This is a genomic window from Streptomyces sp. NPDC087215, assembly GCF_044744885.1.
In the GTDB taxonomy this organism is placed as follows: Bacteria; Actinomycetota; Actinomycetes; order Streptomycetales; family Streptomycetaceae; genus Streptomyces.
The window spans coordinates 114,325-300,397 of the sequence record NZ_JBIUZD010000008.1; the positions used below are offsets into that span (position 1 = coordinate 114,325).

Annotated in this window: 152 protein-coding genes, 5 tRNA genes, 1 rRNA gene, 1 other RNA gene, 2 pseudogenes and 2 riboswitches (1 of these 163 cut by a window edge); of the genes and pseudogenes, 53 read left to right on the plus strand and 108 right to left on the minus strand. The window is 72.9% G+C overall.

Annotated features, from left to right (window positions below; translation table 11 throughout):
• Together ACIO92_RS21485 and ACIO92_RS21490 are read left to right on the plus strand one after the other, a co-directional pair.
• A protein-coding gene (locus ACIO92_RS21485; protein WP_402282814.1) for a bifunctional DNA primase/polymerase crosses the window boundary here: on the plus strand, positions 1-37 show its 3' portion. Its footprint begins 581 nt before the window's first position; the window shows 37 of its 618 coding nt (coding positions 582-618); its start codon lies off the left edge, out of view; its stop codon occupies positions 35-37.
• Positions 28-101: transfer RNA gene (locus tag ACIO92_RS21490), tRNA-Lys, on the plus strand. The genes ACIO92_RS21485 and ACIO92_RS21490 overlap by 10 nt, the downstream gene beginning before the upstream one ends.
• Positions 102-219: 118 nt before the next feature.
• On the opposite strand, the gene ACIO92_RS21495 is transcribed toward ACIO92_RS21490, so the two are convergent.
• Positions 220-1,536: a M6 family metalloprotease domain-containing protein gene (locus tag ACIO92_RS21495; protein ID WP_366441101.1), complete on the minus strand. Its 1,317-nt coding sequence runs from the start codon at positions 1,534-1,536 to the stop codon at positions 220-222.
• Positions 1,537-1,826: 290 nt separating this feature from the next.
• On the opposite strand from ACIO92_RS21495, the gene ACIO92_RS21500 reads away from it, so the two are divergent.
• Entirely contained in the window at positions 1,827-3,782 is a 1,956-nt protein-coding gene (locus ACIO92_RS21500) for a putative bifunctional diguanylate cyclase/phosphodiesterase (protein WP_402282812.1), read from the plus strand.
• Between the two features lie 171 nt (positions 3,783-3,953).
• Here the strand turns inward: ACIO92_RS21500 and ACIO92_RS21505 are convergent, their stop codons facing one another.
• Positions 3,954-5,624, minus strand: a complete 1,671-nt coding sequence (locus ACIO92_RS21505) for a glycosyl hydrolase family 18 protein (RefSeq protein WP_366441099.1) — start codon at positions 5,622-5,624, stop codon at positions 3,954-3,956.
• A gap of 299 nt (positions 5,625-5,923) precedes the next feature.
• Positions 5,924-6,997 (minus strand): LLM class flavin-dependent oxidoreductase, encoded by a 1,074-nt coding sequence (locus ACIO92_RS21510; RefSeq protein ID WP_401768616.1) that lies wholly within the window; start codon positions 6,995-6,997, stop codon positions 5,924-5,926.
• Between the two features lie 370 nt (positions 6,998-7,367).
• Between ACIO92_RS21510 and ACIO92_RS21515 the strand changes: the two genes are divergently transcribed.
• A complete protein-coding gene (locus ACIO92_RS21515; RefSeq protein WP_366441097.1) occupies positions 7,368-8,126 on the plus strand; it encodes an IclR family transcriptional regulator C-terminal domain-containing protein in 759 nt (252 codons plus the stop codon).
• Between the two features lie 87 nt (positions 8,127-8,213).
• Positions 8,214-8,287, plus strand: a tRNA-Lys gene (locus ACIO92_RS21520).
• 71 nt (positions 8,288-8,358) lie between these two features.
• Here the strand turns inward: ACIO92_RS21520 and ACIO92_RS21525 are convergent.
• The 6 genes from ACIO92_RS21525 to ACIO92_RS21550 all read right to left on the minus strand — a co-directional run bounded on the left by ACIO92_RS21525 (position 8,359) and on the right by ACIO92_RS21550 (position 17,818).
• Positions 8,359-9,021 carry a response regulator transcription factor gene (locus ACIO92_RS21525; RefSeq protein ID WP_366441096.1) on the minus strand — a complete coding sequence of 221 codons (663 nt, stop codon included), beginning with the start codon at positions 9,019-9,021 and terminating at the stop codon, positions 8,359-8,361.
• Positions 8,952-10,256 carry a sensor domain-containing protein gene (locus ACIO92_RS21530; RefSeq protein ID WP_402282808.1) on the minus strand — a complete coding sequence of 435 codons (1,305 nt, stop codon included), beginning with the start codon at positions 10,254-10,256 and terminating at the stop codon, positions 8,952-8,954. The genes ACIO92_RS21525 and ACIO92_RS21530 overlap by 70 nt, the downstream gene beginning before the upstream one ends.
• Positions 10,257-10,600: 344 nt before the next feature.
• Positions 10,601-12,265, minus strand: a complete 1,665-nt coding sequence (locus ACIO92_RS21535; protein WP_366441094.1) for an AMP-binding protein — start codon at positions 12,263-12,265, stop codon at positions 10,601-10,603.
• Positions 12,266-12,328: 63 nt separating this feature from the next.
• Complete coding sequence (locus tag ACIO92_RS21540) at positions 12,329-12,922, minus strand: lytic polysaccharide monooxygenase (protein WP_366441093.1); 594 nt, start codon at positions 12,920-12,922, stop codon at positions 12,329-12,331.
• 152 nt (positions 12,923-13,074) lie between these two features.
• Positions 13,075-14,478: an SPFH domain-containing protein gene (locus tag ACIO92_RS21545; RefSeq protein ID WP_402282805.1), complete on the minus strand. Its 1,404-nt coding sequence runs from the start codon at positions 14,476-14,478 to the stop codon at positions 13,075-13,077.
• A gap of 1,879 nt (positions 14,479-16,357) precedes the next feature.
• Positions 16,358-17,818: a peptidoglycan-binding protein gene (locus tag ACIO92_RS21550; RefSeq protein ID WP_402282803.1), complete on the minus strand. Its 1,461-nt coding sequence runs from the start codon at positions 17,816-17,818 to the stop codon at positions 16,358-16,360.
• Positions 17,819-18,001: 183 nt separating this feature from the next.
• Between ACIO92_RS21550 and ACIO92_RS21555 the strand changes: the two genes are divergently transcribed.
• Positions 18,002-18,075, plus strand: a tRNA-Lys gene (locus tag ACIO92_RS21555).
• Positions 18,076-18,143: 68 nt separating this feature from the next.
• Here ACIO92_RS21555 and ACIO92_RS21560 read toward each other — a convergent pair.
• The 13 genes from ACIO92_RS21560 to ACIO92_RS21620 all read right to left on the minus strand — a co-directional run bounded on the left by ACIO92_RS21560 (position 18,144) and on the right by ACIO92_RS21620 (position 31,308).
• On the minus strand, positions 18,144-19,208 hold the full coding sequence (locus ACIO92_RS21560; protein ID WP_402282801.1) for a glycoside hydrolase family 6 protein: 1,065 nt from the start codon (positions 19,206-19,208) through the stop codon (positions 18,144-18,146).
• Between the two features lie 241 nt (positions 19,209-19,449).
• Complete coding sequence (locus ACIO92_RS21565) at positions 19,450-20,133, minus strand: class F sortase (RefSeq protein WP_401237301.1); 684 nt, start codon at positions 20,131-20,133, stop codon at positions 19,450-19,452.
• Positions 20,130-20,684: a hypothetical protein gene (locus ACIO92_RS21570; protein ID WP_366441189.1), complete on the minus strand. Its 555-nt coding sequence runs from the start codon at positions 20,682-20,684 to the stop codon at positions 20,130-20,132. Before ACIO92_RS21570 ends, ACIO92_RS21565 begins: the two co-directional genes overlap by 4 nt.
• Before the next feature lie 118 nt (positions 20,685-20,802).
• On the minus strand, positions 20,803-21,582 hold the full coding sequence (locus ACIO92_RS21575; RefSeq protein WP_366441089.1) for an HAD-IIA family hydrolase: 780 nt from the start codon (positions 21,580-21,582) through the stop codon (positions 20,803-20,805).
• 143 nt (positions 21,583-21,725) lie between these two features.
• Positions 21,726-23,264: an alkaline phosphatase family protein gene (locus ACIO92_RS21580; protein WP_402282798.1), complete on the minus strand. Its 1,539-nt coding sequence runs from the start codon at positions 23,262-23,264 to the stop codon at positions 21,726-21,728.
• A 231-nt stretch (positions 23,265-23,495) separates the two neighbouring features.
• Entirely contained in the window at positions 23,496-24,554 is a 1,059-nt protein-coding gene (locus ACIO92_RS21585; RefSeq protein WP_402282796.1) for a 2-aminoethylphosphonate ABC transporter substrate-binding protein, read from the minus strand.
• A 102-nt stretch (positions 24,555-24,656) separates the two neighbouring features.
• Complete coding sequence (locus ACIO92_RS21590) at positions 24,657-25,454, minus strand: ABC transporter permease subunit (RefSeq protein ID WP_366441086.1); 798 nt, start codon at positions 25,452-25,454, stop codon at positions 24,657-24,659.
• The gene (locus ACIO92_RS21595; protein WP_402282794.1) at positions 25,441-26,400 is read right to left on the minus strand and encodes a 2-aminoethylphosphonate ABC transporter permease subunit; all 960 of its coding nucleotides are present in this window, start codon (positions 26,398-26,400) and stop codon (positions 25,441-25,443) included. Before ACIO92_RS21595 ends, ACIO92_RS21590 begins: the two co-directional genes overlap by 14 nt.
• Positions 26,393-27,445 carry an ABC transporter ATP-binding protein gene (locus tag ACIO92_RS21600; RefSeq protein WP_366441084.1) on the minus strand — a complete coding sequence of 351 codons (1,053 nt, stop codon included), beginning with the start codon at positions 27,443-27,445 and terminating at the stop codon, positions 26,393-26,395. Before ACIO92_RS21600 ends, ACIO92_RS21595 begins: the two co-directional genes overlap by 8 nt.
• Positions 27,442-28,188: a phosphonatase-like hydrolase gene (locus ACIO92_RS21605; protein WP_402282791.1), complete on the minus strand. Its 747-nt coding sequence runs from the start codon at positions 28,186-28,188 to the stop codon at positions 27,442-27,444. Before ACIO92_RS21605 ends, ACIO92_RS21600 begins: the two co-directional genes overlap by 4 nt.
• On the minus strand, positions 28,185-29,306 hold the full coding sequence (locus ACIO92_RS21610) for a TIGR03364 family FAD-dependent oxidoreductase (protein ID WP_366441082.1): 1,122 nt from the start codon (positions 29,304-29,306) through the stop codon (positions 28,185-28,187). Before ACIO92_RS21610 ends, ACIO92_RS21605 begins: the two co-directional genes overlap by 4 nt.
• 134 nt (positions 29,307-29,440) lie before the next feature.
• Positions 29,441-30,199, minus strand: coding sequence for a GntR family transcriptional regulator (locus tag ACIO92_RS21615; RefSeq protein WP_366441081.1), 759 nt, complete (start codon positions 30,197-30,199; stop codon positions 29,441-29,443).
• Complete coding sequence (locus ACIO92_RS21620; protein ID WP_402282788.1) at positions 30,196-31,308, minus strand: hypothetical protein; 1,113 nt, start codon at positions 31,306-31,308, stop codon at positions 30,196-30,198. Before ACIO92_RS21620 ends, ACIO92_RS21615 begins: the two co-directional genes overlap by 4 nt.
• 445 nt (positions 31,309-31,753) lie before the next feature.
• On the opposite strand from ACIO92_RS21620, the gene ACIO92_RS21625 reads away from it, so the two are divergent.
• The gene (locus tag ACIO92_RS21625; RefSeq protein ID WP_402282786.1) at positions 31,754-32,803 is read left to right on the plus strand and encodes a TolB family protein; all 1,050 of its coding nucleotides are present in this window, start codon (positions 31,754-31,756) and stop codon (positions 32,801-32,803) included.
• 104 nt (positions 32,804-32,907) lie between these two features.
• Here the strand turns inward: ACIO92_RS21625 and ACIO92_RS21630 are convergent, their stop codons facing one another.
• The gene (locus tag ACIO92_RS21630; RefSeq protein ID WP_401237295.1) at positions 32,908-33,996 is read right to left on the minus strand and encodes an ROK family protein; all 1,089 of its coding nucleotides are present in this window, start codon (positions 33,994-33,996) and stop codon (positions 32,908-32,910) included.
• Between the two features lie 56 nt (positions 33,997-34,052).
• On the opposite strand from ACIO92_RS21630, the gene ACIO92_RS21635 reads away from it, so the two are divergent.
• Positions 34,053-35,159, plus strand: a complete 1,107-nt coding sequence (locus tag ACIO92_RS21635; protein ID WP_366441077.1) for a Gfo/Idh/MocA family oxidoreductase — start codon at positions 34,053-34,055, stop codon at positions 35,157-35,159.
• Between the two features lie 18 nt (positions 35,160-35,177).
• Here ACIO92_RS21635 and ACIO92_RS21640 read toward each other — a convergent pair whose 3' ends face one another.
• The 5 genes from ACIO92_RS21640 to ACIO92_RS21660 all read right to left on the minus strand — a co-directional run bounded on the left by ACIO92_RS21640 (position 35,178) and on the right by ACIO92_RS21660 (position 39,617).
• Positions 35,178-36,614 carry a choice-of-anchor A family protein gene (locus ACIO92_RS21640; protein ID WP_402282784.1) on the minus strand — a complete coding sequence of 479 codons (1,437 nt, stop codon included), beginning with the start codon at positions 36,612-36,614 and terminating at the stop codon, positions 35,178-35,180.
• 107 nt (positions 36,615-36,721) lie between these two features.
• Positions 36,722-37,579, minus strand: coding sequence for a fumarylacetoacetate hydrolase family protein (locus ACIO92_RS21645; RefSeq protein ID WP_366441075.1), 858 nt, complete (start codon positions 37,577-37,579; stop codon positions 36,722-36,724).
• 137 nt (positions 37,580-37,716) lie between these two features.
• Positions 37,717-38,469 carry a membrane protein insertase YidC gene (locus tag ACIO92_RS21650; protein WP_366441074.1) on the minus strand — a complete coding sequence of 251 codons (753 nt, stop codon included), beginning with the start codon at positions 38,467-38,469 and terminating at the stop codon, positions 37,717-37,719.
• A gap of 109 nt (positions 38,470-38,578) precedes the next feature.
• The gene (locus ACIO92_RS21655) at positions 38,579-38,875 is read right to left on the minus strand and encodes a DUF6412 domain-containing protein (protein WP_366441073.1); all 297 of its coding nucleotides are present in this window, start codon (positions 38,873-38,875) and stop codon (positions 38,579-38,581) included.
• A 202-nt stretch (positions 38,876-39,077) separates the two neighbouring features.
• Positions 39,078-39,617, minus strand: a complete 540-nt coding sequence (locus tag ACIO92_RS21660) for a winged helix-turn-helix transcriptional regulator (RefSeq protein ID WP_402282781.1) — start codon at positions 39,615-39,617, stop codon at positions 39,078-39,080.
• Between the two features lie 94 nt (positions 39,618-39,711).
• On the opposite strand from ACIO92_RS21660, the gene ACIO92_RS21665 reads away from it, so the two are divergent.
• Entirely contained in the window at positions 39,712-41,235 is a 1,524-nt protein-coding gene (locus ACIO92_RS21665) for an MFS transporter (protein ID WP_402282779.1), read from the plus strand.
• Between the two features lie 300 nt (positions 41,236-41,535).
• On the opposite strand, the gene ACIO92_RS21670 is transcribed toward ACIO92_RS21665, so the two are convergent.
• Complete coding sequence (locus ACIO92_RS21670; protein ID WP_402282778.1) at positions 41,536-42,327, minus strand: class E sortase; 792 nt, start codon at positions 42,325-42,327, stop codon at positions 41,536-41,538.
• Positions 42,328-42,390: 63 nt separating this feature from the next.
• On the opposite strand from ACIO92_RS21670, the gene ACIO92_RS21675 reads away from it, so the two are divergent.
• Entirely contained in the window at positions 42,391-43,392 is a 1,002-nt protein-coding gene (locus ACIO92_RS21675; RefSeq protein WP_402282776.1) for a hypothetical protein, read from the plus strand.
• Positions 43,393-43,400: 8 nt separating this feature from the next.
• On the opposite strand, the gene ACIO92_RS21680 is transcribed toward ACIO92_RS21675, so the two are convergent.
• The 3 genes from ACIO92_RS21680 to ACIO92_RS21690 form a co-directional block, all read right to left on the minus strand.
• Positions 43,401-44,537 (minus strand): MrcB family domain-containing protein, encoded by a 1,137-nt coding sequence (locus ACIO92_RS21680; protein ID WP_402282774.1) that lies wholly within the window; start codon positions 44,535-44,537, stop codon positions 43,401-43,403.
• 71 nt (positions 44,538-44,608) lie between these two features.
• Positions 44,609-45,247, minus strand: a complete 639-nt coding sequence (locus ACIO92_RS21685; protein WP_402282773.1) for an ATP-binding protein — start codon at positions 45,245-45,247, stop codon at positions 44,609-44,611.
• A complete protein-coding gene (locus tag ACIO92_RS21690; protein WP_402596760.1) occupies positions 45,244-45,588 on the minus strand; it encodes an ATP-binding protein in 345 nt (114 codons plus the stop codon). Before ACIO92_RS21690 ends, ACIO92_RS21685 begins: the two co-directional genes overlap by 4 nt.
• Before the next feature lie 347 nt (positions 45,589-45,935).
• On the opposite strand from ACIO92_RS21690, the gene ACIO92_RS21695 reads away from it, so the two are divergent.
• The 3 genes and pseudogenes from ACIO92_RS21695 to ACIO92_RS21705 all read left to right on the plus strand — a co-directional run.
• Positions 45,936-47,321 carry a Tat pathway signal protein gene (locus tag ACIO92_RS21695; RefSeq protein ID WP_402282771.1) on the plus strand — a complete coding sequence of 462 codons (1,386 nt, stop codon included), beginning with the start codon at positions 45,936-45,938 and terminating at the stop codon, positions 47,319-47,321.
• A 58-nt stretch (positions 47,322-47,379) separates the two neighbouring features.
• The gene (locus tag ACIO92_RS21700; protein ID WP_402282769.1) at positions 47,380-47,865 is read left to right on the plus strand and encodes a TrmO family methyltransferase; all 486 of its coding nucleotides are present in this window, start codon (positions 47,380-47,382) and stop codon (positions 47,863-47,865) included.
• 63 nt (positions 47,866-47,928) lie between these two features.
• Positions 47,929-49,113: pseudogene (locus ACIO92_RS21705) on the plus strand (DUF3427 domain-containing protein); the annotation flags it as partial.
• A 51-nt stretch (positions 49,114-49,164) separates the two neighbouring features.
• Here ACIO92_RS21705 and ACIO92_RS21710 read toward each other — a convergent pair.
• A complete protein-coding gene (locus ACIO92_RS21710) occupies positions 49,165-49,632 on the minus strand; it encodes an NUDIX hydrolase (RefSeq protein ID WP_402282767.1) in 468 nt (155 codons plus the stop codon).
• A 229-nt stretch (positions 49,633-49,861) separates the two neighbouring features.
• On the opposite strand from ACIO92_RS21710, the gene ACIO92_RS21715 reads away from it, so the two are divergent.
• Positions 49,862-50,827: a hypothetical protein gene (locus ACIO92_RS21715; RefSeq protein WP_402282765.1), complete on the plus strand. Its 966-nt coding sequence runs from the start codon at positions 49,862-49,864 to the stop codon at positions 50,825-50,827.
• Positions 50,828-50,867: 40 nt separating this feature from the next.
• Positions 50,868-51,170 (plus strand): hypothetical protein, encoded by a 303-nt coding sequence (locus tag ACIO92_RS21720; RefSeq protein WP_366441060.1) that lies wholly within the window; start codon positions 50,868-50,870, stop codon positions 51,168-51,170.
• Positions 51,171-51,463: 293 nt separating this feature from the next.
• Here the strand turns inward: ACIO92_RS21720 and ACIO92_RS21725 are convergent, their stop codons facing one another.
• The 4 genes from ACIO92_RS21725 to ACIO92_RS21740 all read right to left on the minus strand — a co-directional run bounded on the left by ACIO92_RS21725 (position 51,464) and on the right by ACIO92_RS21740 (position 55,554).
• A complete protein-coding gene (locus ACIO92_RS21725) occupies positions 51,464-52,732 on the minus strand; it encodes a DUF445 domain-containing protein (protein WP_366441059.1) in 1,269 nt (422 codons plus the stop codon).
• Between the two features lie 11 nt (positions 52,733-52,743).
• Positions 52,744-53,724 (minus strand): ATP-binding cassette domain-containing protein, encoded by a 981-nt coding sequence (locus tag ACIO92_RS21730; RefSeq protein ID WP_366441058.1) that lies wholly within the window; start codon positions 53,722-53,724, stop codon positions 52,744-52,746.
• A 146-nt stretch (positions 53,725-53,870) separates the two neighbouring features.
• On the minus strand, positions 53,871-54,761 hold the full coding sequence (locus tag ACIO92_RS21735; protein ID WP_402282762.1) for an ABC transporter permease: 891 nt from the start codon (positions 54,759-54,761) through the stop codon (positions 53,871-53,873).
• Positions 54,754-55,554 carry an ABC transporter permease gene (locus ACIO92_RS21740; RefSeq protein WP_401237350.1) on the minus strand — a complete coding sequence of 267 codons (801 nt, stop codon included), beginning with the start codon at positions 55,552-55,554 and terminating at the stop codon, positions 54,754-54,756. The genes ACIO92_RS21735 and ACIO92_RS21740 overlap by 8 nt, the downstream gene beginning before the upstream one ends.
• Positions 55,555-55,746: 192 nt before the next feature.
• On the opposite strand from ACIO92_RS21740, the gene ACIO92_RS21745 reads away from it, so the two are divergent.
• Positions 55,747-57,918, plus strand: a complete 2,172-nt coding sequence (locus tag ACIO92_RS21745) for a transglycosylase domain-containing protein (RefSeq protein WP_366441056.1) — start codon at positions 55,747-55,749, stop codon at positions 57,916-57,918.
• On the opposite strand, the gene ACIO92_RS21750 is transcribed toward ACIO92_RS21745, so the two are convergent.
• The 3 genes from ACIO92_RS21750 to ACIO92_RS21760 all read right to left on the minus strand — a co-directional run bounded on the left by ACIO92_RS21750 (position 57,912) and on the right by ACIO92_RS21760 (position 59,087).
• A complete protein-coding gene (locus ACIO92_RS21750; RefSeq protein ID WP_351782724.1) occupies positions 57,912-58,232 on the minus strand; it encodes a multidrug efflux SMR transporter in 321 nt (106 codons plus the stop codon). The genes ACIO92_RS21745 and ACIO92_RS21750 overlap by 7 nt on opposite strands.
• A 30-nt stretch (positions 58,233-58,262) precedes the next feature.
• A riboswitch (guanidine-III (ykkC-III) riboswitch) is annotated at positions 58,263-58,327 on the minus strand.
• 54 nt (positions 58,328-58,381) lie between these two features.
• Positions 58,382-58,720 (minus strand): co-chaperone GroES, encoded by a 339-nt coding sequence (locus tag ACIO92_RS21755; RefSeq protein WP_366441055.1) that lies wholly within the window; start codon positions 58,718-58,720, stop codon positions 58,382-58,384.
• A 46-nt stretch (positions 58,721-58,766) separates the two neighbouring features.
• Positions 58,767-59,087, minus strand: coding sequence for a DUF3618 domain-containing protein (locus ACIO92_RS21760; RefSeq protein WP_366441054.1), 321 nt, complete (start codon positions 59,085-59,087; stop codon positions 58,767-58,769).
• A 144-nt stretch (positions 59,088-59,231) separates the two neighbouring features.
• Here ACIO92_RS21760 and bcp point away from each other — a divergent pair, with 144 nt between their 5' ends.
• The 4 genes from bcp (at position 59,232) to ACIO92_RS21780 (ending at position 62,664) form a co-directional block, all read left to right on the plus strand.
• Positions 59,232-59,705, plus strand: a complete 474-nt coding sequence (bcp, locus tag ACIO92_RS21765; protein ID WP_351782733.1) for a thioredoxin-dependent thiol peroxidase — start codon at positions 59,232-59,234, stop codon at positions 59,703-59,705.
• 242 nt (positions 59,706-59,947) lie between these two features.
• Positions 59,948-61,444, plus strand: a complete 1,497-nt coding sequence (gene proP, locus ACIO92_RS21770) for a glycine betaine/L-proline transporter ProP (RefSeq protein ID WP_401237288.1) — start codon at positions 59,948-59,950, stop codon at positions 61,442-61,444.
• A 118-nt stretch (positions 61,445-61,562) separates the two neighbouring features.
• Positions 61,563-62,615 carry an HNH endonuclease signature motif containing protein gene (locus tag ACIO92_RS21775; protein WP_402058664.1) on the plus strand — a complete coding sequence of 351 codons (1,053 nt, stop codon included), beginning with the start codon at positions 61,563-61,565 and terminating at the stop codon, positions 62,613-62,615.
• Positions 62,581-62,664: transfer RNA gene (locus ACIO92_RS21780), tRNA-Leu, on the plus strand. Before ACIO92_RS21775 ends, ACIO92_RS21780 begins: the two co-directional genes overlap by 35 nt.
• Positions 62,665-62,721: 57 nt before the next feature.
• Here the strand turns inward: ACIO92_RS21780 and rdgB are convergent.
• The 4 genes from rdgB to ACIO92_RS21800 form a co-directional block, all read right to left on the minus strand.
• The gene (gene rdgB / locus ACIO92_RS21785; protein ID WP_366441050.1) at positions 62,722-63,324 is read right to left on the minus strand and encodes an RdgB/HAM1 family non-canonical purine NTP pyrophosphatase; all 603 of its coding nucleotides are present in this window, start codon (positions 63,322-63,324) and stop codon (positions 62,722-62,724) included.
• 8 nt (positions 63,325-63,332) lie between these two features.
• The gene (locus tag ACIO92_RS21790) at positions 63,333-63,713 is read right to left on the minus strand and encodes a hypothetical protein (RefSeq protein WP_351782748.1); all 381 of its coding nucleotides are present in this window, start codon (positions 63,711-63,713) and stop codon (positions 63,333-63,335) included.
• A 113-nt stretch (positions 63,714-63,826) separates the two neighbouring features.
• Positions 63,827-64,558 carry a ribonuclease PH gene (rph, locus tag ACIO92_RS21795; RefSeq protein WP_366441048.1) on the minus strand — a complete coding sequence of 244 codons (732 nt, stop codon included), beginning with the start codon at positions 64,556-64,558 and terminating at the stop codon, positions 63,827-63,829.
• A gap of 85 nt (positions 64,559-64,643) precedes the next feature.
• On the minus strand, positions 64,644-64,877 hold the full coding sequence (locus tag ACIO92_RS21800) for a glucose PTS transporter subunit EIIB (protein WP_018517946.1): 234 nt from the start codon (positions 64,875-64,877) through the stop codon (positions 64,644-64,646).
• Between the two features lie 233 nt (positions 64,878-65,110).
• On the opposite strand from ACIO92_RS21800, the gene ACIO92_RS21805 reads away from it, so the two are divergent.
• Positions 65,111-66,409, plus strand: a complete 1,299-nt coding sequence (locus ACIO92_RS21805; protein ID WP_366441047.1) for a PTS transporter subunit EIIC — start codon at positions 65,111-65,113, stop codon at positions 66,407-66,409.
• Between the two features lie 286 nt (positions 66,410-66,695).
• The gene (locus ACIO92_RS21810) at positions 66,696-67,961 is read left to right on the plus strand and encodes a PTS transporter subunit EIIC (RefSeq protein ID WP_366441046.1); all 1,266 of its coding nucleotides are present in this window, start codon (positions 66,696-66,698) and stop codon (positions 67,959-67,961) included.
• Positions 67,962-68,137: 176 nt separating this feature from the next.
• Here ACIO92_RS21810 and ACIO92_RS21815 read toward each other — a convergent pair whose 3' ends face one another.
• Positions 68,138-68,890: an MBL fold metallo-hydrolase gene (locus tag ACIO92_RS21815; protein WP_366441045.1), complete on the minus strand. Its 753-nt coding sequence runs from the start codon at positions 68,888-68,890 to the stop codon at positions 68,138-68,140.
• A 199-nt stretch (positions 68,891-69,089) separates the two neighbouring features.
• On the opposite strand from ACIO92_RS21815, the gene ACIO92_RS21820 reads away from it, so the two are divergent.
• Complete coding sequence (locus ACIO92_RS21820) at positions 69,090-69,578, plus strand: type II toxin-antitoxin system PemK/MazF family toxin (protein ID WP_366441044.1); 489 nt, start codon at positions 69,090-69,092, stop codon at positions 69,576-69,578.
• Positions 69,579-69,764: 186 nt separating this feature from the next.
• Here ACIO92_RS21820 and ACIO92_RS21825 read toward each other — a convergent pair whose 3' ends face one another.
• From ACIO92_RS21825 to ACIO92_RS21855, 7 genes are all read right to left on the minus strand, one after another.
• Positions 69,765-70,715 carry a cysteine synthase gene (locus ACIO92_RS21825; protein WP_366441043.1) on the minus strand — a complete coding sequence of 317 codons (951 nt, stop codon included), beginning with the start codon at positions 70,713-70,715 and terminating at the stop codon, positions 69,765-69,767.
• 5 nt (positions 70,716-70,720) lie between these two features.
• A complete protein-coding gene (locus ACIO92_RS21830) occupies positions 70,721-70,999 on the minus strand; it encodes a MoaD/ThiS family protein (RefSeq protein WP_366441042.1) in 279 nt (92 codons plus the stop codon).
• A 90-nt stretch (positions 71,000-71,089) separates the two neighbouring features.
• Positions 71,090-71,206, minus strand: a complete 117-nt coding sequence (locus ACIO92_RS21835) for a putative leader peptide (protein ID WP_366441041.1) — start codon at positions 71,204-71,206, stop codon at positions 71,090-71,092.
• 44 nt (positions 71,207-71,250) lie between these two features.
• The gene (locus ACIO92_RS21840) at positions 71,251-72,036 is read right to left on the minus strand and encodes an ABC transporter ATP-binding protein (RefSeq protein WP_366441040.1); all 786 of its coding nucleotides are present in this window, start codon (positions 72,034-72,036) and stop codon (positions 71,251-71,253) included.
• Positions 72,033-73,127 (minus strand): iron ABC transporter permease, encoded by a 1,095-nt coding sequence (locus ACIO92_RS21845; RefSeq protein WP_366441039.1) that lies wholly within the window; start codon positions 73,125-73,127, stop codon positions 72,033-72,035. Before ACIO92_RS21845 ends, ACIO92_RS21840 begins: the two co-directional genes overlap by 4 nt.
• Positions 73,128-73,137: 10 nt before the next feature.
• Complete coding sequence (locus tag ACIO92_RS21850) at positions 73,138-74,109, minus strand: ABC transporter substrate-binding protein (RefSeq protein WP_366441038.1); 972 nt, start codon at positions 74,107-74,109, stop codon at positions 73,138-73,140.
• A 60-nt stretch (positions 74,110-74,169) separates the two neighbouring features.
• Positions 74,170-74,241, minus strand: a riboswitch (cobalamin riboswitch).
• 109 nt (positions 74,242-74,350) lie between these two features.
• Positions 74,351-74,788: a M67 family metallopeptidase gene (locus ACIO92_RS21855; protein ID WP_366441037.1), complete on the minus strand. Its 438-nt coding sequence runs from the start codon at positions 74,786-74,788 to the stop codon at positions 74,351-74,353.
• A 1,003-nt stretch (positions 74,789-75,791) separates the two neighbouring features.
• Here ACIO92_RS21855 and ACIO92_RS21860 point away from each other — a divergent pair.
• Entirely contained in the window at positions 75,792-75,914 is a 123-nt protein-coding gene (locus ACIO92_RS21860) for a hypothetical protein (protein ID WP_402282754.1), read from the plus strand.
• 110 nt (positions 75,915-76,024) lie between these two features.
• On the opposite strand, the gene ACIO92_RS21865 is transcribed toward ACIO92_RS21860, so the two are convergent.
• The 3 genes from ACIO92_RS21865 to clpS all read right to left on the minus strand — a co-directional run bounded on the left by ACIO92_RS21865 (position 76,025) and on the right by clpS (position 78,664).
• Positions 76,025-77,449 (minus strand): amino acid permease, encoded by a 1,425-nt coding sequence (locus ACIO92_RS21865; RefSeq protein WP_366441035.1) that lies wholly within the window; start codon positions 77,447-77,449, stop codon positions 76,025-76,027.
• 322 nt (positions 77,450-77,771) lie between these two features.
• Positions 77,772-78,350, minus strand: a complete 579-nt coding sequence (locus tag ACIO92_RS21870) for a DUF2017 domain-containing protein (protein WP_366441034.1) — start codon at positions 78,348-78,350, stop codon at positions 77,772-77,774.
• The gene (gene clpS / locus ACIO92_RS21875; RefSeq protein WP_366441033.1) at positions 78,350-78,664 is read right to left on the minus strand and encodes an ATP-dependent Clp protease adapter ClpS; all 315 of its coding nucleotides are present in this window, start codon (positions 78,662-78,664) and stop codon (positions 78,350-78,352) included. Before clpS ends, ACIO92_RS21870 begins: the two co-directional genes overlap by 1 nt.
• A gap of 102 nt (positions 78,665-78,766) precedes the next feature.
• Here clpS and ACIO92_RS21880 point away from each other — a divergent pair, with 102 nt between their 5' ends.
• Positions 78,767-80,143: a nicotinate phosphoribosyltransferase gene (locus ACIO92_RS21880; protein WP_401237281.1), complete on the plus strand. Its 1,377-nt coding sequence runs from the start codon at positions 78,767-78,769 to the stop codon at positions 80,141-80,143.
• Between the two features lie 208 nt (positions 80,144-80,351).
• Entirely contained in the window at positions 80,352-80,951 is a 600-nt protein-coding gene (locus ACIO92_RS21885) for a nicotinamidase (protein WP_366441032.1), read from the plus strand.
• 166 nt (positions 80,952-81,117) lie between these two features.
• Here the strand turns inward: ACIO92_RS21885 and ACIO92_RS21890 are convergent, their stop codons facing one another.
• Positions 81,118-81,429: a hypothetical protein gene (locus ACIO92_RS21890; RefSeq protein ID WP_366441031.1), complete on the minus strand. Its 312-nt coding sequence runs from the start codon at positions 81,427-81,429 to the stop codon at positions 81,118-81,120.
• Positions 81,430-81,563: 134 nt separating this feature from the next.
• Entirely contained in the window at positions 81,564-84,002 is a 2,439-nt protein-coding gene (locus tag ACIO92_RS21895; RefSeq protein ID WP_366441030.1) for an immune inhibitor A domain-containing protein, read from the minus strand.
• 357 nt (positions 84,003-84,359) lie between these two features.
• Here ACIO92_RS21895 and ACIO92_RS21900 point away from each other — a divergent pair, with 357 nt between their 5' ends.
• Positions 84,360-84,638, plus strand: coding sequence for a hypothetical protein (locus tag ACIO92_RS21900; protein ID WP_401237280.1), 279 nt, complete (start codon positions 84,360-84,362; stop codon positions 84,636-84,638).
• 16 nt (positions 84,639-84,654) lie between these two features.
• Here ACIO92_RS21900 and ACIO92_RS21905 read toward each other — a convergent pair whose 3' ends face one another.
• A complete protein-coding gene (locus ACIO92_RS21905; protein WP_366441028.1) occupies positions 84,655-85,392 on the minus strand; it encodes an RDD family protein in 738 nt (245 codons plus the stop codon).
• A gap of 102 nt (positions 85,393-85,494) precedes the next feature.
• Positions 85,495-87,063 (minus strand): RDD family protein, encoded by a 1,569-nt coding sequence (locus ACIO92_RS21910; protein WP_402282749.1) that lies wholly within the window; start codon positions 87,061-87,063, stop codon positions 85,495-85,497.
• A gap of 679 nt (positions 87,064-87,742) precedes the next feature.
• Between ACIO92_RS21910 and ACIO92_RS21915 the strand changes: the two genes are divergently transcribed.
• Complete coding sequence (locus ACIO92_RS21915; RefSeq protein ID WP_366441026.1) at positions 87,743-88,234, plus strand: SsgA family sporulation/cell division regulator; 492 nt, start codon at positions 87,743-87,745, stop codon at positions 88,232-88,234.
• A 94-nt stretch (positions 88,235-88,328) separates the two neighbouring features.
• Here ACIO92_RS21915 and ACIO92_RS21920 read toward each other — a convergent pair whose 3' ends face one another.
• Entirely contained in the window at positions 88,329-89,723 is a 1,395-nt protein-coding gene (locus ACIO92_RS21920) for an FAD-linked oxidase C-terminal domain-containing protein (RefSeq protein WP_366441025.1), read from the minus strand.
• 97 nt (positions 89,724-89,820) lie between these two features.
• On the opposite strand from ACIO92_RS21920, the gene ACIO92_RS21925 reads away from it, so the two are divergent.
• Entirely contained in the window at positions 89,821-91,497 is a 1,677-nt protein-coding gene (locus ACIO92_RS21925) for a tetratricopeptide repeat protein (RefSeq protein ID WP_402058648.1), read from the plus strand.
• Positions 91,498-91,788: 291 nt separating this feature from the next.
• Here ACIO92_RS21925 and hppD read toward each other — a convergent pair whose 3' ends face one another.
• Entirely contained in the window at positions 91,789-92,934 is a 1,146-nt protein-coding gene (hppD, locus tag ACIO92_RS21930) for a 4-hydroxyphenylpyruvate dioxygenase (RefSeq protein ID WP_366441023.1), read from the minus strand.
• Between the two features lie 121 nt (positions 92,935-93,055).
• On the opposite strand from hppD, the gene ACIO92_RS21935 reads away from it, so the two are divergent.
• The 4 genes from ACIO92_RS21935 (at position 93,056) to ACIO92_RS21950 (ending at position 96,056) form a co-directional block, all read left to right on the plus strand.
• Positions 93,056-93,523: an Lrp/AsnC family transcriptional regulator gene (locus ACIO92_RS21935; RefSeq protein ID WP_351782826.1), complete on the plus strand. Its 468-nt coding sequence runs from the start codon at positions 93,056-93,058 to the stop codon at positions 93,521-93,523.
• Positions 93,524-93,740: 217 nt separating this feature from the next.
• Positions 93,741-94,322 (plus strand): winged helix-turn-helix domain-containing protein, encoded by a 582-nt coding sequence (locus ACIO92_RS21940; RefSeq protein ID WP_366441022.1) that lies wholly within the window; start codon positions 93,741-93,743, stop codon positions 94,320-94,322.
• Positions 94,323-94,401: 79 nt separating this feature from the next.
• On the plus strand, positions 94,402-94,605 hold the full coding sequence (locus tag ACIO92_RS21945; protein WP_366441021.1) for a hypothetical protein: 204 nt from the start codon (positions 94,402-94,404) through the stop codon (positions 94,603-94,605).
• Positions 94,602-96,056: an MFS transporter gene (locus ACIO92_RS21950; protein WP_402282745.1), complete on the plus strand. Its 1,455-nt coding sequence runs from the start codon at positions 94,602-94,604 to the stop codon at positions 96,054-96,056. Before ACIO92_RS21945 ends, ACIO92_RS21950 begins: the two co-directional genes overlap by 4 nt.
• Here ACIO92_RS21950 and ACIO92_RS21955 read toward each other — a convergent pair.
• The 5 genes and pseudogenes from ACIO92_RS21955 to ACIO92_RS21975 form a co-directional block, all read right to left on the minus strand.
• Positions 95,989-96,783, minus strand: a complete 795-nt coding sequence (locus tag ACIO92_RS21955) for a hypothetical protein (protein ID WP_366441019.1) — start codon at positions 96,781-96,783, stop codon at positions 95,989-95,991. The genes ACIO92_RS21950 and ACIO92_RS21955 overlap by 68 nt on opposite strands.
• 343 nt (positions 96,784-97,126) lie before the next feature.
• Positions 97,127-97,768: a helix-turn-helix domain-containing protein gene (locus tag ACIO92_RS21960; protein ID WP_351782840.1), complete on the minus strand. Its 642-nt coding sequence runs from the start codon at positions 97,766-97,768 to the stop codon at positions 97,127-97,129.
• Positions 97,769-98,193: 425 nt separating this feature from the next.
• Positions 98,194-99,990: a DEAD/DEAH box helicase gene (locus tag ACIO92_RS21965; protein ID WP_366441186.1), complete on the minus strand. Its 1,797-nt coding sequence runs from the start codon at positions 99,988-99,990 to the stop codon at positions 98,194-98,196.
• A 381-nt stretch (positions 99,991-100,371) separates the two neighbouring features.
• Positions 100,372-100,503 (minus strand): annotated as a pseudogene (locus ACIO92_RS21970) (type II toxin-antitoxin system death-on-curing family toxin); the annotation flags it as partial.
• A 7-nt stretch (positions 100,504-100,510) separates the two neighbouring features.
• On the minus strand, positions 100,511-102,001 hold the full coding sequence (locus tag ACIO92_RS21975; protein WP_366441016.1) for an MFS transporter: 1,491 nt from the start codon (positions 101,999-102,001) through the stop codon (positions 100,511-100,513).
• Positions 102,002-102,181: 180 nt separating this feature from the next.
• On the opposite strand from ACIO92_RS21975, the gene ACIO92_RS21980 reads away from it, so the two are divergent.
• Positions 102,182-102,256 (plus strand) — tRNA-Cys (locus tag ACIO92_RS21980).
• A 185-nt stretch (positions 102,257-102,441) separates the two neighbouring features.
• On the opposite strand, the gene ACIO92_RS21985 is transcribed toward ACIO92_RS21980, so the two are convergent.
• Genes ACIO92_RS21985 through ACIO92_RS21995 form a run of 3 tightly spaced genes read right to left on the minus strand, consistent with a single transcriptional unit; the run spans position 102,442 to position 105,920 of the window.
• A complete protein-coding gene (locus ACIO92_RS21985) occupies positions 102,442-103,110 on the minus strand; it encodes a hypothetical protein (protein WP_366441015.1) in 669 nt (222 codons plus the stop codon).
• A 30-nt stretch (positions 103,111-103,140) separates the two neighbouring features.
• Complete coding sequence (locus ACIO92_RS21990; RefSeq protein ID WP_402282742.1) at positions 103,141-105,477, minus strand: hypothetical protein; 2,337 nt, start codon at positions 105,475-105,477, stop codon at positions 103,141-103,143.
• 14 nt (positions 105,478-105,491) lie between these two features.
• Positions 105,492-105,920 carry a hypothetical protein gene (locus tag ACIO92_RS21995; RefSeq protein WP_366441012.1) on the minus strand — a complete coding sequence of 143 codons (429 nt, stop codon included), beginning with the start codon at positions 105,918-105,920 and terminating at the stop codon, positions 105,492-105,494.
• Positions 105,921-106,460: 540 nt separating this feature from the next.
• Here ACIO92_RS21995 and ACIO92_RS22000 point away from each other — a divergent pair.
• The 3 genes from ACIO92_RS22000 to ACIO92_RS22010 all read left to right on the plus strand — a co-directional run bounded on the left by ACIO92_RS22000 (position 106,461) and on the right by ACIO92_RS22010 (position 112,066).
• On the plus strand, positions 106,461-107,312 hold the full coding sequence (locus ACIO92_RS22000; protein ID WP_402282879.1) for a serine/threonine protein kinase: 852 nt from the start codon (positions 106,461-106,463) through the stop codon (positions 107,310-107,312).
• Positions 107,313-107,562: 250 nt separating this feature from the next.
• A complete protein-coding gene (locus ACIO92_RS22005) occupies positions 107,563-109,740 on the plus strand; it encodes a PQQ-binding-like beta-propeller repeat protein (protein WP_402282740.1) in 2,178 nt (725 codons plus the stop codon).
• A 226-nt stretch (positions 109,741-109,966) separates the two neighbouring features.
• Complete coding sequence (locus ACIO92_RS22010; RefSeq protein WP_402282738.1) at positions 109,967-112,066, plus strand: serine/threonine-protein kinase; 2,100 nt, start codon at positions 109,967-109,969, stop codon at positions 112,064-112,066.
• A gap of 142 nt (positions 112,067-112,208) precedes the next feature.
• Here ACIO92_RS22010 and mycP read toward each other — a convergent pair whose 3' ends face one another.
• From mycP to ACIO92_RS22070, 12 genes are all read right to left on the minus strand, one after another.
• Positions 112,209-113,438: a type VII secretion-associated serine protease mycosin gene (gene mycP, locus ACIO92_RS22015; RefSeq protein ID WP_402058633.1), complete on the minus strand. Its 1,230-nt coding sequence runs from the start codon at positions 113,436-113,438 to the stop codon at positions 112,209-112,211.
• Between the two features lie 23 nt (positions 113,439-113,461).
• On the minus strand, positions 113,462-114,994 hold the full coding sequence (locus ACIO92_RS22020; RefSeq protein WP_402058631.1) for a hypothetical protein: 1,533 nt from the start codon (positions 114,992-114,994) through the stop codon (positions 113,462-113,464).
• A gap of 47 nt (positions 114,995-115,041) precedes the next feature.
• Positions 115,042-115,476 carry a hypothetical protein gene (locus ACIO92_RS22025; protein ID WP_401237269.1) on the minus strand — a complete coding sequence of 145 codons (435 nt, stop codon included), beginning with the start codon at positions 115,474-115,476 and terminating at the stop codon, positions 115,042-115,044.
• 173 nt (positions 115,477-115,649) lie between these two features.
• Positions 115,650-117,971 carry a xanthine dehydrogenase family protein molybdopterin-binding subunit gene (locus tag ACIO92_RS22030; RefSeq protein WP_401237268.1) on the minus strand — a complete coding sequence of 774 codons (2,322 nt, stop codon included), beginning with the start codon at positions 117,969-117,971 and terminating at the stop codon, positions 115,650-115,652.
• On the minus strand, positions 117,968-120,064 hold the full coding sequence (locus tag ACIO92_RS22035; RefSeq protein WP_402282735.1) for a 2Fe-2S iron-sulfur cluster-binding protein: 2,097 nt from the start codon (positions 120,062-120,064) through the stop codon (positions 117,968-117,970). Before ACIO92_RS22035 ends, ACIO92_RS22030 begins: the two co-directional genes overlap by 4 nt.
• Positions 120,061-120,936 (minus strand): FAD binding domain-containing protein, encoded by an 876-nt coding sequence (locus tag ACIO92_RS22040; protein ID WP_351782883.1) that lies wholly within the window; start codon positions 120,934-120,936, stop codon positions 120,061-120,063. The genes ACIO92_RS22035 and ACIO92_RS22040 overlap by 4 nt, the downstream gene beginning before the upstream one ends.
• A 225-nt stretch (positions 120,937-121,161) precedes the next feature.
• A complete protein-coding gene (locus tag ACIO92_RS22045) occupies positions 121,162-122,811 on the minus strand; it encodes a beta-N-acetylhexosaminidase (protein ID WP_401237266.1) in 1,650 nt (549 codons plus the stop codon).
• Between the two features lie 4 nt (positions 122,812-122,815).
• Positions 122,816-123,655, minus strand: a complete 840-nt coding sequence (locus ACIO92_RS22050; protein ID WP_366441004.1) for a carbohydrate ABC transporter permease — start codon at positions 123,653-123,655, stop codon at positions 122,816-122,818.
• A complete protein-coding gene (locus ACIO92_RS22055) occupies positions 123,652-124,614 on the minus strand; it encodes a sugar ABC transporter permease (protein ID WP_366441003.1) in 963 nt (320 codons plus the stop codon). The genes ACIO92_RS22050 and ACIO92_RS22055 overlap by 4 nt, the downstream gene beginning before the upstream one ends.
• Before the next feature lie 5 nt (positions 124,615-124,619).
• Positions 124,620-125,924, minus strand: a complete 1,305-nt coding sequence (locus ACIO92_RS22060; protein ID WP_366441002.1) for an extracellular solute-binding protein — start codon at positions 125,922-125,924, stop codon at positions 124,620-124,622.
• A gap of 472 nt (positions 125,925-126,396) precedes the next feature.
• Entirely contained in the window at positions 126,397-126,690 is a 294-nt protein-coding gene (locus ACIO92_RS22065; RefSeq protein ID WP_351782898.1) for a DUF3039 domain-containing protein, read from the minus strand.
• A gap of 29 nt (positions 126,691-126,719) precedes the next feature.
• Positions 126,720-127,280, minus strand: a complete 561-nt coding sequence (locus ACIO92_RS22070; RefSeq protein ID WP_366441001.1) for a YqgE/AlgH family protein — start codon at positions 127,278-127,280, stop codon at positions 126,720-126,722.
• 290 nt (positions 127,281-127,570) lie between these two features.
• Between ACIO92_RS22070 and murA the strand changes: the two genes are divergently transcribed.
• Positions 127,571-128,911, plus strand: a complete 1,341-nt coding sequence (gene murA, locus ACIO92_RS22075; protein ID WP_366441000.1) for a UDP-N-acetylglucosamine 1-carboxyvinyltransferase — start codon at positions 127,571-127,573, stop codon at positions 128,909-128,911.
• 214 nt (positions 128,912-129,125) lie between these two features.
• Here the strand turns inward: murA and ACIO92_RS22080 are convergent, their stop codons facing one another.
• The 6 genes from ACIO92_RS22080 to ACIO92_RS22105 form a co-directional block, all read right to left on the minus strand.
• Entirely contained in the window at positions 129,126-129,407 is a 282-nt protein-coding gene (locus ACIO92_RS22080) for an HU family DNA-binding protein (RefSeq protein ID WP_003968811.1), read from the minus strand.
• Positions 129,408-129,719: 312 nt separating this feature from the next.
• Positions 129,720-131,150, minus strand: a complete 1,431-nt coding sequence (locus ACIO92_RS22085; RefSeq protein WP_366440999.1) for an NAD-dependent malic enzyme — start codon at positions 131,148-131,150, stop codon at positions 129,720-129,722.
• Positions 131,151-131,631: 481 nt separating this feature from the next.
• On the minus strand, positions 131,632-133,968 hold the full coding sequence (locus tag ACIO92_RS22090) for a UvrD-helicase domain-containing protein (protein ID WP_366440998.1): 2,337 nt from the start codon (positions 133,966-133,968) through the stop codon (positions 131,632-131,634).
• A 63-nt stretch (positions 133,969-134,031) separates the two neighbouring features.
• Complete coding sequence (locus ACIO92_RS22095; protein ID WP_366440997.1) at positions 134,032-134,586, minus strand: GNAT family protein; 555 nt, start codon at positions 134,584-134,586, stop codon at positions 134,032-134,034.
• A 294-nt stretch (positions 134,587-134,880) separates the two neighbouring features.
• The gene (locus ACIO92_RS22100) at positions 134,881-136,002 is read right to left on the minus strand and encodes a uroporphyrinogen-III synthase (protein WP_402282730.1); all 1,122 of its coding nucleotides are present in this window, start codon (positions 136,000-136,002) and stop codon (positions 134,881-134,883) included.
• Positions 136,003-136,672: 670 nt separating this feature from the next.
• A complete protein-coding gene (locus ACIO92_RS22105; RefSeq protein WP_402058623.1) occupies positions 136,673-137,656 on the minus strand; it encodes a LysR family transcriptional regulator in 984 nt (327 codons plus the stop codon).
• Positions 137,657-137,739: 83 nt separating this feature from the next.
• Between ACIO92_RS22105 and ACIO92_RS22110 the strand changes: the two genes are divergently transcribed.
• Positions 137,740-139,140, plus strand: coding sequence for an MFS transporter (locus tag ACIO92_RS22110; RefSeq protein WP_402058621.1), 1,401 nt, complete (start codon positions 137,740-137,742; stop codon positions 139,138-139,140).
• Between the two features lie 193 nt (positions 139,141-139,333).
• Here ACIO92_RS22110 and ssrA read toward each other — a convergent pair.
• From ssrA to ftsE, 5 genes are all read right to left on the minus strand, one after another.
• Positions 139,334-139,726: a transfer-messenger RNA gene (gene ssrA, locus ACIO92_RS22115) on the minus strand.
• A 98-nt stretch (positions 139,727-139,824) separates the two neighbouring features.
• The gene (gene smpB, locus ACIO92_RS22120) at positions 139,825-140,361 is read right to left on the minus strand and encodes an SsrA-binding protein SmpB (RefSeq protein WP_366440993.1); all 537 of its coding nucleotides are present in this window, start codon (positions 140,359-140,361) and stop codon (positions 139,825-139,827) included.
• 18 nt (positions 140,362-140,379) lie between these two features.
• Positions 140,380-141,555 carry a S41 family peptidase gene (locus ACIO92_RS22125; RefSeq protein ID WP_402058619.1) on the minus strand — a complete coding sequence of 392 codons (1,176 nt, stop codon included), beginning with the start codon at positions 141,553-141,555 and terminating at the stop codon, positions 140,380-140,382.
• 78 nt (positions 141,556-141,633) lie between these two features.
• Positions 141,634-142,551, minus strand: coding sequence for a permease-like cell division protein FtsX (ftsX, locus tag ACIO92_RS22130; protein WP_351782930.1), 918 nt, complete (start codon positions 142,549-142,551; stop codon positions 141,634-141,636).
• A gap of 21 nt (positions 142,552-142,572) precedes the next feature.
• Positions 142,573-143,262 carry a cell division ATP-binding protein FtsE gene (gene ftsE / locus ACIO92_RS22135; protein WP_366440991.1) on the minus strand — a complete coding sequence of 230 codons (690 nt, stop codon included), beginning with the start codon at positions 143,260-143,262 and terminating at the stop codon, positions 142,573-142,575.
• A 234-nt stretch (positions 143,263-143,496) separates the two neighbouring features.
• Between ftsE and ACIO92_RS22140 the strand changes: the two genes are divergently transcribed.
• Complete coding sequence (locus ACIO92_RS22140; protein WP_366440990.1) at positions 143,497-143,679, plus strand: hypothetical protein; 183 nt, start codon at positions 143,497-143,499, stop codon at positions 143,677-143,679.
• Between the two features lie 121 nt (positions 143,680-143,800).
• On the opposite strand, the gene ACIO92_RS22145 is transcribed toward ACIO92_RS22140, so the two are convergent.
• The 4 genes from ACIO92_RS22145 to ACIO92_RS22160 all read right to left on the minus strand — a co-directional run bounded on the left by ACIO92_RS22145 (position 143,801) and on the right by ACIO92_RS22160 (position 149,292).
• Positions 143,801-144,532: an LPXTG cell wall anchor domain-containing protein gene (locus ACIO92_RS22145; protein WP_366440989.1), complete on the minus strand. Its 732-nt coding sequence runs from the start codon at positions 144,530-144,532 to the stop codon at positions 143,801-143,803.
• Positions 144,533-144,910: 378 nt separating this feature from the next.
• A complete protein-coding gene (gene prfB, locus ACIO92_RS22150) occupies positions 144,911-146,014 on the minus strand; it encodes a peptide chain release factor 2 (RefSeq protein ID WP_366440988.1) in 1,104 nt (367 codons plus the stop codon).
• A 111-nt stretch (positions 146,015-146,125) separates the two neighbouring features.
• Complete coding sequence (locus tag ACIO92_RS22155) at positions 146,126-147,364, minus strand: serine/threonine-protein kinase (RefSeq protein ID WP_402282725.1); 1,239 nt, start codon at positions 147,362-147,364, stop codon at positions 146,126-146,128.
• Between the two features lie 107 nt (positions 147,365-147,471).
• A complete protein-coding gene (locus tag ACIO92_RS22160) occupies positions 147,472-149,292 on the minus strand; it encodes a serine/threonine-protein kinase (RefSeq protein ID WP_402282724.1) in 1,821 nt (606 codons plus the stop codon).
• A gap of 456 nt (positions 149,293-149,748) precedes the next feature.
• Between ACIO92_RS22160 and ACIO92_RS22165 the strand changes: the two genes are divergently transcribed.
• Positions 149,749-153,936 carry an FHA domain-containing protein gene (locus ACIO92_RS22165; protein ID WP_402058612.1) on the plus strand — a complete coding sequence of 1,396 codons (4,188 nt, stop codon included), beginning with the start codon at positions 149,749-149,751 and terminating at the stop codon, positions 153,934-153,936.
• Positions 153,937-154,263: 327 nt separating this feature from the next.
• On the opposite strand, the gene ACIO92_RS22170 is transcribed toward ACIO92_RS22165, so the two are convergent.
• Positions 154,264-154,872, minus strand: coding sequence for a TetR/AcrR family transcriptional regulator (locus ACIO92_RS22170; RefSeq protein ID WP_384863978.1), 609 nt, complete (start codon positions 154,870-154,872; stop codon positions 154,264-154,266).
• A gap of 142 nt (positions 154,873-155,014) precedes the next feature.
• On the opposite strand from ACIO92_RS22170, the gene ACIO92_RS22175 reads away from it, so the two are divergent.
• The 3 genes from ACIO92_RS22175 to ACIO92_RS22185 are packed head-to-tail and all read left to right on the plus strand — an operon-like array spanning position 155,015 to position 158,131.
• Positions 155,015-155,932 carry an ABC transporter permease gene (locus ACIO92_RS22175; RefSeq protein ID WP_366440984.1) on the plus strand — a complete coding sequence of 306 codons (918 nt, stop codon included), beginning with the start codon at positions 155,015-155,017 and terminating at the stop codon, positions 155,930-155,932.
• Complete coding sequence (locus ACIO92_RS22180; RefSeq protein WP_402282721.1) at positions 155,925-156,800, plus strand: ABC transporter ATP-binding protein; 876 nt, start codon at positions 155,925-155,927, stop codon at positions 156,798-156,800. The genes ACIO92_RS22175 and ACIO92_RS22180 overlap by 8 nt, the downstream gene beginning before the upstream one ends.
• Positions 156,801-156,826: 26 nt before the next feature.
• On the plus strand, positions 156,827-158,131 hold the full coding sequence (locus ACIO92_RS22185) for a glycosyltransferase 87 family protein (protein WP_402058606.1): 1,305 nt from the start codon (positions 156,827-156,829) through the stop codon (positions 158,129-158,131).
• 105 nt (positions 158,132-158,236) lie between these two features.
• Here ACIO92_RS22185 and ACIO92_RS22190 read toward each other — a convergent pair whose 3' ends face one another.
• The gene (locus ACIO92_RS22190; protein WP_402282719.1) at positions 158,237-163,207 is read right to left on the minus strand and encodes an NAD-glutamate dehydrogenase; all 4,971 of its coding nucleotides are present in this window, start codon (positions 163,205-163,207) and stop codon (positions 158,237-158,239) included.
• Positions 163,208-163,639: 432 nt separating this feature from the next.
• Between ACIO92_RS22190 and ACIO92_RS22195 the strand changes: the two genes are divergently transcribed.
• Positions 163,640-164,194 (plus strand): DJ-1/PfpI family protein, encoded by a 555-nt coding sequence (locus tag ACIO92_RS22195; protein WP_366440980.1) that lies wholly within the window; start codon positions 163,640-163,642, stop codon positions 164,192-164,194.
• Between the two features lie 185 nt (positions 164,195-164,379).
• On the opposite strand, the gene ACIO92_RS22200 is transcribed toward ACIO92_RS22195, so the two are convergent.
• Together ACIO92_RS22200 and ACIO92_RS22205 are read right to left on the minus strand one after the other, a co-directional pair.
• Positions 164,380-165,051, minus strand: coding sequence for an HAD hydrolase-like protein (locus ACIO92_RS22200; protein ID WP_366440979.1), 672 nt, complete (start codon positions 165,049-165,051; stop codon positions 164,380-164,382).
• Between the two features lie 49 nt (positions 165,052-165,100).
• Positions 165,101-165,607, minus strand: coding sequence for a DUF6912 family protein (locus tag ACIO92_RS22205; protein ID WP_366440978.1), 507 nt, complete (start codon positions 165,605-165,607; stop codon positions 165,101-165,103).
• 285 nt (positions 165,608-165,892) lie between these two features.
• Between ACIO92_RS22205 and ACIO92_RS22210 the strand changes: the two genes are divergently transcribed.
• Positions 165,893-166,477, plus strand: coding sequence for an Rv3235 family protein (locus ACIO92_RS22210; RefSeq protein ID WP_402058601.1), 585 nt, complete (start codon positions 165,893-165,895; stop codon positions 166,475-166,477).
• A 179-nt stretch (positions 166,478-166,656) separates the two neighbouring features.
• Here ACIO92_RS22210 and secA read toward each other — a convergent pair whose 3' ends face one another.
• Positions 166,657-169,461, minus strand: coding sequence for a preprotein translocase subunit SecA (secA, locus tag ACIO92_RS22215; protein ID WP_401237255.1), 2,805 nt, complete (start codon positions 169,459-169,461; stop codon positions 166,657-166,659).
• Positions 169,462-169,701: 240 nt separating this feature from the next.
• Here secA and ACIO92_RS22220 point away from each other — a divergent pair, with 240 nt between their 5' ends.
• Complete coding sequence (locus ACIO92_RS22220) at positions 169,702-170,289, plus strand: GNAT family N-acetyltransferase (RefSeq protein WP_366440975.1); 588 nt, start codon at positions 169,702-169,704, stop codon at positions 170,287-170,289.
• Between the two features lie 64 nt (positions 170,290-170,353).
• The gene (locus tag ACIO92_RS22225; protein ID WP_366440974.1) at positions 170,354-171,523 is read left to right on the plus strand and encodes a DNA glycosylase AlkZ-like family protein; all 1,170 of its coding nucleotides are present in this window, start codon (positions 170,354-170,356) and stop codon (positions 171,521-171,523) included.
• A gap of 238 nt (positions 171,524-171,761) precedes the next feature.
• Here the strand turns inward: ACIO92_RS22225 and ACIO92_RS22230 are convergent, their stop codons facing one another.
• The 6 genes from ACIO92_RS22230 to mtrA form a co-directional block, all read right to left on the minus strand.
• Complete coding sequence (locus tag ACIO92_RS22230) at positions 171,762-172,514, minus strand: response regulator transcription factor (protein WP_366440973.1); 753 nt, start codon at positions 172,512-172,514, stop codon at positions 171,762-171,764.
• A 207-nt stretch (positions 172,515-172,721) separates the two neighbouring features.
• A complete protein-coding gene (gene hpf, locus ACIO92_RS22235) occupies positions 172,722-173,402 on the minus strand; it encodes a ribosome hibernation-promoting factor, HPF/YfiA family (protein WP_366440972.1) in 681 nt (226 codons plus the stop codon).
• 296 nt (positions 173,403-173,698) lie between these two features.
• Positions 173,699-174,511 carry a ComF family protein gene (locus ACIO92_RS22240; RefSeq protein ID WP_366440971.1) on the minus strand — a complete coding sequence of 271 codons (813 nt, stop codon included), beginning with the start codon at positions 174,509-174,511 and terminating at the stop codon, positions 173,699-173,701.
• A gap of 278 nt (positions 174,512-174,789) precedes the next feature.
• Positions 174,790-176,655 (minus strand): LpqB family beta-propeller domain-containing protein, encoded by a 1,866-nt coding sequence (locus tag ACIO92_RS22245; protein ID WP_402282715.1) that lies wholly within the window; start codon positions 176,653-176,655, stop codon positions 174,790-174,792.
• The gene (gene mtrB / locus ACIO92_RS22250; RefSeq protein WP_366440970.1) at positions 176,645-178,669 is read right to left on the minus strand and encodes an MtrAB system histidine kinase MtrB; all 2,025 of its coding nucleotides are present in this window, start codon (positions 178,667-178,669) and stop codon (positions 176,645-176,647) included. The genes ACIO92_RS22245 and mtrB overlap by 11 nt, the downstream gene beginning before the upstream one ends.
• Position 178,670: 1 nt before the next feature.
• Positions 178,671-179,348: a two-component system response regulator MtrA gene (gene mtrA, locus ACIO92_RS22255; RefSeq protein ID WP_003968748.1), complete on the minus strand. Its 678-nt coding sequence runs from the start codon at positions 179,346-179,348 to the stop codon at positions 178,671-178,673.
• A gap of 1,122 nt (positions 179,349-180,470) precedes the next feature.
• Here mtrA and ACIO92_RS22260 point away from each other — a divergent pair.
• The 5 genes from ACIO92_RS22260 to ACIO92_RS22280 are packed head-to-tail and all read left to right on the plus strand — an operon-like array spanning position 180,471 to position 185,877.
• Positions 180,471-181,685, plus strand: a complete 1,215-nt coding sequence (locus ACIO92_RS22260; protein ID WP_366440969.1) for a hypothetical protein — start codon at positions 180,471-180,473, stop codon at positions 181,683-181,685.
• A 4-nt stretch (positions 181,686-181,689) separates the two neighbouring features.
• Positions 181,690-182,382, plus strand: coding sequence for a DUF4129 domain-containing protein (locus ACIO92_RS22265; protein ID WP_366440968.1), 693 nt, complete (start codon positions 181,690-181,692; stop codon positions 182,380-182,382).
• On the plus strand, positions 182,379-183,575 hold the full coding sequence (locus ACIO92_RS22270; RefSeq protein ID WP_402282712.1) for a DUF4350 domain-containing protein: 1,197 nt from the start codon (positions 182,379-182,381) through the stop codon (positions 183,573-183,575). Before ACIO92_RS22265 ends, ACIO92_RS22270 begins: the two co-directional genes overlap by 4 nt.
• Positions 183,572-184,555 (plus strand): AAA family ATPase, encoded by a 984-nt coding sequence (locus ACIO92_RS22275; RefSeq protein WP_402282711.1) that lies wholly within the window; start codon positions 183,572-183,574, stop codon positions 184,553-184,555. Before ACIO92_RS22270 ends, ACIO92_RS22275 begins: the two co-directional genes overlap by 4 nt.
• A gap of 11 nt (positions 184,556-184,566) precedes the next feature.
• Entirely contained in the window at positions 184,567-185,877 is a 1,311-nt protein-coding gene (locus ACIO92_RS22280; RefSeq protein ID WP_402282709.1) for a DUF58 domain-containing protein, read from the plus strand.
• A gap of 102 nt (positions 185,878-185,979) precedes the next feature.
• Here the strand turns inward: ACIO92_RS22280 and rrf are convergent.
• Positions 185,980-186,073, minus strand: a 5S ribosomal RNA gene (gene rrf / locus ACIO92_RS22285); the annotation flags it as partial.

Sequence of the window (186,073 nt, forward strand, 5' to 3'; positions counted from 1 at the left end):
GCCTGCTAATGTCTACGACGTCAGCAGGCGCCGCTAGCTCAGTTGGTTAGAGCAGCTGACTCTTAATCAGCGGGTCCGGGGTTCGAGTCCCTGGCGGCGCACAGACGGAAGAAGCCCCTCGCGGAAGCGGGGGGCTTCTTCGTGCTCCCGGACCGGTCCCGGACCGCCGCCGCACGGCTCCCGGACCGCTCCCGGCCCCGTCCCGGCCGGGCGGCCCGTTCAGCGTACGGACGGCGGGGTGACCCGTACCGTCCAGGAACCCGACGGTGTCCGGTCCACGACCTCGACGCGCACTCCCGTCCCCGGCACGGTGAGGGTCTCGCCCTCGGCGAGGGGGGCGTCGGCGAGCGGCGGGTAGACGGACCGGTCCCAGCAGGCGCCGGTGCGCGGGTGCGCGTCGACCACCTGGACCGGCCCGTCGCCGGAGGCGGCGCCGGCCTGGACCCGGTAGACGAGGACGCCCTCGGCGCAGGTGCCGGTGTCGTTGCCCGCGCGGCTCCGCGCCTCGACGGCGAGGACGTCGTCGGGCCCGGTGCGGACCACGGCGAGCCGGGTGCCGAGGGTGCCGCCCGCCGGGGCGGGGGCGTCGGTCGGCTCCAGGGTGACCGTGCGGGGGTCGGCCCCCTGGACACAGGCCACCTGGTCGCGGGAGAGCCAGCCGAGCTTCCACTTGTGCCAGCCGAACAGGTCGGGGGCGAGCCCGAACTGGCTGCCCATGACGTCCCAGTCACCCACATGGGTGTCCCAGTCGCCCCTGCCGTCCTCGGGACGGTGGTAGAGGTCGGGCAGGTCGAAGACGTGCCCGGTCTCGTGGGCGAGGACGTTGCGGTCGGGCGGGTGCCGCTCGAAGACGGTCACGACCCTCCTGATCTCGGCGCCGTCCGCCTCCAGGGGGTGCTCCAGGTTGACGACCTTCGTCGCGTCGGAGTCCACACCGGGCGCGTCCGGATCGGCGACCAGGTAGACGACGTCGTAGCGGGAGAAGTCGACGCTCGCGTCGGCGGCGGCGATCGCGTCGCGCAGATAGGCGGCGCGCTGTCCCGCGTCCCAGTCCCGCCGTATGTCGTACGCGGTCGACGGCTTCGGCATCCGGGTCCAGCCGCGCCGGGGATGCGGACGCAGGGTGAACCGCCCGTAGGAGGCGCGGGCGAAGAAGTCGGTGGTGGCCGGGAAGTGGTCGGCGGCCAGGGCGGCGGGTTCGGTGAGCGGCTCGGCGTCCGGGAAGGACAGGAAGATCATGACCGCGTCGAGGGTGCGGTCGGGGCGCGGGTACGACCTGTTCCAGGTGTCGAGGCCGAGCGAGTGATGGGCGGCCGTACGGGGCAGGACGCAGGGTCCGGCCGACGGGGCTCCGACGGCGGGGCCCGCGACGAGCCCGGTGGCGGCGAGGGCGGCGAGCGAGGTGAAGGCCGCCGCCCCGGAGCGCAGCCGCGCGCGCTCCACTCCCCCGGGTGGCAGCTGACCCCTCACGTGGACCTCCGGATCGGGAATGCGGGACACCTCACCCACCTTGTGGTGGTTTGCGATGTTTCGCATGTTTCCACTGCCCCGGTCGGGTGAGCGGGTACCTCCGGATCGACGCGACACGGGCTCGCTGGAGCTCACGTAAAGTCACATTCGGTCACGACGGCACCGATCCGTGTCACACCCGCGCAGAATCGGTCGGCCAGGGTCGTACAGCGGTCGGCCCCACCGCTCAGGAAGGCCGCCGGGAGCGCCCCGGAGCTGGAACGCTCCCCCACCCTGGCCCTATGATCGGCTCACTCGTCCCCGGCCGGCCGCCCCGACCACATGTGACCGGCCCGACCGCACTACGGGAGCCAGCGGTGAGCGGAACCCCCGAAGGACCGGTGCACGCGGAACCGCCGGAGACGTACGCGGCGGACGGCTCCCTCACGGAGCGTCACCCCGAGGAGCACGACGGGCCCCTCCCCCGGGAGGCGGACGACCACCCCCGCACCGGCACCGCCGAGGGCCGCCGCGCCGCCGAACTCCGCGACCGCGGCGCCGCCTTCCGCGCCGCCCAGCTCGCCATGGCCGTCGTCGACCGGGACGGCGTCGTCGTCACCGCCAACGAATCCTTCGGGACCCTCCTCGGCAGCGACCCCCGGGCACTGCGCGAACAGGCGGCGGCCGACCTCGTGGACCTCGCCTCCGACGGGCGCACCTGGCACGCGTACCACGAGGTGCTGCGCGGGCGGCGCTCCCGCTTCCGCTGCACCCGCCGTCTCAAGCACGCCGACGGGCGCTCGCTGTGGGCCGAGGTCACCGTCGCCCCGGTGCCGGGCAGCGGGCGGGTCCTGCTGTCGATCGCGGACATCAGCGAGCGGCGCGAGCTCCAGGCGCGGCTGCGCCACCTCCAGATGCACGACCCGGTGACCCGGCTGCCCAACCGCGCGCTGTTCTTCGAGCGCCTCTCGGCGGCGCTGGAGGACCCGGCCAGGGACTCGGCCGAGAGGGACTCCGCCGAGACCGACGGAGCTCCGGGGCCGGTCCGTCCGTCGTACGAGTCGTACGAGTCGTACGGGTATGGCAGAACAGGGCGGATCGGTCTCTGCTACCTCGACCTCGACGGGTTCAAGGCGGTCAACGACACCCTCGGCCACCGTGTCGGCGACCGGCTGCTCGCCGCCGTCGCCGCCCGGCTGACGGAGTGCGCGGACAGCGACGGCTACACCCGCAGCGGCGGTCATCTCGTGGCGCGGCTCGGCGGCGACGAGTTCGCGATCCTGGTCGAGGACTCCACCGGCACGGAGCAGCTGGCCGATCTGGCGCGCTCGGTCCTCGACGCGCTCCAGCGCCCCTTCGACCTGGGCGGGCAGCGGCTCTCGGTCTCCGCCTCGATCGGGGTGGTCGAGCGCTCCGGGCACGGCACCACGGCGACCGCCCTCATGCAGGCGGCGGACACCACGCTGTACTGGGCGAAGGCCGACGGCAAGGGCCGCTGGAACCTCTTCGACCCGGAGCGCAACGCGCACCGGGTGACCCGGCAGGCGCTCTCCTCCACGCTGCGGCCCGCCGTGGAGCGCGGGGAGTTCACCCTGGAGTACCAGCCCCTGGTGGATCTGGCGGGCGGGGCGCTGCGCGGGGTGGAGGCGCTGGTGCGCTGGAACCACCCGCAGTTCGGACGTCTGGCGCCGATCCGGTTCGTCGGCATCGCCGAGGAGGACGGCTCGATCGTGGAGCTGGGCCGGTGGGTGCTGGCCACGGCCTGCCGTCAGGCCCGGCAGTGGCAGCGGGACCATCCGCGCGAGCGCCCGATCTTCGTGAGCGTCAATGTGGCGGTCCGGCAGGTGTGGGACTCCGACCTGGTCGGGGACGTGGCGGGCATCCTCGCCGAGACCGGGCTCGCCCCGCACCTGCTCCAGCTGGAGCTGACGGAGTCGGCCGTGATGGGCTCGGCGGGGCGTCCGCTCCAGGCGCTCCAGGCGCTGAGCGACATGGGCGTGCGGATCGCGATCGACGACTTCGGCACCGGCTACTCGAACCTGGCCTATCTGAGCAGGCTGCCGGTCTCGGTGCTGAAGCTGGACGGTTCGTTCGTACGCGGTTTCCAGGACGAGGAGCACGCCAACCCGGCGGACGAGCTGATCGTGGAGGCGCTGGTGCAGCTGGCGCACCGGCTGGGCCTGACGGTGACGGCGGAGTGCGTGGAGACCGCGGGGCAGGCGAGCAGGCTGCGGCGGATCGGCTGCGACACCGGGCAGGGCTGGCTGTACTCGCGGGCGGTGGCCCCGGAACGGATCGCCGAACTGATCGACGTGGAAACGCTGAAGGTCTGAGGGGCGGCGGTCGGCCGGGGCCGGGGTCCGGGGCCAGGGTCCCGATCAGGCGTCCCGAGGGGTGCCGGTCCGGTGGCGGGCATGGAACTGCCCCCGGCCGGAGGGACATTCCGGGCGGGGGCAGCGGTTCATGAGGGGTTCGGCGGTTCAGGCGTCCGCCGGGTCAGGCACTCAGCAGGCGCCGAGGTCCTGCCAGACGCCCCACTCGCCGGTGGTGCCGGGGGCCTCGTTCTGGGTCCACCACTTGGCCTTCCACTTGCGGCCGTTGTGGGAGACCTGGGCGTTCGCGTTGGTGACCGATCCGGCGACGTAGGCCGGGAGCGAGCCACAGCCCGTGGGCGGGGTCGTCGGAGGCGTGGTCGGGGGAGTCGTCGGCGGGGTGGTGGGCGGGATGCTGGTGCCGCCGAGCGCGGTGTTGATCTGCTTCAGCAGGGTGGCGTTCTCGTCCAGACCGAGGAGCGAGTACATCATCGCGCCGCCGAGGCCGCGCTGCTTGGCGTAGTCCACCCGCGCCTGGATGGACTTCTGGTCGAGACCGGTGAAGAACTCGCCGTTCTTGTAGAAGTACGAGGCCTTGGCCTGGTCGTCCCAGAAGGTCGTCGCCGCGTTGTCGACGATGCCGCCGAGCTCCTTGTAGTGCGCGATGCCGGCCGCCTGGCTGAGCGGGCGGGGGGCGGAGCCGCCGGTGGCGGTCTGCGCGAGGCCGTTGGCGGTCCCGGCGGGGACGCCCTTCCAGCCCCGGTAGTAGAACTCGTAGCCCAGGGTCAGCTTGTTGGCGGGGAAGCCGCCCGCGATGCCGTAGGCGGGCTTGCCGTCGATCCAGGAGTCGATCGCGGCGTCGACCGAGTACTTCTCGGTGCCCGGGGCGATCGGGTCCGTCGGGTCGTTCGCGCCGGAGTACAGCGGGGACTGGTGGTACGTCGGCCCGTCGCCGTCCCAGGCGCCGTGCATGTCGTACGTCATGATGTTCGCGTAGTCGAGGTACGCGCCGATCTTGTCCGTCTCGATGTACTTGATCTTGTCCTGGCCGGCCGGGAGGGCCGCGGTCAGGAGGTACTTCTTGCCGCCGTTGGCCGCGCCGTACGCGTCGAGCTGCTTGCGGAACTCGGCGAGGAGCAGCGTGAAGTTCTGCTTGTCCTCGGGGGCGTAGTGGTTGCCCAGGTGGCCGCCGCTGGAACCGGGGTACTCCCAGTCGACGTCGATGCCGTCGAAGATCCCGGCCGCGGTGCCGACGCCGCCGAAGCCCGCGTCGACGGGCAGGTTGCCCTTGATGTACTGGTCGACGCAGGAGGAGACGAGCTTCTTGCGGCTCGCGTCCGTCTTGGCCGCGTCGCTGAAGTACTTGGAGTAGGTCCAGCCGCCGAGGGAGATGTTGATCTTCAGGTGGGGGTATTTCGCCTTCAGTTCCTTGAACTGGTTGAAGACGCCCACGATCGGCTGGTCCCACTTGTCGGCGACGCCGTCGACGCTGTCCGCCGCGCTGAAGGACTTCTGGTAGTCGGCGTACGAGTCGCCCGCACCGTCACCCGCGTTGGGGTTGTTGTCGTCACCCGCGGCCTTGTTGGCCATGAAACAGGTGAGGTTGGTGGGGTGGATGTTGCCGAACGAGTAGTTGATGACGTCCAGCTGGCCCGCTATGCCCCGGGTGTCGAGGTGCTTGGGGTAGAACGCGTTTCCGTAGACGCTCCACTGGTCGTAGTACGCGATGCGCACACCGCCCGTGGAGGCGGTGGTCGACGTACCGGCCGCCTGGGCGGAACCGAGGCCGACGGTGGCGGCGAGGGCGCCTGCGGCGAGGGCCGTGCTGAGCAGCGCGGCGATCAATGGCTTACGGGGGTGCACGTGCGGCCTCCGATGTGGGGGGAGTACTGGGTGGTGCCGTACTGGAGTTGGAGAAGTGATAACCGGCTCGTGAACACCACGTCAATGGTCTGAACCAGATTGAGGACTAGACCAATTCGCGGAAGAAAGGCCTTGTCAGGGACGCGCAGCACAAAAAAGAACCGCCCGCCACCATCGGTGACGAGCGGTTTAAGGTCTGCTTAGGGCGGTCGGGCGGATGGTTGGGGAATGAACCAACCCGCTTGTGGAGCCCGGTTTTTTTCCTCCCCCGGAAGGGGCCTGACCCCGGCCCGCCCCCGCTACTCCCCTTCGAGTTCGGGCAGTTCGAAGGCGTCCGCGATCAGCTCATAGCTCCGCAGCCGGGCGTCCCCGCCGTGTGCGTTCGCCGTGATGATCAGCTCGTCGGCGCCGGTCCGCTTCCGCAGGTCCTCCAGGCCCGTGCGGACCTCGTCCGGGGTGCCGTACACGACGTTCGCCAGCCAGCCGTCCACGAACTCCCGCTCGGCGGAGCTGTATCCGTACGTCTCCGCCTCCTCGGGCGTCGGCACCAGGCCCGGCCGCCCGGTGCGCAGCCGCAGCATCGCGAGCGCCCCGGCCAGCACCTGGCGGCGCGCCTGCGCCGCCTCGTCGGCGGCCAGCGCGGAGACGCCGATCATCGCGTACGGGGCGTCGAGGACCGCCGACGGGCGGAACGAGTCCCGGTAGAGGTCGAGCGCCGGGACCGTGTTCCGGGCGGAGAAGTGGTGGGCGAAGGAGAAGGGCAGGCCGAGCAGTCCGGCGAGCCGGGCGCTGAAGCCGGAGGAGCCGAGCAGCCAGACCGGCGGGCGCCCCTTCGGGCCCTGCACCGGGCCGGGCACGGCGTGGATCCGGGCGTAGGGGTGGCCGTCGGGGAAGTCGTCGTCGAGGAACCGGGTCAGCTCGGCGAGCTGCTCCGGGAAGTCGTCGGCCCCTTCGTTCGGGGTGGCGGTCCTGCGCAGGGCGGCGGCCGTGGCGCCGTCCGTGCCGGGGGCGCGGCCGAGACCGAGGTCGATCCGGCCGGGCGCGAACGCCTCCAGGGTGCCGAACTGCTCGGCCACCACGAGCGGGGCGTGGTTGGGGAGCATGACACCGCCGGAGCCGAGGCGGATGCGCCGGGTGTGGGCGGCGAGGTGGGCGAGGATCACCGCGGGGGAGGAGGAGGCGACCCCGGGCATGGAGTGGTGTTCGGCCACCCAGTGCCGGTGGAAGCCGCGCCGCTCGGCGAGCCTGCTCAGCTCGACGCTGGTGGCGAGTGCCTGGGTCGCGGTCCGGCCCGCCCCGACCGTGACCAGGTCGAGCACGGACAGCGGCACGGGCGCGGAGCCCCGCGCCTCTCCTCGGATGGCGTCGGTCACCTTCGGAATCCTCCTCGGCATCCGTACGGAACGCGCACGGACTCGTGGTTCGGCTTGGACTCGATGACAACAGGAGGGCGGCTCCGTTTATTCCGTCGCTTCTCGGCCGCCGAAGGGCCTTCCCCGCCTTCCGCTTCCGCCGGGAAATCCCCCGTTCGCCACCGGCCGAACGTATGCCCGAGGGCCCCGGGGCACCGTCCTGACCTGAGGATCTGCGCCCATTTCATGACAAGGGCATATGCCAGAGTGATGCGGCCCAGCGTACGGCCGGGGTGCTCCGCACCCTTCTCGCCAACAGCCGTCCCGTGGAGGGCGCTTGGCGGCTATCGTGGTACGAAAGCTTGCGGTCACAACCTGGTAGGGGGAAACCGTGGCGCTGAAGCCCGAGCCCACCGCGCCGTTCCACTCGGTGCAATACGCCCTGCGCGTCCTCGAGACGATCTCGCGGCACGGCGGCGGAGTGACGGACGTCCAGATCGCGCGCGAGACCGGGCTGCCCGTCGCCCATCTCTCCTCGATGCTCCTCATGCTCCGCCGCGAGGGGTACGTCGAGCAGGTCGCCGACGGCGCGTACGTGATCGGGGACTCGCTCGTCCTCCTCGGCTCCGGCATGACCCGCCGCGAAGCGCTGGAGGCCAAGCTCCAGGAGACGCTGACCGAGCTGCGCGACTCCGTCGGAGCGGCCGTCTACATCAGCCGGTACATCGACGGCGAGGTGAAGATCACCCAGTTCGCCGACGGGCCGCGCACGCCCAAGGTCAACGAATGGGTCGACTTCCGCTCGGCGGCGCACGCCAGCGCGGTCGGCAAGTGCCTGCTCACCCAGCTCGACCAGAACGGACGGCGGGACCACCTCTCCCGCCACAAGATCGCCCGGCTGACCTCCCGGACCATCACCAACGAACGGATCCTCTTCTCCAAGCTCGACAGCCAGCCGGCCACCGTCCCGGTGCTCGACCTCCAGGAGTACGCGGTGGGCACGGTCTGCGCGGCCGTCCCGCTGACGGCGGGCTCCGCCGTGGGCTGTCTGGCGCTCTCCCTCCCGATCGAGCACGCCCACCGGCTGCGCTCGGCCGCCGACACCCTGAACCGCAGGGCCGCCCCGGTCGTCCTCTCCCTGGCGATCTGACCGCCCGCCCCGGGACCGCCGGGAGCACCCGCCCCGAGGTGGTCAGGAGCACCCGCCGGGACCAGGTAGTATTTTCTCTGTCAGTAGGCGCCGCTAGCTCAGTTGGTTAGAGCAGCTGACTCTTAATCAGCGGGTCCGGGGTTCGAGTCCCTGGCGGCGCACAGACGGAGAAGGGCCCCTCGCGAGAGCGAGGGGCCCTTCTCGTCGTTCCCGTACGGGCCCGCGCGGGCCCTCAGGCCCGCAGATGGGTGAGGACCGCGAGGACCCGGCGGTGGGTGTCGTCGGCCGGCGGCAGGTCCAGCTTCGCCAGGATGTTGCCGATGTGCTTGCCCACGGCCGCCTCCGTCACCACCAGGTGCCGGGCGATCGACCCGTTCGACCTGCCCTCGGCGACGAGCCCGAGGACCTCCCGCTCACGCGGGGTCAGCGCCGCCAGCGGATCGCGGTGCCGCCGCAGCAGCTGCCGTACGACCTCCGGATCGACGACCGTCCCGCCGTCCGCGACCCGGGCCAGGGCGTCCAGGAACTCCTCCACCTGCCCCACCCGGTCCTTCAGCAGATAGCCGACGCCGGTGCCGTCCCCCGCGTCGAGGAGATCGGCGGCGTAGCTGCGCTGCACGTACTGGCTGAGGACGAGGACCGGCAGCGAGGGCCGCTCGGCGCGGAGCGCGACCGCCGCCCGCAGCCCCTCGTCCTGGAAGCCCGGCGGCATCCGCACGTCCGTCACCACCACGTCCGGGTCGTGCGCGGCGACCGCCGCCCGCAGCGCGTCCGCGTCCCCGACGGCGGCGACGACCTCGTGCCCGAACCGGGCCAGTAGCCCGATCAGGCCCTCTCTGAGGAGGACGCCGTCCTCGGCGAGGACGACACGGAGCTTGCGGACCGTACGGGACAAGGGATCTCCACTCTCAGGAGGGTCGGCCCGCCCTGCGGGCTCGTGATCGTCAGTGTGCCGTCCAGGACGGCGATCCGGTCCGCGAGACCGGTCAGCCCGGTGCCCCCGGCCGGGTCGGCGCCGCCGCGCCCGTCGTCCTCGACGTCGAGCCGCAGCGTCCCCGCCGCCAGCCGGGCGGTGAGCCGCGCCCGGGAGGCGCCGCTGTGCCGGGCGACGTTCGCGAGCGCCTCGCAGCCCGCGAAGTACCCGGCGCTCTCCACCGCCTCCGGCAGCCGGGGCAGATCGACGTCCAGGTCGACGGGGACGGCGGACCGGTCGGCGGCGTCGGCGAGCGCCTCGCCCAGACCGTAGTCGGCGAGGACCTGCGGGCGGATGCCGTGGATCAGTTCCCGCAGCTCCGTCAGGACCCGGCCGGCCTCCGCGTGCGCCTTCGCCAGCTGCTCGGCGAGCGGGCCCGGCGGCACGTCGAGCCGGGCCAGGCCCAGGGTCATCGTGAGGGCGACGAGCCGCTGCTGGGCGCCGTCGTGCAGATCGCGCTCGATCCGGCGCCGCTCCGCCTCGAAGGCGTCGACCAGCCGCGCCCGGGAGGCGATGACCTCACCGATCCGGTCGTCTCCCGCCGCCGCCCCGCGCGGGGCGAGCAGTGCGCGGGCGAGCGCCGCGCGGGCCCCCGCGAACGCCACCAGCGGATGGGCCAGGACGACCAGGAGCAGCGCGCCGAGCAGCGCCGCCGCGAACGCCTCGGGGTAGGAGGTCACCAGGTACGCCTTGACGACCTTGGTCTCGTGACCGTCCGCCGCCAGTTGGACCGGGGCGCTGAGCAGCACCAGCGGCAGGCCCGCCGCGACGGCGACGGCCAGCAGGTCCAGCGGCCACAGGACGGTGGCGAGCAGCAGCGCGTACGCCAGCTCCCGCCAGGTCGCCCGCTCCCCCGCCCGGAGCCGGAGCCAGGCGAGCGGTCCGGGGGCGGTGGGGGGACGGTGCGGGTCGGGGGCGGGGTCCAGGTCGACGAGCCGGAGACGGCGGCGCTCGATCCCGCCGAGGGCGAGCCCGGAGAGCAGCAGCGGCGGCAGCCCCACGAGGACCAGCGAGAACACCCCGAGAAACAGGAACACACCACAGACGACGGCCCCCAGGAGTCCCCCGGACAGCAGGTACCCGAGGGCGCGCCAGGGCCAGGGGCCGCACGGGAACCGGGGCCGGGTGAGCGCCTGCCAGGGCGTACGGGCTTCCATGCGCGCCACGGTAGGCGCGGGGCCCTGCGGGTGGCCATGGGGGTGGGGGGTGCGGAGGGGGTGGGGCTGGGACTACCCCCTCCGGGGGCGCGGGCCTTCGGGGACGTCGGCCCGGGTCCGGCCCGGGTCCGGCCCGGGGGCGCCCCCGGGGTTCCCCTGGAACGGCCCGTAGGGGTGGCTCCCCTCCGGGTGGGCTTCCCCTCCGGCCGGTACGGGCGGGGCCTGCCTCGGGCCCGTGAAGCACGTTAGGGGGCCTGCCTCGGGCCCATACGGGCCCGTCCCTCGGCAGTACCGGCGCTCGGGCCTCGGGGGCCAGGGCCGTCAAGGCGTCGGGGCCGGGGCCTTCAGGGTGTCGGGGAGCGGTCGTGGCGGGTGTACTCCCGCTGGAGTCCGGCTGTCGCCTCCGGGGTGAGGGGTTCGTACGGCGTGCCGGGGGACGGGCGCCACCAGACCGGGTCCTGGCAGAGGAAGGCGGCCCGGCGCAGGCCCACCCGGTGGACCTTGTTGGTGGCGGTCAGCGGCAGCTCCGGCATCACCCGCACGAACCTCGGCGGCATCTTGGTGCCCAGGTCCGGCTGGGCCGCGAGGAAGGCCCCGAACGCCTCCGGGTCGAAGACGGCCCCCTCGCGCAGGGCGAGCGCCGCCATCACCTGGTCCCCCGCGACCGGGTCCGGTACCGCGTACACCGCGACGCCCGCCGCCCGGTCCCAGCGGGCCAGGATCTGCTCGATCATCGCCGCCGCCAGGTTCTCGCTGTCGACCCGCAGCCGGTCGTCCGTACGGCCCGCGAAGTAGAGGTGGCCGTCCGCGTCCCGGTAGAAGAGGTCCCCCGTCCAGTACCAGCCGCCGCGCAGCCGGGCCGCCTCCGCCGCCGGGTTGCGCCAGTAGCCCTCGAAGGGCGAGCGGCCCCGGTTGACCAGTTCGCCGACCGCCTCGGCCGCGTTGAGGAGCCCGCCGGTGGCCGCGAACCGGGCGGGCGGGCACTCGGCGCCGGTCTCCGCGTCCACCACCGCCAGGTCGTCGCCGGGCGCGGCCCGTCCGACCGCGCCCGCCGGGGTGTCCGGGGTCCGCTGGATCGCCGCGCCGCCCTCGGAGGAGCCGTACCCCTCGACGAGCGGCACCCCGAAGCGCTCCCGGAACCGGGCCGCGTCCACCGCGCCCGCCTCGGTGCCGAAGCCCAGGCGGAGCGGGTGCGCGCGGTCGTCCGGGCCCGGCGGGGTGGCGAGCAGGTACTGCACGGCCCGCCCCACGTAGGTGAAGTAGGTGGCGCCGAAGCGGCGGACGTCCGGCAGGAAGCGGGAGGCGGAGAACCGGGCCCGGAGCGCCACGCCCGCCCCGGCGGCGAGCGCGGGCGCCCAGTCCGCGATCACCGCGTTGCCGTGGAACATCGGCATACAGACGTAGTGGACGTCGTCCCGCCGCACCCCGAAGTGGGCGACGAGCGAGGCCCCCGCGGCGGCGAGGCGGCCCTGGCTGCAGAGCGCGGCCTTGGGCGCGCCCGTGGAACCGGAGGTGAAGGAGAGCAGGAAGCGGCTGTCGGGGCGGACCGGGCCGAGCCGGGCGTCCCCCGGCCGGGCGGTCCCGTAGGGGACGAGGAGTTCCCGGTAGGCGTCGGTGTCGGTGACCAGGACCCGGAGTCCGGGGAGCGGCAGCCCGTCGAGGAGCGGCAGGTGGGCGCGCTGGGTGACCAGGACCCGGCAGTCGGTGTGGCGGATGTCCCGGGCGAGTTCGGCGCCGCGCCGGGTGGGGTTGATCCCGGCGACGGCGGCCCCCGCGAGGGCCGCCGCGCTGAGCCAGAGCGGGTACTCCGGTGTGTTGTCGAGCAGCAGGCCGAGGTGCGGCTCGCACCCCGGCCGGGGTGGCATCAGGTCCACGAGCAGTGCGGCCCGCGCGGCGGCGCCCGCGGCGACCTGGTGGTGGGTGAGGGTGTGGTGCTCGTCCCTCAGCCCGATCCGGTGGTCGTCCCACTGGCGCCGTACGAGTTCCGCGACGGTGTCCGCACCCCTCATGCGGCGGACTGTAACTGACGTGACGTCAGAACTGAACGCCCGTGACCGGCCGCCGGGCGTCCGTCAGAACTTGACGTCCGAGCAGGCGTAGAAGGCGTTGCCGGTGTCCGCGATCGTCCACACGGCCAGGATCAGATGGCGGCCCGTCTTGCCCGCCGGGATCGTCCCGGAGTGCGAGAGGGTCGACGGCGGCTGCTGGTTGTTGTAGGGGACGGTCAGGAACGGCTGGGGGTCGAGGGCGGCCCGGGTCAGCTTCTGGTTCGGGTTCCAGCCGTTCTTGGTGATGTAGTACTTGAAGTCGGTGGTGGCGTGCCGGGCGGTGAACTGCCAGCGGAAGCTGTAGCTCTGGCCGGCCGTGAGCTGGGTCGCGGGCCACGCGCCGTTCCGGGGGTCGTCGAGCTGGGCGAACTGCGAGAGTCCGCCCGAACAGATCTTGCTGTCGGCGGGACCGCCGGACGGGAAGCCCTTCGGGCCCTCGACCGACTGCGGCTCCCACTGGATGTTGCCGCAGTTGGTCACGGTGCCGTTGGCGCAGAGCTTCTGGCGGCTGATCGGCGCGTCGGTGTAGCCGTGGCTTCCGGCGCTGCCCGTGGAGAGGAAGGTGACACCGGCGACGCCGAGCGCCACCACCGCCGCCCCTACTGAGTTTTTGCGCATCCTGTCGCTCCTTGAGAACGTGGGGGAGTTCCGTCGGGCCGTGCTGCACGGGTGCGGGACGCGGCACGGCCGGGGAGCCGTGCCGCACTGTCTCGTTTTGTGGTCTGGACCAACTACCAAGGTATGGACGGAAGTTGAACCTGTCCATCCCTTCACGCGCCCTCCACGGGACCCGTCCGTCCGGTGTAGAACGCCACCGTCAGGTCCTTGACCAGCGCTTTGCGTTCGTAGTCGTCCAGTTCCACCAGACCACGACTGGTCAGCCGGTGGACCACGTCGTCCACCGCGTCCACCACCGACGTCAGCACGCTGTCCCGGTGCTTCGCGTCGATCGCCGCGATCCGCCGCCGCCGCATCGCCGCCGCCACCTCCGGGGCGTACTCGATCCGCGTCGGCTGCGCCGAGAACACGTCCACCCCGACCGGGGCGCACTCCGCCGACAGCATCCGCGTCAGCGCCTCGCCGACCGCCTCCGCGTCCCGCAGGGTCGGCGCGTCCTCGTGGAACGCGTCCGCCGGAAGCTGCGAGAGCACCCGGGCCATCGCCGCCTCCACCTGCTCCCGCAGGTACTCCTCGTGCCCGTCGATCCCGAGCGCCGCCCGGACCGTGTCCCGCACCCGCCACACCACGAGCACGGTCACGTCCAGCGCCGTGCCCTTCGCGTCCACCGCCGGGAGCGGCTCGCTCCGCCAGTGCCGGAGCCGTACGTCCACCCGGCGGCGCAGCAGCAGCGGGCTCACCCACACCAGCCCGGTACGGCGGACCGTGCCCCGGTAGTCGCCGAACAGGGTCAGGACCCACGCGTAGCCGACCCGGCCCCTGCCGAGCCCGCCGAGCGTGAACAGGGTGAGGACCACGCCGAGCGCCAGGAGCGCCCACTGGCCGAGGGGGATGCCGTGGTACGGGCGCACCGGCAGCCGCAGCATCCGCGCGGCCTCCTCCGGGACCGCCCCGGCCCACCACACGATCGCCGCGCACCCGGTGAGGGCGAGCGCTCCGCCCAGTACCCCGACCCAGCCCGGCAGCACCGGTCCCGGCCGCTCCACGAGCGCCGGATCGGCGGTGGGCGCGGGGCGGGCGGGCGCCGCCGGAGCGGTGTCCCGCGCCCGGTCCCGTTCCGCCAGGGCCCGCGCCTGGGCGCGCCGTTCGCCGACCCGGTCGCCGGGCCGCGCCCCGGGCGAGGGCTCGACCTTCGACGGCGCCGGGATGGCGGGCCCCCGGCCCTTCCGTACGGGCGCGGCCATGGCGACGGTGTCGGGGCCGCCGTCGTCGTCTCCCGGCACCGGGAGCACCAGGCCCTCCGGCTCGTCGCGGAAGAGCAGGTGCACCGGGATGGACCCGGTGGTCTCGGTCCCGATCACGTTCTTCCGCCGCGCCACCCGTACGACGGCGGCGACGGGCACGGCGAGGGTCCCCACCCGGACCCCGGTGATCCGCCCGAAGTCGAGCCCACCGCCGCCCGCCCCGGCGCGGGGTACGGGACCGGCGGGCCCGCCCCCTCCGACGACCGATGCCGGACCGGACCGGGACGGCGTCACGGGTGCGGCCTGTGCCACCGGGGACGAGGTGGACGACGGCGGCACGGCCGCGGTCGGTTGCGTACGGGCCTGAGCGTCCGGGCCGGACCGGCCCACCGGGCGGGCGTGCCGGTCGGGAAGCGGGGCGGAACCACCGGACCGGCCGGTGCCGGAACCCGGGGCGGAAAGGGCGCCGGAGGCCAGGGCCTCCCCACCGGAAGAGGAGACAGCACCCGGAGCGCGCTCTCCCCCACGGACCGGAAGCGCACCCGGGGAAGCGGACCTACCGCCCGGGGCGGGAAGAGCGTCCGAGGAGGTGGACCCACCTCCCGGGGCAGGGAGCCCGCCCGAGGAGGCGGGCCCTCCGCCGTAACCGGAGAAGGCGCCCGTGGCCGCCGCTCCCCCGCGAGCCGACGGTCCCCCCGGGACCGTGGTCTCCCCGCCGGAAGCGGTGGTGCTCTCCCGCCCGCGAGCGGAACGACCTCCCGGGAGGGAGTTCCCTCCTTCGTGAGCGGCGGGGGCCTCGCCGGTGGGGAGCGGGCGCGGGGCGAGGGACCCCCCGCCCGGAGCGAGCAGGGCTCCCGAGGTCGCGGGCCCTCCGCCAGGACCGGAGGAGGCGCCCGTGGCCGTCGGCCCTCCCCCGCGAGCGGAAAGACCTCCGGGGGCGACGGGCCCCCCGGCCGAGACCGGTGGGCCGGACGCGGTGGCGGCTTCTTCCCCGCGCGCGGGATGCGGGCCCGGGGCGAGGGGGCCCTCGCCCGGAGCGGGCAGGGCTCCCGGGGTCGCGGAGCCCCCGCCGGAACCGGAGAACGCGCCCGTGGCCGTCGGCCCTCCCCCACGGGCGGAAGGGCCTCCCGTGGTGACGGGTCCCCCGGCCGGGGCCGGGAAGGTGTCCGACGCGGTGGACCCTGTCCCGTGGGCCGGAGGGGTTCCCGTGGTGGTCGGCAGGACCGGCGTCGTACGGGAGGAAGGTCCGGGCCCCGGGGCCCCTTCCCCGCCGGCGCCGCCGGACGGCGGGCCGGAGCGGGCTCCCGGGCGGTCCAGGTGTACGCCGGGCCGCGCGGCGGCCTCGGGGGCCGACGTGGTGACACCCGGTGCGGGCACCGGCGCGTTCCCGGTGGCGGGACCGGCAGGAGCGGGGGCCTCCGCGACGACTACCGGCCCATGAGCCACTCCCGGCCCGGGGGCCGCTTCTGACCCATGAGCCACTTCCGGCCTGGGGGCCGCTTCGAGCCCATACATCGCTCCCGGCCCGGGGGCCGCTCCCGGCCCATGAGCCACTCCCGGCCCGGGGGCCGCTTCCGGCCCAGAAGTTGCTCTCGATCCGGGGGCCGCCTCCGGACCGGAGGTCGCTCTCGGCCCAGAAGTCGGCTCCGGCCCGGAAGACGCCCCAGGCCCAGGAGCCACCCCCGACCCGAGGGCCACCCCCGACCCGAGGGCCGCTCCAGGCCCGGAAGCCGGACCCGGTCCGGAAGCCGCCGCCGTCCCAGGAGTCGGCTCCGGCCCGGAAACCTCACTCGACCCCGGAGCAGCCCCAGACCCGGGGGTCACTTCCCGCCCGGGGACCACCTGCCGCTCAGGAGTCGCCCTCGGCACAGGAGTCGGCTCCGGCTCAAGCATCGCCCCGGGCCCGGGAGCCGTCCCCTGGCCGGGGGCCGTCCCCGGCGCCGGGGAGCCCGGGTCCGCGGGAAGCGGTGCGGGGGACACGTCCTCGGCGGCGGTCGGCGGCGGCACCGGGCTCGGGCCGCTCGCCGGTGGCGTTCCCGTCGCCCGGGGGCCGTGGGACGCGGTCGCCCTCGGGAGCGTGCCGTCCGTCAGGCGTCTCGCCGTGCGGGCCGCGTCACGCGAGGCCGCCGCACCGGAGTCCGGGGGGTTCGGGGTCGATGCCGTCATTCGGGTCCACCTCATGCTCTCGGGGTCATCGGAACAAGCGCCGCCAGGTCTCCGGGCCCGGGTAGCCGTCGGCCGCCGCGCCGCGCCAGCCCTGTGCCCGCTGGAACGCCTCGACGTTGCGGCGGTCCGCCTCCGTCCAGCGCGGACCGGGTCCCGACAGGTAGTGCTTGCCGAAGCCCCGCTTCACCAGTTGTTCGCCCAGCTTCTCCACATATGCGCTGGATCGGCCCGGACGGAAGACGCCACGCCCGGGAAAGTCCGTCACAGCCGCGCTCGGGCCGCTCGAACCACTCGAACCGCCGATGTCCTTGCCGCCGCCGGTGACGAGGAGGCGCCAGGTGTCGGGGCCGGGCAGACCGTCCGCCTCCGCGCCCTTCCACCCCTGTGCCCGCTGGAACGCCTGCGTCGCGCGCCGGTCCGACTCGCTCCACTTCGGGCCGGGGCCCTGGCCGTAGTACTTCTTGGCGCCCCGGTCGACGAGGAGCCCGCCGAGCTGGGTGACGTACGCGTTGTCGGCGCCCGGCCCGAACATGGCCGACCCGGGGTACGGCGTCGGCACCGACGTCGGACCGCCGCCGGTGCCGGTGCCGCTGATCACGCCCTTGTAGCGGTAGCCCACGTACCGGCCGGAGTTCTCCCAGTACGCCATCGGCGTCGCCTGCTTGCGGGTGCGCGGCTTGGTCTGCTCGTACGCGATGTAGGAGGTGTGGGTGTAGTCGGTCCAGCCGCCGAAGATCGTCACGTGGGAGCCGCGCGTCGGGTCGGCCGGGTTGTGGAAGAGGAGGATGTCGCCGGGCTGGAGCTCGGCGCGGTCGATCCGGTCCGCGAAGCGGTCGAGGCTGCCGGTCCATTCGTTGCTGCGCAGGTTCCAGGCCATCGAGATGTAGCCGGAGCAGTCCTGGCGGTAGCCGTCCGACCAGTACTTGTCCATGGAGTACGGGACCTGGGCCGCCACCCACAGCTTGGCGCGGTTGATGATGTCGGCGCGGGTGGTCCGCCGGAGGCTGCCGGTGGAGACCTGGGCGCTGGTGGGGGTGGCCAGCGGGGAGGGCCCGGGGCCGGGAGCGCCGTGCAGGGGTTCGCGCCCGCCCTGCGGGGTGTCGGGGCCGGGGGCCGCCGCCATCGCCCGTACCGTCTCGCCCGCCGTGTCCGGCGCCGTGTCCGCCGCGTCGGCGGGACCGGGCCGCGCCTCCAAGGCCACCGCCCCGGAGGCCACCGCCCCGGAGCCCGTCGTCCCGGGCCCCGCGTCCGCCGGGGTGAACGGGCCGGGCGGCGGCGACAGGGCCGCCGTCGCCCCCGCCCCACCGCCGCCGAGCACCACGCCCGCCGCCGTCACCATGACCAGGGCGCGGCGGGCGCCGTGGGCGGCGGGGTGGCCGCCGGACCGGACGGGCAGGCCAAGCGCGAGGTCACGCCGCTGCCGGGCGCACCCCGGGCAGCCGCAGTCGGCCGCGGGTTCGAACTCCTCGAAGACCGGCACGCTCATGCGATTCCCCTCCACACTCGTCAAGATCTTTTGACCCTTGTTTCGGGCGCCAGTGTCTCAACTGTCGGGACAAATCGCATTTTGACGGATCGAAGGCCCGATACGACCATCCGACAGGCCGGGAGCGATCGGCATGGGTCAGGAGCACACCCGCAGGTCGGGTAGAGTTCTCTCTGTCAGCAGGCGCCGCTAGCTCAGTTGGTTAGAGCAGCTGACTCTTAATCAGCGGGTCCGGGGTTCGAGTCCCTGGCGGCGCACGCACAGTCAAGACCCCCTCACCCTCGGTGAGGGGGTCTTGATGTTCTCCGGGCTCCTTCCGGCCGGACTACCGTGCGCCGCGCGCGAGTTCCCTGGCGTACACGTCGAACCACTCCCCCGCCTTCGGGCCGCCCCGGCACTCGCCGTCCGACTCCCCCGGGCGCTTGATCCACAGGTGTGCCGACACCAGCGGGTCCCCGGTGTCCCGGGTGGGAAAGGCGCCGAGGGCCCGGCCCGGCGGGTTGCACCAGCTGTCGACGGGGTCGCCCTCGGCCCAGGGCCCGTTCCCGTTGCGGCTCGTGTCGATCACGAAGGGCTTGCCGCCGACCAGGGCGGAGAGCCGCCTGCCGTACGCGGCGCTCTCCTCGGTCGTCCGGAAGTTCGAGACGTTCACCGCGAAGCCGTCGGCGTCCTCGATCCCGGCCTCCTTCAGCGGGCCCGCGAGCCGCTCCGGCCCGCCCCAGCCCGCGTTGCCCGCGTCCAGGTGCACGGTGACGGACGGCTGCCGCTTCAGCCGCTGGACCGCGGCCTTGAGCAGCTCGTACCGCTCCACGTGGTGCCGCCGCTCGGTGCAGCCGTCGACGACGTGCATCACCGCGTCCGGCTCCAGGACGACGGTGGCCCGCCGGGCGCCGATGCCCCGGGCGACCGCGTCGACCCAGTCCCGGTAGGCGGCGGCGTCCGGCGCGCCGCCCGCCGAGTGCTGGCCGCAGTCGCGGTTCGGGATGTCGTACAGGACGAGGAGGGCCTCGCTCCCGGCCCGGTCGGCGGCCTCGGTCACCGCGCGGGCGTCCTCCTCGGGCCGGTCGGGGCCGATCCACTCGGCCTGCGGCCGGGAGGAGATCCTCCGCAGCAGTTCGGCCTCGGCGGTGCGGCCCGCCGCGAGGTGCTCGGCGACCGCGCGGGCGGCCCTGCCGTCGGGGTTCACCCAGTAGGGGACGGGGGCGGCCGGGGCGGTGCTCGGGCCCCGGGCTCCTGGCGCGGCCGGGGCCGCCTCGCCCGCGGGGCGCGGGGCCGGGGACGTACAGCCGGAGAGGCCGGGGAGCAGGAGCAGGAACACGGCGGCCGGGAGGACGAGACCGGCGCGGCACGCGGACGGACGTGCGGACAATTCGGGGCCCCTCGGACACATGCGGAACGGTCGGGGTCATCGTGGCACGCCGTTCCCCTGGGCCGGGCGAGGCAGGGCCCCTACAGTGGCGGCGACCCCGACCTCCCGGGGCGGCACCGGGACCCTTCCGCCCGTGAGCCCCCCGGTCGAGGACCGGCCCGGTCGGCGGTGGCCCGGACGCGCCCCGCCGGCCGGAGCCAGGTCCGGTGCGACCGCCGTTCCCGCCAGGGGCCCGGCCGCCCGCCCGGCCCCCGTGGGTGGCTCAGGGGCTCTCGGGGGCCTCTGTCGCCGTCAGGTAGGCGGAGACCACCACGTTCGCCGTGTAGGTGCCCGCCGCGCGGTCGAACGTGCCGCCGCAGGTGATCAGGCGGAGTTCCGCGCGGCGCGGGTCGCGGGGGCCGTAGACCTTGCTCGGGTCGAAGTCGTCCCGGGGGTGGACCTGCACGTCGTCGACGGTGAATTCGGCGACCGAACCGTCCGTCCGGGTGACCCGGACCTTCTCCCCGGGGCGTGCCGCGCTCAGGCCGTAGAAGACGGCCGGGCGGGTGTTCGTGTCGACATGGCCGACGAGGAGGGCCGCCCCGGCGGCGCCAGGCCGGGTGCCGGGGCCGAACCAGCCCACGGTGTGCGCCCTCTCGAACGGCGGCGGGTCGATCGCGCCGGACGCGTCGAGCCCCCGGGCCACCACGGGCGCGGCGATGCCGAGCGAGGGGACCTCCACCCACCGGGGCTCGGCGGCGGCGATCGGATCGTGGGCCGGGGGCAGCTCCACCCTCAGCGGGCGGCCCACCGCCGCCATGTCGCCGGTCGTCGGCCCCGAGGCGCCCCCGAAGCCCTCGGCGGCCTCGTGGCCCCAGAGCCAGAGCCCGAGCAGCAGCACCGCCCAGGCCACGCCGGTGACCAGCCGCCCGGTGCCCGCCGGGCGGGAGCCGGACGGCACCGTCACTCCCCGCCGGTACCGGAGGACCCGTCCGCCCGGCGGCGGGAGCTGCGGAAGGCGACCGCGACGGCGGCGACGGCGGCCAGACCGAGGCCGAGCAGGGTGTAGGGGGTGCCGAGGCCGCTCTCGGTGGCGGTCTGGGCGACGCCGGGGGCCGCCGGGGCGGCGTACGCGGCGGTGCCGCCGCCGCCCGCGTGGACCGGGGCGACCGGGCTCGGGTGGTGGCTCGGCTCAGGGGTCGGCCGGTGGTGGCGGACCTCCACGGCGCCGACGTCCGGATGGTCGTGGCCGTCGCAGGTCACGCTGACCTTGTACGTGCCCTCTTCGAGTCCGGACCTGACGGTGGTGTCGCCGTACAGCGGGGAGTCGCCGCCGTCCCGCCCGGTGAGTTCCGTGTCGGCGACGAACGCCTGGGACTTCGCGGCGCCGGTCGTGCCCTCGCAGCCCTCGACGCGGACGTCGACGTCGGCGCCGGGCGAGGCGTTGAACGGGGTGACGGTGGCCTTGACCCCGTCGTGGGCGTACGCGCTGCCGGCCGTGGGTGCAAGGACGAGCACCAAGGCCGCCCCTGCGGCACGGAGTGCAATGGGACCTGAACGCATCGTGACCTCCTGGTACTGGCAGGTTCACCCGGATCGGGCCGTTCCGCATCCGCAGGGGTCCGGCGGCGGGCCGCTACACGCGGTCGACGATGTCCGCGATCGAGTCCACGACCTTCGAGGGGCGGAACGGGAAGCGGTCGATCTCGGACCTGCCGGTCAGCCCGGTCAGCACCAGGAAGGTCTGCATACCCGCTTCGAGACCGGCCAGGATGTCGGTGTCCATCCGGTCGCCGATCATGGCGCTGGACTCGGAGTGGGCGCCGATCGCGTTGAGCCCGGTGCGCATCATCAGCGGGTTGGGCTTGCCCGCGAAGTACGGCTCCTTGCCGGTGGCCTTGGTGATGAGCGCGGCGACGGAGCCGGTGGCCGGGAGCGGACCCTCCAGGGACGGGCCGGTCTCGTCGGGGTTGGTGCAGATGAACCGGGCCCCGGCGTTGATCAGCCGGACCGCCTTGGTCATCGCCTCGAAGGAGTACGTACGGGTCTCACCGAGGACCACGTAGTCCGGGTCGTGGTCGGTGAGGACGTAGCCGATGTCGTGCAGCGCGGTGGTGAGGCCCGCCTCGCCGATGACGTACGCGGTGCCGCCGGGGCGCTGGTCGTCGAGGAACTTGGCGGTGGCGAGCGCCGAGGTCCAGATGTTCTCGACGGGGACGTCCAGGCCCATCCGGGCGAGCCGGGCGTGCAGGTCGCGGGCGGTGTACATGGAATTGTTGGTGAGGACCAGGAACGGCTTCCCGGTCTCCCGCAGCTTCTTGATGAACGCGTCGGCGCCGGGGATCGGCACGCCCTCGTGGATGAGGACGCCGTCCATGTCGGTGAGCCAGGATTCGATCGGCTTGCGCTCTGCCATGGGTGCGGGACTCCTGCCGTACGGACACGCGTGTGCTGGGGACGTCGCGACAGCACTGTGGCGACGCCCCCCAGCCTAGGGGGTGTCCCGCCGATCGGGCCGGGCTCGCGGGGGCCCGGCCCGATCGGCGGGACGCTCCCCGGTCAGGAAGCCGCGATCGTGACTCCGTCGATGGTCCAGTACCAGTTGTTCGACCCGGTGTAGCGGAAGCGGAAGCTCGCGCTGGAGGCACCGGCGGGGACGGCGACGGTGAGGGACTGCGGCTGGGAGAGGACGTCGGCGGTGTAGCTCTTGACCGGGGTCGGGGTGCCGCCGTTGAAGCTCACCAGGACCTGGGCGGTCTGGGCGCCCTCCTGGCGGTAGAGGGTGGTGAAGCCGAGGGTCACCCGGGACGCCCCGGAGACGTCGTGCGCCGGGGTGACCAGCGTGGAGTCGTACGTCCCGGAGAACGCCTTGTCGGCCCACTCGTCGGAGTCGGCGACGGCGAAGACGCCCCGGGCCCGTACGTTCAGCTCGCGGGACTGGTCGCGCTGGGAGCGGGACCAGAACTCGTCGGTGGCGAAGGACCAGCCGCGCCACTCGGTCACCCCGCCGGTGCCCATGGCGCCGTTGATGACGGACCAGCCGGCGGGCGGGGTGCGGGTGAAGCCGAGGACCCCGGCGGGGATGCCGGTCTCGTCGACGCGGCCGGTCAGCGCGGGGTACAGGGTGTCGAACGGGTCGGTGGAGCGCTCCTGGACCGGCTTGCCGTCCAGACCCCACGCCGGGTCGGGGACGATGCCGAGCTGGTGGAAGACCGTGGCGGCGACGTCGACGAGCCGGGTGTCGACCGGGCGGGCACCGGCGGCGATGCCGGGGCCACGGGCGAGAACGAAGGTGCGGCGCTCCTCGACGCTGGAGCCGCCGTGGCCGCCCCCGTCGGTGTGGCCGTGGTCGGTGGCGACGAGGACGGTCCAGCGCTCGGAGGCGTACGTGGGCCGGGCCTCGATCGCGGCGAGGAGACGGCCCAGATGTCCGTCCTGGACGTCGATGGCGTCGAGGTACTTCGGGTGGGCGGCGCCGTAGGAGTGGCCGATCTCGTCGGTCTCGCCGAAGTAGACGAAGAGGACGTCGGGGTTCTGCTCGCGCAGGACGCCCTCGGTGAGGTCGGTGATGACCTTGTCGTTGACCGCGTAGTCGTTGGCGTAGACCAGCTTGGCGTCGGCGCCGGGGGTCACGGTGCCGTGGGTGTCGAGCTCGGGCCAGTCGACGGCGGCGAAGAGGGAGAGCTCCGGGCGGATCTGGTGGAGGCGGGCGAGGAAGCCGGGGTAACGGCCGTAGTTCTTGCCGGTGAAGGTGTTGTCCCTCACGCCGTGCTTGTCGGGCCAGACGCCGGTGGAGATCGTGGACCAGCCGGGGCCGGAGGAGGTCGCGGCCATCGGCTCGGCGTACAGCAGGGAGCGGCCGTAGGTGCCGTCCGCCATCAGGGACTTGAGGTGCGGGGCCCTGGCGGCGTCGATCCGGTCGTACCGCAGGCCGTCCATGCCGACGACGAGCACCTTGTCCTTGCTGGTGCCGTCGGGGAGCACGGGCCCGGCGGCCGCGCGGGCGGCGGGGGCGGTGGTGATCCCGGTGGCGGCGACGGCGGCGGTGGCACCGGCGGCGGCGAGCACGGTGCGGCGGGAGATGCCGGGCAGCGGCATGTCGGAGTCCTCCGTGGAAGTCCGTGGAACGGGGCGGGTACGGGCCGAAACCCCTGACAAATAAAGGGAGTTGGCCCGTACCCGTTATCTTTTCGCGATGCGCGGGGGCGGTCAGGAGTCGTGCGGTGAACTCTTGGTGCCGGGCGGTGGTACGCCGGTCGTGGCGCGTCGGCTTCCGGCGGTGGGCGTGGCGGCTTCCGGCGGTGGGCGTCGGCTTCCGGTGGCCGGGCGTCAGCTTCCGGTGGCGGACTTCCAGGCGTCCACGTACGACGTGAGGTTCCGGTCGATGTCGGCCCAGTCCGGCTCGAAGACCTCGACGCCCGCCATGATCTTGGCCAGGGCGACGGCGTTGGCGTCGGTGGGCTTGACGTCCTCGCGGGCGGGGAAGCCGCCGCCGACGGCGCTGACCTGCCGCTGGGCGTCCTCGCTGAGCAGGAAGTCCAGGAGCTTCCTGCCGTTCTCGCCGTGCGGGGCCCCCTCGACCAGGCCCGCCGCGTACGGCAGGGCGAAGGTGGTCGGCCTGCCGTCGCCCCTGGCCGGGAACCAGATGCCGAGGTTCGGCATGGACGCGGACTGGGCGAAGTTCATCTGCACATCGCCGTTGGCGACGAGGAGTTCGCCCTTGTCGACCTTGGGGGCGAGCTTGGAGGTGGAGGAGGACGGGCCGACGTTGTTGGCCTGGAGCTTCTTCAGGTACGCCATGGCCGCGTCCTTGCCTCCGAAGTCGTGCATCGCCTTGATGAGGACGGCGGTGCCGTCGCCCGCGACGCCGGGGGTGGAGTACTGGAGCCGGTCGCGGTACTTGGCGTCGAGCAGTTCCTCCCAGCTCTTCGGGGCGGCCGGCAGCTCCTTCTTGTTGTGGACGAACCCGAAGTAGTTGTTGACGACGGAGGTCCAGGTCCCGTCGGACGCCTTGTCGGCGCCGGAGACCCGGTCCGCGCCCCGGGGCACGTACTTCTGGAGCAGGCCCTTGGAACCGGCCTGCTGGATGAAGGGCGGCAGGGTGACGAGGACGTCGGCCTGGGTGTTGCTCTTCTCGCGGAGGGCGCGCTGCACCATCTCGCCGGAGCCGCCCTCGACGTACTTCACCTTGATGCCGGTCTTCTTCTCGAAGTCGGCGAAGACCTTGTCGTACCAGCCGTCGCCCGCCTCGCCCTTGAGGCCGTCGGCGCTGTAGACGGTGACGGCCTTCTCGTCGGAGGCGGCGGAGGAACCACCGCAGGCGGTGAGCCCGGCGGCGAGGACGAGGGAGCAGGTGAGGGCGGCGATCGGCCTGGCGTACGTACGCATGACGTTCGTCTTCTCCTGGGGAAGGAAACTCGGAAGGAAGGTGAGGAAGGTGAGGAGGTCTGGAAGGTCTGGAAGAAGCTCTGGAGGAAAGAGGGAGGAGCCTCAGCGGAACGAGGCTCTGGTGCGGATGCGGGAGACGGCGAGCAGGGCCAGCAGGGTCGCGGTCATGAGGACCACGGCCAGCGCCGAGCCGGTGAACAGCGAACCCCGGTCGGTGGAGGTGAAGACGAGCACCGGCAGCGGGACCCAGTCCGGCGGGTAGAGCATCATCGTGGCGCTCAGCTCCCCCATGGACAGGGCGAAGCAGAGCCCGGCCGCCGCGGTCAGGGACGGCAGGAGCAGCGGGAGCCTGACCCGGAGCAGGACGTACGAGGGTCGGGCGCCGAGACTGGCCGCCGCCTGCTCGTACATCGGGTCGAGCCGCCGGATCGCGGCCGACACCGACTGGTGGGCGAAGGAGGTGACGAGCACCGTGTGGGCGAGGACCACGATCCAGCGGGTGCCGTTGAGGAGCACCGGCGGCTGGGAGAAGGCGACGAGGACGGCGAGGCCGACGACCACCGAGGGCACCGCCACCGGCAGCATGAACAGGGCGTCGAGGATCTTGCGGCCCTTCCTGCCGAGGGCGGCTCCGGCGAGCGCGGCCCAGGTGCCGACGGTCAGCGCGACCAGGCTGGCGGTGACGGCCGTGACCAGGCTGGTGGTGAGCGCCCGGAGGGATTCGCCCCGGACGGCCGCCGTGTAGTGGGCGGTGGTGGGTCCCGAGGGGAGGGCGCCGGACCAGTGGGTGGCGAAGGAGGCGGTGAGGATGACGAGGAGGGGCAGCGCGAAGAGCGGGACGAAGAGGACCGCGAAGACGGCCCGGACCGCCCGGCGGCCCGTGCGGCTATGCACCAGCACGGCGGCTCACCCCCCGGTAGAGGGTGTACAGGCCGACGGAGAGGGCGATGTTGACGACGGCGACGACACAGGCGGCGGCGTAGTCGGACTCCAGGATCGCCTTGCCGTAGACGAGCGTCGGGAGGGTCGTGACGCCCTTGGCCCCGGTGAAGAGGACGATGCCGAACTCGTTGAGGCAGAGGACGAGGACGAGGCTGCCGCCCGCCGCGAGCGCGGGCAGCGCCTCGGGCAGGATCACCTGCCGGACGATCCGGGCCGGGCGGGCGCCCAGGGAGGACGCCACCTCCAGTTGCGCGGTCTCCAGCTGGGAGAAGGCGGCGAGCAGGGGCCGCATCACGAACGGGGTGAAGTAGGTGATCTCGGCGAGGAGGACGCCCCACGGGGTGGTGAGGAACCGGAAGGGCCCGGTGGGCTCGCCGGTGACGTCCGTCCAGAGGCCGTTGGCCATGCCGACCCTGCCGTAGAGGAACAGCAGGGCGAGGGTGATCAGGAACGAGGGGAAGGAGAGGAAGACGTCGATGGACTTGGCCACCGCCTTCCCGCCGGGGAACGGCACGAACGCGATCACCACCGCGAGGACGAAGCCGAGGACGAGACAGCCCGCGGTCGAGGCGACGGCCAGCCAGACCGTGGTGACCAGCGCCTCGCGGAAGGACGCCGAGGCGAGGACGTCGGCGTACGCCCCCGGGGCCAGCGACTCCTGGACGACCAGGGCCAGCGGGTAGAGGAAGGCGACGGCGAGCACGGCGACGGGCGGCAGGGCCCAGACCCAGCCGGGGACCGCCCGCCGGGTGGCGGGGGGCTCGGAGGCGGGTCCTGAGGCGGGTGGGGTCGCGGGTACGGAGGCGGGCGCGGGGACAGGGGCGGGACCAGGTGCGGAGGCGGGCGCGGGCGCGGGGGCCCTCGGCGGGACCCGCTTCCCCGTCAGGCCCGTGCGGCTACCCATCGGACACCCCCGCGCCCAGCAGCACCGCGTCCTCGGGCGCGAAGTGCAGGGTGACCTCGGTGCCCGGCGGCGGGGTCTCCCGCAGTTCGCGGACGTCCGCCTTGATCCGGTGCCCGGCCACCTCCACGTACAGGCGGTGGGTGGAGCCGCGCCACTGGACCTCCGCGACCGTGCCGCGCAGGGCGTTGGGTCCGTCCCCGAGGCCGACGAGGTGCGGCCGGACGCAGAGGGTGGCGCCCGCGCCGGGCGCGATGCCGTCGGTGGCGACCTCCAGGGCGGTCCCCCCGAGGGCGGCTCCTTCGGGGGTGACGGTGACCGGCAGCAGGTTGGCGTTGCCGACGAACGAGGCCGTGAACGCGGTGCGGGGCCTGCGGTACAGGTCCTGCGGGGTGCCGCAGTCCTGGAGGCGGGCCTTGTCCATGACGGCGATCCGGTCGGCGAGCGTGAGCGCCTCCATCTGGTCGTGGGTGACGTACAGGATCGACACCTCGGGCAGTTCGCGGTGGAGCCTGGCCAGTTCGGCGAGCATCCCGGAGCGCAGCTGCGCGTCGAGCGCGGAGAGCGGCTCGTCGAGGAGGAGGACCCGGGGGCGGATGGCGAGCGCCCGCGCGATGGCGACGCGCTGCTGCTGGCCGCCGGAGAGTTCGCGGGGGTACCGGTGGGCGTAGGCCGCCATGCCCGTCATCTCCAGGGCCTCGGCGACCCGGCCGGGGATCTCGGCCCTGGGGGCCTTCCGCGCCTTGAGGCCGAAGGCGACGTTGGCGTCGACCCGCAGGTGCGGGAAGAGGGCGTACTGCTGGACGACCATGCCGATGCCCCGCCGGTGCGGCGGGAGGGCGGTGACGTCGCGGTCGCCGATGAACACCCGTCCCGAGGCCGGCCGGACGAATCCGGCGACGGCCCGCAGCGCCGTGGTCTTGCCGGAGCCGGAGGGCCCGAGGAGGGCCATGACCTCGCCGGGTTCGACGGTCAGGTCGAGGCGGTCGAGGACGGTGGTGCCGCCGTACGCGACGGACACGGCGTCGAAGCGGATGCCGCTGGTCATGCCTCGGACTCCTGGATGAGCGCGGGGAGTCCGGCGACGGAGGCGAGGACGTGGTGGGCGCCGTGCGCGGTGAGCGCGGCCCGGTCGTGGGCGCCGGTGAGGACGCCCGTGACGAGCCCGGCACCGGCGCGGACGCCGCTGAGCATGTCGTACGAGGTGTCTCCGGCGACCGCGATCCCCCGGACGTCGTCGACGGCGCCGGTACGGAGGAGGGCGGCGAGGACCAGGTCGGGGTACGGGCGGCCCCGGCCGCCCGCGTCGGCCGGGCAGAGGGTGAGGCCGACGAGGTCCCGCCAGCCGAGGGCGTCGAGGATGGCGTCCTGGGTGACCCGGGCGAATCCGGTGGTGAGGACGACGGTCCGGCCCTGCTCCTTGAGGGTGGCGACGGTCTCGGCGGCGCCGGGGAGCGGGGCGATCCTGCCGTCGGCGACGAGTTCCCCGTAGGCCTCCTCGAAGGCGCGGTTGGCCTGCCGGGCGCGGTCCTCGTCGCCGCCGAGGAGGTGGCGGAAGACGGAGATCTTGGACTCGCCCATGGTGGCGCGGACGTGGCCGATCATCGTCGCGGGGTCCTCGCCGAGGCGTTCGGCGGCGACGGTGAAGGCCTGTTCGACGAGGCCGTCGTCGGCGACGGTGGTGCCCGCCATGTCGAGGACGACGAGGTTCTTCCTGGGCCCCGGAGCCGCAGTCGGTGTTGTCGCAGTCTCAGTCGTGGTCGTGGTCGTGGTCGTGGTCACGGTGTTCACCAGCCCAGTTCGTTCGCGGTCGTCTCGGCGATGGCGGGCGAGCAGGTCATGCCCCGGCCGCCGGGTCCGGTCACCAGCCACACGCCGTCGCGGACCCGCTGGCGGTGCACGACCCGGGTGGTGTCGGCGCACTGCGCGTACACCCCGGCCCAGCGGCGCCGGATCCTCGGCAGCGGGCGGCCGAGGAAGGCCTCGACGACCCGGGTGAGGTGCTCGTAGGGGTCTTCGAGGGTGTCGAAGGCGAAGGGGTGTTCGTACTCGTGGGTGTCGCCGATGGTCAGTCCGCCGTCGAGGCGCTGCACCATGAGGAGCTGCATCCCGTGGGCGGCGGCGGTGGGGTCCTGCGGCTGGCCCGCCCGGAGCGCGTCGAGGGCGTCGGAGGCGTAGGCCGGGTAGTAGCGGAAGGAGTCGGCGTCGGCGACGGACGTGGTCAGCGGCTCGCCGAGGGGGTCGGTCTGCATCATCTGGAGGCGGACGCGGCGGACGGGGACCTCGCCCGCGACCTCGCGGACGAGTCCGGAGAGCCAGGCTCCGGTGCACAGGACGACGGCGTCGCCCCGGTGGATCTCGCCCCGGTCGTCGCGGACGGCGTTCTCACCGACGACGTCACGGACCTCGCGGTGCGGCAGGAAGGTGTACTTCCCGGTGGCGAGGAGGGCCTCGCGGAGGGCGAGTTGCGCGGTGCGGGGTTCGACGGCGGCGTCCCGCCCGCACCACAGGGCGGCCTCGAAGGTGCCGCGCAGGGCCGGGTTGACCGCTCGGGCCTCGGCCGCGGTGAGCAGCCGGTAGTCCCGGGCGGCGGCGTCGGGCCGGGCCACGGCGGCCTCGGCGACGGCGAGTTCCAGCGCGTTCCGTACGGGGGTGAGGGAGCCGGTGGCCCGGAAGCCGAGTCCGGGGACGCGGGCGCCGATGCCCTCCCAGAGTTCCCGGGCGCGCAGGGCGGTGTCGAGTTCCTCGCCGCCCGCCCGTCCGCTGACCCAGATCTGGCCGAAGTTGCGGAGGGAGGCTCCGCGCGCCTCGGCCTCGCGCTCGATGTGTACGACCTCGTGGCCGCGTTCCACTGCTTGCCGGGCGTGCATGGTTCCCACCACGCCCGCCCCTACGACGATCACCTTCATGCCGTCGACGGTCGCGGCGGCGGGTGTCCCGGGCGGGGCGGGTGGACGACGGGACGGTGAACGGCCCGACAAGCTTGGACCAGACCCGTTACCTTTTCGTGATAGAAAGGGTGGCTGGAACAGGCCCTTCCGGGTCAGCCCTGGCGCCCCAGATGGGCGGTGAAGCTGAAGCGGTCGCCCCGGTAGAGGGTGCGGACCCGCTCCAGGGGGCGGCCCGAGGTGTCCCGGGAGAGCCGGTGCAGCAGGAGCATCGGGAGCGCGGGCGGGGTCCCCACCAGCAGGGCCTCGCGGGGGGTGGCGAGCACGGTCTCGATGCGCTCGTCGGCGTCGCCGAACGTGATGCCGAGCCGGTCGTGGAGGTAGGCGTAGAAGGAGGAGTCCGGGTCGAACTCGGCGTTCAGCCGGGGCGCGCGGGCCTCGGAGACGTACGTGCTCTCCAGGCCGACCCGCTCGTCGTCGGCGAGCAGCAGCCGTTCCATGTGCCATACGGGATCGCCCGGTTCGGCGCCGACCTCGGGGGCCAGCGCGTCCGGGCAGGGGAAGCGGTCGAGCGAGATCAGGGCGCGGCCGGGGCGGAGTCCCTGGCGGCGTACGCCCTCCGTGTAGCTGGCGAGCGAGAGGGGCTGTTCGAGCTTGGGGCCCGCGACGACCGTGCCCCGGCCCTGGCGGCGCACCCGCCCCTCCAGGAGGAGCTCGCGCAGCGCCTGCCGCAGGGTCTCCCGGGACACCTCGTACCGGACGGCGAGTTCCCGCTCGGTGGGCAGCAGCCCGCCTTCCCCCAACTCGTCGACCACCAGGGCGAGTTTGGCCTTCACCGCGTAGTACTTGGGCACACGGCCGTGCTCGGGGACGCCGGAACGGACGGGACCGCCGGGGGTGCTCTGGTAGTTCACCGGGGGATGGTCGCAGACGGGGATGAACGGGAAGGTGTACGCGGGGTGACCCGGCGGTGCCGGAACCGGCGCCCGGCGAGGACCAGAGCGGCGCCGAGCAGGACGAGGACGCCCGCGTACGGGGCGACACGCCGGGCCGTTTCCTCCGACTCCCTTCCCGTTTGGGCGAGTTCGGGACGGGCGGAGATGCCGGACGGGTCCGGCTCGACGGGCTCGGGCACGGCGGTGCCGACGGGCGGGCGGGGCGTGGAAGCGGGCGGCCTGGGGCCGCCGGATGTGTCAGGTACGGGGGGCCGGGCGGGCCCGTCGCCCGGGGCGGAGGTGCCGACGGGGGTGTCGGCGGAGGCGGAGGCGGAGGGGTCGGCGGGGGTGTCGGCGGGAGCGTCGGTCGCCGTGGGGGGGTCGGCTGCCGTGGGGGCGTCGGTCGCCGTGGGGGTGTCCGGCTCGGCCGCGCCGTCGGGTCCGGCGGGGCCGACGCTCAGCCGGTAGTCGCCGGACTCGCCGACCCAGTCGCCGTCGGCACCCCGGCGCTGCACCACCGCCGCGCTGACCACGACCTCCTCGGGGGCGGTCCCGGCGCGGAACGCGAGCCGTACGGGGACGGCGAGGGTCCCTCCGGCGGGGACCGCGAAGCCGCCGAAGCCGGTGAACGCGCCCACGCTCTCCGCCTCGTCGGTCGCCTCGAAGGCGACCGGGCGCCAGCGGGCGGCCCCCTCGTCGTAGAACTCGAAGCGGATCTGTCCGGGCCGCAGGACCCGTTCGCGGTCGGCGAGGACGAGCACGGGGTGGATGCCGGAGCAGGAGGCGCTGGTGGTGTTGGTCAGATCCAGCCACCACTCCTGGAAGGCCCCGCCCGCCGGATAGTCGGCGGGCCCGCCCCGGATGCGAGCGACCAGCGGGAACGCGGGCCCGGACGGGGTGCCGCAGACGGGGGTGGGGGGATCGGGCGCGGGCGCGGCGGGGCCGCCGGTGGGGGCGGTGAGGACGACGGGGGCCGGTGCGGCCGGTGCCGGGGCCGCCAGGGCGAGGGGGCCCGTGGCGGCGGCCACGAGGGCGGCGGCTGCCGTGAGGGGACGGGCGCTGCGCGGTCGCAGGGGGGCTGATGCCATGGGGCCGGGCCTTTGCTGCTCGCGGGCGTACGGGTCGGCCGCGACGCTGCCACGGGGGCGGGGGCGGAAGGGGCGACGGCACCGGCGGGGTCCCTCGGACGAGCGGGACGTGCGGTCCGATCAGCGGATGGTACGAAGGTCGGCTGATACGCGCGCCCTTTGGTGCGGGGCGGGGAAAGAGGCGCGGAGGAGCGCGGAAGTCGGAGGGAACTTCAAGGGCCGGAGCTGACCACTCTCGGCACGACCGAAGCAGTGTTCCCCACTACGTCATGTGACCCATTGACCTCATAGGGCTATCGCGGGTTGCATCCCTGGGGGCTTCGGCGGAACCGCCGGAGCAACCACGTCCAGGAGGACAGGAATGAAGAGCAAGCCGATCCGGAGCACGTCCAGACGCGCGAAAGTCGTTCTGAGCACGGCGTTGGTGGTCTGCGCGGTCGCGACCGTGACACCCACGGCCGCGACGGCCGTCACAGCGGGACCGACGACCGCGAGGGGCGGCCTCAGCGCCGGTGCGGATGCCGGTGCCGGTGTCGGTGCGGATGCCGGTGTCGATCTCGGTGCCGGTGTCGAGAGGATCAGCGTCGCGACCGACGAGGGCTACGGCGCCGCCTCGATCACACCCGACGGCCGCAGCGTCGTCTTCACCTCGCTGAAGAACGGCCCGCCGCAGGGCGGCAACGAGGTGTACGTCCGCGACCGGCGGACCGGCCTGACCAGGACCGTGCCCCTGATCGAGAGCTGGACCCCGGCGATCAGCGGCGACGGGAGGCAGGTCGCCGCCACCGCTCCGGCGCAGGGGATGACCGCCCAGCGGATGCAGCAGCACTCGCTGGACCTGGGCACGCTGCCCGTCAGCTGCCACCGCTGCAACGAGCCGTCGTTGAGCTCGGACGGCCGCTACCTCGCCTACGGAGGTCTGGCCCAGCCGGGACAGCGACGGCAGGTGGTGGTCGCCGACCGCGAGGGCGGCTCCGTCTCCGTCTCCTTGGCCAACAACTCGGCTCCGGCCCGGCCGTCCCTCAGCGGCGACGGCCGCTACCTCGCCTACCAGAACCTGGAGAAGGCGGACGTGTACCTGTGGGACCGGACCACCGGCACCACGTCCGCCCCGGTCGACGGCCCCTCCCGGAGCGCGTCGCTCGTCCAGCTCAGCGACGACGGCCGCAAGGTCGTCTACCTCTCGGGCTCCGACACCTACGTCCACGACGTCGGCTCGGGCACCGCCCAACTGGTGCCGAACGTGACGGGCGTGGCCATCGACCCCACCGGCCGCTATCTCCTGTACACCCCGAACGGCACGGGCGGACCCTCACTCGTCCTGCGTGACCTCCGGACGGGCACCGACGAGACCGTCTCCGACCAGCCCGCCACGGCGGAGACCGACTCGGTCAGCGCCGACGGGCGGGACGTGGTCTTCCAGTCGGCGGCCGACGGCATCGTCCCCGGGGACACCAACGGCACCTCCGACGTCTTCGTCCGCCGCTTCTTCTGACCGGTCCCGCGCCGACCGCCCCGGCCGTCACCCGTGACCTGTCACCCGCCACCCGTCACGCCGCACTCGGACCCGTGGCCCGCGGCCCGTCACCCGTGACCCCCTCACCCCTCGCTCGACACCCCGCCCGCGCGGGTCCCGAAGACGGAGGTCAGGGGGAGCCAGGCGGCTCCCTCGGCCACCGTGTCCCGGCCGGTCGTCACCTCGACCGGGGTCGGCAGGCCCAGCCCGGCCAGGACCTCCCGCACCCCCTCCGCGAACACCTCCGGCGCGGCCAGCGCCACCCGGCCGCCCAGGAGGACCCGGTCGATGTCGAGGAGCCGGACGAGGTTCGCGGCCCCGGTGCCGAGGAGCCGCGCGGCCCCGGCCAGGTCGCCGCGCGCGACCGCCGCCAGACACAGGACCTCCAGACAGCCGCGCCCGCCGCAGGCGCACGGGGGCCCGTCGAGCAGCACGGTCTGGTGGCCCAGCTCGCCCGCGCCCGTCCGGTCCCCGCGCAGCGGCGCCCCGCCGAGGACGAATCCCGCGCCCAGCCCCGTACCGAGGTGGACGTAGGCGAAGGAGCCGGGGGCGGCGGGGCGCAGGGCGAGGCCCAGGGCGGCGGCGTTGGTGTCCTTGTCGAGGGCGACGGGCAGCCCGGTGCGGCGGGCCAGTTCGGCGCGGACGGGGTGGCCCGCCCACTGCGGGAAGCCGGTGACGCGGCCCGGCACGCCCGCGCGGTGGTCCAGGGGCCCCGGCATGGCCGCGCCCAGGCCGAGGACGGGCCCGGGGGCGTCGGCCAGGAGCCGCAGGACCTCGTCCGTCACCGTGTCGAGGGCCGGGCCAGGGCCCGCGCCCAGGTCCAGGGCGCTCCGGCGCACGGCGACGGGCGTGCCCGCGAGGTCCACCAGGAGCACGGTCAGCTCGTCGCGGTCGAGGTGGGCGCCGACGGCGTGCCCGGCGGAGGGGACGAGCCGCAGCACCGTCCGGGGCTTGCCGCCGGTCGAGGCGCGGCGCCCCGCCTCGGCGGCCAGGCCCTCGGCGCGCAGCCGGGCGGTGATCTTGCTGACCGCCTGGGGGGTGAGGCCGGTGCGCCCGGCGAGTTCGAGGCGGCTGATGCCGGTCTCGCCCGCCGTGCGCAGCAGGTCGAGGACGAGCGCCGCGTTGTGGCTGCGCAGCGCCGGTACGTTCACTCCGCCGAGGTCCGTCTTCACCGGTCCATTGTCGCCGCCGCTTGCACTTAGGCAACACCGTTGCTTAAGTGAGGTGCATGACTGGCACGGACCACACCGGCAGCGCCGCCCCCCGTACTCCCCTGCGCGTCGGGCTCGTCGGCTACGGCCTCGCGGGCTCGGTCTTCCACGCCCCGCTGATCGCCGCCTCCGAGGACCTCACGCTCGCCGCCGTCACCACCCGTGACCCGGAGCGGGCCGCCGGGGCGCGGGCCGCCCATCCGGGCGTCCGGGTCGCCGCCTCTCCCGAGGAGCTGTGGGCGGACGGGACGGACGGGCTCGACCTGGTCGTCGTCGCCTCCCCGAACAGGACGCATGTCGCCGTCGCCACCGCAGCCCTGGAGGCCGGGCTGCCCGTCGTCGTGGACAAGCCGCTCGCCGGGACGGCCGCCGGGGCCCGCGCCCTGGCCGCCCTCGCCGAGGAGCGGGGCCTGCTGCTCTCCGTCTTCCAGAACCGCCGCTGGGACAACGACTTCCGCACCCTGCGCCGGCTCCTCGCCGAGGGCGCGCTCGGCGAGGTCCAGCGCTTCGAGTCGCGCTTCGAGCGCTGGCGTCCGCGCCCCAAGGGCGGCTGGCGCGAGTCGGGCGCGCCGGAGGAGATCGGCGGTCTGCTGTACGACCTGGGGAGCCATGTCGTCGACCAGGCACTGGTGCTGTTCGGGCCGGTGGTGGCGGTGTACGCCGAGTCGGACGTGCGCAGGCCGGGTGCGGAGGCCGACGACGACACCTTCCTGGCGCTGACCCATGCGAACGGGGTCCGCTCCCATCTGTACGTGAGTGCCACCGCCGCCCAGCTCGGTCCCCGTTTCCGGGTGCTCGGGCGGGACGCGGGTTTCGTGAAGTACGGGCTCGATCCGCAGGAGGCGGCGCTGCGCGAGGGGCTGCGGCCGGTGCCGGGGGCCGCCTGGGGCGAGGAGCCGGAGGAGCTGTGGGGCAGGCTCGGCGCGGGCGAGTCGCCGCTGACCGGCGGCGGGGTCCCGGTCGCCTCGCTGCCGGGCGACTACCCGGCGTACTACGCGGCCGTCGCCGCCGCCCTGCGCGGCACCGGGGAGAACCCGGTGACGGCGCACGAGGCGGCGGCGGCCCTCGACGTCCTGGCGGCGGCCCGCCGTTCGGCCCGCGAGGGCGTCACGGTGACGCTGTGAACGCCCTTCCCCCTCCGCTCAGTTCGTCCGTCGCCGCTTGCGGCTGACGATCACGAGCGCGCCGCCTCCGAGAGCGAGGGCGACGGCGGTGGCGCCCATCACGATCTCCCCGGTGCCCGCGCCGGTGTCGGGAAGGTGGCCGCCGGGACCGTGGTGGCCGCCGCTGGAGTCCCCGTAGCCGCCGTCACCGCCGTTGTCGCCGGAGCCGCCGTCGGTCCCGCCGTCCGTCCCGCCGTTCGACGTACCGCCGTCGGTCGCGTCGGTGGGAGTGGGCGTGGGCTCGGTGGGGGTCGGGGTGGGCTCGGTCGGGGTCGGCGTCGGCTCCGTGGGGGTCGGCGTGGGCTCCGTGGGGGTGGGGGTCGGCTCCGTGGGGGTCGGGGTCGGCTCCGCGCAGTCGGGCAGATCTCCGTCGAAGGGGTAGGCGTGGAACTCCTGTCCCCCGCCGCCGCCCTGCTCCGAGGCGTGCGTCAGGTCGCCGGTGGTGAAGAAGCGGCCGTTCATGCCCGGCATCGTGATCGTCGCCGTGCTGGCCTGGTTGCCGATCAGCACGCTGCCCGCGAACTGGGCGGTGCCCTCGAACTTCACCGTCGTGGCGTCCGGGAAGTTCCACAGGACCCGCTCGCGCAGACCGTCCGGCAGCTGGTCGATGTACGAGTCGACGGTACGGCTCGCGCCGAGGACGTTGACCAGGACGGTCGCACCGGCGGGGATGCCGGTGAACCGGATGCCCTGCTGGCCGCCGTTCGCGGACTGGAGGTCGAAGTCGACGGTGAAGACCTGGAGCTTCGAGGTGCCGTCCCCGGTGAAGAGGGTCTCGCCGCCGTTGTCGACGGCGGTGCCCGTGGGGGTGCGGGAGGCCCCGTTCACGTACGCGTAGCACTGGCTCGCCCCGGTGAGCCGACCGCGCAGCGCGGTGTACGGGTCCGCCGCCCCGGAGTCGTTCACGGGGGTCGGGATCACGGTCCCGGAGAGCGTTCCCCCGTACCGTACGACGCCGCTGATCGTGCCCTCCTCGGCGAGCAGCCGCTGGCCGGAGGCGACCTTCAGGTCCTTGCCGACGGTGAGGAAGTCGGTGCCGTCGTCCGGGGGGACGCGGGAGCCGACGCCCGCGACGCCGACGTTGTAGATGCTGGAGGCGCCCGCCCGCTTGTTCATGTCGAAGCCGCCGAGGACCACGACCTTGCCCTCGGCCTCGGCCGCTCCCCCACGGACGCGGAAGTCACCGCCGACGAAGACGTTGATGTTGTTGTCGCGGTACTGGACCGGTCCGCTGCCGAGGCCCGGGTACGTGGCGGGGCAGTTGCCCGGCTTGCAGGGACCGAGGCCGCCCGGCAACGGCTCGGCCCAGCCGGTCACGGCCAGCGCGCCGACCAGGGCGGTCGCCCCGACCGTGGACGCGGCGATGGCGGCGAGGCGGCGCAGATCACGTCGTTGCTCATGCGTTTTTCGTTCCATATCCGGCAATATGCAAAAAAGAGCACGAAAAAGGCGACGCCCCACGCGGGGACGCCGCCGATTTCGCCGGGGATCACCGTCCGGCCGGGCCCCGGACCCGGCCCCCGTCAGGCTCCCTTGAGTTCCTGCCGCTGCCGTCCGAGCCCGTCGATCTCCAGCTCGACGACGTCACCGGCGCGCAGGTACGGCTTGGGGTCGGGCTGCCCCATGGCGACCCCGGCGGGCGTGCCGGTGTTGATGACGTCGCCCGGGTAGAGGGTCATGAACCGGCTGACGTACCGCACGACCCGGGCGACCGGGAAGATCTGGTCCGAGGTGTGCCCGTCCTGCCTCAGCTCGCCGTTGACCCAGAGCCGCAGGCCGAGGGCCTGCGGGTCGGGCACCTCGTCGGCGGTGACCAGCCAGGGGCCCAGCGGGTTGAAGGTCTCGCAGTTCTTGCCCTTGTCCCAGGTGCCGCCGCGCTCGATCTGGAACTCGCGCTCGGACACGTCGTGGGCGACGGTGTACCCGGCGACGTGCGCGAGGGCCTCCTCGTCGGTCTCCAGGTAGCGGGCGGTGCGGCCGATGACGATCGCCAGCTCGACCTCCCAGTCCGTCTTCACCGAGCCGCGCGGCACGAGCACGGTGTCGTCGGGGCCGACGACGGTGTCGGAGGCCTTGAGGAAGACGACGGGCTCCGCCGGGATCGCGGCGCCCACCTCGGCCGCGTGGCCGTGGTAGTTCAGCCCGATGCACACGACCTTGCCGATCCGGCCCACGGGCGGGCCGACGCGCAGCCCGGTGGCGTCGAGCGGGGGCAGGACCCCGGCCCCGGCGGCGGCCCGGACCCGGTCGAGCGCGAAGGCGTCGCCGAGCAGACCGCCGTCGATGTCGTCGACCAGGGCGGACAGGTCGCGCAGGGTCCCGCCCTGGTCGAGCAGGGCGGGCCGCTCGGCCCCCGGCGGGCCGACGCGCAGCAGCTTCATGGACTTCTCCCTGTGGTCGAGGTGGGCCCGGGAAGGGCCCCGAGATGCCCCGGCCGATGGAGTGCGGCCATCGGAGGATCGGCCGATCCTCCAAGAGAACGGGTCATGCGGCAAGACCCCGTTCAGCCCGTGGACCCTTACGCGCGAGTAGCGACGGCGGCGACGCCCTTCTCCGGCCCCTCCGCTCGGCCCTCCCTCTCCCCCCGGTCCCGGAAGAGCAGGGACCTCTCGACGGCGGTCCAGGTGGTGCTGGTGACGACGTAGAGGGCGGCGGCGAGCGGGACGACGGCGACCGTGACCAGGGTGCCGAAGGAGAGCAGCGGCATGATCTTGGTGAGGGCGCCCATGCCCGGGGCCTGCTCGCCCAGGTCGAGGGGCTGGGCGGCGAGCTGCCGCCTGGTGCGCCGGTACGTGAAGGTGGCGACGGCGGCGACCAGCGCGAACAGGGCCAGGTAGACCCGCCCGGCCGGACCGAGGAGCCCGCCGTCCGCGAGGGCGTCGGCCCAGTGGTTGCCGAGCGGCGCGCCGAAGAGCGCGTGTCCGGTCATCCGGCCGCCGGAGAACAGGTGGTACATGAGGAAGAAGGCGGGCGCCTGGAGCAGGCTCGGCAGGATTCCGGCGAAGGGCGAGACCTTCTCGCGCGCGTGGAGCGCGGTGACCTCCTTCCGCAGGCGTTCGGGGTTCTTGGCGTGCTTCTTGCGGAGCGCGGCGAGCTGGGGCGCGATCCGGGTGCGGGCCTTCTGCCCCCGGGCGGAGGCCCGGGACAGCGGGTGGATCGCGAGCCGGACCAGCGCGGTGAAGAGGATGATCGCGGCGGCCGTCGCGGTACCGGCGAACAGCGGCTGGAGCAGGTCGGCGAGCCACTCGACCAGGGAAGCGAAGACGGACAAGGGGGAGCCCTCCGTGGGGTCTCGTCGTGCCGGGGAGAAAAGGGGTTCTCGGCATGACGGATCCGCGCGGGGCCCGGTCGGAGGTGGTGCGGTGTGGTGCGGGGGCTCCCTACGCGGCCGTCGGGAGGAGACGGCCGGGAGCGCGGGGTCTGCGGCGTCCGGCCGCGTCGGGGTCGCGCTGGGGCAGGAAGGCGGTGCGCAGCTCGCGGTCGCGGATGGCGGTGCGGACGACGGTGGTCGGCACGGCACGGGCCGTACGCGCTCCGAAGAGGGAGCAGACGACGGTGGTCGCGGCGAGGGCGACGGCGGCGGAGACGCTCGCGCCGTCGGAGAGGAGGAGGTCGGCGAGGGCGAGGAGGAAGAACAGCGGTGCGACGACGCGCGGGAAGAGGTCCCTGACGGTCATGGCCTGCCCTCCTCTCCCGGCTGCGGATCGTGCGGTGTCCCGCGATGAGGACGCGCGGGAAGGAACGGAAGTTCCCTCCGGGCGGACGGGCGTCACGGGTTCACTCGTTCGATATTCGCACACGGTCCCCTTGACGGGCGTGGGCGACCCGGCTGCACCGGCCCCGGGCGCCCCCGGACGCGCACTCGGGGCGCGTCCGGTCTCAGGCGTCCGCGTGTTCCAGTGGGGTCAGGAGGCGGCGGGGGTGGAGGAGCGCGCGGCTGACGGGGTCGGCGGGGTCCCGGTCCAGCGCGGCACCGGGCCGCATCTCGACGTCGGCGGGCGGCACCGGGACACGGCAGGCGGGGCACTCGCCGTACGGACCGAGTTCCGTACCGCAGTCGGCGTGATGGAAGTGGCGCACCGGTACGGCCCCGGGGGCCTCGGCCCTGCCCCAGGCACCCAGCGAGCGCAGGACGGGCCAGAGGGCGAGACCGCGCCCGGTGAGCAGGTACTCGTCGCGCGGGGGCGACTGCTGGTAGCGGCGCCGTTCGAGGACCCCGGCGTCGACGAGGGCCTGGAGGCGGGCGGCGAGGACGGCGCGGGGGACGCCGAGGTGGGCGAGGAAGTCGCTGTAGCGGCGGACGCCGTAGAAGGCGTCGCGGACGACGAGGAGGGTCCAGCGCTCGCCGACGACTTCGAGGGCGCGGGCGATGGAGCACTGCTGGTGGGCGTAGTCCTTGCCGAGAGCCATGGCATCCATCCTACCCAATGCAGGTTCATTCAGTGAACCTTGCTGGTACGGTGAGTTCATCTACCGAGTTCGTTCACCGAACCCACAGGTGGAGGTTCCCGCCGTGCCCCGACTCGCGTCCCTCGCTCCCGCCTCCGCCCCGCCCCTCGGCACCCGCCCCCGGGGGGTCCTCGCCGTCACCGCCGCGGCCACCGCCGTCGCGCTGATGAACTACACCGCGCCGATGCTCACGCTCCCCGACATGGCCGCCGCCTTCGGAACCCCGGCCTCGGCCCAGGCGTGGCTGCTGAACGGCACCCCGCTGGGCCTCGCCGTCCTCCTCCTGGTCGCCGGCAGCCTCGCCGACGCGCACGGGCGCCGCCGGATCTTCCTCCTGGGCACCCTCGCCCTCGGCCTCACCACCGCGCTCGGCGCCCTCGCGGGCGGCACGGTCGCCTTCACGGCGGCCCGGATCGCCCAGGGCGCGGCGAGCGCGGCGGTCCTCGCGGGCAGCCTGGGACTCCTCGCCGAGGCCTACCCGGCGGGCCGGGACCGGATCAGGGCGACCGGGATCTGGGGAGCGTCGGTCAGCGGCGGCATCGCCCTCGGCCCGCTGCTCGCGGGCGCGCTGAGCCTGCTGGACTGGCGGCTCGCGTACGGGGTGCTCGGCGCGGCGGCCCTGGCGACGGCGGCGGTGGGCGCGAGGACGCTGGGCACGGGCCGGGCGGGCGGGGCCGCGCCGGGCCTGGGGTGCGGGCCGGTCGGTGGGTCCGGACCGGCCTCGGTGAGCGCCCCGGCCCCGGGAAGCGCCCCCGCTCCGGAGGTTCCCCCGGCCCCCCGGGCCGCCCACCCCTCCCCCGCAACCGCAACCACCCCCCGCCCCCGTCCCGACCTCGCGGGTGCGGCGGCGTTCGGGCTCGCGCTCGCGGCGCTGCTGACCGGGCTCACCCTCGGCCGGGACGGCTGGCTGCGGCCCCAGGTGGGCCTTCTGCTGCTGGCATCCGCCGCCCTGACCGCGTTGTTCGTGGCGGTCGAGCGCCGGAGCCGGGCGCCCATGGTGGACCTGGCGCTGCTGCGGCGGCCCGCGTTCCTGGCCTCGACGCTGGGGGCGCTGTTCACGGGTCTGGCGGTGATCGGCCTGTTCAGCGTGGTGCCCGCGCTGCTCCAGAGCGGGGCCGGGGTGTCACCGCTCGGGGCCGCGTGGCTGTTCGTGCTGTGGTCGGGGACGGCGTTCGTGGTGGCGCTCCAGGCGCGTCGGCTCGCGGGCCGGCTCTCGGCCCCGTACCAACTGGCGCTGGGCTTCGTCCTGTCGGCGGCGGGGGTCCTCGCGCTGCTCGGCACCCTGGACGGCGCGGCCGGGTCCTGGCCCCGGCTGCTGCCGGGCCTGCTCGTGGCGGGCGCGGGCAGCGGCCTCCTGAACGCGGCCCTGCCCCGGCTCGCGGTCGACTCGGTGCCGCCGGAGCGGGCGGCGATGGGCTCGGGCGCCAACAACACCGCCCGCTACGTCGGTTCCTCGGCGGGCGTGGCCCTGACGCTGGCCCTGGCAACGACGGGCACGGGCCCCGACACCGCCGTCCTGGTCGCGGCGGCGCTCGCGCTGACCGGCGCGGCGGTCACCCTCGGCCTGTCCCGAGGGCCGCGTCGGTGACGTCCTCCCGCCGGTCGGCCACAGCCATCGGGCGAGGGGCACCGGCGAAGCCGCACGGGCGGCCAGCGCCACGGAGCACCCCGGGCCGAGTCCGGGGACGGGCACGCCACCGGCGGCATTCGGATAGGCCATGGCATCTCCCCCATGGGGAGCGGCATGTCGACCATCAGAACGCTCGCGACCAGGAGGGGCTTCCCTCTTCCGCAGGGGCCGCACGGAGCCGGAGCCGCTCCGCGTCCCGCCCAAGGAGCGTACGAGAACCGTCTGGGTCCGGTCCCGGCGGCCGGGGCCCGCGTCCGGTCACCCCGCCGGGACCAGCTTCGCCCAGACGACGAGCCGGTAGGCGCTGCTGAACTCGGGGGTGCAGGTCGTGAGGGTGAGATAGGCGCCGGGGGCCGTGTACCCGTAGGACGGCTGGACGAGGGAGCGGGGCACGGCCCGGATGACCCCCACGTCCCGGGGCGCGGTGCGCGGCAGGATCCGGTCGACGCGGTAGGCGTACGTGGCGTCCCGGGTCCGTACCGTGATCTCGTCGCCCTTCACCAGCCGGTTGACGTACCGGAAGGGCTCGCCGTGGGTGTTGCGGTGCCCGGCGAGCGCGAAGTTCCCGGTCCGGCCGGGGTCGGCGGTGCCGGGGTAGTGCCCGACGAAGCCCCGGTCGAGGACGGACCGCTTGGAGACGCCGTGCGCGACGGGCACGGTGAGACCGAGCCGGGGGATGCGGAGGACGGCGAAGGCTCCCGCGGTCCCGGGCCCGGCGGTGTCCGGCGACCCGGCCGGGACGGGCTCCGGATCCGGGCCCGGTCCGGTGGGCCGCCCCGGATCCGGCCGGGAGACGGACGGCGACGGGCTTCCGGGGACCTCGCCCGGGACCGGGGCCTCCCACTGCCGCTCCAGCACCCGCACCTGGTCACGGGCCTCGGCGCGGGCCTCCTGATTGGTCCACCAGAGCTGGTGGACGACGAGGAGGAGGACGACGACACCACAGGTGACGACGGTCTCGGCGGCGACCCACAGCACGCGCGCACCGGCACGGCGCCGCCCCCGTCCCTGGACGACCACCGGCACCCGCTGTCCCCTCCGTGCCCGCACCCGAGGCACGATAGGCGCCGACGCGCCAACTCTCCAGGCCCGCACAGCAGTACGGTGGAGACCATGCGCCCCGACACGCCTGCCGCCCACACCACCGAAGCCGAGCGACTGCTGCGCACCGCGACGCAGTACCCCGGGGACAGGGAGCCGCTGTTCCTGCGGGCGGCCGCCCACCTGGAGCTGGCGGGCGACCGCCCCCGCGCCACCGTGCTCTACGACGACCTGCTGTCCGCGTCCCCCGCGAACCCCGTACTGATCAGGGCGCTGAAGGCGGCGAACCTGTGGGAGTACGGCCATGAGGCCGAGGCCCGCGCGATCATCGACGGCGTGCGGTGGGCCAAGCCCACGGACGCGGCGGCGTGGGAGATCGTGGCGGAGACGCTGGAGGCCCACGACGAACTGGAGGCGGCGGAGTCGACGCTGACGGAGGCGGCGACGCTGCTGGCCGTCTCCGACGAACTCCCGCACGCCACCCGGTCCCTCCTGACGACCCGGCACCGGGTCCGCCGGATGCTGGCGCTCCCGCACGACACCTGGGACGACCAGGCGGACCGGCTGCACCCGGCGGAGGTGCCGCTGGACGAGCTGCACGACCCGAAGCGGCTGTGGGCCCTCGGCTCCTCGGACCCGGCGGAGCTCCAGGCGGAGATCACCCGGCTCCGCTCGGAACTGGGCACCTACCGGACGGCCCTCTCCCGCCCCTTCCCGGTGGCGGTCCTCCACTGGCCGGAAGCGGAACTGGACGAGCTGCTGACGGCCTACCCGGAGCTGGAGGCGGAGTACCCCACGTACACGGCCCATCTGACCGACCTGGAAGCCTCCCTCCGCGAACTCGCCCAGGCGGGCACCCCGAACCTGGGCATCGTCCGCGCCACGGTCCCCTCCTACGAAGCCTTCGCCGCCTCGGAATCCACCCACCCCGCGACCCCGGCCCTCCTCCCCCAGTACGCCACCACCCTCGCCGCCCGAGGCCGAGCCACGACCTGGCCCCCGGCCTGGGGCGAAGGGTGCTGGTGCGGGGGCGAGGGGGTTTACGGGGGGTGCCACGGGGGCTCCTCCGTCTGAAGGCGCCGCTATGTGGTCGTCATCCCCCAGGCCCGCGCTTTGGGGGATCCGTCCCATCCGTCCTCGGACCGCCAGATCGAGGCGATGCCCTGCTCTTCCAGATACGGGACGTAAGCGCCGATCCCCTCGGAGAACAATCCTATGAGGAAAGGTTCCGGCTCCTTCTGATACAGGAAATGGCGGTACTCGAAGAGCTGGCCCAACGCCTCACGGACCGCCATCGTCGCGTTTCCATTGCGCACGACCTTCGCCTCGACCAACCACTCGGGTTCCCGCGCTCCGGGCTCCTGCGGTTTCTTCAGGACCAAGTCCTTGGGGTGCTGCCGTAGCGTGATGGGCTGATATCCGCACTCCACGATGTAGAGGCCGAAGTCCTTGATCAGCTCTTCGTGGACGCGCTGTTTCACCTGCTGCCGGGCTTTGATCTGCACCTTGTACTCACTGCTGTCCTTCGGCTGGAAGTCAGCAAGTGGGTCGAAGTCTGCCGGTGAGGTGGCGACTTGCGGAACAGAGGCGTGTCCGCCGAGGTCATAGGCCAGTTGGATCGCGTCTGTACCACCGCTCATCCACCAGACGCGGTCGAACTCCTCAGCCCGCCGAAGGGACTCGACGCCCAGCAGGAGGTCTTCCATCAGCGTGATGTCGCTGGGAAGCGCGGCGGTGTCGTACACCTTGGCGATCACGCTGGCGGCCTCATACGCCTTCGGCCGCGTCGCCCCGTCCCGGAGTATCGGTTCGTCCACCCAGTCAAGGCATTCCTGGCGCCTCACGGCCCGGCGAAGTCGCGCCGCGTGATGACGGAGGTGCGCCTCCCGCGCGCGGCCCTTCCCCAGATGCTCTTCCAGCCAGGTGATCCCCTGCTGCAAGGTCAGCGCCACGTTCTTCAGATCGGCGCTGAAGATATAGGCGAGGTACAGACCCTTCTTGGGGTCCCACATACCTCCCTCATCGAAGACGCCGATCCATGGAGTCGCCGCAGGGCTGGCCTGCCCCCCGTGCCCCTTGGCCTTGAACCCCGGCGGAAGCGAGAGATCCGTACGGCTCGCAACGCCCCTCAACACCTTTTGTCCCACGACCTCACGCTTCGAACCAGCCGTGCGGTCGTACGTGCTCGTGACCTCGCCGAGCAAATCTCGCATCCCCATGCGGAGAATCTAGATCACGGCTTCTCATCGCGGATATGGGCTGGTCCTACCTCGTCACCTTCTCGATCTCCTCAGCGTCCGGCCTCAAAGCGCGTTTGAGCCGCGTCAAGGATGTCGTCGGCGTCACACCCGTGAGCGTCCACCCAGCGGAGAAGGTCGATGATCACCTCGATCACCGCACGGTTGGTCGCGGCCACCGTCAGCCGACTCGCCGCGCCCGGCCTGGAGAGGGCGACAGCGCCGTAAAGGCGGAGCATGGCTTCCGCTCGCATGACGCGAGCATCACCACTGTGCCCGTGGGGCGCCGTAAGGTCGGTGGAGATCTCACACCAGGTGACCCTGTGTTCCGGTTCCCACAGAACACCCCAACGGTCCGTGACCCCGTCCACCAGAGTGAGACCGGTGTCCATCTCCGCGGCGGGTGCGGTGGGCGTCGGCGGCACGTGCCACCCGGCATCCCGGACCTCGATCCGCAACGAAGTGCCGCTCATCGAAAAGCGGAGCGATGTCGGGGTGCCCGCTCCTCCCTGTCGAATCACCCGAGAGACCAGCTCGCTCACACAGAGCTGGGCCGTATCGCTCTGCCGAGAAAGTCCCCAGAGTTTCAAATGGAGTCGCACCACGCGGCGGAGCCCCGCGACCTCCCCTGGTTCCGCGAGGAACGACAGCTCCCACGGCTTACGCACCACGCAACCGTCCGCGCTCTTCACGCCGCCCCACCCTTCCCCAACTCGGCCCACACTTGCTTGCCCCACGGGTACTGCTCGGTTCCCCACCCCAGCGCGAGAGCGTCGACGAGCAACAGCCCCCTCCCCCGAAAGTGATCGTCGTCCACAACCGTTCTCCGGGGCGGGACGACTCTGGACCGGTCGGCCACACTGAGGCGCGCCACGTGAGTGGAGGGCCTCGCGACACCCACGCGGATCCACGGAAGTCGACCGTGGTCAGCCGCGTTGGAAACCAGTTCGGTGACCACGAGAGTGGCGTCCTCGATCAGAGGCTCCAGCCTCCAAACCGTCAGCGCCGTGCGCACCAGCCCGCGGGCGGCCATCGCGCTCTTCGGCTCGCGCGGGAGGGTCTGAAAGTACGCGGGGTGCCCCGTGGGACGGGAAACCGCAGGACCGGCCGTCGCATCCGGGACAGGAGGCCACGACGGTGGTGCATGGGTTTCCCCTCGCGCATCCCGCCCGTTCGGGGCGGCAGGGACGAGGGTTGGCTCGCCCCACACATCGCCATCACCCACGTGACTGAAAGTCATCAGTCGGCCTCCCGGCGTCGCTGATTGGTGGTTTCGTGTTCCCTCAGCGAACCGTGATTCGCGGCGGGCGGACACCCCCGTCCAGGCCTCGATGCCGTCAAACCCGTCAAAGATCGTTCTCTTGTGAAGAGAGGCGCAGCATGGCGCGCAGGAACGAGGCCTTGGCCTCGGTGATCGCGGAAACGGGCTGGTCACAGACAGCTGTGGCGGCTGCCCTGGTACGAGTGGCCGCCGAGGCCGGGGTCAAGGAACTGCTCACCGTCAAGCGCTCGCACATCGCGATGTGGATCGCTGGCACCCAGCCCCGGGGGCGAGCGGGTGACATCCTGCGTGAAACGCTGTCGCGGCGCCTGACACGCCCTGTGACACTTGCGGAGATCGGTCTCGCGAGGAAGCTCCCGAACGAAACCACTGAGTTCGAGTGGGCTGCGGACACCTTGACCACTCTGCTCGACCTGGGGAGAAGCAGCATGGATCGCGAACGTCGCCGGCTCCTAGCCGGTGCCGCCTACTCCGTCGGAGGGTTAGCACTTCCCAAGGACTCTTGGTGGGACGAGGCTCCGGAACGAGCTCGCTCTCGCCCCACCAGCACGAACCGCAGGGTCGGCGAGACCGAAGTACGGGCGATTCGCGAGATGACTGAGTTCTTCTCCCAGCGCGATCAACGGCATGGAGGTGTGGACGGCCGGACCGCCTTGCACCAGTACATCGTCGACGACGTCGCCAGATACGTCAGCGGGGTCTTCAACGGCGAGAAGGCTCGCCGCTCGCTGTACTCGGCTGCGGCAGAAGTCGTCTACGTGGCAGGGTGGATGGGATTCGACGCTTCCCAACACGAAGCTGCACGACGCCACTTCACCCTCGCGCTAAGGCTGGCCGCCGAGGCCGACGACGCCCCCCTCGCCGGGCACATCCTGCGGGCGATGGCCCATCAGGCCATGGACTTGGGGCACACCAAGGCGGCCCTTGACCTCGCCCACGCATCCGTCGAGCGCAACAGGTACGCCCATGCCACCCCACGAGAACGCGCTCTGATCGGAATCGTGCGCGCTCGGGCCTTGGCCGCGGACGGCCAACGGAACAAGGCCCTCGCCGCGATCCACCGGGCCGAGACGGATCTCGGCGAGGCCCGGCCCGGCGACTCAGAGCCTCGACGGGTCTGGTTCTTCCAAGACGCCTCTCTCGCCCACGAGACGGCTCGCGCCTTGTGGGCCCTGGGCGACCTCGACAGCGCCCTCCGTTACTTCCGCGACAGCGTCCGTCGCCGTAGGGCCGACTCCTTCGGTAGGACCCATGCCGTCACCCTCGGCTACATGGGCACGGCCCAAGCGGGGCAGGGCAACATCGACGCGGCCTGCCAGACCTGGTCCAGGGCGCTCGACGCCATGGACGGCGTCCAGTCCGGCAGGACCCGTGAAGCAGCCGCCACCATGTGCGCGGCTCTTTCCCCCTTCCGTAACCGAGGCATCCCCGGTGCCTCGGAAGTGAACGCGCGGGCCCGGAGCGTACTGCGGCGAGTAACCTGACGCCGCCGAGCCGCCGAGCTCCACGGGTGGCACCGCCGAGGAGGAGGAAAGGGCAGTCGTGTCCGCTCAGTTCATCGAAGTACCAGTCATCGCCGATGTCATCGGAGGTCATGTCGGACGACGTGACGACTTCAAAGGCGGCGTACGGTCGATCATCCGCCTGAGGCCCGAATTCCCCGTGGAAACGCTGCGAGGCATCGAGGAGTTCTCCCACCTCCAGGTCACATGGTTCTTCAACCTCGGCTCTCCTGACGACGTCGCCCTTCATGCGCGCAGTCCCCGCGACAATCCCGCGTGGCCCGCCACCGGTACTTTCGTCCACCACAACCACCGCCGCCCGGCCCGGATCGCGACTTCTTTCCCGAGATTGCTCAAGGTGGACGGTCTCGATCTCCACGTGACGGACCTCGACGCCGACGAGGGCACTGAGGTCATCGATCTCGTGGCGGTGTTCGAGGAGATGCTGCCGCGCGGCCCCCTCACCCAGCCGACATGGCCGGGTGAGATGCTCGCCGATTACTGGCGGGACGCCTCGGAGCGTTGAGTCGGCCGAGCCAGAGCATCGGGCAGGGACTCAAGGTGCGTCAGAGACACCTGGTACCAATAAGTTCGCCGCACAGAGACTAAGGCGGTGCTCACGGTCTTGGACTTCATCGGACAGCACCGCAAGGAATTCCGCTTCGAGGAGCAGTTCCGGGCATTGACCAATCTGACGCGCAAGCGTCTCCTCTCCAGCGTTGAGCAAGGTTTCCCTCAACTTCCCTCCGGTTGTCAGATCATCCTTGAACCGAAGGCCAAGGAACTGATCATTGACAATATTCGCAATCAACTCAGTGTCAACGTCGCTCAGCTCGCACAGGAAGTCAGGCGTGACGGAGTTTCTGATCTCACCGCATACCTCAGGGAGAGCGGTCGCGAGCTCAAGGAAATCTATCGAAGCAACGGAGGATCGTGGACCGGACTTCTCCGTCGCTCAGGCCTGCTGTCCGAGGAAATCCCCCAGGGTGAAGAAGCGCTTCTGAAGCGAGTAACGGCTTTCCAGCACGCCGATGATCCTGAACGGATCAGAGCCTACTCAGACTTGCTGGCCGACGACGCACCGCGATACAGCCTCCTGAGTGAGCGCGATCAGGCGTTCGCCCGGATGCTCTACTTCTCGCTATGGCCGCTGAGCGGCTTCAGTAGCTTCGAGGAAGGTCTGGAATCGCTCCGCCCCCACCCTGCCGTCCGAAGTGAGATCCGTCAGGTACTGGCACACGTGCTGGATCGGCTCGACCACGTCCCGATCAAACTGGCGGGTCCCCTCGAAAGCCTTCCGCTGACCGTCCACGCTTCCTACAGCAGGGAAGAAATCCTCCCTGCCCTGGGGCAGGCCTTCGTAGACCGTGACCTCCCCGGACACTTCCGGGAGGGCGTGAAGTGGTGTGAGGGGATCAGTACCGATGCTCTGTTCATCACCCTTGAGAAGGACGAGAAGGACTTCTCCCCCCAGACCCGCTATCGGGACTTCGCCCTGAACGAGCTCCGCTTCCACTGGGAGTCCCAGAACCGGACTTCAGAGACGTCAGCGACGGGCCGCCGCTATCAGAGCCACCAGGCCGATGGCTCTCATGTGCTCCTTTTCGTCCGCCGCTACAAGAAGACCGACATCGGCGGCCCTCAGCCCTGGCTTCTCCTTGGCCCTGCCGAGTACGTGTCCCACGAGGGCAGCAAGCCGATGGGGATCGTCTGGGACCTCCAGCACGAGATGCCCGCTGACGTATGGACGTACTCCACCATCACCAACGGCTGAGCCAGCTTCCGTTCGGGGGTCGGCACCGGGCCGTTCCCCGAACGGATACGTTCAGCCGAGATAGGGATACGTGCCGGCGAGATAGTCACCGATCTGCTGGCACATGCTGGTGTGAATGTCGTACTGGTCCAGGTTGACCGGTTGGACGAAGCGGACACCGTCTGCCTCGTCGTTGATGGTGGGCTCGCCGCCCACAGGTCGGCCGATGTAGGTGTTCTCGTACTGCTGGCGGATCTCGCCGTCCGTGTACGCCACGATGTGGCGGGGGTTGGTGTAGACGCCGAGGAAGCCAGTGATCTCGGCGACGATCCCCGTCTCCTCCAGGCACTCGCGTACCGCGCACTCCGCGGCGGTTTCGCCGATGTCCTGGGCGCCGCCGGGCAGCGCCCACTGGCCGGTGTCCCGGCGGCGCTGGAGCAAGATGGCGCCGCTCTCGTCGACGACCAGCAGATTGCTCGCCGGAATCAGGGTGTTGGCCTTGGGGGCGCTCGGGTCGTCGTAGTACTCGGTCCTGCCCATGTGCGGCGGTCCCCTCCTCATCGGGCATCCACGGCCGTACGTCGGCCCGTACAGCGTCGAAGTGTTGCCGCTGTACGGCCCTCCTGAGAACGTTCTTCCCTCACACGAGTGTTCTTCACTTAACGTGATTTCTCAGACGCTTTCAGTGCGGTACGTTCGCGCAAAACGGCCCCCACCGATGGTTGCACCCGTCGGCGAGGGCCTGAACCACTAGTGGAAGAAGCCCACTGTGATCTACCGCAACGTTATCGCGCCCTCTCGCGCCTTCACCCAGTTCTCGCACGAGCTCATCCGGCATCCTCGGCTCAGTTCCGACGCCGTTCGGCTCCTCACCTGGCAGCTCTCCCTTCCGCAGGACGCTCGTGAGTCGCTCTCCAAGAGCGCCGGGCGTGCCCGGATCGGGGCATGTTCCTTCAGCCGGGCCAAGCGGCAGCTCAAGGAAGAAGGGTTCGTGCACGAGCGGAAGGTCCAGGGCGCCGGAGGTCACTGGGTCACCCAACAGCTCGTCTCCAGCACGCCGTTGACTTCGGACGAGGCCGTTAAGATCCTCGCCAAGACCCCACTCCTCGCCTGCGCGAACCTTGCGTCCCCGCAGGTCGTACCGAGTCCCCCGAAACCGGCCGCCGGTGGACCGACGACCCCGTCCACCGACCGTCATCCAAAGAAAGACCTGCTGGAAGACACCTCCAACCCTCCGCCGGTGGCGAGCGAGGGCGAGACCGTTGGACCCACCGCCGAGGCCTCCGACGGCTCACCCAGCAGCCCCTCCCGCGAAGAGGCCCGCACCCTCGTCGGCTCACTGCCCCTCCTCTCCCCCGCCCTCCGCCACATCCCGCCCGGGATGCGCGACGAACTCACCCGCCTCGCCGCCCGCTGGCTAGACGCAGGACACGCCTCCGCAGACGTCCACGAGCACGTCCTGCGCGGGCTGCCCGGCGCCGGAACACCCGTGCACCGGCCCGGCGGCCTCGTCCGCTACCTCCTCTGCGACGTACCGCCCCGCGCCCTGCCTCCCCGGTCGGGGAGTCGGCTCTCCGCTCGTCTCGAAGGCACACGCGAATGCGGCGGGAACCACATCCAGCCCATGCTGTTCCGGCCCCTCGCCGACGAGACGCTGTGCGCCGAGTGCGCCACGCGCGGTCCGAACGAGCCGGGTTCCGTGGCCGGTGCGGAGAACGTTCGCGTCCCCTCGTAGGCTCAAAGGGCACCGACCGACCTACCAGGAAGGCCCCGCCATGCCCCCCATCCCCTCCCCCGCCGTCGCCGCCGCCGGACTCGTGGGGGGTTATGCCGTTGCCCGGTGGAGCGGGAAGCGGCCGCTCGGTGGCGTGGTGCTCCTCGGGGCCGGGGGCGTCGCCGCGTACGAGTGGCGGCGGGTCGGTGGGGCGAAGGTGGCCGCCGGGCTCGGGGCCGCCTACCTCGCCGGGTTCGCCGGGTCCCATCCCCTCGCCAGGAAGATCGGCGCCTGGCCCGCCGTGTTCTCCGTCGCCGGGGCCGTCGCCGCCGCCTCCTGGGCCGCCACCCGCGACAGGGGCTGAGCCCGCGTCCGTGAAGGCCGGGTCCCCGCCGGAGCCGGTGAGCACGGAGCTCAGCCCCTACCGGAGCCCGTGAAGGCGGGCCTCAGCCTCCAGCAGGGTCCGTACCGGGGGGCGCAGGCACGGCCGGGGGGGCCGTACGGGCAGCGCAGGCACCGCCGGGGGTCGTACGAGCAGGGCGCAGGCACCGCCGGGGCCGGTACGGGCGGGGCAGGCACCGCCGGGGCCGTACGGTCGGGGGCGCAGGCGCCGCCAGAGCCCGTGCGGGGCGGGCCCGGTGGCCGCGAGGGCGGGGCTCAGCCGCCCACCGCGTGGCTCACCGTGTAGATCAGCAGGCCCGCCAGCGCGCCGACCACCGTGCCGTTGATGCGGATGAACTGGAGGTCGCGGCCGATGTTCGCCTCGATCTTCTTCGAGGTCTGGGTGGCGTCCCAGCCCGCCACCGTGTCCGTGATCAGGGACGTGATCTCCGCGCGGTACGTCGTCACCAGATAGGCCGCCGCGTCCTCCGCCCAGCCGTCCACCTTCGTCTGGAGCCGGGTGTCCGTCGCCAGCCGGTTGCCCAGGGAGATCAGCGAGGCGCGGGCCCGCAGCCGGAGCTGGCTGCGGTCGTCCTCGGCCGCCGCGATGATCAGGTTGCGGACCGACGACCAGGCCGAGGCGATGATGTCCTGGACCTCGGGGCGGGCCAGCAGCTCCGACTTGAGGCGCTCCACCCGGGCCCGGGTGTCCGTGTCGGCCTGGAGGTCGGCCGCGAAGTCGGTGAGGAAACGGTCGATCGCCCCGCGCGCCGGATGGGCCGGCATGTCCCGCATCTCCGTGACGAAACGGAGCAGCTCCTTGTAGACCCGCTCCCCGATCCGCTTGTCGACGAAGCGGGGCGTCCAGCCCGGCGCGCCGCCCTGCACCGCGTCCATCACCGAGTCGCCGTGGGTGACGAGCCAGTCGTGGGCACGGGTGCAGATCAGGTCGACGGCCCGGTGGTGGGCCCCGTCGGAGACGACCTTCTCCAGGGTCTTGCCGAGGCCCGGCGCGATCTCCGCCGACTCGGCGCGGCGGGTGATCGCCTCGCCGACGACCGCCTGCACGTCGGAGTCCCGCAGCACGGTGAGCGCCCCGCGCAGCGCGGTCGACGCCTCCGCCGTGACCCGGTCCGCGTGCGCCGGGTCGGCCAGCCAGCCGCCGACCCTGCGCCCGATGGCGAGGGCCGCCAGCCTGCCCCGTACGACGTCCGCCGACAGGAAGTTCTCCCCGACGAACGAGCCGAGCGAGGCGCCCAGCTGGTCCTTCTTCTTCGGGATGATCGCCGTGTGCGGGATCGGCAGCCCCAGGGGGTGCCGGAAGAGGGCCGTCACCGCGAACCAGTCGGCGAGCGCGCCGACCATGCCCGCCTCCGCCGCCGCCGCGACGTACCCGGCCCAGGGCCCGGCGCCCGCGCTCCGCGCCCAGGTGGCGAGGGCGTAGACCACCGCCACGCCGACGAGGAGCGAGGTCGCCAGCACCTTCATGCGGCGGACCCCTCTGCTCTTCTCCTCGTCGGCTGCCGTGTACGAAAAACTCACCATCTGCTGACCTCCTACCTCAGGGACTCCCGGCGGTCCTCCCGAGTTCCCCCGTACATCTTCGCGATCACCGCCTCGATGTCGGGTTCCCGCACCGAGAGGTCGATCAAGGGGTGCCGGGCGGCCACCGCCGCGACCAGCGGCGCGGCCGAGGCGGTCGCCGGGAACGCGAGCCACTGGCGGGGTCCCTCCGCCCGTACGAAGCGGGCCCCCGGCACGTCCTCGATCGGCGGCGCCTCCCGTTCGAGGTCCACGACGAGGAGCCGTTCGCTCTCGCCGACGGCGTGGAGTCCGGCGAGCGCCCCGTCGTACATCAGCCGCCCGTGGTCGATGACCATGACCCGGGAGCAGAGCTGTTCGATGTCGGTGAGGTCGTGGGTGGTGAGGAGGACCGTGGTGTTCCGGGTGTCGTTCAGGTCGCGCAGGAACTCCCGTACCCGTGACTTCGAGACGACGTCCAGGCCGATGGTCGGCTCGTCGAGGTAGAGCACCTCCGGGTCGTGGAGCAGCGCCGCCGCGATGTCGCCGCGCATCCGCTGGCCGAGGGAGAGCTGCCGGACGGGCACGTCGAGCAGCTCGCCGAGTTCGAGGAGTTCCACGCAGCGGGCGAGGTTCTCCCGGTAGCGGGCGTCGGGGATGCGGTACATGCGGTGCATCAGCCGGTACGAGTCCTTCAGCGGCAGGTCCCACCAGAGGGTGGTGCGCTGCCCGAAGACGACTCCCATCCGCTGGGCTAGCCGGGTGCGTTCGCGGGCCGGGTCGATGCCCGCGACGCTCAGCCGCCCGCCGGTGGGGGTGAGGATGCCGGTGAGCATCTTGATGGTGGTGGACTTCCCGGCGCCGTTGGGGCCGATGTAGCCGACCATCTCGCCGCGCTCCACGCGGAAGCTGATGCCGTCGACGGCCCGGACCTCGCGCCGCTCCCGGCGGAACGGGCCCGTCCTGCGGCGGACCGTGAACGTCTTCTCCAGGGATTCCAGCTCGATGAACGCCACGGTGCTCGGCTTCCTTTCGATTCGATCGGTACGACTTCGATTCCGGCTGCCGTGCCGACCGCCGTGCCGATGTCGGCTGCGGCTGCGATTCCGGCTCCGGCTCCGGCTCCGGCTCCGGACCAGGTGCCTTCTCTCCGGCCGCCCCCTCAGCTCCCCGTCGACCGGTACGAGCGGACCCCCGCCCGCCAGGCCAGCGCCGCGACCCCGCAGCAGAAGGCCGCGACCAGCGGTGAGGCGAAGCCCGCCCACTCCGGCACCCCGGCGGGGGCCGGCCGGCCGAGGACGTGGAGGACCGGCAGCCAGTTCACGAACGCCAGCGGCACCACGTACACCACGCCCCGGACGAGGTCCTGCGCGAAGACCGTGGGCGGATAGCCGAGGAGGGTGTTCCCGCCGTACGTGAAGGCGTTCGTCACCTCCGCCGCGTCCTGCATCCAGAACAGCGCGGACGCCCCGAGCACCATCAGCGCGGCGAAGATCACCGCCCCGCAGACCACCGCCACCACGAGGAGCAGCGCCTTCACCGGGGTCCACGCCACATCGAGCAGGCACAGCCCCCAGACGAGGACGGTCAGCCCCTGGAGCACCCGGCCGAAGCGGCGCAGCGCGAACTTGTCCGCCGCCACCTGCGCGAGGAGCGGCGCCGGGCGCATCAGGAAGGTGTCGAGGGAGCCGTCCCGCACCCGTCGTCCCATCCGCTGGATCGAACCCGCCGTCAGATCGGCGATCCCGAAGGACGTGCCCGCCGTCCCGTAGAGCAGGGCGACCTCGGCGAAGGAGAAGCCGCCGAGCCCGCGCACCTGACCGAACATCAGCAGGATCACGACGAAGTCGAAGAAGGTGACGCAGAAGCTGGTCACCAGGGTGAGGACGAAGGACGCGCGGTACGTCATGGTGGAGCGGATCCACATGCCCGCCACCATCCGGTACGTCTGCCAGGAGCCGACCGGCGGCCCGTACGCGCGCGGAGCACGGCCCTCCGGGAGCGGCCCGTACGCGCGCGGGGCGCGGTCCTCCGGGATCGGTCGCTCAGCCACCCTGGACCACCACCTTCCGGGTCGCCGCCGTCTGCGCCGCCCGGCCCGCGCCGAGCAGGGCGAGGGCCCAGCAGCCCTGGAAGGCGTACGCGCCCGCGAGCCCCCAGCCCCGGTACTCGCCCAGGTACACATCGGCCGGGACCTGGAGCAGCGCCGCCCAGGGCAGCGCGCGGGCGATCTCGCCGAGGGTGCCGGGGAAGACGTTCAGGGGGAGCAGCATCCCGGAGAAGAACAGGCCGGTGAGCCAGACCACCTGGACCACTCCCTGGCCGTCGAGCAGCCAGAAGGCGCTCATCGCGACGAGGTACCAGATCGCGAAGCTGACGACGGCGCCCAGGGCCACCGCCACCAGGAAGGCGAGCCAGGTGCCGGGGCCCGGCGGCAGGGTGAAGCGGAAGACGAGCCAGCCGATCACCATGGGGACGACGCCCCGGCCGAGGAGCTGGAAGGCGCACCGGCCCGCATTGGCCGAGAACCACCAGGTCTGGAGGTCGGCGGGGCGGTAGAGGTCCACCGCGATGTCCCCGGTCCTGACCCGTTCGATGATCTCGTCCTCGAAGCCGCCGCCCATCAGTCCGCAGACGGTGAGCAGGGCCTGTCCGAGCCACACGTAGGCGAGGGCGTCGTCCGCGGAGTAGCCGCCGAGGTGCGGGCGTTCGCCCCAGAGCGCGAGATAGGTGTACGAGATGACCAGACCGAAGACGCTGTTGGTGAAGACGCCCGCCACCGTCGCCACCCGGTAGGTGGCGTGGCGCCGGAACCCGCCCGCGGCCACCGTCGCGTACAGCCGCAGCATGTCGTTCCCCCTTCCGGTCCACGGGGCCGCGACTCCGCAAACCACCCGAAAAACGCCGAAGCGCACGACCTTAGCGGGGGCGGCGGGCCGCCGCGACCGGTTTTACGCCACTCCCGAACACCCACGGAAGAAGGTGACATTCGGGTCGCAATCAAGACTTTCCGGGCCTTACAGGCAATATGAGGTGCCATGCCCCCTTCCTCCGGTACGAGCGACCCCGACGCCCCCCGGCCGACCCCTCCACCCGGCTGGGAGCCGAGGGACCCCACCCTCCCCGCTCCCCCGCCCCCCGCGCCGGGGCGCCGCCCCCTCCGACGCGTCCTGCGCACCCTCCTCGGGCTGTCCCTCCTCGGCACCCTGGCCCTCGCCGGAGCCTTCGCCGCCGGATACCTCCTCGTGGAGATCCCGCCCGCCAACTCCGCCGCCGTCGCCCAGTCCAACGTCTACCTGTACCGCGACGGCAGCACCCTCGCCCGGGACGGCGAGGTCAACCGCGAGAGCGTCCCCCTCGACCGCGTCCCGCCCGCCCTCCGGGACGCCGTCCTCGCCGCCGAGGACCGCGACTTCCACACCTCACCGGCCGTCGACCCCAAGGCGATGCTCCGCGCCGCCTGGAACACCGTCACCGGCAAGGGCCGCCAGTCCGGCTCCACCATCACCCAGCAGTACGTCAAGAACTACTACCTGGGCCAGGAACAGACCCTCAGCCGCAAGGCGAAGGAGTTCTTCATCGCGATCAAGCTGGGCCGCGAGAAGACCAAGGACGAGATCCTCCAGGGCTATCTGAACACCAGCTACTTCGGCCGCAACGCCTACGGCGTCCAGGCCGCCGCCCGCGCCTACTACGGCAAGGACGTCGAACGGCTCGACACCGCCGAGGCCGCCTACCTCGCCTCCCTCCTCAAGGCCCCCAGCGCCTACGACGTCACCACCCACCCCGAGAACCGCGCCAAGGCCGTCGCCCGCTGGAACTACGTCCTCGACGGCATGGTCACCGAGGGCCGGCTCACCCCCGCAGCCCGCGCCACCGCCCGCTTCCCCGCCCCCGAGGACGCCCGCGCCTCCGCCGGACTCGCCGGACAGCGCGGCTACCTCGTCCGGGCCGTCGAGGAGTACCTCACCGGCCACGGCGTCGTCGACGAGAAGACCCTCGCCCGCGGCGGCTTCCGGATCACCACCACCCTCGACCCCGCCAAACAGGAGTCGCTCGTCCGGGCCGTCGAGGACCGGGTCGTCTCCCGGCTCGACCCCACCCGCTCCCCCGCCGACCGGTACGTCCGCGTCGGAGCGGCGGCCGTCGACCCCGCCGACGGCAAGGTCCTCGCCCTGTACGGCGGGATCGACTACACCCGGCAGTACGTCAACAACGCCACCCGCCGCGACTACCAGGTCGGCTCCACCTTCAAGCCCTTCGTCTTCACCGCGGCCGTCCAGAGCGGTGCCCAGACCCAGCAGGGCGAGCCCATCACCCCGTACACGGTGTACGACGGAAGCAACCGGCGCCCGGTGGAGGGCTGGAACGGAAGCCCCTACGACCCCGCCAACGAGGACGACACCAGCTACGGCGAGATCCCCGTCGGCACCGCCACCGACCTCTCCGTGAACGCCGTGTACGCCCAGATGGCCGTGGACGTCGGCCCCGGCCACGTACGGCGCACCGCCGTCGCCCTCGGCGTGCCCACCACCACCCCCGACCTCACCGCCTCCCCCTCCATCGCGCTCGGCCCCGCCACCGCCAGCGTCCTCGACATGGCCACCGCCTACGCCACCCTCGCCGCGCACGGCAGGCACGGCGCCGCCACCCTGGTCGAACGGATCACCAGGGACGGCCGGAACGTGACCGTGCCCGCCGTCGCCGCCCGGCAGGCCGTCAGCAGGGAAGCCGCCGACACGACCACGTCGATCCTGCGCAGCGTCGTCGCCTCGGGCACCGGAACGGCCGCGCAGGCCGCCGGACGTCCCGCGGCGGGCAAGACGGGCACGGCGGAGGACGACAAGGCCGCCTGGTTCGCCGGATACACCCCGGACCTCGCGACCGTCGTCGCGCTGATGGGCCAGGACCCCGGGACGGGCCACCAGAAACCGCTGTACGGGGCCCTCGGACTGCCCCGGATCAACGGAGGCGGGCCGCCCGCCGAGATCTGGGGCGCCTTCACCCGGGAAGCCCTGGCCGACGGCGAACCCCGCGACTTCGACCTGCGGCTGATGCCGGGGACGGAGGACCCGCCGACGGTCCCGCCGGTGCCGGACGGCCCGGCGGGCGGCACGGACGGTTCGGCCGAGCCGTACGTGACGGGCGAAGCGGGCCCGGGGGCGGCCTCACGCGGCCCCCGGACCCCCCTCGGCCCGCGCGGTCAGTGACCCGAGGTCGCCTTGAGGCCCACCACGGCGACCAGCAGCAGACAGACGAAGAAGATCCGGGCCGCGGTCGCGGGCTCCCCGAGCACCACCATGCCGACCACCGCCGCACCGGCCGCGCCGATACCGACCCACACGCCGTACGCCGTACCGATCGGCAGCGTCTTCGCCGCCTGCGACAGCAGCACCATGGAGACGACGATCCCGGCACCGGTGAACACGCTCGGCCACAGACGGGTGAAGCCCTCGGTGTACTTCATCCCGATCGACCAGCCGACTTCCAGCAGACCCGCGATGATCAGAAGAACCCAGGCCATGACGACACCTCCGCGAGACGGAACAACAGGGATGCGTCGTCTTGTCGATCCCGGTACGGCGCGTCTCGTCGGGTGTGTCACCAGGCTAGCAAAGAACGGCGAAGGGCCCCGGTGACCCTGGTCACCGGGGCCCTCACGGCCGTCCCGCCCTACAGATACAGGCCGGTCGAGTCCGAAGCTCCCTGGAACCGGTCCGCCGCCACCGCGTGCAGATCGCGCTCGCGCATCAGCACGTACGCGGTGCCCCGCACCTCGACCTCGGCCCGGTCCTCGGGGTCGTACAGCACCCGGTCACCGAGCTCGACCGTCCGGACGTTCTGCCCGACCGCGACGACCTCGGCCCAGGCCAGCCTGCGGCCGACGGCGGCCGTCGCCGGGATCAGGATGCCGCCACCGGAACGCCGCTCCCCCTCCGGGGAGTCCGTACGGACCAGGACCCGGTCGTGCAGCATCCGGATGGGCAGCTTGTCGTGCGTGTTCTCGCTCACGGGGTGAACCTACCCGCCCGGCCCCGGCGCTGGTTGCCGGTCCGGGTCACGCCCTGCCCTTGCGGGAGGACGCCGCGAGCAGCCCGACCACCGCGACGACCACCAGAGCGGCGGGCACCACACGGTCGAGCCGAGGAGCGCCGTCCTCATGGGTGAAACGCGCCTTCACATCCGAGACGACCCGGTTCACGGCGACGAAGGCACGCCCGGCGGTCTCGTCGACCGTCGAAGCGACCTTGGCCTTCGCGTCCCCGATGATCGTCTTCGGATGCACCCTCATACCGATCTCGTCGAGAGTGACGGCGAGCTGCTCGCGCCGGCGGACGATGTCCGCCTCGATCTGCGCAGGGGTCCTGGCCTCCGACACCGCGCTGCCTCCGTAGTCGTGATCCGGTCGTCCGACCGGTCCTCGACCGGTCCTGGTGGACAGTCTGTCAGCTCTGCCGCCATCGGGCCGTCCCCGACCCCCATTAGGCTCTGATCGCGTACGCGAACCATCCCGAGGAGAGCCATGAGCGAGCGACTGCAGCCCGGCGACACCGCCCCCGCCTTCACCCTGCCCGACGCGGACGGCAACGAGGTCTCCCTCGCGGACCACAAGGGCCGCAAGGTCATCGTCTACTTCTACCCGGCGGCCCTCACCCCCGGCTGCACCAAGCAGGCCTGTGACTTCACGGACAACCTGGACGTGCTGGCCGCGGCGGGCTACGACGTCATCGGCGTCTCGCCGGACAAGCCGGAGAAGCTGGCGAAGTTCCGCGAGAAGGAGAACCTCAAGGTCACCCTGGTCGGCGACCCGGAGAAGACCACCCTGGAGGCGTACGGCGCCTTCGGTGAGAAGAAGCTCTACGGCAAGACGGTCACCGGCGTGATCCGCTCGACCGTCGTCGTCGACGAGGACGGCAAGGTCGAGCACGCCTTCTACAACGTGAAGGCCACCGGCCACGTCGCCAAGATCATCCGGGATCTCGCCATCGAGGGCTGAACCCGCCCGGCGGGACGGTGTCGGCCCTCCTGTGGGACGGGGCCGGCCCCCGGCGGGCGGACCCGCCTGTGGGACGGGGTCGGCCCCGACCGCTGAGCCCGCCCGGCGCGACCGGTCCGGCCCCCGGCGGCCGGACCCGCCCGAGGTGACGGGGTCGCGGTCCCGCGCGACTTTTGTTTGTGAACGGCACGACCGCGCAGAAGGTCCTCTGGCAGCTTTTCCCGGAGAGAGGACGTACGGCCATGCCGGTCACGGACCGCGACCCCGACGCCGACCCCGAGGCCGTCAGACGCCACCCCCGCCTGTTCCGGGCCGTCACCCGGCGCCGACAGCCCCGGCTGCGGCGGACCGACATCACCGTGACCGACGAGGCGGCGGTCAGGAGGGCCGTGAAGGCGGCCTCGCTGGGCAACGCCATGGAGTGGTTCGACTTCGGCGTCTACGCCTACCTCGCCGTCACCCTCGGACATGTCTTCTTCCCCTCGGGCAACGACACCGTCCAACTGCTCTCGTCCTTCGCCACCTTCGCCGTCGCCTTCCTCGTACGCCCGCTCGGCGGCATGGTCTTCGGCCCGATGGGCGACCGGATCGGCCGCAAGAAGGTCCTCGCGCTCACCATGATCCTCATGGCGGCCGGCACCTTCGCCATCGGCCTGATCCCCTCCTACGCCTCCATCGGCTTCTGGGCCCCGGCCCTCCTGGTCCTCTTCCGCATGGTCCAGGGCTTCTCCACCGGCGGCGAGTACGGCGGAGCCTCCACGTTCATCGCCGAGTACGCGCCCGACCGTCGCCGCGGCTACTTCGGCAGCTTCCTGGAACTCGGCACCCTCGCCGGATACGTCGCCGCCGCGGGCCTGGTCACGGCGCTCACCACCTGGCTCGGCCCCGACACCATGGAGGCCTGGGGCTGGCGCGTGCCGTTCCTCGTCGCGGGCCCGCTGGGACTGGTCGGCCTCTACCTGCGGATGCGGCTCGACGAGACGCCCGCCTTCCAGCGGCTGGAGTCCGACGCCGCCCACCCCTCCGAGGCGGCGGACCCCCCGGAGACCTCCACCAAGGGCGACCTCGGCAGGATCTTCCGCCGACAGTGGCCCGCGCTCATCCTGTGCGTCGCGCTCGTCGGCGCGTACAACATCACCGACTACATGCTGCTGTCGTACATGCCGACGTACCTCTCCGACGAACTCGGCTACAGCGAGACCCACGGCCTGCTGGTCCTGCTGCTCGTGATGGTGCTCCTGATGCTGGTGATCACCCAGGTGGGCCGTCTGAGCGACCGGTTCGGACGCAAGCCGGTCCTGATGACGGGAATGCTCGGCTTCCTCTTCCTGTCGCTGCCCGCGTTCCTGCTGATCGGCCGGGGCGGCATCCCGGCGATCACCGCGGGGATGCTGATGCTCGGCCTCTCCCTCGTCTGTATGCTCGGCACGATGTCGGCGGCGCTCCCCGCGCTCTTCCCGACGAACGTGCGGTACGGCTCCCTGTCGGTGGGCTACAACCTGTCGGCCTCCCTCTTCGGCGGTACGACCCCGCTGGTCATCACCGCCCTGATCGGCGCCACCGGCAGCAGTCTGATGCCCGCCTACTACGCGATGGGCGCGGCCCTCGTCGGCGTCGTCGCGGTGGCCTGCATGAAGGAGACGGCCCAGCAGCCCCTGGAGGGCTCGCCCCCCTCGGTGGAGACCCCGGAGGAAGCGGCGGAACTGGTCATGTCCAAGGCCCCCGAACCGAAATTCTGACCACCCACGCCCGGCCCGCACCACACACCCCCGACGCGGACCACCCGCCCGCGATATGACGTGACCGTCCGATATTCGGCTCGTTGCTCCGTACGAGAGCCGCACAAGGAGGGGACGGATGAGAACGAGCACGTACACGAGGGAACGGCTGGAAGAGGCCGTGGCGCAGTCGCGGGGGTGGTCCGACCTGATGCGGCGGCTCGGCGTCGCGGAAAGCGGGGGACGACGCCGGACACTGCGATCGAGGGTCGCCGGATACGGCATCGACACCGGTCACTTCGGGCGACGCGACCCCTGGCGCAAACATACGGACGCCGCGATCGCCGAGGCGGTCGTCGGCTCCACGACGATGCGTGAAGTGGCGCAGAGGCTCGGGGTGCCGCCCGCGCCCGGCACTCTCTCGCACATCCGGCGCAGGATCACGGCAGCGGGAATCGACGTGAGCCGTTTTCCCGGACTCAACCGCTCGACCACGGACCTGCCGTTCACTCCGGACGAGCTCCGGACGGCCGCCGCGTCCGTCGGCAGCGTCAGAGAGCTGGCACGTCTGCTGGGCGTGGCCGACGACGGCCGTTCCCGTGCCGCGCTCAGACACCTGCTCCACAAGCACGGAACCGACATCGCCCACTTCAGCCACAGGCGCGCCGTCGTGCCCGAGGCCCGTCTGCGGGCGGTGGTGCCCGACGCCACCAGCTTCGCCGATGTGATGCGTGCCCTCGGTCTCCCCGTGAACGATCAGAACCATCGCCGGGTCAGACGGTGGGTGGCCGGGCTGGCGCTCGACACCTCGCACTTCGAGCGGCGACCTTGGGGGACGGTTCGGGCCACCACGCCCAGGAGCATCGCGTCCACGGTCTTCCGGGTACGCCCCGAGGGATCGTCCCGGGAGAACCGTGACCGTCTTCATCGCGCCCTCGCCGAGGCGGGAGTCGCGTATCGCTGCGTCATCTGCGGAAACGAGGGGATGTGGAGGGGCCGCTCCATCACCCTGCAGATCGACCACGTCAACGGGGACTGGCGCGACAACCGCCGGGACAACCTTCGCTATCTGTGCCCCAACTGCCATGCGGCGACGGACACCTGGTGCAGGCGCGATCGGTCGTCGCGGTCCGGCCCGGTACCATGGCAGGCGGTGAGCGGTGGTGGCGCAATGGCGACGCAGCAGACTTAGGATCTGTGGCCCTTGATCGGGCTTGAGGGTTCGAATCCCTTCCGCCGCACCGGCAAGGGCCTGCACATCGAAGGATTGATGTGCAGGCCCTCGCGCGTGCCTGGTCTCAGCCCAGTAGTTCGTGGATCGCCGGGACCAGGGCTCGGAAGGCCTTGCCCCGGTGGCTGATGGCGTTCTTCTCGGCGGGGGTGAGTTCCGCGCAGGTGACGGTGTGGCCGGTGGGCTGGAGGATCGGGTCGTAGCCGAAGCCGTTGGTGCCCGTGGGGGTGTGCCGCAGGGTGCCTTCCAGCCGTCCCTCGACCACGCGTTCCGTGCCGTCGGGCAGGGCGAGGGCGGCGGCGCAGGCGAAGTGGGCGGCGCGGTGCTCGTCGGCGATGTCGCCGAGCTGCGCCAGGAGCAGGTCCAGGTTGGCGCGGTCGTCGCCGTGGGTGCCGGACCAGCGGGCGGAGAAGATGCCGGGGGCGCCGTTCAGGACGTCGACGCAGAGGCCGGAGTCGTCGGCGACGGCCGGGAGGCCGGTGGCCCGCGCGAGCGCGTGGGCCTTGAGCAGGGCGTTCTCGGCGAAGGTGACGCCGGTTTCCTTGACGTCGGGGATCTCCGGGTACGCGTCCGCGCCGACGAGGTCGAGGTCGAGGTCCGCGTCGGCGAGGATCGCGTGGAGTTCGGTGATCTTGCCCGCGTTGCGGGTGGCGAGGATCAGACGGGTCATGCCACCGATTATCCCGGGGTGCAGACCTTGGCCACTTCACCGGCCGCCGAGGTGATGGGGGCGATGTCCGGAGTGGCGTCGCCGTTCTTCACGGCGGTGCGGACGGTGTCGACGCCCTTGGTGAGGTCGTCGACGGCCTTGGAGAGGTCGGCGTTGTCGGTGGTGCCCTTGAGGTTGCCGAGTTCCTGGGAGATGGAGTTCAGCGATTCCTCGATCTGCGTCGGGTCGTTGGAGGCGTTGGAGACGGCCTGCTGGAGCTTGTCGACGCTGGTGGCTATCGCGTCGGCGGTCTTGACGCAGTCCATGGCGGTGTCGAGGGCTCCGCAGCCGCTCAGGACGGTGGTGAGTGCGGCGGCCGTGGCCACGGCGAGTGCGAGACGGCGCTTCAAGGCGGGTCCTCCCCGGTGGGTGACGCCCGGACGGGCGCTGGTGCGGGCGCTCGGATGGTATCCGGGCGCCCGCTTTCCCGTCAGGACGCCGTCGGGGTCCGGGGGGGTTGCCGTCAGAGCGTGCCGTCGAGGGCCTTGCGCTGGATCTCGGCGAGTTCGGCGCAGCCGCCGGAGGCGAGGTCGAGCAGGGCGTTGAGCTCGGCGCGGTCGAAGGGCTCGGCCTCGGCGGTGCCCTGGACCTCGACGAAGCGGCCGTCGCCGGTGCAGACGACGTTCATGTCGGTGTCGGCGCGGACGTCCTCCTCGTAGCGGAGGTCGAGGAGGGGGGTGCCGTCGACGATGCCGACGGAGACGGCGGAGACGGTGCCGGTGAGGGGCTTCCGGCCGGCCTTGACGAGCTTCTTGCCCTGGGCCCAGGTGACGGCGTCGGCGAGGGCCACGTAGGCACCGGTGATGGCGGCGGTGCGGGTGCCGCCGTCTGCCTGGAGGACGTCGCAGTCGAGGACGATGGTGTTCTCGCCGAGCGCCTTGTAGTCGATGACGGCGCGCAGGGAGCGTCCGATGAGGCGGGAGATCTCGTGGGTGCGGCCGCCGATCTTGCCCCGGACGGATTCGCGGTCGCCGCGCGTGTTGGTGGCGCGCGGGAGCATCGAGTACTCGCCGGTGACCCAGCCCTCTCCGCTGCCCTTGCGCCAGCGCGGGACGCCTTCGGTGACGGAGGCGGTGCAGAAGACCTTGGTGTCGCCGAAGGAGACGAGGACGGAGCCCTCGGCGTGCTTGCTCCATCCGCGTTCGATGGTGACGGGGCGGAGCTGTTCGGGGGTACGGCCGTCGATACGAGACATGGGACGAGCCTAGCCGTACCGCGTGAGGGGCCCGTTCCCCTGTCGGAACGGGCCCCTCGGGCAGTGCGGCGGCCGGTGCGGCTGCTTACATCATGTCTTCGATGTCGGCGGCGATCGGGTCGGCGTCGGTGCCGATGACGACCTGGATCGCGGTGCCCATCTTCACGACGCCGTGGGCGCCGGCGGCCTTGAGCGCGGCTTCGTCGACCTTGCTCGGGTCGATGACCTCGGTGCGCAGGCGGGTGATGCAGCCCTCGACCTCTTCGATGTTCTCGATGCCGCCGAGCCCGGCGACGATCTTCTCAGCCTTGCTGGCCATGTGTTTCTCCCTGTCCGTTCCGTTCGCGAGCACGCGAATCTCGGCGCACCTATGGTCCGCTTTTTCACGGTAACCCACGGTTGGCCCAACTATGCGAGCGACTGCCGCCGTTCTGTCGAATGATGACGATCACCGGCGGCCTGTCCTCTACGGGCTCCCGGAGCCTATCGCAACTGGTCTACACCAGTGCAACGAGACGCGGACCCGGCTTGTTCCGGGCAGGGAGGACGCCGATGAGTACCGAAAGCGCCGCGGCGGGGCGGCAGAAATCCTGGGGCAGCACGCTCTTCCAGGGGCTCCAGAAGATGGGCCGGAGCCTTCAGCTGCCCATCGCGGTCCTGCCCGCGGCGGGCATCATCAACCGGCTCGGCCAGCCGGACGTCTTCGGTGCGGACGGTCTGGGCTGGAACGACGTCGCCAAGGTGATGGCGGGCGCGGGCGGCGCCCTGCTCGACGGCAGCCTGGGCCTGCCGCTGCTGTTCTGCATCGGCGTCTCGATCGGCATGGCGAAGAAGTCGGACGGCTCGACCGCGCTCGCCGCCGTCGTCGGCTTCCTCGTCTACTACACGGTGCTGCGCCAGTTCCCGAAGGCCTGCCCGACGGGTACGAAGGACATCAGCGGCGGCTGCCTGGGGGTGGACGACTCCTTCGCGGGGTACACGTACCAGAACCCGGGTGTCTTCGGCGGCATCCTGATGGGCCTCTTCGCCGCCTATCTGTGGCAGCGGTTCCACCGCACCAAGCTGGTGGACTGGCTCGGCTTCTTCAACGGGCGCCGCCTCGTGCCGATCATCATGGCCTTCGTCGGCATCGTCTTCGCGGCGCTCTGCCTGTGGATCTGGCCGCCGATCGGTGACGCCCTGGAGAGCTTCAGCGACTGGCTGGTCGGTCTGGGCGCCTGGGGCTCGGGCATCTTCGGTGTCGCGAACCGCGCCCTGCTCGTGATCGGTCTGCATCAGTTCCTGAACGTGCCCGTCTGGTTCCAGTTCGGTTCGTACACGAAACCGGACGGCACGGTGGTCCACGGTGACATCAGCATGTTCCTCGCGGGCGACCCGAACGCCGGCCAGTTCACCACCGGCTTCTTCCCGATCATGATGTTCGCGCTCCCGGCGGCGGCGCTCGCGATGACCCACTGCGCGAAGCCGCACCGGCGCAAGGCGGTCGGCGGTCTGATGCTCTCGGTGGCCCTGACCTCGTTCGTCACCGGCATCACCGAGCCGCTGGAGTACTCCTTCCTCTTCATCGCCCCGGTGCTGTACGCGATCCACGCGGTCCTGACCGGCGTTTCGATGGCACTGACCTGGGCGCTGGGAGTGAAGGACGGCTTCAGCTTCTCGGCCGGTCTGATCGACTATCTGATCAACTGGAACCTCGCGACGAAACCGTGGCTGATCATCCCGATCGGACTCGGCTTCGCGGCCCTGTACTACGTGATCTTCCGGTTCGCGATCATCAAGTTCAACCTCCCGACCCCGGGCCGCGAGCCCGAGGAGGTGGAGGAGGAGATGGAGCGGGACAACGTCAAGTGACCCCGCACCCCCCGCCGCACGGCTGACCGTTTCGGGACTTTCGACCCCGCGGTAAGGCCCTCAGAAGGCCCCTGGACCTGACGGTCCGGGGGCCTTGTGTCGTCTCTTTCCGGCTATGGCTGAGAGCACAGAATTCGCAGGTTCCTTATCTAAGTCACACGTGCTACAACTGGTCTACACCACTGATTGGTGTAGACCACGCGGTCCAGACCACCGCGTTCCACGAGACGTCGCCGTCCCCCCTTCACTGTCCTCTGGCGGCGCCTTGCCTTTCTGGAGGAAGTTGATGAGTACGGCCACCGCCCAGGCCGCCGCTCCCGCGAAGAAGCGCGGATCCGGCCTGTTCCAGGGCCTGCAGAAGGTCGGTCGCAGCCTGCAGCTGCCGATCGCCGTGCTGCCGGCCGCGGGTATCTTGCTCCGTCTCGGCCAGCCCGATGTCTTCGGTGCCGACGGCCTCGCCTGGGGCAAGGTCGCCTCCGTCTTCGCCACGGCGGGCGGTGCGGTCTTCGACAACCTGCCCCTGCTCTTCTGCATCGGTGTCGCCATCGGCTTCGCCAAGAAGGCGGACGGCTCCACCGCCCTGGCCGCGCTCGTCGGCTTCCTGGTCTACAGCAACGTGCTGAAGGCCTTCCCCATCACCGACGCCGTCGTCAACACGACCGCCAACAAGGGTGTCGACGTCGCCGCGACGTTCAACAACCCGGGCGTCCTCGGCGGCATCCTGATGGGTCTGCTCTCCGCGGTCCTGTGGCAGAAGTTCCACCGCACCAAGCTGGTGGACTGGCTCGGCTTCTTCAACGGCCGCCGTCTCGTCCCGATCATCATGGCCTTCGTCGGCACCGCCGTCGGTGTCGTGTTCGGTCTGGTCTGGGAGCCGATCGGTGAGGGCATCTCGAACTTCGGCGAGTGGATGACCGGCCTCGGCGCCGGTGGCGCCGGTCTCTTCGGCCTCATCAACCGCGCGCTGATCCCGGTCGGGATGCACCAGTTCGTGAACACCGTCTCCTGGTTCCAGATCGGTGACTTCACCAACGCGGCGGGCGAAGTCGTCCACGGTGACCTCAACCGCTTCTTCGCCGGTGACCCCAGCGCCGGAATCTTCATGTCGGGCTTCTTCCCGATCATGATGTTCGGCCTCCCGGCCGCCGCCATCGCCATCGCCCACGCCGCTCGCCCCGAGCGCCGCAAGGCCGTCATGGGCATGATGGTCTCCCTCGCGCTGACCTCCTTCGTCACCGGCATCACGGAGCCGATCGAGTTCACCTTCATGTTCATCGCGCCGGTCCTGTACGCGATCCACGCGGTCCTGACCGCCATATCCATGGCCGTCACCTGGGCCTTCGGAGTCCACGCGGGCTTCACCTTCTCCGCGGGCGGCATCGACTACCTGCTGAACTGGAACCTCGCGACGAAGCCATGGCTGATCATCCCGATCGGTCTCGTCTTCGCGGCGGTCTACTACGTGCTCTTCCGCTTCGCGATCACCAAGTTCAACCTCTCCACCCCGGGCCGCGAGCCCGAGGAGGAGATCGAGGACCTCACCAAGGCGTGATCCTCACCCCGTACGAAGGGGAGGGCCCCGGAACCAGAAGGTTCCGGGGCCCTCCCCTTTCGTCCGTAGGAGTCCGTCCGTAGGAGTCCGTCCGTAGGAGTCCGTCCGTAGGAGTCCGTCCCCGCGGCCGGGCCGTCCGCGGGTCCGTACGGCTGCGGCCGTACCCGCGGCCGCGCTCAGATCTCGTAGACCGCGCCCGGTCGTGCCAGCTCCGAAGGGCCCGCGTAGACCTCGCGGGCGTCCGCCAGGTTCCGCTCGCCGTCGGTCCACGGCGGGATGTGGGTGAGGACGAGCCTCCCCACCGACGAGCGGGCCGCCTCCTCACCCGCCTCCCTGCCGTTGAGGTGCAGGGCCGGGACGTCCTCCTTGCCGTGCGTGAAGGACGCCTCGCAGAGGAAGAGGTCGGTGCCCTCGGCCAGCTCGTGCAGCGCCTCGCACGTCCCGGTGTCCCCGGAGTACGTGAGCGAGCGCCCGCCGTGCTCGACCCGGATGCCGTACGCCTCCACCGGATGGGACACCTTCTCCGTGCGCACCGAGAACGGGCCGATCTCGAAGGAACCCGACTTCAGGGTCCGGAAGTCGAAGACCTCGCTCATCGAGGAGGGGGAGGGCGTGTCCGCGTACGCCGTGGTCAGCCGCTCCTCCGCGCCCTCCGGCGCGTAGACCGGGATCGCGTCGCAGCGCCCGCCGTCGTGCCGGTAGTAGCGGGCGACGAAGTACCCGCACATGTCGATGCAGTGGTCGGCGTGCAGATGACTGAGGAAGATCGCGTCGAGGTCGTACAGACCGATGTGGCGCTGCAGCTCGCCCAGGGCGCCGTTGCCCATGTCGAGGAGCAGCCGGAAGCCGTCGGCCTCGACGAGGTAGCTCGAACAGGCCGAGTCCGCGGACGGGAACGACCCGGAGCAGCCGACGACGGTGAGCTTCATGGAGCGGGAACCTCCGTGGACGGATACGGAAAGCGCGCTGGGGGGGAGGCTGTGCGGTCAGTCGAGCGTACGGCGCGGCCGGGCCTGTCGCTCCTCCGTGACGGCCCGTTGTGGGCGAACTCACGGGCTCTGTCACCGGTTCGGATGGATGGCGGGCCGTCGCGGCGGAGCGGGCCGCGCGCCGGTACCGTCTTGGGGTATGGACACGTCGTGGTGGCCCGCGCTGGTCGCGGTCGTGGTGATCGCTCTGGTGGTGGCGCTCTCCGACGGGCGGAGGCGTTCGGCCCGGCGGCCCCCGGGGCGGCGGCCCGCCGGAAGGACCCGGCCGCCGGGGCGTCCGGCGCGCGGTCCCTCGGGGCCGGGCGGGGCGCCGGGGCGGCGGCCGAGACCGGCCGAGATCTGGTGGGCGGAGGTGCCCTACGAGGACGGGCCCGGCGCCAAGGACAGGCCGTGTCTGGTGCTTTCGGTACGGGGTGACCTGGCGCTGGTCGCCAAGATCACCAGCAAGTACCACGACGAGCGGCCCGGGGTGATCGCGTTGCCGCCGGGCGCGGTGGGTGACGCGCAGGGGCGGCCGAGTTTCCTGGAGACGGACGAGCTGCGGGAGGTCCCGTTGTCGGGTTTCCGCCGCAGAGCGGGAGCGGCGGACCCGGTCCTGTGGGACCAGGTCCGCCACCTGGCCCGCTGAGCGGGGAGCCGACGAAGCCGGTCGGTGCGGTCGGGGCGGGGTGGTCGGGGCTCGGGACCGGGCGGACCGGACCCGGGCCCCGCGTCCGGGGCCGGACCCGGCCGGAGGACGAGCCCGAGTCCGGACGCGAGCCCGAGTCGAGTCGGCGCCGGGGCGTCCCCCGGCGCCCGTGTCAGGCGTCGGGCGTCAGGCCCAGAGCTGGCCCTGGACCGCGGCGATGGCCTCTTCCGTGGTGGCGGCCGTGTAGAGGCCGGTCGAGAGGTACTTCCAGCCGCCGTCGGCGACGAGGAACGCGATGTCGGCGCTCTCGCCCGCCTTCAGTGCCTTGTTGCCGACGCCGATGGCCGCGTGCAGGGCCGCGCCGGTGGAGACGCCCGCGAAGATGCCCTCCTCCCGGAGGAGTTCACGGGTGCGGGTGACCGCGTCGGCGGAGCCGACGGAGAAGCGGGTGGTGAGGACGGAGGCGTCGTACAGCTCCGGTACGAAGCCCTCGTCGAGGTTCCGCAGGCCGTACACGAGGTCGTCGTACCGCGGCTCGGCGGCGACGATCTTCACATCGGGCTTGTGCTCGCGCAGGTAGCGGCCGACGCCCATGAGGGTGCCGGTGGTGCCGAGCCCGGCCACGAAGTGGGTGATCGAGGGCAGGTCGGCGAGGATCTCGGGGCCCGTGGTGGCGTAGTGGGCGCCCGCGTTGTGCGGGTTGCCGTACTGGTAGAGCATCACCCAGGACGGGTTCTCGGCGGCCAGTTCCTTGGCGACGCGGACCGCCGTGTTGGAGCCGCCCGCCGCGGGGGACGAGATGATCTCGGCGCCCCACATGGCGAGCAGTTGCCGCCGCTCCTCGCTGGTGTTCTCGGGCATCACGCAGACGATGCGGTAGCCCTTGAGCTTGGCGGCCATGGCCAGCGAGATGCCGGTGTTGCCGCTGGTCGGCTCCAGGATGGTGCAGCCGGGGGTGAGGCGGCCGTCCTTCTCCGCCTGCTCGACCATGTGGAGCGCGGGGCGGTCCTTGACCGAGCCGGTCGGGTTGCGGTCCTCCAGCTTCGCCCAGATGCGGACGTCGTCCGAGGGCGAGAGCCGGGGGAGGCGGACCAGCGGGGTGTTGCCGACCGCCGCCAGCGAGGAGTCGTAGCGCATGTGGATCAGACCATGCCGCCGGCGACGGCCGGCAGGATCGTGACGCTGTCGCCGTCGGTGAGCTTGGTGTCGATGCCGTCGAGGAAGCGGACGTCCTCGTCGTTGAGGTAGACGTTGACGAAGCGGCGGAGCTTGCCGCCGTCGACGATGCGCGCCTCGATCCCGGTGTGGCGGGACTCCAGGTCGGCGAAGAGCTCGGCAAGGGTGCCGCCGCTGCCCTCGACGGCCTTCTCGCCGTCGGTGTAGGTGCGGAGGATGGTCGGGATGCGGACCTCGATGGCCATGGCGTGGGCTCCTGTCGGAAGTGGCGTGCTGGGCGCGCTGCTGGGGCCCCCGCGCGGAGGGGGGTCGTACGGGGTGCGCTCGGCCGGTCTTCAGATCGCGGCGCGGGACGGACACATCGCGCTGGCGAGGCGGCACAGGTCGACGTGCAGGCGGGCCACGAGCATGACCGTGCCCGGAGTCTCTTCGCTCACGTCGTGGGAAACCATGGGCTCATCGTATCGATTCCCGGTCCGGGTTCCGGAATGTGATCTCACATGGTGGATGATTCCTGACCGGCTGCCGGACGGTGCTGGTAGAGGACGGTCGGGACGCCGCTCGTGGGGTGCGGGACGACCTCGGCGCGGACCCCGTAGACGGCTTCCAGGAGGGCGGGGGTGAGGACCTCGGCGGGGGTGCCGCCGGTGACGATCCGGCCGCCCTCCAGGACGTAGAGCCGGTCGCAGTACGCCGCCGCCAGGTTGAGGTCGTGGAGGGCGAGGAGGTTGGTGGTGCCCAGGGCGCGGACCAGGGCGAGGACGTCGAGCTGGTGGCGGATGTCCAGGTGGTTGGTGGGTTCGTCGAGGACGAGCAGGTCCGGTTCCTGGACGAGGGCGCGGGCGACGAGGGCGCGCTGGCGTTCGCCGCCGGAGAGGGTGGGGTACGGGCGGTCGGCGAGGTCCGCGAGGCCGACGCGGGCGAGGGCGGTCCCGGCGCGTTCGTGGTCGGCGCCGGTGTCGCCCTCCCAGAAGCGTTTGTGCGGGGAGCGGCCGAGGGCGACGAGTTCGCGGACGGTCAGTTCGAACTCGACGGCGCTGTCCTGGGGGACGGTGGCGACGCGTCGGGCGCGGGCCTTGGGGCCGAGGGCGCGCAGGTCGTCGCCGTCGAGGAGGGCGCGGCCGGCGGTGGGGGTGAGGGTGCCGTAGACGCAGCGCAGGAGGGTGGTCTTGCCGCTGCCGTTGGGGCCGATGAGTCCGACGGTCTCGCCGGGGCGGACGGTGAGGTCGGCGGAGCGGAGCCGGTCCTCGTACGAGAGTCCGTGCAGGCGCAGTCCGGTCACAGGGGGGCTCCTTCCGGGCGGCGGCGCATCAGCCAGAGGAAGAACGGGCCGCCGGTGAGGGCGGTGAGGACGCCGACGGGGATGTCCTGGGGTGCGGCGACGGTCCGGGCCGCGAGGTCGGCGAGGACGAGGGCGAGGGCGCCGCCGAGGGCGGCGACGGGCAGCAGTCTGCGGTGCGGGGCGCCGACGGCGAGCCGGGCGGCGTGCGGGGCCATCAGTCCGACGAAGCCGACGGCGCCGCTGGCGGCGACCATGACGGCGGTGACGAGGGAGGCGAGGACGAAGACGGCGGCGCGGAAGCGGGCGATGTCGAGGCCGAGGACGGTGGCGCTCTCCTCGCCGACGAGGAGGAGGTCGAGGGGGCGGGCGAGGGTGAGGAGGAGTCCGGTGCCGAGGACGAGGACGACGGCGGGCAGGACGAGGGTGTCCCAGCGGGCGCTGCCGAGTCCGCCGAGCGACCAGAACAGGGCTTCCTGGAACTGTTCGGGGCGTCCGCCGACGACCAGGACGAGGGTGGCGAGCGCGGACAGGATGTAGGAGACGGCGACTCCGGCGAGGACGAGCCGGGTGCCGGTCATGGTGCCGCCCCGGCGGGCGAGCCCGTAGACGAGGACGAGGGCGAGGAGGGCTCCGGCGAAGGCTCCGGCGGGCAGGGCGACGGTGGTGGTCACTCCGCCGACGAGGCCGATCCCGCCGCCGACGACCAGGACGAGGACGGCTCCGGCGGAGGCGCCGGAGGAGATGCCGAGGAGGAAGGGGTCGGCGAGCCGGTTGCGGACGAGGGCCTGGAGGACGGCGCCGACGACGGCGAGTCCGGCGCCGACGATGACGCCGAGCAGGACGCGGGGCAGCCGGACGTCGAGGACGATCGTGCGGAACGGGGAGGGGGCGGCCCGGCCGGTGAGGGCGTCGAGGACCTGGCCGGGCGGGACGCGCACGGAGCCGAGCGCCAGGGAGGCCAGGGCGGCGGCGGCGAGCGCGGCGAGGAGGCCGGTGACGACGAGGGCGTGGCGGAGGGGGCGGGCGGGCGCGGGGAGGCCGGGGGCCCCGGCCCGGGGGGTGGCCGGGGCGGGGCGGGCTGCGGTCTTCACGGGGCCGCGGTCAGCGGGCGGGGTGGAGCTGGGCGGCGAGCTTGTCGACGGCGGCGGGGACGCGGACGCCGAGGACGGTGTCGGAGAGCGGCATGACGGCGAACCTGCGGTTCTTGATCGCGGGGACGTCCTTGAGGGCGGGGTCGTCGAGGAGCCGCTTCTTCTTCTGTTCGACGGTGGTGGAGCCGTAGTCGTAGATGACGACGACGTCGGGCTTGCGGGCGACGACCTGTTCCCAGGTGGCGTCGCCGAAGGTCTTGTCGAGGTCGGCGAAGACGTTCCGGCCGCCGGCGCGGGTGATGAGTTCGTTGCCGATGCCCTTGCCGCCCGCGGTGAAGGCGGTCTTGTCGCCGCTGTCGTAGACGAGGACGGAGACCGGCTCGACGCCCTTGAGGCGCTTCTCGGTGGCGGCGAGGGTGGCGCGGGCCTCGCCCACCCAGGTGTCGGCGCGGCCGGTGACGCCGAAGGTGCGGCCGGTCTCGCGGACTTCGCGGTAGAGGTCGTCGACGGAGGTCGAACCGGTGGGGCAGTACTCGGTGTTGAGGCGGGTGGCGATGCCCGCGCGGGCCAGGTCGTCTCGGCTGCGGCCGTCCTTGGCGGAGAAGGCGGAGGAGTAGCCGCCGTAGACGAAGTCGGGGTTCGCGGCGAGCAGGGCCTCCTTGGAGGGGTACTCCTTCGCGAGGACCGGTATGGAGTCGTACGCCTTCTCGTAGGCGGGGAGGACGGCGTCGTCGAGGTAGGCGGTGCCGACGAGCGACTTCTCCAGACCGAGGGCGAGCATGACCTCGGTGACGTGCTGGTTCATGGTGACGGCGCGCTTCGGCGGGGCCTGGTAGGTGCTCTTCACACCGCAGTTGTCGACGGTGTACGGGAATCCCGCGGCGGCCTCGGCGGCCGGGGCGTCCGGTACGGGGGTGGTCGCGCAGGCGGCGAGCAGCGGGACGAGGGCGAGCGCGGGCAGCAGCTTGCGGTGCCGGATCATGACGGAACGTGCCTCCTCCGGGGATTTCCACGTCCCCGACCGGTGCGGGAGGCGGCAGGTCAGTTCCTGGCTTCCGTCCCCGGAGGGGCGGTCACAGTGGCGGGACCGTGCCGGATTCGCACCGGCTTCCTGGGCCCTGCCGCCCGTTGGTCCGGGTCAGTGTCTCATCCGGGCCGGTGCGGCTCGCGGACGGCGCCCACGGGGCCGCCGGGGGGGGCGACGCCCTCGGCGTACGGCGGGCTCAGACGGTCTCGGGCTCGTACGCCTCGACGACCTTGACGTCCTCCTCGGTGACGACGCCGTCGACGATGGTGAAGGAGCGGAACTGGAAGGGGCCCGCGCCGTCGCTGTCGGCGGTGGAGACGAGGACGTAGTGGGCCTGGGGCTCGTTGGCGTAGGTGATGTCCGTGCGGGACGGGTACGCCTCGGTCGCGGTGTGCGAGTGGTAGACGATGACGGGTTCCTCGTCCCGGTCGTCCATCTCGCGGTAGAGCTTGAGCAGGTCCGTGGAGTCGAACTCGTAGAAGGTGGGCGAGCGGGCGGCGTTCAGCATGGGGATGAACCGCTCGGGGCGGCCGGAGCCCGCCGGGCCCGCGACCACGCCGCAGGCCTCGTCGGGGTGGTCCGCGCGGGAGTGTTCCACGATCTGGTCGTACAGGGCCCGGGTGATGGTCAGCATGGCGCCAGGATAAGCGGACGGGCCGCCCCGTACCGAGGGGTGGTACGGGACGATCCGGATGCTGGGACGATGCAGGTCGGGCCGGGTGGGTGGGGAGCGTGTCCCTGGGGGGAGCGGCGCGACGACGCGCTGCGGCAGACCCCCGCTCGGCGTGGGGCGTCACGGACGGTACGGCGAGGGAGACCGGTCGGCCGTGCCGGGGCGGGCCGCCGGGCCTGGACCGGCGGGGTGCCGGGCGGGGACCCCGGGGTCGGCTGCGGTGCGCGCGGTGCTGAGCCAGACGCTGAGGACGTGGGCGCAGTCCCGGTCGGTGAAGGTGAGGCGGAGCGGGCTGCGGACGCGCGGGGTCTCGCGGGCGTGGGCGGCGGCGTCCTCGCTCCCCCGCCCAGTCCCGGAGTCCGTCGGCGCAGTGGGGGCCGGGGGGTGCGGTGCGGTGGGTGCGCGGCGGGAGCCGGTCCATCCGGGCGGGGTCGGGGTCGAGCCGGTCGGCGAGCCGCAGGGCCTCGCCCCGGATCCGGCACGGCACGAGCTCGGGTGAGAAGGTCTCGAACGAGCCCAGGCTGTACGTCGTCGGCAGCCAGGTCCCGGCGACCGGCCCCACCGCGTACACCTCGGCGACGTACGCGGGCGGTATCACCGCCCACGGGCCCGTCACGGCACCCCCTCGGGCCGCCGCGCGGCCACCGTCACGGCCCTTCCCTCCGGACGGGCGTGATCAGCGGGCGGACGCTCGCCCACTCCTCCCCGGTCGGCCGCCGGAGCATACGCGCCGACGCGGGCCACTGCGCGCCACCGCCGGGCGGCGGAGGACGTGGGAGCGTTGCGGGGTGGAACCGGGCAGGTTCTACCTTCGGTGCCTGTCCGCCGTACTGGACGTCCCTCTGGTCTGTCCTTGAGAGCGGGATGAAACGTCGCACGTTCCTGTCCGGCGTGGCCGCGACCGCGACAGCCCCGGTGGTGGCGTGCGGCCGTACGAGCAGACCTCCGACCACGCGGTGCCCTGGTGGCGAACGAACGCGGCGAGGCGGAAGGAGCCGGACCCGCGCGCAGGGCGCTGGGAGCCCTTCCGCCCGAGAAGTACTCGCTCACGCTGCGGATGCTCGTGTCCGAGAACGAATCGGCCTGAGAGCCGAACGGCCCCGCGCCCTCCTGGAGGGGGACGCGGGGCCTCGTCGCGCTCGGGCGGCGTCCCGTCCCCTGTCCGGGGACGGGCCGGGCCGGGCCGAACCGGCGGCTTCAGGCCCGCTTCCTGAAGGCCGCGCCCTCGGGGTCGCGGGACTTCAGGACCAGATAGGCGACGCCGAGCAGGAGGCCCCAGAGCGGGGCGCAGTAGAGGGAGACGCGGGCGCCCTCGTCGAGGCCCATCATCACGATCACCATGCCGATGAAGGCGAGCGCGAACCAACTGGTCCAGGGGGCGCCGGGGGCCTTGAAGGAGGACTGGGGGAGTTCGCCCCGGTTCGCCTTGGCGCGGTAGCGGATCTGGCAGACCAGGATCATGATCCAGGCCCACATGCCGGAGATGGTGGCGAAGGAGACGACGTACTCGAAGGCCTTGCCGGGGGCGATGTAGTTGATCCAGACGCCGACCAGCATGAGCGCGGCGGAGAAGGTGGTGCCGAGGAGCGGGATGCCGTTCTTCGTGAGCTTCGTGAAGGCCTTCGGGCCCTGGCCGTTGAGCGCGAGGTCGCGCAGCATCCGGCCGGTGGAGTACATGCCCGAGTTGCAGGAGGAGAGCGCGGCGGTCAGCACGACGAAGTTGACGATCGCGGCGCCGACGCCGAGGCCCATCTTCTCGAAGGCGGCGACGAACGGGGAGACGCCCGGCTGGAACTCGGTCCACGGGACGACCGACAGGATCATGATCAGCGCGCCGACGTAGAAGACGGCGATGCGCCACGGCACGGTGTTGATGGCCTTGGGCAGGACGGTCTTCGGGTCCTTGGACTCGCCCGCGGTGACGCCGACGAGCTCGACGGCGAGGAAGGCGAACATCACGATCTGGAGGGTCATCAGCGTGGAGCCGACGCCGTTCGGGAAGAAGCCGCCCTGGTTCCACAGGTGGGCGACGGTCGCGGTGTCACCGGCGTCGGAGAAGCCGAGGGTGAGGATGCCCGCGCAGATCAGGATCATCCCGATGATCGCGGTGACCTTCACCATCGAGAACCAGAATTCGATCTCGCCGAACAGCTTCACGGAGATCAGGTTCGCGCCGTAGAGGACCACGGTGAAGACGAGTGCGGAGATCCACTGCGGGATGTCCCACCAGTACGTCATGTAGGTGGCGGCGGCGGTGACCTCGGTGATGCCGGTGACGACCCAGAAGAGCCAGTACGTCCAGCCGGTGACGAAGCCCGCGAAGGGGCCGACGAACTCGCGGGCGTACTCCGAGAAGGAGCCGGACACCGGGCGGTACATGAGGAGCTCGCCGAGGGCCCGCATGATGAAGAAGATGACCAGGCCCGCGACCGCGTACGCGAGGATGAGACTGGGTCCCGCCTTGGCGATGGCCTTGCCCGCGCCGAGGAAGAGACCGGTGCCGATGGCGCCGCCGATCGCGATCATCTGGATCTGCCGGGCGCCGAGGCCACGCTGGTAGCCCTCGCCGCCGCCCACGGACCCGTCGCCGCCGTGCTCCTGGTCGACCTGCACAGAGGTCATGGTGGTGCGCCTTTCTCCATGCCGATCCGCGCGTTCGCGTGTGCGTCCGCCGCGGACCAGTTCCTGATCCCCCCGGATGTGGATGGAGTGCCACCGGCGGTCAGCCGGTCGAAGCGCCCTCGGGAACAGGGGTGGCGTCCCCGAGCGGTCGTGAAGATTTATCACGGGGTGGGACGCGATGGACGGAGTTGCGTGTGACCCGCACCACGGAAAAGAACAGAGGAAAAGGATTCAACACGGCAAAGCGGACGCTCTGATAACGCATTCGTTATCCGGATTTGAGCGTCCGCTGAGCGAACGGAAAGGGTTCTTGCGGCGCCGGCTACGGCATCAGGGTCTCGATGAGTGACTCCTGGAGGGCGCCGAGCCAGAGGTACGCCATCACCATCGGCTTGCGGGGATCGGAGTCCGGCAGCCGGTACAGCCGCTCGCTCTCCTCGTCGTCCGCGACCTCCAGGCGGGTGCCTATGGTCAGCCGGAGGTCGTTGAGCGCGCCGAGCCACGCCCGGGACTCGTCCGGGGTCAGCTCCAGGACCGCCCCGCCCTCGTCCGTGACGGAGAGCCCGTCGAGCGCGCGGATCACGACGAGGGCGTCCTGGCGCTTGCGGGCCCGCAGGTCGTTCTCGGTGAAGCGGCGGAAGTCGGACGCGGCGGACCGCAGCTCCTCGCTCCCGTTCCCGTACGCGTCGGGGAAGAGGCGCCGCAGCGCCGGGTCGGACGGCGGCTCGCTCGGGCCCTCGGCGAACAGCGCGGCCAGCGGGTCGGCGTCCGGCGCGGGCTCGTCGCCCGGCCCGATCAGCTCCATGAGCTGGACCGCGAGGGAACGCAGGATGGAGATCTCGACGTCGTCGAGGGCGACGGAGGCGCCGCCGTCGGGCAGCCGGTCGAAACGCCCGGCCATCAGCCGCGGTCCTGCGAGAGGGTGGCCCACAGCCCGTAGCCGTGCATGGCCTGCACGTCGCGCTCCATCTCCTCGCGGGTGCCGCTGGAGACGACCGCGCGGCCCTTGTGGTGCACGTCGAGCATCAGCTTGTGCGCCTTGTCCTTGGAGTGTCCGAAATAGGCCTGGAAGACATACTCCACATAACTCATCAGATTGACCGGATCATTGTGCACCAGGGTCACCCAGGGCACGTCGGGTTCGACGACCGCGGAGACATCCTCGGCCGATTCCGTACGTTCGATCTCAACAGGCGCGACGCTCACTCCCCCCATGCTGCCACTCCGGAGGGCCCGTCGCACAAACGGATGCACCCATTCCGCCTCTCGCGGACCGGAAATCGTCAGAGTGACGATTTCCGGGTTAGCATCGCTGCCATGAACGCTGCGGACCTTGGGCTGCCGAACGAAGAAGTGCGCGGAACGCGTCCTCGGGAGGGCGGTGGGCGACAGGTGGGCGTGCCGTCGACCGCGCTCTTCACCGACCAGTACGAGCTGACCATGCTCCAGGCGGCCCTCAGGGCCGGGACCGCCGACCGGCGCTCGGTCTTCGAGGTCTTCACCCGGAGGTTGCCCGAGGGGCGGCGCTACGGCGTCCTCGCGGGCGTCGGACGGGTCCTCGACGCCATCGAGAACTTCCGCTTCGACCCCGACCTCCTGGACTTCCTGCGCGAGCGCGGGACCGTCGACGGGCCGACCCTGGAGTGGCTGGCCCGCTACCGCTTCTCCGGCGACGTCCTGGGCTACCCCGAGGGCGAGGTGTACTTCCCCGGCTCCCCGCTGCTGCGCGTCGAGGGCTCCTTCGCCGAGTGCGTGCTCCTGGAGACGGTGATCCTCTCCGTCCTCAACCACGACTCGGCCATCGCCGCAGCCGCCTCCCGCATGTCGGCGGCGGCCGGTGGGCGCCGGCTGATCGAGATGGGGGCCCGGCGCACCCACGAACTGGCGGCCGTCGCCTCCGCCCGCGCCGCCTACGTCGGCGGCTTCGACTCGACCTCGGACCTCGCGGCGGGCTTCCGCTACGGCATCCCGACCGTCGGCACCTCCGCCCACGCCTTCACCCTGCTGCACGACACCGAGCGGGAGGCGTTCCGGGCCCAGGTCGAGACCCTGGGGCGCGGTACGACCCTGCTGGTGGACACCTACGACGTGACCGAGGCCGTGCGGACCGCCGTGGAGGTGGCGGGGCCCGAACTCGGCGCCGTCCGGATCGACTCCGGCGACCTGCTGCTCGTCGCGCACCGGGTGCGGGCGCAGCTGGACGAGCTGGGCGCGCGCGACACCCGGATCGTGGTCACCTCGGACCTGGACGAGTACGCCATCGCCTCGCTGGCGGCGGCGCCGGTCGACGCGTACGGGGTGGGCACGCAGCTGGTCACCGGCAGCGGCCATCCGACCTGCTCCATGGTGTACAAGCTGGTCGCGCGGGCCGCCTCGGCCGATCCGGCGGCGCCGCTGGTCCCGGTCGCCAAGAAGTCGCTGGGCGGCAAGGCGTCGGTCGGCGGGCGCAAGTGGGCGGCCCGGCGGCCGGACGCGGACGGGGTGGCCGAGGCGGAGGTCGTGGGCACCGGGCCGGTGCCCGAGGAGCTGGTGGACCACCAGTTGCTCGTCCCGCTGGTCGTGGGCGGCGAGGTGGTGGCCCGGGAACCCCTGGAGGCCGCCAGGTCCCGGCACCTCGCGGCCCGTGCCGCGCTCCCGATGTCGGCGATGCAGCTGTCCCGGGGCGAGCCGGTGCTGCCGACGGAGTACGTGTGACGGAACGCGGGTGACGGCGTGCGGGCACGGGTGACGGCGTGCGGGCACGGGTGACGGCGTGCGGGTGACGCGCGCCCGCGGGGCCGCTCCCGCCGAGGTCGCCCGGAACGCCCCCTCCCGGCGGGAGGGGGAAGTCTCTAGGCTCGGACCCCTCCCCTTCCCGACGCGCCTTCCCGACGCGCCCTCCCCCAGGACAAGGACACCCGCCATGCAGCGCGCATTGATCGTCGTGGACGTGCAGAACGACTTCTGCGAGGGCGGCAGCCTCGCGGTGACCGGCGGCGCGGACGTCGCCGCCGCCATCACCGACCTGGTCGGCCAGACGGCGGGCTCCTCCTACCGGCAGGTGGTCGCCACCCGTGACCACCACGTCGACCCGGGGGCCCACTTCGCCCCGGCCGGTGAGCAGCCGGACTACGTGACCTCCTGGCCGGTGCACTGCGTGGCCGGTACGGAGGGAGTGGGCTTCCACCCGAACTTCGCTCCGGCGGTCGCCAGCGGGGCGATCGACGCGGTCTTCGACAAGGGCGCCTACTCGGCCGCGTACAGCGGGTTCGAGGGGCGGGACGAGAACGGGCGGACGCTCGCGGAGTGGCTGCGCGAGCGGAACGTCACCGAGGTCGACGTGGTGGGCATCGCCACCGACCACTGTGTCCGGGCGACGGCCCTGGACGCGGCCGGGGAGGGGTTCAGGACCCGGGTGCTGCTCGATCTGACGGCCGGGGTGGCGCGGCCGACGACCGAGCGGGCCCTGGCGGAGCTGCGGGCGGCGGGCGTGGAGCTGACCGGGAAGCCGGTGCTCGGCTGAGGCCGTACCGCTGAGCCGTACCCGCTGAGACGGGGGCGTACCGCCGAGGGGGGCGACACTCCTGAGGGTGGAGCCGTGCCCCTGAGGGGGCGGGGCCGTCCTTGGGGGGGCGGGCCGTCCTTGGGGGGGCGGGGCCGTGTTCCCTGGGAGGACCTCGGGGCCGGGGTCAGGCCGCGGGTTCCCTGGGGAGGGACCGTGCGGGGTGCCAGAGCTCCTGGGCGGTGCCCGGGGCGGATCTCCACAGCAGGCCGTCCGGGTGGTGCAGGACGGCCGTGATCTCGTCCGGGGTGGGCGGCTCGGTGTTGCCGCGCAGATAGACCGCCCGCAGCCCCAGGTTGCGCAGCCTGGTCAGGGCGCGGGCGCGGTTCGCGGCGTGGACGAGGAAGCGCACGGTGGCGCCGTCGCGGGCCGGACTCGGCAGTCCTATCGCCACCACCACGCTGCCTCCCGGCAGCTTGCAGAACCCTCCGTTGGGCATGTTGAACCACTTCCCCCGTGGATCGACTGTCAATAAGGACGGTGACAGGGACCGTCAGACGCACCTAAACACGATCGGCCGCCGCCCGCTAGGGGGCGACGGCCGATCATGGCTTGACCTGGTGCTTTACCGAATTACTTGGTGGAGGGACCCACTCGGACCGTGATCGTCTCGCCGCTCTTCGGCTCCTTGACGACCTCGATCTTGGTGTTGGTGTCAGTTGTCTTGACACCGGCGCGCTTGGTCTCCTCGAACCAGTAGGTGCCCTTGCGGTCGTCGAAGACGGGGTTGCCCGGCTGCGACTTCACCCAGTTGGCGACGTCGTTCTTGTGGAGGAGGATGCTGTCGGTCCGGTACGTGCCGAAGGTGGCGTCGTACGACTGGACGCGGTTGCGCATCAGCGTGCCGTCGGACCACTTCAGCGGCGTCGGGTGGGCGTCGACCGGAAGGATCAGACCGGTGCCCGGGTGGACGGCGGTGTTGTTGTCCTTCTGGGAGAGGTCCCACTTCCAGATGAGCAGACCGTTCTGGTACGGGTAGTGCTCGACCCAGCTGGCCTTGTCACCGGTGAAGCCGAAGTTGTACGGGCCGGTCTTCAGCGTGGTGTCGTAGGAGACGTACTGGCGGTTCTCCGCGATGTAGTACTGCTCGTACTGCTTCGTGAAGCCGTTGCCGATCCGCGAGAAGCCCTTCGAGACCCAGCCGTTGTCGCCGTTCTCGACACCGTCGGAGAAGACGGGGGCGCCGTCGGCCTTGACGGTGATGGCGTCGGCGGTGAAGCCCTTGCCGCCCGCGCCGCCGTCCGTCTGGTAGCGGAAGCGGAGGTCGAACTTCTTGCCCGCGTAGGCGTCGAGGCCGTAGACCAGCGACTTGTGCGTGCCGGAGACGTCGGTCAGCGCCGGGGCGCCGCTGGCGTCGCGCGGGAGCGCCTTGCCGTCGGCGGTGCCGTCGAGGGCGGTCCAGTTGGCGCCGCCGTCGGTGGACACCTCGGCGTAGAGGTAGTCGTAGTCGAGCTCGATGTCGTACCAGCCCTTGAGCTCAAGGGAGGCGGACGTCTTGCCGGTGAGGTCGACCGGGCGGGTCAGGGTGTTCTTGAGGTTGTCGCCCATGCCGCTCCACCACTGCGTGGCGCCTTCGGCGGGCGCGACGACCTCGGTGGGAACCGTCTTCTTCGGCAGCTCGACGATGAGCGCCTGCGGGTTCTTGGTGTTGTACTCGGAGACGCCCAGCTTGTGCGTGGACTTCGTCTGCCGGCCGTCGTTCGACACCTTGGTGTAGTTCAGCCAGCCGAGCTGGAGCTTGTCCCAGGCGGTCATGTCGCCGGGCAGGTCACCGATGGCGTCCTTGCCCTTGCCGAGCCAGGAACCGGACGACATGAGCGTCCAGAAGCCGGTCGAGTTCTCGGCGCCGGGGAGACCGGAGGTGTCGTACAGGTCCGGCAGACCGAGGTCGTGGCCGTACTCGTGCGCGAAGACGCCGAGGCCGCCGTTCTCCGGCTGCATCGTGTAGTCGCCGACCCAGATGCCGGAGTCGCCGATCTGGGTGCCACCGGCCTTGTTGTTGTCGGGGCCGGTCTTGCCCACGTTGGTGCCGTACGCGTACCAGCGGTGCGCCCACAGGGCGTCCCGGCCCTGGGCGCCGCCGCCCGCGGACTCGTCCTCGCCCGCGTGGACGATCTGGAAGTGGTCGATGTACCCGTCGGGCTCGTTGAAGTTGCCGTCGCCGTCGAAGTCGTACCGGTCCCACAGGTCGTACTGCGCCAGGTCGGCCTTGATCTGGGCGTCGGTGCGGCCCTTGGCCTTCTGGTCGGCGGTCCACGCGGTGACACCGTCGCGGACGGCGTCCCAGACGTTGGAGCAGTTGTTGTTGCCGCAGTAGTTCGAGCCGTAACGGGCCTCGTTGTACTCGACCTTGACCCAGTCGGAGACGGCGCCGTCGACCGAGTAACGGCCGGACGAGGTCTTCTCGTAGTAGGTCTTCAGCGACTGCTTGGGCTGTCCCTTGGCGTCCTTGCCGGTGCCGAAGTACAGGTCCTGGAAGTGCTTCTGGTTGTAGTCGGCCTTCCAGTCCGTGGAGTTGTCGTCCTCCCGGTCCGGCTGGGCTATCTGGTTGTGCAGGGGCCCCGGCGTGCCGCCGAACTTCGGCTTCAGGTCCGGGGTGTTGTCGTCCGCGCGGTCGACGAGGGTGGTGTTGTCCACCTTGTCGCCGAACTCGACCAGGATCGTGAAGATCTTGTCGGTCTTCTCACGCCCGAGCTCGACGTACTTCTTGCTGTCGAGCTTGACGACCTGAGAGCCGCCGCGGCGCTCCACCTTCGACTTGCCGTTCAGTACCTGCTCCAGAGCGGCCTTGCGCTGCTGGGCCTGCTGCTGGCTGAACGGGCCGTCGAGATCGTGGTCGACCGTGGTCTTGTCGATCCCGGCGCCGGGCGCCGGGTCATGACGCACGTCGGCCACGTTCACACGGCCGTTGTTGTCCGCCCAAGCGGTGCTGAAGGTCGAGGCGGTCGCGGCGGTAGCCGCCAGCGCCACGACCACTGCGGACGTTCTGATCGCCCGTCGTCTATTGGTCACTTGAAGTTGTCCTCCCCGGCGCCCGCGCCCTCGGACCGAAGGTGGGGTGTCCGTCCGGCGGGGTCGCGCGTCACAAGTGACGACATTCGACCGGAGGGAGACCAGAAAAGACAGATCTTGACTTGCACATACCAACTGCATTATGCGGCAGATGGATTCTGACTATCGGACAGACGGCGGGCCCATGACGATCAAGATCACAGAGAGCGTGCCTCCGTGCGCCCCCCGTGCATCCGCGCCCCGGGTGCGGTCCCGCACGTGCCCGTTCCGCTCGGACACCCACCGTCGGTACAGTCGAACCGGCGTCCGGACACCGGCGCCCAGGCCGAAGCGACCTCCTGAGGGGGCGGTCCCGACATGCAGCGTCCGAACGCCGCACAGCTCGCCTGCGGCACGGCCACCGTCGTCCTCACGACCGTCGCCCTGCTGCTGCTCTCCGGCACGACGAGCACCGCCGGTGTCGCGGCGGCGAGCCTCGCCGGACTGCTGCTCGGACTGTTCGTGGCGGTGACGATGCCCGCGCGGGCGGGCTCCGTCAAGACCCCCGGCACCGTTCTCCCGACCCCGGCGGAGGCACCGGTCCGTGCGCCGGCCGCCCGCGTCGGCGCGGGGGCCGAGACCCGGACCGGTCCCTGACGCTCCGGCCCGGTCCCTACTGCGGCACGGCGACGACCACCGTCTTCGCCGCCTTGTCGTGCAGACCCTGCTTGTAGGGCTTGTCGACCAGGATCAGGATCAGCAGGAGCAGCGGCCACAGACAGGCGCAGCAGATCAGCGCGGGCAGCCACAGGACCACGGCCCGCAGCAGCGACTGGTTCATCGGGGGCGTCGAGCCGTCGTTGAGCATCGCGACCCGGAGCTTCATCAGCTTCTTGCCCACGGTCTGGCCGGTCCTCGCCGTCATCACCGTGTCGTACGCGACGAACGCGACGATCGTGAGCAGCTGGAAGCCCAGCCCCTCACCGCTGCCGAAGCTGTCCTCGGTGGCCCGTCGGTAGATGTCGAACGGGATGCCGATGATCGCCAGCGGAATGGCGATGATCAGCCAGTCGATCACCCGGGCGATGATGCGGCGGCCCGACTCCGCGAGCGGCGGCATCCCGGAGAGCGGATCGCTCCCGCCGTAGGCCCCGCCGCCGTACGGGGAGGACGGCGGCGGTGGCATCCCGCCGTCGTAGGGGGAGCCGCCGGACGACCCGTAGGGAGAACCGTCCGACGGCCCGTACGGGGAACCGCCGGAGGACCCGTACGGGTCACCCGGCGGGGGTCCCTCAGGGGGCGGGCCGGACGGCGGCGGCTGACCGCCGGAGGGCTGCGGGGGCTCCTGCGGCCTCTTGAGGAACGGGTCCTCCTCGGGCGGCTGGCCGGACGGCGGCTGGTCGGTGCTCATGGGGGCAGTGCATCCCGGGCCCGCCGCCCCCGCAAGGAATCACCGCCCGTTCGGGGCGGCCCTCGCCCGGTCGGCCCCTTCCCGGTCCCGCCCGACGCCCCGTCAGCGCGCCACGAACGTACCGGCGGCCTTGTCGTGCCAGCACTGCTTCCACGGACGGTCGAAGAGACACCAGGCCACGTTGAGGACACCGACGACCAGCAGGTTCAGGACCCCGTGGACGAGCCAGCGGCGCAGCGAGGCGCCGAAGCCCGGCGGCTCGTGGCCCTCGATGTCCCGCACCGAGATCCCGCACAGCTTCTTGCCGAGGGTGCGGCCCCAGCGGGCCGTGGGCACCACCTCGTAGAGGACGCCGAGGACGAGCAGCGCGGCCAGCGCGATGCCGAACTGGACCGAGGTCGTCGAGTCCACGAGCCAGACCTGGACGGTGACACCGGACTGCTTCGCCTCCTCGATCTTGCCGTCGATGTGGTCGAGCGCGGCGGTCACGAACGGGAGGGCGGCGGCGCCGGAGAGCCCGCCCAGGACGATCGTGTCGATCACCCGGGCGAGCAGCCGCCGCCCGAGCGGGGCGGGCCGGGCCGAGGCCTGCGCGCGGGCCGCCCGGGTGAACACGTCCTCGACGGGCGGCTTCCAGGGCGCGACCGGCTGCTGCTCCTGCGGCGGGGCCTGCCGCTCCCAGGCCGGCGCCCCGGGAGCCACCCGCGTCTGCTGCGGCACGGCCGGAGGACCGGGGTGCGCGGACGCGGGCGCCGGGTTCGGCGGTACGGGGGCGGGGGCCGGGGCGGCCGTCTGCCGGGGCGGGGCCGCCGAGGGCACCGGCACGGGGGCCGAGCCCTGCGGAACGGGGGTGGAGGCCTGCGGGCCGGGGGCCGGGCCGGGATGTACGGGGGCGGGCGTCGGGGCCGGGGTGACGGGCATCCCGCCGAGCCGGGAGGCGCCCCCGGGGGTCCTCGGGTCCGCCACGGGCGCGGGGGCCACGGGCTCGCCGCCGCCCGCGACCGGCCAGTCCGCCGGGGTCCTGGGGTCGGCCGTGGCGGGCCGGGGCGCGCCCCAGGAGACCCGCTGGTCCCGGTCGCCGCCGAAGCCGGTCTGCCGGGAGGAGTCCGCCTGCCAGGCCGGGGCGGGCCCGGGGTAGGGCTCGGGGTCCTCGTCGAGGAAGACGGGGCCGGTCTCCTCCACGGCGGGCACGGGGGCGGGGGCCGGGACGGGCCGCTGCCGGGCGGGGACGGGGATCTGGGCGGGGAGCCGGGGCGGGGCGGCGGCGGAGGGCCGGTCGGGCCCGGGGGGCTGGGCGGCCGGGCCCTGGCCGTGCGCGGGGAGCTGGGGCGGGAGCGGGGTGCCCCGCTCGGCGGGGGCGGGGTTCCAGGCCGGTTCGGGGGCCGGATTCCGGTCCCTCGTCGGTGCCGTCGGTGCCGTCGCGGCGGGCGCGACGGGCTCCGGTCGTCCGGCCGCGACCGGGGTGACGGCCGGGCCCGACGCCAGGACCGGACCGGCCGGGGCCGCACCGGCGGGCGGGTGCGGCGGGGCCTCGCCGTCCCCGGGCGCGGGGCGGCTCGTGCCGGGCACCCAGGCGCCCCCGCTCCAGTACCGGATGTACCCGGGAATGGACGGGTCCGGGTAGTACCCCGCCTGCGGTACCTCGCCGCCGCCTCCAGGAGGAGTAGCCACTGCCCCGACTCCGTTCAGTCACAACGCCTTTGGTCCGCGCGGCCGCGTGCCGGGCGTGCCGCGCCCAAGGAGGACAGTAACGAAGAACGCCCCCCGGGGAACAAGGAGCCCGCGAGAAAGGCCGCCTTCGGGGGGACGGACCCCGGAATCGGTCACTCAGCGTGATGTTCGGGGCGGCACATGGGGCGGGTGGGACCGTGACCGGGGTCGTATCGGGGACGCATCGGGGACGGGCGGGAACGGATCAGGGATCGGGTCGGGGTCGGTCAGGGGATCGGTCAGGGGTGGACCGGAGGTCGGACCGGAGCCGCGCCACGGTCTCGTGCCGGTCGGGGCCGTGGCGGAGGTCGGGCCGGGGGCCGGACCAGGGCCGTACGGAAGGCCGGAAAAGGAGCCGGGGAAGCCCCCGGTCGGGGTCGGCTCGGGAGCCCGGTCAGGGTCAGGACGGGGGCCCGGTCAGGGTCAGGACGGGGGCCCGGTCAGGGGCAGGACGGGGGCCCGGCAAGAGGCTGCGCGGGAGCCCGGCAGGACGCGGGGCGAGGGGCTGGGAAGAGGCCCGGCGGGACGCGGGGAAAACTTCTCGGAAAAAACTTCCCGAAGTCGCGTAATGAAGCGCGCTCACCCCGCTCTCTCCTGGTGAAGGCCCGTCCGGGGCCGGTCCACGCGAGGGAGCACGACCATGCAGAACACCCACCACACCACCGTCGAGCGCGAGCTGGAGCTGAAGCTGGTCCTCTCCCCCGAGCGGGCCGTCCCGGTGCCCGCCCGGCTGGCCTACCGCACCGACGACCCGTACGCCGTCCACATCACCTTCCACATCGGCACGGAACACCCGGTCAACTGGACCTTCGCCCGCGAACTGCTCGTCGAGGGCGTCTTCCGGGCCTGCGGGCACGGCGACGTCCGCATCTGGCCGACCAAGGTCGACGGGCGGGGCGTCGTCCTGATGGCGCTCTCCTCCCCCGACGGCGACGCCCTCCTGGAGGCCCCGTCCGCGCAGGTGTCCGCCTGGCTGGAGCGGACCCTGCGCGCGGTGCCGCCGGGCACCGAGTCGGAGCACCTCGGCATCGACGAGGGGCTCGCCGAGCTGCTCTCCGCCACCGTGATCGCCGACGAGCTGTGGCTGCGCGACCCGTGGCCGTCGGACGAGTCGCAGGACGGCGAGCTGTGACCCCCGTAGGGGGGACGCGGGACGGCGAGCCGCCGTCCCCGTACGGAATCCGGGACGGCGAGCCGTCATCCCCCTACGGGACTCGGGAGCGGGCTCAGAACAGCTTTCCGGGGTTGAGCAGTCCCAGCGGGTCGAAGGTCGCCTTGATGCCCCGCTGGAGCTCCAGGCCGACCGGGCCCAGTTCGCGCGCCAGCCACTCCTTCTTGAGGACGCCCACGCCGTGCTCGCCGGTGATCGTGCCGCCGAGCGCGAGCCCGAGCGCCATGATCTCGTCGAAGGACTCGCGGGCCCGCCGCGACTCGTCCTCGTCGGTGTGGTCGAAGCAGACCACGGGATGCGTGTTGCCGTCGCCCGCGTGCGCGCAGACACCGATGGTCAGGCCGTACTTCTCCGCGACCGCCGCCGTCCCGGCGAGCATCTCGGCGAGCCGGGTGCGGGGCACGCACACGTCGTCGATCATCGTCGCGGACTTGATCGTCTCCAGGGCCGTGAGGGAGAGCCTGCGGGCCTGGAGGAGGAGTTCGGACTCGGCCGCGTCCGCCGCCGGGACGACCTCGGTGGCGCCCGCCGCCGTGCACAGCTCCCCCACGGCGGCCAGATCGGCGGCCGGGTCCGGAGTGTCGAAGGCGCACAGGAGCAGCGCCTCCGTGCTGTCGGGCAGCCCCATCCGCGCCATCGCGTTGACCGCCCGGACCGTGGTGCCGTCCATGAGTTCGAGGAGCGACGGGGTGTGACCGCGCTCCATGATCGCGCAGACGGCCTCGCAGGCGGCGGCGGCCGAGGGGAACTCGGCGGCGAGCGCCAGCTGGACGGGCGGCTGCGGCCGGAGCGCCAGCACGGCCCCGACGACGATCCCGAGGCTGCCCTCCGAACCGACGAAGAGCCTGGTCAGGTCATAGCCCGCGACCCCCTTGGCGGTGCGCCGCCCGGTGGTCAGGAGCCGCCCGTCGGCCAGCACCACGTCGAGCCCGAGGACGTACTCGGCGGTCACCCCGTACTTCACGCAGCACAGGCCGCCGGAGGCGGTGCCGATGTTCCCGCCGATGGTGCAGGTCTCCCAGCTGGAGGGGTCCGGCGGGTAGTACAGGCCGTGCTCGGCGACGGCCCGTGAGAGGACCGCGTTGACGACACCCGGCTCGACGACGGCGATCCGGTCGACCGGACTGATCTCCAGGATGCGGTCCATCCTGACCAGGGAGAGCACGATGCAGCCTTCGGTGGCGTTGGCGCCGCCGGACAGACCGGTACGGGCCCCCTGGGGGACGACCGGCACCCGGAGTCCGGTCGCGGTGCGCATGACGTGCCGCACCTGCTCGACCGTGCGCGGGAGCACCACGGCCGCGGGGGCTCCGGCGGCGCAGAAGCTCGCCATGTCGCGGGAGTAGGAGGCCATGACGTCCGGGTCGGTGAGCACCGCTCCCTCGGGCAGCCCGGCGCGCAGGCGCTCGTGGAGCCGCGAGCGGAGGTCGTCCTGCTGAAGATCGTCCATGTCTCCAGCGTGGCACCCGGGGCCATCGGTGTGAACCCGCCGGAGCGGGCGCATCGTGTGCTCTTCATACAGCCGCGGCGGGTTCACAGTGAGCGCCATGAAGACCCAGAACGTGTCGAGGACGGTCCTGGTGGCCGGGGCGGGCGCGGTGCTCGCGGCGACGGCCCTGCTGTACGTCCCCGAACTCCTCGGTCAGGACCCGCCGCCCCCGCCGGGACCGGCGGAGCGGGCGGCCATCGCGGCCCACGCGGGCGCCCCCGCCTCGCTCCCCGACCTCGCCGCGCTGATCTCCGACCGGGAGAAGTGGCTGCGCGACCACCCCGACGACGACTCCTCCTGGGCCCGGCTCGGCGCGGCGTACACGGAACGGGGCACCCGGCTGGGGGACGTACGGGACTATCCGCGGGCCGATCGGGCGCTGCGCCGCTCGCTCGCCGAACGGCCCGCCACGAGCGGCAATCTGGACGCGCAGCTGGGGCTCGGGGCGCTCGCGGGGGCGCGGGGCGACTGGCGGGCGGCGAAGGAGTGGGGCGAGCGGGTCCGGAAGGCGGACCCGAAGCGGTGGCCCGTCTACCCGGTCCTGATCGACGCGTACAACGGCCTGGGGGACCACAAGGCCGCCCGGAAGGCCGTGGAGAGCCTGGAGGGGCTGCACTCGGGCGCGATGGTGCGCGGGCTCGCCGCGCAGAACTACCGCGACCGGGGCTGGCGGGAGGACGCCGACGCGGCGGCGCTGGCCGCGGCGGCGCTCGCGCGGACCGACGCCGAGAAGACTCCGGCGCTGGTCCGGCTGGGCGATCTGGCGTGGGAGCGGGGCGAGCCGGAGGAGGCGGTGGAGCGGTACGGGGCGGCGCTGCGGCTCGTACCGGACCACGCCCCCGCGCTGGCGGGCCGGGCGCGGGCGCTGGCGGCGCTGGGGCGCGGGGACGAGGCGCTGCGCGACTGGCGGGTGGCGCTGGCCCGGCTGCCGCTGCCGGAGTACCTCCTCGACGCGGGCGAACTGCACGAGGCGCTCGGTCTCGACGGGGACGCGCGGGCCCTGTACGAGCGGCTGCGGACGAGCGCTCCGCCGTCGGCCGAGGTGTCGCTGGTGCTGCTCGAAGCGGACCACGGCGACCCGGTGGCGGCGGCGGCGCGGATGCGGGCGGAGTGGGCGCGCGGGCACCGCTCGCTGCGGGCGACGGACGCGATGGCGTGGGCGCTCTTCCGGTCGGGGCAGACCCAGGAGGCCCTGGGGTACGCGAAGCTGGCCACCGAGGAGGGGCTGCGGAGCGCGCTGTTCGCGTACCACCGGGGTGAGATCGAGCGGGCCCTGGGTCTGGAGGGACAGGCCCGCCGTCATCTGGCGGAGGCGCTGCGGATCAACCCGGCGTTCTCGCCGCTGCTGGCCCCGAGGGCGGCGGAGGCGCTCACGGAGCTGGGCGAGCCCTCCGACGAACTCCCCCGCGAACTCCGCCCGAGGGAACCGGTGAGGTCGCGCGGTACGGATTCGTCCTCGGGTACGGGGACGGGTTCGTCTCCCGGTAGGGGGACGCGGCCGGAGAAGCCCTCGGGTGCCGGGCGGTCCTCGTCCGCGTCGCCGGAGGCGGCCCCGGGAAGGGGCTCGGGCACGGGCCGCGGCACGGGAGCCCCTTCGGGCAAGCCGACGGAGCGGGCGCCGGAGCGCGCGGAGAAGCCCGAACGGACGGAGAAGCCCGAGCGGACGGAGCGGACGGAGAAGCCCGCCGGGAGCCCGTCCGGGAACTCCGGCGAGCGGCCGGGCGGGCGGGGATAGCGCGGGCGGCCGACCGCGTCGCGCGGGTACGGGTACGGGCCGGTTCGGCCGACGTACGCGCGCGTGGGCGTGCCCCGTACGGACGCGTGGCAGGGGCCGTACGGACCCGGGTGGGGTCTCCGTACGGCCCCGGGCGAAGTCCCTCAAGGGCCCGGGACGGGGTCTCCGTAAGGGATGCCGGGGTGGGGTCCGGGGAGTGTGCCCCGGACCCCACCCCGGCCCCGCGCCCGCGTCCATGTCCGCGCCCGCGTCCATGTCCGCGTCCGCGTCCGCGTCCGCGTCCGGTCTGGACTACAGGTTGCCGCGCTTCTCCTGCTCGCGCTCGATCGCCTCGAACAGGGCCTTGAAGTTGCCCTTGCCGAAGCCCATGGAGCCGTGGCGCTCGATCATCTCGAAGAAGACGGTCGGGCGGTCCTGCACCGGCTTGGTGAAGATCTGCAGCAGGTAGCCGTCCTCGTCGCGGTCGACGAGGATCTTCAGCTCGCGCAGGGTCTCGACCGGCACCCGGGTCTCCCCGGCCCACTCGCCGAGGGTGTCGTAGTACGAGTCGGGGGTGTCGAGGAAGGTGACGCCCGCGGCCCGCATCGCGCGCACGGAGGCCACGATGTCGTTGGTGGCGAGGGCGATGTGCTGGACGCCCGCGCCGCCGTAGAACTCCAGGTACTCGTCGATCTGCGACTTCTTCTTCGCGATCGCGGGCTCGTTGATCGGGAACTTCACCTTGAGGGTGCCGTCCGCGACGACCTTGGACATCAGGGCCGAGTACTCGGTCGCGATGTCGTCGCCCACGAACTCCTTCATGTTCGTGAAGCCCATGACCTTGTTGTAGAAGCCGACCCACTCGTTCATCCGGCCGAGCTCGACGTTGCCCACGCAGTGGTCGATGGCCTGGAAGAGGCGCTTGGCCGGGGGCTCGACGATCGGGGCGGCGGGGACGTAGCCCGGGAGGTACGGGCCGTCGTAGCCGGAGCGCTCGACGAGGGTGTGGCGGGTCGTGCCGTAGGTGGCGATGGCGGCGAGGACGACGGTGCCGTGCTCGTCCTTCACCTCGTGGGGCTCGACGAGGCCGGTGGCGCCGTGCTCGACGGCGTAGGCGTACGCGGCGCGCGCGTCCGGCACCTCGATGGCCAGGTCGACGACGCCGTCGCCGTGCTCGGCGACGTGGTCGGCGAGGAAGCGGCCGTGGTCGGTGGAGACCTTGATGACGGAGGTGAACACGAAACGGGCGGAGCCGTTGGTGAGGACGTAGCTGGCGGTCTCCCGGCTGCCGCTCTCCGGTCCGGAGTAGGCGACGAGCTTCATGCCGAAGGCCGTGGAGTAGTAGTGGGCGGCCTGCTTGGCGTTGCCGACGGCGAAGACGACCGCGTCCATTCCCTTCACGGGGAAGGGATCGGCCTGCCGCGCCGTGGAGGGGGTGTGCTCGATGGTCTCAGTCATACGAGCAATGTCCCGCTGCCCGGCAAGGTGCGCAAGAGTTTGCTGTTCCTCTGGTCATCCTGTACAGGGAACGACGAGTATGGCCGGACGACTTGTACATCCTGACCATGGGGAGACCGCTGTGGCGATCGATCATCTGGACGGCAGGCTGATCGTGCTCCTGGCGCGCGAGCCGCGCATCGGCGTCCTGGAGGCGTCCCGGCGCCTCGGAGTGGCCCGGGGCACGGCGCAGGCGCGGCTCGACCGGCTCCGGGCCAGCGGGGTGATCAGGGGGTTCGGGCCCCAGGTGGACCCGGCGGCGCTCGGCTATCCGGTGACGGCGTTCGCCACCCTGGAGATCAAGCAGGGGCAGGGCGCGGACGTCCGGGAGCATCTGGCGACGGTCCCGGAGGTGCTGGAGCTGCACACGACCACGGGCCACGGCGACATGCTCTGCCGGCTGGTCGCCCGCTCCAACGCGGACCTCCAGCGGGTGATCGACAAGGTGGTGGCGTTCGAGGGGATCGTCCGGGCGTCCACGGCGATCGTGATGGAGAACCCGGTGCCGCTGCGGATCATCCCGCTGGTGGAGCAGGCGGCGCGGGAGTAGGGGCGCCGGGGGACGACGGACCCCCCGGCGCGGGCCGCTCGCCCCCGGGCGGGCGGCTAGCCCCCGGGCGGGCGGCCGGCCCCCGGGCGGGCGGCCGGCCCCCGGGCGGGCGGCAGGCGCGCGTACCCGCGCGGGCGAGGGGCGCCGGAAGAGCCTTGCAAAGAAGTCGTTGCAAAAAACCCTTGCAACGACTTCTTTGCAACTCTACGCTGAGGCCATGCCCGAGCCCGAGGAATTCGTCAGCCGCTCGCTCGACCCCCGCTCCCTGCGCGGGATCGCCCACCCCCTGCGCATCCAGCTGCTGCGCGCGCTGCGCCACTACGGCCCCGCCACCGCCTCCCAACTCGCCGAGCGGCTCGGCGAGTCCAGCGGCGCCACCAGCTACCACCTGCGCCAGCTCGCCGCGCACGGCTTCGTCGAGGACGACCCGACGCGCGGCAAGGGCCGGGAGCGCTGGTGGAAGGCCGCCCACCAGGGGACCAGCTTCGACGAGGAGCTGTACAAGAACCCCGACCCCGAGGTGCAGGGCGCGCTCGACGTCGTCATGCACGAGGTCGCCACCATCCACACCCAGGAGCTCTCGACCTGGTTCGCGACCCGCCACACCTGGGACGAGTCCTGGTACGGCGCCGCCGACATGAGCGACTTCACCCTGCACCTGCCGCCCGACCGGCTGCGCGAACTGAGCGCGAAGCTGCACGAGTTGATCGACCAGTACCGCGCCGCCGCCGACACCGACGCGCCCGGCGCCGCGCGCGTACGGATGCATCTGCACGCGTTCCCGCAGCACGAGGAGTGACGGCGGGCGCCCCGACGGCACCCGCACCCACGGAACCCGTACCCACAGCACGCGAACCGAGGAAAGGAACCACGGAGCCATGCACTCCGACATCCACTTCCAGCTGCACGCCCTGACCGCCGCCGAGCTCCACCGGAAGACCGCCGACGGCCACGGCCGCCCCGGCTCCCTCCCGGCCACCGCCACCGCCCCCGCCCTGCGCGTCCGGCTCGGCTGGACCCTGGTCGAGCTGGGCCTGCGCCTGGCCACCCCCGCCCACCACTCCATACGCCTGGCAGCATGAGCGCTCCGGGGGGACACACGGAGGAACCGGCGGACACGGCGGAGGGCGGAGTCCGTACGGCGAAGGGCGACCGGGCTCCCCTGCTGACCGTCCTCGGCGCCAACGCCGTCTCCATCACGGGTAATTCACTCACCCTCATCGGCGTCCCGTGGTTCGCGCTCGACACCACGGGGAGCCCCGGCAAGGCCGGGTTCGTCGCCTTCTGCGCGGCCCTGCCCGTCCTGCTCGCCACCCTCGCGGGCGGCCCGGTCATCGACCGGATCGGCCGCCGCCGCGTCAGCATCACCTCCGACCTGGTGTGCGCGCTCGCGCTCGCCGCGATCCCGCTGCTGCACCACACGGGCGTCCTGGAGTTCTGGATGCTGTGCGCCCTGATGGCGGTCACCGGCCTGTTCCACGCACCCGGCGAGACCGCCCGGCACGTCCTCGTGCCCGATCTCGCCGCCCGCGCCGGGACCTCGCTCCCCCGGGTCGCCAGCCTCTACGACGCGGTGTCGCGCGGCGCCCGGATGACCGGCGCGGCCGTCGCCGGGCTCCTCGTCGCCGCCCTCGGCGCCGACACGGTCCTGGTCCTCGACGCGGCCACCTTCGCGCTCTCCGCGCTGCTGGTCGTGGTGGGACTGCGCGGGGTCCCGGCGGCCGAGCCGGTACGGGACGGCCCCCGGCTCTCCCCCGCCCGCTACCGCGCCGACCTGCGCGAGGGATACGCCCATCTGTTCCGCAACCGGCTGCTGTTCGGCATCATGATCATGGTGATGGTCACCAACGGCCTGAACCAGAGCTGGAGTTCGGTCCTCCTGCCGGTCCACGCCCGGGAGCAGCTCGGCGGCCCGGCCGCGCAGGGCCTGATCGTCGCCGTCTTCGGCGGCTGCGCCCTCGCCGGTGCGCTGCTCTACGGGGCGGTCGGCGAACGTCTGCCGCGCCGGGCGGTGTTCACGGCGGGCTTCCTGGTCGGCGGCGCCCCGCCGTACCTGGTGGCGGCGCTCACCGACACCACCGCGCCGCTCCTGGTGACGGTCGCCGCGTCGGGCTTCGGCGTCGGTTTCCTCAATCCGATCCTGACCACGGTGATGTACGAGCAGGTCCCCGACCGGCTGCGCAGCCGGGTCGTCGGGGCGAGCACCGCGGGTGTGCTGCTCACCACCCCGCTGGGCGGTCTGGCCGCGGGCCTGCTGGTCGAGCGGATCGGTCTGACGACGACGCTGCTCGGGATCGGCGGGCTGTACTTCCTGGCCACCCTGGCGCCGCTGGTCTTCCCCGCCTGGCGGGGGATGGACGTACGGCCGGAGGCACGGCCGGAGGCACGGCCGGAGACCGGGGCGGAAACCCTGCCGGACCCGTCGCCGCCGGGACGGGCGTCCCGCGACGGCGGCACGGTGCCGGTCAGCAGGACGGGACCTTCGACTCCTGCCCCTGTTCCAGGGCCCGGAGGGACGCCACCGCGTCGCTGAGCGCGGTGACCGGCACCAGCCGCAGGCCCTCCGGCCGCTCGGCGCGGGCGTCGCCGCACTCGGCCTTCGGCACGAGGAAGACGGTGGCCCCGTCCCGGGCGGCGGCCTGGGTCTTGAGGGAGACCCCGCCGACGGCGCCGACCGTGCCGTCCGGGTCGATGGTGCCCGTACCGGCGACGGTCCGGCCGCCGGTGAGGTCGCCGCCGTCGCCGTCGCCGTCGAGCTTGTCGACGATGCCGAGGGAGAACAGCAGTCCGGCACTGGGCCCGCCGACATCGGCGAGGCTCAGGGTCACCTCGACCTTCTCGGGGTCCTTCTTCAGGTACCCCAGGGCGGCGAGGGCCGCCGCGTCCTGCGACTGCTTCATCTGCCCGAGGTTCCGCTTCTCGATCTCGGCGTCGGACTTCCCCGGCGGGTAGACGGACGCGCGCGGCAGGACGGCCCGGTCGGTGCGGAACCAGGCGTCGGCCACGTCCCCGAACCGGATGTCCGCGGACGGCCCGGTGGCGAGGATCGTCGTCATCCGCAGCTGGCCCCGGGTCTCCCGGACCGGGGCGCCGGTGATCGTGATGATCTCCTTCCCCTTGTTCTCGCCGAGCACGTCGGCGGTGGTGCCGGGCTGTGCGATCGCGTACGGCAGCGGGGCGAGTCCGACGACGGCGAAGAGCGCGAGGACGGGCACGGCGCAGACCGCGAGGGCACGGGGACGCGAGAGGCTGGAGAACACGCACCCAATCTACTGGGGCGCGGAGGGTGACGGGGCCGCCCCTCGGGGGTCCGGCGGCGGGCGGTCCTGCGGGCGGCTGCCGGTCCGGGGCGCCGGGGCGGAACGGGAGGGGCGCGCGACGGCCCGGCGCGCGGCCCCGTGGAAGCCGTGGGGACCGGCCCGGTCGGGCCCGCGCCCGGGGCTCGGGGCCTGCGGGCGCGGGGCCCCGGCCCGGCCCTCCCGGGGAAGGGCCGGGGCGGGTGGGGCCTGTACGGGGGCGGGGCGGCCGGGGGGCTCGCTTCGCGTGAGCCGGGCCGGGTGGGCCCGGGAACGTACGGAAGAACCCCTCCCTCCGCCGCGCGCCCTAGCGCAGGGCGTCGGCGACCTCGCGGGCCGCGTCCACCACGCGGGGGCCGACGCGTTCCGGTACGGCGTCCGCGAGCATCACCACGCCGACGCTTCCCTCGACGCCCGTCACGCCCACCAGCGGGGCGGCGGCGCCGCTCGCGCCCGCCTCCAGTTCGCCGTGGGTCAGGGTGAAGCCCTGTTCGGTCAGACCGCCCTGCCGGGCGGCGAGGATCGCCCGGCCCGCCGCGCCCCGGTCGAGGGGGTGACGGAATCCGGCCCGGTAGGCGACGTGGTAGTCGGTCCAGGTCGGTTCGACGACCGCGACGGCGAGCGCCTCCGCCCCGTCGACGAGGGTCAGGTGGGCGGTCGCTCCTATGTCCTCGGCGAGCGAGCGCAGCGCGGGCAGCGCCGCCTCCCGCACCAGCGGGTGGACCTGGCGGCCGAGCCGCAGCACACCGAGGCCGACGCGGGCGCGTCCACCGAGGTCGCGGCGGACGAGGGCGTGCTGTTCGAGGGTGGCGAGCAGACGGTAGACCACGGTCCGGTTGACACCGAGTCGGTTGGACAACTCGGTGACGGTCAGGCCGTGGTCGGTGTCGGCGAGCAGTTTGAGGACTCTGAGTCCCCGGTCGAGCGTCTGGGAGGTCTCCGCGGTCACGACGCCCTCTCCTTCGGAGTGAGTGGCGGCGGATCTCTCACGGGGTTGCGTCACCGGTCCCGTCGGCGACACACGTCAGAGGCCGCCGGCAGGAAGGGGTACACCGGCTGCGCTCCGCGGCGGCGCTGCCACGGGGCGATTGCTTTTGAGCCGGGACAGTAGCGACCCGCTCCGCTGAGCGGAAGACCTCGTCCAGAATCCGGGCGCCGACGACCGGATACGGACGGTTCAGGACCTTCGTCGGTCGTACGCGGGACTTTGGAGGACAAGACCGGCTATGTCGTGCCCCTAGCGTGGAGGATGCCCGGAGGCCGACCGTGGGGGCCGGTCTCCGAGGCGGGTCCCGCCGCCGGTTCTCTCCGTGCGGGACGGACCGAGGCCCGTACGAACGCCGTCGTACGGGCCTCGGTCTTCTCCCCGGAACGTCACCGCATCCGGGTGGCCCACTCCTGGACCTTCTTGATGCGTTCCCGGAGCTGCCCGGCGGTCGCCTCCGCGCTCGGCGGGCCGCCGCAGACCCTGCGCAGCTCGGTGTGGATCACCCCGTGCGGCTTGCCGGTCTGGTGGACGTACGCGCCGACCATCGTGTTGAGCTGCTTGCGGAGTTCGAGCAGTTCCTTGTGGGAGACCACCGGCCGCCGTTCGGCCGGGAGCTCCAGGAGGTCGGCCTCCTCGTCCGGCTTCCGGCGGCTGTGCGCGATCTGCCGGGCCTGCCGCTTCTGCAGCAGCAGCTGGACCTGGTCGGGTTCGAGCAGGCCCGGGATGCCGAGGTAGTCCTGCTCCTCCGCGCTGCCGGGGTGGGCCTGCATCCCGAACTCGGCGCTGTTGTAGAGGACGCGGTCGAAGACGGCGTCGGACTCCAGCGCCTCGAAGGGCAGCATGTCCTGTTCGCCGGTGTCCTCGTCCTGCTGGCGTTCGGCCTCCGCCATCTCCTTCTCGGACTCGGCGTACGGGTCCTCGTCGTCGCCCGCCTTCTTCGGCTTGTCGAGGACGTGGTCGCGCTCGACCTCCATCTCGTTGGCGAAGCCGAGGAGGCTGGGGATCGTCGGCAGGAAGACGGAGGCGGTCTCGCCGCGCCTGCGCGAACGCACGAAACGGCCGATGGCCTGCGCGAAGAACAGCGGGGTCGAGATCGTCGTCGCGTACACGCCCACGGAGAGGCGGGGCACGTCGACGCCCTCGGACACCATGCGGACCGCGACCATCCAGCGGGAGCCGTCCTCGCTGAACTCGTCGATGCGGTTCGAGGCGCCGGTGTCGTCGGAGAGGACGACGGTCGCCTTCGTCCCGGTGATCTCGCGGATCAGCTTGGCGTACGAGCGGGCCGAGTCCTGGTCGGAGGCGATCACGAGACCGCCCGCGTCCGGGATCGACTTGCGGACCTCGGTGAGCCGCTGGTCGGCGGCCCGCAGCACGTTCGGCATCCAGTCGCCCTTGGCGTCGAGCGCGGTGCGCCACGCCTGCGAGACCGCGTCCTTGGTCATCGGCTCCCCGAGCCGGGCGGCGATCTCGTCGCCCGCCTTGGTCCGCCAGCGCATGTTGCCGCTGTAGGAGAGGAAGATGACCGGGCGGACGACGCCGTCGCCGAGGGCGTTGCCGTAGCCGTACGTGTAGTCCGCCGAGGACCTGCGGATGCCGTCGTTCCCCTCCTCGTAGGTGACGAAGGGGATGGGGTTGGTGTCGGAGCGGAACGGGGTGCCGGTGAGGGCGAGCCGCCGGGTGGCGGGCTCGAAGGCCTCCAGACACGCCTCGCCCCAGGACTTGGAATCTCCGGCGTGGTGGATCTCGTCGAGGATGACGAGGGTCTTGCGCTGCTCGCAGCGGTTGCGGTGGAGCATGGGGCGGACGCCGACACCCGCGTAGGTGAGGGCGACGCCGTCGTACTCCTTGCTGAGCGGTCCGGCGCTGTACTCCGGGTCCAGCTTGATGCCTATCCGCGCGGCGGCGGCGGCCCACTGCTTCTTCAGGTGTTCGGTCGGGGCGATCACGGTGATCTGCTGCACGACGTGGTGGTGCAGCAGCCATGAGGCGAGGGTCAGCGCGAAGGTCGTCTTGCCCGCGCCGGGGGTGGCGACGGCGAGGAAGTCACGGGGCTGCTCCTGGAGGTACTTCTCCATCGCTCCCTGCTGCCAGGCACGCAGCTTGCCGGCGGTACCCCAGGGGGCCCGTCCGGGGAAGGCGGGAGAGAGGTGATGGGAGGTGGTGGTGGTAGTAGTCACGATCTCCGGGTTCGACGCTCGTCCAGATATGACAACCGGGCCACCTTACCGGCGGCCCGACCCGAACCTCGTACGAAACGGGCCGGGCACCGCCCCGCTGCGACTCAGCTCACTCCGGGGGAGATCGACTCGCGGGGCGTGACGGATCGGCTATGGCCGGGGGGGCAGATCGGGGCGCGGGACCGGGATGGGGCGGGGTCGGCCGGGGGCGGGGGGCGCGGGACGGGGCCGGGGGGCGCGGGACGGGCGGGGTCGGCTCGGCTCGCCGGGCCGACGGGGACCGGTCGGGTGATCGGGCGGGTGATCGGGCGGGTGATCGGGCCGGTCCCGGCATGGTGACCGGGCCAGGACCGATCGGGTCACCGTGCCGGGGGCTCGGTCGGGTCAGGCCGCCGGGCCGGGGCCGGTCAGCTCCCGCAGACCGTCCGCGATGGTCCCCACCTCGTCGGCCTCCCCGGTCGCCACGGCGATGACCAGGCGTTCGGCCGTGTCGATGTCGGGGCGGACTCCGGTCCCCGGGACGTCAGCCGCGGGTCTCCGGGCCGTGGAGTCGGGTCGCCACCCAGGCGCCCACCGCCGCCACGCCCGCCATCGGCAGGAACACCACCGTGAAGGCCCCCGGGTGGGAGCCCGTGGACGTCGCGGCCGTGACCGCGTGGCCCACCGCGCCGCCGCCGAGCGCCGCGAAGGCCGCGCCGCCCGCGGCGAGCAGCAGGACGTTGGAGAGGCCGTCGGAGATCTGCAGCGCGGCCGAGTTCGCGCCCACCTCGTCCGGCGCGGACAGCTTCATGAGCAGCACGCTCGTCGAGGCGATCACCGCGCCCATGCCGAGACAGCCCAGCGCCCAGGCGACCGCGAGGACCCAGACGGGCACCGCCGTGATCAGCACGCTCGGCGCCGTGGCGATGGCGAGCGCGACCAGGACCATGCCGAGGACGACGAGCCGCTCCCGGTACGGCTCCGTCCACGGCCGGGCCTGGATCCAGGAGCCGAGCGCCCAGGTGAGGCCGCCCATGGCGAGCGAGAGACCGGCCAGGGTGGGGCTCAGACCCCGCTGGGTGACCAGCATCAGCGGTACGAAGGACTCGGCCGCGATGAACGCACCGGCGGCGATGCCACGCAGCAGCACCACCGAGGGCAGGCCGCGGGCCGCCCGGTAGGTGCCGTGCGGGAGCAGGCCCCGGACGGCGGGCACCAGGAGCGCGACACCCACGACGGCCGGGAGGAGGGAGAGCCAGCGCAGTTCCTGGCCGGCGTACTGGAGGAGCGCGGCGCCCGCCGAGATCGCGAGCGCCAGCCCGATGCGGCGCCGGTCCCAGGCGGCGACGGGCGCGGCCGGGTCGGCGGGGCCCGAGGCGGTGCGGCGGATCGCGGGGAGCGCGAGGGCCAGCGGGAAGACGACGAGGGCGGGGATGCCGAGGAAGACCCAGCGCCAGCCGAGGTGCTCGGTGACCGTGCCGGAGGCGAGGGGGCCGACGACGGAGGGCACGACCCAGCTGGCGGCGAAGGCGGCCATGATCGCGGGCCGGAGGTGTTCCGCGTAGGCCCGGCCGACGATCACGTACAGCGCGACGATGACGAGCCCGCCGCCGAGGCCCTGCACGGCCCGGCCGAGGATGAACAGCCACATGGCCCCGGCGGTGCCGGAGAGCAGCAGCCCGGCGGCGAAGGCGCTGATGCCCGCGGCGAGGGGCGCGAGCGGCCCGCGCCGGTCGGACCACTGTCCGGCGAGGACCATGGCGAAGAGGCTGGTGGTGAAGTACGCGGAGAAGGCGAAGGCGTAGACGGACACGCCGTTCAGCTCGCGGGCGGCGACGGGCATGGCGGTGCCGACCGCGGTCGCCTCGAAGGCTATGAGCAGGACGACGGAGACGATCCCGATGCTGAGCGCCCGGTGGGCGGAGTCGAGGACGGACCCCCCGGTGTCCTGCGCGGGCGCGCGGGACGCCGGGTCCGGCGGGAGGTCGACGACGGTGCCGGGGTCCGCGGCGTCGCGGGGTTCGAGGGCGCTCATTCCCCCAGAGTAAGAGGTGTTTCCGCTGATGGCGCCTGTCAGGAGTCCCGTTCGCCCTCGGTCGTCGGTCGTACGTCCATGAACGGAGTGTGGCAGCGGCATGTCAGTCCCGTGGCACACCCCGGGCCCCTCTTGAGCCCCTCCCGTCCCCGCCCTACGGTCGTACCCAGAACACCGCACGACCGTGTGCCCGAGTGGTTGAGGGGCTCGCCTGCAAAGCGAGTTACGTCGGTTCGATTCCGATCACGGTCTCCACGAGGTCCCGTCCCGGGACCTTCACCACCCACGCCGGACCGTGCCACGGTCCGGCCATGAACGACCGAGCCGGACGCAGACCCGGCGCCCTCCTGGGCGTGGGCGCCGCCGGTGTCCCGTTGCCCGGCATCACTCCGGGCGCGGGGGCGGCCGAGGGCTGAACCAAGCGGGCGAGGGGGCGGCCCCTACCGTTCCCCGCGCCACTTCTTCGCCTCGAACACGGGCTTCTCGGGCAGCCCCGCGTCGTTCTCGCAGCCCAGCTTCCTCACGACCGCCAGCGTCACCGAATGCAGAACGGTGAGGTACGCCTCGCGGGTGGCGGGGGTGTTCTCGGGGTACGCGCCCTTGCCCCGGTCGTCGAACTCGATCATCGCGTGCAGCGGGGCGGGCTCCTTGCCGGAGCCCTTCAGACGCGGACTGGAGCACCCGACGAAAAGGTGCGCGTCCTTGTTGTCCGCGCTCGCCTCGCGGCCCATCGCGTACAGGTGGCGTCCCTGAGCCTGCCACTTGGTGCCGTCGTCGTACAGATCGCCAGGACCGTACAGGACCGCGTCGATCTTCACCCCGCTCCGCACGTCGCCGTCGGCGGTCACCTCGCACAGATCGGGAAGGCCCGGCCCCCTGCCCAGCGTCGCCTGGTCCTCGATCAGCGCCTCGGTGATCCGGCCGAGACCGACGCCCCCCGACCGGAACTCCTCGGTGCCCAGCAACGACCCGAGCGCCGTGACCGCCTCGGGCGACAGGGTGCCGTCGCATTTCTGGGCGACCTGCCGGTCCTCCTCGCCGCCCCCGCACGCGGTGAGGAGCAACCCGAAGGCCAGCACGGTCGAGACGGACGCGGACACTCTTCTCATCGGGATTCCTCGTGGGGGTGACGGGGGGGATCAGCCGGTCTCGGGGGCGTTGCCGGTCTGCCTGGCGTGGGCGTTGCCGCCCAGGTATCCGCTGCCCACGGACTCGATCATGTCCTGGCGGAATTCGCTGCTCACCTGGCCGCGGTGCTCGAACAGGAACCTCTCCATGGGAGATTCCGCGCTGAAACGGCCCTGGGTGTAGATGAGCTTCTTGTCGTCGTGGATGTCGTCCTCGATCTTCTCCTTGTGGTCCTCGACGGACTTGTCCGACCAGTCGCCGATGACCTGTCCGGCGAGCTGCTCCATGACCCCGGAGCCGGTGTCGACGGCCAGCGGCACGAGGACGGCCGCCGCGCCGACGGCGGCGGTCGCGGGCAGGAAGGCCACACCGGCGGCGATGCCGACCGTGGCGCCCAGCTCCACCCAGCCCGCCTTGGCCGCCTGCGCCTTCTCGTACTCCTCGTGCTTCTTGATGCCCTCGGCCTCGACCTGGGCGCCACGGGACTCGTCCAGCAGGCCCTGGAGGGTGGCACCCGTGTACACGGCTCCCCGGGCCCGGCCCTCGTCGATCTTGCCGTCCGGGCCGACCTGCGCCTCCAGGACGCTGGTGGTGTAGAGGCGCTCGGCCGTGGAGACCGTGGCGTAGGCGTCGGGATGCTGACCGAGGGTGCTGAGGAAGTCGACGGTGGCCTGTCGGCCGAACGAGGGGTGGGCCGACTGGTCCTTCGTCGGAGCGTGGACGCTGTCGGTGACGTTCTTGTCCAGACCCCAGTTGAGGTCGTCGATGTACCCGGCGCCCATGTTGCCGAGGCTGTCCGCCAGCGGGGACTGCCACTTCTTGACCAGTTCGGCGTCGCCGCCGTACTTCTCCACGACCTGCGTCATGATCCCGGCCGTGGTCTCGTCGCGCTTCAGCTCCGGCGTGGTGTCGTCCCACGCGTGGCCCAGCGTCGCCGCCTCCAGGGCGTGGCCGAGGGCGTCGGGCATGTAGTCGGCGGACTTCCTCGCGTCGTCCGGGTGGTGCCCGTCGATGTCCGGGAAGAACTCGTACTTGTCCGTCGCGAAGACGTCCAAGTAGTTCGTGATCGGGTCACCCTTCTTGTCCTTGCCCAGGTTCAGGTCCCCGCCGACGCTCCCGTCCTTGTTGTACGACGTCGGGTCCTTCGAGAAGAAGTCCTTCGCCGCCTCCGGGCTGTGGCCCAGGGCCTCCAGCATCGAGATCATCGGGTCGAAGCCGGAGCCGTTCACGCCCGAGGGGTTGTACTGGTTCTTCAGCCAGCCGCCGCCCAGGGGCTTGCTGTCGGCGAAGAGGTAGGGGTCCTTCGCGTGGAGCTGGGTGACGTGTTCGGCGATCGGGACCAGGAACTTCTTGTCGTAGTCGCCGTAGCGCATGATGCCGCCGAGCAACTGGTACCCGTACGCCGGGTTGTTGTCGTACTTGGCCAGCGGGATGCGCTCGGTGCCCAGTTTCCGCATGTCCGCGGACCACTTGTCGGTCCACCCGTCGCCGCCCTGCGTGGCGGTCGCCAGGTTGAGGCCCAGGTTCTTCTGGAGCGCCTGGACGTCGGCGAGGCGCTCCTTGTCGACCTTCGAGTACTCGTACGTGTCCGTGGACAGCTGCCCGAAGAACTCCAGGGCGCCCTTGGGGCCGAGGTGGTCGTAGAAGGTGCGGGAGAACTCCTTCGAGCCGCTGTTGTCCGCGAGCAGCTCGTTGAGCCGCACCAGCTCCTCGTGGCTGATGTCCCGGCCCTTCTTGGCCAGGTCGGCGGCGCGCTGCGCCTCCTCGGCGTCGAGGCTGCCGTACTTCGGGGCGCTGAAGTTGTTCCTGTCTCCGGTGATGTTGGCCTTGAGCGCGTTGGAGCAGGACTCGTCGGCGTCGTCGCAGGTCTCGACGATCGCGTCGATCCGCCGCTGCATCGCTTCGATGTCGGCGATCTCCTGGCTGACCATCATCCGGAAGTCGGGGTCGTGCCGCATCCCCTGGTCCTTGGTCTGCGACAGCGGTTCGACGGCCTCGACCTTCCCGCTGGAGGTGACCCTGAAGCGCTTGGCGGGGGCGTCGGTCTCGACGATCGTCTTGAGGTCGTCCTTCGCCTTCTTGAAGGCGTTGTAGCCGTCGAGCAGGACCTTGTGGATGCCGTCGGCGGCCTTCGACGCGTCGTCGAACTCCTTCGCCGTCTTGTCCACGAACGGCTTGGTGACCTCGGCGTTCACCCCGCGCCAGTAGTCGTCCCTGGCCTTCGCCGCCATGGTCGTACGGGCGTCCTCGGCGAGCTTGTCGAGCTTGCCCTTCATCGTGGACCAGTCGTCGGCGGCGGACTTCATCTTGTCCAGCGGCGCCTGGTACACGTTGTCAAAGGTCAGCACAGCAGGTCCCCCGCCTACTTGAAGTACTCGTTGATCTTGGAAGCCGCGAGGGCCGCCTGGATGTCCGCCTCTTCCTTCGCGTGCGAGGCGGCGCTGTAGTCGAGGTGGTTGGAGATGTTGGCGCAGGCGTCGAGCAGCGTGTTCAGCTGCGAGCTCCACGTCTCCTGGACGGTCGCCATCGCGGACCCGGTGCGGAAGCCGTGGCTGGACATGCCCGTCGCCGCCTCCGCGGTGTTCGTACGGGCGTGGTTCCCGTCCTTGGCGAGCCGTCCGTGCAGGGCGTAGGCGGCGCTGCCGATGGCCCCCAGCTTGTCCTGGTCGACGCCGAGGTCGGCGTTCCCGCCGCCGCTTCCGCCCGGCTCCGGAGGGACCTGGTTGAGCCGCATACTCACGGTGGCCGTGGACGTGGTCCGGACGGACGCCCACTCCTCTTCGAACGACATGCTCCACCCCCGCTGATACCGCTGTGCTCACGCGCCCGTTCGGGCTTCGCCCCCGCAAGTTCGGCATCTGCGGAGGCACCGCGATCGTAGCCGCAGGGAACTCCGTCCGAGCACTGGCGGCCCGGATTCCACCCCGCCCGGAAGATCTTCACGCGGTACGCGCACCCACTTCACCTTCGCAACCCGGACAGCCCGGACTTTTCCCGGACCCGGGACCGTCGGCCCCCTCCGGGCACCCCCCTCCGGGCACGGCCGCCGACCCCCTCCTCGGTAGGCTCGGCCCGCCCCCGTCGCCACGGGGCGCACGGACGACGGGGGAACGGGGAACAAGGAACAGTGGAGCGGTCACGCGCTGAGCAGAGGCAGTGGACGGAGCGGACAGAGCCGGTGGATCCGGTGGAGCGGACCGAGCCGGGACACGAGGGGCGGGAGTGCGCGCCCCCGCGCGAGCCAGGCCCGCGAGCCGCCTCCGGCAGCCCCGTCCGCTCCCCCCTCCACTCCCCCGCGCCCGCCTCCGCCTCCCACGACCCCACCCGCCGGATCGGCCCCTACCGGCTGATCACCCGGCTCGATCCGCCCCGACCCGCCCCGCCCTGCCGCCGGTTCATCGCCCGTACGGCGGACGGGGAGCGGACCGTACTCCTCAGCGCCCCGCTGCCCGGCGCCGACCCGGCCCGGTTCGCCGCCGAGGCCGATGCGGCCCGCCGTCTCGTCGGCCCCTGGACCGCACCCGTCACCGAGACCGCCGCCCCCGGCGAACCCCCCTGGTACGCCGTCCCGTACGTCCCCGCCCTGCCGCTGCCCGTGGCCCTCGCCGTCCACGGCGGCCCGCTCCCCGAGTCCACCGTCCGGGCCCTCGGCGCCCCTCTCGCCGAAGCCCTCGCCGCCGCGCACGCCCAGGGCCTCACCCACGCCGGGGTCTCCCCCTCCGCCGTCCTCCTGACCGCCGACGGACCCCGGCTGACCTGCTACGGGGCGGTACGGGCCGCCTCCGCCGACGGCGAGCCGCGCACCGGCCTGCCCGGCGTCGACCCGGGTTCCCTGGCCCCCGAGCAGTCCTCGGGGGGCCGCCCGCGCCCGCCGGGGGACGTCTTCGCGCTCGGCGCCGTCCTCGCGTACGCCGCCACCGGCCACACCGTGCCCGAGCGGGACGAACTCCCGCCCGCGCTGCGGCCGGTGATCTCCGCCTGTCTGGCCCGCGACCCGGCCGACCGGCCCACCGCCGCCGCCACCGCCGCCGCCCTCGCCCCGCCCGCCGCCCACGGGACCGTCCTGAACTCGGCCGGTTCCCTGCTCGCCCCGGGCTGGCTTCCGGGCCGGGTGGTGGCCGCGCTGGCCCGCCAGTCGGCGGAGCTCCTCGCGGTGGAACTCCCGTCCCCGGCAGGACCGTGAGCGCCCCCCTTCCGCCGAACCCCCGGACGCGTAAGGGCCGCACGCCCCCGCCCTTACGGAACTCCCGCCCCTGGAAGGCCCGTACACCACTCCACTGAGTGAACTCCCGCCTCTAGAGGGCTCGTTCACCTCCTCCGGCAAGGGAACTCCCGGCCCCATCAGGGCCGTACCTCCCTCACCTCACCGACCCCCCTTTCCCCAGCGGGGCCATGAACCCTCCCCCGTTCCCGGACCTGACGGACGTCTTCCCATGCTGTCGCCCCTGACCCACGACGACCCGGTCGCCGTCGCCTCGTACCGTCTGCTCGCCCGCCTCGGCACCGGCGGCATGGGCACGGTCTATCTGGCGCGCACCCCCGGCGGCCGTACGGTCGCGCTCAAGACCGTGCACGCGCGGCTCGCCGCCGACCCCGCGTTCCGGGCCCGGTTCCGGCTCGAAGCCGACGCGGCCAGGATCATCGGCGCCCGTCACGGCGCGGCCGTCGTGGCCGCCGATCCGCTCGCCGGGACGCCGTGGCTGGCCACCGAGTACGTCCTCGGCCCGCCCCTGGACGACGCCGTCGCGCTCGGCGGCCCCCTGCCCGAGCCGACCGTCCGCGCCCTCGGCGCCGCGCTCGCCGGGGCCCTCGCCCAACTGCACTCCTCGGACGTGGTCCACCGCGACCTCAAGCCGTCGAACGTCCTCGTCACCGCGTACGGACCGAAGGTCATCGACTTCGGCATCGCCCGCGCGGCGGGCGACGACCACCTCACCCGTACCGGAACGGCGGCCGGAACGCCCGCGTTCATGTCCCCCGAGCAGGCGGGCGGACAGGAACACCCGCCCGCGGGGGACGTGTTCGCGCTGGCGGGCGTCCTCGTCTTCGCCGCGACCGGCCACGGTCCCTTCGGCACCGGCTCCCCCGCCGACCTCCTGTACCGCGTCCGGCACGCCGAACCCGACCTCACCGGCGTACCGGAATCCCTTCTGCCGGTCCTGACGGCCTGTCTCGCCAAGGACCCGGCGGCCCGCCCCACCACCGCCGTCCTGGCCGACCGGCTGCACGACGGCCACGGCGAGTTCGCCGACCACCTGCCGCCGCTGGTCCTCGCCGACATCGCCCGCCGCGCGCACGACGTCTGGCTGCCCGCCCCGCACCGCCTCCCGGCCCCCACGACCGCCGCCGTCGCCGCGACCGCACCGGCGGCGCCCCCGCTCTCCCGCCGCCGCCTCCTCCTGACCGGCGGCGCGACCCTGCTCGGCGTCGCCGGAGCCGGAGTCGGCCTGAAGGCGTGGATGACGGCCCGGGACACCCCGCACCACTCCGGCGGCGCACCGTCCCCCACCGGCCCCACCGCGGTCCCCGCGACGACCGCGTCCGACGGATCGCCCGCAACCCTGTGGCGGGGCGACTCCCTGGACCGCGAGGAAGGCCTCACCCCGCTCCTCGCCGGGGGCGTCGTGGGCGTCGCGGAGACGGTGTCCTTCCGGGCGCTCGACCTGAAGGACGGGCGCGCGCTGTGGGAGGACCGGATGGTGGGCGATCCCCGGCAGATCACCACCGACGGCGGCCTGTTCTACGCGTCCGGCTACCCCTCCGACGGCACCTCGGCCCTGGTGGTCCGCACGCTCGCCGCCCGCACCGGAAAGGAGGCGGCCCGGACGATCGTGCTCAAGGAGTACGAGGGCTCCCCGTTCGGTACGGAACTCCTCACCGCGTCCAGGGGCGTGCTCTACGCGGCGTCCCGGCGGGGCGACCGGGACACCGGGGAGAGGGAGACCGGCTGGCACCTGCTCGCCGTCGACCTGCGCACCGGCCGGGAGGTCTGGCGGCAGCCGTACGCGTGGGGCAATGTGCGCCCCTGGCTCTGCCGGATCGTCGGCGACCGGCTGGTGCTCGGCAAGAACAGCGACGACCTGGCCTCCTTCGACGTCCAGGCGAGGGACCTGCGCACCGGGCGGCGGCTGTGGCGGCGGACCCTCCCGCTCCGCGAGTCCCTGTCCTACCGGCCGGGCCAGCTCGCCGCCGACGACCGGCACCTGTACCTCGGCGGCGACCGGCTGCGCGCGCTGCGGCTCTCCGACGGCGGCGTCGCCTGGGAGTACGGCGGAGGCTCCGCCTTCGGGCTCCCCGCCGTGTCGGGCGGCCTCGTCCACGCGAACGAGGCGGGCCGGGGCCTCGTCGTCGTCGGCGCCGACCGGGGCGCGGAACGCTGGCGGGAGGAACCCGGCGGCCGGGCCCTCACGCCGGAGCTGCTCACGGTCCCGGTGGTCGGCACCCGGTACGTGTACGCGCCGGTCCGGGGCGGACTGAGCGCGGTGGACCGGCGGACGCGCCGCTCGGCCTGGGTCTTCCCGACGGACGCCACCCGGTACGTCGTCGACGCCCCGGGACGGCGGATCGTCGGCGCGGGAGCGACCTCCGTGGTGGCACTGCCGTACGCGTGACCGCATCCCCGCCCTCGATACGTCCCCGGGCGCGCCCGGCCCCGACGGGCGAACCGGTCGAACCGGTCGACGGGCCCACGGGCCCGGCCGATTCCGACCGATTCCGAGCGGCCCGACCGTTCCGAGCGGCCCGAGCGGCCACCCCGGCCGTCGGCGGACACGGTCCGCCCGTCCCGCTCTCCGTCCCTCCGCACGCCCCTCCGTCCGTCCCGACCCGGAAGTCCCCATGACCCCTCAGCCCCTCGCCACCGGCGACCCCCTCCGGCTCGGCCCGTACCGTCTGCTCGGTGTCCTCGGGGAGGGCGGCATGGGCAAGGTGTACGTCGGCCGGGACGCCGACGGGCGGCCCGCCGCCGTCAAGGTCCTGCGCCCCGAACTCGCCCACGACCAGCACCTCGCCCTGCGTTTCGTCCGCGAGGCCGCCATGGCGCGGGCCGTCACCGGCGAGGGCGTGGCACGGGTCCTCGGGGCGGAGACCGAGGGCGGACGGCCGTGGATCGCCGCCGAGTTCCTGGCCGGGCCGACGCTCGACGAGGCCGTCCGCGCCCACGGGCCGATGGACGCGCCCACGGTCCGCGCGCTGGCCGCCCGGCTCGCCCTCGCCCTGCGGGACGTCCACGCGGCCGGACTGGTCCACCGCGACCTCAAGCCCGCGAACATCGTGCTCACCTCGACGGGCCCGCGCGTCATCGACTTCGGCATCGCCCGCCCCGAACACGGCCTCACCCTCACGACGACCGGCCAGATCCCCGTCACCCCCGGGTACGGAGCCCCCGAGCAGGTCCTGGGGCAGCGCGTCGGCCCCGCCTCCGACGTCTTCTCGCTCGGTGCGGTCCTCGCGTACGCGGCGAGCGGGCGCCGCACCTTCGACGGCGGGCACGTGGCGGCGGTCCAGTACGAGGTGGTGCACGGCGACCCCGACCTGAGCGGGGTGCCGCCGGAACTCCGGGAGCTGATCGGGCCGTGCCTGGCCAAGGACCCGGCGCTCCGCCCGCACCCGGTGCGGATCGCGGAGGCGTTCGCGCCGCCGAAGGGCGCCTCCCGGGCCTGGCGCGAGGGGCCGCTCGCGGAGGACATCGCCCGGCGGGAGACCGCCGTACGACGGCTGACGGCGCCGCCGGACACCTCCGCGCCGTCCCCCGGTCCGTCCCGGCGCCGCTTCCTCACCGGGGCGGCGGCGGGCGTGGCGGTCCTGGGCGCGGGCGGCGGGGCGGGCGCCTGGTGGTGGCTGGGCCGGGAGGGGAAGCCTCCGGCGTTCGACGTGCCACCGGCGGCGGTGGTCCCGGAGGCCGCGTTCCTCTCGGCCGTGGACACCGCGCCGGGCGAGGTCCCGAAGCCCTTGTGGGGTCCCCTCGACGTGGCCGCGCCGGACGGCGGGCTCCCGCTCCCCGTCCGGGACGTGCTGGTCGTGGGGGCCGGGACGGGCGGGCTGCTCGCCCTCTCCGTCACGGACGGCGCGGAGCGGTGGCGGGCCCCGGACGTGACCGCCGGCACCGGTTTCGTCACGGTCGCGGACCGGCTGGTCGTCGGCGTCGGGAAGGAGGGCGCCCTGCACGCGTACGCCGCCGCCACCGGCGCCCCCGTCTGGCGGACCGGTGACGGTGTCGGCGACGTCCTCGCCGCCGACGGCACCCGGGTCTACCTGGTGACCGAGGACGACGAACTGCGCGCGGTCGACGCCTGGACGCTCGCCACCGCCTGGACCCGCCCCATGCCGTCGCCGCGTTCCCCCATGGGCCCGGCGAAGGCCGCCGTGGGCCGTGGACGGCTGGTCGTGCACGGCAGGGACGGCAGGGTGGAGTCCCTCGACACGGCGACGGGCAGGACGGTCTGGACGATCGAGGGCCAGGGCACCCACGGCCAGGCGCCGTCGATCGGCGGCGGCGCCGTGTACCTGGGCGGCCCCCTGCTGACGGCCCGGCGGCTCGACCGGGGCGAGCTCCTGTGGAAGGAGGACGCCGGTGACCTGGCCGACGGGGAACCGGGCTGGGGCAGCCCGGCCGCCGACGGCGGTTCCGTCGTGGCCGTCGAGGGCTACCAGGCGCACCGCTACCGCACCCTGACCGGCATCGACATCCCGAGTTCGGAGTGGATGGAGGTCATGGACGTCCGGGGCGGCATCACCGCGCCGGTGGTGGAGGGAGCGACGGTCTGGCTGCCCGAGGGGGACGACAGCACCGTCCGCGTGGTCCACAGGACCACGCACGCGGCCCTGTTCACCGTACGGATGCAGCGCGAGGGCCCCTACCGGATGGCGAGCGCCGCCCACCGCGTGTTCATCGCCCGCGGCGGGCGGATCGCGGCGATGCCGGTGTACGGGGCCTGATCGGACCGGTCCCGGTCCGGGGCGCCCGGATCGGGACCTGGGTCGGGGTCGGGGCCAGGGTCAGAGCCAGGCCGGGACCTGGGCCGGGGGTCCGGCTCGATCCCGCCCGGTCCGGCCCCGGCCGGGTCCTGTCCCGCGCCGCTCAGCCGCGCCGCGAGCGGAGTACGGGCACGGCGACGGCTCCGGCGAGCAGGACGGCGGCGGCGATGCCGAGGCCGATCCAGAGTCCAGTACCGCCGCCCCCGGCGTCGGCTGCGGCGGCCTGCGGGGCGGGCGCCGGGGAGGTGCCCGAGGGAGCCGGTGCGCCCGGTGCGGAGGCGGAGGCTGACGGCCCGGGGGTCGCGGTCTCGGCGAGGTCGTCGATGGGCCGGACGTCGGCGGGCCCGGGGTCGCCGGGCGTCTTCAGCGTCCGCAGCGGCCGGATGGCACCGTAACCGACGAAGTCACTGCGCTCCTCGCCCTTGAGGGGCTTGGCGACCGTGTTCAGCATGACCTTCAGGACCTGGTTGTTGGTCCAGTCGGGATGCTTCGCCCAGAGCAGCGCGGCGGCGGCGGAGGCGAGGGCGGTGGCGTTGCTGGTGCCGGTGGAAGTACAGACGCCGCCACCGGCGCAGGCGGCGACCGTGTCCTTGCCCGGGGCGACGAGATCGACCTGGGGTCCGTGCTGGGACATCGGGATGCGCGCCGCCTTGTTGTCGACGGCGCCGACTCCGACGACACCGGGGGTCGCCGCCGGGTACATCAGTTCGTTGCCCTTCTCAGCGTCGTTACCGACACCCGCAAAGATCAGCGACCCTTTGCTGAGGGCGTAGGTCACAGCGTCGGTGAGCTGCGGTGACGTCGCCGCGACCGCGACGGAGATGTTGATGACCTTGGCCCCCGAGTCGGCCGCATACCGAATTGCCTGAGGCATGATCCTGGTGAACTGCTCATCGGCCGCCGCCCGGCTCATCCCTCTGGGCTCACCGCCCGGAACTCGGATCGGAAGGATCTTGGCGCCTGGCGCCAGCCCGAACGCCCCCTCGCCACCGTCCCGTTGCCCCGAGCCAGCGATGAGCCCCGCCATGCTGGTGCCGTGACCGCTGTAGTCCGTGTATTCGTCACCCGACTTCTCCGGGAAGAAGTCCTTGCCTTTGAGGACCTGACCCTTGAGGTCGGGGTTCTCCCTGTCCACTCCGGTGTCGATGACGGCGACGGTGACGCCCTTGCCCGTGCTGAGCTGCCAGATCTCCTCGGCCCCCATGGCGTCCAGCTGCCACTGCCGTTCCCGGGCCGCGTGGGCGGGGACGGAAGCGATGCCGACCAGCAGCATCCCCAAGGCGGCCGAGGCGGTGACCCGGGCACGACTCCGCCGAACACTGCTGGTAGGCATCTGCTTCCGCTTCCTCGCGCTGATCAGTCGATGACGGGCGGCGCCACGCGGCGGCCCTGCTGCCAGGTCTCCTCGTCCTCGACCAGGTAGTCGGGACGCTCTCCGTTCTGTTCCTCGCGCTCGCCTGGCTTCGCCTGGCTCCCGCGCACGAGACCGGACCCGCCGGGCGTGAAGGGACGTCCGGTGCCACCGACCGCTCCGGCGCGCTGCGCCTTCCCGCCGACGACCCCGCCGGTCTCCCCGGCGAGCCTGCGGCCCCCGCTGATGCCGCTCTGGCCCGCGCCCGCGCCGCCCATCGGACCGCCCATGCCGGGCGCGCCCATGGGACCACGCCCCATGCCCGCGCCCGCGCCGCCGCGCCCGGTCGGCTCGCCGCCGATGACGGTGCCGCGCGGAATGCCGGTGGCGGGACGGCCGGTGGTCTGGGGGACGGCCCGCCCGCCGCTGATGCCCTCGCGGGGACCGCCCCCGAGCGGGCCGAGTCCGCGCGCGCCGCCGGTGACCGGGTTGGTGGTGAGCGGGCCGCGCGAGCCGGAACCGCCGGTGACGGGAGCGGTGGGACCCAGCGGGCCCGGAACGCCCTTCACACCGAGCGGGGGCACGCCGGTGGGCACGAGCGGAGGCGTACCGCCGTCCGGCTTGGTGAGCGGAGGCTGTCCGGTCTGCGTCGGGCCGGGCCCGGTGGTGGTCGGGTTCGGCAGGGTGTCCACGCTGTCGATGCCCAGGTCCACGGGGACGTCGGGCCGGACCTCGGGCCGGACGACCCGCGTCGGCCCGGTGGTGTCCTGCGACGGCGGGACGACGTTCGTGTCGGCAGGCGGGCGGGATCCGTCCGGCTGGTCGTACAGACTTGTGGACGTCCCGGTGGAAGAGCCCGTACCGGTGCCCCCTCCGCGTCGCCCCGAGGAACCGGCATACACGAAGTCGCCGCCCACCATGTCGTTCCGCGCCGGTACGAAATCCCCCGGCGGCGGCGGAAACGTGGGCGGTTCAAGGCCCTTCATGTTGTACGAGGACCAGGTGTACGCGCCGGAGAGCTTCTCCAGTTCGGCGGCGGCCTCCTGCTGGTTGGCGCGCTCCTTGGCCTCGATGGCCTTGAGGTCCTCGCTCGCGGCCATCGACTTCTTGGCGTTGTTGGCGACGGTCGCCGAGTCCGGGTCGTTGCGGTACTTGATCGCCGCTGCCAGGTTCTCCTTGGCGGAGGCGTGCGAGGTGTAGCGGGGCGTGGCGCTCTGCGCGGTGGCGATGGCCTGGGCCGCGTGGTCCATCCAGGTGGCCGCGTCGGAACCGTAGGTGCCCAGGGAGTGGGTGGAGCTGACGACGCTCTCGGCCCACACGTTGAACGCCTTCTCCGCCTCGCCCTCCCACTCGACCCGGCCGGTGCGGTTCTTGAGCTGCTCGGCGATGCGGTGCATCTCCTCGGACGCCTCTTTCAGGCGGCCGGCCGCGTTCCCCACGTAGAACGAGCTGGCCTCGTCCAGCCACGCCAGCATCTGCTGGTGGGACATCGAACGGAAGTCGGTGCCCCCGCCTCCGCCGCCCTCTGCAGGCCTCATCCTTCGCCTCTTCCCCCGTGTGTCCTTCTGGTCCCGTCCCCGGCGCGCTACTTGAAGCTGCCGCCGCCCTCGGTCGCCCCGCTGCCCGTGCCCGCGGGCACGCGCCCGGCCTCCACGTCGGCCTGACGCTTGGCGTCCTCGGTCCGCTGATGGATCTGGAGCATCTTGTACCGGGTGTCCTCGTCCAGCTGCTCGAAGCCGTCCTTGGACGCGACGACCGCGATGCCGAGGCCCTCCAGGCAGTCGCGCAGCAGTCCGGAGAGTTCGACCAGCTGCTTGAGCACCGCGTTGTACGCGTCGTACACCCCGGCAGCCTCGGACCAGGCGGCGCCGCCGCCGCCGAACTGGGCGCGCACCACCGGGTCCGCCTTCATCTTGCCCTTGTCGGCCTCCGAGGAGGTGAGCTTCGTGATCAGGGCGTCGATGCTCGCCTTGAACTCGGTCATGGTCTCCGAGTTGTAGACCACGGCTTCCCTGCTCATGCCGTGCATTCCAGCCTCATAGGGCCTCATGCCCGCGTTCCTCCCCCGTGAACCGCCATGGCAGGGCGTCCGGGACCGCCTGGACGCCCTCCTGCCGAGTCTAGAAGTTCACTGTAGCCAGGAACGACGACAGTCCGCACCTCCTGGTTGCACGAGCAACGGACATCGCACGGTCACGAATTGGGCACGGCGACGGCCGCCTGGGGCCTGATCGGAAGGCGGTTGACCGGGCGTCCCGTCGCCGCGCGCACGGCTGAGGCCACCGCGGCGGGTGAGGTGACGACCGGGACCGCGCTCGCCGCCTTCGCGCCGAAGGGCGCGACGACGTCCCGTTCCTCGACCAGTTTCACGATGCGAATGTCGGGGGCGTCCAGGGACGTCGGGAGGGCGTAGCCCGTGAAGTCGGGGTGGCGGACCAGACCCCGGGCCGTACGGAGGTTCTCCGTGAGGGCCGCGCCGACGCCCTGGGTGACGCCCGCCTCGATCCGGGCGGCCAGCTGGGCCGGGTTGAGGATCCGGCCGACGTCCTGGGCGACGGCCATCTCCACGACCCGTACCGAGCCCAGTTCGATGTCCACGTCGACCACGGCGCGGATCGCGCAGAACGCGAGGCCCACGAACGCGTCGCCCTGGCCCGCCTCGTCCAGCGGTTCGGTCGGATGGGGGCGGCACTGGGCGGTCGCCCACAGCTCCTTGCCGTCCAGCGCCTCCGTGACCGTCGTGGAGAGGACCCCGTCGTACGAGGTGATCTTGCCGTCGTTGATCTGGAGCAGCTCCGTGGACATGCCGAACTGGTGGGCCAGCGGCTGGAGGAGCTGGGTCCGCACCATCTTCGCGGCCCGCTCGACCGCCCCGCCCGACACCCAGGTGTGACGGCCGTGCGCCGACGGTCCCGCCGGGGGCTGGTCCGTGTCCACGGGTGCCACGTGGACCTCCTCGATGCCGAGGGTGTCCTGCACGATCTGCCGGGCGAGCGTCGAGAAGCCCGAACCGGTGTCGACCGCCGAGCAGATGACGGTGGCCGCCCCCTCGTGGACCCGTACGGTCGCCGTCGAGACCTCGTCGGTGCCCTCCGCGCCCAGCATGTGGACCATGCCGAGCGCGTACCCGACGCCCCGCCGGACCGCGCCGGGCTCGCCCGCGCCCTCCGGGCCGCCGGGCAGCAGCCAGTCGCCCTCGGGGGTGTCCTTGGGGAGCGGCGGTAGCGGGAACTCCCGTACGGCGGAGAGGAGTTCAGCCACCGGGGCGGGGCAGGTCACGGTCTGTCCGGTGGGCAGGATGTCGCCGGTCGCCATGACGTTCCGCATCCGCAGCTCGGCCGGGTCGACGCCCAGTTTCGCGGCCAGCCGGTCCATCTGCGCCTCGTAGGCCGCGCACACCTGCATCGCGCCCTCGCCCCGCACATGGCCGGACGGCGGGTTGTTCGTACGGACCGCCCAGCCCTCGACGAAGGCGTGCGGGACGACGTAGGGGCCGCAGGCGAAGGCGACCGCCGCCGCGAGGGACTCGGACGAGGAGTCCGCGTAGGCGCCCGCGTCGAGCAGGATCTGCGCCTCGACCTTCACCAGGCGCCCCTCCGCGTCGGCGTGGTGCCGGTAGCGCAGCAGGGTGGGGTGGCGGTGGGCGTGGCCGAGGAAGGACTCCTCGCGGGTGGCCGTGAGCTTCACCGGGCAGCCGGTGCGCAGCGCGAGCAGGCCCAGCGGGATCTGGAAGCCGGGGTCCTCGCGGTCGCCGGTGGCGCCGGGGACGCCGGTGACGACCAGTCTGACCTGCTCCGGCGGCAGTCCGAAGCAGGCGGCGGCCAGGTCGCGGTCGGTGTGCGGGTCGGTGGACGCGGTGTACAGCTCGACGCCTCCGTCGGGCCGGGGCACGGCGAGACCGGCCTCGGCTCCGATGGGCGCCGGGTCCTGGCGGCCGATCCGGTACAGGCCCTCGACGACGACCTCGCCGACCGCCGCCGGGTCGCCGAAGCGCAGCGGGATGTGCCGGATCAGGTTCCCGTCGGGGTGCAGGGGTTCGGCGGCGAAGGCCTTCTCCGGGTCGGTCACCGGGTCGAGCACCTCGTACTCGACGGTGATCGCGGCGGCGGCGAGCCGGGCCGTGTCGGGGTGGTCGGCGGCGACCGCGGCGAGCGCCTCGCCGTGGTGGCGGACCAGGTCGGAGGCGAAGACGGGCCGGTCGGCGACCCGGCGGCCGTAGGTCGCGGCGCCCGGTACGTCGGCGGCGGTCACCACGGCGCGGACGCCCGGCATCGCGGCGGCGGCGCTGGTGTCGACCGACAGCACGCGCGCGTGCGGGTGCGGGGAGCGCAGGATCGCCGCCCAGAGCAGGCCCTCGGCCCACAGGTCGGAGGCGTACGGGAAGGTGCCCTCGGTCTTCGCGCGGGCCTCGGCCTGCGGGAGCGAGATCCCGAGTCCGTGCGCGGCCGGTTCCCCGGCCGGGGCGCCCGAGAGGTCGGGGAGCGTGGGAATGGCGGTGGTCGCGTCGCTGCTCACGCCATGCCTCCGTCGTGCGTGGGGGGAATCTGGTGCGGGATCCGGGGGCCGTCGGCGTCGTGCGCGGCGGCGGCGCCCGCCTCGCGTCCGGCGACGACCTCCTGTACGGCCGCGAGCACGTTCTGGTAGCCGGAGCAGCGGCACAGGTTGCCCGCGAGGGCCTGGCGCGCCTCCAGTTCGGTGGGGGCGTGGTTGCCCTCCAGGAGGTCGTGCACGGTCATGCACATGCCGGGGATGCAGAAGCCGCACTGCACGGAGCCGCACTTGGCCATCGCCCGCTGCACGTCCGAGGGTTCGCCGTCGGACGCGAGGCCCTCGACCGTCCGGACCTCGCTGCCCGCCGCGGTGGCCGCCGGGACCAGGCAGGAGGCGACGAGACGGCCGTCGACCTGCACGTTGCACGCGCCGCACTCGCCCTGTGAGCAGCCGTCCTTGGCGCCCGCGAGGCCGAGCCGCTCGCGCAGCACGTAGAGCAGGGACTCGCCGATCCAGGACCCGGTGACGGGCCGGTCGGTGCCGTTCACCCGCAGGGTGTACGAGGTGTGGGGGTGCTCGTCGCTGTCGGTGGACGCGAAGGGCCCCGCGGCGGCTTCGGGCACGGGAACGGGGTCGGTCCCGGGCTCGGGGGCGAGGACCGGACCGGTCGCCTGCCCGGGGACGGTCGGCTGCCCGGGGACCGGCGGACCGGCGTGCTCGGGCCGCTGCCCGCCCGCGTGCTCACCTGCGGGATCACCCGCTCCGTGGTCATCCGCTCCGTGGTCGCCCGCTCCGTGGTCGCCCGTGGAGTCGCCCGCGTGCTCCTCCACGTGCTCGGCCGCCCGCTCGGAGCCGGGCCCGGACGGGGAGCCCTGGCCGGAGTCGGGACCGGGGGCGGGGTCGGACGGGTGGGCCGCGGAGGGCCCGTGGGGTGCGGCGGGCGCGGGCGAGCCGGCCGGTTCGTGAGGGGCGGACGGCCCGTGGAGGCCCGCGGGCGCGGGCGCTGCGGAGGACCCGTGCGGCTCACCGGCTCCGGCGCTCCCGCCGGGCCCGTGGGCGTCCCCGGCTCCGTGCGCGTGACCGGCCCCGTGGGTCTCGGCGGCCCCGTGGGGCTCTCCGGACGCGTGTACGGGCTCGACCGCGTGGGTCTCGCCCAACTCGTGGACCTCACCGGCCCCGTGGAGGGCGTCGGCCGACCGGCCGGGGTCGCTCCCCCGCACCGGATCGCCGGGCCCGTGGACCTCACCGGGGCCGTGCGCCCCGCCGGGACCGTGCTCCGGGGCCGACCCCTGCGGGGGGACGGACCGGTGCGTCGGCTCGTCGTCCGGCACCGGCGGGCGCTCCTGCACCGGCGCCGGGCCCTGCGGGGCCGCGCCGGTCCCGTGCGTCACGCCGGAGGTCAGGGCCGCGCCGGAATCCCGCTCGGGCCCGTGCTCCGGCCCGTGCTCGGGCCCTTGTCCGGGTGCGGGCCGCTGCGGGTGCGCGTGCTCCCGCTCCGCCGTCCGCGCGTGCTCCGCCGCGGGTGCGCCGCCGTCGCCGGGGAGGGCGGGCGCCGGTTCCTCCGGCAGCGCCCACGGCGCGGGGGCGCCGCCCGGCAGGGTCGCGGGGGCCTCGGCGTAGGGGCGGACGGCCGAGGCGGCGAACCCGCCCGGCCCCTCGTCCGGTCGCGGCGCGTCCGGCACCGTCCACTGGCCGGTGGCGCCCGGGTCGGGGGCCGTCGTCTCCGGGAAGTGCCACTCCGCCGTGGCGTGCGGGTCGCCCTGGCCGGGCGGCGCCGGGTAGGGGGCCGTCCGCTCGGCGTACCCCCCGTACCCGGAAGCGTCGAAGTACGGGACCTGCTCCGGGTAGGGGGGCTGCTCCGCCTGCGCCGGCACGTGCGCCGACCAGCCGCCGGTGGCCGCCGCGCCGTCCGGCGCCATCGGGGCGAGCGGCTGGAGGGGGGTGATCATCGGCGGTACGTAGCCGTGGCCGGGGGCCTCCAGCGGGACGCCCTCCAGCATGAAGTCCGGCGGGAGCTGGACGAAGGCCGTCGCGTCGCCGTCGTACCCCTCGCTCTGCGGGATCGGCTCCCAGCCGCCGGGGCTCCCGCCCTGGTTCCCCTGCTGTTCGTTGCTCACGACAGTGCCCTCCCCAGTGCCCGTCGGGCGAGTGCGGCGACCGTGCGCCGCAGGTGCAGTACGGCCGGGGGCAACGCCTCGTCGCCCGGTGGGTCCGGGATGCAGGCGGCGGCGACGTACTCGCCGAACGCCGCGAGCGCCTCGGGGGCCAGTCCCCGGTCGTTGTCCCAGTCCACGAGCGAGGCGATCCAGCGCTCGGCCTCCAGCGGGCGCAGCGGCATCGGGGCGACGGCGCCGACCGCGCAGCGGACACCGCGCCGGGCCGGGTCGAGGACGACGGCGACGGACGCGGTGGCGCGGGCCGGGCCGGTGCGGCCGGTGGCCTTGACGAAGACCTGGGGGGCGTGGAGCAGCGGGACGCGGACGAAGGCGACGAGTTCGCCGGGGGCGAGCAGGTCGCGGCCCGCGAGCAGGTGGGAGACGGGGATCTCGCGGCTGCCGAGCGGCCCGAGGACGACGAGGTCGGCCTCCAGGGCGGCGAGGACGGGCAGCGAGTCACCGGTGGGCGCGGCGGTGACGACGTTGCCGCCGAGGGTGCCCGCGTTGCGGATCTGGGGCGGTCCTGCGGCGCGGGCGGCGGCGGCGAGGGCGGGGATCAGGGCGGCGAAGTCGGGGCGGCCCATGCGGGCGTGGGTGAGGCCCGCGCCGAGGAGCGCGTGGCCGTCCTGGTACTGCCAGCCGCGGATCTCGTTGATGCGGCTGAGGCCGACGAGTCCGGCGGGGCGGAGCTGGCCCTTGTTGACGGCGGCCATCAGATCGGTGCCACCGGCGACGGGGACGGCGGCCGGCATCGCCGTGAGCGCCGCCACGGCCTCGTCGAGCGAGGCGGGCAGCGTCACGGACTGCGCCGTCTGTGGTGCGTGCGTGGTCAACCCGCTGCCCCTTCCCGGTGTCCCGGTGGTCCCCGAATGTGCCCGGCCGTAGCGCCTGCGTGTGGGCGTACCGTACGTGCTCACAGGCCGGACGTGGCAACTCTGGCACATCTTGGGAGCGGTCCGGCGCGAGGGTCCGCGAAGGACTGTTCCGTCCGGGACGCCCCGAGGAGGCACGGTAACTTCCGGTTCGCCGCTCTTGGGTGACGGGGACCACCGGGTGTCTCACACGTTCGGGGGCGTCCCTTCCCGGGGGCGGCCGATGATGCCGGGGCGCTGTTGACGGGCGTACGGTCCGGCGGGCGGGCGGTAGTCCACGCCGAGGGCGTCCAGGCGGCGGTAGTGGGTGGTCATGCGGCCTTCGAAGGCGGGGTAGTCGCGGGCTTCGGGGGCGGGCAGTTCGGACCAGGCGACCTCGGCGAAGGCGGCGAGGCGCGGGAAGACCTGGTAGTCGACGCGGGAGCGGTTCTCCATGACCTCGGTCCACACGTTGGCCTGGGTTCCCAGGATGTGGGCCGCGGCCTCAGGGGAGAGGCCCGGCGGGACGGGCTCGAAACGGTAGACGTCCTCCAGGGTGCGGACGTACGCGATGGGTACGGGCTCCTCCTCGCCGGGGGCCTGCCGGTAGTCGAGGTAGACGTGCTGTTCGGGGCACATGACGACGTCGTGCCCGGCGTTCGCGGCGGCGATGCCGCCGCCGTAGCCGCGCCAGGAGGAGACGGCGGCGCCCTCGGCGAGGCCGCCCTCCAGGATCTCGTCCCAGCCGATGAGGCGGCGGCCGCGGGCGGTGAGCCAGCGGTCGAAGTGCCGGATGAACCAGGACTGGAGCTCGTTCTCGTCGGCGAGGCCGAGTTCGCGGATGCGGTCCTGGGCGGCCGGGGAGGCCTTCCACTGGTCCTTGGGGCACTCGTCGCCGCCGACGTGGACGAAGGGCGAGGTGGCCGCCGGGAAGAGGTCGAGGACCTCTTCGAAGACGCCCTCGTAGAAGCGCAGGACGGCTTCGGTGGGGGCGAGGACGTTGGGGTTGACGCCCCAGGTGTCCCAGACGGTGAGGGCCCCGGTGTCGACGACGTCGGTGTTGCCGAGTTCGGGGTAGGCGGCGATGGCCGCCTGGGAGTGGCCGGGGATGTCGATCTCGGGGACGACGGTGATGTGCCGTTCGGCGGCGTAGGCGACGATCTCGCGGATGTCGTCCTGGGTGTAGAAGCCGCCGTGCGGGGTGTCGTCCCAGAGCGGCGAGGCGCGGTGGCCCCACTTGCTGCGGGCGCGCCAGGAGCCGACCTCGGTGAGCCGGGGGTGGCGCTTGATCTCGATGCGCCAGCCCTGGTCGTCGGTGAGGTGGAAGTGGAAGACGTTCAGCTTGTGGGCGGCGAGGAGGTCGAGGTAGCGCAGGACCCCGTCCTTGGGCGTGAAGTGCCGGGAGACGTCGAGCATGAGGCCGCGCCAGCCGAAGCGGGGGCGGTCCTCGACGGTCACGCACGGGAGTTCGCGGGCGCCGCCGCCGACGGGTGCGCTCCGGTACGCCTCCGGGCCGAGGAGCTGGCGGAGGGTCTGGGCGCCCCAGAACACTCCGGCGGGGCCGCCGCCCTCGATGACGACGGCGGCTCCGGGGCCTCCGGTGGTGAGGCGGTAGCCCTCGGGGCCGTCCGCGCGTGCCACGTCCGGGCTGATCCGGAGGCGGACGGCGCCGGGTCCGGCGCCGTCGGTGAGGGGCAGCCCGGTGGCGGCGCCGAGGACGGTCCGCAGCCAGCGGGCGGTGGGCTCGGTGCCGGGGCCCGCGTCGAGCGTGGTGCGGGCGTCGAGGGTGAGGTGCCGGGGGCCGTCGGCGGGGTGCTCGACGGTACGGGGGGCGGGGATCAGGGCGAGGTCGGTCATCGCGTCAGTCCTTCACCGCGCCGCCGAGCCCGGAGACCAGACGGCGCTGTACGAGTACGAAGAAGACGAGCACCGGGACGGTCATCACGGTCGAGCCGGCCATGATGCCTCCCCAGTCGTTCTCGTCGGGCTTGAAGAAGACGAGGAGGGCCATGGGGAGGGTCGACTGCGAGGTGTCGCTGATGATGAACGACTTCGCGAAGAGGAAGTCGTTCCAGGTGGAGATGAACGAGAAGACGCTGGTGGCGACGAGGCCGGGGAAGACCAGCGGGAAGAGGATCTGCCAGAGGAAGCGGCTGCGGCTGGCGCCGTCGATCTGGGCCTGTTCCTCCAGGGCCTCGGGGACGGCCTTGACGAAGCCGCGCAGCATCCAGATCGCGAAGGGCAGCGAGAAGGCGATGTGCGGCAGGATCAGCGAGCCGAGGGTGTTGAGCTGTCCGGCGTCCCGCATGAGGAAGAACAGCGGGATCGTGAGGGCTTCCACCGGCACCATCTGGGCGACCAGGAACATGATCAGCAGGGTGGTGCGGAACTTGAAGCGGAAGCGGGTGACGGCGGTCGCCGCCAGGAAGGCGATGAGCGCCGAGGCGAGGACGACGGTGCTGGCGACGATCAGCGAGTTGAGGAAGTAGCGGCCGAACTCCTGCTGCTCGAAGACCCGCCGGAAGGAGTCGAGGGACGGGGACAGGGTCCACGGCCGGGGGTTCGTGGACTGGATCTCTCCGGCCGGTTTGAAGGCGGAGAGGACCATCCAGTACAGCGGGAAGGCGACGGCGGCGGCGACGAGGAGGGTGACGGCCTCGGCGGCGAGCCTGCCGGGCCGCCTGATGCGGAACGCGCTCACAGTTCTTCTCCCTGACGTCGCAGCAGGCGCAGGTAGACGAGCGTCACGGCCAGCAGGATCAGCAGCATGACGACGCCGATCGCCGAGCCCAGGCTGTACTGGGACGAGGCGAAGGCCTTCTGGTAGGCGTACACGTTGAGGACGAGGTTCTGGCCGGCGATGCCGCCGCCGTTCGTCATCACGTAGATCTGGGTGAAGACCTTGAAGTCCCAGATGATCGACTGGATGGTGACGACGACCAGGATGGGCCGGAGCATCGGCGCCATGACCGCGCGCCAGATCCGCCACTGGGAGGCGCCGTCGAGGGAGGCGGCCTCCAGGACCTCGGACGGGATGGCCCGGATGCCCGCGTAGACGGTGACCATCACGAACGGGAACGAGCACCAGACGACTTCCATGAGGACGAGCGCGAAGGCGCTGTAGCGCCCGTACGTCCAGGAGAAGTCGCCGAGCCCGAGCAGCTTGTTGACGGGGCCGAAGTCGGGGTCGAAGAGGAAGACCCAGACGGTGGAGCCGGTGACCGCGGGCGTGGCCCAGGCGCCGAGCGCGGCCATCATCAGGACGAGCCGGGGCAGGGCGCGGACGCGGGTGAGGAGGACGGCGAGGGCGCAGCCGACGGCCAGGGTGGTGACGACGCAGGCGGCGGCGAAGACGACCGTGGCGAGGAGGACCTGCCAGAACTGGGGGTCGCCGAAGAGGGCGGTGTAGTTGCCGAAGCCCTTGAAGGTGGTGGGTTCGCCGCCGCTGACCTGGGCCTGGGTGTACTCCAGGAAGGAGATCAGGCCGAGCTGGTAGACGGGGTAGACCAGGAGTCCGCCGATGACCACGAGGGCGGGCAGGAGGTAGAGCCAGGGGGTCCAGGCGCTGTTGCGGCGCGGGGTGCGGGGGGCCCGCGCCCCGCCGCGGGGGGCGGGGCGGGGGCCGGTGCCGGCCCGCTTCTCGGTGAGCTGGGTCGCCATGCGTCTCAGCCCGCCGGAGCGAAGGCGGTGTCCATCTTCTTCGCGGCGTCGTCGGCCGCCGCCTTGACGTCCTTACGGCCGCTGACGACCTCCTGGAACATCGTGGGCAGCACGAGACCGGCGTCGATCTGGCCCCATCCGGCGGACGCGGGGACGAACTTGGTGCCCGCGCCGAGGGTGTCGATGAAGGGCTTCACGAAGGGCTGGCGCTGGGCGGCGGCGGCCCGGACGTCGGTGTAGGTGGGCAGGAAGCCCATGGCGTCGAAGAGGCGGGCCTGGCTCTCCTTGCCGGTGAGGGACTTGAGGAGGTCGACGGCGAGGCTGCGGTGCGAGGTGCTCTTGAGGACGCCGATGTTGTTGCCGCCCGCGAAGGCGGGGGCGATGGAGCCGGGGGTGGTGCCGGGCAGCGGGACGACGGCGTACTTGCCCTTGACGGTGCCCGCCTCGACGGCGGCGTGGCTGAAGTCGCCGCCGATGGCCATGCCCGCCTTGCCGGAGGCGAAGGCGGTGACGGTGGCGTTGCCGCCCATCTGGGCGCACTTGGCGGCGGGGCAGTTGTCGTCGCCGAAGAGCGAGGTGTACGTGGTGATGCCCTTGACGGCGGCCTCGCTGTTGACGGCCGCCTTGTAGGAGTCGCCGTTCGCGGTGGCGAGTTCGCCGCCCGCGGCCCAGACGAAGGGCATGGCGCCGTAGGTGTAGGCGCCGCCGACGGCGATGCCGTACAGCTCGGGCTTGGCCTTGCGGATCTTCTTGGCGGTGCTGACGAGTTCGGCCTGGCTCTTGGGGGCGGTGAGGCCGAGCTCCTTGAAGACGTCGGTGCGGTAGTAGAGGGCGCGGACGCCGACGAAGAGTGGGGCGCCGTAGACCTTGCCGCCGACGGTGACGGACTGCTTCGCGGTGGGGTCGGTGTCCTTGGCCTCGCCCCAGGCGCCGAACTCGGCGGTGATGTCGGCGAGTCCGCCGTCCTTGACGTATCCGGCGGTGTCGGTGTTGCCGTACTCGATGAGGTCGGGCGCCGACTTGGGGTCGTTGAAGGCGGCCTTGACGCGCTGGGCGCGGGTCTCGACGGGGATGTACTCGACCTCGACCTTGGCGCCCTCGTGCTGCTTCTCGAAGGTGGCGACGGCCTGCTGGACGACCTGCTCCTTGGGCTTGTTGCTCACCTCCTGGAAGAGCCAGACGCGCAGGGTGCCGGTCTTCTCGTCCGTCGTGGCCTTGCCGTCGGAGGTCCCCGGTGCGCAGGCGGTGGCGGTGAGACCGGCCAGCAGGAGTGCGGCGGCCGGGGCGGTGACGCGGGCAGGAAGCTTCATGACGGATCCCCTCCGGAGGCGTGCGTTGCAGCATGTGCAATGTGCGTTTCGTTCTGCACAACACGCGTGAGGTTAGGCGCGCCTCAGGCGGCCCGACAAGAGGTCTCGACCACCTCAACCACTCCGTGACCGGCGAAAGCACCCTGCGCAACGCCCGAAAGGGCCCGGGAAGGGTGGAAATTCCCCCCGGCACAGGGCGCGTGGACCCGCCCGGCAGCCCGGGACGACCGCCCGGGAATCTCCGGGAGATCCCGGGGAGACTCCGGGAGATCCCCGTTGGAGACTCCGGAAAGCCCCGGAGGGCCGCGGGAGAAGACCCGGACCGGCCCCCGACGCCCTCCGGCACCCCCGGAAGACGCGGAACGGCCCCCGATACCCTCCGGCACCCCGGAAAACGCGGGACGGCCCCCGGCGCACGCACCGGAGTGCGCGCGCCGGGGGCCGTCCCGACGTGCCGGAAGGAAGGACGCCGCTACTTGTCCTTGCCGCCCTTGCCCTTGTCCTTGTCGCCGCCGCCCGCGCCCATGGATTCGTAGATCTCCTTGCACATGGGGCAGACCGGGTACTTCTTGGGGTCGCGCCCCGGCACCCAGACCTTCCCGCACAGCGCCACGACGGGCGTGCCGTCGAGGGCGCTCGCCATGATCTTGTCCTTCTGGACGTAATGGGCGTAGCGCTCGTGGTCGCCGTCACCGTGGGACACCTGCGGCGTCGGCTCGACGAGGGTTCCCGTACCTGCCCCGCGCTCGGGCTCGAGAGTGCTCATAACCGCCAAGGGTACTGAAAGCCGGGGCCTCAGTTGAGCGACGGGTCGTCGGGGTAGGTGGCGATCATCGCCAGTTCCCCGCGCTGGCGCCGCAGCACCTGCCGCCAGAGCGTCTCGGGGCGGGGCGAGGAGACGTCCCCGGGCTCCGACTCGACCACGTACCAGGCGCCGTCGGCCAGCTCCGCCTCCAGCTGGCCGGGGCCCCAGCCCGCGTATCCGGCGAAGATCCGCAGCGAGCCGAGGGCGGGCCCGAGGAGTTCGGGCGGGGTCTCCAGGTCGACCAGACCGATCGCCCCGAACACCCGCCGCCAGCCCAGGGGTCCCTCGTCGCCGGGGATCACGGCGAGGCCGAGCGCCGCGTCCAGGGCGACGGGGCCGCCCTGGAAGACGACGCCGGGTTCACCGGCGAGTCCGGCCCAGGGAGCGAGGACGTCGCCGACCGTCACCGGTGTGGGCCGGTTGAGGGCCACGCCGAGCGAGCCCTCGTCGTCGTGGTCGAGCAACAGCACCACCGCACGGTCGAAATTCGGGTCCGCGAGGGCGGGGGTGGCGACGAGCAGCCGGCCTGTGAGCGAGGACACCTCGGTCATGCGACACATGATCCCGCATCTTCGGCGCGCGCGGGGCCGGTCCGGCCCGAAGGGCGGGCGCGACGACCGGCGGGTGAGCGGCGCCGCAGATCAGAGGCGACGGCGCGGTCCGCCCGGGAGGACGGGCCGGACCAAGCGGACGGTCACCCTCCGCAAGATCACGGAAGCGGAGGGTGTTGTGCCGAATTCATTACATCTGCCAGGCCCCCCGGGGCACCCGATCGGGGTCCCCGGGACCCTTACCCTTTTCACTGGCCACCCGACCGACCCCACTCCGGAACGCGAGATTCATGACCGGCACAGACGATGTCCTGCTTGTCCACGGCGGAACCCCGCTGGAGGGTGAGATCCGCGTTCGCGGCGCGAAGAACCTCGTGCCCAAGGCGATGGTCGCCGCACTGCTCGGCAGCGGCCCCAGCCGCCTGCGCAATGTGCCCGACATCCGTGACGTCCGCGTCGTGCGCGGGCTGCTCCAGCTGCACGGGGTGACGGTCCGTCCGGGCGAGGAGCCCGGCGAGCTCGTCCTCGACCCGACGCACGTCGAGTCCGCGAACGTCGCCGACATCGACGCCCACGCCGGTTCGTCCCGCATCCCGATCCTCTTCTGCGGCCCGCTGCTGCACCGCCTCGGCCACGCCTTCATCCCGGGTCTGGGCGGCTGCGACATCGGCGGCCGTCCCATCGACTTCCACTTCGACGTGCTGCGCCAGTTCGGCGCCACCATCGAGAAGCGGGCGGACGGGCAGTACCTGGAGGCCCCGCAGCGGCTGCGCGGCTGCAAGATCCGGCTGCCGTACCCCTCGGTCGGCTCGACCGAGCAGGTGCTGCTGACGGCGGTGCTCGCCGAGGGCGTCACCGAGCTGTCGAACGCCGCCGTGGAGCCCGAGATCGAGGACCTCATCTGCGTGCTGCAGAAGATGGGCGCGATCATCTCCCTGGACACCGACCGGACCATCCGGATCACCGGTGTGGACCGGCTCGACGGCTACACCCACCGGGCGCTCCCGGACCGCCTGGAGGCGGCCTCCTGGGCGTCGGCGGCGCTGGCCACCGAGGGGGACATCTATGTGCGCGGCGCCCAGCAGCGCTCGATGATGACCTTCCTCAACACGTACCGGAAGGTCGGCGGCGCCTTCGAGATCGACGACGAGGGCATCCGCTTCTGGCACCCGGGCGGCTCGCTCAACGCGATCGCCCTGGAGACCGACGTGCACCCCGGCTTCCAGACGGACTGGCAGCAGCCGCTGGTCGTGGCCCTGACGCAGGCGTCCGGCCTCTCCATCGTCCACGAGACGGTGTACGAGTCGCGGCTCGGCTTCACCTCCGCGCTCAACCAGATGGGCGCGCACATCCAGCTGTACGCCGAATGCCTGGGCGGCTCCGACTGCCGCTTCGGGCAGCGCAACTTCCTGCACTCGGCGGTCGTGTCCGGCCCGACGAAGCTCCAGGGCGCCGACCTGGTCATCCCGGACCTGCGCGGCGGCTTCTCGTACCTGATCGCGGCGCTCGCGGCACAGGGCACCTCCCGGGTGCACGGCATCGAGCTGATCAACCGCGGCTACGAGAACTTCATGGAGAAGCTCGTCGAGCTGGGCGCCAAGGTCGAGCTGCCGGGCAGCGCGCTGGTCTAGGCCGCCCGGTCGCGCACGTCCGGTCCGGCCCGGTGGGACGCGCACCCGTCCCACCGGGCCGGACCGGACGTGTTTCCGGCCCGTTCCGGCCGGCCCGTCCCCCGGCGGCCGGACCGGCGGACGCCTCCCGGCCCGCAGACGGCCCCTGGCGGGCATACGGAAGGGCGGCCACCCCCTGACAGGGTGGCCGCCCTTCCGTCGCCTCTGGACTGCCTTACTTGCCCTTGGCGGCTTCCTTGAGCTTCGAGCCCGCGGAGACCTTCACGCTGTAGCCGGCCGGGATGTTGATCGGGTCGCCGGTCTGCGGGTTGCGAGCGGTGCGAGCGGCACGGTGGGTGCGCTCGAAGGTCAGGAAGCCGGGGATGGTGACCTTCTCGTCGCCCTTGGCGACGATCTCGCCGACGGTCTCGGCGAGAGCGGCCAGCACGGCGTCGGCGTCCTTGCGGGTCACCTCGGCACGGTCGGCCAGGGCGGCCACCAGCTCACTGCGGTTCATGTTCTTACTCCCGTGTTCTTCTTGCCTGTGAGGCGTGCCACGCGGCGGAAGCCGCGTGAGGTGGTTCGGCGATGCCGATGCTGCCAGGGCCCTCGGACAGTCCCCGGACCCGGGTCCGATGCCGGACCCTCGCGCCCAAACACGCATCCTGCCCCCACCAGCGGCGGGAACGCCAATCCGGCACCCCCGGGGGTCACACGAAAAGCGCCAGAGCCCCGTGGTGGTGACGTGCTGTCGACCACGCGCACACGACGCGGAGCCGAAAAGCCACCCTAAAGGCGGGTTTACGACTCCGCGAATCGCGACGCGCCGTCAGCGGTCTTCGGCCGCGAGAGCCGCGGTCGCGGCCTTCGCCGCCTTGCGGACCGCTCCGGCGACCGCGCCCGCGACCTTGTCGTTGAAGACCGACGGGATGATGTAGTTCGGGTTCAGCTCGCCCTCGGTCACGACATCGGCCAGCGCGGTGGCGGCGGCCAGCATCATCTCCGTGTTGACGGTGCGGGACTGGGCGTCGAGCAGACCCCGGAAGACACCCGGGAAGACCAGCACGTTGTTGATCTGGTTGGGGAAGTCGGAGCGGCCGGTGGCGACGACGGCGGCCGTCTGGCGGGCGGCGGCCGGGTCGACCTCCGGGTCCGGGTTGGCGAGCGCGAAGACGATCGCGCCCTCCGCCATCGCGGCGACGTCGGTCTCGTCGAGCAGGTTCGGGGCGGAGACGCCGATGAAGACGTCGGCGCCGACCACGGCCTGCTTGAGGGTGCCGGTGACGCCCTCCGGGTTGGTGTTGTCGGCGATCCAGCGCAGCGGCGAGTCGGCCGGGGCGTCCACCAGGTCCTCGCGGCCCGCGTGCACCACACCGTGGATGTCGGCGACCACCGCGTGCTTGACGCCCGCGGCGATGAGCAGCTTCAGGATGGCCGTACCGGCGGCGCCCGCACCGGACATGACGACCCGTACGTCACCGATGCCCTTGTCGACCACGCGGAGCGCGTTGGTGAGGGCGGCGAGGACGACGATGGCGGTGCCGTGCTGGTCGTCGTGGAAGACCGGGATGTCGAGGGCCTCGCGCAGCCGGGCCTCGATCTCGAAGCAGCGGGGCGCCGAGATGTCCTCCAGGTTGATGCCCGCGAAGCCGGGGGCGATGGCCTTGACGATGGCCACGATCTCGTCGGTGTCCTGCGTGTCGAGGCAGATCGGCCAGGCGTCGATGCCCGCGAAGCGCTTGAAGAGGGCCGCCTTGCCCTCCATGACGGGCAGGGCGGCCATCGGGCCGATGTTGCCGAGGCCGAGGACGGCGGAGCCGTCGGTGACGACCGCGACGGAGTTGCGCTTGATGGTGAGGCGGCGGGCGTCCTCGGGGTTCTCGGCGATGGCCATGCACACCCGGGCCACACCCGGGGTGTAGATCATGGACAGGTCGTCACGGTTGCGGATGGGGTGCTTCGACGCCATCTCGATCTTGCCGCCGAGGTGCATCAGGAACGTACGGTCGGAGACCTTGCCGAGGACGACGCCCTCGATGCCCCGCAGCTGCTGCACGATCAGATCGGCGTGGGCCGTGGAGGTCGCGGCGATGGTGACGTCGATACGGAGCTTCTCGTGGCCGGAAGCGGTCACGTCGAGGCCGGTGACGGAACCGCCGGACGACTCCACCGCCGTGGTGAGCTGGGAGACCGCGGTCCCGCTCGCGGGAACCTCCAGCCGGACCGTCATCGAGTACGAGACGCTGGGCGCCGTTGCCATGGCCGACTTCCTCTGCTTTTCCTGAGCTTCGTTGCTACGCCGCCCCGGCTGGTTGCCCGGCAGCGCCCTCCGATGGTCGCACCTACCTGCTGGTAGCAGGTAATGCGGTCATTTTGTTTTCGGAAACTACTTTCCACCATACGAGAGAGCCCCGGGAAACAGAAGAGGTCCCCGCCACCAGGTGGTGGCGGGGACCTCGACTTCGTAGCTATGCACCAAGTGGCACCGACCCGCCATGCTCGCCTCGCGGCAAGTGGTCCCTCTAGGGGACGAAGGTTGGGCCCGGGGGCTTGGATCGAGCCGGTGCCACGACAAGGCTAACAAACCACCCCGCCCCGCGATTCCAGCGCCACAGGTTGACCGGAAATCAGCCCTACGGCTGCGGGGCGACCCGGATTCCTGCTAGAGCCGCGCCAGGGCGTGCTTCGAAAGCGGCGCCGTCTGCCCGGAGGCCAGGCGGGCGGGACTTTCGAAACACGGACTAGTCCCTCAGCAGATCCGGCACCCCCGCCGCGTCCGGCATGTCCCCGGCTGCCGCGACCACGGTGAGCTGCTGCGTCGCCCGGGTCAGGGCCACGTAGAGCACCCGCAGACCGGCCGGGGACTCGTCGGCGATCTCGGCGGGCGAGACGACCACCGTGGCGTCGTACTCCAGCCCCTTCGCCTCCAGCGAGCCCAGCGCCACCACACGGTCGCCCAGCTCGGCGAGCCAGCGGGCCGCCTCCTCGCGGCGCCGCATGGCGACGACGACACCGACCGTGCCCTCGACCCGCTCAAGCAGCAGCCGCGCCTCGGACCGAACGATTTCGGCCAGATCCGGCTTCCCGGGCCCCTCCGGCACCGCCACGAACCGGGGCTCGACGCCCGTCGAGCGGACCGCGCGCGGCGACTCCTTGCCCGGCATCGCCAGGGCGAGGACCTTCGCGGCCAGTTCGGCGATCTCCGCCGGGTTCCGGTAGTTCACGGTCAGCTCGAAGCGGCGGCGCGGCCGGGAGCCGAGGGCCTCGTCGCGGGCCGTCGCCGCCTCGTCCGGGTCCGACCAGGAGGACTGCGCCGGGTCGCCGACGACCGTCCAGGTGGCGTGCCGACCGCGCCTGCCGACCATCCGCCACTGCATCGGCGTGAGGTCCTGCGCCTCGTCGACGATCACGTGCGCGTACTCGGTGCGCTCGGCCGCGAGCCGCTCGGCCCGCTCCCACTGCGTCTCCTCCCGCACCGGCATCAGCTCCTCCAGACCGGTGAGCTGGTCCAGCGGGTCGTACTCCCGGCGCTTCCTCGGCCGGGCCGGGGCGCCCAGCAGGGTGCCCAGCTCGTCGAGGAGGGCCACGTCGTGGACGGACAGCGCCCGGCGGCGCAGCGAGCGGGCCAGCCGCCGCACCTCGCCGGGGTTGAGGATCCGGCGGGCCCAGCGGCCGAGGCGCCGCTCGTCGGCCATCGCGCCGAGGACCCCGCGCGGGGTCAGCTCCGGCCACCAGGCGTCGAGGAAGGAGAGGAAGGAGTCCTCGGTGGAGACGTCCTCGTCGAAGGAGGAGCGCAGCTCGGCGGCGAGTTCGGGGTCGCTGTGCCGTCCGACCGCCCCCGACCTGGCGTACAGGGCGTCGAGGAGGAGGCGGCGGGCGCGCGGGCGGAGCAGGTTGACGGGGGCGGTGCCGCCGAGGACGTTGTGGCGGATGCGCCGCAGGTCGTCGGCCTCCAGCTCCAGGCGGCGGCCGAAGGCGACCACCCGCAGCCGGGTGGGGGTGCCCGTGCTGACGGGCTCGTCCTCGCCCAGCTCGGGCTGGGCGCGGGGCGGCGGGGTCTCCAGGGCGCCGCGCGCGGCCTTGCGCAGGACGGCGAGCATCCGGGAGGAGCCCTTGATCCGGGCGACGGCCGGATCGTCGTAGGCGGTGGCCTCGGCCCCGTCGACGAGCGAGCCGACCGCGCGGATGGCGACCTGGCCCTCCTCGCCGAGGGAGGGCAGGACGCCCTCGGTGTACGAGACGAGCAGCGGGGTCGGGGAGACGATCAGGATGCCGCCCGCGTACCGCCGCCGGTCCTGGTAGAGCAGATAGGCGGCCCGGTGCAGGGCGACGGCGGTCTTGCCGGTGCCGGGGCCGCCCTCGACGTACGTGACGGAGGCGGCGGGGGCCCGGATGACCAGGTCCTGCTCGGCCTGGATCGAGGAGACGATGTCCCGCATGGTGTGGCTGCGGGCCTGGCCGAGGGCGGCCATCAGGGCGCCGTCGCCGATGACCGGCAGCTCGTGCCCGTCGAGGGTGGCCCGCAGTTCGGGGCGCATCAGGTCGTCCTCGACGCCGAGGACCCGGCGGCCCTTGGAGCGGATGACCCGGCGGCGCACGACCCGGCCGGGATCGACGGGGGTGGACCGGTAGAAGGGCGCGGCGGCGGGCGCGCGCCAGTCGATGACCAGTGGCGCGTAGTCGGAGTCGAGGACTCCGATGCGGCCGATGTGGAGGGTCTCCCCGATCTCGGCCGTGTTGTCGGGGCGTACGGCGTCCTCGGCGGGCTCCACCGAGGTGTAGGCGCCGTCGGGGCCCTTCTTGCCGTCCTTGCCGTACAACAGGTCGATCCGGCCGAAGAGGAAGTCCTCGAACTCGTTGTTGAGCCGGTTGAGATGGATGCCGGCGCGGAAGACCTGGGCGTCCCGCTCGGCGAGGGCGCCGGGCGTGCCGACCTGCCCTCGCTGGGCGGCGTCGTTCATCAGGAACTCCGCCTCGTGGATCTTCTCCTCCAGCCGGCGGTAGACGTGGTCCAGATGTTCCTGCTCGACACCGATCTCACGGTCTCCGACCGTGTCCACGGCTTCCTGCGCGGCCACCTAAGGCCCCCTTCTGACGTGCACTGGGCAGCCGTCGAGCGTACGCCACCGGAAGGCCTCGTGTCAGGCGGGATCAGCTGACGGGGCCAGGTCCGCCGGAACTCCGGGCGGCGGGTCGTCGTGGAGGATGCGCTGGAAGAGGTGGTGGTCGCGCCAGGCGCCGTCGATGTGCAGGATGCGGGGCGCGGTCCCGATGCGTTCGAAACCGCATTTGGCGAGGACCCGTTGGGAGGCGTGGTTGTCGAGGAGGGTGCCGGCCTCGATCCGGTGCAGGCCCAGTTCCTCGCGGGCACCCCGGCAGGCCTCCTCCGTCAGCGCGGTGGCCAGACCGCGCCCGGTGTGTTCCTCGTCGACCCAGTAGCCGAGGGAGGCGCTGCGGAGGGGGCCGAGGACGATCCCGGAGAGGGTCGCCGTGCCGACGACGCGCTCGCCGCGCACGGCGAACCACCGCACCCCGCCGTCGGCGAGGCGCTCGGCCTGCGCCTCGGGGGTGTAGTAGTCCTCGGTGCGGTACGGCTCCCGGTTCTTCATGTACGCCCGGTTGCGCAGCAGCGCGACGGCGAGCGCGCCCGCGTCCTCGGGAACGGCGGGCCGGATGTGGAGACCTTCGGCGATCATCCGCGTACGGTACCGCGCACTCGAACGGATGTCGGGGCGCGGGACGGGGGCGGTGGGGCGGTGCCTTACGGAGCCCGGGGCCTGTCCCGTACGGGCTCCGAGGTCGCCCCGTACGGGCCCTGAGGTCGCCCCGTACGGGCCCTGAGGTCGTCCCTTACGGGCTCCGGGTCTCGTCCCGTACGGGCCCTGGAGTCGCCCCTTACGGGCTTCCGAGACCGTCCCCCGTACGGGAAGCGGGACCGTCCCCTGCGGGAGGCCCGCCCGGGGCCCGTACGGGGAGCGGACTCGGAGTCCTCACCCGTCGGGGTGCGCCGCCGGGTCCACGGACAGCCGGTAGCCGCGCTTGACCACGGTCCGGATGAGTTCCGGGGTGCCGAGGGCGGCCCGGAGCCGGGCCATCGCGGTCTCCACGGCGTGCTCGTCACGGCCCGTGCCGGGCAGCGCGCGCAGCAGCTCCGCCCGGGACACCACCCAGCCGGGGCGCCGGGCCAGCAGCCTCAGGAGGGACATCCCGGCGGGCGGTACGGGCCGGGGGGCACCGTCGACGAGGACGGCGTGGCGCCGCACCTCCAGCCGGTGCCCGGCCACCGGCAGGACCCGGGCGCGGGCGGGCAGTTCGCGGCAGAGCAGCTCGACCAGCGGGCCGGGCCGGGAGCCTTCCGGCTGCTGGGTGCCGATGCCCTCGGCCCGGAGCGGCAGGGCGGCCACCGGCCCGGCGCAGAACGCGGGGACGTCCCGGCGCAGGGCGGCGACGAGCGCGTCCCGGGAGCCCCGGGCCCCGGCGCGGGCGAGCAGCGAGTCGGCGGCGGGGGCGCCGGTGAAGGCGACGGCGTCGAGGGTTCCGGCGAGGACCGCGTCGAGGAGCCGGTCGAGCGGCCCGGTGTCCTCGGGGGGCGTCCAGCGGTGGACGGTGACGCCGCTGGCCTCCGCCCCGGCGGCGGTCAGCGCCGCCATGAGGCCGGGCGGCGGCTCCCCGTGCGACTGGACCAGGACGCGGCGGCCCGCCACCCCCCGGCAGAGGAGCCGGTCGAGGAGTCCGGCCGGGGAGCCGGGCGCCCCGCCCCCGGTGAGCCCGGCGGCCCGGACGGCGTCCAGGACCCCGGGGTTCCGGGCGAGGAGTTCGGCGCGCCGCAGGACGCCGAGGAGTTCGGGTCCCCGCCCCCAGCCGTGGGCCGCCTCGATCCAGTCCCGGAAGCCGGTGGTGGTGGCGACGACGACGTCCGGTGCGCGGACGAGGAGTTCCTCGGTGGCGGAGCGGAGTCCGGTGTCGTCGGCGGGAGGCACGGTCCACGGGGCCGGGCCGGGGACGACGGCGGCGCCCCGGCCGCGCAGCAGCGCGTCGAGGTCGTCCGCGCGGCGCACCGAGGTGACGCCGACCGTGAAACCGGCGAGGGGGCCGTGGGGGTGCTCGTCCATGGGGACCGAGCCTGACGGCACCGCGTGACGGGCTGGGTTCGCCGGTATTTCCTGCCCGTTACGGTCCGCACCGGGCACCCGCACGAGGAGGAGCCGAAACGCCGGTACGGGGCCCGGGGCAGGCGACGGGAACGGGCGTGCGCAGGGGCGGGGGGACGCCGAAGGTATACGTCCGACGGGAAGGGCCCGCCGAGGAGCCGGAACCAGCCGGGCCCCACACCGGCCGGACCCGATCGGACGGCCCCCGGACCAGGTGCTCCCCGGACCAGGTGCTCCCGGACCGGTCCGGCCCCGGGAAGGCGCCCGGGGAGCAGGCAGCCGCCGAGGCCCGGTCAGCGGCCCGGGGAGCTGGGACTGGGACTGGGGCTGGGACTGGGGCTGGGGCTGGGGCTGGGGCTGGGACTGAGACTGGGCGGACCGCACATCGATTCGAGCCCCGGACCGGACGGGCGGCAGACCTGGCCCCAGGCAGGGAGCCGGGACGGGCAGGCCGCACGACGGCCCGGCCCCCGGTTCAGACCGTTCCCCGACCGGACGGACCCCCGCATGACGCCACACCCGGACCGGACGGACCCCGCATGACGCCACACCGGGCCGGACAGACCCCGCATGACACCGCTCCCCGCCGGGCGGCCCCCGTTCAGACGGCCCGGGGCGGACCGGCCCCGCGTCAGGCGGGCGGGAGGCCCGGTTCGTCGGGCGGGAGCCAGGAGTCCGCCGGGCGGGTCCGCCAGCCCTCGCGGGTGCCGACCTCGACGGTGGCGGTCCGCAGCGCGTCGAGACCCGGGTGCCGCACCCCCTTGCGCCACACCAGGCTCACCGGTGACAGCGGTACGGGGTCGACGAGGGGCCTCAGCACACAGTCGGGCATGGGCGGGAAGCCGACGACGGCGAGCACCGGGTTCCGGTGCTTGGCCATGATCCGCCGGAACTCCTCCCTGCCGACCGCGAGCGGCGCGGGCGGGGCGACCTCGATGCCGCGCCCGGCGAAGAGCCGGACGGCCAGGTCGGTCCACTCGGGCGTGCGGTCGTTCCCGGCGCCCGCGTAGATCCGTTCCCCGGCGAGCGAGCCGAGCGGCACCTCGGGCAAGGCGGCCAGCGGATGGTCCTCGGGCAGGATCACCGCCATCCGCTCGTACCGCATGAACCGGACGCCGAGCCGGGCCCTGAGCGCGGGGTCGAGCCCTCCGTACCGGCCGAAGGACGCGTCGAGGCGCCCGGCGAGGATCTCCCGTACGGCTCCGGTGAGTCCGCTCTCGTAGCGGGCCATCAGCTCGTGGTCCGGGACGAGTTCACGCGCCCGTGCGAGGACGCTCTCCTGGGCGAGGCCGGGACTGTTGAGGTCCACGAGGAGGGGCCGGGGCGCGGCCCGGAAGGCCTCGGTCAGCTCCTCGTGGGCGGCGAGGACCCGGCGGGCGTACGGGAGGAGCCGCTCGCCGTCCGCGCTGAGGGTGACCTGCCGGGTGGTCCGTACGAACAGTTCGGCGCCGAGTTCGCCCTCCAGGCGCCGGATGTCCCGGCTGAGGGCCTGCTGGGCGACGTAGAGCCGGGCGGCGGCGCGGGTGAAGTGCAGTTCCTCGGCGACGGCGGTGAAGGCGCGGAGCAGCCGGGGGTCGAGGTCGCGCGGGGCGGGGGACGGGGTCGGGAGGGCCACCGCCGCATTCAACAACACAGATGCGTGAATGGCGACCGAACAGGTGTTGGACCCGTCGGGGCCGGGCCCGCGAGCCTGGGGCCATGCCGCAACCGGACCTCATCCTGACCCCGGCGGGCCCGGCCCTCGCCCTCCGCTACCGCGCACCGGGCGGACCCACCGACCGGCCCGCCCCGACCACGGGCCCCGCCCGGGGCCGGGGCCCCGGGACCGGCCGCCCGACCCCGGACGGCGGCCACCGGCCCCCCGTCGTCCGCCGCCCCGCTCCCGAGGACGGCCCCCCGGCCCTCCTCCCCCGCAACCCCTACCTCCGGCTCTTCTCCCGGCCCGGCACCCGGGCCTTCACCTCGGGCAATCTGATCGCCCGGCTGCCCGTGGGCATGTTCGGGATCAGCGCCGTGATCATGATCGCGGCGGCGCACGACTCGTACGCGCTCGCGGGCGCCGTGACGGCCACCGGCATGGCCGCAGGGGCGGTCACGGCCCCCTGGATCGCCCGGCTCGTCGACCGGTACGGCCAGTCCAGGATCGCCGTCCCCGCCACGGTGTGCGCGGTCCTCGGCCATCTGGTGCTGGTGCTCTGCGTCCACGGGAGGGCGCCGGTCTGGACCCTGTTCGCGACCGCCGCGCTCACCGCCACCGCCCCCAACACCGGCGGCATGTCCCGGGCCCGCTGGGCGTACCTGCTGCGCGACCGGCCGGACGAGCTGCACACGGCGAACGCCTTCGAGCAGGCGGCGGACGAGCTCTGCTACATGCTCGGCCCGGTGGTCGCCGCGTTCCTCTGCTCGGCGCTCTTCCCGGAGGCGGGCACCCTCACCGGCGCGGTGCTCTTCCTCGGCGGTGTGCTGGTCTTCGCCGCGCAGCGCTCCACGGAGCCGCCGGTCGCCCCGCGCACGGCCACCGGCTCCCCGCTGCGGCTGCCCGGCATGGTCCCGCTGCTCGCGGTGTTCCTCGCCACCGGGGCGGTCTTCGGGTCGATGGAGGTGGGGGCCCTCGCGTTCGTCGACGGTCCCGTCGCCGGGCCCGTACTGGCACTCCAGGCGGCGGGTTCCTGCGCGGCGGGGCTGTTCTACGGCCGGGCCCGCCGCACCGTGCGGCTCCGCACCTGTCTGGCCGCGATGAGCGTCCTGATGACGGTGCCGTTCCTCGCGGCCTCGACCGGTTCCCTGCTCGCGCTCGCCGCCGGGCTGCTGGTCGCGGGCATGGCGACCGCGCCCACGATGGTGACGGGGATGGGTCTGGTGCAGCGGATGACCCCGCCGTCCCGGCTCAACGAGGGGATGACGCTGGCCGTGACCGCCCTGCTCGGCGGGATCGCGGTCGGTTCCGCCACCGGCGGCTGGGCCGCCGACCACGCGCCCTTCGCCTCCTCCGGCTTCCTGGTCCCGGCCACGGCGGCGGCCCTGGCGCTCACGCTGTGCGCGGCGACGGGGGTCGGCGGCCGGGGCCCGTCCCCGAGCGCGGGAAAGCCCGGGTCATGACGGGACACCGGGCACGACGGGACACCGGGCCTGATGAGTCCGGCCGTACGGGTCCGGGCACGACGGGACACCGGGCCATGGCGGGTCCGGGCGCGGCGGGTCCGGGCATGACGAAGGCCCGGCGGTCTGACGACTGCCGGGCCTTCGCCCACATGGGGTGAGGTGTCCGAGAGGGCGGGCCCCCTCGGGCTCTCGGTGGAGATGGCGGGAATCGAACCCGCGTCCAACGGTGCGGAACCAGAGCTTCTCCGTGCGCAGTCCGCTATGAGTTTCTCAGCCCCGGAGATCACGCGGACAAGTCTCCGACGGGCTCAGTCACTGTTTGATTTCCCCCTCACCCCCGTGACCGGAATGAGAGGTTTAGATCCCTTGATTACGCCAGGATCCGGGTCGGGACCACCCCCGGGCTGACGCTCCTCACAGAGGCTTCTTGTCGTTACCTAAAATTAGGCAGCGAGGGCGAAGCGGGAGTTATCGCTCTTGGAGTTGGCGATTATTGGTTGCGACATATGGTTAACGAGATCATTGCCGCTTCCTCGACACGCTTCCTCTGGCTCGACATCCGCTGTCGAAACCGATCATCCCCATGTTGTTTTTTCAAAGGTCGCACCCGCTGTGAGGTGCGATGCCCATCGTACGTGACCGACGGGCGCCGCCGCCAGCACATTACGCGCGACCGGGCCGCTAGCCCGCCTTGGCCGCGCGCTGCCTGCGCTTGGCCGCCGCGATGGCCCGGCTGGTCTCACGGGTGTCCTGCTTCTCCCGGAGCGTCTGCCGCTTGTCGTACTCCTTCTTGCCCTTGGCGAGCGCGATCTCGACCTTGGCCCGTCCGTTCACGAAGTACAGGGCGAGGGGCACGATCGTATGACCGGTCTCCTGCGCCTTCGACTCCAGCTTGTCGATCTCCTCCCGGTGCAGCAGCAGCTTCCGCTTCCGCTTCGCCGAGTGGTTGGTCCAGCTGCCCTGCGTGTACTCGGGCACGTGGATGTTGTGCAGCCACGCCTCGTGGTTGTCGATCTGCACGAAGCCGTCGGCCAGCGAGGCACGGCCCATCCGCAGCGACTTCACCTCGGTGCCCATGAGCACCAGACCGCACTCGTAGGTCGTGATGATGTGATAGTCGTGGCGCGCCTTCTTGTTCTGCGCGATCATCTTGCGCTCGGGCGTCTTGTCCTGGTTCTTCGCAGGTTTGCCCTGCACGTTCACGAGTCCCTTGGCCATAGTGCGGTCATTTTCGCACTACGAACCCCCTCCGAGGCCACTCAATACCGTCCGGGCCCGTTCCTCGGCCCGCTCCCCCGCCGCCAGGTCCGGCACGATGCCCCGCCCGTCCACCACGTGCCCGGCGGGCGTGCGGTAGTGGCCGACGGTCAGTTCGGCGACCGAACCGTCCGGCAGCGCGCTCGGCATCTGCACCGACCCCTTGCCGAAGGTGCGGGAACCCACCGTCACCGCCCGGCCCCGGTCCTGGAGCGCCCCGGTCAGCAGCTCCGCCGCGCTCATCGTGCCGCCGTCGATCAGTGCCACCAGGGGCCGCGAGGTGTCACCGCCGCCCTCCGCGTACACCGCCCGCTGCTCGCCCTCCACGTCGTACGTGGCCACCAGGCCCCCGTCGAGGAACGCCGAGGCCGCCACCGCCGCCTCCGACACCAGGCCGCCCGCGTTGCCCCGCAGGTCCAGGAGGACGCCCGCGCCCGCCGGGGCCGCCCGGACCGCGTCGCGCACGCGCGTACCGGCACCCTTGGTGAAGGCCGAGACCCGGATCAGCAGGGTCCCGTCGTCGAGCCTGCTCACCGTGACCGGGTCCGTCGCCAGCCGGGCCCGGCGCAGCGTCTGCGTCCAGTCGGCCCGGCCGCGCTCGACCCGGAGCACCACCGGCGAACCGGCCACGCCCTCGCCGCGGAGCAGGGAGACGACCTCCGAGACCGAGAGCCCGTCGACCGGGCGCCCGTCGACGGAGACGATCCGGTCCCCGGTCCTGAGCCCGGCCCGCTCGGCCGGCCCGTCGGCCCGCACCCGGGTCACCCCGACCCTGCCTCCGGCGGTCCGCCCGGCGGAGAGCCCCACCCCGGTGTAGGCGCCGTCGAGGGCCTGCTCGAACTCGGCGTACTCCCGTTTGTCGTACACCGCGCCCCAGCGGTCACCGCTGCGGCTCACGAACTCCTCCGCGGCCTTCTTGCCCGACTTCCCGTCGGCCATCGCGGCGGCGGCGGCCCGGCTCAGCGCGGCACTGTCGACGGTCGCACCGCTCCCGGCGCCCGCCCCCGCCTGCACGGCCCCCGCGCCGCCCGGCTCCCGGGGCAGCGCACCGGTGGCGGCGGCGGTCGCGAGGACACCGGTGAACACCAACGTCAGAACGGCCCCACGGACCACTCCGCGGGGCCGGACACAGCGAAGGCCGCGACCACCCGACACGACGCACACTCTAGGACAAGCGAAAGGCGCCACAGGGGCTTTGCCCCCATGGCGCCGTCCGCCGCCGACGGTGTCCCGTCACACCTTCAGGTACTTGCGCAGCGCGATGAAGGCCGCCACCGCCGGCATCAGAAGACCGATGGCGATGACCAGCGGCAGCTTGGCGAGGACCGCGTCCCAGCCGATGAAGTTGACCAGCTGCATCTTGTCGGCGAGCGCGATGCCGTGATCGATGAGGAAGTACCGGCCGACGAGCAGCAGCACACAGGCGACCGCGCCGCCGAGGAGTCCGGCGAAGGCCGCCTCCATGATGAACGGCATCTGGATGTAGAAGCTGGACGCGCCGACCAGCCGCATGATGCCGGTCTCGCGGCGGCGGCTGAAGGCCGAGACCCGCACCGTGTTGACGATCAGCATCAGCGCGATGACCAGCATCAGGCCCATGACGCAGAGAGCGGCGATGTTCATGCCGTTCATCAGGTCGAAGAGGTTCTGCAGGATGTTCCGCTGGTCCTGGACCGACTCGACGCCGTCCCGGCCCGCGAAGGCGGTGGCGACCACCTTGTACTTCTCCGGGTCCTCCAGCTTGACCCGGAAGGACTCCTGCATCTGGTCCGGCGTCACCACGGAGGCGATGGCGGTGTCCCCGTACTGCGCCTTGTAGTGCTTGAACGCCTGGTCGGCCGTCTCGTGCTGGACGGTCTCGACGATGTCCATCTTCTTCAGGTCGGCCTCGATCTGCTCCTTCTGCTGTGCGGTGACCGCGCCCTTGGCGCACTTGGCCGCCGAGGCCGCGTCGGCCTTGTTGCAGAGGAAGATGGAGACGTTGACCTTGTCGTACCAGTAGTCCTTCATCGTGCTGACCTGCTCGCGCATGAGCAGCGCACCGCCGAACAGGGCGAGCGAGAGGGCCACGGAGACGATGACGGCGAAGGTCATCGTGAGATTGCGCCGGAGACCGACGCCGATCTCGGAGAGCACGAACTGAGCGCGCATGGTGATCTGTCCCCTACCTGCTCAGTGCTGGTACCCGTAGACGCCTCGGGCCTGGTCGCGGACGAGCCGGCCCTTCTCCAGTTCGATGACGCGCTTGCGCATCTGGTCGACGATGTTCTGGTCGTGGGTCGCCATGACGACGGTGGTCCCTGTCCTGTTGATGCGGTCGAGCAGCTTCATGATGCCGACGGAGGTCTGCGGGTCGAGGTTGCCGGTGGGCTCGTCGGCGATCAGCAGCATCGGGCGGTTGACGAAGGCGCGGGCGATGGCGACGCGCTGCTGCTCACCGCCGGACAGCTCGCCCGGCATCCGGTCCTCCTTGCCGCCGAGACCGACCAGGTCGAGCACCTGCGGCACACCCTTGCGGATCTCGCCGCGCGGCTTGCCGATGACCTCCTGGGCGAAGGCCACGTTCTGGGCGACGGTCTTGTTGGGCAGCAGGCGGAAGTCCTGGAAGACGGTGCCGAGCTGGCGCCGCATGTGCGGCACCTTCCAGTTGGACAGCCGGGCCAGGTCCTTGCCGAGGACGTGCACCTGGCCTTGGCTCGCGCGCTCCTCGCGCAGGAGCAGCCGGAGGAAAGTCGACTTTCCGGAGCCGGAGGAACCGACGAGGAAGACGAACTCCCCCTTCTCGATCTCCAGGGAGACATCCCGGAGCGCGGGGCGGTTCTGCTTCGGATAGGACTTGGAGACGTTGTCGAATCGGATCACGAATGCACCACGGTCGGCCGGGAGTAGGTGTGCGTGACCTTACGCGAACGGGGAAGGCCCGCGCAGTCGCGCTCCGGGCTTGCGCCGTTTATCCTTTTCGCCCCACGGGGTGCGGCCGGGGCGATCCGGTGGGGCGCGCCGAAACGCCGACGAGCTGGCACAGTGGTAGGGGGAACGTCCGGACCCCTCCGGGCGTTGTTCCCCGTGTAGTCCAGTGCGGGAGGAGGAGAGCGTATGACCTACGACCGACTGGTGTGCGCCAACTGCGCGGCCCCGGTCACCGAGGGCCGCTGCCCCGTCTGCCGTGCCAACCGGGAGCGGCTGACCCCCCAGGGTCTCTCGCCCGCGATGCTGCTGACGCTGGCGGTCGCCCTGCTGGCCGCGCTCGCGCTGCTGGCCGCGGTGCGCACGGTCTAGGGAGCCCGCCGGTCGGGCCGGACGCCGACGCGCGAGGCCCGCACGAGCCGGAGAGACGACGAAGGGCCGGGGATTCCTCCCCGGCCCTTCCTCATGCGCGGACGCGGATCACACGGCCGGTTCAGACTGCGGCGCGACCGCCGCCGACGAGACGCGGCAGCATACGGAAGCCGATGCCTCCGGCGATCATGGTCGCGGCACCGATGACCAGGAACGAGGTCTCGGCCGCGCCGGTCTCGGCGAGCTCCTCCTTCGCCTGGCCCTGCTGCACGGGCTGCGAACCGGCGCCGTCGGTGTCGACGTTGCTGTTGCCGCCGTCGACGCACTCGGCGCCGTCGAGGTCGACGGTGCAGGTGCCGGGCTCACCGCCGTCGTCCGGGGTGGTCGGGGAGTCGGTGCTGCCGGGGCCGGGCTCGGTGGTCTCCCCGGTGCCCGGCTCGGTCGGCGGCGTGGTGACCGGCGGGTTCGTGGCGGGGGGCGTGGTCGGGGGCTCCGTCGGAGGCGTGGTGGGCGGCTCCGTCGGGGGCGTGGTGGGGGGTGTGGTGGGCGGCTCCGTCGGAGGCGTGGTCGGAGGCGTGGTCGGGGGCTCCGTCGGAGGCGTGGTGGGCGGCTCCGTCGGGGGCTCGGTGGTGGGCGGCGTGGTCGGAGGCTCCGTCGGAGGCTCGGTGGTGGGCGGCGGAGTCGTCTCACAACCGGCACCGCCGGGCATACAGGTGTCCGTCGGGGTCGGAGTGTCGGACTCGCTGAAGACACCCACGGCCTGTGCGGCGCCCGCCGCGGTGAGCGACGCACCGGCCGCGATCACCGCACCGGCGGCGATGCGTGCGATACGGACTCGCATCTGCTTGGTCATCTGGCTGCTACCCCCAGTAGCTCATCTCGTCATGGGGCAGCGCTCGGGGCACGGGACAGGGGCGGCTCACTGCTGGACCGGGCCCCCGTGCGCACGCGCCCCGGAAGTGCGCATGCCGGTACGCCACCCTTCCGAGTTTCCGATGAGGCGTCAAGGTCGTTGCGCGTGCGATGCCCGAAAGGTCACCAGCTGCCCCACATACGACGATGCAACTGTGATGTAAACCCTGAACTACCTCGTGCGCAGGGCCAGTTACCTTGTCGACAAAGCGTCCCGCGCAGCCCGATTCCGCTTGCGGGAGCGAATCCCCTGGTGGTGCGGGAACGGCACCGGCCCCGCACCGGAGGGTGCGGGGCCGGACGCGGAGTACCTCGCGGGTTACTTCTCCTGCTGCTTGCGCCAGCGGATGCCCGCCTCCAGGAAGCCGTCGATCTCGCCGTCCAGGACGGCCTGCGGGTTGCCGACCTCGAACTCGGTGCGCAGGTCCTTGACCATCTGGTACGGGTGCAGGACGTACGAGCGCATCTGGTTGCCCCAGGAGCTGCCGGTGTCCTTCAGCGCGTCCATCCGGGCCCGCTCCTCCTGGCGCTGCCGCTCCAGCAGCTTGGCCTGGAGGACGTTCATGGCGCTGGCCTTGTTCTGGATCTGCGAGCGCTCGTTCTGGCAGGAGACGACGATGCCGGTCGGAAGGTGCGTGATGCGCACGGCCGAGTCGGTCGTGTTGACGCCCTGGCCGCCGGGGCCGGACGCGCGGTAGACGTCGACGCGCAGCTCGGACTCGTCGATCTCGACGTGGTCGGAGGACTCGACGACCGGGAGGATCTCGACGCCCGCGAAGGAGGTCTGGCGGCGCCCCTGGTTGTCGAAGGGCGAGATGCGGACCAGGCGGTGGGTGCCCTGCTCGACGGAGAGCGTGCCGTAGGCGTACGGGGCCTTCACCACGAAGGTGGTCGACTTGATGCCGGCCTCTTCCGCGTACGAGGTCTCGTAGATCTCCGTCGCGTAGCCGTGGCGCTCCGCCCAGCGCAGGTACATGCGCTGGAGCCGCTCGGCGAAGTCGGAGGCGTCCACGCCACCGGCCTCGGCGCGGATGTTGACCAGGGCCTCGCGCTCGTCGTACTCGCCGGAGAGGAGGGTGCGGACCTCCATCTCGTCGAGGGCCTTGCGGACGGAGATCAGCTCCGTCTCGGCCTCGGCGAGGGTGTCCGGGTCGTCCATCTCCTCGGCGAGCTCGAAGAGCACCGCGAGGTCGTCGATGCGCCCGCGCAGGGTCTCGGCCTTGCGGACCTCGGCCTGGAGGTGCGAGAGCCTGCTCGTGATCTTCTGTGCCGCGTCCGGGTCGTCCCACAGGGACGGTGCCGCGGCCTGCTCTTCGAGCACGGCGATGTCGGCCCTCAGCTTCTCGAGGTCCAGGACGGCCTCGATCGACCCCATGGTCGAGGAGAGGGACTTCAGCTCTTCGGATACATCGACGACTGCCACACGCCCAGCGTAACGGCTCCGGGCCCGGAGCCGAACCCTCGGCCGCCGGGCCCGGCGGGGGCGCCCGCGGGGCGGCCCGGCGCGATCGGCGGGGACCCGGCGGGGCCGCCGCTACGGCAGGGAGGACTGCTTGCTGTCCTGCGGCGGGGTCCCGGCGTCCCCGGAGACCGCCAGGTAGCCGCCGGCACCGAGGGCTCCGGCGACCACCACGGCGGCGACGGCGAGGGTGATCCGGCGCTTGCGGACCACACCCGCCTTGTGGCGGGCCGAGCCGGGACGCCGGGCCCCGGCGGGGCGGGGCGCGCGGGCGGTGCCGAGGGGGCCGCCGGACAGTTCGTCGGGGGCCGGGACCCGCATGGAGGTGTGGGTGTCGCGGTGGGAGTCGGCGGAGGCGCCGGGGACGAGCGGGACGGCGGCGCGCCGGGGCGCGGGTTCGCCGGGGGCCGAGGCGGTCGCGTAGGCCTCCTCGTCGTACGGCTCCGGGGAGGACTCGGCACCGGGTTCGTCCACGTCGAGCGGCGGGATGCCCTTGAGCGTCGGCAGGACGTCCTTGAGGCGGGCGGCCAGTTCGGAGGCGCGCAGCCGGGAGGCGGGGGCCTTCGCCAGGCACTGCACGACCAGCTGCCACAGCTCCTCGGGGATGCCGGGCAGCGGGACGACGGTCTCGGTGACGTGGCGGCGCAGGACGGCGCCGGGGTGGCCGCCGCCGAACGGGGTGAAGCCCGCGAGCAGTTCGTACAGGACGGTCGCCAGGGCGTAGATGTCGACGGCGGCGCGCGGCGGGAGGCCCTCGACGATCTCGGGGGCGAGGTAGTCGGGGGTGCCGATGATCCGGGTGGCCTTGGTGCGGCCGGGGGTGTCGATGAGCTTGGCGACGCCGAAGTCGGTGAGGAGGGCGGGGTGGGCGCCGCCGGGGCCGAGGGGGCCCTCCATGTCGAGCAGGATGTTCTCGGGCTTGACGTCCCGGTGGACGACCCCGGCGGCGTGCGCGGCGGCGAGGGCGTCGGCGACGTCGGCGACGATGGCGACGGCCGCCTCGGGGGCGAGCCGCCGCTCCCGGTCGAGGCGGGTGCGCAGGTCGGTGCCGCGGACCAGGTCCATGACGAGGGCGAGGTCGTTGCCGTCGACGACGAGGTCGCGGACCTTGACCACCCGGGGGTGGTCGAGGCCGAGCAGGGCGTTGCGCTCCTGGACGAAGCGTCCGACGAGTTCCTGGTCGGACGCCAGGTCCTCGCGCAGGAGTTTGACGGCGACGGGCCCCTCGGGGCCCTCGCCGAGCCACACCGTTCCGGCGCTGCCCCGCCCGAGGATCTGGTGGGTGGTGTAGCGACTGCCGATGTTCCGTGCCAAGACTGCTCCCTCAGCGGCTGCGGTTCACGCCAAACGTACGCGTCCCCGGCCGCCCGTCTCGACTTCCGAAGGGAAATCACCCTTCGGAAGTCGATAAATCGGCAGCCTTACTGTCCGGTACCGCCGGTGGTGCCCGTCGAACCGGTGCTGTCGCCGAGGCTGGAGATCCAGTCGGTGACCGAGGAGATGCCGTCCCCGATGGCCTCCCAGTAGCCCTTGCCCTGGGCGACCCAGTCCTGCAGGGGGGTCAGTTCCCAGACGAGCCAGCCCGCGACCACGAACAGGACGATCATGATCAGACAGCCCTTGAGGCAGCCGAGGCCGGGGATGCGCACCGGGTTGGCGCCGCGCTGGCGCGGCGGGCGCGGTTCACGGGGCGCGGGGGCCTGGGGCGGCGGCTGCGGCGGGGTGTACTGCTGCGGGGGCGGGGGCGGCGCGTACTGCTGGGGCGGGGGCGGCGGGGCGTACTGCTGGGGCGGAGGCTGCGGCGGGTACTGCTGGGGCGCGGGTCGCTGCGGGGGCCGCTGCTGCTGATAAGACGGCTGTCCGTGCTGCTGGCCCTGCTGCCCGTGGGACGGCTGCTGGCCGTACTGGCCGGGCGGCGGCTGCTGGCCCTGCTGCTGCCCGTACCGGCCGCCCTGCTGACCTTGCTGGCCCTGCTGGCCCTGCTGGCCGTACTGGCCCGGCTGCGGGGGTCCCGGCTGGCGCTGGGGCCGACGGCGCAGCGGGTCCTCGCTCGGGTCCAGGTACTGGACCTGTGTCTGCTCGTTGCGGTCGCGGACCGCGCGCAGCTGGCTCTGCCAGGGGTGCGGGTCCTCGGGCCCGCCCTGTCCCGCCTGGGGCGGGCCGGGCGGGACGGGCGGCATGACGGCGGTCGGGTCGGCGGCGCCCCCCGGGCCGCCGGTCGGCATGACGCTGGTCGCGCCCGCGGGGTCGAAGCGCGGGGGCGCCCCGGTGCCGCTGGGCAGCACCTGGGTGGGGTCGGCGGCGCCGGGGGTCTCCGGTACGGGCGCGGGAGACGGGTCCGGGGCGAGCAGGGCGCCGACGCCTTCGGCCGCCTCGATCTGGGCGGGGGTGGCGTGCACGCCGATGCCCGCGGCGACCGCGCGCAGCCCGCGGGCGAGGTTGACGGCGCTCGGCCGCCGGTCGGGGTCCTTGCTGAGGCAGCGCTCGATGACCGTCCAGAGCGGTCCCGGCACGGTCGAGGGGCGGCGGGGCTCCTCGCTGAGGTGCCGGTGCAGGACTTCGAGCGCGGTGCCGCCCGCGAACGGGGGGCGGCCGGTGACCAGCTCGTACAGCAGGATGCCCGCGCCGTAGATGTCGACGGCGGAGGTCTGCGGGCGGCCCTCGGCGGACTCGGGCGCCACGTACGCGGGCGTGCCGACGAATTCATGGGTGCGGGTGAGACCCGGGGAGTCGGCGAGGCGCGCGATGCCGAAGTCGGTGAGCATCGGGTGCATCTGGCCGCCCTGCTCGGCGAGCAGCACGTTGGCGGGCTTGAGGTCGCGGTGGACCACTCCGTCGGCGTGGCTCGCGGCGAGCGCGTCGGCGATCTGGGCGGTCAGGAGCGCGGCGGCGACCGGGGTGAGCGGGCCGCTCTCCCGGATGTACCGGTGCAGGTCGGGGCCTTCGACGAGGTCCATGACGAGGGCGAGGACATCGCCCTCGACGACCAGGTCGCGGGTGCGCACGATGTTCGGGTGGGTGAGCCGGAGCAGCACGGACCGCTCGCGCAGGAAGCGCATCACGATGTCCGCGTCGTTGGCCAGCTCCTCCTTGAGGACCTTGATCGCGACGGTCTCGCCGGGCTGGCCGGGCACGGCCGCCTCGGCGCCCGCCGTCTCCCGCTGGCGGGCTCGCCAGACGGTGCCCGTGGCGCCGCGGCCGAGCGGCTCCTCGAGCAGGTACTTGCTGCCGATAGGCCGCACGTCACGCGCTCCCTGCTGATCGTGGTCCCGGGGTGTGCCGGAGGTGGTCCCGGGGTCCCTGTTCCCTGTGGTGACCGGTCCGGGTGTCCGACCCACTTTAGTGCCGCCGCACGGACTACCGGCCGGTCGTCCACAGGCCGGTTCCGCGGGCCGTGCCGGGGCGCTTCTGTCCGGAAGAAGACGCTCTGCGAACCAGGAGGGTTGCGGGGCACGTTCCGAAGGCATGTTCAATCAGGCACTTTTACGTCCAGGGCCGACCATTCAAGATCGCTTCTGGCCGACCCGGGGGCGGGTTGTCGGCGGCAGGTGCGAGGATGCCTCCAGCACGTCGTACCTAGGGGGTCGGGAGCCCCGCGCCGTGCCGACCTGTACCGGGCGACGCGCCCGTGCCGGGTGGGGGGAGACACCGGGCGGTTCCCCCTCCGGCATCGCGCGCAGAAGGGACCGCTGACGGCGATGCAGATCCGGCTGACCGTCCTCGCGCCGTACGCCGCCCATGGCGCCGGGCGCGCCTGCGACGTGCTCGTCACGGCCCCCGCCGGGACGGCGCTCGCGGCCGTGGCCTCCCAGCTCGCCGCCGCCGTCACGGGCCCCGAGACCTCCGCCTCGGGCACGACCGTGCTCCATGCGGGCGCCGAGCGGCTCGACAACCGGCGCTGTGTGCTCGGCGAACCCCCGCTCGTGGACGGCGCGGTCCTCTCCCTCCAGGTCCCCGGCCCCGACGAGCGGGTCGGCGAGCCCGCGTCCGCCCGGCTGCACGTGGTGGCGGGCCCGGACGCGGGCGGAGTGCATCTGCTGCACGGCGGACCGATCAGAATCGGCCGTTCCGTAGAGGCGGACGTACCGCTCGACGACCCGGACGTCTCCCGCGCGCACTGCGTGGTCACCGTCGGCGAGGACGGCGCCGTCACGGTCGCCGACCGGGGCTCGACGAACGGCACGACCCTCGACGGCGTCCCGGTCGGCGAGCGCCCGGTCCGCTTCCGCCCCGGCGCCCTGCTCCGGCTCGGCGAGTCCGCCCTCCGGCTGAGCGGCCCCGGCGACGACCCCGTGGGCACGGACGCGCGGGCGACCGCCCCGGACGGCGAGGGACACCTGCGGATCGCCCTCGGGCCCGACGACCGGCCGGGCCACGAGCCGACCGGCGCCGACCGGCCCGGCCACGCGGGCGTGCCCGGGTCCGCCCACGGCGGCCCGGTGGACGACACCACCCACGGCGGCGCGGGCGGCGCCCTGTCCGGCGGCCCGGTGGACGACTCCCGCCACGACTCCCCGTACGGCACCCCGTACGGGGAGGGCTCTCACGGGCACGCGCGCGCGGGAGCCCCCCACGACGGCCCCGGCGACGCCCCGGGACGCGACGACGAGGAGCCCGGCGGGACCCGGCGGACCCGCCCCGCGGCGCCCGCCGCTCCGCCGTCCCCCGCCCGGGGCGGCGGCAGGCGCGGCCTCGGCGCCTGGGCCCGGCGCCTCACGGGCGGCCGCGAGGACCTCCCGGCGCCCGCCGACGGCCCCGGGACCGCGCCCGACACCCGCACCGGCGCCCGGCCGGTACCCGCCGCGCGGGCCGCCGCGCCCGCGCCGGTGGCCGACACCTGGCCCGACCCGGCCACCGTGCTGCTGACCGCCCTCGGCCCCGGCCCCCGGCTCTGGGAGCGCGCCCCGCACCACCCCGAGGCGCTCGTGGTGCGGCTCGGCACCACCGACCGCGCCGAACTCTCCGGCGTGCCCGTCACCGTGGGGCTGCGCGAGGCCGGTTCCCTCGGTCTGGCGGGCCCCGCCGACCGGCTCGCGGGACTGGCCCGCTCCGTCGTCGCCCAGCTCGCCGCCCTGCACTCCCCGGCCGATCTGGAGATCGTGCTGATCAGCGCCGACCGCAACCGCTCGCTGGACGAGCGGCGCCGGGCCTGGGGCTGGCTCGGCTGGCTCCCGCACGTCCGGCCCGCCCACGGCCAGGACGCCCGGCTGCTCCTCGCGTACGACCGCGAGCAGGCCCAGGCCCGTACGGCGGAGCTGACCCGGCGGCTCGACGACGGCCCGCTCGGCCCCGGCTGGCCCAGCGCCGACCGCGCCGCCGTCGCCGAGGCCGCGGCCCGCCACGAAGGCCCGGTCACGGTGGTGGTCGTGGACGGCGACCCCGGCTCCGCGGCCCTGCGCGAGACCGTCGCCCGGCTCGCCGGTGCCGGAGCCGCCGCGGGCATCCACCTCCTCTGTCTCGCCGAGGCCCCCGCCGCCTCCCCCGCCTCCCCGGTGGCCGCCACCTACGAGTCGGCCTGCGCCGGTTCGTTCGCGTTCCGCGAGTGCGGGGCCGCCGTGCTCCTCAGCGGTGACGTCGCCACCGCGCTGCGCCTGCTCAGGACGGCGGGCGGACGGGCCGCGGGCCACGGCACCGTGGGCGTGGTGGACGCGGTCTCCGTCGCCTGGGCCGACCGGTTCGGCCGCGCCCTGGCCCCGCTGCGCACGGACGCGGCGGCGGTGCCCGGCGCCCGCGCCGCCGCGCTGCCCCCCTCGTCCCGGCTCCTCGACGAACTGGGGCTCGCCCGCGCCACCCCCGCCTCCCTGATGGCCCGCTGGGCCTCCGCCGGGGACGGCACGGTCGTCCTGGGCACGGGCCCGCGCGGACCGCTCGCGGTGGACCTCACCAAGGAGGGCCCGCACCTGCTGATCGAGGGCCCCGCGGGCAGCGGGCGCACGGAGCTGCTCCGCTCGGTCGCCGCGTCCCTCGCGGCCGGTGGCCGCCCCGACCGGATCGGGCTGCTCCTGGTGGACGGGGCGGGCGGCGAGCGCGGCGAAGGACTCGCGGTCTGTACGGAGCTGCCGCACATCACCGAGCACCTGGTCGCCTCGGACCCGGTGCGGATGCGGGAGTTCGCGCAGGCGCTGGGCGCGGAGCTGAAGCGGCGCGCGGAGATCCTCGGCGACGGGCACTTCGCCGACCGGCGGGGCCCGCGCCCGGCGTCGGCGTCCGGCGCGGGCGACCGGCTGATCGGCCAGCGCAGCCCGAGCGCGGCGGAGTCGCTCCCGCAGGGCACGCGCGCGACCGTCCGGCTCCCGGAGGGCGACGACTTCGCCTCCCGCGCGAGCGGCCGGACGGCGTACCCCGGCGATCTCGAAGGCCGGACCACCGGACGGACCCTCCGGACGGGGGACGGCACGAGCGGGTCGTCACCGGGCACCCGGAGCGGGCGCGGAGACGAGACCGGGACCCGGGGCACGTACGGAGGGGACGTCGAGAGCCGGACGAGCGGGCGGTTGCCGTACCCGGCGGAGGAGCCGGGCGGGCGCCCCGGCGGCCGGACCGCGTACTCCTCGGGCGCGGAGGATCCGCGCGGACGCCCCAGCAGCCGCACCCTCCGCACGAACGACGACGAGCCGGGCGGCCGGGCGGCCGGCCGGATCTCCCGTACGGGGAACGGCGACGCCGCCGGGCCCGGGTCCCGCGCGGGCGACCTCGGTGGCCGGGCGAGCGGGCGTCTGCCCCACCCCGGTTCCGGCGGGTCAGGCGGGCGCGGGGGCGGGCACGTCGGCCGCGCCGGAGAGAGCGGCCCCGCCGCCCGCACGGGTGCCGAGGACCTCGGTGGCCGTGGTGGCGGAAGGATTCCTCACCCCGGTGCCGGGGACCTCGACGGGCAGGGCTCGTGGGCCGGGGGCCGGGGAGCCGACGAGCGGCCCGGGACGCGGGCGCGGTCGGGCGCCGAGGCCTTCCTCTCCGACACTCCGAGCGGACGGCTGCCCCGCCGGGACGGCGGCCTCCTGGACGACCGCCCGAGCAGCCGGACGCTCCGCACGGGCGACGGCGAACTCGGCGGACAGCCGGGCGGCCGGACGCTCCGCACCGGAGCCGCCGACCTCGGCGGACCCGGCAGCGGACGCGTCTCCCGCACGGGAGAGGGCGACCTCGGCGGGCGGCTCCCGCGCGGCGGCGACGGCGATCCCGGCGGGTACGGGAGCGGACGCGTCCCCCGTACCGGAGAGGGCGACCCCGGCGGGTACGGCTCCCGGGCCCCGGACGGCGGGTACGCGGCCGGGCGGGGTTCCCGTGGTGGGGAAGGGGCGCGGATTCCCGCGCCCGCCACCGGCGAGACGGGTGCCGTCAGGGGCTCGTCCGGATATCTGCCCCGGCTGGTCGTCCTCGTCGACGACTTCGACGCGCTCGTCGCGCCCGCGCTCGGCGCCCCCGGGCGTCCCGCCGCGGGTTCCGTCGTACGGGCCCTCGAAGCCGTCGCGCGGAACGGGGAGCGGCTCGGTGTGCACCTGGTCGCGACCTCGGCACGACCGGACAGGACCGCCGACACCGAGCTGGCCCACGGGGCCCGGCTGCGGATCGTGCTCGACGCGCCCCCGGCGACCTCGGGACCCGACGTACCGGCCGCGGGGCGCGGACGGCTGGGGCATCCGGACGGGCGGGTGACCCCGTTCCAGGCGGGCCGGGTGACGGGCCGCATCCCCCGGACGGCGACGCTCCGGCCGACGGTGGTCCCGCTGGAGTGGGAGCGGATGGGCGACCCGCCGACCCGGCGCCCGGTGCGGGAACTGGGCAACGGGCCTACGGACCTGGCCCTCCTGGCGAGCGCCCTCGACCGGGCCGCCCGCTCGGTGGAGGCGACCCCGGTGCCGCCGCTCACCCCGGCCACGCACGCGTAGCGCGACCCGCCGCCCTCGGTGGACCGGCCCCGGACCGGGCTCACGGTCCGGTGGGGCGCCAGAGCATCGACCGGGGGCTCCTCGGTACGCCCTCCAGCACCTCACGGCTCACGAGCACACCGGGCCGGACGGTCCCTCCACCGCCGAGGAGCGCGCCCGGCCGCTCGCCCACGAGACGGTCGCCCGTCCACCGCGTCGGCGGCGCCGCACCTGGTCATCGGCCCGCCGGGCACGCCCCACCGGGCCGGACCGTAGTGCGGGCCGGTCGTCGGTCCGGCCCGCCGGAGTCTCCGTGACGACCGCCCCGGCCCCCGGCCCCGGGTCCGGTCAGCCCCGGAGCGCCGCGACCGCCGAGCGCGTCAGGTCCTCCACGTATCCCGGCGGCAGTGGCGTACGGACGACGACGAGGCGCCAGTAGAGCGGGCCGACGATCAGGTCGAGGGCGCGTCCGGGGTCGGTGCCCTCGGGGAGTTCGCCACGGGCGACGGCCTCGCGGACGATCTGGGTGACGACGCCCCGGGGCCCGTCGAGGAGGGTCGCGGTGACGGTCTCGGCGATCTCGGGGTGCCGGGCGGCCTCGACGAGCAGATCGGGGACGACCTGCGAGGCGACGGGGTGGCGCAGGGCGTGCGAGGCGACTTCGAGGAGGGCCCGGACGTCCCCGTCGAGGGAGCCGGTGGCGGGGGCGGGCAGGCCCTGGGCGGCGAAGGCGCCGACGAGGTCGAGGACCAGGGCGAGCTTGGACTTCCAGCGCCGGTAGACGGCGGTCTTGCCGACTCCGGCGCGGCGCGCGATGCCCTCGATGGACATCCGTGCGAAGCCCACGGCCGCGAGCTCCTCGAAGACGGCGGCGCGGATCGCCTCGGTCACGTCCTCGCGGAGCACGGCGGCCCCGGCGGGGGCGCGGCGGGGGGTCGGATCGGTCATGAACCGCATCCTAACGAAGGCGAGATCCCGCCTCCGTGACGACGATACGGTTGCGTTCCGACGTGACGAGCCCTAATCTCGCCGTAGCGACGATACGGACCCGTTCCATCGCCGACGAACGCCCCGCACCCTTCGTCGAAAGCGCCCGCCCGTGACCACCACCCTCGCCCCGCCCCCGTCACCCCCGCGCCAGGACGCCCCCGAGGACCTCCGGGCCCTGGCCCTGCGCCACGGACTGACCGTCAGCGGCGCCCGGCCCTCGCTGCCCGCGTACGCCCGGCAGCTCTGGTCCCGCCGCGACTTCATCGCCGCCTTCGCGACCGCCCGGCTGACCGCCCGCTACAGCGAGGCGCGGCTCGGCCAGGTCTGGCAGCTCATGACCCCGCTGCTCAACGCGGCCGTCTACTACATGATCTTCGGCGTCCTGCTGAACGCGAAGCACGGCGTCCCCGACTACGTGCCCTTCCTGCTCACCGGCGTCTTCGTGTGGACGTTCACCTCCGACACGGTCCTGGCGGGCACCCGGGCCATCAGCGGCAACCTGGGTCTGGTCCGGGCCCTCCACTTCCCGCGCGCGAGCCTGCCGATCTCGCTCGCGCTCCAGCAGCTCCAGCAGCTGCTGCTCTCGCTCACCGCGCTGGCCGGGATCCTGTGCGTCCTCGGCGAGTTCCCCGCCTGGAGCTGGCTGCTCGCCGTCCCCGCGCTGCTGTGCCAGGCCCTGTTCAACACCGGCGCGGCGCTCGTCCTCGCCCGGCTCGCGGCCCGCACCCCGGACATCAGCCAGCTGATGCCGTTCGTGCTGCGGACCTGGATGTACGCCTCGGGCGCCATGTGGTCGATCCAGAACCTGGCGAGCGGCGGGCGGTTCCCCGAGGCGGTGGTCCTGGCGCTCCAGTGCAACCCGGCGGCGGTCTACATCGACCTCATGCGCTTCGCGCTGATCGGGAGCCAGACCTCGGCGCAGCTGCCGCCGCACGTCTGGGCGCTCGCCGTCGGCTGGGCCCTGCTGGCCTTCGTCGGCGGTTTCGTGTGGTTCTGGAAGGCTGAGGAGACGTACGGCCGTGGATGAGAACGAGCGGACCCCGACCGTGGTGGTCGACGGCGTCCATGTCACGTACACCGTCAACGGCGCCCCCGCGGGCGGCCGGGGCGCCGCGACGGCCGCGCTGGGCCGCGTCCTGCGACGGGGCGGCACGGCTCCGGCCGGGCGCCGGGTGCACGCGGTGCGGGGCGTCAGCTTCGTCGCGTACCGGGGCGAGGCGATCGGCCTGATCGGTTCGAACGGATCGGGGAAATCCACCCTCCTGAAAGCGATCGCGGGCCTCCAGCCCGTCGAGCGGGGCCAGGTCTACACCCATGGGCAGCCCTCGCTGCTCGGCGTCAACGCGGCCCTGATGAACGATCTGACCGGCGAGCGGAACGTGATCCTGGGCGGTCTGGCGATGGGCATGAGCCGTACGGAGGTCCGGGAGCGCTACGACGAGATCGTGGACTTCTCCGGCATCAACGAGAAGGACGACGCCATCTCCCGCCCGATGCGGACCTACTCCTCCGGGATGGGCGCCCGGCTGCGCTTCTCGATCGCCGCCGCGAAGAGCCACGACGTCCTGCTCATCGACGAGGCGCTGTCCACCGGCGACGCGCGCTTCCGGCGCCGCAGCCAGGCGCGGATCGACGAACTGCGGGCGGCGGCGGGCACGGTCTTCCTGGTCAGCCACTCGAACTCGACCATCACGGAGACCTGCGAGCGGGCCCTGTGGCTGGAGGCGGGCACGCTGCGGATGGACGGCCCGGCGAAGGAGGTGGTGGCGGCGTACGAGGAGTTCACCGCGACGGGAGCCACGGCAGGGCCCGGGGCCGGGGCAGGGGCCGGGGCAGGGGCCGCGACGGGAGCCACGACCGGAGCCGCCATCGAGGCCAAGACTCCGGGCAAATAGGGCATAGAGGTCTAAAGTGCGGAGGGATGACGAACGAGCACCCCTCTCCGCCCCGGCCGTCCGCGCCCCCGCCCCCCTCCCTCACCGCGTCCCCCTTCGACTCGGACACCTTCACCTCCGCCACCTTCGTCACGGTCGGCCTCGGCCCCCGGCTCGCCCTCGCCGCCCTCTGGCTGCTGACCCGCGCGGGCATGGTCCTGCTGCTCCTGCGCGACGACCTCGGCATCGGCGGGGTCGGCCGCGAGGTGGACCTCTACCGGCACTGGTACGGCCAGTTCGCCCAGGGCACCTTCCCGCCCGGCGACGTCACCTGGCAGTACCCGCCCGGCGCCGGAGTCGTGATCATGTCCCCGGGCCTCCTGCCCTGGCTGACGTACTTCCAGGCGTTCGTCGCCCTCACCCTCCTCGCCGACGCGGTCGTCACCCTCGCCCTCGCCCGCGCCGACAGCTCCCGGCTCACCCACGGCGCCTGGTACTGGGCCTGCGGACTGCCGCTCCTCCTGCATCTGCCGCTCGCCCGGTACGACGTCCAGACCACCGCCCTCGCCGTCCTCGCCCTGCTCGCCCTCAGCGCCCGCCCGACCGCCGCCCACCAGCTCGGCGGGGCGCTCGCCGGAATCGGCGCCATGGTCAAGGTCTGGCCGGTTCTCGCCCTCATCGGCACCCCCCGGGGCCGTACCACCCGCGACGCCTGGACCGCCGCCGCCGTCGCCGCCCTCGCGCTCCTCGCCACCCTCGCCCTGTTCTTCTCCGGCTCGCTCGGCTTCCTGCGCCGGCAGGGCGACCGGGGCGTCCAGATCGAATCGCTCGGCGGCACCGCCCTCGCGCTCGCCCGCGCCACCGGCGTCTGGCCCGGCCGGGTCGAGTACCGCTACGGCGCCTTCGAGTACATCGGCCCGTACGTCTCCAGCCTCGGCCACCTCGCCCTGCTGCTCACCGTCATCGCCTTCGGCTGGCTGCTGCTCTGGCGCGTCCGGGCCCACCGCTGGACCACCGCCACCCCCTTCGACGCGGCCCTCGCCGCCGTCCTGCTCCTCACCGCCACCAGCCGGGTCATCAGCCCCCAGTACCTGATCTGGCTGCTCGGACTCGCCGCCGTCTGCCTGACCTCCCGCGCCACCGTGATGCGCCCGGTCGCGCTCCTGCTGCTCCCGGCGGCGGCGCTCAGCTCGCTCGCCTACCCCGTCCTGTACGACGAGGTCCTCGCCGGTGCTCCCAGGGGCCTGGCCGTCATGGTGCTCCGCAACGGTCTGCTGCTCGCCGCCGCCCTGCTCGCCGCCCACCGCCTGTGGACCTCGACGGTCCCGGGACCGCCCAAGGAGACCGCCTAGGGCGACCGGGAACGCGGAAGGGCCCCGCCGGAGATCCGGCGGGGCCCTCCGCGTCCCCGGACCGGGGAGCCCGGTCCGGGGTCGGTGCGACCGGGGTCGGCGCGACTAGCTGTGCGTCCGGAGCAGCGTGCGCATGGTCCGCATCGCCACCGACAGGTTCGCCAGGTCGAAGGTGTCCGAGCCCTGGATCTCCTCCAGGGTCGTCCGCGCGCGGCCCAGGATCGCCGTGTTCCGCTCCTCCCAGCCCTTGAACCGCTCCTCGGGGCTGGTCGTGCCGTTGCCCACCGTCAGGACGTCCGCCGTCAGCGCCGCGTGCGCCGCGAACAGGTCCTCACGGATCGAGGCACGGGCCATCGACTGCCACCGGTCGCTGCGCGGCAGCTCGATGATCCGGTCCATCAGATCGGTGATCCGCAGCCGGTCGCCCAGGTCGAAGTAGACCTCGGCCACCGCCGACGGCTCCTTGCCCATCCGGTCCGCGATCGCCACGACGTCGAGGACCGGGAACGCCGAGGAGAAGCCCGCGACCCGCCGGGCCAGCTCCTCCGGCACGCCCGCCCCGATCAGCTCGTCCCGGATCGACTCGTACCACTCCAGGTCCGCGCCGCGCAGCAGACCGGGCAGCTGCGCCCGGACCTCCTCGACCCGCTCGGAGAAGAACTCGATGGTCTCGGTGAGCTGCAGCGGCTGCGGCCGGTTGTTGAGCAGCCAGCGCGTGCCGCGCTCGACGAGCCGCCGCGAGTGCAGCCGCATCCGGGTCTGGATCTCGGCCGGAACCTGGTTGTCGAGCGCCTCGACGGCGTCCCAGACCTGGCCGAGGCGGAAGACCACCCGGGCCGCGGTCTGCGCCCGGACGATCTCCTCGATCGACGCGCCGGTCTCCTCGCGGAGGCGGTGCAGGAAGGTCGAGCCGCCGGAGTTGACGGTGTCGTTGACCAGGACCGTGGTGATGATCTCGCGGCGCAGCGCGTGGCCGTCGACCGCCTCGGGGAACTTCTCGCGCAGCAGCGTCGGGAAGTACGCGTGCAGCAGTCCGCGCAGGTACGGGTCGTCCGGCAGCTCCGTGCCGATCAGCTCGTCGGCCACCGTGATCTTGGTGTAGGCGAGGAGGACGGCCAGCTCCGGCTGGCTCAGACCGCGGCCGTTGTTGAGGAGTTCGCGGATCTGCCGGTCGTTGGGCAGGAACTCCAGGGAGCGGTCGAGGGCCCCGTCGCGGCCCAGGCGGCGCATGAACCGCTGGTGGGCGTGGAGCAGGGACGGCGACTGGGCGACGGCGTTGGCCAGGGCCGTGTTCTGCGCGTAGTTGTTGCGCAGCACGAGCGCGCCGACCTCGTCGGTCATCTCCGCGAGGATCTTGTTGCGCTGCTTGACGGTCATGTCGCCCTCGGCGACGAGCCCGTTGAGCAGGATCTTGATGTTGACCTCGTGGTCGGAGGTGTCGACGCCCGCGCTGTTGTCGATGGCATCGGTGTTGATCTTTCCGCCGTCGCCACCGGGGCCGCCGGAGCGGGCGAACTCGATGCGGCCCAGCTGGGTCGCGCCGAGGTTGCCGCCCTCGCCGACGACCTTGGCCCGGACGTCCTGGCCGTCGACGCGGATGGCGTCGTTGGCCTTGTCGCCGACGTCGGCGTCGGTCTCGGCCGAGGACTTCACGTACGTGCCGATCCCGCCGTTCCACAGCAGGTCGACGGGGGCCTGGAGCACGGCCTTCATCAGCTCGGCCGGAGTCATCTTGGTGGTCCCGGCCTCGATGCCGAGTGCGGCCCTGACCTGCGCGTTGACCGGGATCGACTTGGCGCTGCGGGGGTGGATGCCGCCACCGGCGGAGAGCAGCGAGGAGTCGTAGTCGGCCCAGGAGGAGCGGGGCAGGTCGAAGAGGCGGCGGCGCTCGGCGTAGGAGACGGCCGCGTCCGGGTTGGGGTCGAGGAAGATGTGCCGGTGGTCGAAGGCCGCGACCAGCCGGATGTGCTCGGAGAGCAGCATTCCGTTGCCGAAGACGTCACCGGACATGTCACCGACGCCGACGACGGTGAAGTCCTCGCTCTGGGTGTCGTGGCCCAGCTCGCGGAAGTGCCGCTTGACGGACTCCCAGGCGCCGCGGGCGGTGATGCCCATGCCCTTGTGGTCGTATCCGGCGGAGCCGCCGGAGGCGAAGGCGTCACCGAGCCAGAAGCCGTACGACTCCGCGACCCCGTTGGCGATGTCGGAGAAGGTCGCGGTGCCCTTGTCGGCGGCGACCACCAGGTAGGTGTCGTCCTCGTCGTGGCGGACCACGTCGAGGGGCGGCACGACCTCGCCCGCGACCAGGTTGTCGGTGATGTCGAGCAGCGCCGAGATGAAGGTCTTGTACGAGGCGATGCCCTCGGCCAGCCAGGCGTCCCGGTCCACGGACGGGTCCGGGAGCTGCTTGGCGACGAAGCCGCCCTTGGCGCCGACCGGCACGATGACGGTGTTCTTCACCATCTGCGCCTTGACCAGGCCGAGGATCTCGGTACGGAAGTCCTCGCGCCGGTCGGACCAGCGCAGACCGCCCCGGGCGACCTTGCCGAAGCGCAGGTGGACGCCCTCGACGCGCGGGGAGTACACCCAGATCTCGAAGGCCGGGCGGGGCGCGGGGAGGTCGGGGATGGCCTGCGGGTCGAACTTCATCGACACGTAGGAGTGCGGCTCCCCCAGGGCGTCCTTCTGGAAGAAGTTCGTCCGCAGCGTGGCCTTGACGACGGTGAGGAAGGACCGCAGGATGCGGTCCTCGTCCAGGCTCGCGACCTGGTCGAGGGCGCCGTCCAGCTCCTCCAGGATGCCGTCGGTCAGCTCGGTCCCGGCGCGCTGGCGCTCCGGCGCCATCCGCGCCTCGAAGAGGGAGACGAGCAGCCGGGTGGTGTGGACGTTGTTGCGGAGGGTGTCCTCCATGTAGTCCTGGCTGAACGTCGCACCGGCCTGGCGCAGGTACTTGGCGTAGGCGCGCAGTACCATCGCCTCGCGCCAGGTGAGCCCGGCGGACAGGACGAGCGAGTTGAAGTTGTCGTCCTCGGCCCTGCCGGTCCAGGTGGCGGCGAAGGCCTCCTGGAAGCGCTCGCGGGCGTCGTCGCCGAGGTAGTCGCCGTTGCCGGTCGGGGCGGGCATCCGCAGACCGAAGTCGTAGATCCAGGAGGTGTGGGCGCGGTCGGTGCGGCGCAGCTCGTAGGGGCGCTCGTCGGTGACCTCGACGCCGAGCCGGTTGAGCACCGGGAGCACGGCGGACAGGGAGATCGGCTCGCCCGTCTTGTAGATCTTGAAGCGGCGCTCGCCGGGGCCCGCGCCGACCGGCTCGTACAGCGAGAGCGCGAAGTCCTTGCCCTCGATGCGGGCCAGGGCCTCCAGGCGAACCAGGTCGGCGACGGCCGCGCGGGGCGAGTGGTCGGCCTTGTAGCCCTCGGGGATGGCGTTGCCGTAGCGGCGCAGCAGCTCGGCGGCGCGCTCCTCGCCGCACTCGGCGTTCAGCGCTTCGGCGAAGCCGTCGGCCCAGGAGCGGGCGGCCTCGACGAGCCGGGCCTCGACGCGGTCGACATCGGCGTCGGTGAGCTTCGCCAGCTCGGTGCCGGGCTCGACGCGGACGACGAAGTGCAGCCGGGAGAGGATCGACTCGGTGTTCCAGGCGGTGAAGTCGACGCTGGCGCCGCCGAGCTCCTCCTTCAGGATGTCGATGATCCGCAGCCGGACGCGGGTGGTGTAGCGGTCGCGCGGCAGGTAGACGAGGGCCGAGTAGTAGCGGCCGTACTCGTCCTGGCGCAGGTAGAGCCGGAGGCGGCGGCGCTCCTGGAGGTACAGGACGCTGGTGACGATGGCCTGGAGCTGGTCGACCGGGGTCTGGAACAGCTCGTCGCGCGGGTAGGTCTCCAGGATCTGGAGCAGGTCGCGGCCGTCGTGGCTGTTGGGCGAGAAGCCCGCGCCCGCCAGGACCTCCTTGACCTTGCGCTTGACGACGGGGACCCGGCGGACGGACTCGGTGTAGGCGGCCGAGGAGAACAGGCCGAGGAAGCGGCGCTCGCCGATGACGTTGCCGTCGGCGTCGAACTTCTTCACGCCGACGTAGTCGAGGTACGAGGGGCGGTGCACGGTCGCGCGGCTGTTGGCCTTCGTCAGGATCAGCAGCTTGTGCTCGCGGGCCTTGGCGCGGGCGTCGGCGGGCAGCCGGCTGAAGGACGGCGAGACGGGGTGGGCGTGGTGGCCCTCGTCGCCGCCGGTGTGCTGCGGGTCGGAGCGCAGGATGCCGAGGCCGGTGCCGGGGACGGCGGCCAGGGCGTCCCCGTCGACCAGCTCGTACTCGCGGTAGCCGAGGAAGGTGAAGTGCTCGTCGGCGAGCCAGCGCAGCAGCTCGCGGGCCTCCTCGACCTCGGTGGGGCGCAGGTCGGAGGCGGTGGGCTCGTCCGGGAGGCCGTCGGCGATCCGCAGGGCGGCCTCGCGCATCTTCTCCCAGTCCTCGACCGTCTCGCGGACGTCGGACAGGACGCGCAGCAGGTCGGCGGTGATCTGCTTGAGGTCGGCGCGGTCGGTCTCGCGGTCGATCTCGACGTGGATCCAGGACTCGGTGAGCGCGTCGTGCGGCAGCTCGCCGTGGATCTGGGCCGAGAGGACCTCGATGAGGCGCCCGGTGACGTCACGGCGGACGAGGACCTGCGGGTGGATCACGACATGGATGCCGCGGCCCTGGCGGGACAGCTCGTTGGTGACGGAGTCGACGAGGAAGGGCATGTCGTCGGTGACGACCTCGACGACGGAGTGGCTGCTCGTCCAGCCGTTCTCCTCCACCGTCGGGGTGTGGACGCGCACGTTCGCGGTGCCCTGCGGACGGTTCTCCGCGAGGCGGTAGTGGGAGAGCGCGGCACCGAACACGTCGACCGGGTCCCGGTCGCCGAGGTCCTCCGGAGCGGTGTGCAGGTAGTAGCGCTGGAGGTACTCGAGCACCGTGTCCCGGTCCGGGCGCTCCCCGGCGCCCTCGGCGCCCGTCGGGAGTCGCCCCCCGACCGGGCTGTGCTCAGCTACCCGGGCGGCCCTTTCGAGCAGCTCGGCCTTGGCTTCGTCCAGCTTGGTCTGCATGTCCTCTGACTCCTGTCGCGCGCCGTTGCGTGACGTCGGTGGAAGAAAGGGCACAACGCCACGACGCGGTGATTCCGGTCGATGTCGACGTTATGCCCGGATGAGAGATGCCCGGGTCGTTATCGGCCACGGAGAGCGGCACGCCCGGACGGAAGGGATCGGCGAACGCACGGTGGGCCCGGCCGCCGTGGCGGGTCGGGCGGCGGCCGGGGGCTCCACTGCCCCCACGGCGTATCGCGCTGATCACGGCAAAAGCCTATCGCCCCCGACCCCCGAACCGTCATGAGCCGCATGTGTACAAAAGATGAGGGGGAAGTTTGACGTTCTGGACAGCGACACATGTCCTCTTGGCAAAGGGCCCCGCCGGGGGCGGCCCGTGCGCGAGCATGGGCGCAGCACGGCAGACCGACCATCTGTGACTCTGGGAGAGCCATGGCGAAGATCCTGATCGTGACCGGGGACGCGGCGGAGTCGCTGGAGGTGTTGTACCCGTACCAGCGGCTCCTCGAAGAGGGGTACGAGGTGGACATCGCGGCCCCGGCGCGCAAGACGCTCCGCTTCGTCGTCCACGACTTCGAGCCCGGTTTCGACACGTACACGGAGAAGCCGGGCTACACCTGGCCGGCCGATCTGGCGTTCTCCGAGGTGGACCCGGGCGCGTACGCGGCCGTGGTGATCCCGGGCGGCCGGGCGCCGGAGTACCTGCGCAACGATCCGGAGCTGCGCGAGATCCTCAAGGCGTTCTTCGACTCCGACAAGCCGGTGGCGCAGATCTGTCACGGACCGCTCATGACGGCGGCGACGGGCAGCCTGGAGGGCCGCCGCGTCACGGCGTACCCGGCGCTGGAACTGGACATGCGGGCGGCCGGGGCGTCCTTCGAGGACAGCGAAGCCGTGGTGGACGGCCTGCTGGTCTCCTCCCGCGCATGGCCTGACCACCCGGTCTGGATGCGCGAGTTCCTGAAGGTGCTCCGCGCCAAGGGCTGACCTCCCACGACTCCGGCGCCGCGGGGCCCCGACGGCGCCGGAGTCCGGGCGGTGCGGGGGCCGGGGCGCCATGGTCCGGGGGCGCCATGGTCCGGCGTGCCGGGCGCGGTGATGTCAGGGCCCGGCACGGTCAGGGCCCCGGCGTGACCGGGACCCGCACCCGCACCCGCACCCGCCAGGACCCGCTAGACCAGTTCCTCCGCGACCGCCACCGCCTCCGCGAGCGAGTCGACCACGGGGACGCCCACCCGCTCCAGGGACGCACGGCTGTGCGAGCCCCCGGTGTAGAGCACCGCCCTGGCGCCCACGTGGGCCGCCGCCAGCGCGTCGTCGGCCGCGTCCCCGATGACGACCACCCGGTCCGCCCGGACGCCGCCCAGCGCCGCCAGGTGCCGCACCATGTGCCCGGACTTCCCGTCCGTCGAGGCGTCGGCGCGGCCGTCCATGCGGACGAACCGCTCGGCGATCCCGTGCCTCCGCACCAGCGGTATCAGCTCGGCGTGCGGCGCGAGCGAGAGCAGCGACTGCGTGAAGCCGGACTCCTGCCGGACCGCGAGCAGCTCGGCGGCGCCGGAGGTCAGCCCGCAGCCCTCGGCCCGCGCCCAGTAGTGCCGGTGGAAGGCGCCGTCCATGACGCTCCACTCGGTGGCCGTGGGCAGCCGCCCCATGAGCCGCTCGTAGAACTTGGGCACCGGCACCGTGTACAGCTCCCGGTACCGCTCCAGAGTGATCGGTTCGAGCCCCAGCTCCGCGAAGGCGGCGTTGGTCGCCCCGATGACCGCGCCGATGTCGTCGAGCAGCGTGCCGTTCCAGTCCCAGACCAGATGCTTGCCCCGCAAGCCGTCGTGCTTCCCCATGGGGAGGACCGTACCCGGCGGCTCGGACACTCACGTGCCGGGCCGGGAATCAGCCCAGGAGCGCGGGGATCTCCTGGACGCCGAACCAGAGCAGTTCGTGGTCCTCGGCGCCGTCCACGACGAACCGCGCGTCGTCGTCGCCCTGGTCCGCCGCCCCGAGCGCGGCGGCGGCGGCCGTGACGTCGGCCTCGGCGTCGTCCGCGTCCACGTGCACGGCGGCGGCCTTGGCGAGCGGTACGGGCCCGGCGATCCGGACCTCGCCGACGGAAGCGGCGTCCAGCCCCGGGCCGGGGTCCGTGGCCGCGTCGCGGTCGGCGACGTCCACGGCGACGACGATCCGGCGCCTGGGCGCCCCCGGGGCCCCGGCGAGGAGGCGCAGGGAGGCGGCGGCGGCCCGGTTGAGCGCCGCGTACTCCAGCTCCTCGATGTCGTCGGAGACGTACCACTCGCGCAGGGCGGGGGTGACGGCGTAGGCGGTCAGCGGGCCGGGGCCCAGCTCGCCCGCCTCGTGCGCCTGTGCGAGACCGGGGAGGGTCAGGGGGACGTACACGCGCATGACTGGCCGCTTTCGTAGACGCATCCGTGGTCGGAGAGCCTCAGGATACGTGCGGAGTCCCCCTTCGGGGATTCCGGCCGGAGCGGGCCCGCGTCCACCCCCGCGGCGGACCTCCGGGGACCCCGGTGACCCGAATTTTCGGGCCATCACCCGGATAGGTGATTCCGTTTTCGGACACCTTCGGCGCGGGCCGCTCCTTGCGGGGGCTCCGGCCCCACCCGTACAAGATCCCCAAGGAAAGTTACCGACTGGTACCAGCCGGTTACGCAATGACAGGGGGCCCTCATGACCAGCACGCTCACCGCCGCACCGCCCGCCGCGCCCGGGCGCACCCCCTCCGGCGCCCCCGCCCCGCACCCGGCCCCCGCACCCGCCGCCCGGCCGCACCCCGCCACAGCGGCCACCCGCCCCCGCACACCACGCCCCCGCACCGCCCCCGGCGGACCGGCCGGCACCCGCCCGCGCGGCCACACCGGCACCCACCCCCGCACCACCGTCCCGCGCCCCCGCACCACCCCGGCACCCCGCGCCCTCCCCCCGCACACCGTCTTCGCCGAGCGTCTGCTCGCCGTCCTCAGCGGGGAGCGCCCGGTCCACTGGATGCTCGGCCACACCGTCGGAGAGGCGTACGAGCAGCTCGTCCGGATCGCCCCGCGGACCCCGCTGCGCTCGCTCGGTCCCCGCCCGGTGCTGCGGCGCTGCTCGGCGCAGGCGCACGACGGCCGGACCGTACTCGAAGCCTTCGCGACGATCGCCACGGGACCGCGCCTGCGGGCCATGGCCTTCCGCCTGGAACTGGGAGCGGACCGCCGCTGGCGCTGCGCCGCCGTGGAGCTCGACGGACTCGGGACGGCGGACCGCCCCGCATGACGGACCGCACGGACCACCCGGCCCGGCCGCCCCGCACGACGGAAAGGGCGGCCCGCTCAGCCCGGCCGCCCCGCACGGACCACCCGGCACGGCCCGCCCCGCACGACGGAAGGGGCCGACCGCCCCGACGGGCGACCGACCCCTTCCGTCATCGGCTCAGGACCTCGGCGGTCCCGGCCTCACTTCTTGCGGCGACGCCCGCCGCCCGCGTTCTTCTGGGCCTTGCGGCGCTCGGCACGGGTCATCCCGTCGCCGCCGTCCGCGTCGTCGGAGGCGAAGTCACCCTCGACGACACCGCCGTCACCGTCCACGCTCGGCGCGGAGAAGTGGAGCCGGTCGGGCCGCTGCGGGGCGTCCAGGCCCTTGGCGCGGATCTCCGGGCGCCCGGCGGGCACCGCGTCCTGCTTGTCGAGCGAGGGAGAGCTGGACTGCACCGGGACCTCCTCGACCTGCTGCTCGACCTGGACCTCCAGGTTGAACAGGTAGCCGACGGACTCCTCCTTGATGCCCTCCATCATGGCGGTGAACATGTCGAAGCCCTCGCGCTGGTACTCGACCAGCGGGTCCTTCTGCGCCATGGCGCGCAGACCGATGCCCTCCTGGAGGTAGTCCATCTCGTAGAGGTGCTCGCGCCACTTGCGGTCCAGGACGGACAGGACCACGCGCCGCTCCAGCTCACGCATGATCTCCGAGCCGAGCTGCGTCTCGCGCGTCTGGTACTGCTCGTGGATGTCGTTCTTGATCGACTCGGCGATGAACTCGGCGGTGATGCCCGCCCGGTCCCCCGCCGTGTCCTCCAGCTCCTCCACGGTGACCTTCACCGGGTAGAGCTGCTTGAACGCGGTCCACAGACGGTCGAGGTCCCACTCCTCCGCGAAGCCCTCGGCGGTCTCCTGGCGGATGTAGTCGTCGATCGTGTCGTCCATGAAGTGCTGCACCTGCTCGTGCAGGTCCTCGCCCTCCAGGACGCGGCGGCGCTCGCCGTAGATGACCTGGCGCTGCCGGTTGAGCACGTCGTCGTACTTCAGGACGTTCTTACGGGTCTCGAAGTTCTGCGTCTCGACCTGCGACTGGGCGGAGGCGATGGCCCTGGTGACCATCTTGTTCTCGATCGGCACGTCGTCCGGCACGTTGGCCATGGCCATCACGCGCTCGACCATCTGCGCCTTGAACAGGCGCATCAGGTCGTCGCCGAGCGAGAGGTAGAAGCGGGACTCGCCGGGGTCGCCCTGACGGCCGGAACGACCGCGCAGCTGGTTGTCGATGCGGCGGGACTCGTGGCGCTCGGTGCCCAGCACGTACAGCCCGCCGAGGTCCTTGACCTCCTCGAACTCCGCCTTCACGGCCTTCGCGGCACGCTCCAGGGCGCCGGGCAGGGCCGCGGCCCACTCCTCGACGTGCTCGACCGGGTCCAGGCCCGCCTGGCGCAGCTCGGCCTCGGCGAGGTCGTCCGGGTTGCCGCCGAGCTTGATGTCCGTACCACGGCCGGCCATGTTCGTGGCGACGGTGACGGCGCCGCGGCGACCGGCCTGGGCGACGATGCTCGCCTCGCGGTCGTGGTGCTTGGCGTTGAGCACCTCGTGCTGCACACCGCGCTTGGAGAGCTGCTGCGAGAGGTACTCGGACTTCTCGACGGAGGTCGTGCCGACCAGGATCGGCTGCCCCTTGTCGTGCTTCTCCGCGATGTCGTCGACGACGGCGGCGAACTTGGCGACCTCGGTCCGGTAGATCAGGTCGGACTGGTCCTTGCGGATCATCGGCCTGTTCGTGGGGATCGGGACGACGCCCAGCTTGTAGATCTGGTGGAACTCGGCCGCCTCGGTCATGGCCGTACCGGTCATGCCGGAGAGCTTCGAGTACAGCAGGAAGAAGTTCTGGAGGGTGATCGTGGCGAGGGTCTGGTTCTCGTCCTTGATCGCCACCCCTTCCTTCGCCTCGATCGCCTGGTGCATTCCCTCGTTGTAACGGCGACCGGCGAGGATACGGCCGGTGTGCTCGTCGACGATCATGACTTCGCCGTCCATGACGACGTAGTCCTTGTCCTTCTTGAACAGTTCCTTCGCCTTGATGGCGTTGTTCAGGTAACCGACGAGCGGGGTGTTCACCGACTCGTAGAGGTTGTCGATGCCCAGCCAGTCCTCGACCTTGGCGACACCGGCCTCATGGATGGCGACGGTCCGCTTCTTCTCGTCGACCTCGTAGTCGCCGGTCTCCTCGATGCCCTTGAGCTGGTTGCCGGGCTCGCCCTTGGCGAGACGGGTGACGAGCTTGGCGAAGTCGCCGTACCACTTCGTCGCCTGGTCGGCCGGGCCGGAGATGATCAGCGGCGTACGGGCCTCGTCGACGAGGATGGAGTCGACCTCGTCGACACAGGCGAAGTTGTGGCCGCGCTGGACGAGCTCGTCCTGGGACCACGCCATGTTGTCGCGCAGGTAGTCGAAGCCGAACTCGTTGTTCGTGCCGTACGTGATGTCGCAGGCGTACTGCTCACGGCGCTGGGCCGGCGTCATGTTGGAGAGGATGCAGCCGATCGACAGGCCCAGGAAGCGGTGCACCCGGCCCATCATCTCGGAGTCGCGCTCGGCCAGGTAGTCGTTGACCGTGATCAGGTGCACGCCCTTGCCGGAGAGCGCGTTGAGGTACGCGGGAAGGGTGCCGACGAGGGTCTTGCCCTCACCGGTCTTCATCTCGGCGACGTAGCCGAGGTGCAGGGCGGCGCCGCCCATCATCTGGACGTCGTAGTGGCGCTGACCGAGCACACGCTTCGCGGCCTCGCGCACGGTCGCGAAGGCCTCGGGAAGCAGGTCGTCGAGGCTCTCGCCGTCGGCGTACCGCTGCTTGTACTCATCGGTGAGCGCCCGCAACTCGGCGTCGGAGAGGTTGACGAAGTCCTCTTCGATGGAGTTGACCTGGTCCGCGATGCGGTGCAGTTTGCGCAGGATCTTTCCTTCGCCTGCACGCATGAGCTTGTTGAAGACGGACACTGAGGCTGGTCTCCTTGCCGGTCGGGCCTGGCACTGGGTCTTGTCATGGACGCGAGCGCGGGCACGGCAGGTGGTCCCCACCGCAACGGCCATCGTAAGCGAGACCGCCCTCGCAGAGGGAGGCCCACAGTGCCGCAGCCCGTACGTCCGCCCGGAAAGAGAACGCCCGAGGTGGGCGGAAGGTGCCGCCCCACCCGAAAAGTGTTCGCTTCCGGTGCCCCGGGTCACCACAATCCCGGCATGGATCCGATCACCCTCACCACCGACCGCCTCCGGCTCCGGAACTTCGTCCCGGAGGACGCCGACGCGGTGCACGCCATCTGCCAGGACCCGGACATCCTGCGCTGGACCGTCGTCCCCTCGCCGTACACCCGGCAGGACGCCGAACTGTTCCTCCAGCGCCTGGTGCCGGACGGCTGGCGCGAGGACACCGAGTACACCTTCGCGGTGGAACCCGTGGCCGGGGGCCCGCTGCTGGCCGCCGCCTCGCTGAGCAGCCGGGGCGGGGGCGTCTGGGAGGTCGGCTACTGGCTGGCCCGTGAGCACCGCGGCGCCGGATACATGACGGAGACCGTCCGCGCCCTCGCCCACTGGGCCTTCACCCAGCTCGGCTGTGTCCGTCTGGTGTGGCGGGCCGAGGTCGGCAACACCGGCTCGCGCGCGGTGGCCGAGCGCGTCGGCTTCGTCGTCGAGGGCGTCCAGCGCGCCGGGCTCGCCTCCCGGGGCACCCTCCGGGACGGCTGGGTCGCCGCCCTCCTCCCCTCCGACTTCGGTCTCCCCAGCCCCCTGCCGCACCTCCCTGCCCGGGACCGGCCGGTCACTCCCTGACGAGGGGCGTACGGGCCCGGGACCGGCAACTCGGCTGTCAGTGCCGGGGCCTAGGGTGCGGTCCATGACGACTGCGCCGCGCCCCGCCGCCGAACTGTCCGCCGACGAAGCCCGCCGCATCGCGCTGCGCGCCCAGGGCTTCCTGGGGGCGCCCGACCGCCGCGCCGGGGTGCGCGGGGTGCTGCGCGCGCTCGGCCAGGTCCAGCTCGACACGATCTCCGTGCTCGCCCGCTCGCACGAGCTGATCCCGTACGCCCGGCTGGGCGCGGTCGGCCGGAAGACGGTCGAGGACGCCTACTGGACCGGCACCCACGCCTTCGAGTACTGGTCGCACGCCGCCTGTGTCCTGCCCGTCGAGGAGTGGCCGCACTTCGCCTTCCGCAGGCGCGCCTACCGCGACCGACCGCACTGGGGCCACGAGCTGTCGCCGGGGGCGTACGACAAGGTCATCGCCCAGTTGCGGGCCGAGGGCCCCCGGACGGCGTCCGAGCTGGGCGGTGCGAAGAACAAGGGCGAGTGGTGGGACTGGTCGGACGCGAAGATCGCCGTCGAGCGGGCTCTGATGCACGGCGAGGTGGTCGTGGTCGAGCGGCGCGGCTGGAAGCGGGTGTACGACCTGGCGGAGCGGGCCGTCCCGCGGGCCCTGCTCCATGACGACCTGGACGACACCGAGTGCGTACGGCGCCTGGTGCGGCAGGCGGGCGAGGCGCTGGGCGTGGGCACCCGCGCGGACATCGCCGACTACCACCGGCTGAAGGGCGAGCAGTTCGACGCGGTGGTCGAGGCGGCGGGGCTCGTGCCGGTGACGGTGGCGGGCTGGTCCAAGCCCGCCTGGGCGGACCCGGCGGCGCTGGCCTCGGAGCCGCGCGGCCGACACCGTACGACGCTGCTCTCGCCGTTCGACTCGCTGATCTGGGAGCGGGCCCGCACGGAGCGGATCTTCGGCTTCACCCACCGCCTGGAGGCTTACGTACCGAAGCAGAAGCGGGTCCACGGCTACTTCGCGATGCCGGTGCTGGCCGGGGGCCGTCTGGTGGGCCGGGTGGACCCGGCGCGGGAGGGCCGGACGCTGGTCGCCCGGCAGGTGACGCTCGACGGCCCGAAGGCGGTGCCCGCGGTGGCGCGGGCGCTGCGCGAGGCGGCGGAGTGGGTGGACTGCGACGCGGTCTCGGTGGTCCCGGACCGGGTGAGCCACCCGGAACTGGTGCCGGAGCTGATCCGCGCCCTGGGCTGACGGCGGGGGACGAGGGGCGTCCGGAGGGCACGGGGTGCGAAGGGGCTCCTGGGGCCCGTCCGAGGACCCGGGACCCGTGGGGTGCGGAAAGAGGGGCCCGTGAGGAGCCCCGCGAGCCTCACAGAAAAGGCCGTGCCCCACCGGAAAGGCCGTGTCCGGCTGGAGAAACCGCGCCCGGCAGAAGGGCGAGGTCCCTCCGGAAGGGTCAGGATCTCCCCGGAAGGGCGGGCCCCGGTCCCTACCGGATCTCCAGGATCTTCTCCCGCATCGCGTAGACCACGGCTTCCATCCGGGAGTGCAGCTGGAGCTTCTCCAGGATGTTCCTGACGTGGTTCTTCACGGTGTTCTCGGAGATGAACAGCCGCTTGGCGATGTCCCGGTTGTTCATTCCGGTCGCCACCAGTTTGAGGACCTCCAGCTCGCGGTCGGTGAGCCGGGGCGCGGGCACGAGCCTGCGTTCGTCGGTGCGCTGGATCATCGACTTGAACTCGGTGAGGAGTTTCGACGCCATCGAGGGGCTGATCTGCGACTGGCCGTCCGCGACCGCGCGGATCGCGGTGGCGACCTCGTCGGTGGAGATCTCCTTGAGGAGGTAACCGGTGGCCCCCGCCTTGATGGCGTCGTACAGATCGGCCTCCTCGTCGCTGATCGTCAACATGATGATCTTCGCGCTGGGGGCCACCTCCTTGATGGAGGTGCACGCCTCGATGCCGCCGCGCCGGGGCATCCGTACGTCCATCAGGACGATGTCGGGCAGCAGGTCGGCCGCCTTGTCGACGGCCTCGGCCCCGTCCCCGGCCTCGCCCACGACCTGGATGTCCTCCTCCTGGGCGAGGACGATCTCAAGTCCTCGGCGGAAGAGGGCGTGGTCATCCACGACGAGGACCCGGATCGGCTCCTTGCGGAAGGTGCCGCTGTCCGGTTCCGATCCCTCCGGGACCGCGCCACCGTGCTCACGCCCGCTGAGCACCGGCCCGAAGCTGTCCGCCATCGTTCCTCCCCCTGAAGGCCGTGGCCTGAATTCGTATCCGGTCCTCCAACCCGTGTTCAGTGAGCACCGGTTGGCGTGCACCACATGATTTCATGCCCCGGCGGCGGCTGAGGCTTCCCGCGCGCACGGGGGTGCCCCCGGCGGCGCGGAAAGCGCTCCAGGGGCACCCCCGGGGACACCTGTGCGAGCGGTGCGGGCGACGGCCGGTCAGCCGCCGAGCGCACCACCGGCGCCGCCGCCCTCGGCGAGCGGGTCGCTCTCCAGATGGATGACGCCGTAGTCGTACGCGTGCCGCCGGTAGACCACGCTCGGCTGCTTCGTGTCGGAGTCGACGAAGAGGTAGAAGTCGTGCCCGACCAGTTCCATCTCGTAGAGCGCCTGGTCGAGCGTCATCGGCGCGGCCGCGTGGGTCTTCTCGCGGACCACGAGCGGGCCTTCGCCCTGCACCTCGATCGAACCCATCATCGTGGTGGGCACCTTGTCGGTCTCGTCGGCGACCAGCTGACCGTCGCCGTTGAGCTGGGCGGCGCCGGGCACCACGTCCCCGACCTCCGCCGCCGAAAGCCTGCCGTTCCCACGGCGGGTGTAGCGCTTGTCGTGCTGCTTCCGCAGGCGCGCCTCCAGCTTGTCGCTGGCGAGGTCGAGCGCTGCGTACGGGTCGCCTGCCGCGGCTTCCGCCCGGATCACCGGGCCTCGGGAGTGGAGGGTGATCTCCACGCGGTCCGACCTGTCGGCCTGCCGCGGATTCAGCTCCTTGGACACCTCGACGTCCAGGCTGATCACCTTGCCGTCGAGCTTCTGGATCTTCTCCAGCTTCAGCTTCTCGGCCACGTGCTTGCGGAACCGCTCGGGCACCTCGGTCTTGCGGCCCTTGACGACGATGTCCACGCAGAACTCCGTTCCCGGATCGCCCGGACCGGCTCCTTGGCCGCCGGGCATCTCCCTTTGCACCAGATGCTCCGGTGGATTACCGGAGCTTCGGACTCGGCGTTTTCACCTCCTCCTCCCCAGCCGACAAGATCCCCACCCCGTCGACATGAGGTTAATTCGCCCTGAACTCCTGTCCTGTAGGCGCAACCATGTTTTCGGCGAGCGATGGCTTTCACCATTCCTCACAACCGAACATAGCCCCTTCGGACGGGTGTCGGCACCCGCTACCGCGACATACCTCCGTTCGGGTGCCCTCACCTCTCACCACCTGCAACGATCCAAGTTCCCGGAGAGTTCCGGTTTAATTCGAACGAACGGGGAGAGGATGCGATCACGGCCGCCACCCGCTGTTCGAATCCGTGCTGCGTGAAACCATCCGCGGAGCCCCCCGGCATTCCACGGGAAATGAACGGAAGGTGTACGGCTCCGAGTGCGCGGGCCGCCTCCGCGAGCGAGGCCCCCGTGGTCATCAGGTCGTCCACGAGGACCACCTTTCCGGCCGCCAGGAGCCGTCCGCCGCCGGGCACGACCTCCAGGGCCCCGGAGAGGTTGGCCAGCCGTCCGCGCGCCCCGAGGCCCGCCTGGTCCGCCACGAACCGGCGCTGCCGCAGCACCGGGACCATCCGCGCCTCCCGCCCCGACCGCCGCAGCAGCGTCGCCGCGGCCCGCGCGATCCGGCGCGTCGGATCGTGGCCACGCGCCCGTACCGAGCGCCGTGAGGACGGCACCGGCACCAGGAGCAGCGGACGGGGCCCGAGGCTCTCCACGGGCCCGGCAGCGGCCTCCACGACCCCGGCCAGCGCCCCGCCCAGCGGTCCGGCGAGCGCGAGCGCCCCGCGTTCCTTGTGGGCCAGGAGCACGTCCCGTACGGCCCCGGCGTAGGGCGCGGCGGCGTGCACCACCGGCAGCCCGGCGGGCTCGGGCTCGGGGCGCACCCGGCGCGGCCCCTCCCCGCCCCCCGCCAGCCCGTCCGCGCACACCGGGCACAGTTCCGTCCTCGGCAGACCGCAGCCCGCGCAGGCGACCGGCAGCACCAGGCCGGCGATCTCGTGCCACCACCCCCGCATGGCTCCACTGTGCGCCCTCGCCGACTCCCGGACCACCCCTGTGGAAAACCCCCGGACCGGCCGCCGAAGTACGTCAGGTACGGACGGAAGGGGCCGGGCGGGGCGCGCGGGCCGGGCGGGGCGCGCGGGCCGGGCGGGGCGCGCCGGGGCAGCCCGAACGAGCTACTGCCTCCGGCACCCCGGGCATCTCGGAGGCCCTGCCGCCCGAGTCGTCCCCGACGCCACCGGCCGCCCCCAGCGCCCCGGCCGCCCCGGCCGCCCCGGCCGCCCCGGCCGGATCATCCCGGGTAGATCGGTGACCGGCCCGTCTTGACCACCGGCTGCCAGTTCATGCCGGGTGCGAGCCGGACGATGCCGTCGTTGCCGGAGTAGGCGACCAGCGGTGTGGTGTCGCCGTGCGGGGCGGCCACCGACTTCACCCCGTTGAGGCCGGGGAGCACCGAGGTGGCGGAGGTCGAGCCGTCCGTCTGGAGGTAGCGGATCTGCTGGACGCCGCCCGCCTCCCTGCCGACCACGACGAGCCTGCTCGGCCCGGCCCAGGAGACGGCCGTGACGGACTCCATCCGGGGCGCGGCGGGCTGGAGGTCGAGGACCGAGACGACCGGGTCCGTCTCCGTGGTCTCCCGCTGGACCCGGCCGATCTGCAGGGTCGTACGGCCGTCCTGGGTGACGACGAGCGCGATCCGGACACCGTCGGCGGAGACCTTCAGGGAGTCGATCCTGACGTCCGGCGTCAGCCACGGCGCGTTGACCCGGACGGGGTGGCCGGTGCCGCCGGGCACCATCCACAGCCGGGGCGCGGAGCGGTCGCGGTCGGCGACCCACAGGTCGCCCCGGCGGTCCCAGCTGGGCGCGGAGAGCCGGTCGTCCGGCTTGGCGCCCTTGCTGCTGAGGATCGCGGGGGACGGTTCCTGCTCGGTGGTGATCGAGGAGACGAACAGGTCGCGGCCGTTCTCCCCCACTCCCGCGGCCCGGGTCTCGCCCCGGTCCACCGCGACCGACTGGAGCCGCGCCGTGTCCTTGCCGAGGGGGCCCGGCAGTTCGGCGGACCTGTCCGGCACCTTCTCCCCGAACACCAGCATCATCAGCTTGCCGTGCTCGTCGACGAAGTACGGGTTCTCGCTGCGGTCGGTGGTGTGGACGGCGGCGAACTCCGCCGCCTGCCCCTTGCCGAGCCTGCACAGCGAGCGGTCGGCCGAACCCAGCAGTTCCACCTGCTCGACGCGCACGGACGTCAGGTCCCGCAGGGTGAAGAGCAGTTGCGCCGCCATCCGCCGGCACACCTCGCCGCCCACCCGGTCGGCCCGGTCGTTGAGCGGCACCTTCAGCGTGGACTGGTCGTCGGTGGTCAGCGTGGTGACGCCCTTCCGCAGCTCCGTACCCGAGGGGAACCTGGAGTCGACGGCGGGCTTCAGCCAGTTCGTGGGGCCTTCGAGGAGCGCCTTGACCGTCTGCGTCACCGGGTCCATCCGGGTGACGGGGTCCTGCCGCTGCCGGATGTAGACGGGGTCGGCGACGACCCAGTCCTCCCGGGAGGCGAAGTAGTACTTGTTGACCGAGCGGTAGTTGCGCAGGAAATCGGCCTCGCCGAGCACCAGACCGGGCGGGAGGCTGTCGATGCGCCACTCCTTGCCCTTGCCGTTGGCGGTGGGCTGCTGGACGACATGGATCGCCTTGAGGTACTCGACCGGGCTGTTCGGCTGGTACGCGTGCCGGGCGTCCACGGTCGCGATCTTCCGGCCGGAGAGCGGATAGGCCTTGCCCTGCTCGTCCGGGTCGGCGTTGCGGTCGGCCTGGTCACGATTGGGCGCGGTGGTGAGCACGGTGATGCTCTGTTCCGGCTTCCAGCTCGCCGCCGCCTTCTTCGTCAGGTACTTGCGGGCCGTGGCGAATCCGGGGTCGTCGCTGGTCATCGCTTCGAGGAAGCCGTCGACGATCTCGTCCGGATCCGCGCTCTCCCGTGGGGCCACGGCGTACACCCGTACCTGCGAGTCCCCCTGGTTGGCGCCCCGCACGGGCTGTACGTCCCCGCTGTCGGGCATCGTCGCGCACCCGCTCACCAGGATTCCGCCGCAGGCGGCCAGCACCGCCGCCCTCGTCCGCGTCCCGCGTCCCACGAGCCCCTCCCGGGAGTCAGCGCCCACGTGTCCCGTCCTCCCGTTCGGTGTTCCCGCCGCCCCCGGCCGTCGCCTGACCGGCCCCGGCGCCCACTCCGTCGCCGTCCGCCGCGCCCCGCGCCACGACCCGGGCGCCGCTCCCGGGCAGCGCCGTCGGATCGACGGTCGCCCGGGGCGGGGCGGGCAGCCTCGGCGGTACGGGAAGCTGCGCGCGGTCGCCCCCGGACTGCGCCGGTACGGCCGACAGGCGCGCGTTCTCCTGCGCCCGCCCGGCCGCCGCCTGCTCCCGGTTGCGCCGCGAGTCCTCGGGCTCCAGGGGTATCGGGGAGCCCCTGAGCGGTTCGTCGGCGGTGCGCGGCAGGGTGAGCCGGAACTGCGAGCCGCCACCGGCCTCGCCCCACGCCTGGAGCCAGCCGCCGTGCAGCCGCGCGTCCTCGACGGCGATCGACAGGCCCAGCCCGGTGCCTCCGGTGGTCCGCGCGCGGGCGGGGTCGGCACGCCAGAACCGGTTGAACACCCGGGTCGCCTCGCCCGGCTTCAGCCCGACGCCGTAGTCCCGGACGGCGATGGCCACGGCGCCACCGGCGGCGGCCAGTTTCACCACCACGTCCTTGCCCTCGCCGTGCTCCACGGCGTTGACGACGAGGTTGCGCAGCACCCGCTCGACCCGGCGGGCGTCGGCCTCGGCCACCACCGGCTGCCGGTCGCCGACGACGACGATCCTGCTGCCCTTGCGCTCGGCGAGCGGCTCGGCGCCGCTGATGACCCGGCGCACGACCTGCCGCAGGTCTATCGGTTCGGCTTCGAGGGCCGCCGCGCCCGCGTCGAAGCGGCTGATCTCCAGGAGGTCGGCGAGCAGCGACTCGAAGCGGTCGAGCTGGTCGCCGAGCAGTTCGGCGGAGCGGGCGGTGACGGGGTCGAAGTCGACGCGTGCCTCGTGGATGACGTCGGCGGCCATCCGGACCGTGGTCAGCGGGGTGCGCAGTTCGTGCGAGACGTCCGAGACGAACCGCCGCTGCATCCGCGACAGCTCCTCCAGCTGCTGGATCTTGAGCTGGAGGCTCTGGGCCATCTTGTTGAATGCCTCGCCGAGGCGCGCGATGTCGTCCTCGCCGGTGACCTTCATCCGTTCCTGGAGGCGCCCGGCGGAGAGCCGTTCGGCGATCCCGGCGGCCATCCGGACGGGGGTGACGACTTGGCGGACCATGAGCCAGGCGATGGCGCCGAGGAGCACGACGACGAAGAGCCCGGCGGTCGCCAGGGTGGTCTTGACCAGGGTGAGGGAGTCCTCCTCCTGGGTCAGCGGGAAGAGGTAGTACAGCTCGTACTGGGTGCCCTCGGCGTCGTTCATCCGCTTGCCGATCACCAGCCCGGCCTCGGGGGCCTTGCCGCTGGTGTAGTGGATGCTGGTGAACTTCTGGAAGGTGTCGGTGCTCTGCGCCACCGAGTGGCGCAGGTCGGCGGGGATGCTCGTGGTCGGATCGACCTCGCCGGAGGCGCGGGCGCCCCGGCTCGCGGTGTCGCCGGTGTCGAGGGAGAGCGCCACCACGTTGAAGGCGCTCTGTCCGCCGCTGGCGAGCTGCTCGACGAGCGTGGACCGCCAGTTCACGGAGGCTCCGGCCCGTCCGCCGTCCTGCTGCCCGGGGGCGGAGGAGGTGGTGGCCGCCCGGTCCTGCGCGGCCGAGAACCCACCGGCGGCCTGGCTCTGCGCGGCCCTCTCCTTGGCTTCGAGGAGCCCGTTGCGGACCTGTCCGATGACGACGAGGCCGAGCAGCAGGACGACCCCGAGGGACATCAGCAGGGTGCCCGCGACGATCCTCAGCTGGATGTTCCGCCGCCACAGCCGCACGGCGGGCAGCAGCGGGCGGCGCACCCACCGGGCGACGAGCCGGATGACCGGCCCGCCGGGGGTCCCGTCCTGGAGCAGCCGTCCGCCACGCGGCAGACGGCCGGAACGCGAGCCCCCCCGCCCCGGTCCGGCAGCCCGCCCCGTACGGACTCCCGGGTCACCGGGCTTCGGAGCAGTACTGCCTGTGCTCATGTCAGCTGGGTCCCGCCTTGTAGCCGACGCCCCGGACGGTCACCACGATCTCCGGGCGCTCCGGGTCCTTCTCGACCTTCGAGCGCAGCCGCTGGACGTGCACGTTCACCAGGCGGGTGTCGGCCGCGTGGCGGTAGCCCCAGACCTGCTCCAGCAGGACCTCGCGGGTGAAGACCTGCCACGGCTTGCGGGCCAGCGCGACGAGCAGGTCGAACTCCAGCGGGGTCAGGGCGATGGACTGCCCCTCCCGCTTCACGGAGTGCCCGGCCACGTCGATGACCAGGTCACCGATGGTCAGCTGCTCGGGAGCCGGTTCCTCGGACCGCCGCAGCCGCGCCCGGATGCGGGCGACCAGTTCCTTCGGCTTGAACGGCTTCACGATGTAGTCGTCGGCACCGGACTCCAGGCCCACGACGACATCGACCGTGTCGCTCTTGGCCGTGAGCATGACGATCGGCACTCCCGACTCGGCCCGGATGAGCCGGCACACCTCGATGCCGTCCCTTCCGGGCAGCATCAGGTCGAGCAGCACCAGATCCGGCTTGGCCTCGCGGAAAGCGGCGAGCGCCTTGTCACCGTCCGCGACGAACGACGGCTCGAACCCTTCACCCCGCAGCACGATGCCGAGCATCTCGGCCAGTGCGGTGTCGTCGTCGACGACAAGAACGCGTCCCTTCATGTCGACATCATCCCATTTCCGTATCAGTCTGAAGGCGGCTGGTGAGATACCTCACTGGCCTGCGGCGACGTCCGAATTCGCTCGCCGTGAACCGCCGGTGTCTGTGGGTGTTGATGCCAGACATGGATGTCAGCCCGTGGCCCCCGTGGTCGCCCCGAACCGTACCCTGCGGGGCCTGGTAAAGCCCATGGGAGGGCTGGCCCGATCGGCGGCCTCGCCCCCGGCGGGCGGAGACCTGCCCTCCCGGGACGCCGACGCCCCCGGAAAGAGCCACTCGGCCCCTTTCGGCTTCGAGCCCGTCCACGAACACCCACCGAACCAGGCCGTACGAGCCCCGGCACGGCCGACGAGGGCCCGCCCGACCGGCAGCCCTCCCGGCCCTCCCTCCCGCACGCAGGACCCGGGAGGGGACCGACGCGGGAAACGGATCAACGATCCACGCGCCCGCCCGACGCGGAGGACGGAGCGCTGAAGGCCCGGGGCCACGAGCAGCAGGAGCAGCACGAGCAGCACGAGCAGCAGGACGACCATCAGGGGATGCAGCCGGGAGTCCCCATAAGACCCACCGCCGCTCCACCCGACACACCCTGGATCAGACCGGATCAGATCTCGACCGGGCAGGAATCCCTCCCCCGGCACCCCCAGGCCGGGACCTCGGCAACTCCCCGGTACCTCGGCACCCGGTCCGTTCCGGCGAGGCGAACTCGCACAAGGGCGAGGGCTCCCCCACTCACCCGCCGACCGGAATCCCGTGGGCGAGGATCTCGCAGAGCAGCACGGGCATCCCCATCAACCGGTCGTCATCTGCCGTGACATGCCGTGATCCGACCTGAGCCGACCCACGGCGGCTCCCCGGCCGGGGTGACGCCCTGCTGGACCATGGCACGCTCGCCCGCCGCCGCGCGGTCCGCGTGCTCTGATCGGGCATCCGCACAGTGCGCCGCCTGCCTCCCACCCGCCGGAGGTCCGGACAAAGGTACGAACGGCGGCACCTGTCCGGCCCACGGGCGGGCCCCGCGTGGCACGATGGCACCCGGCCCGCCGCCATGTCCGGTGTCGGCCGCCGTGACCGAGCCGGCTCGCCGATCCGGCACCGCGACCATTCCTCCGAGGTGGACGACCGTGAACGACACTCCGGGCTGGACCTCGCCCGGATCCGCCCCCTCCGACGGCCAGGACGGCTCCGGCGTGCCCCGGCCCGCAGCTCCGGCCGACGAGAACGGCTCCGCCCCCCAGTGGTCGAAGGACCAGCCGCCCGGGGGCCAGTGGTCCCCGCCGACCCAGCAGGCCCCGCCCCCGGCGCGGGGCCCCGGCTGGGGCACCCCGCCGCCGAACGTCCAGTGGGGCAAGCCCCCGGCCGCCAAGCCCGGTGTGATCCCGCTGCGCCCGCTGGGCATGGGCGAGATCCTCGACGGCGCCGTGAAGACCCTGCGCACCTACTGGCGCACGGTCCTGACGATCACCGTCGTGGTCGCGCTGTTCTCCCAGACGGTCAGCGTCCTGGCCCAGCGCTATCTCGTCCCCCGGGCCCCGGCCACGAACCCGGACGCCTCCCCCGCCGAGATGCTCGAAGAGTCCATCGAAGCCGCCCAGGTGTCCCTGATCGGCATGGGCCCCTCCCTGCTCGTCACGCTCATGGCGTCCGTGGCGAGCGCGGCACTGCTGACCGTCGTCATCAGCCGCGCCGTGCTCGGCCGCCCGGTGACACTCGGCTCCGCCTGGCAGGAGGCCCGCCCCCGGCTGCTCCAGCTCATCGGCCTGACCCTGCTCCTGGCCGTCCTCGGCGCGGGCATCGTCACCGTCGCCCTGCTCCCCGGATTCCTCATCGGCGGCGGCGCGGGAGCGTTCCTGGCCTTCCTCGGCGGCCTCGGCGGCCTCGTGGCCGTCGTCTGGCTGATGGTCCGCTTCAGCCTCGCCTCCCCGGCCCTGATGCTGGAACGCCAGGGCGTGTTCCCGTCCCTGAAGCGCTCGGCCAAGCTGGTCCAGGGCTCCTGGTGGCGGATCTTCGGCATCACCGTCCTCACCCAGCTGCTGATCTTCGTCTTCGCGATGATCATCGCGATCCCGTTCACGATCATCGGCATCGCGGTCGACGGCGACGGCTTCTCCGGGCTGCTCTCCGGCTCCAGCACGACCTTCGGCTGGCCGTTCCTGATCGTCACGGGCATCGGCGGAGTCATCACCAGCGCGGTCACGTACCCCATCTCGGCCGGTGTGACGGTCCTGCTCTACGTGGACCAGCGCATCCGCCGCGAAGCCCTGGACATCGAACTCGCCCGGTCCGCGGGCCTTCCGGGCTACGGCCCCGCACCGGGCACCCAGACCGTCGGAGGCTGATGCCGTGACGGTCACGGGGGGAACGACCAGGGCACCGGCGCGGCTCCGCGCCGACGGTGACGTACCGGTGGACCTCTCCCGGCTCCCCGCCCGCGAGGCGGCGGAGCGGGAGCTGTCCGAGCCGATGTACCACGAGAACGACCCGAACCTCCTCCAGCGCGGCCTCGACCGCTTCTGGGAGTGGATCGGCGACCTCTTCGCGTCGGCTTCCGGAGCCACCCCGGGCGGAGTCGTCGGCCTCGTCGTGGTCGTCCTGCTCGTGGCCGCCGTCGCCGCCGCCCTGTGGTGGCGGCTCGGCACCCCCCGACGTACCCCCGGCACCACCGCCGACTCCCTCTTCGAGGACGGCCCCCGCACCGCCCGGGAACACCGCGCGGCCGCCGTCCGCCACGCCTCCTCCGGCCACTGGAACCAGGCCGTCCAGGAACGGATGCGCGCCATCGTCCGCTCCCTCGAAGAACGCACCCTGATCGACCCCCGGCCCGGCCGCACCGCCGACGAGGCCGCCGCCGAGGCGGGCCGCTCCCTGCCGTCCCACGCCGACGCCCTGCGCCTCGCGGTCCGCGCCTTCGACGACGTCACCTACGGCGGCCGCACCGCCGACGAAGCCGCGTACCGCCGTGTCGAGGAACTGGACACGGCCCTGGAACGGACCCGCCCCACCTTCGACACCACCGCCCCGGGAACGCCCGCATGAGCCGCCCGGCCGTCAGCGCCACGTCGACCGCCGCGACCGCGCACCAGTGGTGGACCCGGGCCCGGGGCGTGCTCCTCCTCCTCGTCCTGGTCCTCATCGGGGGGATCGTCCTCGCCACGGTGCGGTCCACCGGCTCCCACGGAGCCCTCGATCCCCGGTCCGCCGCCCCCCACGGCAGCCGGGCCGTCGCCGAACTCCTCAAGGACCGCGGCGTCACGGTCACTCTCGCCACCACCCTCGACGAGGCCACCACCGCGACCGGCCCCGACTCGACCCTTCTGGTCACCACCCCCGATCTGCTGACGAAGAGCCAGCAGTCCACGCTCCACCGGGCCTTCGCGGACACCACCGCCCGCACCGTCCTCGTCGGAGCGGGCGCCGCCTCCCTCCCCGTCCTGGCCCCGGACGTCTCCGCCGAGCTCAGCACCCCCGTGCGGAACCGCGCCCCCGCCTGCGCCTTCCCGGGCGCCGTCCACGCGGGCAGCGTCGACCTCGGCGGCGAGCGCTACCGCGTCCGCCCCGGCACCACCGCCGACTCCTGCTACCCCGCCGACGGCCTGCCGACCCTGGTCCGCCTCCCCGGCTCCGGCACCACCGACACCGTCCTCCTCGGCTCGCCCGACATCCTCCACAACAACCGTCTCGACCAGCAGGGCAACGCCTCGCTCGCCCTCCGGCTCCTCGGCTCCCGGCCCCATCTCGTCTGGTACCTCCCCGCGCTCTCCGACGCCTCCGCCACCGCCCCGTCCGACGGCGACACCACAGCCGACTTCCTCACCCTCGTCCCCTCCGGCTGGCTGTGGGGCACGCTCCAACTCGCCGTCGCGGCCCTCCTCGCCGCCGTCTGGCGCGCCCGCCGCCTCGGCCCCCTGGTGACCGAACGCCTCCCCGTCACCCTCCGCGCCTCCGAGGCCACCGAGGGCCGTGCCCGCCTCTACCGCAAGGCGGACGCCCGCGACCGCGCCGCCGCCGTCCTGCGCACCGCGACCCGCACCCGGATCGCCCCGCTCCTCGGCGTCCCCACCCAGGACGCCCACTCTTCCGAGCGCCTCCTCCCCGCGCTCTCCGCCCGTCTCCCCGAGACCGCGGATCACGGAACCCTTCTCTTCGGCCCGGCTCCCGCCGACGACGCCGCCCTCATCCGCCTCGCGGACCAACTCGACGCCCTCGAAAGAGAGGTACGCACCTCATGAGCGCCCCGACCCCCGAGACCGCTACGGACTCGGACAGCGCCCGCGCCTCCCTGGAGGCCCTGCGCACCGAGATCGCCAAGGCGGTGGTCGGCCAGGACCCCGCCGTCACCGGTCTCGTCGTCGCCCTGCTCTGCCGGGGACACGTCCTCCTCGAAGGCGTCCCCGGAGTCGCCAAGACACTGCTGGTCCGCGCGCTCGCCGCCACTCTCGAACTCGACACCAAGCGCGTCCAGTTCACCCCCGACCTGATGCCGAGCGACGTCACCGGCTCCCTGGTCTACGACACCCGGACCTCCGAGTTCTCCTTCCAGCCCGGCCCGGTCTTCACCAACCTCCTCCTCGCCGACGAGATCAACCGGACACCCCCGAAGACCCAGTCCTCCCTCCTCGAGGCGATGGAGGAGCACCAGGTCACGGTCGACGGCACCCCCCGCCCGCTCCCTGAACCCTTCCTGGTCGCCGCCACCCAGAACCCCGTCGAGTACGAGGGCACCTACCCCCTGCCCGAGGCCCAACTGGACCGCTTCCTGCTGAAGCTGACGGTCCCGCTGCCCTCACGCGCGGACGAGGTCCAGGTCCTCACCCGTCACGCCGGGGGCTTCGACCCCCGCGACCTGAAGGCCGCGGGCATCCGCCCCGTCGCAGGCCCCGCCGAACTCGCGGCGGCCCGGGCCGCCGTCGCCGAGGTGTCGGTCTCCACCAAGATCGCCGGCTATGTCGTCGATATCTGTCGTGCCACGCGTGAATCCCCCTCGCTCACCCTCGGGGTCTCTCCCCGAGGTGCCACCGCCCTGCTCTCCACCGCCCGCGCCTGGGCCTGGCTGACCGGCCGGGACTACGTCACCCCGGACGATGTGAAGGCCCTCGCTCTCCCCACCTTGCGTCATCGCGTCCACCTGCGGCCCGAGGCCGAGATGGAGGGTGTCACCCCCGACTCCGTCATCGACTCGATCCTCGCCCACGTCCCCGTACCCCGCTGAGAACGACGCCCATGGCCCTCACCGGACGAACCGCGCTGCTAGCCGCCCTCGGATCACTCCCCGTCGGCATCCTCGCCCCCAGCTGGGCGGGGATGCTCGCCGTGAACGCGCCCCTCTCCCTCGCAATTCTGTGCGACTACGCCTTGGCTGCGCCAGTACGAACGCTCCAATTCACCCGAAGTGGTGATACATCCGTTCGACTCGGTGACGCGGCGGACGTGCAGCTCACGGTCACCAACCCGTCCCGTCGGCGCCTCCGGGCCCAGCTCCGCGACGCGTGGCCGCCCAGCAGTTGGCTCCCGGGCACCGAACAGGCGGCCTCACGCCAGCGCCTGACCGTGCCCGCGGGCGAACGCCGCCGTCTCACCACCAGCCTGCGCCCGACCCGCCGCGGCGACCGCCGGGCGGCCCGCGTGACGGTCCGTTCGTACGGCCCCCTCGGCCTCGCGGCCCGCCAGGGCAACCACGAGGTCCCGTGGACGGTCCGCGTCCTGCCGCCCTTCACCAGCCGCAAGCACCTGCCGTCCCGCCTGGCCCGCCTCCGTGAACTCGACGGCCGCACCAGTGTGCTGACCCGAGGTGAGGGCACCGAGTTCGACAGCCTCCGCGAGTACGTCCCCGGCGACGACACCCGCTCGATCGACTGGCGGGCCACGGCCCGTCAGAGCACGGTCGCCGTCCGCACCTGGCGTCCCGAGCGCGACCGCCACATCCTCGTCGTCCTCGACACCGGCCGTACGTCGGCCGGCCGTGTCGGTGACGTCCCCCGTCTGGACGCCTCGATGGACGCGGTTCTCCTCCTGACCGCGCTCGCCTCCCGTGCCGGTGACCGCGTGGACCTGCTGGCCTACGACCGTCGGCTCCGCGCCCAGGTCCAGGGACGTTCGTCCAGGGACGTCCTGCCCGCCGTGGTCGACGCCCTCGCCCAGCTCGGACCCGAGCTGGTGGAGACGGACGCCCGTGGTCTGGCCGCGACCGCCCTCGCCCGCGCCCCCCGCCGCTCCCTGATCGTCCTCCTGACGAGCCTGGACGCCGCTCCGATCGAGGAGGGCCTGCTCCCGGTGCTGCCCCAGCTGACCCGGCGCCACACGGTCCTGGTGGCGTCCGTGGCGGATCCCCAGGTCGCCCGCATGGCCGCGAACCGGGGCACGATCGAGAACGTCTACGAGGCTGCCGCCGCCACCCAGACCCAGTCCCAGCGTGCCCGGACCGCCGACCAGCTCCGCCGCCACGGCGTCACGGTCGTGGACGCCGTTCCCGACTCTCTCGCCCCGGCACTGGCGGACGCCTACCTCGCGCTGAAAGCAGCCGGCCGCCTCTGAAAAGGAAAGGCCGGGGTTTCGGCGCGCGGGGCTTTCCCGATTCCGGCCGGTAAACGCAGAAAAGCCCCGCACCATGAGGTGCGGGGCTTTCCCACAATGATTGTTCGGCGGTGTCCTACTCTCCCACAGGGTCCCCCCTGCAGTACCATCGGCGCTGAAAGGCTTAGCTTCCGGGTTCGGAATGTAACCGGGCGTT

Coding starts and splice junctions, on each gene's coding strand:
- smpB (WP_366440993.1), bottom strand. CDS start 140,361: ATGGCCAAGGGACTCGTGAACGTGCAGGGCAAACCTGCGAAGAACCAG.
- ACIO92_RS22020 (WP_402058631.1), bottom strand. CDS start 114,994: ATGAGGCCTGCAGAGGGCGGCGGAGGCGGGGGCACCGACTTCCGTTCG.
- ACIO92_RS21530 (WP_402282808.1), bottom strand. CDS start 10,256: ATGGAAGCCCGTACGCCCTGGCAGGCGCTCACCCGGCCCCGGTTCCCG.
- ACIO92_RS21585 (WP_402282796.1), bottom strand. CDS start 24,554: ATGCGTACGTACGCCAGGCCGATCGCCGCCCTCACCTGCTCCCTCGTC.
- ACIO92_RS21710 (WP_402282767.1), bottom strand. CDS start 49,632: ATGGGCAGGACCGAGTACTACGACGACCCGAGCGCCCCCAAGGCCAAC.
- bcp (WP_351782733.1), top strand. CDS start 59,232: ATGAGCGAGCGACTGCAGCCCGGCGACACCGCCCCCGCCTTCACCCTG.
- ACIO92_RS22055 (WP_366441003.1), bottom strand. CDS start 124,614: ATGGCGACCCAGCTCACCGAGAAGCGGGCCGGCACCGGCCCCCGCCCC.
- ACIO92_RS21850 (WP_366441038.1), bottom strand. CDS start 74,109: ATGATCCGGCACCGCAAGCTGCTGCCCGCGCTCGCCCTCGTCCCGCTG.
- ACIO92_RS22220 (WP_366440975.1), top strand. CDS start 169,702: ATGGATCCGATCACCCTCACCACCGACCGCCTCCGGCTCCGGAACTTC.
- ACIO92_RS21640 (WP_402282784.1), bottom strand. CDS start 36,614: ATGGAACGAAAAACGCATGAGCAACGACGTGATCTGCGCCGCCTCGCC.
- mtrB (WP_366440970.1), bottom strand. CDS start 178,669: ATGAGCACAGGCAGTACTGCTCCGAAGCCCGGTGACCCGGGAGTCCGT.
- ACIO92_RS21915 (WP_366441026.1), top strand. CDS start 87,743: ATGCAGAACACCCACCACACCACCGTCGAGCGCGAGCTGGAGCTGAAG.
- hppD (WP_366441023.1), bottom strand. CDS start 92,934: ATGACTGAGACCATCGAGCACACCCCCTCCACGGCGCGGCAGGCCGAT.
- ACIO92_RS22230 (WP_366440973.1), bottom strand. CDS start 172,514: ATGGCGGACAGCTTCGGGCCGGTGCTCAGCGGGCGTGAGCACGGTGGC.
- ACIO92_RS22190 (WP_402282719.1), bottom strand. CDS start 163,207: ATGCAGACCAAGCTGGACGAAGCCAAGGCCGAGCTGCTCGAAAGGGCC.
- ACIO92_RS21535 (WP_366441094.1), bottom strand. CDS start 12,265: ATGAGGGGTGCGGACACCGTCGCGGAACTCGTACGGCGCCAGTGGGAC.
- ACIO92_RS21745 (WP_366441056.1), top strand. CDS start 55,747: ATGCCCCCTTCCTCCGGTACGAGCGACCCCGACGCCCCCCGGCCGACC.
- ACIO92_RS22070 (WP_366441001.1), bottom strand. CDS start 127,280: ATGACCGAGGTGTCCTCGCTCACAGGCCGGCTGCTCGTCGCCACCCCC.
- ACIO92_RS22195 (WP_366440980.1), top strand. CDS start 163,640: ATGGCGAAGATCCTGATCGTGACCGGGGACGCGGCGGAGTCGCTGGAG.
- proP (WP_401237288.1), top strand. CDS start 59,948: ATGCCGGTCACGGACCGCGACCCCGACGCCGACCCCGAGGCCGTCAGA.
- ACIO92_RS22280 (WP_402282709.1), top strand. CDS start 184,567: ATGGCCCTCACCGGACGAACCGCGCTGCTAGCCGCCCTCGGATCACTC.
- ACIO92_RS22240 (WP_366440971.1), bottom strand. CDS start 174,511: ATGCGGGGGTGGTGGCACGAGATCGCCGGCCTGGTGCTGCCGGTCGCC.
- ACIO92_RS21940 (WP_366441022.1), top strand. CDS start 93,741: ATGCCCGAGCCCGAGGAATTCGTCAGCCGCTCGCTCGACCCCCGCTCC.
- ACIO92_RS21540 (WP_366441093.1), bottom strand. CDS start 12,922: ATGCGCAAAAACTCAGTAGGGGCGGCGGTGGTGGCGCTCGGCGTCGCC.
- ACIO92_RS21750 (WP_351782724.1), bottom strand. CDS start 58,232: ATGGCCTGGGTTCTTCTGATCATCGCGGGTCTGCTGGAAGTCGGCTGG.
- ACIO92_RS21945 (WP_366441021.1), top strand. CDS start 94,402: ATGCACTCCGACATCCACTTCCAGCTGCACGCCCTGACCGCCGCCGAG.
- ACIO92_RS21920 (WP_366441025.1), bottom strand. CDS start 89,723: ATGGACGATCTTCAGCAGGACGACCTCCGCTCGCGGCTCCACGAGCGC.
- ACIO92_RS21610 (WP_366441082.1), bottom strand. CDS start 29,306: ATGAAGGTGATCGTCGTAGGGGCGGGCGTGGTGGGAACCATGCACGCC.
- ACIO92_RS21495 (WP_366441101.1), bottom strand. CDS start 1,536: ATGCGAAACATCGCAAACCACCACAAGGTGGGTGAGGTGTCCCGCATT.
- ACIO92_RS21575 (WP_366441089.1), bottom strand. CDS start 21,582: ATGGCAGAGCGCAAGCCGATCGAATCCTGGCTCACCGACATGGACGGC.
- ACIO92_RS22025 (WP_401237269.1), bottom strand. CDS start 115,476: ATGAGCAGGGAAGCCGTGGTCTACAACTCGGAGACCATGACCGAGTTC.
- ACIO92_RS22065 (WP_351782898.1), bottom strand. CDS start 126,690: ATGAGCACTCTCGAGCCCGAGCGCGGGGCAGGTACGGGAACCCTCGTC.
- ACIO92_RS21890 (WP_366441031.1), bottom strand. CDS start 81,429: ATGCCCAACGGAGGGTTCTGCAAGCTGCCGGGAGGCAGCGTGGTGGTG.
- ACIO92_RS22210 (WP_402058601.1), top strand. CDS start 165,893: ATGACCAGCACGCTCACCGCCGCACCGCCCGCCGCGCCCGGGCGCACC.
- ACIO92_RS22085 (WP_366440999.1), bottom strand. CDS start 131,150: ATGGCAACGGCGCCCAGCGTCTCGTACTCGATGACGGTCCGGCTGGAG.
- ACIO92_RS22165 (WP_402058612.1), top strand. CDS start 149,749: ATGCAGATCCGGCTGACCGTCCTCGCGCCGTACGCCGCCCATGGCGCC.
- ftsX (WP_351782930.1), bottom strand. CDS start 142,551: ATGCGCGCTCAGTTCGTGCTCTCCGAGATCGGCGTCGGTCTCCGGCGC.
- mycP (WP_402058633.1), bottom strand. CDS start 113,438: ATGCCTACCAGCAGTGTTCGGCGGAGTCGTGCCCGGGTCACCGCCTCG.
- ACIO92_RS21580 (WP_402282798.1), bottom strand. CDS start 23,264: ATGCCGCTGCCCGGCATCTCCCGCCGCACCGTGCTCGCCGCCGCCGGT.
- ACIO92_RS22270 (WP_402282712.1), top strand. CDS start 182,379: ATGAGCCGCCCGGCCGTCAGCGCCACGTCGACCGCCGCGACCGCGCAC.
- ACIO92_RS22110 (WP_402058621.1), top strand. CDS start 137,740: ATGCCGCAACCGGACCTCATCCTGACCCCGGCGGGCCCGGCCCTCGCC.
- ACIO92_RS21805 (WP_366441047.1), top strand. CDS start 65,111: ATGAGTACCGAAAGCGCCGCGGCGGGGCGGCAGAAATCCTGGGGCAGC.
- ACIO92_RS21645 (WP_366441075.1), bottom strand. CDS start 37,579: ATGAAGCTGCTGCGCGTCGGCCCGCCGGGGGCCGAGCGGCCCGCCCTG.
- ACIO92_RS21675 (WP_402282776.1), top strand. CDS start 42,391: ATGCGCCCCGACACGCCTGCCGCCCACACCACCGAAGCCGAGCGACTG.
- ACIO92_RS21720 (WP_366441060.1), top strand. CDS start 50,868: ATGCCCCCCATCCCCTCCCCCGCCGTCGCCGCCGCCGGACTCGTGGGG.
- ACIO92_RS21600 (WP_366441084.1), bottom strand. CDS start 27,445: ATGACCAGCGGCATCCGCTTCGACGCCGTGTCCGTCGCGTACGGCGGC.
- ACIO92_RS21905 (WP_366441028.1), bottom strand. CDS start 85,392: ATGAGCACCGACCAGCCGCCGTCCGGCCAGCCGCCCGAGGAGGACCCG.
- ACIO92_RS21925 (WP_402058648.1), top strand. CDS start 89,821: ATGAAGACCCAGAACGTGTCGAGGACGGTCCTGGTGGCCGGGGCGGGC.
- ACIO92_RS21950 (WP_402282745.1), top strand. CDS start 94,602: ATGAGCGCTCCGGGGGGACACACGGAGGAACCGGCGGACACGGCGGAG.
- ACIO92_RS21550 (WP_402282803.1), bottom strand. CDS start 17,818: ATGAGCGTGCCGGTCTTCGAGGAGTTCGAACCCGCGGCCGACTGCGGC.
- ACIO92_RS21655 (WP_366441073.1), bottom strand. CDS start 38,875: ATGACCGTCAGGGACCTCTTCCCGCGCGTCGTCGCACCGCTGTTCTTC.
- ACIO92_RS21775 (WP_402058664.1), top strand. CDS start 61,563: ATGAGAACGAGCACGTACACGAGGGAACGGCTGGAAGAGGCCGTGGCG.
- murA (WP_366441000.1), top strand. CDS start 127,571: ATGACCGGCACAGACGATGTCCTGCTTGTCCACGGCGGAACCCCGCTG.
- ACIO92_RS21825 (WP_366441043.1), bottom strand. CDS start 70,715: ATGCGCTACGACTCCTCGCTGGCGGCGGTCGGCAACACCCCGCTGGTC.
- ACIO92_RS22045 (WP_401237266.1), bottom strand. CDS start 122,811: ATGACCGACCTCGCCCTGATCCCCGCCCCCCGTACCGTCGAGCACCCC.
- ACIO92_RS21800 (WP_018517946.1), bottom strand. CDS start 64,877: ATGGCCAGCAAGGCTGAGAAGATCGTCGCCGGGCTCGGCGGCATCGAG.
- ACIO92_RS22095 (WP_366440997.1), bottom strand. CDS start 134,586: ATGATCGCCGAAGGTCTCCACATCCGGCCCGCCGTTCCCGAGGACGCG.
- ACIO92_RS21690 (WP_402596760.1), bottom strand. CDS start 45,588: ATGGCCGCCCGCGGGCTGGTGCGCACGGCGCTGACGGTTTGGAGGCTG.
- ACIO92_RS22140 (WP_366440990.1), top strand. CDS start 143,497: ATGACCTACGACCGACTGGTGTGCGCCAACTGCGCGGCCCCGGTCACC.
- ACIO92_RS21975 (WP_366441016.1), bottom strand. CDS start 102,001: ATGAGCGCCCTCGAACCCCGCGACGCCGCGGACCCCGGCACCGTCGTC.
- ACIO92_RS21835 (WP_366441041.1), bottom strand. CDS start 71,206: ATGGTTTCCCACGACGTGAGCGAAGAGACTCCGGGCACGGTCATGCTC.
- ACIO92_RS22010 (WP_402282738.1), top strand. CDS start 109,967: ATGACCCCTCAGCCCCTCGCCACCGGCGACCCCCTCCGGCTCGGCCCG.
- ACIO92_RS22185 (WP_402058606.1), top strand. CDS start 156,827: ATGACGAACGAGCACCCCTCTCCGCCCCGGCCGTCCGCGCCCCCGCCC.
- ACIO92_RS21560 (WP_402282801.1), bottom strand. CDS start 19,208: ATGTGTCCGAGGGGCCCCGAATTGTCCGCACGTCCGTCCGCGTGCCGC.
- ACIO92_RS21820 (WP_366441044.1), top strand. CDS start 69,090: ATGGACACGTCGTGGTGGCCCGCGCTGGTCGCGGTCGTGGTGATCGCT.
- ACIO92_RS21985 (WP_366441015.1), bottom strand. CDS start 103,110: ATGAGAAGAGTGTCCGCGTCCGTCTCGACCGTGCTGGCCTTCGGGTTG.
- rdgB (WP_366441050.1), bottom strand. CDS start 63,324: ATGACCCGTCTGATCCTCGCCACCCGCAACGCGGGCAAGATCACCGAA.
- rph (WP_366441048.1), bottom strand. CDS start 64,558: ATGTCTCGTATCGACGGCCGTACCCCCGAACAGCTCCGCCCCGTCACC.
- ACIO92_RS21680 (WP_402282774.1), bottom strand. CDS start 44,537: ATGGGGATGCGAGATTTGCTCGGCGAGGTCACGAGCACGTACGACCGC.
- ACIO92_RS21660 (WP_402282781.1), bottom strand. CDS start 39,617: ATGGATGCCATGGCTCTCGGCAAGGACTACGCCCACCAGCAGTGCTCC.
- ACIO92_RS21595 (WP_402282794.1), bottom strand. CDS start 26,400: ATGGGTAGCCGCACGGGCCTGACGGGGAAGCGGGTCCCGCCGAGGGCC.
- ACIO92_RS21870 (WP_366441034.1), bottom strand. CDS start 78,350: ATGGCCGGGCGTTTCGACCGGCTGCCCGACGGCGGCGCCTCCGTCGCC.
- ACIO92_RS22225 (WP_366440974.1), top strand. CDS start 170,354: ATGACGACTGCGCCGCGCCCCGCCGCCGAACTGTCCGCCGACGAAGCC.
- ACIO92_RS22200 (WP_366440979.1), bottom strand. CDS start 165,051: ATGGGGAAGCACGACGGCTTGCGGGGCAAGCATCTGGTCTGGGACTGG.
- mtrA (WP_003968748.1), bottom strand. CDS start 179,348: ATGAAGGGACGCGTTCTTGTCGTCGACGACGACACCGCACTGGCCGAG.
- ACIO92_RS21865 (WP_366441035.1), bottom strand. CDS start 77,449: ATGACCTCTGTGCAGGTCGACCAGGAGCACGGCGGCGACGGGTCCGTG.
- ACIO92_RS21620 (WP_402282788.1), bottom strand. CDS start 31,308: ATGGCATCAGCCCCCCTGCGACCGCGCAGCGCCCGTCCCCTCACGGCA.
- ACIO92_RS21900 (WP_401237280.1), top strand. CDS start 84,360: ATGCAGCGTCCGAACGCCGCACAGCTCGCCTGCGGCACGGCCACCGTC.
- ACIO92_RS21855 (WP_366441037.1), bottom strand. CDS start 74,788: ATGCTGACCATCACCCGGGCCCTGTACGACCAGATCGTGGAACACTCC.
- ACIO92_RS22080 (WP_003968811.1), bottom strand. CDS start 129,407: ATGAACCGCAGTGAGCTGGTGGCCGCCCTGGCCGACCGTGCCGAGGTG.
- clpS (WP_366441033.1), bottom strand. CDS start 78,664: ATGGGGGGAGTGAGCGTCGCGCCTGTTGAGATCGAACGTACGGAATCG.
- ACIO92_RS21880 (WP_401237281.1), top strand. CDS start 78,767: ATGAACGCTGCGGACCTTGGGCTGCCGAACGAAGAAGTGCGCGGAACG.
- ACIO92_RS22060 (WP_366441002.1), bottom strand. CDS start 125,924: ATGAAGCTTCCTGCCCGCGTCACCGCCCCGGCCGCCGCACTCCTGCTG.
- ACIO92_RS22005 (WP_402282740.1), top strand. CDS start 107,563: ATGCTGTCGCCCCTGACCCACGACGACCCGGTCGCCGTCGCCTCGTAC.
- ACIO92_RS21885 (WP_366441032.1), top strand. CDS start 80,352: ATGCAGCGCGCATTGATCGTCGTGGACGTGCAGAACGACTTCTGCGAG.
- ACIO92_RS21725 (WP_366441059.1), bottom strand. CDS start 52,732: ATGGTGAGTTTTTCGTACACGGCAGCCGACGAGGAGAAGAGCAGAGGG.
- ACIO92_RS22275 (WP_402282711.1), top strand. CDS start 183,572: ATGAGCGCCCCGACCCCCGAGACCGCTACGGACTCGGACAGCGCCCGC.
- ACIO92_RS21810 (WP_366441046.1), top strand. CDS start 66,696: ATGAGTACGGCCACCGCCCAGGCCGCCGCTCCCGCGAAGAAGCGCGGA.
- ACIO92_RS21815 (WP_366441045.1), bottom strand. CDS start 68,890: ATGAAGCTCACCGTCGTCGGCTGCTCCGGGTCGTTCCCGTCCGCGGAC.
- ACIO92_RS22205 (WP_366440978.1), bottom strand. CDS start 165,607: ATGCGCGTGTACGTCCCCCTGACCCTCCCCGGTCTCGCACAGGCGCAC.
- ACIO92_RS21830 (WP_366441042.1), bottom strand. CDS start 70,999: ATGGCCATCGAGGTCCGCATCCCGACCATCCTCCGCACCTACACCGAC.
- ACIO92_RS22145 (WP_366440989.1), bottom strand. CDS start 144,532: ATGACCAAGCAGATGCGAGTCCGTATCGCACGCATCGCCGCCGGTGCG.
- ACIO92_RS21695 (WP_402282771.1), top strand. CDS start 45,936: ATGGCGCGCAGGAACGAGGCCTTGGCCTCGGTGATCGCGGAAACGGGC.
- ACIO92_RS22100 (WP_402282730.1), bottom strand. CDS start 136,002: ATGGACGAGCACCCCCACGGCCCCCTCGCCGGTTTCACGGTCGGCGTC.
- ACIO92_RS22170 (WP_384863978.1), bottom strand. CDS start 154,872: ATGCGGTTCATGACCGATCCGACCCCCCGCCGCGCCCCCGCCGGGGCC.
- ACIO92_RS21635 (WP_366441077.1), top strand. CDS start 34,053: ATGACTGGCACGGACCACACCGGCAGCGCCGCCCCCCGTACTCCCCTG.
- ACIO92_RS21995 (WP_366441012.1), bottom strand. CDS start 105,920: ATGTCGTTCGAAGAGGAGTGGGCGTCCGTCCGGACCACGTCCACGGCC.